At 74.1% G+C, this 230,686-nt stretch carries 183 protein-coding genes, 5 tRNA genes and 6 pseudogenes (2 of these 194 only partly in view); 73 read left to right on the top strand and 121 right to left on the bottom strand.

The genetic code is table 11. The features are described from left to right. From ACIF8T_RS01970 to hrcA, 8 genes are all read right to left on the bottom strand, one after another. Positions 1–233, bottom strand: partial view of a ribonuclease Z gene (locus ACIF8T_RS01970; RefSeq protein ID WP_400030119.1) — the beginning only. It extends 673 nt beyond the left edge of the window; only the first 233 of its 906 coding nucleotides appear in the window; its start codon is at positions 231–233; the stop codon falls past the left edge of the window. Between the two features lie 5 nt (positions 234–238). Beyond that, on the bottom strand, positions 239–592 hold the full coding sequence (locus tag ACIF8T_RS01965; RefSeq protein WP_400030117.1) for a histidine triad nucleotide-binding protein: 354 nt from the start codon (positions 590–592) through the stop codon (positions 239–241). Between the two features lie 98 nt (positions 593–690). Next, the gene (locus ACIF8T_RS01960) at positions 691–3,891 is read right to left on the bottom strand and encodes a S41 family peptidase (protein WP_400030115.1); all 3,201 of its coding nucleotides are present in this window, start codon (positions 3,889–3,891) and stop codon (positions 691–693) included. Between the two features lie 72 nt (positions 3,892–3,963). Next, entirely contained in the window at positions 3,964–4,518 is a 555-nt protein-coding gene (locus ACIF8T_RS01955; RefSeq protein ID WP_400030114.1) for a hypothetical protein, read from the bottom strand. 145 nt (positions 4,519–4,663) lie between these two features. After that, positions 4,664–5,404, bottom strand: coding sequence for a 16S rRNA (uracil(1498)-N(3))-methyltransferase (locus tag ACIF8T_RS01950; protein WP_400030112.1), 741 nt, complete (start codon positions 5,402–5,404; stop codon positions 4,664–4,666). Continuing rightward, entirely contained in the window at positions 5,401–6,528 is a 1,128-nt protein-coding gene (locus ACIF8T_RS01945) for a nitronate monooxygenase (protein ID WP_400030110.1), read from the bottom strand. Before ACIF8T_RS01945 ends, ACIF8T_RS01950 begins: the two co-directional genes overlap by 4 nt. Positions 6,529–6,628: 100 nt before the next feature. Beyond that, a complete protein-coding gene (gene dnaJ / locus ACIF8T_RS01940; protein WP_400030108.1) occupies positions 6,629–7,765 on the bottom strand; it encodes a molecular chaperone DnaJ in 1,137 nt (378 codons plus the stop codon). Continuing rightward, complete coding sequence (gene hrcA, locus ACIF8T_RS01935) at positions 7,765–8,781, bottom strand: heat-inducible transcriptional repressor HrcA (RefSeq protein WP_400030106.1); 1,017 nt, start codon at positions 8,779–8,781, stop codon at positions 7,765–7,767. Before hrcA ends, dnaJ begins: the two co-directional genes overlap by 1 nt. A gap of 179 nt (positions 8,782–8,960) precedes the next feature. On the opposite strand from hrcA, the gene ACIF8T_RS01930 reads away from it, so the two are divergent. Then, positions 8,961–9,692, top strand: coding sequence for an MBL fold metallo-hydrolase (locus tag ACIF8T_RS01930; RefSeq protein ID WP_400030104.1), 732 nt, complete (start codon positions 8,961–8,963; stop codon positions 9,690–9,692). Positions 9,693–9,723: 31 nt separating this feature from the next. Then, the gene (locus ACIF8T_RS01925; RefSeq protein WP_400030102.1) at positions 9,724–10,530 is read left to right on the top strand and encodes a DUF3097 domain-containing protein; all 807 of its coding nucleotides are present in this window, start codon (positions 9,724–9,726) and stop codon (positions 10,528–10,530) included. On the opposite strand, the gene hemW is transcribed toward ACIF8T_RS01925, so the two are convergent. The 4 genes from hemW to lepA form a co-directional block, all read right to left on the bottom strand. Then, a complete protein-coding gene (gene hemW / locus ACIF8T_RS01920) occupies positions 10,531–11,763 on the bottom strand; it encodes a radical SAM family heme chaperone HemW (RefSeq protein ID WP_400030100.1) in 1,233 nt (410 codons plus the stop codon). It lies immediately after the preceding gene. 401 nt (positions 11,764–12,164) lie between these two features. Then, positions 12,165–14,066: a SpoIIE family protein phosphatase gene (locus ACIF8T_RS01915; RefSeq protein ID WP_400030098.1), complete on the bottom strand. Its 1,902-nt coding sequence runs from the start codon at positions 14,064–14,066 to the stop codon at positions 12,165–12,167. Positions 14,067–14,574: 508 nt separating this feature from the next. After that, positions 14,575–16,449: an AMP-dependent synthetase/ligase gene (locus ACIF8T_RS01910; protein WP_400030096.1), complete on the bottom strand. Its 1,875-nt coding sequence runs from the start codon at positions 16,447–16,449 to the stop codon at positions 14,575–14,577. A 250-nt stretch (positions 16,450–16,699) separates the two neighbouring features. Further along, complete coding sequence (gene lepA, locus ACIF8T_RS01905) at positions 16,700–18,568, bottom strand: translation elongation factor 4 (RefSeq protein WP_400030094.1); 1,869 nt, start codon at positions 18,566–18,568, stop codon at positions 16,700–16,702. Between the two features lie 331 nt (positions 18,569–18,899). On the opposite strand from lepA, the gene rpsT reads away from it, so the two are divergent. Beyond that, positions 18,900–19,166: a 30S ribosomal protein S20 gene (rpsT, locus tag ACIF8T_RS01900; protein ID WP_400030092.1), complete on the top strand. Its 267-nt coding sequence runs from the start codon at positions 18,900–18,902 to the stop codon at positions 19,164–19,166. A gap of 253 nt (positions 19,167–19,419) precedes the next feature. On the opposite strand, the gene ACIF8T_RS01895 is transcribed toward rpsT, so the two are convergent. The 9 genes from ACIF8T_RS01895 to leuS form a co-directional block, all read right to left on the bottom strand. Beyond that, positions 19,420–19,815 (bottom strand): nuclear transport factor 2 family protein, encoded by a 396-nt coding sequence (locus tag ACIF8T_RS01895; protein WP_400030090.1) that lies wholly within the window; start codon positions 19,813–19,815, stop codon positions 19,420–19,422. A gap of 287 nt (positions 19,816–20,102) precedes the next feature. Continuing rightward, positions 20,103–21,089: a DNA polymerase III subunit delta gene (gene holA, locus ACIF8T_RS01890; protein WP_400030088.1), complete on the bottom strand. Its 987-nt coding sequence runs from the start codon at positions 21,087–21,089 to the stop codon at positions 20,103–20,105. A 307-nt stretch (positions 21,090–21,396) separates the two neighbouring features. Continuing rightward, the gene (locus ACIF8T_RS01885; protein WP_400030086.1) at positions 21,397–21,642 is read right to left on the bottom strand and encodes a hypothetical protein; all 246 of its coding nucleotides are present in this window, start codon (positions 21,640–21,642) and stop codon (positions 21,397–21,399) included. Between the two features lie 161 nt (positions 21,643–21,803). Next, positions 21,804–22,646, bottom strand: coding sequence for an arylamine N-acetyltransferase (locus tag ACIF8T_RS01880; protein ID WP_400030084.1), 843 nt, complete (start codon positions 22,644–22,646; stop codon positions 21,804–21,806). Between the two features lie 4 nt (positions 22,647–22,650). Continuing rightward, positions 22,651–25,212: a ComEC/Rec2 family competence protein gene (locus tag ACIF8T_RS01875; RefSeq protein WP_400030082.1), complete on the bottom strand. Its 2,562-nt coding sequence runs from the start codon at positions 25,210–25,212 to the stop codon at positions 22,651–22,653. Positions 25,213–25,298: 86 nt separating this feature from the next. After that, positions 25,299–26,072, bottom strand: a complete 774-nt coding sequence (locus tag ACIF8T_RS01870) for a helix-hairpin-helix domain-containing protein (RefSeq protein WP_400030080.1) — start codon at positions 26,070–26,072, stop codon at positions 25,299–25,301. Between the two features lie 886 nt (positions 26,073–26,958). After that, on the bottom strand, positions 26,959–27,804 hold the full coding sequence (locus tag ACIF8T_RS01865) for a DegV family protein (protein ID WP_400030078.1): 846 nt from the start codon (positions 27,802–27,804) through the stop codon (positions 26,959–26,961). A 72-nt stretch (positions 27,805–27,876) separates the two neighbouring features. Further along, a complete protein-coding gene (locus ACIF8T_RS01860; protein WP_400031459.1) occupies positions 27,877–28,626 on the bottom strand; it encodes a hypothetical protein in 750 nt (249 codons plus the stop codon). 290 nt (positions 28,627–28,916) lie between these two features. Next, a complete protein-coding gene (gene leuS / locus ACIF8T_RS01855) occupies positions 28,917–31,805 on the bottom strand; it encodes a leucine--tRNA ligase (protein ID WP_400030076.1) in 2,889 nt (962 codons plus the stop codon). A gap of 405 nt (positions 31,806–32,210) precedes the next feature. Here leuS and ACIF8T_RS01850 point away from each other — a divergent pair, with 405 nt between their 5' ends. Beyond that, positions 32,211–33,503, top strand: a complete 1,293-nt coding sequence (locus ACIF8T_RS01850; protein ID WP_400030074.1) for a cytochrome b/b6 domain-containing protein — start codon at positions 32,211–32,213, stop codon at positions 33,501–33,503. Further along, the gene (locus tag ACIF8T_RS01845; protein ID WP_400030072.1) at positions 33,500–35,110 is read left to right on the top strand and encodes an NADH-ubiquinone oxidoreductase-F iron-sulfur binding region domain-containing protein; all 1,611 of its coding nucleotides are present in this window, start codon (positions 33,500–33,502) and stop codon (positions 35,108–35,110) included. The genes ACIF8T_RS01850 and ACIF8T_RS01845 overlap by 4 nt, the downstream gene beginning before the upstream one ends. A gap of 128 nt (positions 35,111–35,238) precedes the next feature. Here the strand turns inward: ACIF8T_RS01845 and ACIF8T_RS01840 are convergent. The 9 genes from ACIF8T_RS01840 to ACIF8T_RS01800 all read right to left on the bottom strand — a co-directional run bounded on the left by ACIF8T_RS01840 (position 35,239) and on the right by ACIF8T_RS01800 (position 40,322). Beyond that, positions 35,239–35,311 (bottom strand) — tRNA-Ala (locus ACIF8T_RS01840). A gap of 142 nt (positions 35,312–35,453) precedes the next feature. After that, a complete protein-coding gene (locus tag ACIF8T_RS01835; protein ID WP_053750770.1) occupies positions 35,454–35,687 on the bottom strand; it encodes a hypothetical protein in 234 nt (77 codons plus the stop codon). 3 nt (positions 35,688–35,690) lie between these two features. Further along, positions 35,691–35,864, bottom strand: a complete 174-nt coding sequence (locus ACIF8T_RS01830; RefSeq protein WP_400030070.1) for a hypothetical protein — start codon at positions 35,862–35,864, stop codon at positions 35,691–35,693. 278 nt (positions 35,865–36,142) lie between these two features. Continuing rightward, positions 36,143–36,215: transfer RNA gene (locus ACIF8T_RS01825), tRNA-Ala, on the bottom strand. A gap of 117 nt (positions 36,216–36,332) precedes the next feature. Further along, positions 36,333–37,004 carry a histidine phosphatase family protein gene (locus ACIF8T_RS01820; protein ID WP_400030068.1) on the bottom strand — a complete coding sequence of 224 codons (672 nt, stop codon included), beginning with the start codon at positions 37,002–37,004 and terminating at the stop codon, positions 36,333–36,335. Continuing rightward, positions 37,001–37,447, bottom strand: coding sequence for a ribosome silencing factor (gene rsfS / locus ACIF8T_RS01815; protein ID WP_400030066.1), 447 nt, complete (start codon positions 37,445–37,447; stop codon positions 37,001–37,003). The genes ACIF8T_RS01820 and rsfS overlap by 4 nt, the downstream gene beginning before the upstream one ends. Before the next feature lie 83 nt (positions 37,448–37,530). Beyond that, positions 37,531–39,291 carry an LCP family protein gene (locus ACIF8T_RS01810; RefSeq protein ID WP_400030064.1) on the bottom strand — a complete coding sequence of 587 codons (1,761 nt, stop codon included), beginning with the start codon at positions 39,289–39,291 and terminating at the stop codon, positions 37,531–37,533. A 16-nt stretch (positions 39,292–39,307) separates the two neighbouring features. Further along, a complete protein-coding gene (gene nadD / locus ACIF8T_RS01805) occupies positions 39,308–40,018 on the bottom strand; it encodes a nicotinate-nucleotide adenylyltransferase (protein WP_400030062.1) in 711 nt (236 codons plus the stop codon). Between the two features lie 139 nt (positions 40,019–40,157). After that, positions 40,158–40,322, bottom strand: a complete 165-nt coding sequence (locus ACIF8T_RS01800; RefSeq protein WP_400030060.1) for a hypothetical protein — start codon at positions 40,320–40,322, stop codon at positions 40,158–40,160. A 306-nt stretch (positions 40,323–40,628) separates the two neighbouring features. Here ACIF8T_RS01800 and ACIF8T_RS01795 point away from each other — a divergent pair, with 306 nt between their 5' ends. Continuing rightward, the gene (locus ACIF8T_RS01795; protein ID WP_400031457.1) at positions 40,629–41,738 is read left to right on the top strand and encodes a M48 family metallopeptidase; all 1,110 of its coding nucleotides are present in this window, start codon (positions 40,629–40,631) and stop codon (positions 41,736–41,738) included. A 9-nt stretch (positions 41,739–41,747) separates the two neighbouring features. On the opposite strand, the gene ACIF8T_RS01790 is transcribed toward ACIF8T_RS01795, so the two are convergent. From ACIF8T_RS01790 to proB, 5 genes are all read right to left on the bottom strand, one after another. Next, on the bottom strand, positions 41,748–42,818 hold the full coding sequence (locus ACIF8T_RS01790) for a hypothetical protein (RefSeq protein WP_400030058.1): 1,071 nt from the start codon (positions 42,816–42,818) through the stop codon (positions 41,748–41,750). A 101-nt stretch (positions 42,819–42,919) separates the two neighbouring features. Continuing rightward, on the bottom strand, positions 42,920–43,519 hold the full coding sequence (locus ACIF8T_RS01785; protein WP_400030056.1) for a hypothetical protein: 600 nt from the start codon (positions 43,517–43,519) through the stop codon (positions 42,920–42,922). 101 nt (positions 43,520–43,620) lie between these two features. Further along, entirely contained in the window at positions 43,621–44,907 is a 1,287-nt protein-coding gene (locus ACIF8T_RS01780; protein WP_400030054.1) for a glutamate-5-semialdehyde dehydrogenase, read from the bottom strand. Between the two features lie 85 nt (positions 44,908–44,992). After that, entirely contained in the window at positions 44,993–45,451 is a 459-nt protein-coding gene (locus tag ACIF8T_RS01775) for a hypothetical protein (RefSeq protein WP_400031455.1), read from the bottom strand. 177 nt (positions 45,452–45,628) lie between these two features. After that, positions 45,629–46,735: a glutamate 5-kinase gene (proB, locus tag ACIF8T_RS01770; RefSeq protein ID WP_400031453.1), complete on the bottom strand. Its 1,107-nt coding sequence runs from the start codon at positions 46,733–46,735 to the stop codon at positions 45,629–45,631. A gap of 422 nt (positions 46,736–47,157) precedes the next feature. Between proB and ACIF8T_RS01765 the strand changes: the two genes are divergently transcribed. Next, a complete protein-coding gene (locus ACIF8T_RS01765) occupies positions 47,158–49,185 on the top strand; it encodes a hypothetical protein (RefSeq protein ID WP_400031451.1) in 2,028 nt (675 codons plus the stop codon). Positions 49,186–49,201: 16 nt separating this feature from the next. On the opposite strand, the gene ACIF8T_RS01760 is transcribed toward ACIF8T_RS01765, so the two are convergent. The 25 genes from ACIF8T_RS01760 to ACIF8T_RS01640 form a co-directional block, all read right to left on the bottom strand. Further along, on the bottom strand, positions 49,202–50,338 hold the full coding sequence (locus ACIF8T_RS01760; protein WP_400031449.1) for a glycosyltransferase family 2 protein: 1,137 nt from the start codon (positions 50,336–50,338) through the stop codon (positions 49,202–49,204). A gap of 257 nt (positions 50,339–50,595) precedes the next feature. Continuing rightward, positions 50,596–52,704: a hypothetical protein gene (locus ACIF8T_RS01755; protein WP_400030052.1), complete on the bottom strand. Its 2,109-nt coding sequence runs from the start codon at positions 52,702–52,704 to the stop codon at positions 50,596–50,598. 158 nt (positions 52,705–52,862) lie between these two features. After that, a complete protein-coding gene (locus ACIF8T_RS01750; protein ID WP_400030050.1) occupies positions 52,863–54,359 on the bottom strand; it encodes a D-ribitol-5-phosphate cytidylyltransferase in 1,497 nt (498 codons plus the stop codon). A 213-nt stretch (positions 54,360–54,572) separates the two neighbouring features. After that, positions 54,573–55,790 carry a hypothetical protein gene (locus tag ACIF8T_RS01745; RefSeq protein WP_400030048.1) on the bottom strand — a complete coding sequence of 406 codons (1,218 nt, stop codon included), beginning with the start codon at positions 55,788–55,790 and terminating at the stop codon, positions 54,573–54,575. Positions 55,791–55,887: 97 nt separating this feature from the next. Then, positions 55,888–57,447 (bottom strand): alkaline phosphatase D family protein, encoded by a 1,560-nt coding sequence (locus ACIF8T_RS01740; RefSeq protein ID WP_400030046.1) that lies wholly within the window; start codon positions 57,445–57,447, stop codon positions 55,888–55,890. A gap of 212 nt (positions 57,448–57,659) precedes the next feature. Beyond that, a complete protein-coding gene (locus tag ACIF8T_RS01735; protein ID WP_400030044.1) occupies positions 57,660–59,186 on the bottom strand; it encodes a VCBS repeat-containing protein in 1,527 nt (508 codons plus the stop codon). Between the two features lie 92 nt (positions 59,187–59,278). Further along, entirely contained in the window at positions 59,279–60,700 is a 1,422-nt protein-coding gene (locus tag ACIF8T_RS01730) for an FG-GAP repeat domain-containing protein (RefSeq protein WP_400030042.1), read from the bottom strand. A 181-nt stretch (positions 60,701–60,881) separates the two neighbouring features. Then, complete coding sequence (gene obgE, locus ACIF8T_RS01725) at positions 60,882–62,327, bottom strand: GTPase ObgE (protein ID WP_400030040.1); 1,446 nt, start codon at positions 62,325–62,327, stop codon at positions 60,882–60,884. 115 nt (positions 62,328–62,442) lie between these two features. Beyond that, positions 62,443–62,697 carry a 50S ribosomal protein L27 gene (rpmA, locus tag ACIF8T_RS01720; RefSeq protein WP_004988181.1) on the bottom strand — a complete coding sequence of 85 codons (255 nt, stop codon included), beginning with the start codon at positions 62,695–62,697 and terminating at the stop codon, positions 62,443–62,445. 14 nt (positions 62,698–62,711) lie between these two features. Continuing rightward, entirely contained in the window at positions 62,712–63,032 is a 321-nt protein-coding gene (gene rplU, locus ACIF8T_RS01715) for a 50S ribosomal protein L21 (protein WP_006132815.1), read from the bottom strand. Between the two features lie 296 nt (positions 63,033–63,328). Then, positions 63,329–67,870, bottom strand: a complete 4,542-nt coding sequence (locus ACIF8T_RS01710; RefSeq protein WP_400030038.1) for a ribonuclease E/G — start codon at positions 67,868–67,870, stop codon at positions 63,329–63,331. Between the two features lie 260 nt (positions 67,871–68,130). Continuing rightward, on the bottom strand, positions 68,131–68,916 hold the full coding sequence (locus ACIF8T_RS01705; protein ID WP_400030036.1) for a TIGR03936 family radical SAM-associated protein: 786 nt from the start codon (positions 68,914–68,916) through the stop codon (positions 68,131–68,133). 46 nt (positions 68,917–68,962) lie between these two features. Next, positions 68,963–70,105: a hypothetical protein gene (locus ACIF8T_RS01700; protein WP_400030034.1), complete on the bottom strand. Its 1,143-nt coding sequence runs from the start codon at positions 70,103–70,105 to the stop codon at positions 68,963–68,965. Between the two features lie 87 nt (positions 70,106–70,192). Beyond that, entirely contained in the window at positions 70,193–70,648 is a 456-nt protein-coding gene (locus ACIF8T_RS01695) for an ATP-binding protein (RefSeq protein ID WP_400030032.1), read from the bottom strand. Positions 70,649–70,993: 345 nt separating this feature from the next. Then, the gene (locus ACIF8T_RS01690; RefSeq protein WP_400030030.1) at positions 70,994–72,958 is read right to left on the bottom strand and encodes a TIGR03960 family B12-binding radical SAM protein; all 1,965 of its coding nucleotides are present in this window, start codon (positions 72,956–72,958) and stop codon (positions 70,994–70,996) included. Between the two features lie 70 nt (positions 72,959–73,028). Further along, on the bottom strand, positions 73,029–74,576 hold the full coding sequence (locus tag ACIF8T_RS01685; protein WP_400030028.1) for a CHAD domain-containing protein: 1,548 nt from the start codon (positions 74,574–74,576) through the stop codon (positions 73,029–73,031). A gap of 54 nt (positions 74,577–74,630) precedes the next feature. Beyond that, positions 74,631–75,833, bottom strand: coding sequence for a rod shape-determining protein RodA (gene rodA, locus ACIF8T_RS01680; RefSeq protein WP_400030026.1), 1,203 nt, complete (start codon positions 75,831–75,833; stop codon positions 74,631–74,633). Beyond that, positions 75,830–78,076, bottom strand: a complete 2,247-nt coding sequence (mrdA, locus tag ACIF8T_RS01675; RefSeq protein ID WP_400030024.1) for a penicillin-binding protein 2 — start codon at positions 78,074–78,076, stop codon at positions 75,830–75,832. Before mrdA ends, rodA begins: the two co-directional genes overlap by 4 nt. A gap of 353 nt (positions 78,077–78,429) precedes the next feature. Next, positions 78,430–79,098 carry a rod shape-determining protein MreD gene (gene mreD / locus ACIF8T_RS01670; protein ID WP_400030022.1) on the bottom strand — a complete coding sequence of 223 codons (669 nt, stop codon included), beginning with the start codon at positions 79,096–79,098 and terminating at the stop codon, positions 78,430–78,432. 13 nt (positions 79,099–79,111) lie between these two features. Beyond that, a complete protein-coding gene (gene mreC / locus ACIF8T_RS01665) occupies positions 79,112–80,089 on the bottom strand; it encodes a rod shape-determining protein MreC (RefSeq protein ID WP_400030020.1) in 978 nt (325 codons plus the stop codon). 179 nt (positions 80,090–80,268) lie between these two features. Next, positions 80,269–81,288, bottom strand: coding sequence for a rod shape-determining protein (locus ACIF8T_RS01660; protein WP_006133575.1), 1,020 nt, complete (start codon positions 81,286–81,288; stop codon positions 80,269–80,271). A 265-nt stretch (positions 81,289–81,553) separates the two neighbouring features. Continuing rightward, complete coding sequence (gene ndk / locus ACIF8T_RS01655; protein ID WP_400030018.1) at positions 81,554–81,967, bottom strand: nucleoside-diphosphate kinase; 414 nt, start codon at positions 81,965–81,967, stop codon at positions 81,554–81,556. A 66-nt stretch (positions 81,968–82,033) separates the two neighbouring features. Beyond that, positions 82,034–82,384, bottom strand: a complete 351-nt coding sequence (locus ACIF8T_RS01650; protein ID WP_400030016.1) for a DUF4233 domain-containing protein — start codon at positions 82,382–82,384, stop codon at positions 82,034–82,036. Between the two features lie 9 nt (positions 82,385–82,393). Continuing rightward, a complete protein-coding gene (locus ACIF8T_RS01645; protein ID WP_400030014.1) occupies positions 82,394–83,908 on the bottom strand; it encodes a bifunctional folylpolyglutamate synthase/dihydrofolate synthase in 1,515 nt (504 codons plus the stop codon). Between the two features lie 157 nt (positions 83,909–84,065). Then, a complete protein-coding gene (locus ACIF8T_RS01640) occupies positions 84,066–86,690 on the bottom strand; it encodes a valine--tRNA ligase (RefSeq protein WP_400030012.1) in 2,625 nt (874 codons plus the stop codon). 138 nt (positions 86,691–86,828) lie between these two features. On the opposite strand from ACIF8T_RS01640, the gene ACIF8T_RS01635 reads away from it, so the two are divergent. After that, entirely contained in the window at positions 86,829–87,815 is a 987-nt protein-coding gene (locus ACIF8T_RS01635; RefSeq protein WP_400030010.1) for a hypothetical protein, read from the top strand. A 62-nt stretch (positions 87,816–87,877) separates the two neighbouring features. Here ACIF8T_RS01635 and clpX read toward each other — a convergent pair whose 3' ends face one another. The 5 genes from clpX to ACIF8T_RS01610 form a co-directional block, all read right to left on the bottom strand. After that, positions 87,878–89,164, bottom strand: a complete 1,287-nt coding sequence (gene clpX / locus ACIF8T_RS01630) for an ATP-dependent Clp protease ATP-binding subunit ClpX (protein WP_400030009.1) — start codon at positions 89,162–89,164, stop codon at positions 87,878–87,880. Between the two features lie 183 nt (positions 89,165–89,347). Further along, entirely contained in the window at positions 89,348–90,028 is a 681-nt protein-coding gene (locus tag ACIF8T_RS01625) for an ATP-dependent Clp protease proteolytic subunit (protein WP_400030008.1), read from the bottom strand. Positions 90,029–90,139: 111 nt separating this feature from the next. Beyond that, positions 90,140–90,745, bottom strand: a complete 606-nt coding sequence (locus ACIF8T_RS01620) for an ATP-dependent Clp protease proteolytic subunit (protein ID WP_031114129.1) — start codon at positions 90,743–90,745, stop codon at positions 90,140–90,142. A gap of 211 nt (positions 90,746–90,956) precedes the next feature. Further along, positions 90,957–92,354: a trigger factor gene (gene tig / locus ACIF8T_RS01615; protein ID WP_400030007.1), complete on the bottom strand. Its 1,398-nt coding sequence runs from the start codon at positions 92,352–92,354 to the stop codon at positions 90,957–90,959. 170 nt (positions 92,355–92,524) lie between these two features. Then, a tRNA-Pro gene (locus ACIF8T_RS01610) sits at positions 92,525–92,601 on the bottom strand. Between the two features lie 166 nt (positions 92,602–92,767). Between ACIF8T_RS01610 and ACIF8T_RS01605 the strand changes: the two genes are divergently transcribed. Further along, positions 92,768–92,838, top strand: a tRNA-Gly gene (locus ACIF8T_RS01605). A gap of 86 nt (positions 92,839–92,924) precedes the next feature. Here the strand turns inward: ACIF8T_RS01605 and ACIF8T_RS01600 are convergent. Continuing rightward, positions 92,925–95,171, bottom strand: a complete 2,247-nt coding sequence (locus tag ACIF8T_RS01600; RefSeq protein WP_400030006.1) for a serine/threonine-protein kinase — start codon at positions 95,169–95,171, stop codon at positions 92,925–92,927. A 154-nt stretch (positions 95,172–95,325) separates the two neighbouring features. Further along, positions 95,326–95,520 carry a hypothetical protein gene (locus tag ACIF8T_RS01595; RefSeq protein ID WP_400030005.1) on the bottom strand — a complete coding sequence of 65 codons (195 nt, stop codon included), beginning with the start codon at positions 95,518–95,520 and terminating at the stop codon, positions 95,326–95,328. A gap of 623 nt (positions 95,521–96,143) precedes the next feature. On the opposite strand from ACIF8T_RS01595, the gene ACIF8T_RS01590 reads away from it, so the two are divergent. Beyond that, on the top strand, positions 96,144–97,322 hold the full coding sequence (locus ACIF8T_RS01590; RefSeq protein WP_400030003.1) for an acyltransferase family protein: 1,179 nt from the start codon (positions 96,144–96,146) through the stop codon (positions 97,320–97,322). Here ACIF8T_RS01590 and ACIF8T_RS01585 read toward each other — a convergent pair. Together ACIF8T_RS01585 and ACIF8T_RS01580 are read right to left on the bottom strand one after the other, a co-directional pair. After that, positions 97,319–97,801 carry an HD domain-containing protein gene (locus ACIF8T_RS01585; protein ID WP_400030001.1) on the bottom strand — a complete coding sequence of 161 codons (483 nt, stop codon included), beginning with the start codon at positions 97,799–97,801 and terminating at the stop codon, positions 97,319–97,321. The genes ACIF8T_RS01590 and ACIF8T_RS01585 overlap by 4 nt on opposite strands. Positions 97,802–97,832: 31 nt before the next feature. Then, on the bottom strand, positions 97,833–99,011 hold the full coding sequence (locus tag ACIF8T_RS01580) for a PP2C family protein-serine/threonine phosphatase (RefSeq protein ID WP_400029999.1): 1,179 nt from the start codon (positions 99,009–99,011) through the stop codon (positions 97,833–97,835). Positions 99,012–99,207: 196 nt separating this feature from the next. Here ACIF8T_RS01580 and ACIF8T_RS01575 point away from each other — a divergent pair, with 196 nt between their 5' ends. Continuing rightward, positions 99,208–100,458, top strand: a complete 1,251-nt coding sequence (locus tag ACIF8T_RS01575) for a GNAT family N-acetyltransferase (protein ID WP_400029997.1) — start codon at positions 99,208–99,210, stop codon at positions 100,456–100,458. Positions 100,459–100,483: 25 nt separating this feature from the next. On the opposite strand, the gene ACIF8T_RS01570 is transcribed toward ACIF8T_RS01575, so the two are convergent. After that, complete coding sequence (locus tag ACIF8T_RS01570; protein ID WP_400029995.1) at positions 100,484–101,293, bottom strand: Fpg/Nei family DNA glycosylase; 810 nt, start codon at positions 101,291–101,293, stop codon at positions 100,484–100,486. 84 nt (positions 101,294–101,377) lie between these two features. After that, positions 101,378–101,863: a ribose-5-phosphate isomerase gene (locus tag ACIF8T_RS01565; RefSeq protein WP_400029993.1), complete on the bottom strand. Its 486-nt coding sequence runs from the start codon at positions 101,861–101,863 to the stop codon at positions 101,378–101,380. A 239-nt stretch (positions 101,864–102,102) separates the two neighbouring features. Here ACIF8T_RS01565 and ACIF8T_RS01560 point away from each other — a divergent pair, with 239 nt between their 5' ends. Further along, complete coding sequence (locus ACIF8T_RS01560; protein WP_400029991.1) at positions 102,103–103,605, top strand: amino acid permease; 1,503 nt, start codon at positions 102,103–102,105, stop codon at positions 103,603–103,605. A 465-nt stretch (positions 103,606–104,070) separates the two neighbouring features. Here the strand turns inward: ACIF8T_RS01560 and ACIF8T_RS01555 are convergent, their stop codons facing one another. Then, entirely contained in the window at positions 104,071–104,652 is a 582-nt protein-coding gene (locus ACIF8T_RS01555) for a biotin transporter BioY (RefSeq protein ID WP_400029989.1), read from the bottom strand. Positions 104,653–105,098: 446 nt separating this feature from the next. On the opposite strand from ACIF8T_RS01555, the gene ACIF8T_RS01550 reads away from it, so the two are divergent. From ACIF8T_RS01550 to ACIF8T_RS01515, 8 genes are all read left to right on the top strand, one after another. Then, positions 105,099–106,298, top strand: a complete 1,200-nt coding sequence (locus ACIF8T_RS01550; protein WP_400029988.1) for an ROK family protein — start codon at positions 105,099–105,101, stop codon at positions 106,296–106,298. Between the two features lie 206 nt (positions 106,299–106,504). Further along, the gene (locus ACIF8T_RS01545) at positions 106,505–107,572 is read left to right on the top strand and encodes an ABC transporter substrate-binding protein (RefSeq protein WP_400029986.1); all 1,068 of its coding nucleotides are present in this window, start codon (positions 106,505–106,507) and stop codon (positions 107,570–107,572) included. Further along, positions 107,569–108,417: an ABC transporter permease gene (locus ACIF8T_RS01540; RefSeq protein ID WP_400029984.1), complete on the top strand. Its 849-nt coding sequence runs from the start codon at positions 107,569–107,571 to the stop codon at positions 108,415–108,417. Before ACIF8T_RS01545 ends, ACIF8T_RS01540 begins: the two co-directional genes overlap by 4 nt. Next, a complete protein-coding gene (locus ACIF8T_RS01535; RefSeq protein ID WP_400029982.1) occupies positions 108,393–109,127 on the top strand; it encodes an ABC transporter ATP-binding protein in 735 nt (244 codons plus the stop codon). The genes ACIF8T_RS01540 and ACIF8T_RS01535 overlap by 25 nt, the downstream gene beginning before the upstream one ends. Beyond that, positions 109,124–110,461, top strand: a complete 1,338-nt coding sequence (locus tag ACIF8T_RS01530) for an LLM class flavin-dependent oxidoreductase (RefSeq protein ID WP_400029980.1) — start codon at positions 109,124–109,126, stop codon at positions 110,459–110,461. The genes ACIF8T_RS01535 and ACIF8T_RS01530 overlap by 4 nt, the downstream gene beginning before the upstream one ends. Before the next feature lie 14 nt (positions 110,462–110,475). Continuing rightward, positions 110,476–111,366: a TauD/TfdA dioxygenase family protein gene (locus tag ACIF8T_RS01525; RefSeq protein ID WP_400029978.1), complete on the top strand. Its 891-nt coding sequence runs from the start codon at positions 110,476–110,478 to the stop codon at positions 111,364–111,366. 188 nt (positions 111,367–111,554) lie between these two features. Continuing rightward, positions 111,555–112,943 (top strand): amino acid permease, encoded by a 1,389-nt coding sequence (locus ACIF8T_RS01520; protein ID WP_400029976.1) that lies wholly within the window; start codon positions 111,555–111,557, stop codon positions 112,941–112,943. Between the two features lie 197 nt (positions 112,944–113,140). Next, complete coding sequence (locus tag ACIF8T_RS01515; RefSeq protein ID WP_400029974.1) at positions 113,141–113,788, top strand: superoxide dismutase; 648 nt, start codon at positions 113,141–113,143, stop codon at positions 113,786–113,788. Positions 113,789–113,908: 120 nt separating this feature from the next. On the opposite strand, the gene ACIF8T_RS01510 is transcribed toward ACIF8T_RS01515, so the two are convergent. The 3 genes and pseudogenes from ACIF8T_RS01510 to ACIF8T_RS01500 form a co-directional block, all read right to left on the bottom strand. Continuing rightward, positions 113,909–114,685 (bottom strand): SAM-dependent methyltransferase, encoded by a 777-nt coding sequence (locus tag ACIF8T_RS01510; RefSeq protein WP_400029972.1) that lies wholly within the window; start codon positions 114,683–114,685, stop codon positions 113,909–113,911. Between the two features lie 52 nt (positions 114,686–114,737). Next, entirely contained in the window at positions 114,738–115,343 is a 606-nt protein-coding gene (locus tag ACIF8T_RS01505) for a histidine phosphatase family protein (protein WP_400029970.1), read from the bottom strand. Positions 115,344–116,065: 722 nt separating this feature from the next. Next, positions 116,066–117,340 (bottom strand): annotated as a pseudogene (locus tag ACIF8T_RS01500) (FGGY-family carbohydrate kinase); the annotation flags it as partial. A 164-nt stretch (positions 117,341–117,504) separates the two neighbouring features. Here ACIF8T_RS01500 and ACIF8T_RS01495 point away from each other — a divergent pair. The 9 genes from ACIF8T_RS01495 (at position 117,505) to ACIF8T_RS01455 (ending at position 126,473) form a co-directional block, all read left to right on the top strand. Continuing rightward, positions 117,505–118,923, top strand: coding sequence for an ABC transporter substrate-binding protein (locus ACIF8T_RS01495; protein ID WP_400029968.1), 1,419 nt, complete (start codon positions 117,505–117,507; stop codon positions 118,921–118,923). A gap of 2 nt (positions 118,924–118,925) precedes the next feature. After that, the gene (locus ACIF8T_RS01490; RefSeq protein WP_400029966.1) at positions 118,926–119,810 is read left to right on the top strand and encodes a carbohydrate ABC transporter permease; all 885 of its coding nucleotides are present in this window, start codon (positions 118,926–118,928) and stop codon (positions 119,808–119,810) included. Continuing rightward, entirely contained in the window at positions 119,807–120,637 is an 831-nt protein-coding gene (locus ACIF8T_RS01485; protein WP_400029964.1) for a carbohydrate ABC transporter permease, read from the top strand. The genes ACIF8T_RS01490 and ACIF8T_RS01485 overlap by 4 nt, the downstream gene beginning before the upstream one ends. Continuing rightward, the gene (locus ACIF8T_RS01480) at positions 120,634–121,719 is read left to right on the top strand and encodes an ABC transporter ATP-binding protein (RefSeq protein WP_400029962.1); all 1,086 of its coding nucleotides are present in this window, start codon (positions 120,634–120,636) and stop codon (positions 121,717–121,719) included. The genes ACIF8T_RS01485 and ACIF8T_RS01480 overlap by 4 nt, the downstream gene beginning before the upstream one ends. Continuing rightward, positions 121,716–122,543 (top strand): DeoR/GlpR family DNA-binding transcription regulator, encoded by an 828-nt coding sequence (locus ACIF8T_RS01475; protein ID WP_400029960.1) that lies wholly within the window; start codon positions 121,716–121,718, stop codon positions 122,541–122,543. The genes ACIF8T_RS01480 and ACIF8T_RS01475 overlap by 4 nt, the downstream gene beginning before the upstream one ends. Then, a complete protein-coding gene (locus ACIF8T_RS01470) occupies positions 122,521–123,600 on the top strand; it encodes an ABC transporter ATP-binding protein (RefSeq protein ID WP_400029958.1) in 1,080 nt (359 codons plus the stop codon). The genes ACIF8T_RS01475 and ACIF8T_RS01470 overlap by 23 nt, the downstream gene beginning before the upstream one ends. Then, on the top strand, positions 123,597–124,631 hold the full coding sequence (locus ACIF8T_RS01465; RefSeq protein ID WP_400029956.1) for a 2-hydroxyacid dehydrogenase: 1,035 nt from the start codon (positions 123,597–123,599) through the stop codon (positions 124,629–124,631). Before ACIF8T_RS01470 ends, ACIF8T_RS01465 begins: the two co-directional genes overlap by 4 nt. A 61-nt stretch (positions 124,632–124,692) precedes the next feature. After that, positions 124,693–126,111, top strand: coding sequence for an FGGY family carbohydrate kinase (locus ACIF8T_RS01460; protein WP_400029954.1), 1,419 nt, complete (start codon positions 124,693–124,695; stop codon positions 126,109–126,111). 128 nt (positions 126,112–126,239) lie between these two features. Next, positions 126,240–126,473, top strand: coding sequence for a hypothetical protein (locus tag ACIF8T_RS01455; protein ID WP_400029952.1), 234 nt, complete (start codon positions 126,240–126,242; stop codon positions 126,471–126,473). An 18-nt stretch (positions 126,474–126,491) separates the two neighbouring features. Here the strand turns inward: ACIF8T_RS01455 and ACIF8T_RS01450 are convergent, their stop codons facing one another. Continuing rightward, positions 126,492–127,130 carry a DsbA family protein gene (locus ACIF8T_RS01450; protein ID WP_400029950.1) on the bottom strand — a complete coding sequence of 213 codons (639 nt, stop codon included), beginning with the start codon at positions 127,128–127,130 and terminating at the stop codon, positions 126,492–126,494. 146 nt (positions 127,131–127,276) lie between these two features. On the opposite strand from ACIF8T_RS01450, the gene pepN (ACIF8T_RS01445) reads away from it, so the two are divergent. Together pepN (ACIF8T_RS01445) and ACIF8T_RS01440 are read left to right on the top strand one after the other, a co-directional pair. Beyond that, positions 127,277–129,856 (top strand): aminopeptidase N, encoded by a 2,580-nt coding sequence (gene pepN, locus ACIF8T_RS01445; RefSeq protein ID WP_400029948.1) that lies wholly within the window; start codon positions 127,277–127,279, stop codon positions 129,854–129,856. A 200-nt stretch (positions 129,857–130,056) separates the two neighbouring features. Beyond that, on the top strand, positions 130,057–131,106 hold the full coding sequence (locus ACIF8T_RS01440; protein WP_400029946.1) for a hypothetical protein: 1,050 nt from the start codon (positions 130,057–130,059) through the stop codon (positions 131,104–131,106). Between the two features lie 86 nt (positions 131,107–131,192). On the opposite strand, the gene ACIF8T_RS01435 is transcribed toward ACIF8T_RS01440, so the two are convergent. Then, positions 131,193–132,947, bottom strand: a complete 1,755-nt coding sequence (locus tag ACIF8T_RS01435; protein WP_400029944.1) for a TIGR03767 family metallophosphoesterase — start codon at positions 132,945–132,947, stop codon at positions 131,193–131,195. A 230-nt stretch (positions 132,948–133,177) separates the two neighbouring features. Continuing rightward, complete coding sequence (locus ACIF8T_RS01430; protein ID WP_400031447.1) at positions 133,178–133,621, bottom strand: NUDIX hydrolase; 444 nt, start codon at positions 133,619–133,621, stop codon at positions 133,178–133,180. A 501-nt stretch (positions 133,622–134,122) separates the two neighbouring features. Here ACIF8T_RS01430 and ACIF8T_RS01425 point away from each other — a divergent pair. After that, the gene (locus ACIF8T_RS01425) at positions 134,123–137,422 is read left to right on the top strand and encodes a S8 family serine peptidase (RefSeq protein ID WP_400029942.1); all 3,300 of its coding nucleotides are present in this window, start codon (positions 134,123–134,125) and stop codon (positions 137,420–137,422) included. A gap of 108 nt (positions 137,423–137,530) precedes the next feature. On the opposite strand, the gene ACIF8T_RS01420 is transcribed toward ACIF8T_RS01425, so the two are convergent. Continuing rightward, positions 137,531–138,037, bottom strand: coding sequence for a hypothetical protein (locus tag ACIF8T_RS01420; protein WP_400029940.1), 507 nt, complete (start codon positions 138,035–138,037; stop codon positions 137,531–137,533). Beyond that, a complete protein-coding gene (locus ACIF8T_RS01415; protein ID WP_400029938.1) occupies positions 138,025–138,735 on the bottom strand; it encodes a hypothetical protein in 711 nt (236 codons plus the stop codon). Before ACIF8T_RS01415 ends, ACIF8T_RS01420 begins: the two co-directional genes overlap by 13 nt. A 222-nt stretch (positions 138,736–138,957) precedes the next feature. Between ACIF8T_RS01415 and ACIF8T_RS01410 the strand changes: the two genes are divergently transcribed. The 3 genes from ACIF8T_RS01410 to ACIF8T_RS01400 all read left to right on the top strand — a co-directional run bounded on the left by ACIF8T_RS01410 (position 138,958) and on the right by ACIF8T_RS01400 (position 140,792). After that, a complete protein-coding gene (locus ACIF8T_RS01410; RefSeq protein WP_400029936.1) occupies positions 138,958–139,950 on the top strand; it encodes a LuxR C-terminal-related transcriptional regulator in 993 nt (330 codons plus the stop codon). Positions 139,951–140,065: 115 nt separating this feature from the next. Then, positions 140,066–140,443 (top strand): hypothetical protein, encoded by a 378-nt coding sequence (locus ACIF8T_RS01405; RefSeq protein ID WP_400029934.1) that lies wholly within the window; start codon positions 140,066–140,068, stop codon positions 140,441–140,443. 97 nt (positions 140,444–140,540) lie between these two features. After that, entirely contained in the window at positions 140,541–140,792 is a 252-nt protein-coding gene (locus ACIF8T_RS01400; RefSeq protein ID WP_400029932.1) for a hypothetical protein, read from the top strand. 115 nt (positions 140,793–140,907) lie between these two features. Here ACIF8T_RS01400 and ACIF8T_RS01395 read toward each other — a convergent pair whose 3' ends face one another. After that, positions 140,908–141,891 carry a hypothetical protein gene (locus tag ACIF8T_RS01395; protein WP_400029930.1) on the bottom strand — a complete coding sequence of 328 codons (984 nt, stop codon included), beginning with the start codon at positions 141,889–141,891 and terminating at the stop codon, positions 140,908–140,910. Between the two features lies 1 nt (position 141,892). Further along, positions 141,893–142,441: an RNA polymerase sigma factor gene (locus tag ACIF8T_RS01390; protein ID WP_400029928.1), complete on the bottom strand. Its 549-nt coding sequence runs from the start codon at positions 142,439–142,441 to the stop codon at positions 141,893–141,895. Positions 142,442–142,768: 327 nt separating this feature from the next. Here ACIF8T_RS01390 and ACIF8T_RS01385 point away from each other — a divergent pair, with 327 nt between their 5' ends. Continuing rightward, positions 142,769–143,788 (top strand): aspartate-semialdehyde dehydrogenase, encoded by a 1,020-nt coding sequence (locus ACIF8T_RS01385; RefSeq protein ID WP_400029926.1) that lies wholly within the window; start codon positions 142,769–142,771, stop codon positions 143,786–143,788. A gap of 95 nt (positions 143,789–143,883) precedes the next feature. Here the strand turns inward: ACIF8T_RS01385 and ACIF8T_RS01380 are convergent, their stop codons facing one another. Further along, a complete protein-coding gene (locus tag ACIF8T_RS01380) occupies positions 143,884–144,360 on the bottom strand; it encodes a DUF1203 domain-containing protein (RefSeq protein WP_400029924.1) in 477 nt (158 codons plus the stop codon). Positions 144,361–144,547: 187 nt separating this feature from the next. On the opposite strand from ACIF8T_RS01380, the gene pepN (ACIF8T_RS01375) reads away from it, so the two are divergent. Next, complete coding sequence (pepN, locus tag ACIF8T_RS01375) at positions 144,548–147,136, top strand: aminopeptidase N (protein ID WP_400029922.1); 2,589 nt, start codon at positions 144,548–144,550, stop codon at positions 147,134–147,136. A gap of 120 nt (positions 147,137–147,256) precedes the next feature. On the opposite strand, the gene ACIF8T_RS01370 is transcribed toward pepN (ACIF8T_RS01375), so the two are convergent. From ACIF8T_RS01370 to ACIF8T_RS01360, 3 genes and pseudogenes are all read right to left on the bottom strand, one after another. Further along, on the bottom strand, positions 147,257–148,294 hold the full coding sequence (locus ACIF8T_RS01370; RefSeq protein WP_400029920.1) for a CU044_5270 family protein: 1,038 nt from the start codon (positions 148,292–148,294) through the stop codon (positions 147,257–147,259). Next, positions 148,291–148,875, bottom strand: a pseudogene (locus ACIF8T_RS01365) (RNA polymerase sigma factor); the annotation flags it as partial. The gene ACIF8T_RS01370 and the pseudogene ACIF8T_RS01365, both read right to left, overlap by 4 nt. Before the next feature lie 499 nt (positions 148,876–149,374). Further along, entirely contained in the window at positions 149,375–150,325 is a 951-nt protein-coding gene (locus ACIF8T_RS01360; RefSeq protein ID WP_400029918.1) for an EamA family transporter, read from the bottom strand. 102 nt (positions 150,326–150,427) lie between these two features. On the opposite strand from ACIF8T_RS01360, the gene ACIF8T_RS01355 reads away from it, so the two are divergent. Beyond that, positions 150,428–150,937 carry a MarR family winged helix-turn-helix transcriptional regulator gene (locus ACIF8T_RS01355; protein ID WP_400029916.1) on the top strand — a complete coding sequence of 170 codons (510 nt, stop codon included), beginning with the start codon at positions 150,428–150,430 and terminating at the stop codon, positions 150,935–150,937. An 81-nt stretch (positions 150,938–151,018) separates the two neighbouring features. Here ACIF8T_RS01355 and ACIF8T_RS01350 read toward each other — a convergent pair whose 3' ends face one another. Then, positions 151,019–152,476 carry an FAD-dependent monooxygenase gene (locus ACIF8T_RS01350; protein WP_400029914.1) on the bottom strand — a complete coding sequence of 486 codons (1,458 nt, stop codon included), beginning with the start codon at positions 152,474–152,476 and terminating at the stop codon, positions 151,019–151,021. Between the two features lie 127 nt (positions 152,477–152,603). Between ACIF8T_RS01350 and ACIF8T_RS01345 the strand changes: the two genes are divergently transcribed. Beyond that, entirely contained in the window at positions 152,604–153,182 is a 579-nt protein-coding gene (locus tag ACIF8T_RS01345) for a TetR family transcriptional regulator (protein ID WP_400029912.1), read from the top strand. A gap of 125 nt (positions 153,183–153,307) precedes the next feature. Here ACIF8T_RS01345 and ACIF8T_RS01340 read toward each other — a convergent pair whose 3' ends face one another. The 3 genes from ACIF8T_RS01340 to ACIF8T_RS01330 all read right to left on the bottom strand — a co-directional run bounded on the left by ACIF8T_RS01340 (position 153,308) and on the right by ACIF8T_RS01330 (position 156,059). Beyond that, a complete protein-coding gene (locus tag ACIF8T_RS01340) occupies positions 153,308–153,583 on the bottom strand; it encodes a hypothetical protein (protein WP_400029910.1) in 276 nt (91 codons plus the stop codon). 97 nt (positions 153,584–153,680) lie between these two features. Further along, the gene (malQ, locus tag ACIF8T_RS01335; RefSeq protein ID WP_400029908.1) at positions 153,681–155,783 is read right to left on the bottom strand and encodes a 4-alpha-glucanotransferase; all 2,103 of its coding nucleotides are present in this window, start codon (positions 155,781–155,783) and stop codon (positions 153,681–153,683) included. Then, positions 155,784–156,059, bottom strand: a complete 276-nt coding sequence (locus tag ACIF8T_RS01330; protein ID WP_400029906.1) for a hypothetical protein — start codon at positions 156,057–156,059, stop codon at positions 155,784–155,786. Positions 156,060–156,349: 290 nt separating this feature from the next. Between ACIF8T_RS01330 and ACIF8T_RS01325 the strand changes: the two genes are divergently transcribed. The 4 genes from ACIF8T_RS01325 (at position 156,350) to ACIF8T_RS01310 (ending at position 161,912) form a co-directional block, all read left to right on the top strand. After that, the gene (locus ACIF8T_RS01325) at positions 156,350–159,205 is read left to right on the top strand and encodes a beta-N-acetylglucosaminidase domain-containing protein (protein ID WP_400029904.1); all 2,856 of its coding nucleotides are present in this window, start codon (positions 156,350–156,352) and stop codon (positions 159,203–159,205) included. 126 nt (positions 159,206–159,331) lie between these two features. Beyond that, positions 159,332–159,865: a PadR family transcriptional regulator gene (locus tag ACIF8T_RS01320; protein WP_400029902.1), complete on the top strand. Its 534-nt coding sequence runs from the start codon at positions 159,332–159,334 to the stop codon at positions 159,863–159,865. Continuing rightward, the gene (locus ACIF8T_RS01315) at positions 159,862–160,548 is read left to right on the top strand and encodes an ABC transporter ATP-binding protein (RefSeq protein ID WP_400029900.1); all 687 of its coding nucleotides are present in this window, start codon (positions 159,862–159,864) and stop codon (positions 160,546–160,548) included. Before ACIF8T_RS01320 ends, ACIF8T_RS01315 begins: the two co-directional genes overlap by 4 nt. Continuing rightward, complete coding sequence (locus ACIF8T_RS01310; protein WP_400029898.1) at positions 160,545–161,912, top strand: ABC transporter permease; 1,368 nt, start codon at positions 160,545–160,547, stop codon at positions 161,910–161,912. The genes ACIF8T_RS01315 and ACIF8T_RS01310 overlap by 4 nt, the downstream gene beginning before the upstream one ends. A 150-nt stretch (positions 161,913–162,062) precedes the next feature. Here ACIF8T_RS01310 and ACIF8T_RS01305 read toward each other — a convergent pair whose 3' ends face one another. Then, positions 162,063–162,599: an HNH endonuclease gene (locus ACIF8T_RS01305; protein ID WP_400029896.1), complete on the bottom strand. Its 537-nt coding sequence runs from the start codon at positions 162,597–162,599 to the stop codon at positions 162,063–162,065. Between the two features lie 322 nt (positions 162,600–162,921). On the opposite strand from ACIF8T_RS01305, the gene ACIF8T_RS01300 reads away from it, so the two are divergent. The 11 genes from ACIF8T_RS01300 (at position 162,922) to ACIF8T_RS01250 (ending at position 179,906) form a co-directional block, all read left to right on the top strand. Then, positions 162,922–164,016, top strand: coding sequence for a mechanosensitive ion channel family protein (locus ACIF8T_RS01300; protein WP_400029894.1), 1,095 nt, complete (start codon positions 162,922–162,924; stop codon positions 164,014–164,016). Positions 164,017–164,194: 178 nt separating this feature from the next. Beyond that, positions 164,195–165,406: an ROK family transcriptional regulator gene (locus ACIF8T_RS01295; protein ID WP_400029892.1), complete on the top strand. Its 1,212-nt coding sequence runs from the start codon at positions 164,195–164,197 to the stop codon at positions 165,404–165,406. 285 nt (positions 165,407–165,691) lie between these two features. Further along, positions 165,692–166,957 (top strand): 6-phospho-beta-glucosidase, encoded by a 1,266-nt coding sequence (locus ACIF8T_RS01290; RefSeq protein ID WP_400029890.1) that lies wholly within the window; start codon positions 165,692–165,694, stop codon positions 166,955–166,957. Further along, the gene (locus ACIF8T_RS01285) at positions 166,948–167,919 is read left to right on the top strand and encodes an N-acetylglucosamine kinase (RefSeq protein ID WP_400029888.1); all 972 of its coding nucleotides are present in this window, start codon (positions 166,948–166,950) and stop codon (positions 167,917–167,919) included. Before ACIF8T_RS01290 ends, ACIF8T_RS01285 begins: the two co-directional genes overlap by 10 nt. Positions 167,920–168,086: 167 nt before the next feature. Beyond that, the gene (locus tag ACIF8T_RS01280) at positions 168,087–169,511 is read left to right on the top strand and encodes a hypothetical protein (protein ID WP_400029886.1); all 1,425 of its coding nucleotides are present in this window, start codon (positions 168,087–168,089) and stop codon (positions 169,509–169,511) included. Between the two features lie 35 nt (positions 169,512–169,546). Further along, entirely contained in the window at positions 169,547–170,584 is a 1,038-nt protein-coding gene (locus ACIF8T_RS01275) for a glutamate ABC transporter substrate-binding protein (RefSeq protein ID WP_400029884.1), read from the top strand. 114 nt (positions 170,585–170,698) lie between these two features. After that, entirely contained in the window at positions 170,699–172,024 is a 1,326-nt protein-coding gene (locus tag ACIF8T_RS01270; protein ID WP_400029882.1) for a hypothetical protein, read from the top strand. Between the two features lie 31 nt (positions 172,025–172,055). Further along, on the top strand, positions 172,056–174,680 hold the full coding sequence (locus ACIF8T_RS01265; protein WP_400029880.1) for a tetratricopeptide repeat protein: 2,625 nt from the start codon (positions 172,056–172,058) through the stop codon (positions 174,678–174,680). A 918-nt stretch (positions 174,681–175,598) separates the two neighbouring features. Next, entirely contained in the window at positions 175,599–176,966 is a 1,368-nt protein-coding gene (locus ACIF8T_RS01260; RefSeq protein ID WP_400031445.1) for a PP2C family protein-serine/threonine phosphatase, read from the top strand. A gap of 100 nt (positions 176,967–177,066) precedes the next feature. Further along, positions 177,067–178,413 (top strand): VWA domain-containing protein, encoded by a 1,347-nt coding sequence (locus ACIF8T_RS01255; protein WP_400029878.1) that lies wholly within the window; start codon positions 177,067–177,069, stop codon positions 178,411–178,413. Between the two features lie 113 nt (positions 178,414–178,526). After that, a complete protein-coding gene (locus tag ACIF8T_RS01250) occupies positions 178,527–179,906 on the top strand; it encodes an FHA domain-containing protein (protein WP_400029876.1) in 1,380 nt (459 codons plus the stop codon). A gap of 27 nt (positions 179,907–179,933) precedes the next feature. Here the strand turns inward: ACIF8T_RS01250 and ACIF8T_RS01245 are convergent, their stop codons facing one another. Next, positions 179,934–180,926, bottom strand: coding sequence for a methyltransferase domain-containing protein (locus ACIF8T_RS01245; RefSeq protein WP_400029874.1), 993 nt, complete (start codon positions 180,924–180,926; stop codon positions 179,934–179,936). A gap of 177 nt (positions 180,927–181,103) precedes the next feature. Between ACIF8T_RS01245 and ACIF8T_RS01240 the strand changes: the two genes are divergently transcribed. After that, positions 181,104–181,508: a globin gene (locus ACIF8T_RS01240; RefSeq protein ID WP_400031443.1), complete on the top strand. Its 405-nt coding sequence runs from the start codon at positions 181,104–181,106 to the stop codon at positions 181,506–181,508. 49 nt (positions 181,509–181,557) lie between these two features. On the opposite strand, the gene ACIF8T_RS01235 is transcribed toward ACIF8T_RS01240, so the two are convergent. From ACIF8T_RS01235 to ettA, 3 genes are read right to left on the bottom strand one after another with little or no spacing between them, the layout of a single operon-like run. Beyond that, positions 181,558–182,232 (bottom strand): hypothetical protein, encoded by a 675-nt coding sequence (locus ACIF8T_RS01235; protein ID WP_400029872.1) that lies wholly within the window; start codon positions 182,230–182,232, stop codon positions 181,558–181,560. Further along, the gene (locus tag ACIF8T_RS01230; protein ID WP_400029870.1) at positions 182,229–182,642 is read right to left on the bottom strand and encodes an acyl-CoA thioesterase; all 414 of its coding nucleotides are present in this window, start codon (positions 182,640–182,642) and stop codon (positions 182,229–182,231) included. Before ACIF8T_RS01230 ends, ACIF8T_RS01235 begins: the two co-directional genes overlap by 4 nt. A gap of 2 nt (positions 182,643–182,644) precedes the next feature. Beyond that, positions 182,645–184,309 (bottom strand): energy-dependent translational throttle protein EttA, encoded by a 1,665-nt coding sequence (ettA, locus tag ACIF8T_RS01225; RefSeq protein ID WP_400029868.1) that lies wholly within the window; start codon positions 184,307–184,309, stop codon positions 182,645–182,647. Positions 184,310–184,601: 292 nt separating this feature from the next. Here ettA and ACIF8T_RS01220 point away from each other — a divergent pair, with 292 nt between their 5' ends. Continuing rightward, positions 184,602–185,114: an HAD domain-containing protein gene (locus ACIF8T_RS01220; RefSeq protein WP_400029866.1), complete on the top strand. Its 513-nt coding sequence runs from the start codon at positions 184,602–184,604 to the stop codon at positions 185,112–185,114. Positions 185,115–185,243: 129 nt separating this feature from the next. Here ACIF8T_RS01220 and ACIF8T_RS01215 read toward each other — a convergent pair whose 3' ends face one another. The 4 genes from ACIF8T_RS01215 to ACIF8T_RS01200 form a co-directional block, all read right to left on the bottom strand. After that, positions 185,244–186,662 carry a Cys-Gln thioester bond-forming surface protein gene (locus ACIF8T_RS01215; RefSeq protein WP_400029864.1) on the bottom strand — a complete coding sequence of 473 codons (1,419 nt, stop codon included), beginning with the start codon at positions 186,660–186,662 and terminating at the stop codon, positions 185,244–185,246. 269 nt (positions 186,663–186,931) lie between these two features. Continuing rightward, positions 186,932–187,405: a single-stranded DNA-binding protein gene (locus ACIF8T_RS01210; RefSeq protein ID WP_400029862.1), complete on the bottom strand. Its 474-nt coding sequence runs from the start codon at positions 187,403–187,405 to the stop codon at positions 186,932–186,934. 365 nt (positions 187,406–187,770) lie between these two features. Next, positions 187,771–190,155, bottom strand: a complete 2,385-nt coding sequence (locus tag ACIF8T_RS01205) for a GTP-binding protein (RefSeq protein WP_400031442.1) — start codon at positions 190,153–190,155, stop codon at positions 187,771–187,773. Between the two features lie 48 nt (positions 190,156–190,203). Continuing rightward, complete coding sequence (locus ACIF8T_RS01200) at positions 190,204–191,811, bottom strand: dynamin family protein (protein WP_400029860.1); 1,608 nt, start codon at positions 191,809–191,811, stop codon at positions 190,204–190,206. Positions 191,812–192,132: 321 nt separating this feature from the next. On the opposite strand from ACIF8T_RS01200, the gene ACIF8T_RS01195 reads away from it, so the two are divergent. Beyond that, a tRNA-Arg gene (locus ACIF8T_RS01195) sits at positions 192,133–192,208 on the top strand. A gap of 265 nt (positions 192,209–192,473) precedes the next feature. Further along, positions 192,474–192,938 (top strand): annotated as a pseudogene (locus tag ACIF8T_RS01190) (IS5 family transposase); the annotation flags it as partial. 537 nt (positions 192,939–193,475) lie between these two features. Here ACIF8T_RS01190 and ACIF8T_RS01185 read toward each other — a convergent pair. Both ACIF8T_RS01185 and ACIF8T_RS01180 read right to left on the bottom strand, forming a co-directional pair. Then, on the bottom strand, positions 193,476–194,000 hold the full coding sequence (locus ACIF8T_RS01185) for a hypothetical protein (RefSeq protein WP_400029858.1): 525 nt from the start codon (positions 193,998–194,000) through the stop codon (positions 193,476–193,478). 193 nt (positions 194,001–194,193) lie between these two features. After that, complete coding sequence (locus tag ACIF8T_RS01180; protein WP_400029856.1) at positions 194,194–194,376, bottom strand: hypothetical protein; 183 nt, start codon at positions 194,374–194,376, stop codon at positions 194,194–194,196. A 406-nt stretch (positions 194,377–194,782) separates the two neighbouring features. On the opposite strand from ACIF8T_RS01180, the gene ACIF8T_RS01175 reads away from it, so the two are divergent. The 5 genes and pseudogenes from ACIF8T_RS01175 to ACIF8T_RS01155 all read left to right on the top strand — a co-directional run bounded on the left by ACIF8T_RS01175 (position 194,783) and on the right by ACIF8T_RS01155 (position 197,599). Beyond that, a complete protein-coding gene (locus ACIF8T_RS01175; RefSeq protein WP_400029854.1) occupies positions 194,783–194,965 on the top strand; it encodes a DUF952 domain-containing protein in 183 nt (60 codons plus the stop codon). A 50-nt stretch (positions 194,966–195,015) separates the two neighbouring features. Next, entirely contained in the window at positions 195,016–195,189 is a 174-nt protein-coding gene (locus ACIF8T_RS01170) for a hypothetical protein (RefSeq protein ID WP_400029852.1), read from the top strand. A gap of 645 nt (positions 195,190–195,834) precedes the next feature. Then, positions 195,835–195,981: pseudogene (locus ACIF8T_RS01165) on the top strand (IS5/IS1182 family transposase); the annotation flags it as partial. Positions 195,982–196,205: 224 nt separating this feature from the next. Next, on the top strand, positions 196,206–196,586 hold the full coding sequence (locus tag ACIF8T_RS01160; protein ID WP_400029850.1) for a peptidase inhibitor family I36 protein: 381 nt from the start codon (positions 196,206–196,208) through the stop codon (positions 196,584–196,586). Positions 196,587–197,284: 698 nt separating this feature from the next. Further along, complete coding sequence (locus ACIF8T_RS01155) at positions 197,285–197,599, top strand: chaplin (protein ID WP_400029848.1); 315 nt, start codon at positions 197,285–197,287, stop codon at positions 197,597–197,599. 126 nt (positions 197,600–197,725) lie between these two features. Here ACIF8T_RS01155 and ACIF8T_RS01150 read toward each other — a convergent pair whose 3' ends face one another. From ACIF8T_RS01150 to chpG, 6 genes are all read right to left on the bottom strand, one after another. Beyond that, positions 197,726–198,592, bottom strand: a complete 867-nt coding sequence (locus ACIF8T_RS01150) for a tyrosinase family protein (protein ID WP_400029846.1) — start codon at positions 198,590–198,592, stop codon at positions 197,726–197,728. Next, positions 198,576–199,127, bottom strand: a complete 552-nt coding sequence (locus ACIF8T_RS01145) for a tyrosinase family oxidase copper chaperone (protein ID WP_400029844.1) — start codon at positions 199,125–199,127, stop codon at positions 198,576–198,578. Before ACIF8T_RS01145 ends, ACIF8T_RS01150 begins: the two co-directional genes overlap by 17 nt. 127 nt (positions 199,128–199,254) lie before the next feature. Next, the gene (locus ACIF8T_RS01140) at positions 199,255–199,773 is read right to left on the bottom strand and encodes a hypothetical protein (protein WP_400029842.1); all 519 of its coding nucleotides are present in this window, start codon (positions 199,771–199,773) and stop codon (positions 199,255–199,257) included. Between the two features lie 173 nt (positions 199,774–199,946). Next, a complete protein-coding gene (locus ACIF8T_RS01135) occupies positions 199,947–200,231 on the bottom strand; it encodes a hypothetical protein (protein WP_400031440.1) in 285 nt (94 codons plus the stop codon). Positions 200,232–200,430: 199 nt separating this feature from the next. Then, complete coding sequence (locus ACIF8T_RS01130; protein ID WP_400029840.1) at positions 200,431–201,213, bottom strand: hypothetical protein; 783 nt, start codon at positions 201,211–201,213, stop codon at positions 200,431–200,433. 246 nt (positions 201,214–201,459) lie between these two features. Continuing rightward, positions 201,460–201,699 (bottom strand): chaplin ChpG, encoded by a 240-nt coding sequence (gene chpG, locus ACIF8T_RS01125; protein WP_400029838.1) that lies wholly within the window; start codon positions 201,697–201,699, stop codon positions 201,460–201,462. A 408-nt stretch (positions 201,700–202,107) separates the two neighbouring features. On the opposite strand from chpG, the gene ACIF8T_RS01120 reads away from it, so the two are divergent. The 8 genes from ACIF8T_RS01120 to ACIF8T_RS01085 are packed head-to-tail and all read left to right on the top strand — an operon-like array spanning position 202,108 to position 211,573. Beyond that, the gene (locus tag ACIF8T_RS01120; protein ID WP_400029836.1) at positions 202,108–203,280 is read left to right on the top strand and encodes a glycosyltransferase; all 1,173 of its coding nucleotides are present in this window, start codon (positions 202,108–202,110) and stop codon (positions 203,278–203,280) included. Continuing rightward, on the top strand, positions 203,277–204,692 hold the full coding sequence (locus tag ACIF8T_RS01115) for an exopolysaccharide biosynthesis polyprenyl glycosylphosphotransferase (RefSeq protein ID WP_400029834.1): 1,416 nt from the start codon (positions 203,277–203,279) through the stop codon (positions 204,690–204,692). Before ACIF8T_RS01120 ends, ACIF8T_RS01115 begins: the two co-directional genes overlap by 4 nt. 5 nt (positions 204,693–204,697) lie before the next feature. After that, on the top strand, positions 204,698–206,083 hold the full coding sequence (locus ACIF8T_RS01110) for an O-antigen ligase family protein (protein WP_400029832.1): 1,386 nt from the start codon (positions 204,698–204,700) through the stop codon (positions 206,081–206,083). Then, the gene (locus ACIF8T_RS01105) at positions 206,080–207,951 is read left to right on the top strand and encodes a lipid II flippase MurJ (protein WP_400029830.1); all 1,872 of its coding nucleotides are present in this window, start codon (positions 206,080–206,082) and stop codon (positions 207,949–207,951) included. Before ACIF8T_RS01110 ends, ACIF8T_RS01105 begins: the two co-directional genes overlap by 4 nt. Further along, positions 207,935–208,699 (top strand): polysaccharide deacetylase family protein, encoded by a 765-nt coding sequence (locus ACIF8T_RS01100; protein WP_400029828.1) that lies wholly within the window; start codon positions 207,935–207,937, stop codon positions 208,697–208,699. Before ACIF8T_RS01105 ends, ACIF8T_RS01100 begins: the two co-directional genes overlap by 17 nt. Beyond that, on the top strand, positions 208,696–209,847 hold the full coding sequence (locus ACIF8T_RS01095; RefSeq protein WP_400029826.1) for a glycosyltransferase: 1,152 nt from the start codon (positions 208,696–208,698) through the stop codon (positions 209,845–209,847). Before ACIF8T_RS01100 ends, ACIF8T_RS01095 begins: the two co-directional genes overlap by 4 nt. Continuing rightward, positions 209,844–210,479, top strand: coding sequence for a lipopolysaccharide biosynthesis protein (locus ACIF8T_RS01090; RefSeq protein ID WP_400029824.1), 636 nt, complete (start codon positions 209,844–209,846; stop codon positions 210,477–210,479). The genes ACIF8T_RS01095 and ACIF8T_RS01090 overlap by 4 nt, the downstream gene beginning before the upstream one ends. Next, on the top strand, positions 210,476–211,573 hold the full coding sequence (locus ACIF8T_RS01085) for a GNAT family N-acetyltransferase (RefSeq protein WP_400029823.1): 1,098 nt from the start codon (positions 210,476–210,478) through the stop codon (positions 211,571–211,573). The genes ACIF8T_RS01090 and ACIF8T_RS01085 overlap by 4 nt, the downstream gene beginning before the upstream one ends. Positions 211,574–211,594: 21 nt before the next feature. Here the strand turns inward: ACIF8T_RS01085 and ACIF8T_RS01080 are convergent, their stop codons facing one another. The 4 genes from ACIF8T_RS01080 to ACIF8T_RS01065 form a co-directional block, all read right to left on the bottom strand. After that, positions 211,595–212,872, bottom strand: coding sequence for a glycoside hydrolase family 26 protein (locus ACIF8T_RS01080; protein WP_400029821.1), 1,278 nt, complete (start codon positions 212,870–212,872; stop codon positions 211,595–211,597). Positions 212,873–213,054: 182 nt separating this feature from the next. Next, positions 213,055–213,789: a chaplin gene (locus tag ACIF8T_RS01075; RefSeq protein WP_400029819.1), complete on the bottom strand. Its 735-nt coding sequence runs from the start codon at positions 213,787–213,789 to the stop codon at positions 213,055–213,057. A gap of 106 nt (positions 213,790–213,895) precedes the next feature. Beyond that, positions 213,896–214,123, bottom strand: a complete 228-nt coding sequence (locus tag ACIF8T_RS01070) for a chaplin (protein ID WP_400029817.1) — start codon at positions 214,121–214,123, stop codon at positions 213,896–213,898. A gap of 297 nt (positions 214,124–214,420) precedes the next feature. Then, entirely contained in the window at positions 214,421–214,819 is a 399-nt protein-coding gene (locus tag ACIF8T_RS01065; RefSeq protein WP_400029815.1) for a rodlin, read from the bottom strand. Between the two features lie 259 nt (positions 214,820–215,078). On the opposite strand from ACIF8T_RS01065, the gene ACIF8T_RS01060 reads away from it, so the two are divergent. Further along, complete coding sequence (locus ACIF8T_RS01060; protein ID WP_400029813.1) at positions 215,079–215,471, top strand: rodlin; 393 nt, start codon at positions 215,079–215,081, stop codon at positions 215,469–215,471. A 63-nt stretch (positions 215,472–215,534) separates the two neighbouring features. Here ACIF8T_RS01060 and ACIF8T_RS01055 read toward each other — a convergent pair whose 3' ends face one another. The 8 genes and pseudogenes from ACIF8T_RS01055 to ACIF8T_RS01020 all read right to left on the bottom strand — a co-directional run. Continuing rightward, on the bottom strand, positions 215,535–217,466 hold the full coding sequence (locus ACIF8T_RS01055; protein ID WP_400029811.1) for an AMP-dependent synthetase/ligase: 1,932 nt from the start codon (positions 217,464–217,466) through the stop codon (positions 215,535–215,537). 102 nt (positions 217,467–217,568) lie between these two features. Next, on the bottom strand, positions 217,569–219,086 hold the full coding sequence (locus ACIF8T_RS01050) for a von Willebrand factor type A domain-containing protein (RefSeq protein ID WP_400029809.1): 1,518 nt from the start codon (positions 219,084–219,086) through the stop codon (positions 217,569–217,571). Positions 219,087–219,234: 148 nt separating this feature from the next. Further along, positions 219,235–220,098: an ABC transporter permease gene (locus ACIF8T_RS01045; RefSeq protein ID WP_400029807.1), complete on the bottom strand. Its 864-nt coding sequence runs from the start codon at positions 220,096–220,098 to the stop codon at positions 219,235–219,237. Further along, on the bottom strand, positions 220,095–222,755 hold the full coding sequence (locus ACIF8T_RS01040) for an alpha/beta fold hydrolase (protein WP_400029805.1): 2,661 nt from the start codon (positions 222,753–222,755) through the stop codon (positions 220,095–220,097). Before ACIF8T_RS01040 ends, ACIF8T_RS01045 begins: the two co-directional genes overlap by 4 nt. A 175-nt stretch (positions 222,756–222,930) precedes the next feature. Next, positions 222,931–224,328 carry an APC family permease gene (locus ACIF8T_RS01035; RefSeq protein ID WP_400029803.1) on the bottom strand — a complete coding sequence of 466 codons (1,398 nt, stop codon included), beginning with the start codon at positions 224,326–224,328 and terminating at the stop codon, positions 222,931–222,933. A gap of 303 nt (positions 224,329–224,631) precedes the next feature. After that, positions 224,632–226,134, bottom strand: coding sequence for a CoA-acylating methylmalonate-semialdehyde dehydrogenase (mmsA, locus tag ACIF8T_RS01030; protein ID WP_400029801.1), 1,503 nt, complete (start codon positions 226,132–226,134; stop codon positions 224,632–224,634). A gap of 14 nt (positions 226,135–226,148) precedes the next feature. Then, positions 226,149–226,334 (bottom strand): annotated as a pseudogene (locus ACIF8T_RS01025) (hypothetical protein); the annotation flags it as partial. Positions 226,335–227,122: 788 nt separating this feature from the next. Next, positions 227,123–227,221: pseudogene (locus ACIF8T_RS01020) on the bottom strand (5-dehydro-2-deoxygluconokinase); the annotation flags it as partial. Positions 227,222–227,606: 385 nt separating this feature from the next. Here ACIF8T_RS01020 and ACIF8T_RS01015 point away from each other — a divergent pair. Beyond that, a complete protein-coding gene (locus ACIF8T_RS01015) occupies positions 227,607–227,807 on the top strand; it encodes a MerR family transcriptional regulator (RefSeq protein ID WP_355788220.1) in 201 nt (66 codons plus the stop codon). A gap of 51 nt (positions 227,808–227,858) precedes the next feature. On the opposite strand, the gene ACIF8T_RS01010 is transcribed toward ACIF8T_RS01015, so the two are convergent. Further along, entirely contained in the window at positions 227,859–228,902 is a 1,044-nt protein-coding gene (locus ACIF8T_RS01010; protein ID WP_400029799.1) for a zinc-dependent alcohol dehydrogenase family protein, read from the bottom strand. A gap of 152 nt (positions 228,903–229,054) precedes the next feature. Then, positions 229,055–230,686, bottom strand: the 3' portion of a protein-coding gene (locus ACIF8T_RS01005; RefSeq protein WP_400029797.1) for an MMPL family transporter. Its footprint extends 696 nt past the window's final position; the window shows 1,632 of its 2,328 coding nt (coding positions 697–2,328); its start codon lies beyond the right edge, outside the window; it ends in the stop codon at positions 229,055–229,057.

The following is a 230,686-nucleotide window of genomic DNA, read 5'->3' as shown; positions in this document are numbered from 1 at the left end:
CGCTGGATCACCCCGGCGAGGCCGAGGCAGTGGTCGCCGTGGAAGTGGGTGACGCAGATCCGGTTCAGGTCGTGCGCGGCGGCACCGGCCCGCAGCATCTGGCGCTGGGTGCCCTCGCCGGGGTCGAAGAGGATGCCCTCGCCGTCCCAGCGCAGCAGGTAGCCGTTGTGGTTGCGGTGCCGGGTCGGGACCTGGCTGGCGGTGCCGAGCACCACCAGTTCGCGTACGGACAAGGCGGTTACCCCGGCGGCCACTGGAGGCCGCGGCCGCCCAGCACGTGGGCGTGCGCGTGCCAGACGGTCTGCCCGGCGCCGCTGCCCGTGTTGAAGACGACGCGGTAGCTCTCCAGCTTGTCCTCGTCGGCGACGGCCTGCGTCTCGCGCAGCACGTCCGCGGCGAGCTCCGGGGCACCGGCGGCGAGCGCGGCCGCGTCCCGGTAGTGCGCCTTGGGGATCACCAGGACGTGGGTGGGCGCCTGGGGGTTGATGTCCCGGAACGCGACCGTGGTGTCCGTCTCGCGGACGACGGTCGCCGGGATCGTGCCCGCGACGATCTTGCAGAACAGGCAGTCGTCCTGCGGCTCCCCTGCCATACGGCCTCCTCCACGCGCTGTGATCGCTCACCGGCATCGTATCCGTCCCGCCCGGCCCGGCGCCGGGCACCGGGGCCGGGCCGGGCGGGCGGGTCCGGCTACGACGGCAGGCCCGGCGGCGTCCTGGCCGGGGTCGCCTCCAGCGCCTCCAGCGCGATCCTGACGGCCTCGTCCAGCTGGACGTCCCGGCCCGCCGCGTGGTCCTGGGGGCGCTGCACGACCTCCACGTCCGGGTCCACGCCGTGGTTCTCCACGCCCCACGCGTGCCCCTCCAGCCAGAAGGCGTACTTGGGCTGGGTGACGAGCGTGCCGTCGACCAGGCGGTAGCGGCTGTCGATGCCGACGACCCCGCCCCAGGTGCGGGTGCCGACGACCGGGCCGAGGCCCAGCGCCTTGATCGCCGCGTTGACGATGTCGCCGTCGGAGCCGGAGAACTCGTTGGCGACCACCACGACCGGGCCGCGGGGCGCGTCCCTGGGGTAGCTCTCGGGCCGCATGCCGCGCGGCACGTCCCAGCCGACGACGCGCCGTGCCAGCTTCTCCACGACCAGCTGGGAGGTGTGCCCGCCGCGGTTCTCCCGGACGTCCACGACGAGGCCCTCCCGCAGCACCTCCACGCGCAGGTCGCGGTGGATCTGCGCCCAGCCGGGCGCCTGCATGTCGGGGACGTGCAGGTAGCCCAGCCGGCCGCCGGACGCCTCGTGCACGCGGGCCCGCCGGCCGGCGACCCAGGCGTGGTACCGCAGCGGCTCCTCGTCGGCGACGGGGACGACCACGGCGTGGCGCACCTCGCCGCCGCCGGACGGGGAGACGGTCAGCTCCACCGGTCTGCCGGCCGTGCCGACCAGCAGCGGGGCGGGGCCGGTCACCGGGTCGACCGGGCGGCCGGCGACCGCGACGATCGCGTCGCCGGGGCGCACCGCGACCCCGGGCGCGGCCAGCGGGCTGCGCGCCTGCGGGTCGGAGGTCTCCGAGGGCAGCACGCGGTCGACGCGCCAGGTGCCGTCCTCGTGGCGGGAGAGGTCGGCGCCGAGCAGGCCCTGCCGGGCGCCGCCGCCGGCGCCGCCGCGCGGGATGACGTACGCGTGCGAGGTGCCGAGCTCGCCCTGCACCTCCCACAGCAGGTCGACCAGGTCGTCGTGGGTGGCGACGCGCTCCAGCACCGGCCGGTAGCGGTCCAGGACGCCGTCCCAGTCGACGCCGCCCATGTCGGGCCGCCAGAAGTGGTCGCGCATGATGCGGCCGGCCTCCTCGTACATCTGCCGCCACTCGGCCGCCGGATCGCAGAACTGGCGGATCCGGCCGAGGTCGACGGTGATGTTGGAGTCGCTGTCGTCGTCGTTGGAGGCGCGCCGGTCGCTGGGCACCACCTTGAGCCGGCCGTCGGTCCACAGCAGGACCCGCTTGCCGTCGCCGCTGACCTCGAAGTGGTCGGCGTCGGCGGCCAGGTGCTCGATCCGCTGCTGGGCGAGGTCGTAGCGCTCCAGCTCGGTCTTGGGGTCGGGGTCGTCCGGGGTGGCGCGGGAGGCGCCGAGCACGCCGGTCACCGGGTGCCGCAGCCACAGCACGCCGTCCTTGGCGGCCCGCAGGTGGGAGTAGCGGGCGGCCTCCACCGGGAACGGCACGATCCGGTCGGCGAGGCCGTCGAGGTCGATGCGGGTGGCCGGGGTGCCCTCGCTGTCCGGGGTCTCGTCCCGGTCGGGGGCCTCGAAGGGGCGGCCGTGCCGCTGCGGCCCGAACGGGGACGGGGTGGTCGCCGCGAGCGTGATGAGGTGCGGGCGGGCGCCCTCGACGAAGGCCAGGTCGAAGACGTGCTCGTCGTAGACCGGGTCGAAGGAGCGGGTGGACAGGAACGCGAGGTGCTTGCCGTCGGCGGTGAAGGCGGGCGCGTAGTCCTGGAAGCGCAGCGGGGTCGCCTCGGTGACCGACAGGTCGGTGGTGCCGGCGATCCTGAGCTGGCTCAGCGGGCGCGGACCGGGGTGGGACCAGGCCAGCCAGGCGGAGTCCGGGGAGAACACCGGTCCGGAGACGTCCCCGTCCTCGCTGCGGTCGACCTCGCGCACCTCGCCGGTCTCGCGTTCGACGAGGAGCAGGCGCCCGTCGTGCGAGGCGACCGCGGCCCGGCTGCCGTCGGGCGCCACGGCGAGGGCGAGGACCCGGCCCAGCCGCCCGGCGGCGATCCGGCGCGGCGTCGCCCCGGGAGTGAGTCCGGTGGCGGGCGCGAACTCCAGGGCGTCGTCGCCCTCGGCGTCCGTCACCCACACCACCCACTCCTCGCCGTCCGCCCGGAAGGTCCGCGGCAGCCGGGCCCGCACGCCGGGCGTCGCGGCGAGCGCGCGGGCCGGGCCGGAGCGGTGGGTGATCCAGTGCACCGCCCCGCGGACGCAGACGGCGCTGCCGCGCGCGGTGTGGTCCGGGGAGGCCGAGCCGAACCAGCGGGCGGCGTTCACCGGGAACGGCCGCAGGCCGGTGCGCTGCCCGCCGAGCCGCACGTCGAGCCGCCGCGGCTCGGCCCCGTCCAGGTCGTCCAGCAGCCACAGCCCGCCCGCGCTGGAGTAGACGACGCGGGAGCCGTCGCCGGCGGCGTGCCGGGCGTAGAAGCCCTCCAGCGGGGTGTGCCGGCGCAGGTCCGACCCGTCGGCGAGGGAGGAGTACAGCGCGCCGGTGCCCTCGTGGTCGGAGAGGAAGGCGATCCGGTCACCGGCCCACAGGGGGTACTCGATGTTGCCGTCCAGCTCCTCGTGGAGCCGTACGAACTCCCCGTCCCCCCGGCGGTCGATCCACAGCTTGCCCGCCGTGCCGCCCCGGTACCGCTTCCACCAGGCCGCCTCGCGGCCCATCGACACGGAGAGCAGCACGGTGTGCGGCCCGTACGCGACGTCGCCGACGGGCCCGTGGGGCAGGGTGCCGGCCGGTCCGCCGTCGAGCGGGACGGCGTGCGCCCAGGTGCGGCGCAGGCTCGCCCGGCCGTGGGCGGTCAGGGCGAGCACCCGCCCGTCGGGTGTCCAGCCCCGTACCTGCGTCCGCCAGTTGCCCCAGTGGGTCAGGCGCTCGGAGGGGCCGCCGTCGACGGGGGCGACGTGCACCTCGGGGGCGCCGTCGCGGGTGGAGGTCCAGGCGACGGTGGTGCCGTCGGGCGAGACGCGCGGCTGGGTCACCGGCACGTTGTCGGCGCTGACCCGCCAGGCCCGCCCGCCGTCGAGGGGCGCGAGCCACACGTCGTCCTCGGCGGTGAAGGCGACCAGGTCACCGTGCACGTGGGGGAAGCGGAGATACGCGGGCGCTGCGGACTGTGTCACCCGATCACCCTCTGCAGGCACGGAGTTCGCGGACAGTGGTCCGGACCGGTTCCGGGACGCCCCGACGGCACGTCACTTGCCCTGCACGGGCTGGCACTTGGGGTACTGCTGGCACCAGACGGTCGTCGTGACGGTCACGGTGACGGTGGGTCCGGGCCGTCCGTCACCGCCGCCGCCGGGGCCGCCGACCGGCGGGGCGCTGGTGGCGTCGCAGTCACCGAGCCCCTTGACGTCGAACCACACCTTGCCGTCGACCTTCGCGGTGAGGTGACCGCGGACGCAGGCGCCGTTCACCGCGTGGGTGACCTCGCCGTCGACGGTGATCTCCTTGCCGTCGTCGGTCTCGCCCCGGCAGTCGACGGTGGCGACGGTGTCCTCGCTCGCGGAGGGCGAGGCGTCCTCGTCGCTGCCGTAGGAGGCGGTGCAGCTGAGCCAGCGCACGCCCGCCTTCTGCCGGTTGAGCTCCTTGGTCACGGCCTCGTCGGTCGTGTACGCCACGGCCGCCGAGCTCAGCCCGCCGCCCGGCTCGCACGCCACGGCACCGCCCGCGACGACGACCACCAGTCCCGCCACGGCCACCGCCCCGGCTCCGCGCGGCCGCTGCAGAATCCGCCTCAACGCCCCCATGAAGGGCAGCCTGCCACCGACACGCGCGCCGCGGAAGAGCGCATACGGCCACTCCGGGCTCCCGCACGCCCCCGCCGGGCGACGCCCGACCCGCCCGTGACGCACGGGCGTTGGCGCCGGGCCCCGTCGGGCCGGGCGGCAGCGGTCAGGACCAGCGGCCCGTGCGCCCCAGCAGCAGGGCCGCCGCCGCGGTCCCGGCGGTCGAGGTGCGCAGCACGCTGCGGCCCAGCCGGTACGCCGTCGCGCCCGCCTCCGTGAAGAGCGCCAACTCCTCGGGGGCGACGCCCCCTTCGGGGCCGACGACCAGCACGATGTCACCGGAGGCGGGGAGAGCGGCCGTGGCCAGCGGCTCCGCGCCGGTCTCGTGCAGGACGGCGGCGAAGTCCGCTCCCGCGAGCAAGGCGGCGACGTGCTTGGTGGTCGCCTGGTCCGCGACCTCGGGGAACCGCACCCGGCGGGACTGCTTGCCGGCCTCCCGGGCCGTCGCCCGCCACTTGGCCAGGGCCTTCTGCCCCCGCTCGCCCTTCCACTGCGTGATGCAGCGCGCCGCCGCCCACGGCACGATCGCGTCGACGCCGACCTCGGTCATCGTCTCGACGGCCAGCTCGCCCCGGTCGCCCTTGGGCAGCGCCTGGACGACGGTGATGCGGGGCTCCTCGGGCGGCTCCTCGGACACCGCCTCCACCTGGACGACCAGCCGGTCCTTGCCCTCCGTGTCGAGCACCACGCAGTCCGCCCAGCGCCCGGCCCCGTCGGTGAGGACGACGTCCTCACCGGCCCGCAGCCGCTTCACGGAGACGGCGTGCCTGCCCTCCGGGCCGTCGAGCACGTAACGGCCGCCGCGGCCCGCGTCGAAGTGGTCCACCACGAACACCGGCGCGGTCATCGGCCCGCACCTCCCGCCGGGAAGGACGACAACGCCGTCCGCGCGGCCGCGAGTTCACCGGCCAGCACCTCCACCAGCTGCCCGGCCGGCAGCTCCCGGGCCATCCGGTGCCCCTGCCCCGCCCACAGCGCCATGCCCTGGGCGTCGCCCGCCTCGGCGGCGGCCTTGCGCAGCGGCGCGGTGAGGTGGTGGACCTCCGGGTAGGCGGCGGGCGCGTACGGGCCGTGCTCGCGCAGGAAGCGGTTGACCAGGCCGCGGGCGGGCCGTCCGGAGAAGGCCCGGGTCAGTTCCGTGCGGACGAAGAGCGGGTTGGTCAGCGCCCGCTTGTGCAGGGCGTGCGCGCCGGACTCGTGGGTGGCGAGGAACGCCGTGCCGAGCTGTGCCGCGCTCGCGCCCGCCGCGAGGACCGCGGCGATCTGGCAGCCGCGCATGATGCCGCCGGCGGCGACGACCGGGATGCCGACGGCCTCCCTGACCTGGGCGACCAGCGAGAGCAGCCCGAGCCCGGTCCCGTCCGTCTCCGGGACGTCCCGGTGGGTGCCCTGGTGGCCGCCCGCCTCGACGCCCTGCGCGATCACCGCGTCCGCCCCGGCGCGCTCCACGGCGCGGGCCTCCTCGGCGGTGGTCGCGGTGACCAGGACGAAGGTGCCGGCGCGGTGCAGGGAGTCGACGACCTCGCGGCTCGGCGCGCCGAAGTGGAACGACACCACCGGCACCGGGTTGTCCAGGAGCACGGCGAGCTTGGCCTCGAAGCCGTCGTCCCGGCCGCTCTCGGGGTCGCCGAGCTCCGTCCCGTACCAGGCGGCCTCGCCGGACAGCTGGTGGGCGTAGACGTCCACGGCGGCGGCGCAGGAGGGCGCGGCGTCGGCCGCCCCGGTGGAGCCGGTGCCCGCGGGGTGCTCCGGCTGCGGCAGGAACAGGTTCACGCCGAACGGCCGGCCCGTCAGGCTCCGCAGCTGCTTGATCTCCTGGTACATCCCGTCGGCGGTCTTGTACCCGGCGGCCAGGAACCCGAGCCCGCCCGCCTCGGACACGGCGGCGGCGAGCCGCGGCACGGAGACGCCGCCCGCCATGGGGGCCTGCACGATCGGGTGGGGGAAGAGATCGGTCAGTGCGGAGGACATGACGGCATGGTGTCACGCCCTCCGGCCACGTCCGAATCCGGCCCTCGGCCGGTCCGGGCCGCCGTCGCGGGCGGCGCCGGACCGCCGGCGGGAGCCGGTCTCAGCGCCCGTTGAAGGCGTCCTTCAACCGCGAGAACAGGCCCTGCTGCCCGGGCTGGAACTGCCCCTGGGGGCGCTCCTCGCCGCGCAGCTTCGCCAGCTCGCGCAGCAGGCGCTCCTGCTCCGGGTCGAGCTTGCTGGGGGTCTGCACCTCGACGTGGACGATGAGGTCGCCGCGGCCGCCGCCGCGCAGGTGGGTCACGCCCCGGCCGTGCAGCGGGATCGACTGCCCGGACTGGGTGCCGGGCCGGATGTCGACCTCCTCCATGCCGTCGAGCGTCTCCAGCGGCACCTTGGTGCCGAGGGCCGCCGCCGTCATGGGCAGGGTCACCGTGCAGTGCAGGTCGTCGCCGCGCCGCTGGAAGGTCGGGTGCGGCAGCTCGTGGATCTCGACGTACAGGTCGCCGGCGGGACCGCCGCCGGGCCCGACCTCGCCCTCGCCGGCGAGCTGGATGCGCGTGCCGTTGTCGACACCGGCGGGGATCTTCACGGTGAGCGTGCGGCGGGAGCGGACCCGGCCGTCGCCCGCGCACTCGGGGCACGGCGTCGGCACGACGGTGCCGAAGCCCTGGCACTGCGGGCAGGGGCGCGAGGTCATGACCTGGCCGAGGAAGGACCGGGTGACCTGGGAGACCTCGCCGCGGCCGCGGCACATGTCGCACGTCTGGGCGGTGGTGCCGGGCGCCGCGCCCTCACCGCTGCAGGTGGTGCAGACGACGGCCGTGTCGACCTGGAGGTCCTTCGTGGTGCCGAAGGCGGCCTCGTCGAGCTCGACCTCGATGCGGATCATCGCGTCCTGGCCGCGGCGGGTGCGCGAGCGCGGACCGCGCTGCGACGCCGTGCCGAAGAACGCGTCCATGATGTCGGAGAAGTTCCCGAAGCCGCCGGCCCCGAAGCCGCCCGCGCCGGCGCCGCCGGACTGCGAGAGCGGGTCGCCGCCGAGGTCGTAGACCTGCTTCTTCTGCGGGTCCGACAGCACCTCGTAGGCGGCGTTGATCTCCTTGAACCGCTCCTGGGTCTTCGGATCGGGGTTGACGTCCGGGTGCAGCTCGCGCGCGAGCCGCCGGAAGGCCTTCTTGATCTCTTCCTGCGACGCGTCGCGGCGCACGCCGAGTACGGCGTAGTAGTCCGTGGCCACTACGACTCCGCCAGGATCTGTCCGACGTACCGTGCCACTGCGCGTACCGCTCCCATCGTTCCCGGGTAGTCCATGCGGGTCGGTCCGACCACGCCGAGCTTGGCGACTGCCTCGCCGCCCGAACCGTAGCCGACCGACACGACGGACGTGGAGTTGAGTCCTTCGTGGGCGTTCTCGTGACCGATGCGGACGGTCACGCCCGGATCCTTGGCCTCGCCGAGCAGCTTGAGGAGCACGACCTGCTCCTCCAGCGCCTCCAGCACCGGCCGGATCGTGAGGGGGAAGTCGTGCCCGAAGCGGGTCAGATTGGCGGTGCCGCCGATCATCAGCCGCTCCTCGTTCTCCTCGACCAGCGTCTCCAGCAGGGTGGAGAGCACCGTCGAGACCGTACCGCGGTCCTCGACCTCGAACGCGTCCGGCAGGTCCTCCACCAGCGTGGGCACGTCCGTGAACCGGCGGCCCGCGACCCGGCTGTTGAGCCGCGCGCGCAGGTCCGCCAGCGACGTCTCGCCGAACGGCGCCGGGCAGTCGACCACCCGCTGCTCCACCCGTCCGGTGTCCGTGATCAGCACCAGCATCACCCGCGCGGGGGCCAGCGACAGCAGTTCCACGTGCCGCACGGTCGACCGCGTCAGCGACGGGTACTGCACCACGGCGACCTGCCGGGTCAGCTGCGCGAGCAGCCGCACCGTGCGGGCCACCACGTCGTCCAGGTCGACGGCGCCCTCGAGGAAGTTCTGGATGGCCCGCCGCTCGGGCGCGGTCATCGGCTTGACACCGGCCAGCTTGTCGACGAACAGGCGGTAGCCCTTGTCGGTGGGGATCCGCCCGGCGCTGGTGTGCGGCTGGGCGATGTACCCCTCCTCCTCCAGGGCCGCCATGTCGTTGCGCACGGTGGCCGGGGAGACCCCCAGGTTGTGCCGCTCGGTGAGCGCCTTCGAGCCGACGGGCTCCTCGGTGCCGACGTAGTCCTGGACGATGGCGCGCAGCACCTGAAGCCTGCGTTCACTGAGCATCCGCGCACACCTCCAGAAGTCGTCCGCCTGGTGTCCTGCCTCCGCCTGACACTGCCTGGCACTCGGCGCGTGGGAGTGCCAGACCTCCCCGGCCCAGTGTACGGCTGTGGGGTACGGCACGGGCAAGGCCGGGGCCGCGCGGCCCTGCCCACGGGGCCCGTGCCCGCTAGCGTCGCCGTATGACGGTGACTTGGGAAGAGCTGGGATGGGAGCGGGTCGCGGCCGGGGTGGGGCGGTGCCGGCTGCCGGTGTGGGACTGCACGGCAGGGCTGGTCGTGGGCGGGGGCGCGGCGCTGCTGATCGACGCGGGGTCCGGCCTGGCGGAGGGGGCGCGGCTGCGCGTCCAGGCGGAGCGGCTGGCCGGTCACCGTGTGACGCATCTCGCGCTGACCCACCCCCACTTCGACCACGTCCTCGGCTCGGCGGCGTTCGCGGGCGCGGAGGTGTACGGGGCGGTGGGCGTGGACGGGGTGTTCACGCGCACGCGGGACCGCGAGGAGCTGCGCGCGGACGCGGTGCGGCACGGAATGGAGGCGCGCCGGGCCGAGGAGGCCGTCGACGCGTTGACCGCGCCCCGCCACCTGGTCTCCGGCGAGTGGACCCTCGACCTGGGCGCCGGCCGGCAGGTCCTGCTGGCGAACGTGGGGCCGGGGCACACCGCGCACGACCTGGCCGTGCTGGTGCCGGGCACCCCGGAGGTCGTCTTCTGCGGCGACCTGGTCGAGGAGTCCGGCGAGCCGCAGGCGGGCCCGGACGCCGTGCCGTCGCGGTGGCCGGCGGCCCTGGACCGCCTGCTGGCACTGGGCGGCGAGGACGCGCTGTACGTGCCCGGTCACGGAGCGGTGGTGGACGCGGCGTTCGTCCGGGCGCAACGGGACGCGCTGGCCGAGCGGTTCGGCGTGTCTCCGTGATCGCGGCCGGGCTTCTCCTATCGTCATCCGAATGCGCCAGTACTCTCCGGACCTGACCCCTCCGTGGAAGAAGCCGAAGCCCGTCCCCGAGGTGCCGGCCGAACCGGGCCTGGTGGTGGAGGAGGCGGGGAGCGGCTTCTGCGGCGCGGTGATCCGCTGCGAGGCGGGCACGGTCACCCTGGAGGACCGCTTCGGCAAGCACCGGGTCTTCCCGCTGGAGCCGCGCGGCTTCCTCCTGGAGGGCCGCGCGGTGACCCTCGTGCGGCCGTCCCCGGGACCGGCCCGTCCCGCCCGCACCGCCTCCGGCTCGGTGGCCGTCCCGCAGGCACGCGCGCGCGTGGCGCGGGCCGGGCGGATCTACGTGGAGGGCCGGCACGACGCCGAGCTGGTCGAGAAGGTGTGGGGCGACGACCTGCGCCTCGAGGGGGTGGTCGTGGAGTACCTGGAGGGCGTCGACGACCTGCCGTCCGTCGTCGAGGAGTTCGGGCCGGGCCCCGACGCCCGGCTCGGCGTCCTCGTGGACCACCTCGTGCCGGGCACGAAGGAGTGGCGCATCGCCCGGGCGGTGACGAGCGAGCACGCGCTGGTGGTGGGCCACCCGTTCGTCGACGTCTGGGAGGCGGTGAAACCGTCGTCCCTGGGCATCGCGGCCTGGCCGCGGGTGCCGCGCGGCCAGGACTGGAAGACGGGGGTGTGCCGCGCGCTGGGCTGGCCGGAGAACACCGGGGCCGCCTGGCAGGCGATCCTGGGCCGGGTGCGGTCGTACAAGGACCTGGAGCCGGAGCTGCTGGGCCGGGTGGAGGAGCTGATCGACTTCGTGACGGCTCCGCCGGCCTGATCAGTCCACCAGGTCCCTGACCACCGCGTCCGCCAGCAGCCGCCCCCGCAGCGTCAGCACGGCCCGCCCCGCCCCGTACGGCCCGTCCTGGAGCAGGCCGTCCGCCAGCGCCCGGCGGGAGGCGGCGAGACCGTCCTCGCGCAGCAGCGCCAGCGGCACGCCCTCGCGCAGCCGCAGCTCCAGCAGGATCCGCTCCACCCGGCGGTCCTCCTCGGACAGGACCTCGCGGCCCGCGCCCGGTGACCGGCCCGCCGCCAGCGCCGCCGCGTACGCGCCGGGGTGCTTGACGTTCCACCAGCGCACCCCGCCGACGTGGCTGTGCGCCCCGGGGCCCGCGCCCCACCAGTCGGCGCCCCGCCAGTACAGCTCGTTGTGCAGGCAGCGGCCGGCCTCGGAGGTGGCCCAGTTCGACACCTCGTACCAGTCGAAGCCCGCCGCCGACAGGGTCTCCTCGGCGATCAGGTAGCGGTCGGCGTGCACGTCGTCGTCGGTCATCGGGATCTCGCCCCGGCGGATGCGGCGGGCCAGCCCGGTGCCCTCCTCGACGATCAGGGCGTACGCCGAGACGTGGTCGGGTCCGGCGCCGAGGGCCGCCTCCAGGGAGGCTCGCCAGTCGTCGTCGGACTCGCCCGGGGTGCCGTAGATCAGGTCGAGGTTGACGTGCGCGAAGCCCGCGGCGCGGGCCTCCGCGACGCACGCCTCCGGGCGTCCGGGCGTGTGCGTGCGGTCCAGGACCCTCAGCACGTGCTGCCGGGCGCTCTGCATGCCGAAGGAGATCCGGTTGAAGCCGCCCTCCCGCAGGGCCGCGAGGTACGCCGGGTCGACCGACTCCGGGTTCGCCTCCGTGGTGACCTCGGCGTCGGCGGCCAGCCCGAACTCGTCGCGGACCGCGCCCAGCATCCGGACCAGGTCGTCCGCGGCCAGCAGGGTCGGGGTGCCGCCGCCGACGAACACCGTGCGGACCTCGCGCGGATCGTCGCCGAGGACCTTGCGGGCCAGGCGGACCTCCTCGATCAGCGTCTCGGCGTAGTTGTCGCGGGAGGCGAGCACCCCGCCGGTGCCGCGCAGCTCGGTCGCGGTGTAGGTGTTGAAGTCGCAGTAGCCGCAGCGGGTCGCGCAGTAGGGGACGTGCAGGTAGAACCCGAGGGGGCGGTCGGCGGCCCCGGCGAGCGCGGACGCGGGCAGCGCACCGTCGGCGGGGACGGGCTCGCCGTCGGGGAGTGCGGAAGGCATGCCTTCCATTGTCCAGCACCCGCGGCGGCACTCCGCCGGGAGCACCGGGGAGGGTCGCTCCGCCTGGCGCACCGGGGCGGGGCACCCCGCCTGGCGCACCGGGGAGAGTCACCCCGCCTGACACGCCGCGGCGGCACTCCGCCGGGAGCACCGGGGCGGGTCGCCCCGCCTGACGCACCGGGGCGGAGCGCTTCCCGCGGCGCACCGGCCCACGGTGACACGCGCGGCACACCGGGGCGGGGCGCTCCCCGCGGCGCGCCGGCCCGCGGTGGCACGCCCGGTGCCCTGGCCGCCGCCGGTGACACGCGCGGCGCACCGGCCCGAGCGATGCGCGCGGCGCGCCGGCGCGCGCCGGAACCGGCGCGGGGGCTCCCGCCCGGGAAGCGGGCGGGAGCCCCCCGTCACTCCGCCTGGAGCACCAGCAGTGCCAGGTCGTCCGCCGGCGGCCGCGCCCCGAACTCGTGCACGAGCCGCTTGATCCGCTCCGCTATCGGCTCCGCCTCCAGCCCCGCGCACCCGGCGAGCGCCGTCGCCAGCCCGTCCTCGTCGTCGAACTGGCGCGAGCCGCTGCGCCGCTCGGTCACGCCGTCCGTGACGCACAGCAGCGTGTCGCCGGAGGCCAGCTCGAAGGTCTCGCTGGTGTAGGTGGCGTCCTCGACGACCCCGAGGAGGGTCTGCGGCCCGGCCGCCGTGCGGACCGTGCCGTCCGGGCCGAGGAGCAGCGGCAGCGGGTGCCCGGCGGAGGCGAGGGTGCAGCGGACCCCGCCCTCGTGGGGGACCAGCTCGCCGTACAGGAGGGAGAGGAAACGGGTCTGCGGGCCGTCCCCGGGGACGGTGGGCCGGGCGCCCGCGGCCACCAGCGCCCGGGCGGCGGCGTCGGCGGCCTCGGTCGCGTCGTCGAGGAGGAGCTGGTTGAGGCGGTCCAGGACGTCGGCGACCCGGTAGCCCTCGCGGGCCAGCAGCCGCAGCCAGGGCCGGGCGAGGCCGATGACCACGGCGGCCTCCGGCCCCTTGCCCTGGACGTCGCCGAGGGCGAAGCACCAGCGGCCGTCGCCGGCCGGGAACACGTCGTAGAAGTCGCCGCTCGGACCGCCCTTGTCGCACGGCTCGTAGACCAGGGCGCTGCGCACCCCGGGGATCGCGGCGACCGCCCCGGGCAGCAGCCCGCGCTGCAGGACGGCGCTGATGGTGGCCTGCCGGGCGTACTGGCGGGCCGCGCCGATGGCGAGCGCCACCCGGCGGCCGAGGTCCTCCACCAGCCCGGTGATCTCGTCGGGGAAGCGGGCGATGCCGGCCCGCCCGATGACCAGGGTGCCCAGCGGCCGCCCGCCGGCGACCAGCCGGTAGGCGAGCGCCGCGCCGGACCCGCCCAGCGGTCCGGCCGGCCAGGGGTAGGCGGCGGGCCCGGACCGCAACGGGTCGTGCGGGTGCGGCGGGTCCTTCTCCAGGGCCCGCCGCAGCTCCTCGATCCGGTTCTCGCTGCCGTGCCACACGCGGGCCGGGCCCGCCCCGCCGGCCCATCCGCCGCGGCCGGTGGCCTCGTCCTCCAGCCACACCGCGCACCAGTCCGCCAGCCGCGGCACGATGAGCTGCCCGGCGAGGGCGGCGACCAGGTCCTCGTCGAGCTGCCCGGCGAGCAGGTCGGAGGCCTCGGCGAGGAAGGACAGGGCGCCGCGGCCCAGCCAGTCGCGGTCGCCCTCGGCCCGCGGGGGCTCGGGGGCGAGCATCCCGGCGACCAGGAGCCCGCGCTCCAGGGCGTGCTCCTCCTCGGCGTAGGCCTCGATCTCCTCGCCGGCCGTGGCGTCCGTCGCGGCCAGCCGCGCCCACACCGTCTTGGACCCCGTGCGGTACGTCACCCCCCAGGCCTCCGCGAGCGTCGCGACGAGCCGCAGGCCGCGCCCGTACTCCGGTGTCTCGTACGCCGTCTCCGGCTCGCCGCCGCGCGGGGCGCGCGAGGGGTGGTGGTCGCAGACCTCGACGATCAGCACGCCGCTCTCCTCCAGCCGGCAGGTCAGCTCGACCTCGGTGCCGGCGTGGACCACGGCGTTGGTGACGAGTTCGCTGACGACCAGCAGGGCGTCCGCGGCGAGGCGGTCGGTGACGTGCTCGGTGCCGGGCAGGCCGAGGGCGCTCCAGTCGGCGAGCGCCGTGCGCACCAGGGCGCGGGCCGAGCCGGGGGCGACGGAGCTGCCGGGCAGGGTGGCGTGCGCCCGGGTGTGCGGCGGGGCGGACTCCTCCGACGCGTGCGCCGGCACCCCGCAAGCACGCACGAGTGTCTCCCGTTGCGTCGGAATGGCCCCCATGGACAGCTCCCCGGGCAGTTCGGACGAATACGCCTCAGTCGATGCCGACAGGGTGACAGACCGGACCCGTCCGTGAGCACCGAGTTACCGAAGTGGGCCGCCATGAGTGAGAACCGTGCTCCCCGCGTGGTCGAGGACGCGCCCGGAGACGGTCACATTCGGGCATCCGGGCCGCGTCCGCTCCGCGCCGCGACGGCCCCGGTCCGGGGCGGCGGCTCCGCGGGGGCGGCGGCCGGCGGACACGGGATCACGGCCGGATCCCCCGCGGCCCACGGCCGGGTCGCGGACCGGGGCCCGCGCCCCGGCCCCGAGACGCCTCGGCGGGCAGGCCCGGGCACGGGGCGTCCCCGGCCCCCGGAGGAACCGCACCGCCGCGGCCCCTCACCGGCGAGGTGACCCGTGCGTGTCCCCGCCGCTACCCCCGGCCGGGCCTCCCCCAGGAACGGGCCGGGGGACCGTCGGCCGGCCACGGTGCCCCGCGGCCGGCCGGCGGTCCCCCGGCCGCTCGTCACGCCTCGCGCGTCCCCTCGTACATCTCGTCGATCAGGTGCTTGTACTCCCGCTCGACGACGGGCCGCTTCAGCTTCAGGCTGGGCGTGATCTCGCCGTGCTCGACGTCGAGGTCGCGCGGCAGCAGCCGGAACTTCTTGATGGTCTGCCAGCGCTGCAGTCCCTCGTTGAGCTGCTTCACGTACCCGTCGACCATCTCGACCGTGACCGGCGCGGCGACGATGTCCGCGTACGGCTTGCCGCCCAGGCCGTTCTCCTCCGCCCAGCCGGTGATCGCCACCTCGTCGAGGGCGATCAGGGCGGTGCAGAAGTTCCGGTCGGCGCCGTGCACGAGGATGTTGGAGACGTACGGGCAGATCGCCTTGAACTGGCCCTCGACCTCGGCCGGCGCGATGTACTTGCCGCCGGACGTCTTGATCAGGTCCTTCTTGCGGTCGGTGATCCGCAGGTAGCCGTCGGGCGAGAGCTCGCCGATGTCGCCGGTGTGGAACCAGCCGTCCGCCTCCAGGACCTCGGCGGTCTTCTCGGGCAGCTTGTGGTAGCCCTCCATGATGCCGGGGCCGCGCAGCAGGATCTCACCGTCGTCCGCGATGCGCACCTCGGTGCCGGGCAGCGGCTTGCCGACGGTGCCGGTGCGGTACGCCTCGCCCGGGTTGACGAAGGAGGCGGCGGAGGACTCGGTGAGGCCGTAGCCCTCCAGGATGTGGATGCCGGCGCCGGCGAAGAAGTAGCCGATCTCGGGCGCGAGGGCGGCGCTGCCCGACACGCAGGCGCGCAGGTTGCCGCCGAAGGCCTCGCGGATCTTGGCGTACACCAGCGTGTCGGCGACCTTGTGCTTGGCCGACAGGCCGAAGGGGGCGCTCGCGGTGCCGGTGCGGCGGAAGTTGTCCTGGGTGACCTTGGCGTACTCGCGGGCGACCTCGGCGGCCCACTGGAAGATCTTGTACTTGGCGCCGCCGCCGGCCTTCGCCTTGGTCGCGACCCCGTTGTAGACCTTCTCGAAGATGCGCGGCACGGCCGCCATGTACGTCGGCCGCACCACCGGCAGGTTCTCGATGATCTTGTCGACCCGGCCGTCGACGGCGGTGACGTGCCCGACCTCGATCTGGCCGGAGGTCAGCACCTTGCCGAAGACGTGGGCGAGCGGCAGCCACAGGTACTGCACGTCCTCGGCGCTGACCAGCCCGGTCGCGGCGATCGCCTTCGCCATGTACGCCCAGTTGTCGTGCGGCAGGCGCACGCCCTTGGGGCGGCCGGTGGTGCCGGAGGTGTAGATGAGGGTGGCCAGCTGGTCCTTGGTGATCGCGCCGACCCGCTCCTTGATGAGCTCGGGGTCCTTCTCCAGCCGGGCCGCGCCCCGGCTCTCCAGTTCGTCGAGGGAGAGGACCCGGTCGCCGGTCTCCACGCCGGCCGCGTCGATCACCACGACGTGGGTGAGGCCGGGCAGCTCGGCCCGCTTCTCCTCGGCCTTGGCCAGCTGCTCGGCGTTCTCCGCGATGAGCACCTTGCTCTCGGAGTCCGAGAGGATGAACGCCGACTCCTCGGCGTTGGTCTGCGGGTAGATCGTGGTCGTGGCGGCGCCCGCGCACAGGATGCCCAGGTCGGCGAGGATCCACTCGACCCGGGTCGCGGCGGCCAGCGCCACCCGCTCCTCCGGCTGCACGCCCAGTTCGATCAGGCCGGCCGCGATGGCGTGGACGCGCTCGGCGGTCTGCGCCCAGCTCAGTCCCTTCCAGTCGTCCGGCCCCTCGCCGGAGGCGGACGGCACGGGGTAGCGGTAGGCCTCGGCGTCCGGCGTGGCCGCCACGCGCTCCAGGAAGAGGGCCGCCACGGAGGGCGGACGGTTCTCGATCAGTTGCTGTGTGTCGCTCACGACATCCTCCGGGGCCCGCGACGGTGCGGCTGGCTCAGGTGCGGCTGGGTTCACTCGCGCGCCGTTGTTTAACTCGCGAGTAACTATCGAGCAGGGATCAGAGTAAGGCCCGACCGGCCACCGCGTAAGACTTCGCGGCCTGTCACTTCCTACAGAGAGGCACCCGGTGGACGCACAGGGGCCCGCCGCGCTTTCGCGCGACGGGCCCCTGTTCCACCCGGTTCGGGCTGTAACCCACGGTAATCGGCGGCTACTTCTTGGCCTTGCCCGATCCCGCGCTGTCATCGCTGGACAGGACCGCGATGAAGGCCTCCTGCGGAACCTCCACGGATCCCACCATCTTCATCCGCTTCTTGCCTTCCTTCTGCTTCTCCAGCAGCTTGCGCTTGCGGGAGATGTCACCGCCGTAGCACTTGGCGAGGACGTCCTTGCGGATGGCGCGGATGGTCTCGCGGGCGATCACCCGGGAGCCGATGGCGGCCTGGACCGGCACCTCGAAGTTCTGCCGCGGGATCAGCTCCTTCAGCTTGGCGACGAGCCGGACGCCGTACGCGTACGCCTGGTCCTTGTGGGTGATCGCCGAGAAGGCGTCCACCTTGTCGCCGTGCAGCAGGATGTCGACCTTGACCAGGGAGCTGGACTGCTCGCCGGTGGGCTCGTAGTCGAGGGAGGCGTAGCCGCGGGTCTTGGACTTCAGCTGGTCGAAGAAGTCGAAGACGATCTCCGCGAGCGGCAGGGTGTAGCGGATCTCGACCCGGTCCTCGGAGAGGTAGTCCATGCCGAGCAGGGTGCCGCGCCGGGTCTGGCACAGCTCCATGATCGCGCCGATGAACTCGGTGGGCGCGAGGATCGTCGCCCGCACCACCGGCTCGTGCACCTCCGCGATCTTCCCCTCGGGGAACTCGCTGGGGTTGGTGACCGTGATCTCCTCGCCGTCCTCCATGGTCACGCGGTAGACCACGTTGGGGGCGGTGGCGATCAGGTCCAGGCCGAACTCGCGCTCCAGCCGCTCCCGGATCACGTCCAGGTGCAGCAGGCCGAGGAAGCCGACGCGGAAGCCGAAGCCGAGCGCGGCGGAGGTCTCCGGCTCGTAGACCAGCGCGGCGTCGTTGAGCTGGAGCTTGTCCAGGGCCTCGCGCAGCTCGGGGTAGTCGGACCCGTCCAGCGGGTACAGCCCGGAGAAGACCATGGGCTTGGGGTCCTTGTACCCGCCGAGCGCCTCGGTGGCGCCCTTCTGCATGCTGGTGACGGTGTCGCCGACCTTGGACTGGCGGACGTCCTTCACACCGGTGATCAGGTACCCCACCTCGCCGACGCCCAGGCCGTCGGCCGGCAGCATCTCCGGCGAGTTGGTGCCGATCTCCAGCAGCTCGTGCGTGGCGTTCGTGGACATCATCCGGATGCGCTCGCGCTTGTTGAGCTGCCCGTCGATGACACGGACGTACGTCACGACACCCCGGTAGGAGTCGTAGACGGAGTCGAAGATCATGGCGCGGGCCGGGGCGTCCTTGACGCCGACCGGGGCCGGGATCTCGGCGACGACCTTGTCGAGCAGCGCCTCGACGCCCAGACCGGTCTTCGCCGACACCTTCAGCACGTCGCCGGGCTCGCAGCCGACCAGGTTGGCGAGCTCCTCGGCGAACTTCTCCGGCTGGGCCGCGGGAAGGTCGATCTTGTTCAGCACGGGGATGATCGTGAGGTCGTTCTCCATCGCCAGGTACAGGTTGGCGAGGGTCTGGGCCTCGATGCCCTGGGCCGCGTCGACGAGCAGGATGGTCCCCTCGCACGCGGCCAGCGACCGCGACACCTCGTAGGTGAAGTCGACGTGCCCGGGGGTGTCGATCATGTTGAGGATGTGCGTGTTGCTCTTGTCGTGGGTCGGGGCCCACGGCAGACGCACCGCCTGGGACTTGATCGTGATGCCGCGCTCGCGCTCGATGTCCATGCGGTCGAGGTACTGAGCGCGCATCTGCCGCTGCTCGACCACACCGGTCAGCTGGAGCATCCGGTCGGCGAGCGTGGACTTGCCGTGGTCGATGTGCGCGATGATGCAGAAATTGCGGATCAGAGCCGGGTCGGTACGGCTCGGCTCGGGCACATGGCTAGGGATCGCGGGCACGCAGGGTCCTGATTCTTGAGGCGTCCGCAGTGTCTGCGGTCTCGGGTCGGATCGATACGTAGCTTCCATGGTCCCACGCGCGGGAGGCGGGGGACGGTTTGCCCCGGAACCAGCGGGAGCGAGCCCGGCGCGAGGGGCCGGAGCGGAGGCGTCCGGCGGCCGGTTTGGGCCGCCCGGAGGGCCGCTGCTAGTCTGGGTGGCTGTGTCTCATGCCCTCTCAGCGCGAGGCACGTCATCAAGAAATCACCTGGTAAATCACTCGGTACGGAACCCGGCATCTCCTTGCCCGGAGTGCTCCCGGCTCCGTGCCTGAACCTGTAGAGGCTCATTCGTGGCGAACATCAAGTCCCAGATCAAGCGGATCAAGACCAACGAGAAGGCGCGGCTGCGCAACAAGGCCGTCAAGTCCTCCCTGAAGACCGCGGTCCGCAAGGCCCGCGAGGCCGCTGCCGCGGGTGACGTCGAGAAGGCCACCGAGTACCAGCGCGCTGCCGCGCGTCAGCTCGACAAGGCCGTCTCCAAGGGCGTCATCCACAAGAACCAGGCCGCCAACAAGAAGTCGGCGCTGGCTCAGAAGGTCGCCGCCCTCAAGGGCTGAACCCCTTTCTGATCTGACCGGATCCCCCGCGGATCCAGCCGCCGGAAGGACCCAGGGCGGGCCCTCTCTCATCCGCCCCCGACCGGCACCCCGAGCTCGCCCGCGGCCTGCGTTCGCCACGCGGGGGCGGGCTCACCCGGCGTGAACCGAAGGCCCCGCCCGCCGCTCTTCCCCAGAGCGGCGGGCGGGGCCTTCGGCGTGTGCGGCCGGTGTCACCGCGCGTCGCGCCACGGAGGGGTGTCACGGAGGGGCGTCACGACCAGAAGTCGTCGCCCTGGTCCATGTCCTCGACGCACTCGTCGAGGTCGGTCATCTTGTCCCCGACGATCCGGAAGACGAGGCCTCCGTTCGCGTCGAGGTGCTTGCCGCCGCGGTCGGCGGTGAAACGGTGCACCGAGACGGCGTGCCCCCGCCCGTCGACGAACACGTTGAGCAGCTCGACCCGGAACGACCCGTCCGTCTCCGTGTGGAGCCGGCCGTAGTAGTCGATGATCGCGTCGATCCCCTTGTGGTCCCCCGCCAGCGGGTGGGAACCGGGCACGTGGTGCGTGCAGTCCCCGGTCATCATGCCGCGCAGGGTGTCCATGTCCCCCCGCTGGAACGCTTCGTAGCCCTGGCGGACGAGCATGGCGTGCGGGTGCTCAGCCATGACGGTCGCCACCTTCCCTAGTCCGGCGATGAACGGCTGATACGCCCGATTCTCCTCCGGTGCGGGCGAAGGGCTACTGGATCACGGGCCGGGGAAGGGCCGCAGGATCACGGAGGGCTGACGGATCACGGGAAGGGCTGACGGATCGTGGAAGGAGCCACCGGATCGGGGGTGGGGGAAGCTACTGAACCGTGGGGGCGGCGGCGTCGGAACCGCTGCTTCACGGACCCGGACGTCCGCCCCGGAGGGAGCGGCCACAGCGGCCGGCGGTCGCAGCGGAGCACCGGCTACCGCCCCCGGGACCTCGCCGCCCGCGCGATGGCCACCACTGCCTTCTCCAACGCGTACTCCGGGTCGTCCCCGCCGCCCTTCACACCCGCGTCCGCCTCGGCCACCGCCCGCAGCGCCACGGCCACCCCGTCCGGCGTCCAGCCCCGCATCTGCTGCCGCACCCGATCGATCTTCCAGGGCGGCATACCGAGCTCCCGGGCGAGATCCGCCGGCCGCCCGCCCCGCGCCGACGACAGCTTCCCGATCGCCCGCACCCCCTGGGCCAGCGCACTCGTGATCATCACCGGCGCCACCCCGGTCGCCAGCGACCAGCGCAGTGCCTCCAGCGCCTCCGCCGCCCGGCCCTCGACCGCCCGGTCGGCGACCGTGAAGCTCGACGCCTCGGCCCGCCCCGTGTAGTACCGCCCGACGACCGCCTCGTCGATCGTCCCCTCGACGTCCGCGCACAGCTGGGACACCGCCGACGCCAGCTCCCGCAGGTCGCTGCCGATCGCGTCGACCAGCGCCTGGCACGCCTCGGGCGCGGCCGACCGCCCGGCCGTCCGGAACTCCCCCCGCACGAACGCCAGCCGGTCCGCCGGCTTGGTCATCTTGGGGCACGCCACCTCCCGCGCCCCCGCCTTGCGCGCCGCGTCCAGCAACCCCTTGCCCTTGGCGCCGCCCGCGTGCAGCAGCACGAGCGTGATCTCCTCGGCGGGCGCCCCGAGGTACGCCTTCACGTCCTTGACCGTGTCGGCCGAGAGGTCCTGCGCGTTGCGCACGACCACGACCTTGCGCTCCGCGAAGAGCGAGGGGCTGGTCAGCTCGGCCAGCGTGCCGGGTTGCACCTGGTCGGGGGTCAGGTCCCGCACGTCCGTGTCGGCGTCGCTCGCCTTCGCCGCAGCCACCACCTCCTGCACGGCGCGGTCGAGCAGCAGCTCCTCCTGGCCCACGGCGAGCGTCACGGGGGCGAGAGGATCATCCTGAGCAGTCTTCCTGGCCATCGGCCCAAGCATCCCACGCACCACCGACATCACCGCGCGACGCCTTCCCCCGGGCTCCGGGCACTGCTCCCGCGGCACTTGCTCTCCTCGGCACTCCAGCCGCTGCTCGCCGACGGGCTCCGGCCGCTGCTCCCCACCCTGCGATGGGCCCCGACCCTTGCGCTCCCGGGCAAACTCCGGCGTTGCTTCCCCGGGCAGATTCCGGCGCTGCTCCCCCGGCGGACTCCGGCCGCTGCTCCCCGCAGGGGCGAGCCCGGCCCGTCACGCCAGGGGCGGTCGCGCGCCCGGCCGCCGCGCGGGCCCGGCGCTACGGTTCCTCCCGCCACCCCTCCCACTCCCCCGCGAACGCGTCCAACTCGCCCGGGTCCAGCCGCCCCGCCGAGTCCCGCAGCAGGACCAGCCACTGCGCGTCCTCCGCGTCGTCCTCCCCGGCCAGCGCGTCCCGCACCAGCCGCGGCTCCTCGTCGACCCCGAACCGCTCCCCCAGCGCCTCCGCGACCTCCTCCGCGGCATCACGGTCGGGCAGCACCAGCACATGTCGCACATCACTCACGGAGCCATTGTCCGGTACCCCCGACGGCACTCCGCCGGCCCGCCCCTCCTCCCTCTCCGCACCGGCCGGCCAAGGCCCCCGCAGCCCCGGCCGTACGCCCCGCACGACCGGCACCCACATCAGCCCTCCGCCCCAGCGCCCTCGCACGCCTGGCGCCCGCATCAGCCTTCCGGCTCGTCGGCACCCCGTACGACCGGCACCCGGTCCAGCTCGATGCCGAAGCGGTCCCGGTACACCGACCGCACCTCCTCGTCCGTCCCCAGCTCCTCTTCCCGCCGCGTCCCGTCGGCGGCCGTCACCGTGAGCCGGCGCCCGGCGAGCGTGACCCTGCCGCCGTCCTCCGTGACCCGCGAGCAGACCAGTGACCGGGTGAAGTGCGACGCCGGTGAGGTGGTGTGCCACCACGCCCCGGCCACGAAGTCGCCGAGCACCCGCGGCCGCACCTCCAGCCGGTACTGCGCCTTGCCGTCGCGGATCACGTCCAGGTCCGCGGCCTCGACCGTGTCGTGCCCGCCCCGCACCCCGGCCGCGTCCGGATCCGCCTCGACGACCCGGAACGTGCCGCCGGGATCCGTCTGCTCACCCCGCTCCCCGAACACCAGCGGGAAGTGGCTGTGGGCCCCGAAGCCTACGTCGGCGAGCCAGTCGCCCCCGTCCACCGTCCGCACCCGCAGCGCGAGGTGGTCGTACGGGATCCCGAGCCGGCCCCCGTCCCCGTACACCCGTGCCGCCAGCAGCGTGACCTCGTACCCCAGCGCGGTGAGCAACGTCCCGAAGGCGCCGTTCAGTTCGTAGCAGAACCCGCCCCGTCGCGCGTCCACCACCTTGTCCAGCAACCGCTTCTCCTCCAGCGCGATCTCCTCCCCCAGGTGGATCGAAAGGTTTTCGAACGGCACGGTCTGCAGATGGCGCAGGTGCAGCTCGCGCAGGACGTCGACGGTGGGCCACGCCGGCTGCTCGACTCCCAGACGGCGAAGGTAGGCATCAACCTGTGCGGAATTCATGCCCTCAGTCTCGCGCCACCCGCAACTGCCCGCCCTCACCGACGACCGCCAGGGCCCCGTCCCGGTCCGTCCGCAGCACGGCCGCTCCCCCGGCGCGCAGTGCCGCGAGCGTGCTGGGCGCGGGGTGGCCGTACGGGTTGTCGTCGCCGCAGCTGATGAGGGCCAGGCGCGGTGCCACCCGGCGTATCAGGTCGGGGTCCTGGTAGGCCGAGCCGTGGTGGGCGACCTTCAGCACGTCGACGCCCTCGGCCCGGGCGGCCGCAGGTGACCTCGCCAGCTCCTGCTGCGCCGGGGGTTCGAGGTCGCCGAGCAGCAGCAGGCGCAGCCCGGCGGACCGGACGAGCAGGGTGACGCTGGCGTCGTTCGGTCCCTCCGGTGCCGGCCGGGACCGGGGCGGCGGCCACAGCACCTGCCAGGACAGCCGCCCGGTGCGCCGCCGCTCCCCCGCGACGGCGTGCGTCACGGGCACGCGCCGGGCGGCCGCCTCCCTCCGGACGAACGCGGCCTGGTCCGCGGGCTCCTCGTGACCGGTGGTCTGGATCTCGCCGACCCGGCGTCCCCGCAGTACGCCGGGCAGACCCGCCACGTGGTCGGCGTGGAAGTGGGTCAGGACCACGAGCGGGATCCGGGTGATGCCGAGGGAGCGCAGGCAGCGGTCGACGAGCTCGGGATCCGGCCCGGCGTCCACGACCACGCCGGCGCCCTCCCCCGCCGCGAGCACCATGGCGTCGCCCTGCCCCACGTCGCACATCACCGACCGCCATCCGGGCGGCGGCCAGCCCGTGACGACCCGGCCCAGTGGGTGCGGCCGGACCACCACCAGCACCTGCAGCACCGCGCAGACGGCGCACCCCCAGGGATGCCCCAGCAACCGCCGTCCGGCCGCCAGGACCACGACCGTGGCGACGGCGAGCAGCGCCGCGCCCGCCCAGCTGCCCGGCCAGTCCACTCCCGCCCCGGGCAGCGCCGCCCCCGTGCGCGCGATTCCCGCGAGCCACTGCGCGGGCCAACTCGCGCACCAGGCCAGCGCCTTGGCCACCGGCATCGCCACGGGTGCCGCGGCCAGCGCCGCGAAGCCCAGCACGGTCGCCGGCGCGACCGCGAACTCCGCGAGGAGGTTGCACGGCACCGCCACCACACTCACCCGTGCCGAGAGCACCGCGACCACCGGAGCGCACAGCGCCTGTGCGGCCGCCGCCGCGGCCAGTGCCTCGGCCGGCCTCGGCGGCATCCCGCGCCGCCGCAGTTCCGCGCTCCAGCGCGGGGCGAGCGTGAGGAGGGCGCCCGTGGCGAGCACGGACAGCAGGAATCCGTAACTCCGCGCCAGCCACGGGTCGTAGAGGACCAGCAGCACAACGGCCGTCGCCAGCGCCGGGATCAGGGACCTGCGGCGTCCGGTCGCCAGTGCCAGCAGGGCCACGGATCCGCAGGCGGCGGCCCGCAGCACGCTCGGGTCCGGCCGGCACACGACGACGAACCCCAGGGTGAGCGCCCCACCGAGCACCGCCGTCGCCCGCAGCGAGATGCCGAGGCGGGGCGCGAGGCCGCGCCGCTCGGCGTGCTGCGCCAGGCCCAAAGGTCCGAGGAGCAGTGCCAGCAGGATCGTGAAGTTGGCCCCGGACACGGCCAGCGTGTGCGTGAGGTCGGTCTCCTTGAAGGCCTCGTCCAGCTCGGGCGTGATCCGCGAGGTGTCCCCCACGACCAGCCCGGGCAGGAGCGCCCGCGCGTCCGCCGGCAGTCCGTCGGTGGCCTCCCGCAGCCCGGCGCGCAACCGTCCGGCGAACCGCTGAGCGCCCGACGGTTCCCTCACCACCTGCGGCGTCACACGATCCCGCACCCGCAGCACGGCCGCGATCCGGTCGCCGTCCGCCAGCGGGGGTGCCAGGCGTGCGGTGAGCCGCAGGCGCGTCGAGGGCAGCAGTCCCAGCCAGGCGGACGGTCCGGAGCCGTCACCGGTCAACCGCCGCACATCCCCGCCCGGGCTCCCGGCGGCCCGGCCGGCCGCGCCGGTGCCGACGATCACCAGCACCGGGGTCCGCGTCACCCGAGCGGCTCCGCCCGCCTCCTCGACCCGTCGCACCTCGGCATTGATCAGCACGGCGGTCCGGGCCATGTGATCGCCCGTGACCTTCGGCCGGGTCAGCCGGGGATCGGAGGTGACCTCGACGTCCACGGTCACCGTCGCGTGCCGCCGGGCCAGGTCCGGTACGGGCCCCCGGCGCAGATCCGCCCCGTGCAGCCCGGCCGAGCCGGCGGCCGCGGCGACGCAGAGCAGCACGGCGGCCACGGCACCGGGCCCGGCGGCACGCGGCCCCACGCGAGGCCGCCGCACCGGCAGTGCTGCCGGTGCCGGGCGGTCCCCTGCCGGGCGCCACCGAACCGACAGCAGGACGACGGCCGCCACCAGGCACACCGCCACCACGCCCACGACCCGGCCGGGCGGCGCGTCCAGCGTCGACGCCGCCGTCGCCCAGGCCGCCAGCGCGGGAGGCACCAGCCGGAGGTCCGTCGGCCCCTCCTGGCGCGGACGGGCGGCCCCGAGCCGCTGCCCGGAGTCGGCGTGCACCGGCCGCCTGACGGCGGCCCCTCCCGAACCGGTCCCGGCCCTCGGGCCTCGGGGCGTCGCCCGTCGCGGCACGACGGATGCGCCGCTCATGGCCGTACGAGGTTCCGCAGGTCGGCGAAGCGGCGCTCGCCGATGCCGTTGACCTCACGCAGTTCGTCCACCGAGCGGAAGCCGCCGTGCTGCGTGCGGTAGTCGATGATGTGCCGGGCCAGCACGGGACCGACGCCCGGCAAGGTGTCGAGCTGCTCGACGGTGGCCGTGTTGAGGGAGAGGGGAGCCGCGGGGCCCGCCCCCGTCACCGGGCCACCGGCGACCGCGCCTCCCGGGCCCGTGCCCGGTGCGGTGCCGGGAGCCGGGGCCGGGGCCGGGCCGCCGACGACCACCTGCTCGCCGTCCACGAGGAAGCGGGCGCGGTTCAGGCCGTCGGTGTCCGTACCGGGCCGTACCCCGCCTGCCGCGCGCAGTGCGTCCGCGACCCGCGAGCCGGCCGGCAGGCGGTGGATGCCCGGCTCCCGGACCTTGCCGCTGACGTCCACCACGATCTCGGGCGCGGGCGCACCCGGTGACGCGACGCCCGGCGCCGCACCCGGCGCTGTCCGCGGCCCGTCCTCCTCCCGGCCCTGCCCGTCCGCCACCGCCCGATCCCCGTCCGGAACGACCGCGCGCACCACCTCGGGTGCCCGAACGGGTTCGGTCCGCCCGGCCCAGTAATGCTGCACGGCGAACCCGGCGGCCACGACGAGCACCACCGTCAGGGCGAGCACGCTCCGTCGCTCCAGACCGCACCTGGCCTGCAACCAGACCGGCATCCGCTCGCGCAGCGCCAGTCCGGCCCGCTCCCGCCAGCCCTCCGCCGGCACGGGGTCTCCTCCGGCATCCGCCGGCACAGGATCCGCTCCGGCATTCGTCCCGCCCTCCGCCGGCACACGGGCCGCTCCGGCATCCGTCCGGCCCTCCGTGTGAGCGGTCGGCGCCTCCGCGCCCTCGACGGCATCGCCGTCCGACCGGTCCGCCCCTCCCCTGGGGCGGCAGGACGGCACCGACCGGCCTGTCGGCCTCGCCGCGCACCCGTCCTCGCCCGGCGGTCCCGTGCCGGACTCCCGCCGCCCATCGACCTGTTCGTTCCCCGCGGCCCACTCCGCACGAGGAACCGGCTCGGCAGGCTCGGCCCACTGAGCCACCTCACCCTGCTCGGCCCACCGAGCCACTTCAACCTGCTCGGCCCGCCCTCCCTCCCCCTGCTCCGCCCTCCCCTCGAACAGCATCCCGGCCCGCCGCCGCAGCTCCTCCGCCGACGCGTGACGCCGCCGTGCCCGGCCGCGGCCGCCGCCGCGGAGAGGGGAAGCCTGCGCGCGGTGCCTGACCCTGCCGTCGGACGCGGGCGCCCGGCCCGGCCCACTCGTGACGGCCGCTGTGCGTGAACGTGATCGAAGTGCCATGCGCCGAGCATCGGCCACCCCGGCACCTTTGCGATGATCTTGGTCGATTCCCGGGGAAAACCACCGGGTTGTGGACAACTCCGTCACTCACACGAGTGACACCCAGCACCCGCCCGAGGACACCGCCACCCGCTTGGGGACACCGCCACCCGCCTGACGGACACCGCCCCCCACGTGACCGACACCACGAACGACACGAACACCCGCCTAAGCGACCTCAGCCACCCGCGTAAGTGACCTCAGCCACCCGCCTGAGCGACCTCAGCCACCCGCCTGAGTGACCTCAGCACGCGACGAGAACGCCGCGTCACCGAGCCGACACCACAACCCCCAGCAACCCAGGCCCGGTATGTGCCCCGATCACCGCCCCGACCTCGCTGACGTGCAGGTCGGCCAGCCCGGGCAGCCGGTCCCGCAGCCGGTCCGCGAGGGCCGACGCCCGGTCCGGGGCGGCGAGGTGGTGCACGGCGATGTCGACCTGGGCGGCGCCCGCCCGGTCGGCCGCGATCTCCTCCAGGCGGGCGATCGCCTTGGACGCCGTCCGCACCTTCTCCAGGGGTTCGATACGGCCGCCGGCCAGCTGCAGCAACGGCTTCACGGCGAGCGCCGAGCCGAGCAGCGCCTGCGCGGCACCGATCCGGCCGCCCCGGCGCAGGTAGTCGAGGGTGTCGACGTAGAAGTAGGCGGACGTGCCCGCGGCCCGTTTCTCGGCGGCCGTGACGGCGTCGTCCACCGTGCCGCCCGCCTCGGCCGCCTCCGCCGCGGCGAGGGCGCAGAACCCGAGCGCCATCGCGATCATGCCGGTGTCCACCACCCGCACCGGCACCGGCGCCTCGCGCGCCGCGACGACCGCCGCGTCGTAGGTGCCCGAGAGCTCGGCGGAGAGGTGGAGGGAGACGATGCCGGTGGCACCGGCCTCGGCGATCTCGCGGTAGGTGTCCGCGAAGACCTGGGGGCCGGGCCGCGAGGTGGTCACCGGGCGACGCTTCTGCAAAGCCTGGGCCAGCGAACGGGTCGAGATCTCGGTGCCCTCCTCCAGCGCGCGGTCACCGAGGACCACGGTCAAAGGCACCGCGGTGATGCCGTGGCGCTCCATCGTCCGGGCCGACAGGTAGGCCGTTGAATCGGTGACGATCGCGACATGGCGGGACATGAGCTGGAGGCTACCTGGCTCAGCGCCCGCGCGGCAGTCCGGCCCCGCCGCGCCGGAGCGCGCGCGACCGGATCAAGTGGTGCTCTCGGGGCGGGGCTTCTTCTGCCAGGGGTACGTGGGGCGCGCGGTCGGCGGGGTGATGGCGCGCGGTCGCGCGGGCTCCTCCGCGGTGCCGGACCGGGTCTGTCCGGCCTCCGGGCTGCCGGCGGCCGGGGCGTCCGGCCACGGCGGCGCGGCGGCCCCTCCCTGATCGGCCGAGCGCCCGGCGGACGGCTGGGACTCGGCGGTCGTCCAGTGCCGCAGTGCCCCGGCCTCCATGTCGATCTGCGCGCTGAGCGTGTCCAGGTCGTCGTCGGCGAAGCGGCGGGCACGGTCGCGGGCCGCCCAGCGCAGCGCGTCCGCCGACTGCGTGACGCGCTCGGTGCGCTCGCGCAGGCCGGGCAGCCGCTCGGCGAGCGTGGCGCGGTCCGGTTCGGACTCCAGGCGCCTGAGTTCGTCGTCGAGTTCGCGTCCGTGCGCGCTGAGCCGCTCGAAGAGGCCGAGGGACTCCTTGAGGGACTCGTCGTCGGCCGCGCCGGCCTGCAACGCGTCCTGGGTGGCGCGCATCGAGGTGCGCAGCCTCAGCCGCAGTTGGGCGATCTCGCCGCCGGGGCCGAGCTGCGCGAAGGACCTGGCGCGCAGCGTGTGGTCCTCGACCGTGCGGCGGGCCTGGCCGAGGGTGCGGTCCACGCCCCGCTTGGCGGCGCCGACGGCCTTGACCGTCGCATAGGTGCCGCCGAGCACGATCAACAGCATGAAGAGCAAGGCGAAGACTGCGATCACTTCCACGAAGCTCCTCCTCCGGCCGTCCGGCCCGCCGCGGCATCCGCCGCCGCACTCTCCACGGTAAACGCAACAGGCAGGCCCGGAGTTCCAGAAAAACCCCGAACCTGCCCGTAGGGGACCACCCCGAGCCCGGCCGGCACCGGCGCCGGCACCGCCTACGGCCCACGACGCCACCTGCCCCGGCATCCCGGACCCACACGTACCGCCGCACCGGCATCCACGCCGGGCGCCCCGGCACCGCAGCACCGGCACCGCAGCACCGGCACCCGGGCGCCCTCCGCCCGCGCCTACGCCGGGACGATGTTCACCAGCTTCGGCGCCCGCACGATGACCTTGCGGATGCCGGCCCCGTCCAGCGCGGCGACGACCTTGTCGTCGGCCAGGGCGGCCTTCTCCAGCTCCTCCTCGGAGATGGCCGGGGAGACCTCCAGCCGCGCCTTGACCTTGCCCTTGATCTGCACGACGCAGGTCACGGTCTCGTCGACCACGTACGCCGGGTCGGCCACCGGGAAGTCCCGGTGGACGACGGAGTCGGTGTGGCCCAGGCGGCGCCACAGCTCCTCGGCGACGTGCGGGGCCAGCGGCGCGATCAGCAGGACCAGCGCCTCGGCGACCGGCCGGGGCACGGGGCCGCCCGTCTTGGTCAGGTGGTTGTTCAGCTCGGTGATCTTGGCGATGGCGGTGTTGAACCGCATGCCCTCCAGGTCCGCGCGCACGCCGTCGATCGCCTTGTGCAGGGCGCGCAGCGTCTCCTCGTCGGGCTCGGCGTCGACGACGGTCGTCTCGCCCGTGTTCTCGTCGACGACGTTGCGCCACAGCCGCTGCAGCAGCCGGAACTGGCCCACCACCGCGCGCGTGTCCCAGGGCCGGGACACGTCCAGCGGGCCCATGGCCATCTCGTACAGACGCAGCGTGTCGGCCCCGTACTCGGCGCAGATCTCGTCCGGGGTGACCGCGTTCTTCAGGGACTTGCCCATCTTGCCCAGCAGGCGGGAGACCTTCTCGCCCTGGTACCAGTACGCGCCGTCGCGCTCCTCCACCTCGGCGGCCGGCACCGCGATGCCCCGGCTGTCGCGGTAGACGTAGGCCTGGATCATGCCCTGGTTGTACAGCTTGTGGAACGGCTCCGCGGAGGAGACGTGCCCCAGGTCGTACAGGACCTTGGACCAGAAGCGCGCGTACAGCAGGTGCAGCACGGCGTGCTCGGCGCCGCCGACGTACAGGTCGACGCCGCCGTGCGGCTGACCCTCGCGCGGGCCCATCCAGTACTGCTCGATCTCGGGGTCGACCAGCTTCTCGCCGTTGTGCGGGTCCAGGTAGCGCAGCTCGTACCAGCAGGAACCGGCCCAGTTGGGCATGGTGTTGGTCTCGCGGCGGTACCGCTTGGGACCGTCGCCCAGGTCCAGGGTGACGTCGACCCAGTCCTCGTTGCGCGACAGCGGCGTCTCGGGCTGCGTGTCGGCGTCGTCCGGGTCGAAGGTCCGCGGGGAGTAGTCCTCGACCTCGGGCAGCTCCAGCGGCAGCATCGACTCGGGCAGGGCGTGCGCGACGCCGTCCTCGTCGTACACGATCGGGAAGGGCTCGCCCCAGTAGCGCTGGCGACTGAACAGCCAGTCGCGCAGCCGGTAGTTGACGGTGCCTTCGCCGATGCCCTTGTCCTGCAGCCACTCGGTGATGCGCGCCTTGGCCTCGACGACGCCCAGGCCGTCCAGGGAGACGTCCTCGCCGGAGGAGTTCACCAGGGTCGCGTCGTAGGAGACGAAGGCGTCGTCCCAGGTCGACGTGTCGGTGCCGCGGCCGTCGGTCGGCTCGACGACGCACCGGACCGGCAGCTCGAAGGCCCGGGCGAACGCGAAGTCCCGCGCGTCGTGCGCCGGGACGGCCATGATCGCGCCGGTGCCGTACCCCATCAGGACGTAGTCGGCGATGAAGACCGGGATCCGCTCGCCGGTGACCGGGTTGGTCGCGTACGCGCCGGTGAAGACGCCGGTCTTGTCCTTGGCCTCGGCCTGGCGCTCGACGTCGGACTTGGCGGCGGCCTGCGCGCGGTAGGCGGCGACGGCCTCGGCCGGGGTGGCGTGGCCGCCGGTCCACACCGCATGGGTGCCCTCCGGCCAGGCGGCCGGGGTGAACTTCTCGACCAGCGGGTGCTCCGGGGCCAGCACCATGTAGGTCGCGCCGAACAGGGTGTCCTGGCGCGTGGTGAAGACGGTGATGTGCTCGCCGTCGATCGGGAAGTCGACGCGGGCGCCCTCGGAGCGGCCGATCCAGTTGCGCTGCTGCAGCTTGATGGCCTCGGGCCAGTCCAGCTCCTCCAGGTCCTCCAGCAGCCGGTCGGCGTAGGCGGTGATGCGCATGTTCCACTGGCGCAGCTTGGCCTTGAAGACCGGGTAGTTGCCGCGCTCGGAGCGCCCGTCGGCGGTGACCTCCTCGTTGGCCAGCACGGTGCCCAGACCGGGGCACCAGTTGACCGGCGCGTCGGAGGCGTACGCCAGGCGGTACTCGCCCAGGACCTCGGCCTGCTCGGCGGCGCTCAGCTCGCTCCACGCGCGCGTGCGGCCGTCCACGCTCGGCACGGCGCGCTCACCGGACGCGAACTGGGCGATCAGCTCGGAGATCGGGCGGGCCTTCTTCGCCTCGTCGTCGTACCAGGAGTTGAAGATCTGCAGGAAGATCCACTGGGTCCACTTGTAGTACTCCGGGTCGATCGTCGCGAACGACCGGCGCTTGTCGTGGCCCAGGCCCAGCCGGCGCAGCTGGGCCTTCATGTTCTCCATGTTGGCCTCGGTGGACACGCGCGGGTGCGTGCCGGTCTGCACGGCGTACTGCTCGGCGGGCAGGCCGAAGGCGTCGAAGCCCAGGGTGTGCAGGACGTTGTGGCCGGTCATGCGCTGGAAGCGCGCGAACACGTCGGTGGCGATGTAGCCCAGGGGGTGGCCGACGTGCAGGCCCGCACCGGAGGGGTACGGGAACATGTCCATGATGAACTTCTTGGGCCGGGCCACCGTCTCGGGGTCGCCCGCCAGGTCACCCTTGGGGTTCGGTGCCTCGTAGGTGCCCTCGGCGTCCCAGACGTCCTGCCAGCGTGCCTCGATCTCGGCGGCCAGGGCGGCCGTGTAGCGGTGCGGCGCTGCTTCCGCCGGCACGGCGGCGGCAGCGGGGTTCGTCTCGCTCATGATCCTCAAAGCTCCATCGATCGTCTCTGCCAGCGCCTGCGATTGCCAGGAAACGAAAAATCCCCTCGCACAGGAGGGGACGCCGCGCCGATTCCGACCGTCCGATTCGCCGGTGGTCGGTAGTGATCAGCGCGGCCCGCTAAGCAGAAGGCGTACGGCACGCATGGCGACAGGGTACCGCAGGCCCCGCGCGGGCGGCGACGCGCTTTCCCCCGGGGGCGCGCGACCCGGCCGGACTGGACGAAAGTCAAAGGTTACTTCGCGTAACGCCCGCTAAGGGACATCACAACGACCTCACAGCCTTTTGGTAACGGCGCAATAACTCAAACCTCGTACTCCTCGGTATGGACGCGGCTTAGAGTGCGGCACCGGGACCGCTTTCCCGAACCGCTCGGAGTTGCCCCCATGAACCCTCGTCGCAGTAACAGCTCGCTCCCCAAACCCGGCCGTTCGGCCTACGGGGCGGCGTCGGCCGCCGTCCTGCTCCTCATACCCGTGGTCGTGCTGGTCGGAGGCGACCCGGTCCAGCAGTTCCTGGACTTCGGCGCGGGCGTGCTGTCCCTCGTCTCCCTGAGCTGCTCCGTCATCTGGGGCCTGTTCGCCCAGGACCGGATCTTCCTCAACGCGCGCCAGCGGATCCTCGGGCAGGCGGTCCACCGGACGACCGCGGTCGCCTCGATCGCGTTCCTGCTGCTGCACATCACCACCAAGGTCGCGCTCGACCACACCCAGCTGATCGCCGCGGTGATCCCCTTCTCGCTCGGCTTCACCGGCACCGAGGGGCTCATCGGCCTCGGCTCCGCGGCCGGCCTGCTGATGATCTTCGTGGGCATCACCGGCGCGCTGCGCGGCGCCTTCGCCTCCCCCGCCCCCGTCGCCGCCCGCTGGCGCGCCATGCACATGCTGGCCTACCCGGCCTGGTGCGCGGCGCTGATCCACGGCCTCTACGCGGGTCGCGCGGCCAAGCCGGTCTTCGTCTTCCTGTACGGCCTGTCGCTGCTCGGCGTCATGGCGGCGCTCGCGCTGCGCGCCGCCCCCCGCCCGGTCAAGCGCCGGGTCGCCGACCGGATCGCCGCCCTGCTCGGCTCCGAGGAGCGCCCGGCCCGCGACGAGCCGGCGGAGGGCCGCGCCCGGGCCGCCGAGTCCGCGCTGCCGGGCTACGAGGGCCGGCGCGGCTCCGGGTCCCGCGGGGCGTCCGCCGAAGCGCCGTACGAGACGGCCGGGCGGTCCGCCGCCCAGGAGCCGGTGAACGGCTTCGCGGCCGCCTACCGGGCCGTGTCGACGCCGCCCCGCGGCGCCCGGCAGCCCTTCACGCCCGACCGGACCGCGCGCACGGACCTGCCGCCGGACATGCAGCCCACCCGGACCGTCCCGCGCGTGGACGGCGGCGCGAGCACCTCGGGCAGCTGGCCGATCCCGTCCCCGCCGCCCGTCGGCGAGGCCCCGCCGTCGGCCTACGACCCGCTGAACGACACCGGATACACCATCCCGGTCTATGACAATGCGGCCGCTTCGGGCTACGGCTCGAGTGATGTGTACGACACCGGTGAGACGAACGCCGCCTTCGGTACGTACAACCCGGACGACACCTACAACAACAGCGGTCCCGCCACTGAAACACTGCCCGGTGCCTCCTACGACTTCGGCGCACCGGGTTCGGGCGAACCTTGGAACACGCCTTCCGGAGGCTTTAAGTGAACGAGGCCCTGCCCGACGTACCCGAAGTCCGCGTGGTCGGTCTTCCCCAGCTCACGTCGGGCTTCGACCTTGTCGAACGGCTTGACCTGCCCATGCACCTGAAGGTGCACGGGCCGCTCGAACCACTGGGCGGCGAGCAGCTCGCGCAGCTCGCCGACCGCATCAACCTCAGGGGCCGCGGCGGCGCGGGCTTCCCCTTCCACAAGAAGCTGCGCGCGGTCGCCGAGTCGGCGATCAAGCGCGGCGTCCGGCCGGTCGTCGTCGTCAACGGCAGCGAGGACGAACCGGCCTGCCGCAAGGACACCGTGCTGATCAACCGCGCCCCGCACCTGATCCTGGACGGCGCGCTGCTGTGCGCCGAGGCGCTGGGCGCCCGCACGCTCGTGGTGGGCGTCACCCGGGAGTCCACGCAGCGCTCCATGGAGGCCGCCCTCGCCGAACGGGGCCTGAGCAACGGGCGCCGTTCGGCGCTCCGCGCCCGCGTGCAGCGCAATCCGGTCCGCATGGTCACCGGGGCGGCGGCCTCCCTGATCCGCTCCATCGACGGCGGCCCGGCCGTCCCGCCGGGCCGCAAGATCAGCGCCTCGCGGGCCGGCGTCGGCGGCGCTCCGACCCTGCTGTCCAACGCCGAGACGTTCGCCCAGCTCGCGATCGCCGCCCGCATCGGCCCGGAGCGCTACGGCAACACCGGCCTGTACGACGAGCCGGGCACCGTCATGCTCACGGTCTCCGGGGCGGTGGCGCGCCCCATGGTGATCGAGGTCCCCACGGGCGTGCCGCTGCGGTACGTCCTCCAGCTCGCCGGCGCCCCGCCGGTGCCGCAGGGCGTGCTGACCGGCGGCTACCACGGCAAGTGGATCGACGCGGCCACGGTCGACGAGGCGATCGTCTCCCGCAACTCCCTGGACGCGGTGGGCGGTTCGCTGGGCGCCGGCGCGATCCTGCCGATCAGTCAGGACACCTGCCCGCTGGGCGAGTCGCTGCGGGTGGCCCAGTGGCTGGCGGAGGAGAGCGCGGGCCAGTGCGGCCCCTGCTACCTCGGTCTGCCGGCCGCCGCGCGCGGCCTGGAGGACATCCTGGGCGGCGGCGGCCCGGCCGCCCTGGAGGCGCTCAAGCAGGTCGCCAAGAACGTGAAGCGGCGCGGCGCGTGCTCACACCCGGACGGCTCCGCGATGTTCCTGGAGTCGACCCTCAAGGCGTTCACCGACGACCTGGCCGCCCACGTCCTCGGCAACGGCTGCGGGCGGCCCGTTGAGGGCGTGCTGCCGCTCTTCGAGGGCGGCAGGGCCCCGACGGGCGTCCCGGGCGGCGCGGAGGCCGAGGAGAACGGCCCCAGCCGCCAGAAGATCTACGTCGACTGGACGCTGTGCCGGGGCCACGGCCTGTGCGCCGACATCCTGCCGGAGGTGTTCCAGCTGGGCGCCGACGGCTTCCCGACCGTGGCGCAGGCGTCGGTGCCGCGCTACGCCGAGGCCAAGGCTCTACGCGCGGTGCGCCGCTGTCCGGCCCTGGCCCTGCGCATCGAGGAGGACACCCGCGCCCAGGCGCCGTCGCGGAACCTGCCGGTCCTCTCCCAGGGCCGCGGCCGCCGGGCGCTGGGCCGCTGAGAACGCCGAGAACACGGACGGCGGGGCGTCTCACCGGAGACGGCCCGCCGTGCCGGCGAGGCGCCGCGTACCGCTGACGACACGTCGAAGGCGGGCCATCCTTCCGGATGACCCGCCTTCGACTTCTGTGGAGCTAAGGAGAATTGAACTCCTGACCTCCTGCATGCCATGCAGGCGCTCTACCAACTGAGCTATAGCCCCTTGCGGTGTTCCGCCCGGTTTCCCCGGCGGCGACGCCAACATTACACGGTCCACCCGGTGGAACACCAAATCGTTTCCGCCTCGCGCCGACATGGCCGCTCATGTCCGTTTCGCACGGCCCGTGGTGCGCACCGCCCCCGTGTCACGCGGTGACGAACGAGTAGAAGCGCTTGAGGGTGCAGTGCTCCTCCAGGAGCCGGCCGTAGATCGGCTCCCCCTCCAGCTCGCGGTACGTCTCGATGGGGTCGCCTTTTATGATCAGCGCCCGCGCGCACTCCTCGCACCAGTACTGGTACTCGGGATTGACCGGTTCCATGTCGCGGACGATCGGCGTGCCGCTGCCGCACCAGTCGCACTTCCGCCTGTGAGCACCCATCGATCAGCTCCAGCTGTGGCCGCAGGCCGTGCACACGTAGGAGACGCCGCCGTTGTCACCGAGGACCTGGGCGACGTGCGCGGAACCGCAGGAAGGGCAGCTGAGGCGGGTGGTCGTCCCCCGTGTCAACGCCGCTCCGAGGAGGTGGCCGACCTCCTCAAGGATGCTCGCAGGCATCGCAACTCCCTCCCGTCGGGCCGCGCCCCCTTCCGGCCGTTTGATTCTGCCACGACCGGACCAATACGGTCAGCGACGCCTCAGTACCAGTCCGGCCACGGCACCCGCCGTACCGCCCCGGGGCCGGCACGGACACGCACGTCATCAGCGCCTCCGCAGAGGTATACGCCTGTGGGGCCCGGGTGACTCAAGCCGGCCGGGAAGACGAAAAATCCCGTCCCCCTCGGGGGACGGGATTCCGGTCACCTGATCCTCGACGACTCGCGGGAGTCGATCTGTGGAGCTAAGGAGAATTGAACTCCTGACCTCCTGCATGCCATGCAGGCGCTCTACCAACTGAGCTATAGCCCCTGGTGTTCTTCCCGCTCGGCGGGGCGAACAAGAAGAACTTTAGCCTGCGACCTGCCGGAAAGTGAAATCCGGGTCCCGGGGCCGGCCGCGGGACCCGGACCCGGTCCGCCGGGCACCTCAGTCGTCGTCGCCGAGCACCGGTTCCGGCAGGGTGCCGGCGTTGTGCTCCAGCAGGCGCCAGCCGCGGGCGCCCTCGCCGAGGACGGACCAGCAGCAGTTGGAGAGCCCGCCGAGGCTCTCCCAGTTGCGGGGCTCCAGGCCGAGGAGGCGGCCGATGGTGGTGCGGATCGTGCCGCCGTGGCTGACCACGACGAGCGTGCCGTCGTCGGGCAGCTTCTCGACGTGCCGCAGCACCACGGGGGCGGCGCGGTCGGCGACCTCGGTCTCCAGCTCGCCGCCGCCCCGGCGCACCGGCTCGCCGCGCTTCCACGCGGCGTACTCCTCGCCGTGCCGGGCGATGATCTCCTCGTGCGTCAGGCCCTGCCAGACGCCCGCGTAGGTCTCGCGCAGGCCCTCGTCGAGGGAGACGTCCAGACCGGTGAGGGCGGCGAGCTCGGCGGCCGTGTGCACGGCCCGCTGGAGGTCGGAGGCGACGATCGCGTCCGGCCGCAGGGAGACGAGCAGCCGGGCGGCGCGGCGGGCCTGGGCGACGCCCGTCTCGGTGAGCGGGACGTCGGTGGTGCCCTGGAAGCGGCGCTCCACGTTCCAGGAGGTCTGGCCGTGCCGCCACAGGATGATGCGGCGGCCCCGGCCCGGCCGGTCGCCGGTCACCTCACCGGTGGCGCTCACCGCCACTCACCGCCCAGCTCCGCCGCCTCCTCCGCGGCCTGCAGCTTGGCGTGCTCCTCGGCCTTGCCGCGGGTCGCCCTGGCGTCCTCGGGCAGGTCGAGTTCGGGGCAGTCCTTCCACAGCCGCTCCAGGGCGTAGAAGACGCGCTCCTCGCTGTGCTGGACGTGGACGACGATGTCGACGTAGTCGAGCAGGACCCAGCGGGCCTCGCGGTCGCCCTCGCGGCGCACCGGCTTGGCGCCGAGCTCCTTCTGGAGCCGTTCCTCGATCTCGTCGACGATCGACTTGACCTGGCGGTCGTTGGGCGCGGACGCCAGCAGGAACGCGTCCGTGATGGACAGGACGTCGCTGACGTCGTAGGCGACGATGTCGTGCGCCAGCTTGTCGGCGGCCGCCTGGGCGGCGGTGGTGATGAGCTCGAGAGAGCGGTCGGTCGCGGTCACTACAAGGCTTTCCGTCGGCGGTCACTTGTCATCAAGGGTCTCACGGACCGCCGGGAGCACCGCGTGGGTTTCCCGGCGGCCGGCTACGACGACGGCTCGTAGTCCTGTCCGAGGACCACGGAGACGTCGGCGCCCGCGGTGGCGTCGCCCTCGGTGACGGAGCTGGTGGGCAGGCCCAGGGTCTTGGCGACCTCGGTGGCGTTCTCCTTGTCGGCGGCGTCGGCGTAGGTGATCCGGGAGGTCGCCCGGGCGGTGGCCGTGCCCCCCTCCAGGAAGGTGAAGCCGCCGTTGAGGAGGACCACGCGGGCGGCCTCCGTGGTGTCCTTCACACCGGTGGCGTTGCGGACGGAGACGCTGACGGCGGCGTCCTTGTCGGGGCTCTTGGCGGTCCCGCCGAGGACGTCCTCGACCACGCTGTCGCTCGCCTGGGCGCTGAGCGTGCCGTCGGTCTGCACGGGCAGCAGGGTGGTCCGGTAGTCGCCGCCCTTGGCGAGGTCGGCGAGCCGGGCGAGGAACGCGGCGAGGTCCTTGTCGGTCAGGGGCGGCTCGATGATCTGGCCGAGCGTCTGGACGGTGGTCGTGGCACCGTCCGGGTCGGAGGTCATCTTGCGCAGCACGCCCTGCATGACCTGCCCGAACCGCTCCAGCTGGGCATCGGGGGCCTCGCCGGGGGCGCGGTAGGTGGCGTAGGCGACGGCCATCTTGCCGCTGAGGGTCTGGTTCTCGCCCCGGTTGACCAGGGGGGCCTGGCCCTTCTTCCCGGCCGGGTCGGGGACGTCGGTGTTCGTGTCGATGTCGATGGTGCCGACCAGGTCGACGAGGATCTGGAGGTAGGGGGTGTCCAGCCGCCAGGTGCCCTCGATGTCGGTGCCCAGGACGGTGTCCAGGGCCTGGCGGGTGCCCTCGGAGCCGTCGTCCTCGACCGACTTGGCCAGTGTCGTGGTGGTGCCGTCGTCGGCGGTCAGGGCGAGGGAGTTGGGCAGCAGGACGGTGGTGCCCCGCTTGGTGGTGGTGTTGTCGACGAGCAGCGCCGTGGAGGTGCCGCCCTTCTTGGTGTCGTGCAGGTGGACGACGATCACGTCGCGCTTCTGGGCGCCCGTGGGCGTCGCCGTGTCGGTCTTCGGGCCGGACGACGACAGGCCCGGCAGCTTCCCGGCGTACCAGAGGTAGCCGACGCCGCCGACCGCGACCAGCGCCAGGACGACGGCCAGGGCGACCACGCGCGCGCGGGCGCGGCGCCGGGCCTCCTCGCGGCGCTCGGTGCGGTTCTCGGTGAACTTCAGCCAGTCGATGACGTCCTCGGAGTCGCCGTCGGGCTCCTCGACGAAGGCGAACTGCTCGGTGTGGTAGTCCCGGTCGTCCCCGGCCCGGCCGGCGGGCTCGGCGGCCTCCGGCCCGGCCGGCGGATCCGCCTGCTGCTGCCCCGCCTGCTGGCCGGCCTGCTGGGGACGGGCCTGCTGGGGGATGTAGGCGGTCTGCTCGGCGGTGCGGGGCTGCCCGCCGCCGGCCGCGGCCTGGCCGTACGGGTCGTAGGGGTCGTAGGGCGCGTTCCCGCCGCCGCCCTGGCCCCCGGTGCCGTACGGGTCGTACGGCGGGACCGGTGCCTGCCGGCCGGTGTCGTGGTCGTAGGGGGCGTACGGCTGCGCGGGCTGCTGCTGCCCCGTGGTGTACGGGTCGTAGCCGTACCCCTGCTCGCCGTGCTGCCCCGGCTGCCCGTACGGGTCGTACGTCTGCTGCTGGGTCTGCTGAGCCTGGACCGGGCGGTACACGGGCCGGCCGTACTCGTCGTAGCCGACGAGCTCGTACTGGTCGCCCCCGTACCCCGGGTCGTATCGGTCGTTCACCGGTGCCCCTCTCGGCTCACTCGCCGCGGTACAGCTGGCGCTTGGCGATGTAGCGCACGACTCCGTCCGGCACCAGATACCAGATGGGGTCGCCCTTGGCGACTCTCGCACGGCAGTCTGTGGACGAGATGGCGAGCGCGGGAACCTCCACGAGGGAGACGCCGCCCTCCGGCAGCCCCGGGTCGTTGAGGTGGTGGCCCGGCCGGGTGACCCCGATGAAGTGCGCGAGGGAGAAGAGCTCGGCACTGTCCCGCCAGGTGAGGATCTGGGCGAGGGCGTCGGCGCCGGTGATGAAGAAGAGGTCGGTGTCCGGGTTGAGGGCGCGCAGGTCGCGCAGGGTGTCCACGGTGTAGGTGGGACCGCCGCGGTCGATGTCGATGCGGCTCACCGAGAACTGCGGGTTCTCGGCGGTCGCGATGACCGTCATCAGGTAGCGGTCCTCGGCCGGGGAGACCGCGCGGTGGCTCTTCTGCCACGGCTGCCCGGTCGGGACGAACACCACTTCGTCCAGCTCGAACCGGGCGGCGACCTCGCTGGCCGCCACGAGGTGCCCGTGGTGGATCGGGTCGAAGGTGCCGCCCATGACGCCGAGGCGGCGCTTGCCGGTGTGCGCGGGGCCGTTGCCGGGGCCGCCGGTGAGGTCGGGCGCCGGGCGGCGCTCGGTGCCGCCCGCCGGGTCCTGCACCGGGTCGTCCGCCGGACCGGTAGGCATGTCCTGCTCTCCCATGCGTGCAGACCCTACCGGCCCGGCCCGCGGGCTCCGGCCTCCCCCGGCTCTCCCCGGCTCTCCGCCCGGGCGGGCGGACGGGCCGCCCACGGGCCGGGGGCGCCCACGGGTCCCGGCGGGCGGGGGACGCAGGCCGGGCTCAGCGGTCGCGGTTGAACCGGGTGGTGACCCAGAGCAGGGCCAGCAGGATGAACAGGGCGCCGCCGCCGGTGAGGTAGGGGCTGAGGCTCTCGTGGTTGCCGCCGTGCTCCTGGCCCTCGGCTGCGAGGGTGGCCAACTGGGCGGCGGTGCTGTGGAAGCTCATCTTCGGCAGGACCTTCACGTGTGGGCGGGACAAAGACGTCGGCTCATCGTAAGCGGCTCCCCCGGCGGCGATCACGCCGACTCCGCCCCGGGGAACCTTCGCGACCGCTCGGTCGTCCTTCCGTCCGTAGCCACGCGGCAGGAACCACGCGGTCAGCACGGAACCCACGACCATCACGACCAGGACGCCCCGGACGACCCGGAGCAGGTTTCCCGTCCCTCGCCGCCCGGCCGGGCCTCGCCCCGGGGACGTGGGGGACGGCACGAAGGGCCGCAGAGGTCCCACGACACGCACATGGGGGAAGACATGTCCGACGGCCACGAGCACGGGAGCGTGCCGGGCAGGCAGCGCAGGCGCTTCCCCGGCATCTCCTCGCGCGCGTACGAGCATCCGGCCGACCGTTCGGCCCTGGTGGCGCTGCGCAGGCTGAGCGGCTTCGACACGGTGTTCAAGGCCCTCAGCGGCCTGTTGCCCGAGCGCAGTCTGCGGCTGCTGTTCCTGTCCGACTCGGTGCGGGTCTCGGACCGGCAGTTCGCGCACCTCAACGACATGCTGCGGGACGCCTGCTACATCCTGGACCTGGAGAAGGTCCCGCCGATGTACGTCACCCAGGACCCGCGGCCCAACGCGATGTGCATCGGCCTGGACGAGCCGATCATCGTCGTCACCACGGGACTCGTCGAGCTGCTCGACGAGGAGGAGATGCGGGCGGTCGTCGGCCACGAGGTCGGGCACGCCCTGTCCGGGCACGCGGTCTACCGCACGATCCTGCTCTTCCTGACCAGCCTGGCCGTCCGGGTGGCCTGGATCCCGCTGGGCAACGTCGCGATCATGGCGATCGTGACCGCGCTGCGGGAGTGGTTCCGCAAGTCGGAGCTGTCAGCGGACCGGGCGGGGCTGCTGGTGGGCCAGGACCTGCAGGCGTCCATGCGGGGCCTGATGAAGATCGCGGGCGGCAACCACCTGCACGAGATGAACGTCGACGCGTTCCTGGAGCAGGCCGAGGAGTACGAGGCCGGGGGCGACCTGCGGGACTCCGTCCTGAAGATCCTCAACGTGCTGCCGCGCTCCCACCCCTTCACCACCGTGCGGGCGGCCGAGCTGAAGAAGTGGGCGCGGTCCCGCGACCACCAGCGGCTCATGGACGGCCACTACCCGCGGCGCGAGGAGGACAAGGACACCTCGGTGCGGGACTCCTTCCGGGAGTCGGCGACGAGCTACGCCGGTCAGGTGAAGAACTCCAAGGACCCGCTGATGAAACTGGTCAGCGACCTGGCGGGCGGCGCCGGCGACCTGGGCGACCGGTTCCGCCGGGGCTTCGGCGGCTTCACGGGCTCCCCGCCGAAGCCGCCGCGGGACCCCGAGGACGCGGGCCCCTCGGACACCGGCGACCGGCCCCCGCGCGAGGACGGCTGACCCCCGGGCCTACACCTCCGGCTGCGCGCTCGTCGCCAGGGAGCCGCACAGGGCCGTCGCGCTGCCCGTGGCGTACGGGTCCGTGCCGGCCGGGCCGCCCGCCTTGGCCGTCTGGCCGGCCAGGAGGGGGCGCAGGCGGTGGGTGGAGTCCTCGGCGCAGGCCAGCGGGCCGGCCTGGACGTAGGAGACGACGAGCTGGGCCTGGTGCAGGCGCAGGTCGTCGCGGTCGAAGCGGAAGTGCAGCTCGCGGCGGACGGTGAACAGCGACGCCTCGGCCCGGTCGCCGGCGCCGGCCGGCCGCAGCGCGTACACGAAGGTGTGGTCCGCGGTGACCTCCAGGGTGGAGGCGTCGGCCTCGGCGGCCTGGAGGGTGCCCTGGACCCGGATCTTCGGGTCGGCCAGCTCGGCCCGGGAGGTGTCCAGGCGGACGAGCCATCCCGTCGGCGCGTGCCGGCCGTCGGCGGTGGGGCGCGCGAAGCTCTGGTCGAACTGGTCGAGCTGGTCGGGGTCGAGCAGGACGCGCACGGAGCGGACCTGCCCGCCGGTGAGCACGTCCGGGTCGAGCGAGGACCGCACGATGTAGTCCTTCGCGGTGGTCAGCGCGGCCACCACCTGGCTGTCCGAGAAGTGCGCGGTGCGCCGGGAGGCGGGCAGCGGCACGCCCTCCGCCCCCACCCGGAACTGCGCGGCGGGACTGCGCGCGTACAGGCGTTCCACGTCGGAGGTGCCGGGCACCTCGCCCTGCGGGGCGAGCGGGATGACGGTCATCCGCAGGGGCTCGGCGGGCTCCGTGGCGGTGGGTGCCTGGTAGGGGTGCCGTACGCCCATGTAGACGGCGGTGCCGAAGGCCAGCGCGATCAGCACGACCAGGATCAGCACCTGCCGGGACAGGCCCCGGTGCGCCGGCGGGAGGCTGCGGACGGCGGGCGCGTGGTCGGAGATGCGCTCCTGGGCGGAGTACTCCTGGAGCCGGGCAGCGCGGACGAACGATTCGTCGAAGACGACGGACCGGTACTCGTCCTCACCGCCTCCCGGGGCTCCTTCGGGTGTCCCCTCAGGCGGGTCTCCAGGCCCTCCCATATCTTCAGGGTAGGTCGCCGGGAGTCCGGGTAAACGCCGGTCCGCGCGCCAAGTTCTGACAGGTCCTCACCCGGTGTGCCGCGGTTTCCGGCGGGCCCCGCTCACGGGGTGCGCGGGATCACCGGGACGGCCGGCTGGGAGTAGTCGGCGGACGCGGAGGGGGCCGCGGCGCTGCCCTGTTCCAGGCCGGTCGAGGCGGGCAGGGGCACCTGGTCCTCGCGGTCCGGGGACGCGCCCCGGTAGACGGCGGTGAAGGCCAGCGCGACCATGCCGATGCCCATCACGAGGGCGAGGATCCAGGCGACGGGCCGGTGCCAGCGGACCTGCTTGCCGTACGCCCCGCTGAGGCCGCGGCGGTCCTCCGGGACGTCGGGCCCGTCGAGGTCGTCGAAGTCGGGGTCGTGGCCCCAGCCGCCGGGTTCGTGGCCGAAGCCGTCGTCGTACCGCTCGCCTCTGGTGCGGGCCCGGCGGGCCTCGGCCTCGGAGGCTTCGGCTCTCGCCTGCGCGGCGGCCAGGAGGCGCTCGACCGCGGTCGGCTCGTGCACCACGGCCGCGCGTACGAAGGCCTCGTCGAAGACCACGGAGGCGAACTCTTCGTCCGACACCCCGCGGTCGTGGTCGTCGTCGGGCTCCCAGCCGTCAGGGAACGGCGTGCCCCCCACGTCCTCCGGCACGGATCCAGAGTAGACCTGGGGGGTCATTTTGGGCAGACGGTACGGAAATTCATCCGTCTGGTGAGACGGCTCGCGAGCGGCTGCGCACGGCGCGCACGCGGCCGCGGCGCACCACCCCTCCGGCCGCCTCAGCGCCGTACGTGCCCGTCCCCGGTGACGATGTACTTGGTGCTGGTCAGCTCCGGCAGGCCCATCGGCCCGCGGGCGTGCAGCTTCTGCGTGGAGATGCCGATCTCGGCGCCGAAGCCGAACTGGCCGCCGTCGGTGAAGCGGGTGGAGGCGTTGACGGCGACCGTGGTGGAGTCCACCAGCTGGGTGAAGCGGCGGGCGGCCTGCTGGGAGGTGGTGACGATGGCCTCGGTGTGGCCGGAGGTCCACAGCCGGATGTGCTCCACGGCCCGGTCCAGGGAGTCGACGACCGCGGCGGCGATGTCGTACGACAGGTACTCGGTCTCCCAGTCCTCGGCGGTGGCCTCCACCACCGTCGCCCGGGAGTCCTTGGCGTACGCCATCACGCGCTCGTCGGCGTGCACGGTGACCCCGGCGTCCGCGAGGGCGTCCAGGGCGCGGGGCAGGAACTCGGCGGCGATGTCCTGGTGGACCAGGAGGGTCTCGGCGGCGTTGCAGACGCCGACGCGCTGCGCCTTGGAGTTGATCAGGATGTCGACGGCCATGTCGAGGTCGGCCGCCGCGTCGACGTAGACGTGGCAGTTGCCGGTGCCGGTCTCGATGACCGGGACGACGGACTCCTGGACGACCGTGTTGATCAGCGAGGCGCCGCCGCGCGGGATGAGCACGTCGACCAGGCCGCGGGCGCGCATCAGCTCGCGCACGCTGTCGCGGCTCTCGCCGGGCACGAGCTGGACTGCGTCGGCGGGCAGCCCGGCACCGCCGACGGCGTCGCGCAGCACCCGCACGAGCGCGATGTTCGACCGGTACGCCGAGGAGGAGCCGCGCAGCAGGACCGCGTTGCCGGACTTCAGGCAGAGGGCGGCGGCGTCGACGGTGACGTTCGGGCGGCCCTCGTAGATGATGCCGACGACGCCGAGCGGGACGCGGACCTGGCGCAGGTCGATGCCGTTGGGCAGCGTGGAGCCGCGCACGACCTCGCCGACCGGGTCGGGCAGCGCGGCCACGTCGCGCACGTCGGCGGCGATCGCGCGGACCCGCTCCGGGGTGAGGGTGAGCCGGTCGACCATGCCCTCGCTCATGCCGTTCTCGCGGGCCTTGGCGACGTCCTGGGCGTTGGCCTCGACGATCTCGCTCGCGCGGACCTCCAGCGCGTCCGCGACGGCGAGCAGCGCGTCGTCCTTCTCGGCCCTCGGCAGCGGCGCGAGGGTCGCGGCGGCGGCCTTGGCGCGGTAGGCGGCCTGGGTGACCGGGGACATCGAGTCGTACGGCGAGAGCGTGGTCATGAGGGAAGGGTAGTGCGACGGACGGGCCCGTTCCCCGCTCGTTCCACACCCCGAGACGCCCGGGGCGCCCGGTGAGACGCCCGGATCAGAAGGGGTGGACGCCCACCGGGGAGGCCGGCGGCGGGCCGTAGCCCTCGGCGACGCGCTGGTGGTAGGTCGCGCGGTCGATGACCTCCAGGCCGACGATCTCCCAGGGCGGCAGGCCGGCGGTCTGGCGGTGCTCGCCCCACAGGCGCAGCGCCACGGCGGCCGCGTCGTGCAGGTCGCGGGCCTCCTCCCAGTAGCGGATCTCCGCGTGGTCGACCGCGTACCTGCTGGTCAGCAGGAAGGGGTGGTCGTGGGCGAGCTGTTCCAGGGCCCGGCGGACCTCCGGCAGCGGGGTCTCCCGGCCGGAGACGCTGAGGGTGACGTGCCACAGGCGCGGGGTGTCCGCCGGCTCCTCGCCCCGGAACCGGTCCCCGGCCGCCACGCTGGCCAGGGGGCGTTCCTCGCCGGCCGCCCGGGAGCCGGCACCACCACGGGACGCCGCCGCCCCTGGGCGCACTCGTCTCACGACGGCCTCCTTCACACAGCGGTGCTCTAGCGGAATTGTCCGTGAGACAAAGTTGGCAGCCCGCACGGGATCGCGTGGCGATTTCGCGGAACGTCCACCACCGGGACCGGATGTTTCCCCGGTTCCGGGCGCCCCCGCGGCGCCCGGCGGGCACCGGCGCGCGGGCGCCTACGGGTGCAGGATCACCAGGTCGTCCCGGTGGACGACCTCGCGTTCGTAGGCCGGCCCGAGGTCGCGGGCGAGTTCCCGGGTGGAGCGGCCGAGCAGCCGGGGGATCTCCTTGGCGTCGAAGTTGACGAGCCCGCGGGCCACCGCGCGCCCCTCGCCGTCGCGCAGCTCGACCGGGTCGCCCGCGCTGAACTCGCCCTCGACGGCGGCGATCCCGGCCGGCAGCAGCGACGTGCGGCGCTCCACGACCGCCCGTACGGCGCCGTCGTCCAGGGTCAGCCAGCCCTGCGGGGTGGACGCGTGCTGGAGCCACAGCAGCCGGTCGGCGGACCGCTTGCCGGTGGGGTGGAAGTAGGTGCCGGTGTCCTGGCCGGTGAGCGCGTCGGCCGCGTGGACCGCGCTGGTCAGCACGACGGGGATGCCGGCGGCGGCCGCGATCCGGGCGGCCTCGACCTTGGTGACCATGCCGCCGGTGCCGACGCCGGCCTTGCCGGCGCTGCCGATCTCGACGTGCGCGAGGTCCTGCGGCCCCGTCACCTCCGCGATCCGCGAGGTCCCGGGCCTGCTCGGGTCGCCGTCGTAGACGCCGTCCACGTCGGACAGCAGCACCAGCAGGTCGGCGCGGACCAGGTGGGCGACGAGGGCGGCCAGCCGGTCGTTGTCGCCGAAGCGGATCTCGTCGGTGGCGACGGTGTCGTTCTCGTTGACGACCGGGAGGGCGCCCATCGCCAGGAGCTTGTCGAGGGTGCGCGAGGCGTTGCGGTGGTGGGAGCGGCGGCTCATGTCGTCGGAGGTGAGGAGCACCTGGCCGACGCGGACGCCGTAGCGGGCGAAGGAGGCGGTGTAGCGGGCCACCAGCAGGCCCTGGCCGACGCTGGCGGCGGCCTGCTGGCGGGCGAGGTCCCTGGGGCGGCGGCGCAGGCCCAGCGGGGCGAGGCCGGCGGCGATGGCGCCGGAGGAGACGAGGACGATCTCCCGCTCCCCGCCGCTGCGCACCTTGGCCAGGACGTCGACCAGCGCGTCGACCCGGTCGGCGTCGAGGCCGCCCGACGCGGTGGTCAGCGACGAGGAACCCACCTTGACGACGATCCTGCGGGCTTCGCCCACGGCCTGCCTTGACCCTGCCACCTTGGCTTCTTTCCCCTCGTGTGCGTGCGGCTCCCCCGTCCGTGAATCTACGCGAAGGGGGTCACGCGGCGCGCATCGGTCCGGTCCGCGAACACGCTCCGCGCGGCGCCGCACCGCCCGCCGCCACGGCGGGGAAACCATTTCCAGACGCGGTGGCGTGAAATCGACGCATCCCCCTTACCATCAGTCGGCTGCTCGTGGCCCCACGGACACGCGCGTGTCGTCCGCAGGCGGGCGCGCGTTAACCCGGGCGCCCGTCCTGCGACGAATCTGGAGTGACCGCAGTGCCCCTACCCCTGCCCCGCCGCCGGCGACCGTCCGCGCACCGGCCGGACCCCGGCCGGCAGACGCCCGCGTCCGCCCCGACCGGACCGGCGCGGCTGCCGCGCCGGTCCACCGCCGTGCGGGCGCTCGTCGCCGCCGGCCTCGCCGCCGCCTTCGCCGCCCAGGCCGCGGGCGCGCTGCTGCCGCACCTGCCGCTGCTGCTCGCCGCGACCGTCCTGTCCCTGGCCGCCGAGGGCGTCCTGTACCGGTGGCAGCGCGGGATGCTGGCGCTGTTCGCCAAGTCGCACGCGGACGTCGGCGTGCGGCACGTCCTGCGGGACCTGCTGCTGGTGGTGGGGCTGCTGCGGCTCGGCGCGCAGGACCGCGAGACGCTGTACGCCCCGCTCGTCGCCGGCCTGCTCGTCTTCTACGGGCTGCACTGCGCGGTCCAGGCGGTGTCGGTGCTGGTGCGGCGCACCCGGACGCTGCCGGTGGTGACGCGCAACATCGACGCCTCGGCGCTGCGCCTGTCCCCCGCCCCGCACGTGCTGCTGCGCCGCCCCGGCGACCGGCTGCTGGTGTTCGGGCTGCCGGCGACGGCCGGGCTCTCGGTCACCGCGGCGGTCGACGCGCCCCGGTACGGCGCCCTGGGCCTGGCCCTCTCGCTCGCCCTGGCGCTGGCCGGCCTGGTCGCGCTGCTGCTGCGGCTGCTGCCGGGCCGCCGCCCGGCGGGCGAGCAGGAGGTGCTGGAGTGGTTCGACGCGTGGCTGGCCGCGTACCGGCCGACGGTCGGCCTGTACTTCTCCGGCGGGCCGTCCTCGGCGTACCAGGCGAACATGTGGCTGGAGCCGCTCGCACGGCTGGAGGAGCGGCCGGTGATCATCCTGCGGGAGCGGTTCATGGTGCAGAAGATCGCCGCGACCGACGTCCCGATCGTCTGCCTGCCGAAGGTGTCGACGCTGATGCGCCTGGAGCACTCCACGCTCCAGGTGCTGATCCACCCGTCGAACTCCGGCAAGACCTCGCAGGTGCTGCGCATCCCCACGCTCAAGCACACCTTCGTCAACCACGGGGAGAGCGACAAGCTGTCGTCGTGCAACCCGTACGCGAAGGCGTACGACGAGGTGTGGGTGGCCGGTCCGGCGGCGCGCGAGCGGTACGCGCTGGCCGACGTCGGGGTCGAGGACAAGGACGTGGTGGAGATCGGCCGGCCGCAGCTGGACGCCGTGCGGCCGTACGCGGGGCCGCCCGCCGGCCCGTACACGACCGTGCTGTACGCCCCGACCTGGGAGGGCTGGGACGGCAACCCCGGCAACACCTCGGTGATCGCGGCCGGCGAGAACCTCGTGCGGGCGCTGCTCGCCGACCCGGCCGTGCGGCTGCTGTACAAGCCGCATCCGCTGACCGGGTCGGTCGACCCGCGGGCGGGCGCGGCCGACCTGCGCATCCGGGAGCTGATCCGCGCGGCGAACCGGGAGCGGTCCGGGCCCCGTCCCGCCGACGACGGCGAGCTGGCGCGCCGCACCGCCGAGCTGGACCGGCTCACCGCGGCCGGCTTCCGGTCCGGGGCCGACCCGGTGGAGCGGATGCTGGCGCAGTCGGCGCCCGAGCCGGGGCGTGCCGGGGCGGTGGCACGGGCGACGGCCGCCTGGGAGGAGGCGTACTGGGCGTCGCTGCCGGAGTGGGAGCACCAGGTGGTCACGGACGCCCGGCCCGCGCTGTACGCCTGCTTCGACCGGGCCGACCTGCTGATCAGTGACGTGTCGAGCGTGATCAGCGACTTCCTGGCGAGCGGGAAGCCGTACGCGGTGGCGAACACCAGCGGGCTGTCCCAGGACGCGTTCCGCGAGGCCTTCCCGACGGTGGCGGCGGCGACCGTGCTGACGCCGGACGCGGCCGGGGTGCCCCGGCTGCTGGAGGCGGTCCGCGACCCGGCGAAGGACGAGCTGGCGGCCGCCCGCGCCGAGCTGAAGCTCCGCCTGCTGGGCCCGGCCGAACCGTCGTCCCAGGAGCGCTTCGGCGCGGCCGTGCGGGAGCTGTGCGCCGCGGCCCGCACCCGCCGGGCCAGGACGGCGCAGCCGCCGGCGGCGGAGTTGCCGGGCCAGCGGCAGGCGGCCGGTGCGGCGGGCCCGGTGGCCGCGCAGCAGCCGGGGAAGGCCCCGTAGCCGTTCCGCGCGCCGCTCAGACGCCCAGCGTCCGGCGCACCTTGCGGGCCGCCCGGCGCACGAAGGAGTCCGCGCCGCCCTCGCGGTAGCCGGGGTAGGCGCGGGCCTCGCGGGGCGACGCGAGGTAGACGGAGTCCGGGACGCCCGCGGCGGCGTCGCGGAAGTACGGGTAGGCCAGGTAGACGCGGCGGCCCCTCCTCTCCAGGAGGGCCGCCGCCTGCTTCCCGGAGCGGACGAACTCCACGACGTCGGGCAGCAGGTCGGCGCGCTGCTCGGCGACCAGGTGCAGGCGCAGCCGCTCGTGGACCTTGAGGCGGCGGGCGACGCCCTCCGTCCAGTGGGCGTCCATCAGCGGCTTGGCCAGCTCCAGCTTGTGCCGGCGGGTCTCCTCGCCGTCCTTGAGGTACTTGGGCCCGAACTGCGGCAGCAGCGTCACGGTGAAGGGCCGGACCATGAGCTGGTCGCGGCGGGGGCCGGCGGGCACGTGCTCGGCGATGAGGCGCATCAGGGCGCGCGCGGAGTCGAAGCGCAGGGTGTGGTCGCCGCTCCTGGTCACGTGCTTGCCGTCGTCGCGGCCCACCAGGTAGTAGCAGGTGTGGTCGGCGATCACGGAGACGCCGTCGGCCCGCAGGTACGCCTCCATCGTGAACAGCGCGTCCTCGCCGGTGAACAGCGACTCGTCGAAGCGCATGCCGTGCCGGGTCAGCAGCTCGCGGCGGAACAGCTTCTGGGCGCTCAGGGTGAACTTGATGTTCGAGGAGAAGACGTCGGTCCGCTCCAGCGTGCTGCCCCACATCGACTTGGGCGCCGAGCGGTTGACGCCCTCGACCCGGCCGAGCACGACGTCCGTGCCCGCGCGGTCCGCCATGGCGACCATCCGCTCCAGTGCCTCGGGGCCCAGCCGGTCGTCGGCGTCGAGGAAGAAGACGTACCGCCCGGCCGCCTTGCCCAGGCCGACGTTGCGCGGGCCGCTCGGCCCTCCCGAGTTGTCCTGCCGGATCACCGTCACGGGCATCGGGGCCCGGGCGGCGAACTCCTCCAGGCACTCCCCCGTGCCGTCCGTCGAGCCGTCGTCGACGGCGATGACCTCCATGCGCTCCGGGCCGATGGTCTGCGCCTCGACGGACTCCAGGCACGCGACCAGATACGGCATCGCTTCGTACGCCCCGATGATCACGCTCACATCAGGCTGCGTCACGTTTCCCCCTCGCCAACGGATATTTCCCCCCGTATCTCCTTATTCGCTACCTGGAAGACGGGTGCTCAGGGCAAGCGGTTGCCCCGAGCCGGTGGTGGAGTGAGTCACCTCACAGCCCACCGGGAGATACGGACGCGGACGCGGAAAGGGCTCGGCCCCCGGGGAATTGATTCCCCGGGGGCCGAGCCCCGTGCGTCCGTGCCGGAGGCGGGTCAGCCCGCGCTCACCCCGTCGGTGTCGCCGGCCTCCGCCGTCCGCTGCCCGGGCAGGGCGTCCGCCAGCTCGACGTCCGGGCCGCCGGCCGTGATCCGCGAGGTCTGGCCGAGGTTGCGCGTCTCGGCCTTCAGGGCGAGGTCCGCGACCGCGCCGTTGAACTGGTCGATGGACTTCGGCTCGTCCGGACCCAGCAGGTACCGCTTGAGCTCCTTGCGGTCCCCGGCCAGCGGGTCGGAGGCGGGGTCGCGGACCGCGGCGAGCAGCTCGCCGAGCTCGGCCGCGCTGTTGGTCAGGATCACCGCGGCGCGCACCGCCGTGTTCTGCCGCTTGAACTCCTCGGCGCCGAGCTCCGCGGAGTCGGTGACGGCGTACGGCTTGCCGCTGGCGATGAAGTCGGAGACCACGCTGGAGATGTCGGAGACCATCGCGTCGGAGACGTTGAAGCAGTCGTACAGGCGCGGCTGGGCGCCGGTGATGACGCGGTGCTCCCAGGTGGGGAAGGAGTTCCAGTACGCGGTGTTCCACTCGGCGCGCAGCCGGGCGATCTCCTGGTGCCGGGAGACGTCGACGATGCCGTCGCGGGTGGCCTCGGCCTCGTCGCCCTTGCCGGCGCCCGTGCCGACCAGCTCGGCGATCCGGGCCTCGATGCGGGCCAGCTCGGCCTTGGCGTGCGCCTGGGCGGCGGCGTCGGCGGTGAAGCGCGGGTCCGCGGCCCGCTCGGCGGCGGACTTCTCGACCAGGGCGGTGATCCGCTGGTGGGCGGCCTTGGCGTCCTTGCTGCGGGTGCCGGTGAACGGGTGCGGCTTGTACAGCACGCGCACCGGCGGGTCAGCCGTCACCAGGCGGCTGACGATGTTCTCGCCGGCCAGCAGGATCGAGGTGTTGCCCGGGTTGTCGTCCCAGCCCTCCCAGGTGGGGGCGTACAGGACCGTGGGTATGCGCCCGTCGGGGACGCCCTGCCAGGTCCGGATGGGGGCCAGCTGCGGGCGGCCGACCTCGACGATGTCGTCGTCGCGGACGCCGACGTCGGCGATGGCGTAGCGGTCGCGGCCCGCGCGGCCGGCGGTCCACACCTCGTCGTAGACCTTGCTGAACGGGTTGACGCTGGCGAGCTTGTCGCTGTCGCCGTGGCCGATGAAGACGTGCTTCATGGTGGGCACGCGCAGCAGGTGGATGTTCTTGCCGACGTTCGCCGCGTACAGCGCGACCCGCACCGTGGACAGGTCCATGTTCATCAGGTGCACCCCTCCGGGCACGCAGATGACGGGGACCGTGGTGGGCGCCAGGTTGTTCAGGATGACGCGCTCGCGCAGGATGATCAGCGGCTTGGAGTCCAGCTGCTCCATGGTCTCCAGCCACATGTTGACCTGGTAGGCGGAGTCCCGGGAGCCGGAGAAGTACAGCACGGTCTCCGGCCGGTACTCGCCCAGCCAGTCGTCGACGGCGGCCAGCACCGTCTCGGCCCTCGGCGGGACCTTGCGGCCCCGCACGTACGGCAGGAGCGCGAGGACGTACCCGGTGCTCAGGCCGAGGGTGACGCCGATGCCGAAGAAGCCGAACACGGCGGAGTCGGTGGCGGCGGAGACCACGATGCCGACGACCGCCGCGAGGTCGAGGTGCAGCATCTTCTCGGCGGAGCGGTGCAGCAGCCGGCGCGGCGGGGCGTCGGGGATGCGGACGCGGGAGGCCAGGTCGACGTTGCGGGTGGCGACCGGCATCCGGCGGCGGTTGCGGATCAGGGTGACCAGCGCGCCGTGCGGGGCCTGCAGGCCGTAGAAGGCGATGAAGCAGGCGATGGCCCCGTAGTAGATCAGGTTGTCCGCGAGGGACAGCCGGGCCAGCAGCAGGATCAGCAGCAGCTGCCGGATGAGGAAGCGGATCGACAGCCCGGCCCGCACCTTGCTGAGGCGGTTGATCAGGTAGCTGCCCTTGCGGTGCAGATAGTGGTCCGCCAGGTACGTCACGGCGGCCGCGGCCGCGAAGGCGGGAACGCTCGGGACGAGCGCGGCCAGCATGAGGACGGGGAAGCCCGCCACCATGAGGACCGCCGCGGCCAACTCGGCCGCGCTGCCCACCCGGGCGACGCGAATAGCGGTGGATATCACGGAGAAACCTGCTCTGAGAGGGGGAGTGCCGGTTTTGTTCTTCGATGCGGCTGGTCTGTGCGGTATTTACCAGTCGTACGGATTCAGGCCCCCGCGAACACCCGGTGAACGGATGTCCGCAGAGGCCTGAATTACGGAAGTCTATATACCGTCAATTATTACACGCCGTCCTGGCGGTCCAGCACGGAGGCCAGCGCCTGCTCGAAGCCGGACGCCTTGGCCGCGCCCGCCGTGGGGTCCTGCTGGCGGACGTCGATGACGTGGCCGGTCAGCTCGGACAGCAGCACGTCGAGCGAGGTGCGGGCCACGGCCTCGGAGGACAGCAGCGTGCCCGAGGGCTCCTGGCCGAAGGCCTTGGTGCGCATCGGGGTGGCGGTGCGCTCCGGGTTGATGCAGTTGACGCGGATGTCGTCGCCGGCCCACTCGTCGGACAGCGCCTGGGTGAGGTTCACCATGGCGGCCTTGGTGGAGGAGTACAGGCTGTACTCGGCGCGGCCGCGGGTGTAGCTGCTGGAGGTGTACAGCAGCAGCTGGCCCTTGGTCTCGGACAGGTACTTGTACGAGGAGCGCGCGATCTGCACCGGGGCCAGGTAGTTGACCTTCAGCGCCTCCTCGATGGTGGCGTTGTCGGTCTCGGCGAGCTTGCCTATGCGCAGCACGCCGGCGGTGTTGACGACGTAGTCGATGCGCCCGGTCTCCGCGTACGCCTTGGACAGCGCGTCGTCGACCTCCTCCGGGTTCTCCACGTGGGTGCCGGTGGTGGAGCGGCCCAGCGCGTACACCGTGGCGCCGTAGGACTCGGCGAGTTCGGCGATGTCCTTGCCGATGCCGTACGAACCGCCGAAGACGACCAGGGTCTTGCCGGTGAGCAACTCGCGGTAGGCCTCCTCGCCGTTCTGCTCGGGCGCGGCGGTGGAGGCGAGCTGGAACAGCTTGTCGGCGATGAAGACGTCGACGGGCTGGGTGACCTTCATGTTGTACTCGTCACCCGCGACGACGTGGATCGGCACGTCCGGCAGGTACTTGAGCACGACCGAGCAGTCGTCGGTGGCCTGGAAGTTGGGGTCGCCGGCCGCGACCTCGTAGGCCCGCTTGATCGTGGACAGCTTGAAGGCCTGCGGGGTCTGGCCGCGGCGCAGGCGGGAGCGGTCCGGGATCTCGGTGATGAACTCGCCGTCCTCGCCGTGGGTGCGCGTGACGATGATGGTGTCCGCGGACGGGATGGCGACGTCGACGGCCTGGTAGCGCTCCAGGGCGGTGACGCAGTCGTCGATGACGCGCTGCGACAGCAGGGGGCGCACGGCGTCGTGGAAGAGGACGTTGAGGTCCTCGCCCTCGGCCAGGCCCTCGCCGAGGGCGGCGATGGCGCGCTCGGTGGTCTCGTTGCGGGTGGCGCCGCCCTCGATGACCTTCTTGACCTTCCGGAACCCGGCCTTGGCGACGATCTTCTCGATGTCCGGCACGTAACCCGGCGCCATCAGCACGATGATGTCGTCGATCGAGTCGGCCTTCTCGAAGGTGGTCAGGGTGTGCTCGATGACTGCCTTGCCGGCGATCTTCAGCAGCTGCTTGGGGATCGACAGACCCACGCGCTGACCGGTGCCACCGGCCAGGATCACTGCGGTGGTACGGGGCTTGGCTATGTGCTGGGACACAGGTGACCTACCTTGGGGCGACAGGGGACTTGGAAATGGTCCCACTTGTGGTTACCGCAGTGCAAGGTGAGCGACCTTGGCTGCATATGTGCGCGCAACCTGTCATTCACCTTTAACTCCCGGTGACGGGCAAACGGTTCCCGGGGACGCCCCCGCATTTGCTGTGAGTAACTCCACAGCCGCGCGGATCGCCGTGCGTGACGCCGTGACGGCTCAGCGCCGCCCCAGCCGTTTCAGGCAGCGGTGACCGAGGACCTTGACCAGTTCCTTCGACGATGTCTGGTGAACGGTACGCCCCTTGACGGCCCCGGCCGCCGCGGCGAGCGCCCCGTACAGCGCGTGCGCGGCCACCCCGGGGTCGAGCCGGGGCTCGTCCGGCGCCGGGGAGGGGTGCGGCACCGGGGTCCGCGGGGCCGCCGCGGCGGGCTCCGGCACGGCGGACAGCAGCGCCGGGTCGCCGAGGACGCGGACCCCCGAGGCGCCGATCCGCCCGGCCGCCTCCGCGCCGAGCGCGGCGGCGGCCTCCACGGCCCAGCGCGGGGTGCGGATCCTCACATCCCCCGGCGTGGGACTGCACGCGTTCTTCATATGCAGCACCGCGCCGTTGCGCACCAGCCGGGAATACAGCCCGTCCGGCAGGCCATTACTGCGGAATTCCTTATTAAGATTCCGCAGCATTTCGGTCTCGGCGAGGGTAAGGGAACGATTCGCCGTGTCCGGGACCGGCTGCAGCAGATTCTCCGGGAGCCCGAGGAGCGCCTCGAAGGTCCGCAGCAGCCCGCCCCGGTCGCGGTCGTCGACCACGACGACGGTGACCCGCTCCGGCCCGACCGCCCGGGCCCAGCGCCCGACCAGCCGGTCGTGCCGGTGCCGCCGCCAGAAGCTGGGGGTGGGCTTGTCGTACGGGGCCTTGCGGAGCATGTGCTCCAGCCATTCCTCGTAGCCCATGCGCAGCCCGTTCTGCACGTACTGCTGCCACTGCGAGGGCAGGATCCGCACCAGCGGGCGCAGGGTGACCAGGACGTGCACGCGGTCGCCGCCCACCTGCCGGACGATCCGGGCGATCGTGTCCTCGTCCCCGGCGTCGGCGAAGAACTCGCTGCTCACCACCGAGGTCCGGTCGCCGGTCGCGTCCACCCGGCCGAGCAGCCGCGTCCAGTGCCGCTGGGTGGGCACCGGATCGCCGATCATCGCCGGGCGGGCGCAGGCGGCCAGCGCGGCCTCCATGGGGTGCCGGCTGTGCGCCGGGAAGGCGACGCCGTACGCCGGCATCGCGTCCTTCGCGGCGAACAGGGCGCCCTGGACGGCGGTCGTCCCGGTCTTGTGCGGGCCGATGTGCAGCAGGCGGGTGCCGGCGGGCAGCGGGGCGGGCCGGGCGGCGGTGGGCCGCGCGGGGGCGGCCGGGGCGGGGGTCGTGCAGTCCGTCTCCATGGTGAAGGGACGGTAGGAGGGGTTCCTGAGGCGGGGCTGAGAGGAGCCTGGGACCGCGATGAGTCCCGGGCTCCCCGGTGCCGTCAGGTGGGCGGCGTCACACGACCTCGACGCCGGGCCGGCCCGCCTCCACGCGCAGCCGGGCCAGGGTGGTGGCGGTGGCGGTCGGCTGCCGGACCGTGTCCACGATCCGCACCCGGGCGTCGATGCCGTCGCGGCGGACGTCGAGCAGGTGGTAGCCGCGGTGGGCGTCCAGCAGCTTCCAGTGCGGGTTGTCCGGCAGGCGCGGGTCCCACTCCCGGTGGAAGGCGGCCTGGTCCTGGTCGCCGTTGCTGGAGATGGAGGTGCCGACGAACTCGGCGCCGACGACGGCGGAGTCCGGGTCGGCGAAGTCCTCCTTCAGGTCGCTGATCATCGTCAGGTGCCGGTCCCCGGTGAGCACGACCGGGTTGCGCACGGACCTGAACTCCTTCAGGAACTGGTTGCGTTCGGCCTGGTAGCCGTCCCAGGCGTCGTAGAACCACTGCTTGCCCTCGCCGACCAGCAGGTCGGTCTCGGCCATCATGATCTGGGAGGCGATCAGGTTCCAGCGGGCGGGCGAGTCGTGCAGCCCGTCCAGCAGCCACTGCTTCTGCCGCGCGCCGAGCATGGTCAGGTCCGGGTGCTGCGCGCCGGCCTGGCTGGTGGCCTGGTCGCTGCGGTACTGGCGGGTGTCCAGCACGTTGAGCCGGGCCAGCCGGCCGAACTCCAGGCGGCGGTACATCCGGATGTGCGGCCCGTCCGGGATCGCGGTGGCGCGCACCGGCATGTGCTCGTAGTACGCCTGGTAGGCCGCGGTGAGCCGGGCGGTGAACGCGTCGTGCGGCTGCTTGTCGGGGTCCTGCGGGATCTCGCCGGCGAAGTCGTTGTCGACCTCGTGGTCGTCGAAGGTGACCACGAACGGCGCGTGGGCGTGCATCGCGGCGAGGTCCGGGTCGGTGCGGTACTGGGCGTACCGGTTGCGGTACTGCACCAGGGAGTACGGCTCGCCGGTGCCCTCGTGGCGGCGCAGGGCGGTCGCCGACGGCGTGGACTCGTAGATGTAGTCGCCGACGAACAGGACGATGTCCGGGTCCTGTTCCAGCATGTCGGCGTACGGCGTGAAATAGCCGTGCTGCCAGTTCTGGCAGGAGGCGAGCGCGACGCGCAGGGTGCCGCCGGAGCGGTGCGCGGAGGGCGCGGTGCGGGTGCGGCCGGCGGGCGAGAGCTGCCCGTCGGCGCGGAAGCGGTACCAGTAGGTGCGGCCCGGGCGCAGCCCGCGTGCGTCGACGTGAACGCTGTGCCCGTACTCGGGCCGGGCGTGGGCGGTGCCCCGGCGGACGACTCTCTTGAACCGGGCGTCCTCCGCGACCTGCCACTCCACCGGCACCACGCGGTCGGGCATGCCGCCGCCGTTCAGCGGGTCGGGGGCGAGCCGGGTCCACAGCACGACGCCGTCCGGCAGCGGGTCCCCGGAGGCGACGCCGAGGCTGAACACGCCGTCGGGCAGCGGGGTCTCGGCGGCCCGGGCGGCGGACGGCAGCCACAGCTGGGCGGAGGCCGCGGCGCCGAGCACCGCGGCACCGGCGGTCAGAAAGCGGCGTCGGTCGGGCGCTGCGGCCCCGTTCTCTCCGGTCATCGGCGAACTCCCCTGCTTCGCTGGCCTGTTGCGGACACTGCGAAGCTCGCCGTCCGGGCGGTCCGCCCGCTGAACACCGAGGATCGCGTGCATGACAAACAAGCAGACAACAGGGGACCCGCCGCGGCACGGCGACAACACGACAAACGCGAACTGGCCGCAACGGGTCTTACGGAACGTCACCTTCCGTCAGGGGAGGCCGCGCAGGGCCGTCAGTCGGCGAGGGACGCGCCGAACCGCGCTCCCGTCGCGGGCAGGCCCACCGTGCCCGCGCCGAACGTGGTGGAGCCGCTCGCGGTGATCCCGCCGGTGGTGGCGGAGAAGATCCAGATGCCGCCGTTGGCCGCGTTCTCCGCCGGGGCTCCGGCGACGAGCCCGTGCCGCCTGTCGCCGTTGGCGTCCACCAGGGCGGTCTCGGCGCCGAACCGGTCGGCCTTCTCCGCCGTGCCGGGCACCCCGGCGGTGTCCTGGCTGAAGGACTTGGCGCCGCTGCCGGTCAGGCCGCCCGCGCCGCCGCGCAGCACCACCACGCTGCCCGCGTCCGTGATGCCGCCCAGGTCCTCGCCGGGCAGCCCGGTCGCCACGTCGGGGTAGCCGTCGCCGTTGGTGTCGCCGATCGACAGGCCGCTGCCCATGCCGTCGCCGCGCTCGCCGGTGCCCGGCACGCCCGCGGTGTCCTGGTTGATCCACACCGGCTTGCGGGTGGCCGAGGTGCCGTTCGGACCGCCGTAGGCGACGATCACCGCACCGCCCCTGGTGGGCAGTTCGACGTCGCTGTCCATCGCGTCGCCGGAGTGGCCGACCACGATGTCGCCGTAGCCGTCCTTGTTCAGGTCGCCGATCTCGATCCGCTCGCCGCCGATGACCCGGCCCTGGCCGTCCTTCAGGATGCCCTTGGCCGTGAAGCCGTCCGGGCCGCCGGCCAGCAGGTCGACCGCCCGGGAGTCGCTCTCGTCGACGAAGGTGGAGCCGACGGCCAGGTCGGCGACGCCGTCACCGGTGACGTCGCCGACGGCGATGCTGTGGAAGCGGGACATGCCCTCGGGGTCGACGGTGAACGGCCTGGCGCCCGCCGCGCGGCCGTCGCGGGTGAAGGGACCGCGCAGCACGGTGCCGTCGCCCGGCGAGCTGTCGCTGCCGTACTCCTCGGCGAGCTGCACCAGGTCCGGGTTCTTGTCCCCGTCGACGTCGCCCACGCCGTACCGCATGCTCGAGTATCCGGCCGCCCCGGAGCGGTCCAGGACGGTGGGGGTGGCCGAAAGACCGGTGGGACCGCCCCAGTTGACGACGAGGAACTGTCCGTCGTAGCCCTCGATGAGGGACCACTGCACCGTCGACACCAGATCGGCGTAGCCGTCCCGGTCGAGGTCCGCGCTGCGCAGGTCGCTGCCGTACGCCGTCTGCGGCCTCAGCGCGTCCCTGTCGCGCCAGGGCAGCAGTTGCTTGCGCGAGACCGACAGGCCGCTCGCGGAGCCGTAGTGGACGCTGATCGCGCCGGCCTTCGCCAGGGTGCCCACCTGGGTGCCCGGGGCGCCGACCGCCAGGTCGGGGTAGCCGTCGCCGTTGAAGTCGTCGTGCAGGCGCTTGGTGCTGGGCGCGGCGGCGGCCGCTGCCTCCGGGGTGGCGGCGCCGGCCGTGGGCGCCGCCAGGGCACCGGCGGCGAGGACGACAACGGTGGCGAGGGCGAGCCGCCCGCGGCGGGAACGGCGGTGGGACGGCGGGGAGGTGTGCAGCGACATGCGGGTTCCTAGCGGTCGTGAGGTGCGGGAGAGGAGGTCGGGAAGGCGCCGGGCCCCGCCGGGGCGCGGGCCGGCGGGGCCTGCCGGAAAGCTCAGCCGGGGAAGTGGGAGCCCAGCGCGGCCCCGGCCGCGACCGTGCCGAGGGTGCGGGCGCCGAAGGAGAAGGAGTCCCGGGCGATGACGCCGGCCGGACCGGAGCGCAGCACCCAGACGGCGCCCGCGCCCGCGTCCTCGGCGGCCGCCGCGACCACCGGCTCCGCCCGGCCGTCGCCGTCGCCGTCGACGAGGTGGGTGGTGGCGCCGAAGAAGTCCTGCCGCTCGGCGGTGCCGGGCACGTCCGCGCTGTTCTGGCCGAGCACCGTGGTGCCGGCGCCGGTCGGCCCGTGCGGCCCGCCGGGCACGACGGCGAAGGTGCCGGCACGGCTCACCCCGCCGAAGCTCTCGTAGGGGTTGCCGGCCAGCACGTCGCCGTGTCCGTCGCCGTCCACGTCCCCCACCGACAGCGACCAGCCGAAGGAGTCGTCGGCCTCCTGGACGCCCGGGACGCCGGGCGTGTCCTGGGTGATGACCTGGGGGGCGCCGGAGGTCAGGCCGTGCGCACCGGCGTACCGGATCCGCAGGGAATTGGCGCCCAGCACCAGGTCCGCGCGCCCGTCCCCGTTCAGGTCGCCGAGGGCGAGGGCCCCGTGGGCGGGGGCGGCGAGTTCCCTGAGGAGGGTGAGCGGACGCACTCCGCCGCGGCCGCCGAGCAGTTGGTTGACCTGGTAGGTGTAGCCACCCTCGGGGTCCCTGTCGTACGCCCGGGTCACCGTGACCAGGTCGGTGGCGCCGTCGCCGTCGGTGTCCCCGGCCGCCACGTCGACCGTCAGCAGGTCGTCGTCGGCGAAGGCGACGCCGTCCTGGGTGCGCGAGGGCCGCCCGTCGCGGCCGAAGGGCCCGTACGTCACCCGGCCCTCGCGGGCCAGGTCCTGGTGCCCGTCGCCGTCGAAGTCACCGGCGACGGTCCGGTGGGCCTGGTGGCGGCCGGTGCCCTCGGCGGGCAGCACCTTCCCCGCGGTGAAGCCGCCGGGGCCGCCCCACAGCACGGTCCGGTTGCCCTCCCGGGCGAGGCCGCCCTGCTCCCACCGCTCCCCGCTCGCGGCGACCACCAGGTCGGTGAAGCCGTCGCCGTCGAGGTCGGCGGCGGTGAGCCGGCTGCCGAACCGGTCACCGGCCTCGACGGTGCCGGGCACCCCCGCGGAAGCCTGCGTGTGGACCGTGCGGGCGGCGGGGCCGAGCCCGCGCGGGGAACCGTACAGCACCGCCACGTACCCGGCGTCCGCCTTCCCGCCCACCGTGGCGTGCGGGGCCGCGACGGCCAGGTCCCCGTACCCGTCGCCGTCGAAGTCCTGGCGGACCTGCGCCGCGGCGGCGGGCCGGGCGTGCGCCACCGGCACGACGGCGGCGGTGGCGCTGAGCAGGGCGAGCGCGACCACGACGGTACGCCGGGCTGCGCCCCGTACGGGCTCGGACACGTCGACTCCGGGGATCGGGAGGGCGGTTGACCGCGGCGGGACCCCGGTCTCCGTCCGGGACCAAGATCCTCACCGCACGCCCCGTACGACTCCCTACCCCCGGACTTGGTTGCCCTGGAGTACGCCGCGAGTTCGCCCGGCCTTCACCCGGCGCGGCGCGGCGCTCCCCGCGAGGCGCCGCCTAGAACGGCTCGAAGTCGTCGAACTCCCGCTGCGCCTCGTCCCGTTCGGCCTGCCGGTCGCGCCTGCGCTGCGCGGCGGGCCGCGCCTCGTCGAGCCGGTGGTCCTCGCCGCGGCGGCCGAGCATCTCGGCACCGGCCATGACGGACGGCTCCCAGTCGAAGACGACCGCGTTCTCCTCGGGTCCGATGGCGACGCCGTCGCCGGACCGCGCGCCGGCCTTCATCAGGGCCTCTTCGACACCGAGCCGGTTGAGCCGGTCCGCGAGGTAGCCGACCGCCTCGTCGTTGTTGAAGTCGGTCTGCCGCACCCACCGCTCGGGCTTCTCGCCCCGGACGCGGAACAGCGGCTCGCCGCCGACCTCTTCGCGCGTGACGGTGAAGCCCGTGTCGTCGACGGCCTTCGGGCGGATGACGATCCGGGTCGCCTCCTCCTTCGGCCGGGCGGCCCGCGCCGAGGCGACCAGCTCGGCCAGCGCGTACGACAGCTCCTTCAGCCCGATGTGCGCCACCGCCGACACCTCGAAGACGCGGTAGCCGCGCGCCTCCAGGTCGGGCCGCACCATCTCGGCCAGGTCCCGGCCGTCCGGCACGTCGACCTTGTTGAGGACGACGAGCCGCGGGCGGTTGTCGAGACCGCCGTACTGCCGCAGCTCCTCCTCGATGACGTCGAGGTCGGAGAGCGGGTCGCGCTCGGACTCCAGCGTCGCCGTGTCGAGCACGTGCACCAGCACGCTGCACCGCTCCACGTGGCGCAGGAACTCCAGCCCGAGCCCCTTGCCCTGGCTGGCCCCGGGGATGAGCCCCGGCACGTCGGCGACCGTGTAGACGGTCGAACCGGCCGTCACCACGCCGAGGTTCGGGACGAGCGTCGTGAAGGGGTAGTCGGCGATCTTCGGCTTGGCGGCGCTCAGCACGGAGATCAGCGAGGACTTGCCGGCGCTCGGGTACCCGACCAGCGCCACGTCGGCGACGGTCTTCAGCTCCAGCACGACGTCCCGCACGTCACCGGGCTCGCCCAGCAGCGCGAAACCGGGCGCCTTGCGCCGCGCGGAGGCGAGCGCCGCGTTGCCGAGCCCGCCCCGGCCGCCCTGCGCGGCGATGTACGACGTGCCGTGCCCGACCAGGTCGGCGAGCACGTTGCCCGCCTTGTCGAGCACCACGGTCCCGTCGGGCACGGTCAGGACCAGGTCCTGGCCGTCCTTGCCGGACCGGTGGCCGCCCTCGCCGGGCTTGCCGTTGGTGGCCTTGCGGTGCGGGGAGTGGTGGTATTCGAGGAGGGTCGTCACGGACTGGTCGACGGTGAGGATCACGTCGCCGCCGCGTCCGCCGTTGCCGCCGTCCGGGCCGCCGAGCGGCTTGAACTTCTCACGGTGGACGGAGGCACAGCCGTGGCCTCCGTTACCCGCGGCGACGTGCAGCTCGACGCGGTCCACGAAGGTGGTCATGGTGGGGTGCCTCCAGAGACGTAAAAGAGTGTTTCCTGCTTAACACGCGAAAGGCGGACCCGCCTTCCCGACCGGGAAGTGAGGTCCGCCTCGCGAACGTGCGTGGTCGGCCCGGTCAGGCGACCGGAACGATGTTCACGACCTTGCGGCCACGGCTGGTGCCGAACTCCACGGCACCGGCCTGCAGCGCGAACAGCGTGTCGTCGCCGCCGCGGCCGACGCCCGCACCCGGGTGGAAGTGGGTGCCGCGCTGGCGGACCAGGATCTCACCGGCGCTGACGACCTGACCGCCGAAGCGCTTCACGCCGAGGCGCTGAGCGTTGGAGTCACGACCGTTACGGGTGGACGATGCGCCCTTCTTGTGTGCCATCTCTCCTCAGTCCCTTACTTCGCAGCCGCGGGGATCTCAGTGACCTTGATCGCCGTGTACTGCTGGCGGTGGCCCTGACGACGGCGGTAGCCGGTCTTGTTCTTGTAGCGCAGAATGTCGATCTTCTGGCCCTTGTGGTGGTCCACGACCTCGGCCTGGACCTTGATGCCGGCCAGCACCCACGGGTCGCTGGTCACGGAGTCGCCGTCAACGACGAGCAGGGTCGAGAGCTCGACCGTGTCGCCAACCTTGGCAGTGGAAATCTTGTCAACCTCAACGATGTCGCCGACAGCAACCTTGTGCTGGCGACCACCGCTGCGCACGATGGCGTACACGCGGACTCACTCTCTTCGCTCGGGGAACGGCACCCCCGCAGGCCAGCCGCCCGGCATGCGGACGGCCTCTCCTGGGCGCCCGGCGCCCGGGAGGATGAGGTTTACGGGGATGTGGCGCGTCAAGGGACACGCCGACCGACGGTCAAGGTTACGGGCCCGCGGCCGAGGGGGTCAAACCGGGCCGGGGTCCGCGGGTGTGCGACCGGTCACGCCGGCCGCGGGTGCGCGGCCGGCGACCCGGCCGCGGCCCGGGGCGTACGCGCGCACCCGTGTGCCCGCGTACGCCCCGGCGGGCGTCAGCCCTCGTCCGTGGCGGCCGCGACGGACGGTGCGCTCTGCTGCGCCGCCGCGGTCTTCCTGGACGTCGTCTTCTTGGCCGCCGCCTTGGTGGCGGTCTTGGCGGCCGTCTTGGTGGCCGTCTTGGTGGCCGTCTTGGTGGCCGTCTTCGCCGCCTTCTTGGCCGTCGCCTTCTTGACGGCGGTCTTCTTCGCCGCCGTCTTCTTGGTGGCGGCCTTCTTGGCCGTGGCCTTCTTCGCCGTCTTGCGGGCCGCCGCCTTCTTGGCCGGAGCCTCGGCCGCCTCGTCGTCGGCACCGCCCTCGGCGGGCGCCGCCTCGGCCGGGGCCTCGGAGGTCTCCGCGGACACCGGGGTCTGCGGGGTCTCCTCGGCCGGTTCGGCGGCCGGAGCGGCCTCCTGGACGGGCTCCTCGGCCCGGCCGCGCTCGCCCTTGTCGTCCGCCGGGGCCGACGGGACGACCAGGACGGCCGCCTCCTCGGACGCGGTGGGCGCGGTGGGCTTGCGCACGGCGCGGCGGCGCGGGCGGGCCGGGGCGGCGCTCGGCGCGGGCGCCTCGGCCGTCTCGGCCTGCTCCGCCGGGGCCTCCTCGGCCTGCGCCGGGGCGGCGGCGGGCTCGGCGACCGTCACCACGGCGGCCTCGGCCCCCGCCGGCGAACCGGCCGGAGCGGACACCTTGCGGACGGCCCGCCGCCGGGTACGGCCCTTCGGCGCGGCCTCGTCGGCGGCCGGAGCCGCGGCGGGGGCGGCCTCGGGAGCCTCCGGGGCGACGGCCTCGGCCTGGGCCTCGGCCTCCGGCGCCTCGACGACCGGGTCCTCGACGGCGACCGGCTCGGCGTGCGCCTCGGCGGCCGGCTCCGGCCGCACCGGGCGCGCGGCCTCCTCCTCGGCGGTGACGTCCTGAGCCGTCGGCGCCGCGGCGCGGGTCTCCTCGGCCCTCGCCGTCCCGCCCCTCGGCGCGCCCGCCGGAGCGGACGCCCGGCGGCTGGTCCGGCGCCGCGAACGCCCGCGGGAGGCCGCGGCCTCCGCCTCGGCGGCGCTGCTGTACAGCTCCTCGTCGGGAGCGAAGTCGGGTGCCGGGAGCGCGACCGGCTCGGCCACCTCCGCGACGACCTCGGCCTCGGTCTCCGCCTCCTCCTCGGCGGTCTCGACGGCCGCCTCGTGCTCGTGCGGCTGCTCGGCGGCACCGGCACGGGCGCGCTTCTTGCGCTTGCCGCCGCCACCGGCGGAGCTCGGCTGCTCCATGTGGACGATGACACCGCGGCCGTTGCAGTGGACGCAGGTCTCGGAGAACGACTCCAGCAGGCCCTGGCCGACCCGCTTGCGGGTCATCTGCACGAGCCCCAGCGAGGTCACCTCGGCGACCTGGTGCTTCGTGCGGTCCCGGCCCAGGCACTCCAGCAGGCGCCGCAGCACCAGGTCCCGGTTGGACTCCAGCACCATGTCGATGAAGTCGATCACGATGATGCCGCCGAGGTCGCGCAGCCGCAGCTGGCGCACGATCTCCTCGGCCGCCTCCAGGTTGTTCCTGGTGACCGTCTCCTCCAGGTTGCCGCCCTGGCCGGTGAACTTGCCGGTGTTGACGTCGATGACGACCATCGCCTCGGTCCGGTCGATCACCAGCGAACCGCCGCTGGGCAGCCAGACCTTGCGGTCCAGCGCCTTGGCGAGCTGCTCGTCGATCCGGTACGTGGCGAAGACGTCGACCTCGGAGGTCCACCGCTGCAGCCGCTCCGCGAGGTCCGGCGCGACGTGCGAGACGTACCCGTGGATGGTCTGCCAGGCCTCGTCACCGCTGACGATGACCTTGGAGAAGTCCTCGTTGAAGATGTCGCGCACGACCCGGACGGTCATGTCCGGCTCGCCGTACAGCAGCGTCGGCGCGTTGCCGTTCTTGGCCTTCTTCTGGATCTCCTCCCACTGCGCCTGGAGCCGCTCGACGTCACGGCGCAGCTCGTCCTCGCTCGCGCCCTCGGCGGCGGTGCGCACGATGACGCCCGCGTCCTCGGGGACGATCTTCTTGAGGATCGTCTTCAGCCGGGACCGCTCGGTGTCGGGCAGCTTGCGGCTGATGCCGGTCATCGAACCCTCGGGCACGTACACGAGGTAGCGGCCCGGCAGGGAGACCTGGCTGGTCAGGCGAGCGCCCTTGTGACCGATCGGGTCCTTGGTGACCTGGACGAGGACCGACTGGCCCGACTTCAGGGCGGACTCGATGCGGCGCGGCCCGTTGGCCATGCCGAGGGCCTCGAAGTTGACCTCGCCGGCGTACAGGACGGCGTTGCGGCCCTTGCCGATGTCGATGAAGGCGGCCTCCATCGAGGGCAGCACGTTCTGCACCTTGCCGAGGTAGACGTTCCCGACGTACGAGACCGCCTGCTCCTTGTTGACGTAGTGCTCGACGAGGACGTTGTCCTCCAGGACGCCGATCTGCGTGCGGTCGCCGTGCTGGCGGACGACCATCACGCGCTCGACGGCCTCGCGGCGGGCCAGGAACTCGGCCTCGGTGATGATCGGGACGCGGCGGCGGCCCTGCTCGCGGCCTTCCCGGCGGCGCTGCTTCTTGGCCTCCAGGCGGGTCGAGCCCTTGATGGACTGCACCTCGTCGGACGGCTCGGCGGCCTTGCGGGGCTCGCGGACCTTGACGACGGTGCGCTCGGGGTCGTCGGCGGAGGGCTCGGCCTCCGGGCCCGCGTCACCGGCGCGGCGACGCCGGCGGCGACGGCGGCGGCTGCTGCTGGACCCGGCGCCGGCGCCCTGGTCGTCGCGGTCCTCGCCCGTCTCGTCGTCCTCGGTGTCCTCTTCGACCTGCTCGGCGGTGTCCTCGGCGTCCTGGGCGACCTGCTCGGCGGCGACCCGCTCGGTCTCGTCGTCGGACTCGTCGCCGTCGGTGTCGCCGTCGGCGTTCTCGCCGCGCCGGCGGCGGCGGCCGCCACGGCGACGGCGGCGGCGCGACCCGCTGCCCTCGGTCTCGTCCTGCTCGTCGCCCGCCTGGTCCTCGGCGGCCTCCTCGGCCTCGTCCGCCTCGTCCTCGACGGAGGTGTCGGCCTCGGGCTCCCGGGCCTCGGGCTCGGCGGTCCGGGCCTCGGGCTCGTCACCGGCGCCCCGGCGCCGACGGCGGCGGCGCGTCCCGGCGGGCTGCTCCTCCGGGAACTCCTCGGTCTCGTCGGGCTCCTCCGCACCGGCGGCCTCCGCCGCGGCTTCGGCGGCGGCCCGCTCCGGCGTCTGGAACCTCGGCTCGGTGAACACCGGCGGCTGGAACACCGCGACGGCCGGGCGGGCCGGACGCGGCGCCTCGCCCTCGGCGGCGGGCCGCGCGGGCTCGGAGAAGCCGGTGGCGGCCCGGCGCACGGCGCGGCGGCGCGCACGGCGCGGGGCGGCGTCCTCGCCGGACGCCTGGGCGGCGGGGGCCTCGGTCGCCGGGGTCCCGGTCACTCGGGTGTCGGTCACGGGGGTGTCGGTCACGGGGGTGTTCGCCTCCTCGGCGGACGAGGAGGTCGCGGCGGACGGCGCGGCGGTTTCGGCGGACGCCGGGGCGGTGCCGGCCTGCGCGGACGCGGCGGCGTCAGCGCCTTCGGCGGTCTCGGCACCGGCGGGCGCGGACACCCGGCGCGTCGCCCGGCGACGGGTCCTGCGCGGAGCGGCCTCCTCACCGGACTCACCCGGCTCCACGGCCTGCGCGGCCTCGGCGGTCTGCGCGGCCTCGGCGGCGGCCACCGGCTCCCGCGCCCCGGCACCGGCGACGGCAGCCGGAGCCTCGGCGGACCCGGCCGCGGGCTCGTCGGTCTCAGCGGTCTCCGCGGTCCCGGTCGGCTCGGGCGCACCGGCGGGCGCGGACACCCGGCGCGTCGCCCGGCGACGGGTCCTGCGCGGAGCGGCCTCCTCACCGGACTCACCCGGCTCCACGGCCTGCGCGGCCTCGGCGGTCTGCGCGGCCTCGGCGGCGGCCACCGGCTCCCGCGCCTCGCCGCTCGCGACGGCGGCCGGGGTCTCGGTGGACCCGGCGGCCTCGGCCGGCGAGGTCACGCTGCGCGTGGCACGGCGCCGGGTACGCCGGGGAGTGGCGGCTTCGGCGGACTCGGCGGCGGCAGGCGCGGCGGTACCGGTCTCCTGCGGGGCCTGCGCGTCGGACGCGGCGGCCGTGCTCACCGGCACGACGGTCTCCGCCGCCTCCGCGGCGGCCGGCGATCCGGCGGGCGCGGACGCACGGCGGACCACCCGGCGGCGCCGGCGGCCGGCGGGCGCACCGTCGGCCTGGTCGTCCTTCTCCTCGGCCGTCGGGGCCTGGACGGCCTCTCCGGCCTGGGCGTCCGCCGCGACGGTCGCCTGGGTCTCCTCGGTCGCCTCGGCCTCGTCCGTCTCGGCGAGGGCTTCGGCGGACTGCGCGGCCGGTATGGCCGGCGTCACGGTCTCCACCGGAGCGTCCGAGGAGGCCGCGGGCGGACCCGCCGGGCGGGACGCGGCACGCCGCCGCCGGCGCGGCGGCAGGGTGTCGCTCGGAGTGTTCTGGTCGGAACCCTGAGTGGGTTCGGTCGGCTCGAGCATGCGGGCATTTCTCCCGTCAGGCTCCCGGGCGCCGCGCCTGGTCCGGCGATGCCGGTGACGTCCGCGGCTCGCGCGATGCGCGGCTGCCGCCGTCCGGGGCGCGGGCGCCGCTCGGGAGCTCTCTGTGTCCTGTCTCGCCGGTTCCGTACGCCGAATGCGCACGGCCTGGCGAAAGTCTTCTGGTGGGTGCGCTGCCCGACCCAGGTGGCTCCCGAGTTCGAGGGCGGCGCTACGACGCCCGTCCCTACGCGGGACCTTCCTTACGCCGGTGCCGTCGCGGCGGCAGTGGCGCCGGCCGTGTGCGGCTCGGTCGCTGCTGCCTCGCGGTCGGGCGCGAGCGGGTCGGTCACCGTGCCGGTCTCTTCATCGAACAGCCCCTGCGCCAGCCTGGTCACCGCTGCGGGGACCGGCGGCGCCAGGTCGGCCACGGCGCTGAGACCGGACAGGACGTCGTCGGGTCGTACGGCAGGCGTCACGTGCCGAACAACCAGCCGCAGTATCGCACAGGGCTGGTCGGTCGGCCTATCAGCCCGCGAACCGTGCGTTTCCGAGGCGTCGAGGCTTTCCAGGCTCACGACGGCGGGCCGGGCGTCGAAGGTGCGCACGCCGTTCTTGGTCAGGCGCTGCACCTCGACGGTCCCGGCCGCGTTGAAGGCCTGCACCGCGCGGTGGGCCTCGGCCGGGTCCACGCCGTCCAGCCGCAGCTCCCAGACGGAGGCCGTCAGCCGGTCGGCGAGCCCGGAGGTCCGGGCCTCGACCGCCTCGATCACGTCGAGCCCGGCGGGCAGCGACTCGTCGAGGAGGACCCGCAACTGCTCCGGGTCACGCGGCTCGGTGAGCGCGATCTCCAGATACTCCGCCTCACTGCCCGTGCCGGTGGGTGCGGCATTGGCGTACGACACCTTCGGGTGCGGCGTGAACCCCGCCGAGTAGGCCATCGGCACCTCGGCGCGGCGCAGCGCACGCTCGAAGGCGCGCTGGAAGTCACGGTGGCTGGTGAACCGGAGGCGGCCGCGCTTGGTGTAGCGCAGTCGGATGCGCTGCACCGCGGGTGCGGGCGGCGGGCCTTCGGGCTGTCGCTTGCCCAGTGTCCTAGTCCTTCGTGAGAGCGGTCGTACTGCTACCAAGAGTACGTGTCCCGCGGCCGACAGGTTCCCGCCGGTCCGCGATCCGACGTCCTGCGGGTTCCCCGAAGAGCGTCCGGCTCACGTCCGCGCGGATCTGCCGGGCCGTCTCCCGGGCGGCGGCCAGGGCCTGCCGGACGGCCCGTCCCGCGCCGCGCGCGGCCTCGGCGGCGGGCCGCAGGACCGCGTCCCGGACGACGTGCCCGACGGGGGTCAGCACGCTGCGGTACACCCGTCGCGCCGGTTCCACGAGGATCCACCGGAAGAGGGTCGCGAGGAACCGCCCCACGGCGAGCGAGAGGTGCCCCGCGATACGCCACGCGTGCCCCAGGGCGTCCCGGACCTCCCGTCCCACGACGCCGAGCACGCGGCCCACGGGCGCGAGGACCCAGCGCCACACGGCGAGCGCCGGCAGCACGAACAGGATCCGGGCGGTCCGGTACAGCGCGGCACCGACCCCGGTGATCAAGGCGCTCACCAGCCACGCGATCCCCCGCGCGCACCACACGGCCGCCCGCCCGACCGGCGCGAGGACCCACGTGTACAGCCACCGCGCCGGTACAACGACCAGGTGCCGCACGAGCCACGCCACGGCCGTGTAAGCGCCCAGGCCGAGCGCGGCGAGAACGGCGCCGGTCCCCTTGAGGACCCACAGCAGCGCGTGCCCCGGGGGCGTGAGCACGTGCGCGTACACCCACGCCAGCGCGGCGCCGACGCCCCGCCCGGCCCGCACCAGGGCGCGCCCGGCGGGCGTCAGCACGGAGCGGTGGAGCCACCCGGCGGGTACGACGACGAGCACGTGCCCGAGCCGGGCCAGTACCGTGCCGGCGGGCACGACGACGTACCGCCAGAGCCCCGTGAACGGCAGGACGAGGACCGCCCGGCCGAGCCACAGCAGGGCACGCCCCAGCGGCCTGAGCAGCGTGTCGACGAGGAACCGCCCGGTCACGACGAGCGCGTCCCACACCATCCGCACCGGCACGACCAGCACGAGGACCACGATCCGCACCGGAACGCGGATCGCGGCGGTCAGGCACCCCTCGGGCGAGCCGTGCGGCTCGCCGCCTCCGGGGCGTGCGGGACGGCCGGCGGACGGTTTCTGCAGATCCATACCGTCGTAGACGCCTCGGCGGCCCGTCCGGATCCCGGGCCGCGCCGTCGGGTCCGCTCGTCCACGACGTCCCCCCGGAGCCGCCGCCTAGGGCACCCGCAATTCCGCCGAGATCCGCTTCCCGGTCCCGTGCGGCGTGACGGTCAGCCGCGCGCTGAGGGCCTGGGTGATCTCCAGGCCGTGTCCACCGACGCGCGCGCCGTCGCGCGGCTTGACCTGGGGCAGCGCCCCGGAGGTGTCGAAGACGCCGATCCGCAGCCACGTGCCGTCGGCCGACATCTCCAGGAGCATCCCGCAGGGGCCGGGAGCATGCCGTATCACGTTGGTGACCAGTTCGCTGACCACCAACTGCGCGTCCTGCAGGAACCGATCGGGTATATCACGAGGACCGGAGTCACGGACGCGGACGAGGAAGTCGTGGGTGGCTCTCCGTGCCTCGGCGACGGTGAGCGTGCGACTGTCCCAGGTGGCACTCCACCTGAGCTCGCCGTGTCCGCGTGGCCCTCGTTCATCCGGCGCCTGCTTCCTAAGCGGGATGACCATGGGATACGCCCTATTTGTTCGCTCTTGTGAATTCTGGGCTGATCTTCTGCCCCTCGCTTACCCTCGCCCACGCGCCTTAGGCCGTTCAAGGCCCGTATCGGTGACCACACGGGCGGGCCGAATGACCTACAGGAAGGCAGGAAGGTACGCGAAGCGGACGAGCGGGCCGCGGCCGGCCTCCGCCGTCCCCGGGGGCCGTCCGCCGTGCGGCGAGGCGGCCGGTGGGGAGCACGGTGACGCGTGCGGTCGGCCACCGGATGCCGGTCGAGCCCCCTCCCCGGCGGGGGGAGAGGGCTCGATCGGCCGTGCGGTCGCCCGGCGGGCGGGAACGTGCGGCAGCCGCACTCAGTGCGTGTGCCCGCTCGGTGCCGGTGCCGCGTTCTTCACCGTCAGCGGCAGCAGCTTCTTCCCGGTCGGGCCGATCTGGATGTGCGTGTCCATCTGCGGGCAGACACCGCAGTCGAAGCACGGCGTCCAGCGGCAGTCCTCGACCTCCGTCTCGTCGAGGGCGTCCTGCCAGTCCTCCCAGAGCCAGTCCTTGTCCAGGCCGGAGTCGAGGTGGTCCCAGGGGAGGACCTCCTCGTAGGTGCGCTCGCGGGTGGTGTACCAGTCGACGTCGACGCCGAAGGGCGCGAGCGCCTTGTCGGCGCACTGCATCCAGCGGTCGTACGAGAAGTGCTCGCGCCAGCCGTCGAAGCGGCCGCCGTCCTCGTAGACCGCCCGGATGACCGCGCCGATGCGGCGGTCGCCGCGGGAGAGCAGGCCCTCGACGATGCCGGGCTTGCCGTCGTGGTAGCGGAAACCGATGGAGCGGCCGTACTTCTTGTCGCCGCGGATCTTGTCGCGCAGCTTGGCCAGGCGCGCGTCGGTCTCCTCGGCCGAGAGCTGCGGCGCCCACTGGAACGGGGTGTGGGGCTTGGGGACGAAGCCGCCGATCGAGACGGTGCAGCGGATGTCGTTGGAGCCGGAGACCTCGCGGCCCTTCTGGATCACGCGGGTCGCCATGTCGGCGATCTGCAGGACGTCGTCGTCGGTCTCGGTCGGCAGGCCGCACATGAAGTACAGCTTCACCTGGCGCCAGCCGTTGCCGTAGGCCGTCGCGACGGTCCGGATGAGGTCCTCCTCCGAGACCATCTTGTTGATGACCTTGCGGATGCGCTCCGAGCCGCCCTCGGGCGCGAAGGTCAGACCCGAGCGGCGGCCGTTGCGGGTGAGCTCGTTGGCCAGGTCGATGTTGAAGGCGTCGACGCGGGTGGAGGGCAGCGAGAGGCCGATCTTGTCGTCCGTGTAGCGGTCCGCGAGGCCCTTGGCGATGTCGCCGATCTCGGAGTGGTCCGCGGAGGAGAGCGACAGCAGGCCGACCTCCTCGAAGCCGGTCGCCTTGAGGCCCTTCTCGACCATGTCGCCGATGCCGGTGATGGAGCGCTCGCGCACCGGGCGGGTGATCATGCCCGCCTGGCAGAAGCGGCAGCCGCGGGTGCAGCCGCGGAAGATCTCCACCGACATGCGCTCGTGGACCGTCTCGGCGAGCGGCACCAGCGGCTGCTTCGGGTACGGCCACTCGTCGAGGTCCATGACGGTGTGCTTCGACACGCGCCAGGGAACGCCCGACCTGTTGGGGACCACACGGGCGATCCGGCCGTCCGGCAGGTACTCGACGTCGTAGAAGCCCGGGACGTACACCCCGCCCGTCTTCGCGAGGCGGAAGAGGACCTCCTCGCGGCCGCCGGGCCGGCCCTGCGCCTTCCACTCGCGGACGATCCGCGTCATGTCCAGCACGGCCTGCTCGCCGTCGCCGATGACCGCCGCGTCGATGAAGTCCGCGATCGGCTCCGGGTTGAAGGCCGCGTGACCGCCGGCCAGCACGATCGGGTCGTCGACGGTGCGGTCCCGGGACTCCAGCGGGATGCCGGCCAGGTCCAGGGCGGTGAGCATGTTCGTGTAGCCGAGCTCCGTGGAGAAGCTCAGGCCCAGTACGTCGAAGGCCTTCACCGGGCGGTGGCTGTCCACCGTGAACTGCGGGACGCCGTGCTCCCGCATCAGCGCCTCCAGGTCCGGCCACACGCTGTAGGTGCGCTCGGCGAGGACGCCGTCCTGCTCGTTCAGGACCTCGTAGAGGATCATGACGCCCTGGTTGGGCAGTCCGACCTCGTAGGCGTCCGGGTACATCAGGGCCCAGCGCACGTCACAGGAGTCCCAGTCCTTGACCGTGGAGTTGAGCTCTCCGCCGACGTACTGGATCGGCTTCTGCACATGCGGGAGCAGTGCTTCGAGCTGTGGGAACACAGACTCGGCGGCTTCGGCAGGCATCTCGCGCAACCTTCGTGTGCTGACAGGGGTGACCATCTAGCCTAACGCGGCCGGAGAGGTCCCCCGTACCTCACAGCGCGGCCCGCTCCTCCACCGCCCGCCACGCCCGCGGCAGCCGCGCCTCGGCCTCCCGCGCGCGCTGCTCCTCGCGCTCGTGGAGCACCCCGTACGCGAAGGCGCTCTCGCCCGCCGCGTGCGCCCGGCCGGCCAGCTCGCGCAGCGCCTCGCGGGCCATCACGCTGTCCTGGTGGTCGCCGAGGAGGGACTGGAGCGACTTCGCCGGCGCCACCAGGGCGGCGGCGCGCTCGCCGAGCGCCGGGGCGGCCGCCTCCGCCGCGTAGCGGGCGCGCTTGGCCTGCTTGCGGGCCTCGTGCAGGGCGAGGTCGCGGTCCTGCCCCGGCGGCAGCGCCAGGGCCCGCTCGACGCGCGCGGCCAGCCGCCGGACCTCCTTCCGCACGGCCTTGGCGAGGACCTTCTCGGGCCGGCCGGAGGCGGCCTTCCGCAGCGGCGGTGCGCCGGTCAGGGCGTCCAGCGCGTCCAGCAGCGCCAGGTACCGCCCGCCGTCGAGCACGGCGATCAGGCGGCCGCGGGACCCCTCGGTGCGCTCCGCCGACCAGCCGCGCAGGCGGGCGCGCACGGGGCCGGTGGACACGGTGCCCGGCAGCGTGTCCAGGGCGGCGGTCAGGCGGTCGGTGAGCACCTCCTGGTCGCGGACGGCGCCCAGTTCGCCGGCCAGCCACTTCAGTTCCCCGCCGACCGGGTCGGTCGCGGCCCGGTCGAGCACCGCGGCGTAGGAGCGCAGGGCGCTGCGCAGCCGGCGGGTGGCCACGCGCATGCCGTGCACGGCGTCGTGCAGGTCCCGCCGCACGGCCGGGTCCAGCTCGACGATCGCGTCCCGCTGGGCCCGGACGTACGCCAGGACGTGGTCGCCGGCCGTGACGGGACCGCCGGGCCGGGCCTGCGGCGCCGGGCGCCCGTCGTCGGTGCGCGTGCCCGGCCCGGAGCCTGTGCGGCGGTGCCCGGGTGCCGTCTCCGCCAGGGCCCGGGCCAGCTTGGAGGGGGACGCCGACGGCCGGGCGCCCGCCGCGCGGAGCCGCTGCTCCACGGTGTCGAGGAAGGCCGGGTCCGCGTCGTCGGCGAGTTCGACCTCGATCTCGGTCCAGCGTGCGGTGCCGCCGTCGCCGGTGAGCCGGTCGGCGCGGACGGTGTCGAGGCTGACCTCGGCGAGCAGCCGGCCGTCCGCGTCGACGAGGTGGCGGACGTCGCGGTCGGACCGCAGCCGGACGACGGGCAGCAGGTCGGCGCCGCGCACGCGGGAGCGGACCAGCCCGGCGAGGTCGCCGGGGACGGTGTCGGAGAGCGGGGCGCGGATCTCGTCCCGCACGTCGGGCGCGACGGGGAGCTTGAGGTGCCAGCCCGCGTCGGAGCCGCCGGTGCGGCGGCGCAGGGTGACGGAGGCGGCGGCCAGGCGGGTGTCGGCGGTGTCGTAGTAGGTCGCGTCGAGGTGGACGAGGCCCTGGTCGAGGACGGCGGCGACGCCCGCGACGCCCGCCAGGTCGGGCAGCCGGCCGTCCTCGGACGCGTACTTCCGCTCGATCTCGCGCTTGGTGTCCGCCATGGGGCCGAATCTAGCCGGGCCGGGGGCCGGGCGGCAGGGGCCGCCCGGCCCCGCTCACGCCGACATCGGCCGTTGCACCCGGATCGACTGGAGCAGCCCGACCGCTATCCACACGGCGAACATCGACGATCCGCCGTAGGAGACGAAGGGCAGCGGCAGGCCGGTGACCGGCATGATGCCGAGGGTCATGCCGATGTTCTCGAAGGTCTGGAAGGCGAACCAGGCGACGATGCCGGCGGAGACGATCGTGCCGTACAGGTCGCTGGTCTCCCGGGCGATGCGGCAGGCCCGCCACAGGACGACGCCGAGCAGCACGATGATCAAGCCGCCGCCGATGAAGCCGAGCTCCTCCCCGGCCACCGTGAAGACGAAGTCCGTCTGCTGCTCGGGCACGAACTGGCCGGTGGTCTGCGAGCCCTTGAAGAGGCCCGAGCCGGTCAGGCCGCCGGAGCCGATGGCGATGCGGGCCTGGTTGGTGTTGTAGCCGACGCCCGCCGGGTCGAGCTCGGGGTTGGCGAAGGCGGCGAAGCGGTTGATCTGGTACTCGTCGAGCACGCCGAGCTGCCAGACGGTGAGCGCGCCGGCCAGGCCCGCGCCGAGCAGTCCGAAGACCCACCGGTTGGAGGCCCCGGAGGCGAGCAGCACACCGAGCACGATGACGACCATGACCATGACCGACCCGAGGTCGGGCATGAGCATCACGATCAGCATGGGCACGACGGCCAGGCCGAGGGCCTGCACGACGGTGCGGTGGTCGGGGTACTGCTTGTCGCCCGCGTCCACCCGGGCCGCCAGCAGCATCGCCATGCCCAGGATGATCGTGACCTTGACGAACTCCGAGGGCTGGAGCGAGAAGCCGCCGCCGATCTGGATCCACGAGTGGGCGCCGTTGATCGTGGAGCCGAGCGGGGTGAGCACCAGCAGGATCAGGAAGACCGACAGGCCGTACAGGAACGGCACGGCCGTGCGCAGGGTGCGGTGGCCGACCCAGACCGTGCCGGCCATCAGGGCGAACCCGATCCCGGTGTTCAGCAGGTGCCGCACCAGGAAGTAGTACGGGTCGCCCTGGTTGAGCTCGGTGCGGTTGCGGGTCGCCGAGTAGACGAGGAGCGAACCGATCAGCGACAGGGCCGCCGCCGACAGCAGTATCGGCCAGTCCAGTCGGCGGGCCACCGAGTCGCGTGCGAGGATCCGCGTCCAGCCGGAGCGCTCGGGGCCGTACCCGGAGACCTGGAAGCTGTTCACGCCGCCGGTCATGTGGGCATCCTCCGGCTTCCCCGCCCGCGCCGCCGCCTTCGGGTGTCACGGTTCTCCGGCGACGGCGGCGCCGCCGTGGCCGCCGGCTGCGTGCTCGCCGGGGCGTTCTCGTCCTTCTTCTCGGCCCGCTGGTCCTTGGCCGGGTCCTTGGAGATCTTCGGGGCGGTGATGGTGCCGTCCGTCCTGACCTTCGGCAGGCTCTTCTGCGGGGTGGGCAGCAGGGCCTTCTTCTCGTCGATCTCCCCTTCCGGGGAGACGCCGTACAGCGCGTTGTAGATGTTGCGGACGGCCGGGCCCGAGGCGCCGGAGCCGGTGCCGCCCTGGGAGATCGTCATGACGATCGCGTAGTCGTCGGTGTAGGTGGCGAACCACGAGGTGGTCTGCTTGCCGTAGACCTCCGCCGTACCCGTCTTGGCGTGCATCGGGATCTCGTCCTGCGGCCAGCCGCCGAACCGCCAGGCGGCCGTACCGCGGGTGGCGACTCCCGCGAGGGCTTCGTCTATCTCGTCGCGGGTCTTCTTCGTCATCGGCAGCTTGCCGCGGGCCTGCGGCTTGATCGGCGTGACCTGCTTGCCGTCGGCGCTGAGGATCGCCTTGCCGACGGTGGGGGTGTAGAGCGTGCCGCCGTTGGAGATGGCCGCGTAGATGGTGGCCATCTGGATGGGGGTGACGAGGGTGTCGCCCTGGCCGATGGAGTAGTTGACGGAGTCACCGGCGCGCAGGCGGTTGCCTTCGAGGCAGTTCTCGTAGGCGATGCGCTGGGCGTAGTCGCCGTCCTTCTTGCCGGTCTTGCACCAGGCGTCCTTGTTGGCCTTCCAGTAGTCCAGCTTCCACTGGCGGTCGGGGACGCGGCCGGTGACCTCGTTGGGCAGGTCGATGCCGGTCTCCTTGCCGAGGCCGAACTGGTGGGCGGTCTTGTAGAACCAGTCGTTGGCGTTCTTCTTCGGCTTGGTGCCGCCGTCGCGCTTCCACTCCTCGTGGGAGAGCGCGTAGAAGACGGTGTCGCAGGAGACCTCGAGCGCGCGGCCGAGGCTGATCGCGCCGTGGTTCTGGGACTCGAAGTTCTTGAAGACCTGGCCGCCGATGGAGTACGAACTGGAGCAGTTGTAGGGGCCGTTGAAGGAGTAGCCGGCGTTGACCGCGGCGGCGGTCGGGATCACCTTGAAGATGGAGCCGGGCGCCGACTGGCCCTGGATCGCGCGGTTGAGCAGCGGGTAGTTGGACTTCTTGCCGGTGAGCGCGGCGTAGTCCTTGGCGCTGATGCCGCCCACCCAGGCGTTGGGGTCGTAGGTCGGGTTGGACGCCATGGCGACGACCCGGCCGGTCCTGGCCTCCATGACGACGACGGCGCCGGAGTCGGCCTTGTAGGTGGTGCCGGTGTTGCGGTCGTGCTCCAGGCGGGCCGCCTTCATCGCCTCGTTCAGCTCGTACTCGGCGACCCGCTGGACGCGGGCGTCGATGCTGGTGACGAGGTTGTCGCCGGGCTGGGCCGGGTCGGCCTCCGCCTGGCCGATGACGCGGCCGAGGTTGTCGACCTCGTAGCGGGTGACGCCCGCCTTGCCGCGCAGCTCCTTGTCGTACTCGCGTTCCAGGCCGGAGCGGCCGACCTGGTCGGAGCGCAGGTACGGCGAGTCGGTGTCCTGCGCCTTCTGCAGCTCCTCGTCGGTGACGGGCGAGAGGTAGCCGAGGACCTGGGCCGTGTTGGCCTTGCCGGGGGCCGGGTAGCGGCGCACGGCCTGGGGTTCGGCGGTGATGCCGGGGAAGTCCTCGGCGCGCTCGCGGATCTGCAGGGCCTGCTTGGGGGTGGCCTCGTCGGTGATGGGGATCGGCTGGTACGGCGAGCCGTTCCAGCAGGGCTGCGGCGTCTTGGCGTCGCACAGCCGGACCTTGTCCATCACGTCCTTGGGCGTCATGCCCAGCACGCCGGCGAGTTTGGTGAGGACGGCCTTGCCGTCGTCCTTCATCTTCAGCAGGTCGGTGCGCGAGGCGGAGACGACCAGCCGGGTCTCGTTGTCGGCGAGGGCCACTCCGCGCGCGTCCAGGATCGAGCCGCGCACGGCGGGCTGCACGACCTGCTGGACGTGGTTGCCGGAGGCCTCCTTGGCGTACTCGGCGCCCTGGCGGATCTGCAGGTACCACAGGCGTCCGCCGAGGGTGCCGAGCAGGGAGAGGACGAGGACCTGGATGACGACGAGCCGGATCTGGACCCGTGGACTTCGCCCGGTCTCGGGAATGTTGGTCACTGCGGCTGCCTCCCCCTCTCAGTGCGTGGACGAGTGTGCGAATGCGGGTGGTGCGAGGACGGGTACTGCGACTGCGGGTACTGCGACTTCAAGTGCCGCGACTTCGGGTGCCGCGCTTTCGGGTCCTGCTCCTGCAAGTGCCGCGGCTTCGGGCGCCGCGCATACGGGCGCTGCGTCCACGGGCGCTGCCGGAAGGACCGGCGCGGGAACGGGCGGCACCTGAGCGGAGGGCTCCTGGACCGGCGCCGCGTCCGTGCGTCCGGCGGACGGGCACCCGCGTACGACGGATGAACGGCGGGGCCGCGGCCCGGGGTTCCTCCCGGCCTCACCCGTCCGGGTGAAACTGCCTGCGGTCACAGCCGCTTGACCCCCTTGATGCGCCCGGCGCGCGCCACCCGTGCCCGGGCCGCCTTCACCTTGAGCCCGTTGCGCTGGCCGCCGATCCGCAGGCCGGTGCCGCCGGAGAGCCATCCGGAGGAGATGTCGGCGGCCTTGGCGGAGGTGCTCTCGGCGAGCGGGTCGTTCTCGGCGCGCCGGGCCAGGGCCATCACGCCGGGCACCACGAACGGGGCGAGCAGCAGGTCGTACAGGGCGGCCGTGAAGAGCAGACCGCCCAGGCCCACGTGGCGGGCGGCGGTGTCGCCGACCAGGGCGCCGACCCCGGCGTACAGCAGGGTCGAGCCGATGGCCGCGGCGACCACCACGACCATGGGGCCGGTGGCCGACTTGACCTGGCCGCTCTCGGGTTTGACGAGGCCGGCGAGGTAGCCGATGACGCACAGCACCAGGGCGTAGCGGCCGGCCGCGTGGTCGGCGGGCGGGGCGAGGTCGGCGAGCAGTCCGGCGCCGAAGCCGACGAGGGCGCCGCCGACGTGCCCGTACACCAGCGCGAGGCCGAGGACGGTGAGCAGCAGTATGTCGGGGACGGCGCCCGGGAGGTGGAGGCGGGCGAGGACGCTCACCTGGATCACCAGGGCGACGACGACCAGCGACGAGGAGAGCAGGATCCGGTTGACGCGCATGGGCTGACAGCTCCTACTGCTCTTGCTGGGTCTGGCCGCCGGCGGACCGGTCCTGGCCGTCGGCGGACGCCCCGGGGTCTTGCGCGCCCGGGGTCACGGTGACGGTCACGGTCGGCCGGGGGGTCGGCTTGGGCTTGGCGGGGAGCACCGTGTCGCGCGGGTCCTTCTCGGGGGCCCGGACGACGACGCCGACGATGTCGAGCTTGGTGAAGCTGACGAACGGCGTGACGTACAGGGTCCGGGTCAGGTCGCCGCCGGAGGGGTCGACGCGGGAGACGATGCCGACGGGCACGCCGGGCACGAACGGCTTGTCGGCCTGCGATCCGAAGGTGACCAGCCGGTCGCCCTTCTTCACCTCGGCCTTGCCGTTGAGGAGTTCGACGCGCAGCGGGCGGTCGCCCTGCCCGGAGGCGAAGCCGAGTTCGTCGCTGCCCTCCATCCGGGTGCCGACGGTGAAGTCGGGGTCGCTGGCGAGCAGCACGGTCGCGGTGTCGGGCCCGACCGTGGTCACGCGCCCCACCAGTCCGTCGCCGTTGAGGACGGTCATGTCGCGCTTGATGCCGTCGTTGACGCCGACGTCGATGGTGATGGTCCAGGAGAAGCCCTGCGCGGCTCCTATGGCGATGACCTGGGCGCCCTTGATGCCGTACTGGCCCTGGCCGGCGGTCTTCAGCATCGCGTCGAGCTGCTTGAGGCGGCTGCGGCTGCGGTCGTCGCTGCCGAGGCGGGCCTTGAGGGCGGCGTTCTCCCGCTCCAGCCGGGCGAGCCGGTCGTGCCGCTCGCCGGAGTCCCGGATCGCGGAGACGGCGTTGCCGATGGGATCGACCGCGGTGGACACCCCGTTCTCGATCGGGCCGAAGACCGTGGCCGCGGCCCGCCGGGCACCGTCGACCGGTGAATCCTCCCCGCCGCGGATGTCCACCGTGATCAGCGCGAACGCGATGGCGATCAGCAGCACCAGGAGCAGCCGGCTCTCTCGTGTGTCCCTCACGTGCGGCGGCCGTGCCTTCCTCGTCGAGAACGGGTATGAGGTGTCGGGGTGTTCAGATGTGCGTGCGGGATCGGAGCCCGTCGTGGGGGGAGCTCACCATGGAGGGAGCATATGCCTCCATACCAACGGTCCGCCGTACGAGAGGAGTCCATCCCGTACGGCGGAACCGAAGAGTTACCTCATCTGCGCGGCTGGGCGTCCAGCACCTGCTGCAGCGCCTCGAACTCCTCGACGCACTTGCCGGAGCCCAGCGCCACGCTGTCCAGCGGGTCCTCGGCGATGTGGATCGGCATGCCGGTCTCGCGGCGCAGCCGCTCGTCGAGCCCGCGCAGCAGCGCCCCGCCGCCGGTCAGCACGATTCCCCGGTCCATGATGTCGCCGGACAGCTCCGGCGGGCACTTGTCGAGGGTCGTCTTGACGGCGTCGACGATGGCGTTGACGGGTTCTTCGATCGCCTTGCGCACCTCGGCGGCGGAGATGACGACGGTCTTCGGCAGCCCGGAGACGAGGTCCCGGCCGCGGATCTCGGTGTGCTCGTCGGTGTCGAGGTCGTACGCCGAGCCGATCGTGATCTTGATCTGTTCGGCCGTCCGCTCACCCAGCAGGAGGGAGTACTCCTTCTTGATGTGCTGGATGATCGCGTTGTCCAGTTCGTCGCCCGCCACCCGGATGGACTGGGCGGTGACGATGCCGCCGAGGGAGATGACCGCGACCTCCGTGGTGCCGCCGCCGATGTCGACCACCATGTTGCCCGTGGCCTCGTGGACCGGCAGGCCGGAGCCGATGGCCGCGGCCATGGGCTCCTCGATGATGTGCACCTGGCGGGCGCCGGCCTGGGACGACGCCTCGATGACGGCGCGGCGCTCGACGCCGGTGATGCCCGAGGGCACACAGACCACGACCCGCGGGCGAGCCAGGTAGCGCCGCTTGTGGATCTTCAGGATGAAGTAGCGGAGCATCCGCTCGGTGATCTCGAAGTCGGCGATGACGCCGTCCTTCAGCGGGCGTACGGCCACGATGTTGCCGGGCGTGCGCCCGATCATCTTCTTCGCTTCGGCACCGACCGCGAGGATGCCACCGGTGTTGGTGTTGATCGCGACGACGGACGGCTCGTTGAGTACGATCCCGCGACCCCTGACGTACACCAGCGTGTTGGCGGTCCCGAGGTCGACAGCCATGTCACGGCCGATGAACGACATTGAGTTCCCCATCAGGATTCGTCTGGCCTTCCCGTGAGCTTTTGAGGGCTTTTCAGGTCGGCGTGGTGGGTGCTGTGACGTGCTGGCATCCATCGTAGACGCGCCTGCACGAACACTGCGGGAGGGTCTCCGCCATTGTCAGCAGATGCCGCACGGGTCCGCTTCTGGAGACGGGCGTTCGGGGACAGTCGTTCCCTCGATCGCCACGGCATATGCCAGAAGTCCGGGGGCAGTCGGGCCACCGGACTTCCGCCGCCGACGGACGCTACGCGCGCCCGGGGAAGAAGATCTTGACCTCGCGCTCCGCGGACTCCTCCGAGTCCGAGGCGTGGATCAGGTTCTCGCGGACGATGACGCCGTAGTCACCGCGGATGGAGCCGGGCTGCGCGGCGATCGGGTCGGTGGGGCCGGCCAGCTGCCGCACGCCCTCGATGACCCGCTCGCCCTCGACGATCATCGCCACGACCGGGCCGGAGGACATGAAGGCCACCAGCGGCTCGTAGAAGGGCTTGCCCTTGTGCTCGCCGTAGTGCTGCTCCAGCGTCTCCTGGTCCAGCGTGCGCAGCTCCAGCGCGGTGATCTGCCAGCCGGCCTTGCGCTCGATGCGGCTGATGATCTCGCCGGTCAGGCCGCGACGGACGGCGTCGGGCTTGAGGAGGACGAGGGTGCGCTGGCTCACGACGGGACTCCTTGGAATCAAAGGTGGTGCGGGAGCACGAGAGTACCGGGCGTCCCCGCGCACCTGTTACGCAGCGTCAGGCTGGTCGGCCTGGGCGGCGAATCTGGCCTTCGCCTCGTCCACCTTCCTCCCGAAGTGCACCGAAGCCCACCACAGCACGGCGAACAGCGCCCCCATGAAGAACATCATCGGGACGAAGACGCCGGAGGCGATCAGCGCGATCTGCAGGGCCCAGCCGAGGGCGACCCCGCCGGGCCGGGTGACCAGGCCGCACAGCACCACCGACAGGAACATGGCGACGCCGCACACCGTCCACACCGTGGCCGTGGACAGGTCCGGGTCCTTCATCGCGACGAGCCCGGCGAAGCCGATGATGAAGAACTCGCCGATCAGGGTCGAGGAACAGAGCGTACGCATGGTGGGACCTCAGCCCTTTCCCAGGAGCAGTCGGGCCTCGCCGACGGTGATGACGGAGCCGGTCACGAGCACGCCGCCGCCGGCGAACTCGCCCTCCTCCTCGGCGAGCGTGATGGCGGCCTCCAGCGCGTCGGGCAGCCGCGGCTCGACCTGGACGCGGTCCTCCCCGAACACCTCGACGGCGATCGCGGCGAGCTCGTCGGCGTCCATCGCGCGGTGGCTGGAGTTCTGTGTGACGACGACCTCGGCGAAGACCGGCTCGAAGGCCTCCAGCAGCCCCCGGACGTTCTTGTCGCCGCTGGCGCCGACGACCCCGACGAGCCGGCTGAACTGGAAGGCCTCCCCGATCGCCTCGGCGGTGGCCCGCGCGCCCGCCGGGTTGTGGGCGGCGTCCAGCACGACGGTGGGCGAGCGCCGGACGACCTCCAGCCGCCCGGGCGAGGCGACGGAGGCGAACGCCTTGCGCACGGTGTCGGCGTCGAGCTGTCCGGCCCGCTGCGCGCCGACGCCGAAGAACGCCTCGACGGCGGCGAGCGCGACGGCCGCGTTGTGCGCCTGGTAGGCGCCGTGCAGGGGCAGGTAGATGTCGGTGTACTCGCCGCCCAGGCCGCGCAGGGTCAGCACCTGTCCGCCGACGGCGACCTGCCGCGCGACGACCCCGAACTCCAGCCCTTCGCGGGCCACGGTGGCGTCGGCCTCCACGGCCTTCTTCAGCAGCACCTGCGCCGCGTCGACCGGCTGCTGGGCCATGATCACGGTCGCGCCCCGTTTGATGATCCCGGCCTTCTCGGTCGCGATCTCGCCGGTCGTCGACCCGAGCCGGTCGGTGTGGTCCAGGTCGATGGGCGTGACGACGGCGACGTCCCCGTCGATCACGTTGGTGGCGTCCCAGCTGCCGCCCATGCCGACCTCGACGACGGCGACGTCCACGGGCGCGTCGGCGAACGCGGCGTACGCCATGCCGGTGAGCACCTCGAAGAAGGACAGCCGGTACTCCTGCTGCCCGTCGACCATCTCCACGTACGGCTGGACGTCCCGGTACGTCTCGACGAACCGCTCGGCCGGGATCGGCGCGCCGTCCAGGCTGATGCGCTCGGTGATGGACTGCACGTGCGGCGAGGTGTACCGGCCGGTGCGCAGCTCGAAGGCGCCGAGCAGGGCCTCGATCATGCGGGCGGTGGAGGTCTTGCCGTTGGTCCCGGTGATGTGGACCGACGGGTACGACCGCTGCGGCTCGCCGAGCACGTCCATCAGCGCGGCGATCCGGCTGACGGAGGGCTCCAGCTTGGTCTCGCCCCAGCGGGTCGCGAGCTCCGCCTCGACCTCGCGCAGGGCCGCGTCCACCTCGGGGTCCTCGGGCCGGGCGGGCACGTCGGCCTGGGGCGGGCCGCCCTGGGTGCGCAGGGTGCGGCTGCCGGCCTCGATGACCGCGAGGTCGGGGTCGCGGGTGGTCTCCTCGGAGATGATCTCGTCGAAGGAGTCGAGGGGGTCGGGCTGGTCGTCGGTGCCGGGGATGTCGCTCACGCCGCCCAGTCTACGGAGCGTCGGTGACGAAGGCGGGGGCGGCTCGGGCCGCGGTGCGGGTACGGCTCGTCGCGCGGTTCCCCGCGCCCGGTGAGGGACGCGCAGGCCCCCGGTGCCGGGAGGGCACCGGGGGCCTGCGCGCGTGCGCGGGAGGCGGCTACGCCTGCGGCAGCCTCTCCAGCTGCGCCTGGATCCGGGCGATGTCCTCCTCCGCCTTGGCCAGGCGGGTGCGGATCTTCTCCACGACCGGCTCGGGCGCCTTGGCGAGGAACGCCTCGTTGCCCAGCTTGGCGGTGGCCTGCGCCTTCTCCTTCTCGGCGGCGGCGAGGTCCTTGGCCAGGCGCTTGCGCTCGGCCGCGACGTCGATCGCGCCGGACAGGTCCAGCGCCACCTCGACGCCCGCCGCCGGCAGCGTCGCCGTCGCCGTGAAGGACTCGCCCTCCGGCTGCAGGCGCAGCAGCTGGCGGATGGCCGCCTCGTGCTTCGCCAGGGCGGTGCCCTCCAGCGCCAGCCGGGCCGGGACCCGCTGGCCGGGCTGGAGGCCCTGGTCGGCGCGGAAGCGGCGGACCTCGGTGATCAGCGACTGGAGGGTCTCGATCTCCCGCTCGGCCTCCGCGTCGCGGAAGCCGCTGTCGGCCGGCCACTCGGCGATGACCACGGACTCGCCGCCGGTCAGCGTGGTCCACAGGGTCTCCGTGACGAACGGGACGACGGGGTGGAGCAGGCGCAGGGTGACGTCGAGGACCTCGCCCAGGACCCGCTTGCTGACCTCGGCGGCCTCGCCGCCCTCCTGGAAGGTGGTCTTGGACAGCTCGACGTACCAGTCGAAGACCTCGTCCCAGGCGAAGTGGAACAGGGCGTCGGACAGCTTCGCGAACTGGTAGTCCTCGTAGAACGCGTCGACCTCGGCGACCACCGAGTTCAGGCGGGAGAGGATCCACCGGTCGGTGGGCGACATCCGCGACGCGTCCGGCAGCGGGCCGGCCACCGTGGCGCCGTTCATCAGCGCGAAGCGGGTGGCGTTCCAGACCTTGTTGGCGAAGTTGCGCGAGCCCTGGACCCAGTCCTCGCCGATCGGGACGTCGACGCCCGGGTTGGCGCCGCGCGCCAGGGTGAACCGGAGCGCGTCGGAGCCGTACTTGTCCATCCAGTCCAGCGGGTTGACGACGTTCCCGAAGGACTTGGACATCTTCTTGCCGTTCTGGTCACGGACCATGCCGTGCAGGGCGATGGTGTGGAACGGCGGGGTGCCGTCCATCGCGTACAGGCCGAACATCATCATCCGGGCGACCCAGAAGAAGAGGATGTCGTAGCCGGTGACGAGGACGGAGTTCGGGTAGAACTTCGCGAGCGACTCGGTCTGCTCGGGCCAGCCCAGCGTGGAGAACGGCCACAGGCCGGAGGAGAACCAGGTGTCCAGGACGTCGGAGTCCTGGCGCCAGCCCTCGCCGGACGGCGGCTGCTCGTCGGGGCCGACGCAGACGACCTCGCCGTCCGGGCCGTACCAGACGGGGATGCGGTGGCCCCACCACAGCTGGCGCGAGATGCACCAGTCGTGGAGGTTGTCGACCCAGTCGAAGTACCGCTTCTCCATCTCCTGCGGGTGGATCTTGACCTTGCCGTCGCGGACCGCGTCGCCGGCGGCCTTGGCGAGCGGGCCGACCTTGACCCACCACTGCATGGACAGGCGCGGCTCGATGGTGGTCTTGCAGCGCGAGCAGTGGCCGACGGAGTGGAGGTAGGGCCGCTTCTCGGCGACGATCCGGCCCTCGGCGCGCAGCGCGGCGACGATGGCGGAGCGGGCCTCCAGCCGGTCCAGGCCCTGGAAGGGGCCGTGGGCGGTGATGACCGCGTGCTCGTCCATGATCGTCAGGGCCGGGAGGTCGTGGCGCTGGCCGATCTCGAAGTCGTTCGGGTCGTGCGCGGGGGTGACCTTGACGGCACCCGTGCCGAACTCGGGGTCGACGTGCGCGTCGGCGACGACCGGGATGCGGCGGCCGGTCAGCGGCAGCTCGATCTCCCGGCCGACGAGGTGGCGGTAGCGCTCGTCGTCCGGGTGGACGGCGACGGCGGTGTCGCCCAGCATCGTCTCGGCGCGGGTGGTGGCGACGACGATGGAGTCGTCGCCCTCGCCGTACCGGATGGAGACGAGCTCGCCGTCGTCGTCCTGGTACTCCACCTCGATGTCGGAGATGGCGGTCAGGCAGCGCGGACACCAGTTGATGATGCGCTCGGCGCGGTAGATCAGCTCGTCGTCGTAGAGCCGCTTGAAGATGGTCTGGACGGCCTGGGACAGGCCCTCGTCCATCGTGAAGCGCTCGCGCGACCAGGCGACGCCGTCGCCGAGGCGGCGCATCTGCCCGGAGATCTGCCCGCCGGACTCGGCCTTCCACTGCCAGACCCGCTCGACGAACGCCTCGCGGCCCAGGTCGTGGCGGGACTTGCCCTCCTTGCCGAGCTCCCGCTCGACGACGTTCTGCGTGGCGATGCCGGCGTGGTCCATGCCGGGCTGCCACAGCGTCTCGTAGCCCTGCATGCGCTTGCGGCGCGTGAGGGCGTCGATGAGGGTGTGCTCGAAGGCGTGCCCCAGGTGGAGCGAGCCGGTGACGTTCGGCGGCGGGATGACGACGGTGTACGGCGGCTTGTCGCTCTTGGCGTCCGCCTCGAAGTAACCCCGTTCTACCCAGCGCTCGTACAGCTTCCCCTCTACCTCGGCCGGCGTGTACTGGGTCGGCAGTTCGGTCGTGGGCGCTGTCTGCGGCTGCTGAGTGTTCTCGGTCACGGGGGTCAGTTTAGAGGTGTCACGGCCCCGTCCCGAAACGCGTTTCCTTTGTAACGGTGCGGCCCCCCGATGCCATGGACACGCTGTGTCTGCGCCAGGATGTCCGGAACAGGCAAGCATCTGGAGGGGAACCCAGGAATGAGCTACAACCAGCCGGGCCCGTACGGCGGGCAGCCCCAGCAGCCCGGGCCGTACGGCCAGCCGGGACCCTACGGCCAGCCGCCGCAGGCTCCGCAGCCCGGCTACGGCTACCCCCAGCAGGCACCCCCCGCCCAGCCCGGCTACGGCCACCCGCAGCAGGGCCAGCCGGGCTACGGCTACCCGCAGCAGCCCCCGCAGGGCGTCCCGCCGCAGCAGCCCCCGTACGGCCAGCCCCCCTACGGCCAGCCTCCGTACGGCGTGCCCCAGCCCCCGGCGGCGGGCGGCGGCAAGAAGACCGGGCTGATCATCGGCGCGGTGGCGGTCGTGGCGGCGATCGGCGTCGGCGCGTACTTCGTGCTGGGCAGCAGCGGCGCGGGCGGCGGTCTGGAGGACGACGGCGCCCACAAGCTGTCGACGCCGGCGACGGTGCTCACGGAGTACAAGCGGGTCGGCGAGGGCAACAAGTCCAGCGACACCGACACCGCCGAGGACATGGCCAAGAGCGGCGTGAAGGACGGCACGGCCGTCGTCGGGCAGTGGTCGACCGCCGACTTCAGCGGCTACGACCCGCAGGACCCCTCCACGCTCCCCGACCAGTCGGAGCTGCTGACCGCCAAGGGCATCACCATGGTGGGCGGTTACGGGAAGATCGACGACCCGCAGGCGGTCCTGGACAAGTTCTTCGCCTCCATCCAGAAGGAGATCAAGGAGAGCTCGACCGGCGACACCGGCGGCATGCAGAACGCGGAGCTGGTCGGCGACCCGGAGGAGGTCGAGATCGACGGCGCGGTCGCCAAGTGCCAGTCGACCAGGAGCACCAACGGGCTGACCAAGAAGCAGTCGACCGACTGGTTCTGCGCGTGGGCCGACTACAGCACGGTCGCCATGGTGTCGCCCGGTGACAACAGCGGCACGGGCGTGCCCAAGGACGCCGCGGTCGACATCACCGGCAAGCTGCGCGAGCAGGTCCGCGTCAAGTCCTGACGCGGAGGCGGCGATGACGAAGGGGCCCCGGTCGGTCGACCGGGGCCCCTGTCACGTGCGGGTCACGCCGTCTTCTGCTCCCCCGGCCCCCGGCCCCGCGCGTCGCGCGGGATCAGGGTCGGGTTGACGTTGGACAGGACGACGTCGGCGGTGATGACGACGCGGGCGACGTCCTTGCGGGACGGGACCTCGTACATCACGCCCTGGAGGACCTCCTCCATGATGGCGCGCAGGCCGCGGGCGCCGGTCTGGCGGAGGATCGCCTGGTCGGCGATGGCCTCCAGGGCCTCGCGCTCGAAGTCCAGCTCCACGCCGTCGAGTTCGAACAGGCGCTGGTACTGCTTCACCAGCGCGTTGCGCGGCTCGATCAGGATCTTCAGCAGGGCCTCGCGGTCCAGGTTGTGGACCGAGGTGATGACGGGGAGACGGCCGATGAACTCGGGGATCATGCCGAACTTGACCAGGTCCTCCGGCATGACCTCCTCGAACTGGTCCTTGGACTCCATCTCCCGCTTGGAGCGGATCTGCGCGCCGAAGCCGATGCCCTTGGCACCCGCCCGGGCCTCGATGATCTTCTCCAGGCCCGCGAAGGCACCGCCCACGATGAACAGGACGTTCGTCGTGTCGATCTGGATGAACTCCTGGTGGGGGTGCTTGCGCCCGCCCTGCGGCGGGACGGAGGCCGTGGTGCCCTCCAGGATCTTGAGCAGCGCCTGCTGGACGCCCTCGCCGCTCACGTCGCGCGTGATCGACGGGTTTTCACTCTTCCGCGCGACCTTGTCGATCTCGTCGATGTAGATGATCCCGGTCTCGGCCTTCTTGACGTCGTAGTCCGCCGCCTGGATCAGCTTCAGGAGGATGTTCTCGACGTCCTCGCCGACGTACCCCGCCTCGGTGAGCGCGGTGGCGTCGGCGATGGCGAACGGGACGTTCAGCATGCGCGCGAGGGTCTGCGCGAGGAGGGTCTTGCCGGAGCCCGTGGGGCCCAGCAGCAGGATGTTGGACTTCGCCAACTCGATGGCGTCGTCGCGGCTTTGGGCGCCGCCGTTCTCGCCGGCCTGGACCCGCTTGTAGTGGTTGTACACCGCGACCGACAGGGCCTTCTTGGCGGCCTCCTGGCCGACCACGTAGCCCTCGAGGAACTCGTAGATCTCGCGGGGCTTCGGGAGCTCCTCCCAGCGGACCTCGCTCGTCTCCGCGAGTTCTTCCTCGATGATCTCGTTGCAGAGGTCGATGCACTCGTCGCAGATGTACACACCGGGCCCTGCGATGAGCTTCTTGACCTGCTTCTGGCTCTTGCCGCAGAACGAGCACTTGAGCAGATCGCCGCCGTCACCGATGCGTGCCACGGTGTGCTTCCCCTTCGCCTGGGAGACGCCTGGACGTCAACGTCCAGCGGCTCCTGGTGCTGCCTTATGTCCGACGGTACCTTGCCGGGCCCCCCGTTCGGGCCCCCCTTGGCACGGTTCGCTTCGACGTGGACCGTGCCGCGCCCTGCCAAGGGGCGGCCGACAATACTCCTGTACCCCGGGTTACCGCAGAGTGGCGTTGTCCATCTTGCGGGTGGTGATGATCTGGTCGATCAGGCCGTACTGCAGCGCGTCCTCGGCGGTGAGGATCTTGTCGCGCTCGATGTCCTCGCGGATCTTCTCGATCGTCTGGGTGGAGTGCTTGGCCAGCATCTCCTCCAGCTGCGAGCGCATCCGAAGGATCTCGTTGGCGGCGATCTCCAGGTCGGAGACCTGGCCGCGGCCGGTCTCGCTGTAGGGCTGGTGGATCAGCACGCGGGCGTTCGGCAGCGCCATGCGCTTGCCCGGCGTGCCGGCGGCCAGCAGGACGGCGGCGGCGGAGGCCGCCTGGCCCATGCAGACCGTCTGGATGTCCGGCTTCACGTACTGCATCGTGTCGTAGATGGCCGTGAGCGCCGTGAAGGAGCCGCCGGGGCTGTTGATGTAGATCGAGATGTCCCGGTCGGGGTCCATCGACTCCAGGCACAGCAGCTGCGCCATGACGTCGTTGGCGGAGGCGTCGTCGATCTGGACGCCGAGGAAGATCACGCGCTCCTCGAAGAGCTTCGCGTACGGGTCGTACTCGCGGATGCCCTGGGAGGTGCGCTCGACGAAGCGCGGGATGACATAGCGGGACTCGGCCGCGGGGCCGGTGTACTGGGCGCGCGCGCGGTCGTAGAGGCCGTTGCCGGGGAAGTCGTTCACAGTGTCTCCTGAAAGAGGCTGAGGCGGTCGGCTGGGGCTGTCGGGGGCCCGCTGGGCCCCCGGAGGGACTCACAGGGCCCCACGGGGCCGCACAGGCCCCGTGGGGGCGTCTCAGGCCCCGGTGCCGCCGCCGCCCGGCATGCCGGCGGCCGTGGCGATCACGTCGTCGATGAGGCCGTACTCCTTGGCCTCGAAGGCGTCGAACCAGCGGTCGCGGTCCGAGTCGCGGGTGATCTGCTCGACCGTCTGGCCCGTGTGCTGGGCGGTGAGCTCGGCCATGCGCTTCTTGGTGTGCAGCAGCCGCTCGGCGTGGATCTTGATGTCCGAGGCCGAGCCGGCCAGGCCGGCGGAGGGCTGGTGGATCAGGATCTCGGCGTTCGGCAGCGCGAAGCGCTTGCCGGGGGTGCCCGCGCTGAGCAGGAACTGGCCCATGGAGGCGGCCAGGCCCATGGCGATGGTCACCACGTCGTTCTTGATGTACTGCATGGTGTCGTAGATCGCCATACCGGCCGTGATGGAACCGCCGGGGCTGTTGATGTACAGGTAGATGTCCTTGTCCGGGTCGGAGGCAAGGAGCAGAAGCTGTGCGGTGATCTTGTTCGCGATGTCGTCGTCGACCGGCTGGCCGAGGAAGATGATCCGCTCGTTGAGCAGCCGGTTGTAGACCTGGTCGCCGAGGCCACCACCGATGGAGGGCTCGCCGGCGGCGGAGGGCATCAGATTCGTCACGTATCCACCTGCTCGTCTTGCGACGGCGCCGGGCCGTCTCACGTTGTTCTGCGTATTCATGGACCCTAACGCGGGGGTCCCTCCGGAGAATCCCGTAGCGGGGGCTGTTCGCCGGGGGCGTAGCGCCGGTCGGGACGACGACGGGCCCCGGGTCAGACATCTACCCGGAGCCCGTCTCGCGTCACGATGAGCCTGCGGCTCAGCCCTCGTTCTTCTCCTCGGCGGCCTCGGCGGCCTCGCCGGACTCGGTGTCCGCGGCCGGGGCCTCGGCGGCCTCGTCCTCGTCCTCGTCGTCCAGGTCGACGATCTCGCCGTTGGTGTCCTTCACCGTGGCCTTCTCGACCACCGCGGCCAGCGCCTTGCCGCGGGCGACCTCGCCGACCAGGAGCGGCACCTGGCCGCCCTCGACGACCGCCTGGGCGAACTGGTCGGGGGACATGCCGGAGGAGGCGGCGCGCCGCATGAGGTGCTCGGTGAGCTCCTCCTGGTTGACGTTGAGCTTCTCCTGCTTGACGAGCTCGTCGAGCACGAACTGGGTCTTGATGCCCTTGATCGCGGCCTCGCGGGTCTCGGTCTCGAACTCCTCGGCGGTCTTGCCCTGGATCTCCAGGTACTTGTCGAGGGTGAGGCCCATCTGGCCGAGCTGGTGGTGCTCCAGGTTGTGCTTGCGGGTGTTGATCTCGTCCTCGAGCAGCTTCTCGGGGACCGGGACCTCGACCAGCTCGAGCAGCTTGTCCAGGACGCGCTCCTGGGCCTGCGTGGCCTGGTCGTACTGCTTCATGTTCGCCAGGCGCTTGCGGCTGTCGGCCTTCAGCTCCTCCAGCGTGTCGAACTCGGAGGCGAGCTGCGCGAACTCGTCGTCCAGCTCGGGCAGTTCCCGCTTGGCGACCTGGGTGACCTTGACGGTGACCTCGGCCTCGCGGCCGGCCGCCGAGCCGCCCTTGAGCTCGGAGGTGAAGGTGGCCTCCTCGCCGGCGGACAGGCCCTTCACGGCGTCGTCGATGCCTTCCAGCAGCTCACCGGAGCCGATGGTGTAGGAGACGTCCTTGGCGATGCCGTCCTCGAGGACCTCGCCGTCGACCTTGGCCTCCAGGTCGACGGTGACGACGTCGCCGTCCTCGGCGGCGCGCTCCACCGGGGAGGTGGACGCGAAGCGCTCGCGGAGCTGCTCGACCGACTTGTCGACGTCCTCGTCGCTGACCTCGACGGCGTCGACCTCGACCTCGATGCCGGAGTAGTCCGGGATCTCGATGGCGGGGCGGATGTCGACCTCGGCGGTGAAGTTCAGCGTCTCGCCGTCCTTCAGCTCCGTGATGTCGACCTCCGGCTGGCCCAGCGGGCTCAGCTCGGCCTCGTTGACCGCCTCGGTGTAGAACTTCGGCAGCGCGTCGTTGACGGCCTCCTCCAGCACGGCACCGCGGCCGAACCGCTGGTCGATGACCCGGGCCGGGACCTTGCCCTTGCGGAAGCCCTTCACCGTGACCTGCTGGTTGATCTTCTTGTACGCCGCGTCGAGGCTGTCCTTGAGCTCCTCGAAGGGCACCTCGACAGTGAGCCGAACCCGAGTCGGGTTCAGGGTCTCCACGGCGCTCTTCACGGTTCGGTCTCCTTGTGGCTGACTGCTTGGGTTCTGCCGGGGCCAGAGCGGCCCGGCGGATTTCGCCGCCCGGAGGACTGCAGACACTGAGACACACGGGCGTGCAGCTTGCATAGTAACGGCAGCGGGTACACGGCCCAAAAGGCGATCACCCGAGGTGATCAGGTGGCTGGTCGGGGTGGCGGGATTTGAACCCACGGCCTTCCGCTCCCAAAGCGGACGCGCTACCAAGCTGCGCCACACCCCGTCTGGTGCGAGACGTAGGGTACATGCCGCCGGGCCGCGGGGCCGCCGCAATTCCCGGGCGCCCGCACGGCCGGGACCCGCGGCGGAGAACGGGGTGTGCGGCACCGGGGGGCGACCCGCTACGATGCCTTCTGTGCCGCGGTCGTCCGACCTGCGGCGCGCTGTGTGCGGGCGTAGCTCAATGGTAGAGCCCCAGTCTTCCAAACTGGCTACGCGGGTTCGATTCCCGTCGCCCGCTCTGTGCTGGTCACCGGGCCCGGTTCCGTCTCGTGCGGAACCGGGCCCGGGGCGTTTTCCGGGTGCCGGCGGGCCGCCCCGCCCGGGTCACAGGCCGCGCGCGTCGACCGTGTAGACCGAGCGGGTGCCGTAGGGGACGTACAGGGCGTCGCCGACCGCCACGATCCGGGCGCCGGTGGTGACGAGGTCGGCGGCGCCCGGGCCGTCGTCGCGGCCGGGGCGGGTGGCCTCGACCTCGCCGGTGCGGGTGTCGAGGGCGGCCAGACGGCCGCTCGGGGACGCGAAGTACACCCGGTCGCCGGATACGGTCGGCGGGCCCTGCTGCTCGACCGTGGAGTTGGTCTCCCACAGGGTCCGGCCGGTCCGCGGCGAGACCGCGCGGACGCTGCCGCCCGCGCGGGTGAGGAAGACGGTGCCGCCGGCCAGGTGGGCGTCGGCGTCCTCGGGCTGCGCCTCGGCCAGGCGCAGGACGGTGAGCACGTGCGTGGAGACGTCGATCAGGGTCAGGCGCCGGTCCGCGTGGTACGCGTCCGCGAGGACCAGGCGGTCCCCGTCCCGGCCGAGCAGGTCCACGACGCCCGTGGCCACGACCGTCCAGCGGGGCTTGCCGGTGGCCGTGTCGAGCTCGGAGACGCGGGTGCGGGACGCGTCGCGCCGGTCCAGGTCGTTCGCGCAGACGAGGTAGACCCGTTCGCGCGCGGTGCGCAGCAGGCAGACGTCCGCCGACCGCGGCAGGGGACGCCGCCAGCGGACCTCGCCGGTCCCGGCGTCCAGCAGGGCGTACTGCTCGCCCCGGTCGCCGTGGACGGTGACGACGCCCTCGGGCACGGCGACGGCCTGTCCCTGTTCGCTGTCGGGGGCGGTGGCCGATTCGCCGTGGCCGGTCCGGGTCCGCCACAGCTCCTTGCCGGTGCCGGCGGCCAGGGCCACGACCGAGTAACGGGTCACCGCGGTGTCGTTCGTGTTCGGCTCCTCGGCCTCGTAGGCGTAGACGTGGCCGGCGCGGGTGCCGATGACCGCGCCCTCCGCGCCGGAGGCGCCGTCGGGGGTGGGGTCCACGGGCCGGGACCAGGTGTTGCGGCCGTCGGCGAGGGCGAAGCGGGTCGCCATGAGGTCCGCGCCGGCGCACACCAGGGAGGTGCCGACGGCGGCGCAGCCGGCGAAGGCCCCGCCCGAGGTGTAGGTGCCGTCCACGGTGACGGGGGCCTTCGCCCCGGCCGCCCAGGGCCGCCAGCCGTCGGGCAGGTCGGCCGGGGCCGAGGACGCCGCCGGCCCGGGGGTGTCGTCGCGGGTCAGGACGGAGACGGTGGCGGCCGCGGTGGCGAGGACGACGGTCAGCACGGCTCCGGCGAGCAGGAACCGGCGCCCGCGGTGGGCGGCCGGGGCCCCCGCGGGCGGGGCGTCCACGACAGACGGGACGTCCGCGGCGGGCAGGGTGTCCGCGGCGGGCGGGGTGTCGGCGGCGGGCGGGGTGCTCCCGACCGGGCGGGCCGGCCCGGCGGGCCGCGGGCGGGACCCGGGCGGGCGGCCGTCGCGCAGCAGGGCGAGGAGCTCGTCGGGGGTGGGGCGGGACGTGGAGTCCTTCTCCAGGCAGCGGCGCACGACGGGGAGCAGCGCGTCGGGCACGCCGTCGAGGCCGGGCTCGCCCTCGACGACCCGGACGGCCGTCTCGTAGGGGCTCGGGCTGTCGAAGGGGCCGCGTCCGGTGGCGGCGTACGTCAGGACCGAGCCGAGGGAGAAGACGTCCGCGGCCGGGCCGACGTCCTGCGGGGCGGAGAACTGCTCCGGGGACATGAAGGGCGGGGTGCCCATCACCCGGCCGGTCTGGGTGAGGACGTCGGAGGCGGCGAACTCGGCGGCGCGGGAGATGCCGAAGTCGATGACGCGGGGGCCGTCCTCGGCGAGCATCACGTTGGCCGGCTTCAGATCTCTGTGGACGACTCCGGCGCGGTGGATGTCGCGCAGCGCCTCGGCCAGTCCGGCGGCCAGTTCGCGCAGCGCGGGCGGGGGCAGCGGTCCGTGGTCGCGGACGTGGGTGCCGAGGTTCTTGCCGGGGATGTGGAGCGTGGCCATCCAGGGGCGCGGCGCGTCGGCGTCCGCGTCCACGACGGGAGCGGTGAAGGCGCCGCTGACCCGGCGGGCGGCGGCCACCTCGCGGCGGAAGCGGGCGCGGAACTCGTCGTCGTCGGCGTACTGGCCGTGCACGATCTTCAGGGCCAGGCGGCGGCCGGAGGCGGAGCGGGCCAGGTAGACCACGCCCATGCCGCCGGAGCCCAGGCGGTCCTCGACGCGGTAACCGCCGACCTCCGCCGGATCCGACTCGCGCAGCACCATGTCCGCACGCTCCCCCCGTCACGCACCGTCCCCCGGACGGGGTCGAGCGTATCCGGGCGCCGCGGGAGGCCGGGCACCGCCCGGTGCGCCGGGGGCGGCCGGTGTGCCGGGGGCCGGTGTACCGGGGGGTGGCCGGCGGGCCGGCGAGGTCCGGTCAGAAGCTGATCGAGTTGATCGTTTCCGCTATCGAGTTGAGGAACCGGTTGATGGACGGGGCCATGCCGGTCGAGGCGAGGAAGAAGCCGAAGAGCACCGCGACGATCGCCGGTCCCGCCTTGAGGGACCCCCCTCTCATCAGCACGATCAGGATGATCGCCAACAGCAGCACCACAGACAGTGAAATGGCCACAACTGATCACACCCTCGGTCGGTCCGCTCTCCCGGCCCGGGGACGCAATCCCGCGCACCCCGCCAGAACCATCGTGCCACCAACGCGCCCGCCCTATGCGGCGGCTGACGCAACGTCCGGGTCGTCGTGTCGGCGCCCCGCGTGCGGCTCCACGCGCGCGTGTGCAACAGTCGTGTTCCGCACAGCAATTCGAAGAGACCTTCCCCGAAGGAATTCGACCGGATCGTTTCCACCTCCACACAACGCGTCCGCAGAGAATTCGAATTGCGGTCCCGGACACGCCGGGACACCTGGAGGCAGGATCGCGAACGGCGCGGAACGGGACATTCCACCGGAGTCGGCTGCTGGTCTTATGCACGGCTTGTCCGGATGAATCACGACAACCGGGGCGCGTGCGCCGGACACCGTCCGCACCCCCGGCGGTGTGTCGGCCGTCACGTCGGCCCGCCTGTCAACTCCTCGGAAAACGGGGTACCCGCAGCGAATAGCACAGGAATGACGTCGGGCGTTTTACGAATACCCGCAGACGACGCTAGGGTGCCTCAGATGTTCCACGCTGCCTCGTCCCCCGCAAGCGCAGCGAGGTCCCGGATGTCCTCCCCCCGTTCCTGGCGGGAGGGCCTGTGACGAACTCGCTGCGACCGTACGGCCACCGCAGAGCACCACTTCCCCCGGCACAGTCGCCGGCCGACGGAGTACCGAGCCCGCGTGCGCCGCAAAGCACGCAGAACAAGCAGAACGGCAAGCAGCGCGACGCGTTCTTCGACAACGCCAAGTACCTGGCGATCGTGCTGGTGGCCATGGGCCACGCCTGGGAGCCGCTCAAGGGCGACAGCCGGATCCTCGAGGCCGTCTACCAGGTCGTGTACGCGTTCCACATGCCGGCGTTCATCATCATCTCCGGCTTCTTCTCGCGCAGTTTCGACATGCGCCCCGACCGGCTCAAGCGCCTGATCACCGGCGTCGCCGTGCCCTACGTCGTCTTCGAGACCGCCTACCCGCTCTTCAAGCGCCTCATCGCCGACGACCCCCACCAGGACATCAGCCTCCTCGACCCCTGGTACCTCACCTGGTTCCTGTGCGCCCTGTTCATCTGGCGGCTGACCACGCCCGTCTGGAAGCTGGTGCGCCACCCGCTGCCGATCGCGCTCGGCCTGGCCATGGTGGCCTCCGCCGCGCCGGAGATCGGCGACGACCTGGACCTCCAGCGGGTGCTGCAGTTCCTGCCGTTCTTCGTGCTGGGTCTGTCGATGAAGCCCGAGCACTTCCACCGGGTGCGCACGCGGTCGGTGCGGATCGCGTCGGTGCCGGTGTTCGCCGTCGCGCTGGCCGTCAGCTGGTGGGCGGTGCCGCGCATGAACACCGCCTGGTTCTACCACCGCGACGCCGCCCAGGAGCTGGGCGCGCCCTGGTGGACCGGGCCGGTCATGGTCCTCGCGCTGTTCGGCTGCTCGCTGGTGCTGACCGCCTGCTTCTTCGCCTGGGTGCCGCGCCGCGCCATGTGGTTCACCGCGCTCGGCGCCGGCACGCTCTACGGCTACCTGCTGCACGGCTTCCTGGTGAAGGCCGGCGACTACCGGGGCTGGTTCGAGCACCCGGTCCTGCACCACCCGGCCGGCGAGGTCGCCGTCACCCTCCTCGCGGCCGTCGCCGTGACGCTGCTGTGCACCAAGCCCGTCCAGCGGGTCTTCCGGTTCGCGATGGAGCCGAAGATGGAGTGGGCCTTCAAGCGGGACGCGGCGGAGCTGGCCCGCGAACGGCAGACCGCCGAGCGGCGGGAACGCGAGAAGGTCAGCGTCTAGGCACCGGCTCTCCCCGGCTCGTCCCCCGGACCGAGAAGTGCGCGCATCCGCGCGTACTTCTCGGTCAGTCGTTTCCGGGTGGCCTCGTCCAGGACCGCGAGGCGCGCCGGGTCGGCGTTGTGCGCCAGGTCCGCCTCCTTCACCAGCAGCGCGCCGGGCGTGGCGAGGATGCGCGCCGCGTAAGCCTCGGGCGGTTCCCCGGCCCGCTTGGTGACCGCGAGGACGATGTCCTTCGTACGGCGGCTCAGCGCCGCCCCGCGCAGCCACCGCTCGGAGAGCGCCGCGTCCTCGACGGCGTCGTGCAGCCAGGCCGCCGCGATCTGCTCCTCGTCCCCGCCGCGGGCCCGGACCCCCTCCGCCACGGCGCGCAGGTGCTCGGCGTACGGCCGCCCCGCCTTGTCGGTCCGGCCGGCGTGCGCGGCGCGGGCCAGGGCCTCGACCTCGGGCAGGGACAGCGGGGTTCGGGATGTCGGGGTCACTCCCCCAGTGTGACCCGCCGGCCGCGCGCGGTCAGCGGGACGCGGCGGCCGTGGGGCCTTCCCGGCAGATGAGCAGCAGCGCCCGGTCGTCGTTGACGTCCTTGGCGACCGCCTCGATGAGGTGCCAGGCGGCGCCGTGGAAGCCGCCCGCCACGTAGCGGTCGGCCTCGCCGGTGAGGCGGTCGATGCCCTCGACGATGTCGCGCTCGGCGGTCTCCACCAGGCCGTCGGTGAACAGCATCAGCACGTCGCCGGGGCGCAGCGAGCCCTTCACCGGGTCGAACTGGGCGCCGTCGTACACGCCGAGGAGCGGGCCCTCGGCCGCCTTCTCCTCCCAGCGGCCGCTGCCCGCGCTGAGCTGGAGGCCCGGCGGGTGGCCGGCGGAGTAGAGCTCATAGTCGCCGGAGTCCAGGTCGAGCACCAGGTGGATGGAGGTCGCGAAGCCCTCCTCCCAGTCCTGGCGCAGGAGGTAGCCGTTGGCGGCGGGGAGGAAGGCGTGCGGGGGCAGGGAGCCCAGCAGACCGCCGAAGGCGCCGGACAGCAGCAGGGCGCGCGAGCCGGCGTCCATGCCCTTGCCCGACACGTCCGTGAGCACGACCTCCAGGGTGCGTCCGCCGTTGGTCCGGGCCGCGACCACGAAGTCGCCCGAGAAGGACTGGCCGCCGGCGGGCCGCAGGGCCATCTCCCGGTGCCAGCCGTCCGGCAGCTTCGGCAGCTTGCTCTGGACCCGGATGCGTTCGCGCAGGTCGAAGAGCATGGTGCCGCCGCGCCGCCAGGGCACGCCGACCCGGCTGCGGAACTGGGCGACCAGCAGGCCGAAGAAGCCGCACGCGGCGACGACGAGGACCACGCCCGGGGTGACCCGGGACGGGCCCTCGGTGTACGGCCCGAGCCGCACCGACTCCACGATGAGCGCGGTGGCCGCCGCCGCGTACAGGCCGAGCAGGCTCGCCGGGCGCAGCAGCAGGCCGCCCGCGACGATCGGCAGGACCAGCGCGGCCGGGGAGAACCACACCGAGTTGGCGAGGGTCGCGGCCGCGATGAGCGGGATGGTCAGGAACAGGCCCGCCAGGGCGACCCAGTCGGAGCCGTCGCCGCGGAAGTAGTCGACGGCGGCCCGGCGCATGCCGACGCGGGCCCGGTGCCACTGCTTCTTCCACCGGGCCGTGAACGTCTCGGCCGCCGCGCGCCGTTCTCGTCCTGCTGCCATTAGTTCGGGACCCTATCCAGCGGAGCAGCCGCTTGGCACGGGAGGTCCCACTTGTCCCCCGTCCGGGGACGGACTTCACAGGCGGGACCGGACGACGAGGTGCGCGGGGCCGGCGGGAGCCGCCGGGGAGCCGCCGGGGAGCCGCCGGGGAGAAATTGCCTCGCCATGTCGCGCGGCGCGCTGGTAGGCATGGCCCATGGCCACAGACGCGAGCGACCAGGTGACCGAGCTGCGGGTGCTGCGGCAGGACGAGTGGGACAGGTGGTACGACACCCTGCTCCGGGCCTTCGGCGGGGTGCCGGAGGCGGCCGAGGAACGGGAGCTGTGGAACGCGCTGACCGAGCACGACCGTTCGCTCGGCGTCTGGGACGGGGACGACTGCGTGGGGACGGCGGGCGCCTTCACGTTCCGGGTGACGGTGCCGGGCGGTGCGCGGGTGCCGGCCGCGGGCGTCACGATGGTCGGCGTGGCCGCCACGCACCGGCGGCGCGGGGTGCTGACCTCGATGATGCGGCGGCAGCTGGACGACGTGCGCTCCTGGGGCGAGCCGCTGGCCGTGCTGACGGCCTCCGAGCCGGCGATCTACGGCCGGTTCGGGTACGGCGCCGCCACCTTCCAGCTGAGCGCCGAGATCGACACCGACCGGGTACGGCCGGCGGTGCCGGACGGCACCGATGACGTACGGGTGCGGTACGCGGCGCCCGCCGACGTGCTCGACGCGTGCGAGGCGGTGTACGCGCGGCTGGTGCCCGCGCGGCCGGGGATGCTGGAGCGGCGGCCCGGGTGGGAACGGGTCGCGCTGCTCGATCCCGAGGGCGGGCGGGACGGGGCGTCGCCGGTGCAGTGCGTCGTCGCCGAACGCGGCGGCGCGACGGCCGGGTACGCGCGGTTCCGGGTGAAGCCGAGCTGGGGACCGGCCGGGCACGAGGGCACGGTGATCCTGGAGGACATCGCCGCGCTGGACCCGGCGGCGGACGCGGCGCTGTGGCGGTTCCTGTTCGCCCTCGACCTGACGAGCACCCTGGTGGTGCGGCGGCGGCCCGTCGACGACGCGTGGCAGTACCTGGTGTCCGACATCCGGCGGTGCCGGACGTACGTGCGGGACGGTCTGTACGTCCGGCTCGTGGACGTGGGGGCGGCGCTGGAGGCCCGGACGTACCAGGCGCCGGTGGACGTGGTGTTCGAGGTGGAGGACGCCTTCTGCCCCTGGAACGCCGGGCGGTGGCGGCTGACCGGGGACGCCAAGGGCGCGTCCTGTGCGCGGACCACCGACCCGGCCGACCTGGCGCTGTCCGTCCGGGAGTTGGGGGCGGCGTACCTCGGGGGCGTGAGCCTGGCGGCGCTGGCGGCGGCCGGGCGGGTGCGGGAGCTGCGGCGGGGGGCGCTGGCCGAGGCCGCGGTGGGGTTCGGCAGCGCGGTGGCGCCCTGGCTGCCGTACGGGTTCTGACGCCGGGGCCGCGCGGCGGGCCGGGTCAGGCCTTCTGGCAGGTCGGGCACCAGAAGAGGTTGCGGGCGGCGAGGTCGGCGGTGCGGATGCCGCCGCCGCACAGGTGGCAGGGCTGGTGGGCCCTGCGGTACACGTACACCTCGCCGCCGTGGTCGTCGACGCGGGGCGGGCGGCCCATCGCCTCCGGGGTGTGCTCGGGGCGGACGGTGTCGATGCGGTTGGTGCGGACGCCCTCGCGCATGAGCGCCACGAGGTCCGCCCAGAGGGCGTCCCATTCGGCGGGGGTGATGTCCCGGCCCGCGCGGTACGGGTCGATGCCGTGCCGGAAGAGGACCTCGGCGCGGTAGACGTTGCCCACGCCCGCGATGACCTTCTGGTCCATGAGCAGGGCGGCGATCGTCGTGCGGCTGCGGGAGATCCTGCGGTAGGCGGCCCGCGGGTCGGCGTCCGGGCGGAGGGGGTCGGGGCCGAGGCGGTCGTGTATCGCCTGCTTCTCGGGGTCCGTGATCAGGGCGCAGGTGGCGGGGCCGCGCAGGTCGACGTACGAGGCGGCGTCGGCGAGGCGGAGGCGGACGGTGTCCGTGGGCGGGGGCGCGGGGGCCGGGCCGAAGGTCACCTTGCCGAACAGCCCCAGGTGGATGTGGATCCAGGAGGCGGCGAAGCCGAGGAAGAGGTGCTTGCCGTGGGCGTCGGTGGTGTGCAGGGGGGTGCGGTCCAGGAGGGCGGCGGCGTCGGAGAACTTGCCCTGGGGGCTGGTGACGCGGAGGGGGGTGCCGGTGGCGAAGGCGGCGGCGTAGTCCTGGGCCAGGCGGTGGATCGTGTGCCCTTCCGGCACGGGGTGCTCCTCTTCTGTGGTCCCTCTGCCCGCCCGCTTCCGGGGCTCCGCCCCCTGCGCCCGGGGCGCAGGGGGCGACCGGGTCTACTGCTGCGGGTGGTGCGCCGGGATCGGCGGCAGGTCGCCCGTCGTCTCGTAGCCCTCCAGCATCTCGATGCGGCGGACGTGGCGCTCGTCACCCGAGAACGGGGTGTTCAGGAACGTCTCGACGAACTTCGTCGCCTCGTCGAGCGTGTGCATGCGCGCGCCGACCGCGACCACGTTGGCGTTGTTGTGCTGGCGGCCGAGCTCGGCCGTCTCCGCGCTCCAGGCGAGGGCCGCACGGACGCCCTTGACCTTGTTCGCGGCGATCTGCTCGCCGTTGCCCGAGCCGCCGATCACGACGCCGAGGGACTCGGGGTCCGCGGCGGTCCGCTCGGCCGCGCGGAGGCAGAAGGGCGGGTAGTCGTCCTGGGCGTCGTAGATGTGGGGGCCGCAGTCGACGGGGTCGTGACCCGCCGCCTTCAGCCACTCGACGAGGTGGTTCTTCAGTTCGTAGCCGGCATGGTCCGAGCCGAGATACACGCGCATGGGACGAGTGTGACACGGGTGTTTCCGGGCATGCGCGCCGGGTGCCGGACCGGAAAAGTGTGAGGCCCGCCATAGAACCTCAGGGAAACCTCAAGTAACAATCTGGATTCAGAGGTTCAAGAATTCCTCCACCTCCGTTTCACTGGTCCAGCTCGTACGCCGCTCGTACACCGTCCGTACGAGGCCCGCACCACCCCTGTGCGGGAAACAGCTCCCCCGGCGCAAAGGAAATCCGTTCCATGACCTCGCAGCCGACAACGAAGACGGCCGCCGGCGGCCAGGGAGGCCCCGGCAACCCCGGCGGCTCCCAGGGATCCGGCTCCCCCGGAGCGCACGGTTCCGGGCTCCAGGCCGGGCTCAAGAACCGTCATCTGTCGATGATCGCCATCGGCGGCGTCATCGGCGCCGGTCTCTTCGTCGGATCCAGCTCCGGCATCGCCACCGCCGGACCCGGCATCCTCCTGTCGTACGCCCTCGTCGGCACCCTCGTGGTGCTGGTGATGCGGATGCTCGGTGAGATGTCCGCCGCCAACCCGACGTCCGGGTCGTTCTCCGCCCACGCCGACCGGGCGCTCGGCCCCTGGGCCGGGTTCACCATCGGCTGGCTGTACTGGTTCTTCTGGGTCGTGGTGCTGGCCGTGGAGGCCACCGCGGGCGCCGTGATCCTCGAAGGGTGGGTCCCCGCCGTCCCGCAGTGGGCGTGGGCGCTCATCGTGATGGTGGTGCTGACCGCCACCAACCTGGTCTCCGTCGGGTCCTACGGCGAGTTCGAGTTCTGGTTCGCCGGGATCAAGGTCGTCGCCATCGGCGCGTTCATCGTCGTCGGCGGGCTCGCCGTCTTCGGCGTGCTGCCCGGTGTCGACAGCGAGCAGGCGGGCCTGTCCAACCTCACCGAGCACGGCGGCTTCCTGCCCAACGGGCCCGGCGCCATCCTCACCGGTGTACTGCTCGTCGTCTTCTCCTTCATGGGCAGCGAGATCGCCACCCTGGCCGCCGGCGAGTCCGAGGACCCGCAGCGCGCCGTCACCAAGTCGACCAACAGCATCATCTGGCGCATCGCCGTCTTCTACCTCGGGTCGATCCTCGTCGTGGTGTCCCTGCTGCCGTGGGACAGCGAGGAGATCGCCGAGAAGGGCTCGTACGTCGCCGCCCTGGACTCGCTCGGCATCGCGCACGCCGGTCAGATCATGAACTTCATCGTGCTGACCTCGGTGCTGTCCTGCCTCAACTCCGGGCTCTACACGGCCTCCCGCATGGCCTTCTCGCTCGGCGAGCGCGGGGACGCGCCGAAGGCGTTCGCCCGGACCACCGGCCGCGGCGTGCCGCGGACCGCCATCATCGCGTCGGTGGTCTTCGGCTTCGTCGCCGTGTTCTTCAACTACAAGTTCCCGGACACCGTCTTCCTCTTCCTGGTCAACTCCAGCGGTGCGGTGGCCCTGTTCGTCTGGCTGGTGATCTGCTTCTCGCAGCTGCGGATGCGGAAGATCATCCAGGCGGAGGCGCCGGAGAAGCTGGTCGTGCGGATGTGGCTGTACCCGTACCTGACCTGGGCGACGGCCGCGCTGATCGTCTTCGTCCTCGGCTACATGCTCACCGACACCGAGCACGACGGACGCAAGACCGTGCTGCTGTCGCTGCTCGTCGCGGCGGTCGTGCTGGCCGTCGCCTTCGTGCGGCAGAAGGCCCGCGGGGCGCGGGCGGCGGACGCCGCCGAGGCCCGCGACGAGGTCCCGGCCGGCTGAGCCGCGGCTGGAGCGGCCGTCCGAGGGGCCCGTGGCGCGCGTGCGCCGCGGGCCCCTCGCGCGTGCTCACGGAAGCGCGGAGCCCCTCCCCTCGGATCCGGATCCGCCCGTACGTCTCCGGGGCCGCGGACAGCGGGGCCGGTGGCGGAGGGCGGGGAGGGGCGAGCCAGCCCGGGCGGGGAGGGGCGAGCCGGTCCGGGGCGGCGTCGAGCGGGACGCGTGGGCGCCGGGCACGGCCGGGGCCGTGCCGGGCCGTGCCGGGCCCGTCGCGGCGGGCGCGGCCGCTGTGCGGCGAGCGCGGCCGCTGTGCGGCGGTCACCTCCGAGGCCGGCGGCGGGCCTGAGGCCGGCGGCGGGCCGTCCGAGGAGGCCGGAACGGCAGGGAAAAGGCCCGCCGGGCCGACGTCGCGTCGGCCCGGCGGGCCCCTTCCAGCGCGTCACGGGACCGGCGGTCCCGGACGTCGCCTCAGCGCTTGTCGGCGAACTTCCACGCGGTGGGCAGCACGCCCATCGCCAGGGCGGCCTTGAGGGCGTCGCCGATCAGGAACGGGGTGAGACCGGCCGCGATCGCGGCGGTCGCGGACATGCCGGTGGCGAGCGCCAGGTAGGGCACGCCGACGGCGTAGATGATCGCCTCGCCGAGCAGCATCGCGCCCGCCGTGCGCCACACCGAGCGGTCGGCACCGCGGCGGGCCAGGGCACCCACCACGGTGGCGGCGAGGATCATGCCGAGGATGTAGCCGAAGGACGGGGCGGCGGCGCCGGAGGTGCCTGCCGCGAACCACGGCACGCCCGCGATGCCGGCCAGCGCGTACAGCGCGAGGGAGAGGAAGCCGCGGCCCGCGCCGAGGGTCGTGCCGACGAGCAGCGCGGCGAAGGTCTGGCCGGTCACCGGGACCGGGGAGCCCGGCACGGGCACGGAGAGCTGGGCGGCGAGGCCGGTGAGTACGGCGCCGCCGAGCACGAGCGCGACGTCGCGGACGCGGGAGGAGGGGAGCAGGTCGGCGAGGACCTGGCCGGTGCGGACGGGGGCGGCAGCGGTGCTCATGGGGACTCCGCAGGGGCGAGGGCAGGTTGGGACACGGTGACGCTATCCCAGCGTGTCCATGCCCATCACCGTCAGTGGTCGACAAAGGGGCGAACGCGGGTTTGGTGGGCTCCGGACAAAGGTGCGCGGTTACACCCGGCACGGCGTGATGCCGGTCACTGCGCCGGGGTGGTTCCGGCTACACGGGCCGTGTTCCGGGCCTCTGTAGGTTTCCCCCAAAGGCCCGGCGGCCGTCTCGCCCGTCGGTCGCCCGCTGGGCAGCGGCGGACGGCTTTGCTAGCGTCGGACGCATGGTTGCCCAGGCCCGGTACTTCTCCTCGCGTCGCTACGTCGACCTGCGACGCCAGGGCACGGCCACCTGTCGCCGCCCGGTGTAGGCGGGGCGGAGGCGATCCGGCTCGCCGCATCACGGCGCAGTGTCGGACCGGCTCCCGAGGAAGATTCCCATGCCCCGTACCGCGGCTCCCCTTCTGACGTCCCCCTTCCCCCGTGTCGCCGACCGCGACCGGCGCCGTACGAGCGCCAGTGTCCTGCTGCGGTCCGTGCTGGAGCACGGGCCGGTCGCGCGCAGCACCCTCGCCCGGCTGACGGGCCTGTCGCCGGCGTCGGTGACCGACTACTGCGCCCGGTTCGCCGAGCTCGGGCTGATCCGCGAGTCCGCCGCGCCCCGGCGGTCCCGGGGCGTGGGCCGGCCGCACCTGCCGGTCGACCTCGACGACTCCCGGTTCGTGGTGGGCGGGGTGCACGTGGCGGTGCCGTACACCACGGTCGCGCTGCTCGATCTGCGCGGACGGGTGGTGGCGCGGCGGGAGTTGCGGCACACGAGCACCGATCCCGCGCGGGTGCTGGCGCGGGCCGCCGACGGGCTGGCGGCGCTGCTCGCCGGAGCCCCCGGCAGCCGGCCCCTGGGGGTCGGGCTGGCGGCCGGCGGCTGGGTGGACCGGGACTCCGGGACCATCGTCGAACACCCGCTGCTGGGCTGGCGGGAGGTGCCCGTACGGGAGGTGCTCGGCGCGCGCACCGGGCTGCCGGTCCACGTGGACGGGCACGCGCGGGCCCTGGTCGACGCGGAGCGGCTGTTCGGGCGGGCGCGCGGCGGCCGGAGCGTGCTGCACCTGTTCGCCGGCAACGTGGTCGACGCGGCCTTCGCCACCAACGACGAGGTGCACCACGGGCCGCGCTCGCAGGCGGGCTCCATCGCGCACCTGCCGCTCGCCGGCGGCACCGAGCCGTGCGATTGCGGCCGGACCGGCTGCCTCCAGGCCGAGTTGAGCGAGCGGACGCTGTGCCGGCGGGCGCGGGAGGCCGGGGTCGTCGACGGGGTGAACCCGATGCACGTGGTCGCCGCGGCGGCGGACGGCGACCCGGTGGCCGTGCGGCTGCTGACGGAGCGGGCGCGGATGGTGGGGCGGGCGGCGGGGCTGCTGCTGGACGTGCTCAACCCGGAGCGGGTCGTCGTCACCGAGGTCGGGTCCCTGTACCGCGCGGACTGCCTGGCGGCGCTGCGCGAGGAGGTCGGGGCAGAGCGTTCCGCGTCCGTCTTCCCGATCAGTTTCCCGGATTCCGTGCTGGCCGTGGCGGGCGGCGCCGTCGCTTTGGACGTGCTCTACCGGGACCCGCTGGGCGTGTCACCTGAGGCGAATTAATTCAGAAACTCGGAATGTTGACAGGAGCCGAGCATGGCCGGGAACATCCTGCTCATGAGCTGTCGCACTCTCTGTTGCTGACACCCCGGCGCGCCCGGGGCGCGTCCTTCTGACTGCCTTTCACGGTGTTTTCACATTCCTGGGCCCACTGCGCGCGCCCGGAATTCCTCCTGCTTTCCCACTGCTTTTTCCCTGGGGGTTCTCCCATGCCTGATCGCCTTGCCGGCGGCGTCGACCGGCGCCTGTTCCTCACCTCCCTGGCCGGGGTGGCCGCGGCCGCGGCCGGTCTCACCGGCTGCGCGCAGAGCAACGCCGCCACCGGCGCGAAGGGAGCCTCCGCCGCCCCGCTCGCCACGAAGGTGCCCCCGGGCACCAGCCTGAAGATCGCCTCGTACCAGAACGTCCAGCAGCTCCAGTTCAAGCTCGCCAAGCTGCCGGAGCTGCCCTTCGAGGTGGCCGGCTGGCTGAACATCGGCGCCGGCCCGGACGTCATCAACGCCTTCCGCTCCGGGTCCCTGGAGCTGGCGAACAACGCGGGCATCCCGCCGATCCAGGCGCACTACCAGGGCTTCGACGCGAAGATCGTCGCGATCAACATCACCCGCAAGCCCAACTACCTCTTCGCCACCAGGCCCGGCAGCGACATCCGTGCGGTCGGCGACTTCAAGGGCCGCAGGCTGGCCTTCTCGCAGGGGCAGGCCCAGGGGGTCGTGCTGCTGCGGGCGCTGAAGAAGGCCGGACTGGCCCACGACGAGGTGGAGCTGGTGCCGCTGACCAGCAACCAGTTCCTCACCGCGCTGCAGTCCGGCCAGGTCGACATCGCCCCGCTCGGCAACCAGCAGGCGCCCGCCTACCTCCAGCAGTACGCGTCCAAGGGCGCCCGCGTCATCACCACCGACGTCGTCGACCTGCTGAACCTGCTGTGGGCGCCGGCCGCCGTGCTGAACGACCCGGCGAAGGCCGCCGCGATCGCCGCGTACATCCCGCACTGGGCCAAGGGCCAGGTCTGGCAGTACGAGCACCCCGACCTCTGGAACAGGGAGTTCTACGTCAAGACGCAGAACCTCACCCTCGCCCAGGCCGAGGGCATCAGCGCGCTCGCCAACAAGCCGCTGTTCCCGCCGGACTGGAAGGAGGCCATCGCCTGGGAGCAGGAGACGGCCGACCTGCTCGCGGAGGGCGGCTTCGTGAAGCGGTTCGACGTGGGCCGGCTCTTCGACCACCGCTTCGAGGCCCTCGCCGCGCGGGCCGTCCCGGCGGAGTACCGGAGGTGACCGCCGTGACCACGACCGTGAGCGAGGCGCCCGCCGCCCCCGCCCCGGAGGGCCGCCGGGTCCGCAGGCGCCGCTCCCTCGCCCCCGGCCGGCGGCTGCCCGCCGCCCGGTTCCTCGGACCCGTGCTGCTGCTCGCCCTGTGGGCCGCCGCCTCCGCGGCCGGCGCCCTGGACCCGGCGGCGATCCCCGCGCCCTGGACGGTCGTCGGGACCGGCGCCCACCTGTGGACGGACGGCACCCTGCCCGACGACGTCCTGACCTCACTGCAACGCGCGGCGAGCGGCTTCGTCCTCGGGCTGACCGGCGGCATCGCCCTGGCGCTGGCCGCCGGGCTCAGCCGGACCGGGGAGGCGCTGATCGACGGGACGGTGAACCTGAACCGGGCGATCCCCACCCTCGGTCTGATCCCGCTGTTCATCCTGTGGCTGGGCATCGGCGAGACCTTCAAGATCGCCATCATCGCGATCGTCGTCTACATCCCGATCTACCTCAACACGCACGCCGCGCTGGCCGGCATCGACCACCGGTACGTCGAACTCGCCGAGGTGCAGGGCCTGTCGCGGCCGGCGTTCATCCGGCAGATCGTCGTCCCCGGCGCCCTGCCCGGCTTCTTCGTCGGACTGCGGCTCGGGGTGACCGGTTCCTGGCTGGGCCTGGTGGTGCTGGAGCAGATCAACGCCACCAGCGGCCTCGGCTACATGATGTTCCAGGCGCAGAACTACGGCCAGACGGACGTCATCCTCGTCGGCCTGGTCGTCTACGGCGTCTTCGGCCTGGTCTCCGACAGCACGGTCCGCTTCATCGAACGGAGGGTGCTGTCGTGGCGCCGCACACTGAGCAACTGACCCGTCCCGCCGTCCGGCTGCGCGGCCTGACCCGCTCCTTCGACGGGCGCACCGTCCTCGACGGCATCGACCTGGACCTGCCCGCCGGGCAGTTCACCGCGCTGCTCGGGCACAGCGGCTCCGGCAAGAGCACGCTGCTGCGGGCGGTGGCGGGCCTGGACCACGAGGTCACCGGCAGCGGCGAGCTGACCGCCCCGGAGCGGGTGTCGGTGGTGTTCCAGGACTCGCGGCTGCTGCCCTGGCGCCGGGTCCTCGACAACGTGCTGCTGGGCGCCGAGGGCCGGGACGCCGGGAGGCGCGGCCGGGACGCCCTGGCCGAGGTGGGCCTCGCGGGGCGCGAACGGGCCTGGCCGAGCGAGCTGTCCGGCGGCGAGGCGCAGCGCGCCGCCCTGGCCCGCTCCCTGGTCCGGGACCCCGAACTGCTGCTCGCCGACGAGCCGTTCGGCGCCCTGGACGCGCTGACCCGGATCCGCATGCACGGCCTGCTGCGGCAGCTGTGGGAGCGGCACCGGCCCTCGGTGCTGCTCGTCACCCACGACGTGGACGAGGCGATCGTGCTCGCCGACCGGGTCCTCGTCCTGGAGGACGGCCGCATCGGCCTCGACCTGACCATCGACCGGCCGCACCCGCGCTCGTACCGGGACCCGCTGCTGGGCGAGTACCGCACGCGGCTGCTCGCCGCCCTGGGCGTGACGGAGGACCACGCATGACCCGCCGACTGCACCTGAACGCGTTCCTGATGAACACCGGCCACCACGAGGCGTCCTGGCGGCTGCCGGAGAGCGACCCGTACGCCCACGTGCGGCTGTCGCACTACGTCGGGCTGGCCCGGACCGCCGAGCGCGGCACCTTCGACTCGCTGTTCCTCGCCGACAGCCCCCAGCTGTGGGGCAGCGTCGCCCAGCGCCCGGCCGGCGCCCTGGAACCGGTCACGCTGCTCACCGCCCTGGCGACGGCCACCGAGCACATCGGCCTGATCGCCACGGCCTCCACCTCGTACAACTCGCCGTACAACCTGGCCCGCCGGCTCGCCTCGCTGGACATCATCAGCGACGGCCGGGCCGGCTGGAACATCGTCACCACGGCGGGGGCCGAGGCCGCCCGGAACTTCGGCATCGAGCACGAGCCCGCGCACGCCGACCGCTACGCCCGGGCCGCCGAGTTCCTCGACGTGGCGCTGAAGCTGTGGGACAGCTGGGAGGACGACGTGATCGTCGCCGACAAGGCGGCGGGCGTCTGGGGCGACGACGCCAAGGTGCACCCGCCCCGGCACAGGGGCACGTACTTCGGCGTCGAGGGCCCGCTCAACGTGCCGCGCAGCCCGCAGGGCCACCCGCTGCTGGTGCAGGCGGGCTCCTCCGAGGACGGCAAGCGGTTCGCGGCCCGCTACGCGGAGGCCGTCTTCACCGCCCAGCAGACCCTCGCCGACGCGCAGGCCTTCTACGCCGACCTCAAGGCCCGCACGGCCGCCGAGGGCCGCGACCCGGACCACGTCAAGGTGCTGCCCGGCATCGTCCCCGTCATCGGCTCCACGGAGGCGGAGGCCCGGGCCGCCGAGCAGGTGCTGGAGGACCACATCGTGTACGCGCACGGGGTGAGCCGGCTGGAGGGCCTGCTGCACCTGGAGCCCGGCACGCTCGACCTCGACGGCCCGCTCCCCGGCGACCTGCCGCCGGAGGACGCCATCGAGGGCGCCAGGAGCCGCTACACGCTCGTGGTGGAGCTGGCCCGGCGCGAGCGGCTCACCGTCCGGCAGCTCATCGGGCGGCTCGGCGGCGGACGCGGGCACCTCACCTTCGCGGGGACGCCCGAGCAGGTCGCGGACGCCATCGAGACGTGGTTCACGCAGGGCGCCGCCGACGGCTTCAACATCATGCCCGCGGTGCTGCCCTCCGGCCTCGACGCCTTCGTCGACCACGTCGTGCCGCTGCTGCGCGCCCGCGGCCTGCTGCGCACCGCGTACGGACCGCGCCGGACCCTGCGGGAGCGCTACGGCCTGCCCCGCCCCGTCAACCAGCACGTCGCCCGCCCCGCCCTCGTCTGAGAGGAACCCCTGTCATGAGCATCGAGATCCGTAAGATCACCGCGCACATCGGCGCCCAGGTCTCCGGCGTCGACATCGCCAAGCCCTTGGACGAGGAGACGGTCGCCGCGCTCCGCGAGGCCCTCAACGCCCACAAGGCGCTCGTCTTCGACGACGTCGACCTCGACGACGAGGGCCAGCAGGCCTTCGCCCGCCACTTCGGCGAGCTGACCACCGCCCACCCGACGGTGCCGGCCGTCGAGGGCGCCCCGAACGTGCTGCCCGTGGACAGCGAGCAGGGCAGCGCCAACCACTGGCACACCGACGTCACCTTCGTGCTGAACCCGCCGCAGGCCAGCACCCTGCGCAGCATCACCCTCCCGCCCTACGGCGGCGAGACCCTGATCGCCAGTTCCGCCGCCGCCTACCGCGACCTGCCGGAGCCGCTCAGGCGGCTGGCCGACACCCTGTGGGCCGAGCACACCAACGACTACGACTACGCGGTGCCGGAGGAGGAGATCGACGAGGAGCGGGCCGCCCAGCGCGCCCGGTTCACGTCGATCACCTACCGCACCGCGCACCCCGTGGTCCGGGTGCACCCGCTGACCGGGGAGCGCGGGCTGTTCATCGGCGGGTTCGCGCAGCGGATCGTGGGCCTGTCGGCGGGCGAGTCCCGCAAGCTGCTCGACCTGCTCCAGGCCTACGTCACCCGCCCGGAGAACGTCCTGCGCCACCGCTGGTCGCCGAACCAGCTGGTCCTGTTCGACAACCGGATCACCCAGCACTACGCCATCGACAACTACGACGGACGGCCGCGCCGCCTGAACCGGGTGACCGTCGCGGGCGACGTGCCGGTCGGCGTCGAGGGCAAGGAGAGCTACGCGATCGAGGGCGACGCCTCGCACTACACCCCGGTCGCCGCGTGACCGGACGCGCGCGCCGCGGTCCGGTCGCCGGGTGACCGGACGGTCGCGCCGCACCCCGGCCGCCGGGTGACCGGACGGTCGCGCTCCGCACGGCTCGCGTCCACATGATGGGACGCTTCTCCGCCACGGCGGCGAGGCGTCCCAGACTGGCGGCGTTTTGCCGTCTACGCATTGGACGAGCCGCGCCCATGCCCAGCACCACCCCCACGTCACCGGCGACGCAGGACGGCGTCACCCTCTCCCACGGCCTGAAGCAGCGCCACCTGTCGATGATCGCCCTCGGCGGCGTCATCGGCGCCGGCCTGTTCGTCGGCTCCGGCGCCGGCATCGCCGCCGCCGGCCCGTCGATCGTCCTCGCCTACGCCCTCTCCGGCGTCCTCGTGATGCTGGTGATGCGGATGCTCGGCGAGATGTCCGCCGCGTATCCGTCCTCGGGTTCCTTCTCCGCGCACGCGGAGCGGGCGATCGGCCCCTGGGCCGGGTTCACCGCGGGCTGGTCGTTCTGGGTGCTGCTGTGCACGGCCGTCGGCCTGGAGGGCATCGGCGCCGCGAAGATCGTGACCGGCTGGCTGCCGGGCACGCCCGAGTGGGCGTGGGTGGCGCTGTTCATGGTGGTGTTCTGCGCCGCGAACCTCGCCGCCGTGAAGAACTTCGGCGAGTTCGAGTTCTGGTTCGCCGCCCTGAAGGTCGGCGCGATCACGCTCTTCCTCGTGCTCGGCGTGCTGGCGATCGCCGGCGTCCTGCCCGGCACGGACTCGCCGGGCGCGAGCCACCTGACCGGCGAGGGGGGCCTGCTGCCCAACGGCGGCGAGGGCCTGGTCGTCGGCCTGCTCGCGTCCGTCTTCGCCTACGGCGGCCTGGAGACGGTCACCATCGCGGCGGCCGAGTCGGAGAACCCCGTCCGGGGCGTGGCGAGCGCGGTGCGCACCGCGATGTGGCGCATCGCGGTGTTCTACATCGGCTCCATGGCCGTCATCGTCACCCTCGTCCCCTGGGACGCGCAGGAGGTCGTCGAGAAGGGCCCGTACGTCGCCGCCCTGGACGAGATCGGCATCCCGGGCGCCGGGCAGCTGATGAACGTGGTCGTGCTGGTGGCCCTGCTGTCGGCGATGAACGCCAACGTCTACGGCGCCTCGCGCATCGCGTACTCGCTGGTGGAGCGCGGGCAGGGCCCGAAGGCGCTGGGCCGGGTGTCGGGCGGCGTGCCGCGGGTCGCGGTGCTGGCCTCCTCGCTCTTCGGTTTCCTGTGCGTGCTGCTGAGCTACTGGCGTCCCGACGACGTCTTCGCCTGGCTGCTGAACATGATCGGCGCGGTGATCCTGGTCGTCTGGATCTTCATCGCCGTCTCGCAGCTGCGGCTGCGCCGCCGGCTGGAGCGGGAGGCGCCCGGGAGGCTGACCGTGCGGATGTGGGCCTTCCCGTGGCTGACCTGGGTGGCGCTGGCCGGCATGGCCGCCGTCTTCGTCCTGATGGCCCGGGAGCCCGGCACCCGCGTGCAGCTGTACTCGACCGGCGCCATGACGCTGGTCCTGGCCGCGATCGGCTACGCCTGGCAGCGGGCGCGCGCCAGGGACTGACCGCCCCCTCCGGCACCGCAGAGGCCCCCGCGTGACGCACGCGGGGGCCTCTGCGCGTGCCCGGGGCTCGTCGCCTGCCCGGACCTCTTCGCGTGCCGGTGGCCTGTTCCGTGCGTTCCGGGCACCCCTCCGCACCCTCTTGCCGCTAGCATGCAGTTGCAAGCTTTTTGCAATAAGAGGTTCGGAGGGGACCCGTCATGCCCGTCTACACGCTGCCCGACCTGCCGTACGACTACGCGGCACTCGCGCCCGTCATCAGCCCCGAGATCATCGAGCTGCACCACGACAAGCACCACGCGGCCTACGTGAAGGGCGCCAACGACACCCTGGAGCAGCTGGCCGAGGCGCGGGACAAGGAGCAGTGGGGGTCGGTCAACGGCCTGGAGAAGAACCTGGCGTTCCACCTGTCGGGGCACATCCTGCACTCGATCTACTGGCAGAACATGACCGGCCCGAAGGAGGGCGGGGGCGAGCCGCTCGCCGCGGACGGCGTGGGCGAGCTGGCCGACGCGATCGCCGAGTCCTTCGGGTCGTTCGCCGCCTTCAAGGCGCAGCTGTCCAAGGCGGCCGCGACCACGCAGGGCTCCGGCTGGGGCGTGCTCGCCCACGAGCCGCTCAGCGGCCGGCTGATCGTGGAGCAGGTCTACGACCACCAGGGCAACGTCGGCCAGGGCGCCACGCCGATCCTGGTCTTCGACGCCTGGGAGCACGCCTTCTACCTGCAGTACAAGAACCAGAAGGCCGACTTCGTCGAGGCCATGTGGCAGGTCGTCGACTGGCAGGACGTGGCCCGCCGTCACGCGGCGGCCGCGTCCCGCCCGGACGTGCTCCTGCAGGCCCCTTGACCGGCGCGTCCTGAGCGTCCTGCCTCGTGATCGTCTTCTCACCCTTCACGCGGGCAGGCGGAAGAGAGGCGAGCCCCCGCGGGGACGGGACCCGCGGGGGCTCGCCGCGCGCGGCGGGGATCACGGCTTGCGGCCCAGACCCCCGTGCTGGCCGATCGGCGTGGCCGGCGCGCCCGGCTCGGGCCGCCACAGCGGCACGGAGACCACACCGGGCTCCACCATCTCCAGCCCCTCGAAGTAGGCCTCGATCCGGTCCACCGGCCGCAGGAAGTACGGCACCGCGCCGGTCTCGTTGTAGCCGTCCTGGGCCGCCTCGTAGTCCGGGTCGGTGCCCCGCGAGCCGTCGTTGACGCACAGGTAGCTGCCGGAGGACAGCCCGGCCAGCAGACGGCCGACCAGCTCGCAGGCCTTCCCGTGGTCGGCGACGTGCCCCAGGATGCCGCTGAGGATCAGGGCCGTCGGGCGGCTCAGGTCGAGCGTCCCGGCGGCGGCCTCCAGCACCCGCTCGGGCTCGTACAGGCTGAGGTCCTCGTACGCCGTCGCGCCCTCGGGGGTGGAGGTGAGCAGGGCGCGGGCGTGGGTGAGGACCAGCGGGTCGTTGTCGACGTAGACGACGCGCGACTCGGGGGCGAGGCGCTGGGCGACCTCGTGGGTGTTGTCGACGGTCGGCAGACCGGTGCCGACGTCCAGGAACTGCCGTACGCCCGCCTCCCGCACGAGGTAGCCGATGCTGCGGCCGAGGAAGGCGCGGCTGCTGCGGGCGATGGTGACGATGCCCGGGAAGACGGCGGCGTAGGCGTCCCCGGCCTCCTCGTCGACGGGGTAGTTGTCCTTGCCGCCCAGCCAGTGGTTCCAGATCCGGGCCGAGTGCGGCACGGAGGTGTCGATCTGCGTCATGGGGGGTCTGCCTCCGGGGTCGGTTCGCCACCGATCCTCCTACGGCCCGGCCTCACGCGCACGGCACATTGAGGGACATCAGCGCGACGGAGCCGTCGGTGACGCGGAGTTCGGTGATCGCCGCGTTGCGCAGGCGCGGGAGGACGCGGCGGTACTCGCGCAGCGGGATGTGCAGCGACCGGCACAGCACCAGGCGCAGCAGGGTGTTGTGGGCGACGACCAGGACGCGCCCGCCGGGGTGGGCGGCGGCGATGCGGTGCAGGGCGGCGGCGCCGCGGGCGGCGGCCGCGGCGGGGTCCTCCGCGCCCGGGAAGGCGTGCGCCACCGGGTCGGCGCGGTAGGCCCGCGCGTGCTGCGGCTCCTCGGCGGCGAACTCGGCGAGGGTGCGGCCCTCCACCACGCCGAAGTCGCATTCGCGCAGGTCGGGTTCGCGGTGCGGGGTCAGCCCCAGCGCGCGGCAGGCGGGGTCGGCGGTGGCCGTCGCGCGGGACAGCGGGGAGGTCCACACCGCGTCGACGGGGTGCGCGGCGATCCAGCGGCCGAGGGCCTCGGCCTGGGCGCGGCCGGTGTCGGTAAGGGCGATGTCGCTGACGCCGGCGTAGCGGTTCTCGGCGTGCCAGACGGTCTGCCCGTGGCGGGCGAGGAGGAGGGTCGTCATGAGTGCGAGGTGTCCTGGTGGAGGCGGGTGCGGGCGTGGGCGGCGACCGGGGCGGGCAGCCAGCCGCGCGCCTCCAGTGCGTCGACGAGGCGAGCGTACGGCTCGGCGAACCGCTCCGTGCGGTCCCTGCGGGGCTCCACGACGGTACGGACGCGGACCATGCGGTCGGTGAGGTCGGCGAGCGCGAGGGCCGCGGCCGGCCCCGGCACGGCCACCGCGCCGGACCCCGCGCTCGCGCCCCCGGGCCCGGGCACGCCGGTCCCGCCCCCGGCGCCGGGCGTCCGGGCTCCGGGCCCGCCGCCCGCGCCGGACCTCCGGGCATCACGCCCGTCCCCCGCGCCGGACCTCCGGGCATCACGCCCGTCCCTCCCGTCCCGGCCGATCGCGCCGTCCCACGGCGGGCCGTCCGCGCCGGGGGGCGCGCCGGTGCGCGGTCCGGTGTCCGCGCCACTCCCCGCGCCCCCGGCGGCCGGCCCCACCCGAGTGTCCCGCGCGCTCCCGGCGTCCGCGCTCCCCGCCGGCCCGGTCCCCCCTCCCGCGCCCGCCCCCGCTCCCCTGCCGGGCCCGGCGCCGGGCCCGGACGCCCCGCCGCGGGCCGGTCCCCCGCCGGACGGAGCACCCGCGCCCACACCGGGGCCGGCCACGGGCCGGGGGCCGGGGCCGGGGCCGTCCGAAGGCCCCGGCCCGGTCCCCGGCCCGTCGCCGAGCCGCGCGGTCAGCACCCCGTACGCCGCCAGGGCCGCCATGCCCAGGGCCGGTTCCGGGTGTTCGGGGACGCGGGCCGGGCGGGCCAGGATGTCGGTGCGGAGCTGGTTCCAGTAGGCGCTGCGGGCGGCGCCGCCGGTGAAGGCGAGCGGGCCGTCCAGGGGGGCGCCCAGGTGGTGCAGGTAGTCCAGGCACAGGCGTTCCACGAGGCCGACCCCTTGGAGCAGCGCGGCCCACCGGTCGGCGTCACCGGCGGGTTCGCCGAGCAGGAAGGGCCTGGCGTCCGGGGCCAGGAACGGGAACCGCTCCCCCGGCGACACCAGCGGGTAGGCCACCGCACCGGACGGTTCGAACGCCGCCGCCCGTCCGTCCATGGCGGCCGGGTCCGCCCCGGGGAAGGCCGCCGCCAGGGCCCCCGCCCCCACGCTCGACGCCCCGCCGGGCAGCCAGGTGCCGTCCGGCGCGCGGTGGTTGTAGACGACGCCGGACGGGTCGAGGACGGGATCCCGGGCGGCGCCCTTGAGGACGAGCGTGGTGCCGAGCACCGTGTTCCAGGAGCCGGGCCGCAGGGCGCCCGCGGCGATCTGGGCCGCGCAGCCGTCGGTCATCCCGGCGACCACCGGCGTGCCCGCGGGGATGCCGGTGGCGTCGGCGGCGGCCCGGGAGACCTCGCCGAGCGGGGTGCCGGGCGGGACGACCCGGGGCAACAGGCCGGGCGGGACGCCGAGTTCGTCCAGGGCGGCCTCGGGCCAGGCGTCGCGCAGCGGGTCGTAGCCGGTCTTGAGGGCGTGGCTGGAGTCGGCGGGGGGCGGCTCGCCGGTGAGGCGGGCGACGACCAGGTCGGGCTGGTGGGCGAGGCGGAGCCGGGAGGCGGGCGTGCGGCCGCCGCCGTGCTCCGCGGCCAGCCACAGCGCCTTCGGCAGCGCCCAGGTGTCCTGCACCGCGATCCCGGCCCGGCGCGCCCGCGCCGCCTGCGCCGCCGCCCGGCCGTCGTCGTACATCAGCGCGGGGCTCACCGGGTGTCCCGCGCCGTCGGTCAGCAGGACGGTCCCGGAGGTGCCGCACACCGCGAGCCCGCCGATCGGCACGCCCGGCAGCGGGGCGAGGGCCGAGCGGGACGCCGCGCACACCGCCTCCCACCACCGCAGCGGGTCCTGCTCGTGCCGCACCCCGTCCCGCCGCCCGGCCAGCGGCGCCGCTCCGGCGCCGAGGACCGTGCCGTCGGCGGTGACGACCAGCACGCGCACGCCCTGCGTGCCGAGGTCGATCCCCAGCCACCCCTCGTCGGTCATCCCGGCCCCTCCCACACCTCGCACACCGGCTTGTGAACTTCTCACTCTGCTATGGGATTTCCGCGTGCGCGAGGGATTGACGCCCGACTTCTCCCGCTCCACGCTCTGTTGGCGAGCCGACTCGACGTGTTACCCAGACCGGCCCGGACCGACGGAGGTCACGGATGGACACGCACGTGCACGACCGCCGGCGCTTCCTCGCCCTGGCCGCCGGGGCCGCCGCCCCGCTGCTCACCGGCTGCGGCGCCGGGTTCGGGGGGAACGCGCCCGAGCGCGACGGCTCGGCCGCCGACGACGTCACCGGCTCCTTCGACTGGAGGCGGGAGAAGGGCACCACCGTCAAGGCGCTGCTGAACAAGCACCCGTACACGGACGCGCTCCTGGCCGGCCTGAAGTCCTTCACCGAGAAGACCGGCATCGAGGTCGAGTACGACGTCTTCCCCGAGGACAACTACTTCGACAAGCTCACCGTGGACCTGTCCAGCGGGCGCGCCTCCTACGACGTGTTCATGCTCGGGGCGTACATGGTCTGGCAGTACGGGCCGCCGGGCTGGCTGGAGGACCTCGGGCCCTGGATGCGCAACCCCTCGGCCACCGGCGACGAGTGGGACCGGGCCGACTTCTTCCCCGGCCTCCTCCAGGCCGGCCGGTGGTCGCTGAAGGCGGGCGACCCGCTCGGGCGGGGCGGGCAGTACGCGCTGCCGTGGGGCTGGGAGACCAACGTCGTCGCGTACAACACCGAGGTGTTCGGCAGGCTCGGGCTGCGGCCCGCCGAGACCTTCGACGAACTGCGGGACCTCGCGGCCACGATCAAGCGGAAGGCGCCCGGCGCCGGCTTCGACGGCATGTACGGGATCGCCGTCCGCGGGTCGCGGAGCTGGGCGACCATCCACCCCGGCTTCATGACGATGTACGCCCGCAACGGGCTGAAGGACTTCACCGTCGAGGGCGGCAGGCTCACCCCCGCCATGAACAGCCCCGAGGCGGTCGCGTTCACCGCGGACTGGGCCCGCATGGTCCGGCAGGGCGGGCCGCCGTCGTGGACGTCGTACAGCTGGTACCAGTGCTCCGGGGACCTGGGCGCGAAGAAGGCGGCGATGCTGTTCGACGCCGACACGGCCGCCTACTTCCAGGCCGTGCGGGGCGCGAGCCCCGCCTCCGGGAAGATCGCCTTCCACCCCGGGCCGAAGGGACCGGACGGGTCGCTCGCCACCAACATGTGGGTCTGGTCGCTCGGCATGAACGCCAGGAGCAGGAGGAAGAGCGCCGGCTGGCTGTTCCTGCAGTGGGCGACCGGCAAGGAGCACCTGCGCGAGGGCGCGGTCAGGCACCACCACATCGACCCGGTGCGCAGGTCCGTCAGCCGGGACGCCGCCTACCGGGACAAGATGCGGCATCTGCCGGGCTTCCTGGAGACCTTCGAGACGGTCGTGGACCGGACGAGGATCCAGTTCACCCCGCAGGCGCAGTTCTTCGACGCCACCACCAGCTGGGCCGCCGCCCTCCAGGAGATCTACGGCGGGAAGAACGCCCGGTCGGTCCTCGACGCCCTGGCCGACGACCTCGCCGGCACGGTGGGCTAGCGATGGGGCGGCGGCGCGCCCTGCGCCCGTACCTGCTGACCGTCCCGGCCCTGCTGCTGACCTGCGGGATCCTCTACCCCTTCGGACTGGGGCTGTACTACACGCTGTTCGACTTCTCGGCGAGCAAGCCGCGGCCCGACATGGTGGGGTTCGGCAACTACGCGGCCGTCCTCGGCGAGGAGGCGTTCTGGAACTCGGCGTGGGTCACCGCGGTGTACGCGGTCGGGGCCGCCGCCGCCGAGACGGTGCTGGGGGTGGCCGTCGCCCTGCTGCTGCACCGGTCCAGCCGCGTCGGCCGGGTCCTGGAGAAGGTCCTCATCCTGCCGCTGATGATCGCCCCGGTGATCGCCGCGATCATGTGGAAGCTGATGCTCCAGCCGTCGGTGGGGGTGGTCAACCACCTGCTGCGGCCCTTCGGGCTGGGGGACGTGCAGTGGACGGACACCCCGGCCGGGGCGCTGCTGTCGTCGATCGCCGTGGACGTGTGGGTCTACACGCCGTTCGTGGCGGTCCTCGCCCTGGCCGGGCTGCGGTCCCTGCCCGCCTCCCCCTTCGAGGCGGCGGCCGTGGACGGGGCGGGCCGGTGGTACACCCTCCGGCGGCTGACCCTGCCGATGCTGTGGCCGTACGTGCTGGTCGCGGTGATCTTCCGGTTCATGGACTCGCTGAAGGTGTTCGACATCATCTACGCGCTCACCGAGGGCGGACCCGGCGACTCGACCGTCGTGCTCCAGATCCGGGCGTACCTGGAGGCGATCCGCTTCCAGCGCTACTCGTTCGGGATCAGCTACACGATCGTGCTGTGGGCCGTGGTGTACCTCGCCGCGACGGTGCTGGTGCGGCACCTGGGCAGGATCCAGCGGCGGGCGGCGGAGGTGGCCGCGTGACCGGCAGGAGAAGCCCGCTGGGGTGGCTGGCGGACGCCGCCCTGATCCTCTACTTCGTCTTCGCCCTGTTCCCGATCGCCTGGATGGCGATCCTCTCCCTCAAGCCCGCCGACCAGCTCTTCAGCACCTACTTCTCCTTCTCCCCCACGCTCGACGGGTACCGGACCGTCCTCGGCGGCAGCGAGGGCGTCCCCTTCGTGCGGTTCTTCGTCAACAGCCTGGTGGTGTCGGTGGGCGCGGTGGCGCTGTCGCTGGCCGTCGGCCTGCCGGCGGCGTACGCCTCGGCGCGCTGGCGGTTCCGGGGCTCGGAGAACCTGATGTTCACGCTGCTGTCGTTCCGCTTCGCGCCCGAACTGACCGTGATCATCCCGCTGTTCGTGCTGTACCAGGAGCTCGGCCTGTTCGACACGTACGTCGGCATGGTCTGGGTGCTGCAACTGGTCACCCTGCCGCTGGTGGTGTGGATCATGCGGTCGTACTTCGCCGACCTCACGCCCGAGCTGGAGCAGGCGGCGCTGCTGGACGGGCACAGCCGCACGCGGGCCTTCTTCGGGGTCGCGCTGCCGCTGGTCAAGCCGGGGATCGCGGCGGTGTCGCTGCTCGCCTTCGTCTTCGCCTGGAACAACTTCGTCTTCCCCCTCGTCCTGACCTCCAGCGAGGCCCAGACGGTGACCGTGGGCGCGCTGTCCTTCCTCGGCGGGGACCGGCCCAAGTACCACCTGACGGCCGCGGCGGCGCTGGTCTCCGTCGTGCCGCCGCTGCTGCTGGCGCTGACGATCCAGCGGTACCTGGTGCGGGGACTGTCCTTCGGGGCGGTGAAGTCGTGATCGCGCTGCGCGGGGTGCGCAAGGCGTTCGGGAGGACCGTCGCGCTGGACGGGCTCGACCTGGAGGTCCGCGAGGGCGAGTTCTTCTGCCTGCTGGGCCCGTCCGGCGCCGGCAAGACGACGACGCTGAAGACGGTCGCCGGGCTGGAGCGGCCCGACGCGGGCAGCGTGCTGCTGGACGGCGAGGACATGGCCGGGGTCGAGCCGTACGACCGGGGCGTGGCGATGTGCTTCGAGAGCTACGCCCTGTACCCGCACCGGTCGGTGTACGACAACCTCGCCTCGCCGCTGCGCTCGCCGCGCCACCGCCTGCCCGCCGCCGAGGCCCGCGACCGGATCGGCGCGGTCGCCGGGCTGCTCGGCATCGGCGGGCTGCTGGACCGGCCGGTGGACCGGCTCTCCAACGGCCAGCGGCAGCGGGTCGCCCTCGGCCGGGTGCTGGTGCGCCCCGCCCGGGCGTTCCTCCTGGACGAGCCCCTCTCCCACCTCGACGCCAGGCTGCGCCAGCGGATGCGGGCCGAGCTGAAGGCCATCGGCGCCGTGCGGCGCACGACCACCCTGTACGTCACCCACGACGCGGTGGAGGCGCTGGCGCTCGGCGACCGCGTCGGGGTCATCCGCGACGGGCGGATCGTGCAGACCGGCACCCGGGAGGACGTCTGGCACCGGCCCTGCGACACGGAGGTCGCGCGGGCCTTCGGACGGCCCCGGATCAATCTGCTGCCGGCGGCGGTGACCGAGACCGGGGTGCGGACGGACGGCGGGGCCGACCTGCCGGTGCGCGCCGAGGCGCCCGCGGGCACCGAGGTCCTGGTCGGCGTACGGCCCCGCGATCTCACGCTGCACGGGGAGGGGCACCGGCTCACCGGCACCGTGTACGTCACCGAGGTGCTCGGGCGGTCCGTCGAGGTCACCGTGCGGCTCGGCGGGCAGCGGGTGTCGCTGGTCGCCCCGCGCGCCGACGCGGCCCGGCTGCGGCCGGACGACCCGGTGGGACTGTCGGTCCGGCCTGAGAACCTGCTGCTGTTCGAGGCCGACCGGCCCGGACGCCCAGGACGACGGATCGGGAAGAGCGCGCGATGAGCAGCAGCAGCGGTGGCGCACAGCGGGGACCGGCGGCCCGGCAGGCCGCCGTGGCCGAGCAGGTGCTGGCGGACGGCTCGGCGACGGCGGCCGAGCTCGCCGAGCGGTTCGGGGTGAGCCTGATGACCATCCACCGGGACCTCGACGAGCTCGAACGGCAGGGCGTCGTACGGAAGTTCCGGGGCGGGGTGACCGCGCAGCCGTCGGGGGTGTTCGAGTCGAACGTGCAGTACCGGCTGAAGACCATGCGGGCGCAGAAGGCCGCCGTCGCCGAGCGGGCGCTGGAGCTGGTCGAGCCCGGCACGGCGATCCTGCTGGACGACTCCACGACCGCCCTGGAGATGGCCCGCGGGCTGCGCCTCGGCGCGGTCACCCCGCTGACGGTCGTCACCAACTTCCTGGAGGCGATCAACCTGCTGTCGGGCCGGCGGGGCATCCACCTGATGGCGCTCGGCGGCGACTACGACCCGCTGCACTCCTCCTTCCTGGGCGTCTCCTGCGTGGAGGCGATCGGGCAGCTGCGGGTGGACGTGTGCTTCGCGTCGACGTCGGCGGTACAGGGCGGTCACGCCTACCACCAGGAGCAGCACATCGTGTCGGTGAAGCGGGCGATGCTCGACTCCGCCGCGCGCAACGTGCTGCTGATCGACCACACCAAGCTCGGCCGGACCGCCCTGCACCGGGTGGCTCCGCTGTCCCGTTTCGACCTGCTCCTGGTGGACGACGGGGCGTCGGCGGAGGCGCTGCGGGACCTGGACGAGCACAAGGTCCGCTACGAGGTTTGCGCGACGAGGGGCCGCCATGACGGAACTGGAGCTACGTGACCTGCGCAAGACCTACCGGGCGCGGGGCCGCCCGGCGGTGGAGGCCGTCCGCGGCCTCGACCTGCGCCTCGGGTCCGGGGAACTGCTGGGACTGCTCGGCCCGTCGGGCTGCGGCAAGTCGACGACCCTGCGGATGATCGCCGGACTGGAACCGGTGACCGGCGGGGACATCCTGGTCGGCGGGGCGCCGGTGACCGACCGGCCCGCCCGGCGGCGGAACATGGGGGTCGCGTTCGAGAACTACGCGCTGTACCCGCCGCTGACGGTGGCGGAGAACCTGGCGTTCGGGCTGCGGGCGCGCCGGCGCTCCGCCCGGGGCGACGTCGCGCGCAGGGTCGCGGAGATCGCCGAGCGGGTGGGGGTGACCGGTCTCCTGGACGCCCGCCCGGCCGGACTGTCCAGCGGCCAGAAGCAGCGGGTCTCCCTGGCCCGCGCCCTGATCCGGGAACCCGACGTCCTCCTCCTCGACGAGCCGCTCTCCCACCTCGACGCGGCCGAGCGGGACACCACCCGCCGCGAGCTCAAGCGCATCCAGCGGGACCTCGGCCACACCACGATCCTGGTCACCCACGACCAGGAGGAGGCCCTCTCGCTCGCCGACCGGATCGCCGTCATGAGGGACGGCCTCATCCGGCAGCTCGGCACCCCGTACGAGATCTACGACAGCCCGGCCGACGTGTTCGTCGCGGACTTCGTCGGCGAGCCCGCGATCAACCTGCTGCCCGGGACCGCGGACGGCGACGGGCACGCCCGCCTCTCCGGCACCGTGCGGCTCGCGCTGCCGGTGCCGGTGGCGGCGGGCCGGGAGGTGGTGGCCGGGGTGCGCCCCGAGGACCTGTCCCTCACCGGCGGGGACGGCCTGCCCGCCGAGGTGGTCGCCCACGAGCCGCTGCCGGAGACGGGCATCGCGACCCTCGCCCTCGACGGGGTCGACCGGCACCTGGTCGTCCTCACCGCGCCCGGGGTGCGGCCGGCCCCCGGCGACCGGGTGCGGGTCGCCGCCGACCCCGGCCGCACCCATGTCTTCGACGCCGAGACGGGAGAGGCCCTGCGATGACGGACGACCTGGTGCGTGTCGTGGCCGCCGGTGACCACTTCGTCCTGCCGTCGCTGATCGCCCGGGCGGTCGGCCGCGAGGTGGGCGAACGGGCGGTGTCCGTGCGGGAGGTGACGCTCGGCTGGCCGCTGGAGCCGTTCGGGCCGGTGGCCGAGGTGCAGGAGGCCAGCGACGCCGAGGACGCCCTGATCGGGGCGCTGGCCGGGGCGCGGGCGCTGGTCACGCAGATGGGCCCGGTCACCGGGCGCGTCCTGGCGGCCTGCCCGGACCTGCGGCTGGTGGTGGTCTGCCGGGGCGGCCCGGTCAACGTGAACCTGGACGCGGCCCGGGAGCGCGGCGTGCGGGTCTGCTTCGCGCCGGGCCGCAACGCCGCCGCGACCGCCGAGTTCACCGTCGGCCTGATGCTCGCGGTGCTGCGCCGCATCCCCCAGGCCCACGACCTGCTGGCCCGGCGGGGCAGTTGGGAGGGGGCCGCGTACTACACGTACGAGCACGGCGGTCTGGAGCTGGAGGACCTGCCCGTCGGGCTGGTGGGGTACGGGGCCGTCGGCAGCCGGGTGGCGCGCGTGCTGTGCGCCTTCGGCGCGCGGGTGATGGTCCACGACCCGTACGTGCGCGGCGACGTCCACGGGCTGCGCGTGGCCGCGCTGGACGACCTGCTGCGCGCCTCCCGGGTCGTCACCCTGCACGCCCGCCTCACGCCCGGGACGCGGGGCCTGATCGGCGCCCGCGAGCTGGCGCTGCTGCCGCGCGGCGCGGTGGTGGTGAACGCGGCGCGCGGCGCGCTGCTCGACGAGGACGCGCTGTGCGACGCGCTGGGCAGCGGGCAGGTGTCGGCGGCGGCGCTCGACACGTACGCGCGGGAGCCGGTCCCGGCGGACTCCCGCCTGTTCGCGCATCCCGACCGCGTGGTGCTCACCCCGCACCTGGGCGGGGCGAGCCGCGCGGTGGCGGAGAAGGCGGCGCTCATCGCCGCGCGGGAGGTGGGGCGCTGGGTGCGCGGCGAGCCGCTGGCGCACTGCCTGATCTGAGCCCTCCGGCAGCCGGCCCCGCGGCGCGGCGGCCGTCCGAGCGAGCCCCGAGGAGTGCGTCATGTACGTCGGTGTCGATGTGGGCACGTCCCTGGTCAAGGCGGCGGCCTTCGACGGCGCGGGACGGCAGCGGGACGCGGCCGCCCGCCCGTTGGGGCTCGCGCTGCGCGGCGGGTTCGCCGAGCAGGACATGGAGGAGGTGTACGCGGCGGTCGTCGCCGTGCTGGAGGAGCTGACGCGGCGGGTGCCGGAGCCGGTGGAGCTGGCCGGGCTGACCGGGCAGGGCGACGGGCTGTGGCTGGTGGACGCCGCGGGCCGCCCGGTGCGGCCGGCGGTCTCCTGGATGGACGGCCGGGCGCACGGACTGCTCGGCCGGTGGCTGGCGGACGGCACCGTCGAGGCGGTGTTCCGGCGCACCGGCAGCGCCCTGTTCCCGGGCTGCCCCGGTCCGCTGCTGGCCTGGTTCGACCGGCACGAGCCGCGGTCCCTCGACGCCGCGGCCGCCGCCCTGTCCTGCAAGGACATGGTGTTCCGGCGGCTGACCGGGGCGCCGGCGGCGACGGACGTGTCGGACGCGTCGGTGCCGTTCCTGGACCCGCGCGCCCGGACGTACGACGACCGGGTGGTGGAGCTGCTCGGTCTGGCGCACCGCCGCCGCCTGCTCGCCCCGGTCAGCGACCCGCTCGCCACGGCCGGGGCGCGGGGCGAGGGCCTGCCCGCCGGCACCCGCGTCGCGAACGGCCCGTACGACCTGCCCGCCTGTGCGCTGGGCGCCGGGGTGACGGCTCCCGGGGACGGGCTGCTGATCGTCGGCACGTGCCTGGCCGCCCTGGTCGCCACCGAGGACCTGGACCTGGGCGGCGAACCGGCCGGGGCCCACCTCTCCACCGACCGTCCCGGCCACTGGCTGCGGGCCATGCCCGCGATGGTCGGCACGGCGGCCCTGGACTGGGTGCTGTCCACCACGGGGGTGCCCCACCGGGAGGTGGACGGGCTGCTGGCAAAGACCCCGCCGGGCGCGCACGGCGTGCGGGTGCTGCCCTACTTCGCGCCGTCCGGGGAGCGCGCCCCGTTCGTCGAGCCGCGCCTGCGCGCCGAACTCACCGGGGTGTCCCTGGAGTCGACCAAGGGCGACCTGATCCGCGCCACCTGCGAGGGCATCGGCTACGCCGCCCGGCACTGCCTGGAGGCGGCGGGGCTCGACGGGACCCTGGCGGTGTGCGGCGGCGGCACCCGCTCCGCCGCCTGGACGCGGCTGCTCGCCGACGTGCTGGGCCGCCCGCTGCGGCTGGTGGAGGGCGAGGTGGGCGCGCGGGGCGCGGTGCTCGCGGCGGCCGGGCGGTACGGGGTGGCGCTGGACGCCGCGGCGTGGACGCGGCCGGCGGCGGTGGTCGAGCCGGACCCGGGCCGGGCGGCGTACTACGCCGAGGGCTACCAGGAGCACCTGGCCCGGCTGGCGGAGGCGCGGGCCCGGGCCTGAACACCCGTGCGGACGGGCGCCGGCCGCATGTCGGGGTCGCGTGCGCGCAGGACGCGCTGTACTACGGACCGGGGCCGACGCGGTGGTGGCCGGCTTCCCGATCTGGCGGTACTGCCGAGGAGGCGTTGATGAGGACGCGCACGCTGTCGTGCCCCACCTGCGGAACCATGCAGGTGTTCAGGCCGCTCGACGACGAGGAGCGGGCGGCGCTCCGCGCGGAGCACGGTGACCGGTACTACGTGGACTGGTACTGGCGCTGCACCGCCCAGGGCTGTCTGTCGTACTACCGCCACCTCCGGATGAGCGACGGCGGCCTCCTCCCCGAGCGGTTCCGCGCGGAGGAGGCCGCCGGTCCGGAGTGACCCGGGGGCCGCCGCGGCTCAGAGGTTGCTGAAGTCGGGGCCCTTGGTGCGGGTGCGCTTGATCTCGTAGAAGCCGGGGACCGAGGCCACGGCGAGGGTGCCGTCCCACAGGCGGGCGGCCTCCTCGCCCTTCGGGGCGGGGGTGACGACCGGGCCGAAGAAGGCGATCTGCTCGCCGTCGGCGCCGGGCACGGCGATGATCGGGGTGCCGACCTCCTGGCCGACCTTCTCGATGCCCTCCTTGTGGGAGGCGCGCAGCTGCTCCTCGTACGGGGTGTCGTCCCAGTGGTCCATGAGCGAGGCGGGCAGGCCGACGTCCTCCAGGGCGGCGGCGACCGTCTCCTTCCCCGGGCCCTGGCCCTGGTTGTGGAAGCGGGTGCCGAGCGCGGTGTAGAGGTCGCCGAGCACCTCGGCGCCGTGCTCCTCCTGGGCCGCGATGACGACCCGGACCGGGCCCCACGCCGTGGTGGCGAGCATCTCCCGGTACTCCTCGGGCAGCTCGTCGAGCTTGTCCTCGTTGAGGACCGCGAGGCTCATCAGGTGCCAGCGCACCTCGATGTCCCTGACCTTCTCCACTTCCAGCACCCACCGGGACGTCATCCAGGCCCAGGGGCACAGCGGGTCGAACCAGAAGTCGACGGGGGTCTTCTGCGACATGTCTCTCCTCGGAAGGCGTTTCCCGGGGAAACACCGCCGGCCGTCCCGGCCATTCCCGGCCGCCGGGCGTCAGGTGCACATGGCAGGATCGGTCCTGTTCAGCCGTCCCCCACGACATCCGTGCGACATCCGAGGGAGTGCCACCCGTGCCCGGTGAGAATCTGTCCCGCGACGAGGCCCGGGAGCGGGCCGCCCTGCTGTCCGTCGACGGGTACGAGGTGTCCCTCGACCTGAGCTCGGCGGTGGGCGAGGAGAGCGGCGAGGGGCCGCGCACCTTCCGGTCCGTCACCACCGTCCGGTTCCGCTGCAACGAGCCGGGCGCGGCCTCCTTCGCGGACCTCGTCGCCCCGAGCGTGACCTCCGTCACCCTCAACGGGCGGGACCTGGACCCCGGCCAGGTCTTCGACGGCTCCCGGATCCTGCTGGAGGACCTCGCCGCCGACAACGAGCTGGTGGTCGACGCCCGGTGCGCCTACTCCCGCACCGGCGAGGGCCTGCACCGCTTCGTCGACCCGGAGGACGGCGAGGTGTACCTGTACACGCAGTACGAGCCGGCCGACTCCCGCCGCGTCTTCGCCAACTTCGAGCAGCCCGACCTCAAGGCCCCGTTCCGCTTCGAGGTGCGGGCGCCGGAGGGCTGGACGGTGTGGAGCAATGGGGCGGGCACCCGGGCCGCCGACGGGGTGTGGCGGTTCGCGGAGACCAAGCCGATCTCGACGTACATCACGTGTGTCGTGGCGGGTCCGTACCACCACGTGACGGACACCTACACGCGCACCTTCGCCGACGGCACGACGCTGGAGATCCCGCTCGGCGCGCTGTGCCGCAAGGGACTGGCCCCCCACTTCGACCCCGAGGACGTCTTCCTCGTCACCAAGCAGGGCCTGGACTTCTTCCACGACCACTTCGACTACCCGTACCCGTTCGGGAAGTACGACCAGGCGTTCGTGCCGGAGTACAACCTCGGCGCGATGGAGAACCCGGGGCTGGTGACGTTCCGCGAGGAGTTCATCTTCCGGGGCAAGGTGACCCAGGCGTCCTACGAGGGCCGGGCCACCGTGGTCCTGCACGAGATGGCGCACATGTGGTTCGGCGACCTGGTCACCATGGAGTGGTGGGACGACCTGTGGCTGAAGGAGTCCTTCGCCGACTTCATGGGCACGTTCTCGCTGGTCGGCGCCACCCGCTTCGCCAACGGCTGGACCACCTTCGCCAACCGCCGCAAGGCGTGGGCGTACCGGGCCGACCAGCTGCCGTCCACGCACCCGGTCACGGCGGACATCCGCGACCTGCAGGACGCCAAGCTCAACTTCGACGGCATCACGTACGCCAAGGGCGCCTCGGTGCTGAAGCAGCTGGTGGCGTACGTCGGCCGGGAGGCGTTCCTGGAGGGCGCCCGGCGCTACTTCAAGCGGCACGCGTACGGCAACACGCGCCTGGGCGACCTGCTGGCGGTGCTGGCGGAGACCAGCGGCCGGGACATGGGCGCGTGGGCGCGGGCGTGGCTGCAGACCGCCGGGGTCAACACGCTGACCCCGCAGGTGCTGCTGGCCGCGGACGGCCGGATCGACGAGCTGGCCGTGGTGCAGGAGGCCGCCGAGTCGCACCCCGAACTGCGCCCGCACCGGGTCGCGGTGGGCCTGTACCGGCGCACCGCCGCCGGGACGCTCGAACGGTACGCGCGCGCCGAGCTGGACGTGGACGGGCCGCGCACGGTCGTGGCGGAGCTGGCCGGCGCCGAGGCGCCCGAGCTGGTGCTGGTCAACGACGACGACCTGACCTACTGCAAGATCCGCTTCGACACGACCTCGCTGGCGACGCTGCGCGCGCACCTGGGCGCGGTCACCGACCCGCTGGCGCGCGCGCTGTGCTGGTCGGCGCTGTGGAACATGACGCGGGACGCGCTGCTGCCGGCCCGGGACTTCGTGGACCTGGTGCTGCGGTTCGCGGGCCGGGAGGACCAGATCGGTGTGCTGCAGATGCTGCACGCCTGGGCCCGGTCGGCGCTGGTGCACTACGCGGCGCCCGCGTGGCGCGCGCAGGGCGCGGAGCTGCTGGCGGAGGGCGCGCGGCGGGAGCTGCGGGACGCCGAGCCGGGCAGCGAACACCAGCTGGCCTGGGCGCGGTTCTTCGCGGCGGTGGCGTCGGCTCCCGCCGACCTGGAACTGCTGGGCGGGCTGCTGGACGGCACGGCCGCCTTCGACGGACTGGTGGTGGACCAGGAGCTGCGCTGGGCGTTCCTGGAGCCGCTGGCCGCGCACGGCGTCGCCGACGAGGCCGTGCTCGCCGCCGAACTGGAGCGGGACGACACCGCCTCCGGCAAGCGCCACCAGATCCGCTGCCTGGCCGCCCGCCCGTCGCAGGCGGTCAAGGCGCAGGCCTGGGCGCAGGTCGTGGAGTCCGACGCGCTGTCCAACGCGCTGGTCGAGGCGACCATCTCGGGCTTCGCGCAGCCCTCGCAGCGCGCGCTGCTCGCGCCGTACGCGGAGAAGTACTTCGCGGCGATCGAGCGGGTGTGGAACGAGCGGTCGATCCAGATCGGCATGGACGTGGTGCGGGGCCTGTTCCCCGCGCTCCAGGACTCGCCGGCGACGCTGGACGCGACGGACGCCTGGCTCGCCGCCCACCAGGACGCGGCCCCCGCCCTGCGCCGCCTGGTCCTGGAGGCCCGGGACGACCTGGCACGGGCGCTGCGCGGACAGGCGTGCGACTCCGCGGCCGGCTGACCCGTAGCTTTGGCCTGAACTTGGGCCGTCGGTGACCGTTACGAAACGCGGGCAATGAGGCCGTAACCCCTGGTCCACCCCTGGGCGACCAGGGGTTTTCGGCATCCGAACACCTGTCCTTTAGTACATGCTTGTCCGCATTTGTCGACGGATGTGTAACAGCGGTTAGCGGACCGGCCGAAGGCGGGAAAGTGCCGGTCATGAACCACAACACCCCGCTCTCCCCCCGCCCCCCGCACCGCCTGTCCGGCGGCCGGCTCCGCGTCGTGACGGTGGCGCAGCTGCGGGCGCACGGCGTCCCGGCCGCCGAGACGGCCGAGCAGTGCCGCGTCGGCGGCCCCTGGCAGCAGCTCCTCCCGGGCGTGGTGCTGCTCCACCCGGGCCCGCCGACCAGCGAGGAGCGGCTGCACGCGGTGCTGCTGTACGCGGCGCGGGAGCGGGGCGGCGCGGTTCCCGCCCAGCCCGGCGCGGACGGGGCGCCCGTGCCCGCCTACGCCGACGTGATGATCACCGGGCTCGCCGCGCTCACCCTGCACGGCTTCGCCTCCGCTCCCCCGCTGCCGTCGCTGGAGGCCCTCGACGTCCTGGTGCCGCGGCTGCGCCGGCTGCGCTCGACGGGCTGCGCGCGCATCGTGCGCGCCGCGGCCCTGCCCGTCCCCGAGCAGGTCACCGGGCTTCCGGTGGCACCGGTGCCGCGGGCGCTGGCCGACGCCGTGGCCGGTCTCCCGGACGCGGCCACCGTGCGGCGGCTGCTGACGGAGGCGGTGCGCGGCGGCCACTGCGAACCGTCGGCGGTGGTGCGGGAGCTGAACCAGGCCCGGCTGCTGAGCCGCCCGCACGTGGTGGAGGCGGTGGACTCCCTGCTGGCCGAGGGCCGGGCGATCGCCGAGAGCCGGCTGTACCGGATGGTCCGCGAGTACGGCCTGCCGGACCCGGTGTGGAACGTCGACCTGCGTCTGCCGGGCGGCCCCCACCTGGGCGGCCTGGACGCCTACTGGCCCGAGCAGGCGGTGGCGGTCGAGCTCGACACCCGCGCCCCGCGGCAGGACGTGCGGGAGGAGGACGACGCCCTGTGGTCGGAGTACGCCCGCAAGCGCGAGCACCTGGAGCGGCTCGGGATCACGGTCGTGCACATCACGCCGCGCAAGCTCCGTGAGGGGATCGAGCAGCAGGCCGCGGTGGTCCGCACGGCCCTGATGGCGTCCGGCGACCGCGATCCGGCCGCCCATGTCGTGGTCCTGCCCCGGTAGTGACCGGCCGGGGCGGCACCAGGAGGGGAGAGGAGGGGCCGCCGGGTTCGCCCGGCGGCCCCTCCTCGTGCGCCGGCGGGCCGGCCTCAGCCCTTCTTGAGCACGAGCTCGGTGTTGCGGTCCCGCGGGTCGCCGGCGAGGTCCTGGCGGGCCCCGGGGGCGTTGAGGGACAGCTCGCGGTAGAGGGCGGCCAGGCCGGTCTGGGAGAGGTCGGCGAAGTCCGTGCGGTGCGGGGCGGCGGACTCGACGAGGGTGGTGAACAGGGAGAGGGTGCCGTCCTTGTTGTCGGCCAGCTCGATGACGCGGGCGAGCTGGGGGTGGTCGACGTGGGAGGCGGTGGAGATCTCCCAGAAGGAGCGGCCGTCGGACCGGGCGTGCGGGGTGATGACGTTGCGGTGGATGTGGCCGTTCACCCAGGCCAGCACGTTGCGGTGGCGGCCGAGGAGGGCGAGGACGTCCTGGCCGGTGTACCGGCGTTCGTCCGGGCGGGCCGGGTCGGGGCGGGTGTTGCGCATGGTGGTGCTGGTGTGGTGGCTGAAGATCACCGCGTAGGCGTCCTTGTGCCAGCGCAGGGTGCGCTCCAGCCAGCGCAGCTGGGCCGCGCCGAGGGAGCCCTCGTAGTGGCCGCCCGGGTCGGTGGTGTCGAGGCTGATGCCGATGACGTCGTCGGCGATGCGGAAGGCGTAGTACTGGGTGCCGGCCTCCAGGTTCGCGGAGGAGTAGCCGTGGCCGACCGGGCCGAGGCCCCGGTGGGCCGGGTCCAGGTGGGCTCTGAGGTAGTCGGCGGGGGTGAAGGGGGCGCGCCGGGGGTCGGGGGTGACCGAGCGCATCTGCCGCGCGTGCGCCTTGAGGAACTCGCGGTACTGGACGCCCCGCGGGTCCTTCGCCTTCTTGATGGCGTCCTGGAGCTTCTTCGCCTCGGCGGCGGGCACGCTCATCAGCTTCTTCCCGCCGACGGCGAGGTCGGTGAGGAAGGAGTCGCCGTGCGAGGCGTAGCAGCCCAGCGGCATCGAGTCGTGGTTGCCGACCGTCGAGTACCAGGGCAGGTTGAGGCCGGGGCTGCGGACCTCCCGGACCGCGGCCTTCAGGAAGCCCTCCAGGTGCGGGAAGCCGAGCTGCTTGTCGGCGTCGCGGACGGCCTCGTCGGGCTGCCAGTACAGCTTCAGGCCGCTGTTCTGGACACCCTCGTACCGGCGCGGGTCCCCGGTGTTCGGGACGATCCGCCCGCCGCTCATGACGGTCAGGAACCACTCCAGTTCGGAGCGGGCGTTGTTGTCGGTGTTGTCGCCGGTGGTCATGGCGAAGTGGAGCGGGGCGCCGGTGACGGGCGCGCCGCGCAGCGCGTTGATCCGCTCCACCAGCGCGATCGCGCCCTGCACGGTGAGCGCCTCCTGCGGCCGCCAGGCGTGCGGGTCGGCGGAGCGCAGGTACTCCAGGCGCAGCGGGTGCTGGGTGTCGATGATGTGCAGGTCGGTGAGCTGCACGAACGCGGCGAGCGCGGTGCGGCGGGCGGCCCGGCCCGACTTCGGGGCGGCCAGGTCGCCGCGCACGACGCGCTGCCAGCCGGGGCCGTCGCCGAGGCGGCGGTAGCCCGAGCCGGTCCGCGGGGTGGCGACGGAGGCGAGGGTGGTGCCCTGGGTGTACGGGGCGAGCGGTGCGGCCGGCGCCTGCCGTGAGGAGGCGAGCACGGACTGCGCCTCGGCGGCCCCGGTGGCGGCCTGGCTGTCGCTGGGGCGCAGGGCGTAGCCGGCGCCCGCGGAGAGGGCGACCGCCCCGGTGGCGGCGAGGACGGAACGACGGTGGATCCCAGTGGAGCCGGCGACTGAGCGTGTGCGCGCCATGCGCTTCTCTCCCCGAGTGCGAACGCGTCGGCAGTGGTCACGGGGCGCTCACGGCGCGAACGTCCCGCTCTCACTGGATCGTTGGCATCGGGGATGGCCTGCGTGTGAACGCGGCGGCAACGCGCAGCGCCGATCACCGTACGTGGATCTCGGCCGACCCGGCGCGTACCCGACCGCTCCCGCGGCGGCCGGGAAGCGGTCATTGCGCGTTCATCTTCCGGGGTACCGGCCTACGTTCCGGGCGGTGCCGCCCGGCCGTCCGCCGGCCGCTCCCGCCACAGCCGCAGCGCGATGTCGACGAGGGAGACCCGCACCAGCCCGGGGACGGCGGCCAGGTCCTGCCAGGCGGCGAAGTCGGTGGATCCGCCGACCTCGTGGCGGAGTTCGCCGCCGGTGACGCGGCCCTCGTAGACGAGCCGTACGGCGTGGTGGTCGACGGGGCGGCGCCCGAAGCGGCCGCGGAAGGTGTGGCGCCGCGAGTCCACGCCGAGCAGCCCCGTCACCGTGATGCGGTAGCCGGTCTCCTCCTCCACCTCGCGCCGCACGGTGTCGTAGGGGTCCTCCCCGTGCTCCATGCCGCCGCCCGGCAGCACCCACTCCCGGGTGCCTCCCGGGGCGGGCGAGCGGGCCAGCAGGACCTGGTCGTCACGTACACACACGGCGTAGGCCGCCACCCTCAACGTCTCGCGCACTCCCGGACGTTAACCCGCCGGGGCCGGATCGGCAGGGGGGTGCGCGGGTGCGGACCAGCGCAACGGGACGGCGCACGGGAGTTCGGCGGCCTCCCGGAGCGTGCGGCGGATCCGGCGCTCCCCGTCCGCGGCGCACTCCGCCCCCGTCCACGGCGTACTCCGCGGCCGTCCGGAGCCGCCGGCCACCGCGCCGCGGCGTCCCGCCGCTGCGCCCGCGCGTGGGACGCCCGACCCGTCGGCCCGGCGAGACCTTCGCCCGACAATGCCCCCTGGTGGGGCACTTGCCGCTTTCAGGCCTCATCTCCCTTTTGCGGATCGCGGGTTTTCCCCATACATCCATTTCAATTCGGCCAACCCTCGCCAAACATCCGCCCTTTGGGTAAGGCTGAGCGATCGTCCGGGATCGCGTTCCGGACCGAGGGCGACCAGGACCGCTCAGGCCCGGTCGCTCGCCGCTCGTTCCTTTACTTCCAAGGGATGCCGATGACCCTCACCCCCCAGAGCGACCCGATACCGGGCGCGAGACGCGTGGCGCGCATCGCCGTGGCCGCGGGTCTCGTCGCAGCGCTCTCCGCGGCCGCGCCGATCCCCCTGGCGCTCGCCGCCGACGGTCCCTCCACCGCCGTTCCGGCCGACACGGACGTCAAGTCCGCGCACGCCAAGCTCGGTGCGGACGACGCGGACCTGCTCGCCGAGGCCAAGGCCGAGGGCGACAAGAACGTCACCATGATGATCGCGACCGCACCCGGGCAGACCGAGCGGGTCGCCGAGGAGCTGGACGCGGTCGGCGGCTCGCTGGTCGGCAAGACCATCGACAAGCTCGGCTACGTACGGGTCACGGTTCCGACCGGCAAGGCGGACAGGACCATCGAGGCAGCGCAGAAGCTCTCCTCCGTCCAGGCGATCGACCTCAGGCAGGAGATCAAGCTGGACGACCCGGTCCCGAACGGCAAGAACGCCGAGGGCACCGCGGCGGCGGGAGCAGGATACGCGGCGCCCGACAAGAACACCCCTGCCGCCAACCCGTACAACCCCTCCTTCGAGACCGGCGCGGTCTCCTTCGTGGAGGACCACCCGAAGTACGACGGGCGCGGCGTGACCGTCGGCATCCTGGACTCGGGCGTCGACATCGCCCATCCCGCGCTGCAGAAGACCACCACCGGTGAGCGCAAGATCGTCGACTGGGTGACGGCCACCGACCCGGTGTCCGACCGTGACGGAACGTGGCTGCAGATGACGGGTTCGGTGGCCGGTCCGGTGTTCACCGCCGGAAGCCGCACCTGGCAGGTGCCCGCGGGGTCCTTCCAGTTCCGGACGTTCGCCGAGTCGGCGACCGTCGGCGGTGACATGGCCGGCGACCTGAACCGGGACGGCGACAAGACCGACGTCTGGGGCGTGCTGTACGACCAGGCCGCCGGAACCGTCCGGGTGGACCTCGACGGCAACGGCGACTTCACCGACAACGAGGCGATGAAGCCGTACAAGGACGGCTTCCAGATCGGCTACTTCGGCGTGGACAAGCCGGACACGCCGGTGGCCGAGCGTGTCCCCTTCGTGGTCGAGATCCGCAAGGACGTCCCCTACAACGCGGCCGGCGCCAAGGCGGACTACGTCAGCATCGGCGTCATCACCGGCCGGCACGGCACCCACGTCGCCGGTATCGCCGCCGCGCACGGCCTGTTCGGCGGGAAGATGAACGGTGCGGCGCCCGGTGCGAAGGTGGTCTCGTCCCGTGCTTGCACCTGGTCCGGCGGCTGCACCAACATCGCCCTGACCGAGGGCATGATCGATCTGGTCACCAAGCGCGGCGTCGACATCGTCAACATGTCGATCGGCGGCCTGCCGACGCTGAACGACGGCAACAACGCCCGTGCCCGCCTCTACACGCGGCTCGTCGACGAGTACGGCGTCCAGCTCGTGATCTCCGCGGGCAACTCCGGTCCCGGCACCAACACCATCGGCGACCCCGCCCTCGCCGACAAGGTGATCTCCGTCGGCGCCTCCGCCTCCAAGGAGACGTGGGCCGCCAACTACGGCTCGGTGGTGGAGAAGAAGTACGCGATGATGCCGTTCTCCTCGCGCGGTCCGCGTGAGGACGGTGGCTTCGCCCCGACCATCACGGCGCCGGGTGCGGCCGTCAACACCATCCAGACCTGGGCGCCGGGCGCCCCGGTCGCCGAGGCGGGCTACTCCCTGCCGCCCGGCTACGGCATGCTCCAGGGCACCTCGATGGCCTCCCCGCAGGCCGCCGGCGCCAGCGCGCTGCTGCTGTCCGCCGCCAAGCAGCGGAAGATCGACCTCTCCCCGCTCACCCTGCGCACCGCGCTGACCAGCACCGCCCGCCAGATCAAGGGCGAGCAGGCGCACGAGCAGGGCGCCGGCCTGATCCGTATCGGGCAGGCCTGGGACGCCATCAAGGAGGGCGCCACCGCCCACGACTACACCGTGAAGGCCCCGGTCGACACCGCGCTCGACCAGCAACTGGCCACCCCGGGTTACGGCAGCGGCCTCTACGACCGCGAGGGCGGCCTGAAGGCCGGACAGAAGAAGACGTACGAGGTGACCATCACCCGTACCACCGGCCCCGACCGCCCGCTGCGGCACGAGCTGGACTGGAAGAACAACGACGGCACCTTCCGTCTCCTCGGCGACGACGACGTCGTGCTGCCGCTGAACCAGCCGGTCACCGTCAAGGTGCAGGCCAGGACGAAGACCGCGGGCGTGCACAGCGCCGTCCTCGAGGCGGACGACGAACGCACCGAAGGCGTCGACAAGCAGATCCTCGCCACGGTCGTCGTCGCACACGAACTGGCGAAGCCGTCGTACTCCTTCGCCGCCTCCTCCTCGGTGCAGCGCAACAGTCACGTCTCGTACTTCGTCTCCGTCCCGGAGGGTGCGAAGACGCTGGAGGTCGCGCTCGGCGGCCTCAAGGAGAAGAGCCAGACACGGTTCATCTCCCTGCACCCGCACGGCGTTCCCGTCGAGAACTCCGCGACCACCTTCTGCTACCCGAACTACACCAACCCGGACAACACCTGCCGTCCGGACCTGCGGACCCACACCGATCCGCAGCCGGGCGTCTGGGAGATCGAGGTGGAGTCCCGGCGCACCTCGCCCGACCTCGACAACCCGTTCGAACTCAACGTGTCGGTGCTGGGCACCGCCTTCGCCCCCGAGGTGACCACCGTTCCCGAGGCGCGTGTCGGCACCCCGGCCACGGCCACGTGGACCGTGACCAACGGCTTCGCGGCCCTGGAGGGCAAGCTGGAGGGCGGCTCGCTCGGTTCGGCCGCACTGGACACGCCGGCCATCGGCCACCAGCAGGCGCGTACGACGACGGTCGAGGTGCCGGCGGGCACGGAACGGCTGGACGTCTCCATCGGCAAGGTCTCCGACCAAGGGGCCGACCTCGACCTGACCGTGGTCAAGGACGGGGTCACGGTCGGCCAGTCCAACGACGGCGACTCCGAGGAATCCGTCAGTCTGACCAAGCCGGCCGCCGGTACGTACACGATCCGGGTGGACGGCTACAGCGTGCCGTCCGGTACGACCACGTACTCCTACCAGGACGTCTACTTCACCCCCGCTCTGGGCTCGGTGAACGTCGACTCCACCGGCCCGGTCTCGCTCGCGAGCGGCGCCTCCGCACAGATCTCCGCCGAGGTCCTCGCCAAGGCGGCCGGCCCGGCGGGCCGGCAGTTCTTCGGCGAGGTGCGCCTGGTCAACGCCCGGGGCAGCGCCGCCGGCCTGGGCACGGTCGTCATCGAGAAGGTCACCGGCTGACGTCGGCGTGCCGCACACGGTGAGGGGCGGGTGCTCCCCTGCGGCACCCGCCCCTCACCCGTCCCCGCGCCCCCCTCGGCGCGCGGGGACACACCGGCCCGCCCGTGCTCACTGCCCCACGGACAGTGCCCACCGGACCCCGGAACCGGCGGTCACCCGGATCACGGCGTCCTCACGGGCCTTCTTCAGGGCGATCTGGTTGTAGGTGCTGCTGACCTCGTGGGCGACGCACTCCAGAGGGAAGCTCAAGCCCACGGGCTGCAGTTCCACCGTCAGCGTGCCCTGGCCCCGGCAGTTGACGGCGATGGAGACCGGGCCGCTTCTCACCCCGCCGTCCAACGGGACGAGCCGGTTCCCGCGGGCGTCCGCCACCGATGTGATCACCTTCCCGTCGACGACCCGGGGCGCCTCCGTCACTGTCTCGCCCTCGATGTGCTCGGCCCGGCCCGCGGGCTTCCGGGACTCCGTCGACGGCGTGCTCCCCGGCGCCGTGGACCCGGCCGCACCCTCCCGTCCCGAGCCGTCCCCCGTGCAGCCGGCGCTCACCGCCACCGCCAGGCAGACCGCCGCGAGCAGGGCGGCCCGGCCGGGGCCGCGGGCGCTCAGGACTCCCACAGGTACCAGCCGACCTTCAGAGGCGTGTAACTGGTGATGGTCTTCTTCGTCGAGGTCTGGCAGTTGTCGTAGATGCGGTAGCTGACACCGGTGTTCTTCAACCGGTAGACGCCGTACTTGGCGTTGGTCGTCGTCTTCGACGGGGTGTCGACGCTGATTTTGTTGCCGAGCTTGGCCGTGAGCGAGGCCGACAGGTTGACGTCGTACTTCTGCTCGATCTTGCCGATCATCGCGTCGATGCTGACCGTGAGCCCCGCCGTGACACTGACGCCGACCGAACCGCTCACCTCGGAGGTGAACGTCGACTTGGCCGTGCGTGAGGTGCCGTTGTAGTTGGAAAGGGTCGGGCCGACGCCCTTGTGGTACTGCTTGCCCTTGCTCTGCGGCGTGTAGACCTTGACGGGATCGCAGTACTCGCGGTCGGGCTTGTCCGTGGGCTTGCTCGGGGCCGGAAGCTCCAGGTCCTCACCCGGCTCCGCGCCGGGCTCCTGGGTGACCTCGTCCGCGGGCACGTCGACGACGTCCTCCTCCGGTTCCGCCGGCGGCTCCGTGCCGACCACGATCTCGTCGACGGCCGGGTCCGTTCCGTCCGCGTAGGCGGTGACCGGTGCGACGGCGGCCAGCGTGGTGGCCGCCGCGACCGTGACGGCGACCCGGGTGGCCTTGCGCCAGACGGATCTGTACGAGGACTGAGACATGCGTGAACCCCCTGATGAGAGCGGAAACTGGAAACCGGGGAAGAAGCGGAACCCGCTGCCCGCCTGCCGGTGGCTCCGACACTAGGCCCGCCCGGTGCCCGCGGACCTGTCTGCCGCCTGGCACACGGGGGCCATGGCCGGGGGCTGCCAGCATGCTCACCCCAGCGGATTCGTACGGACGATCGGGTACGGTCGGCCACCTGACCTGACCAGTCTTCGACCTTGGGGGGAACCGTGCTGGAGACCATCGGCATCGACCGACCCGCCCACGACGTCTACCGGACCCTGCTGCTGCACCCGTCGTGGACCCTGGAGGACGTCGCCCGGGACACCGGCCTCAGCTCCGCCGAGGTGCGCTCGGCACTCGACCGCCTCACCCAGCTGTCCTTGCTGCACGAGGCCGCCGACCACCAGTTCGTTCCCGTCAGCCCTGATGTCGTCCTCTCCCCGCTGCTGCTGCGCAGGGAGGCCGAACTCGACGAGCAGCGAGCCCGGTTGTCCCGGGAACGTGCCGCACTGGCCGCCCTCACCTCCGAGTACGCCGCTCTGGCCACGGGCCGCGACGACAGCGGTGTGGAGAGGCTCGAAGGTGTCGAGGCGGTCCGGGTCCGGCTGATGGAACTGGCGCACCGGGCCGAGACCGAGGTGTGCACGTTCGTGCCCGGCGGGGCGCTCAGCTCCGCGGCTCTCGAGGCGGGCAGGCCGCTCGACGAGCAGAACCTGGAGCGCGGGGTGCGCATGCGGACCGTTTACCTGGACAGCGTCCGCAACGACTCGGCGACCGTCGAGTACGCCACCTGGCTCGCCTCCGTCGGCGGCGAGACCCGTACCGTGCCCACGCTCCCCATGCGCATGATCCTGTGCGACCACAAGACGGCCGTACTGCCCATCGATCCTGACGACAGCAGGGCGGGCGCTCTGCTGATCCGCTACCCCAGCATGGTCCGGGCACTGGAGGAACTCTTCGACCTGGTGTGGGAGAGTGCGCGGCCGCTCGGCACGGCGCCGCGGGACCCCTCGGTGGAGGCGCCGACCGATCGAGAGGCGGCCCTGCTCAAGATGCTGGCGGCGGGTCTGACCGACGAAGGGATCGCCCGGAAGATGGGCGTCTCCCTGCGCACGGTCCGCCGCAACACGGCGGACCTCCAAAAGCGCCTCGGGGTGCAGAGCCGGTTCCAGGCGGGTGCCGAGGCCGTCCGGCGCGGCTGGTTGTGACCGCATCGGCCCCGGCGTGACCGTCGCCCGGGCTGTTGGCCTCTCCTTGCCATGACCGGGAGCTGTCAGGTGCGGTGCGTCGGCCCGGCCGCGTGCCGTGCCTAGGGTCGGGCGGGTGTACGCAGTCAAGGTCGTCCTCCTGCCCTCGCCCGATCCCGCCGTTCCCGACGGTCCCGACCCGCCGGCGGGCATGCCCGGTGACCGATGGCTCGGCGAGATCGCCGACCGCACCCGAACCGACCCGCAGCCGGGCATCGCTCACGTCTCGATGGCCCGGTGGGGCTCACGCCTGGTGAGCATGACCTTCGTCGAGGCCGCGACCCTCGACGAGGCCCTGATACGGGCCCGGACCGGCTGGGCTCGGTGGCTGAGCCTTCCGGGGCTGCTGTCCGGCTGGGTGCTCGGGGACTGCGCGCCCGACCGCTACCTGAGTTCCGGCCGGCAGGAGACGCCTCCGGCACGTGTCTGGCATGACGATGCCATGTCCACCTGAGGCCAGCCCGGACCTGCTGACACCGGCAGACGGCATGAGCATGATCGTGGTCGGCGCGTGCTCGCCGACCGGAAACCAAGAGAGACAGAGGCACAGGATGAGACACATCAACGGGCGAGCCGTCCGGACCGCCATCGGCACCGCGGCGGCCACCGCCGCACTGGCACTCCCCCTGGTACTCGGAGGCGGCCAGGCTGCGGCCGCTGACGACACCCTCGTCCTGCAGGCCGGGCAGGACGTCACCGTCGTCGGCACCGATCCCGAGGTGCCCGAGGAGCCGGTGTTCCCGAAGCCGAAGGACCCCGGGGAAGGCAAGGGCAGCTGGGTGTGGGACAAGGAGAAGCCGTAAGGCCCGGATCAGGGCGGTAAGGGCCGTCCGCGGACAAAGGGGCGGGTGCCGGGGGGCACCCGCCCCTTTCCTGTGCTCGGGTCGGGAGACTCCGGGCGTCGTGGCCGGGCCACGCCTACTGACAGCCCAGTTCCCTCGCCCTCGGCAGTTCCCCCAGGATCCGGGCCCGCTCGCGGGCCACGTCCTCCTCGCCGGCGGCCAGGGCGTCCGGGACGGCGCCGTCCCGGCCGAGGACGACCAGGACCTCGTCGCCGACGCGCAGGGCGGGGTGGACGCCCTCCGTCCTGACGAAGGAGACCTCGTCCGTCGACCCCTGCTCCGGCAGGTAGGTCCGGGTCACGTCGAGGGTGACCCGCTCCCGGCCGGTGCCGGGCACCGGTTCCACCGCACCGACCGTGCCCTCGGCGACCAGCCGGGCGCAGGCCAGGTGGCCGGGGCCGGCGTAGGAGGACCGGGCCTCCTTGGCGCTGCCGGCGTCCGCCTGGCTGCCCCCCGCGCCGTCGGTCCCGCCCCCGGACCCCGCCACCAGCCATCCCAGACCGACGACCGCGGTGGCGGCCGCGGCAGCGGCGGCGGTGCGCAGGGCGAGGGCCAGGGGGCGACGGCGGCGGGGCCGGGCGGGGAGCGGGCGCACCGGGGCGAGCCCGGACGCCTCCGGACCGGGCGCGGGTCCGCCTCCGGCCGCGGCCTCCGGCGCGGTCGAGACCGAGGCCGAGGCAGCGGCCGGTGTCCCGCCGTCGTGCGCCAGCGCCTCCCCGATCAGCCCCAGCTGGGTCCGGAGCACGGCGACGTCGGCGGCCGCGGCACGGTGCGCCGCCGTGAACTCCGGGTCCCGCGCGGCCTGCGGGGGCAGTGGTTCGTCCAGGAGCGCGGCCATCAGCGCGTCCACGCCGCCGTACACGGGGCCTTCGTGGGCCACGCCGCCGGACGCCGCGCCCTCGTGCGCCACACCGTCGCGCCTCACGCCGTTGCGCCTCACACCGTCGCGCCTCACGCCGTCGTACGGCGCGCCGTCGCGCCTCACGCCGTCGCGGCCCACGTCCTCGCGGCTCACGCCGTCGGGACCGGGCTCGTGCCGGCCGTCGTCACGGGCGGTCACCTCACACCACCTCGTCCTCGTGCAGGCGGGCCCGCAGGGCCCGTACCGCCGTGTGCAGCCGGCTCTTGACCGTGCCCTCCGGGACGCCGAGCTGCTCGGCGATGGAACGCACCGGCAGGTCGGCGTAGAACCGCAGGACGACGACCTGGCGCTGGGCGTCGGGCAGCCCGTCCAGGCCCTGGGCGACGGCGACCGACAGCACGCTGGTGTCCTCCCCGGAGGGGTGCTCCAGGTGCCGCAGGGCCGCCAGCCGCTCCCCGAGCCGCTCCTGGCGGCGCTTGGCCCGGTGCCAGTCCATGGCCAGGTTGGAGGCGACGACCGCCGCCCACGCCGAGACGTCCCGCGGCGCCTCCTGCCCGCTCGCGGCCCGCTCCAGCAGCCGCAGGCGGACCTGCTGCACCCCGTCCGGCAGGTCCGCCTGCGGCACCCCGCCCAGGGCGAGCACCGCCCGCACCCGGCGCTCCTGGGCCGCGTCCAGCGGGTCGCCGGCCGGAGCCGTCCCGCCGTCCGCGTCCGCCCTCCGGCCGCGCCTGGTCCTTCCGCGCAGCACCAGCCACCCCCCTCACCGTGTTTCCCCTACGACGCCGCACCGGGGCGGAACGTTCGGCCGGCGTCCGAAGCGCACCGAGGCGTACGTCACACCTCCGTATGCCGGACGGCGCGCCCGGGCAGGCGAGCTTGCGGCGCGGGCCGCCCGGCGGGCTAATTCCTCCAGCTCAGCGGGGGTGCGGCCGGACATCCGCTACCGTCGGCCGGGCCGGGCCGTCCCATTCCCCGGGCACCGGGTCCAAAAAACTGGACAGGTTGCCCGTGGTCGGCCGCATGATGGAAAGAGCCTCGGTCGGGCAACACGCACGCCAAGAGACAGGGAGTCGCTGTGAGGGTCGGAATCGTCGGAGCCACCGGTCAGGTCGGCACGGTCATGCGCAGGATCCTCACGGAGCGCGACTTCCCCCTGGACGAGCTGCGGCTGTTCGCCTCGGCCCGCTCGGCCGGCACCGTCCTGGACGGCGTGACGGTGGAGGACGCGTCCACCGCCGACTACAGCGGCCTGGACATCGTGCTGTTCTCCGCGGGCGGCGCCACCTCCAAGGCGCTGGCCGAGAAGGTCGCCGCGCAGGGCGCCGTCGTGATCGACAACTCCTCCGCCTGGCGCAAGGACCCCCAGGTGCCGCTGGTCGTCTCCGAGGTGAACCCGCACGCGATCGCCGACCGCCCCAAGGGCATCATCGCCAACCCGAACTGCACGACGATGGCCGCGATGCCGGTGCTGAAGCCGCTGCACGCGGAGGCGGGCCTCGAGGCCCTGGTCGTCGCCACGTACCAGGCGGTCTCCGGCTCCGGTCTCGCGGGCGTCGCCGAGCTGCACGGCCAGGTGCAGAAGGTGGTCGCCGACGCCGACAAGCTCACCCACGACGGCGAGGCCGTCGACTTCCCGGAGCCCGGCGTCTACAAGCGCCCCATCGCCTTCAACGTGCTGCCCTTCGCGGGCAACCTCGTCGACGACGGTCTGAACGAGACCGACGAGGAGCAGAAGCTGCGCAACGAGTCCCGCAAGATCCTGGAGATCCCCGGGCTGAAGGTCTCCGGCACCTGCGTGCGCGTGCCGGTCTTCTCCGGCCACTCCCTCCAGGTCAACGCCCGCTTCGCCCGGCCGATCAGCCCCGAGCGCGCGACCGAGCTGCTGGCCGGTGCCGAGGGCGTCGTCCTCACCGACATCCCGACCCCGCTCCAGGCGGCCGGCAAGGACCCCTCGTACGTGGGCCGCATCCGCCGGGACGAGACCGTGGAGAACGGCCTGGCGCTGTTCATCTCCAACGACAACCTCCGCAAGGGCGCCGCGCTGAACGCGGTGCAGATCGCGGAGCTGGTGGCGGCGGAGCTGGCCGCGAAGTAGCACGTCCGGTGTCGGCGGGGGCGGTCGTTCCGGACGGAGCGGCCGCCCCTCGCCGTGCGGGGAGCGCCGGGGCAAGGGCGCCGGCGCGAGGCCGCTCAGGGCCTGCGCACCTCGTACAGGAAGCAGCCGTACTCCACCGCGCGGACGTGCACCAGCGCCACCGCGGGGTCGGCGAAGGCCTCCGCGAAGGCCGGCTCGAAGTCCTCGGGGTTCCGGACCAGCCGTCCGCCCAGGATGCGCCCGTCGATGCCGTAGCGGCGGACCGTGCGGTGCGAGCCGGTGAAGGGCAGGCCGTCGTCCCGGGGGCCCTCGCACTCCCCGGCGTGGACGAAGACCGGGCCCTGCTCGTCGTACGGGCCCGGGTCGGCGCCCGTCGCGGCGGCCCAGCGGCGCAGCGGCGCGTAGGAGACGAGGGCGATCCGCTCCCCCGGCGCGCTGCGCCGCAGGCAGCAGCGCAGCGGGGCGCCGCCCTCCGGGTCGGTGACGGGGACCGCCGGGCGGCCCGCGTCGTCGGTGTCCCGCAGCTCCTCCAGGACCCGCGGTGCGATGGGCTGTGCGGTGTGGGTCGTCATACCGCCAGGCTCGCGCCCGCCGCCGCGGAGGACCGGCGGGATCGCGACGTCGCGTTCCGGGCGGCGGGCCCCGCCCCGGCCGTACCGGCCGACACAGGGGTATCCCCACGGAAAGCCCACGTCGTCGCCTGATCCCGGCCTCCCGTGGAAGGATGGCGCAACCCACACATAACGAGGAGATGACCGCGTGCCTGGCACAAACCTGACTCGCGAAGAGGCGCAGCAGCGGGCGGAGCTGCTCACCGTTGACTCGTACGAGATCGATCTCGACCTCTCCGGCGCGCAGGAGGACGACACCTTCCGGTCCGTGACCACCGTGCGCTTCGACGTCTCCGCCGAGAAGGGCGCGGAGTCGTTCATCGACCTGGTGGCCCCGGCCGTCCACGAGGTGACGCTCAACGGGGACACGCTCGACCCCGCCGAGGTGTTCCAGGACTCCCGGATCGCCCTGCCGGGCCTGCTCCAGGGCCGCAACATCCTCCGGGTGGTCGCGGACTGCGCGTACACCAACACCGGCGAGGGCCTGCACAAGTTCGTCGACCCGGTCGACGACCAGGCGTACCTCTACACGCAGTTCGAGGTGCCGGACGCCCGCCGCGTGTTCGCGAGCTTCGAGCAGCCCGACCTGAAGGCGACCTTCCAGTTCACCGTGAAGGCGCCGGAGGGCTGGACGGTCATCTCCAACTCGCCCACCCCGGAGCCCCGGGACAACGTCTGGGTCTTCGAGCCGACCCCGCGCATCTCGACGTACATCACGGCCCTGATCGTCGGCCCGTACCACTCGGTGCACAGCGTGTACGAGAAGGACGGCCAGTCCGTGCCGCTCGGCATCTACTGCCGGCCCTCGCTCGCCGAGTACCTCGACTCCGACGCGATCTTCGAGGTCACCCGGCAGGGCTTCGACTGGTTCCAGGAGAAGTTCGACTACGCGTACCCGTTCGCGAAGTACGACCAGCTGTTCGTGCCGGAGTTCAACGCGGGCGCGATGGAGAACGCGGGCGCGGTGACCTTCCGCGACCAGTACGTGTTCCGCTCGAAGGTGACGGACGCGGCGTACGAGATGCGCGCCGAGACCATCCTGCACGAGCTGGCCCACATGTGGTTCGGCGACCTGGTCACCATGGAGTGGTGGAACGACCTGTGGCTGAACGAGTCGTTCGCCACCTACACGTCGATCGCCTGCCAGGCCGCCGCGCCCGGCTCGAGGTGGCCGCACTCGTGGACCACGTTCGCGAACTCGATGAAGACGTGGGCGTACCGGCAGGACCAGCTGCCCTCCACGCACCCGATCATGGCGGACATCCGCGACCTGGACGACGTGCTCGTCAACTTCGACGGCATCACGTACGCCAAGGGCGCCTCCGTGCTCAAGCAGCTCGTCGCCTACGTCGGCGAGGACGAGTTCTTCCGGGGCGTGCAGGCGTACTTCAAGCGGCACGCGTTCGGCAACACCCGCCTGTCCGACCTGCTGGGCGCCCTGGAGGAGACCTCCGGCCGCGACCTGCGGACCTGGTCGAAGAAGTGGCTGGAGACGGCCGGCATCAACGTGCTGCGCCCCGAGATCGAGACGGACGCCGACGGGGTCGTCACCTCCTTCGCGGTCCGCCAGGAGGCCCCGGCGCTCCCCGCGGGCGCCCAGGGCGAGCCGACGCTGCGCCCGCACCGCATCGCGGTCGGCCTGTACGACCTGGACGAGGCGTCCGGCAAGCTGGTGCGCGGCGAGCGGATCGAGCTCGACGTGGACGGCGAGCTGACGGCCGTCCCGCAGCTGGCGGGCAGGCGCCGCCCGGCGGTGGTGCTGCTGAACGACGACGACCTGTCGTACGCGAAGGTCCGCCTGGACGAGCGGTCGCTGGCGTTCGTCACCGAGCACCTGGGCGACTTCGCCGAGTCGCTGCCCCGCGCGCTGTGCTGGGCGTCGGCCTGGGACATGACCCGGGACGCGGAGCTCGCCGCCCGCGACTACCTCTCCCTGGTGCTGTCCGGCATCGGCAAGGAGTCCGACATCGGTGTCGTGCAGTCGCTGCACCGCCAGGTGAAGCTGGCGATCGACCTGTACGCCGACCCGGCCGCCCGCGAGGACCTGCTGGCCCGCTGGACGGACGCGACGCTGGCCCACCTGCGGTCCGCCGCGCCGGGCGGCGACCACCAGCTGGCGTGGGCCCGGGCGTTCGCGGCGACGGCCCGCACGCCGGAGCAGCTGGACCTGCTGGAGGGCCTGCTGGCCGGGACGCAGACCGTCGAGGGGCTGGCCGTGGACACGGAGCTGCGCTGGGCGTTCGTGCAGCGGCTGGCGGCGGCGGGCCGGTTCGGCGAGTCGGAGATCGCGGCGGAGTACGAGCGGGACAGGACGGCCGCCGGCGAGCGTCACGCGGCGACCGCCCGCGCGGCCCGCCCGACCGCGGAGGCCAAGGCGGAGGCGTGGGCGTCGGTCGTGGACTCCGACAAGCTGCCGAACGCCGTGCAGGAGGCGGTCATCGGCGGGTTCGTCCAGACCGACCAGCGGGACCTGCTGGCACCGTACACGGACCGCTTCTTCGACGTGGTCAAGGACGTGTGGGAGTCCCGTTCCCACGAGATGGCCCAGCAGATCGCGGTCGGCCTGTACCCGGCGGTCCAGGTCTCCCAGGAGACCCTGGACAAGACGGACGCCTGGCTGTCCTCCGCCGAGCCGAGCGCGGCCCTGCGCCGCCTGGTCTCGGAGTCCCGGGCGGGCGTGGAACGCGCGCTGCGGGCGCAGCGGGCGGACGCGGCGGCCGCCGCGCGGCAGGCGTAACCCGCCGTACGACGGCGAAGGGGCGCCCGGTCTCCCACCGGGCGCTCCTTCGCCACGCCGGGCGCTCTCTCGCCACGCCGGGCGCCCGCTCCCCTGTGGCGGGCGCCCCGCGCGGTCCGGTCAGGGGCGGGCGCCCGGCTTGTCCACGACACCCCACGCGGCCCGGGCCGTGATCACCCAGCCGTCGTCGTGGCGCGGTGCGGGGCTGAGGTTCCCCGGGGCGTCCTCGGGCGGCTCCATCGGCGTGGTGTGCTGCTTCTGCGCCAGGAAGACGTACGTGTCCGGGTCGAAGAACAGCGACTGTTCGCCCTGCCAGCCCGCGGCGGAGGGCTTCTCGTAGTACACGCTCACGCTGATCGCCGCACGTCCCAGGGGGTCCTTCACGCCCTTCTCCACCCGGGCCCCGGGGATCTTCGCCAGGGCCCGGAACAGGCCCGCCTGCACCTTCGGCGGGATGAGCACCGAGCGGTAGAGCACGCTGATCTCCCGCCAGTCGCGCTCGGCGCGCGTCTCCCCCTCGACGGCGCCGATCGCGGCCTCCTCACGGATGCGCCGCATCATCCGGTCGGGATCGCTCGGCAGCGTGGCCAGGAAGCGCCAGAACTGCCGCTGGGAACGGTCGTCGTAGCCCTGCTCCTTCCACTTCTCCTCCTGGTTGGGGCCGTACCAGACCCGGAGTTCGTCCGGGTCGAAGCCGGTGACGTCGCCGGCGGGCGGGATGCCGGGCAGCCGGGCGTGGCCGGTGCCGTCCCAGCGGGTCCACTCCTCGGAGGTCCGCGGCTCGCCCCGCACGAAGGCGGTGGACTTCTCGTACACCCACTGCTTGGGACCCGGTTCGGTGACGGGGTGCTTCTCCACGGTGGCGGCGGCCAGTTCCAGGGCCTCGGCCGAGGCCCGCGCCGACAGGACCTGCCGGCCGGGCGGGGCGCCGGCGGGGGTGTCGTCGGGCAGCGACACGAGGACCCCGCCGGTCACGGCGAGGGCGGCGGTCGCGACGGCGCCCACCAGGACGGTCCTGCGCCGCGGCGGGGTGGCCGGGGGCGCGGCGGTCTCCCGGCGGAGCGCCTCGGTGAGCCTGGCCCGCCCGGGTGCGAGCCGGCCGGCACCGGGCAGGGGGGCGTCACGGCGCAGGGAACGGAGGTCGGACAGCTCGTTCATGCCGGGTCACCTTCGTGTAGAGGGGCGTCGAAGGGGGAGCCGTGGGCGCCGCCCGTCGCGGCGCGCAGCTTGCGGCGGGCCCGGTTGAGCCGGGAGCGGACGGTTCCCACGGGGATGTCGAGGGCCTGGGCGATCTCCTGGTACGTGAAGTCGGCCCAGGCGAACAGCAGCAGCACGTGCCGGTCGCCCGCGGAGAGCCCGGCCAGCGCCTTGGCCAGGGGCCGCGAGGCGGCCTGCGCGGCGACCCGGTCGTCGGCGGAGTCGGTCCAGCTCTCGGCGACCGGGTCGGTGCCGGTGCGGGCCAGGATCTTCAGGGCCCGGACCTCCTCGCGGCGGTGACGGCCGATCTGCTTGGCGGCGATGCCGTGCAGCCAGGGCCGGACGCCGGCGCGGTCCGGGTCGAAGCGGGCCCGTATCCGGAAGGCGGTCAGGAACGTCTCCGCGGTGACGTCGTCGGCCGCGTCCCGGCCGAGCCGGCGGGCGACGTACCGGTGGATGGCGGGCGCGTGGCGGTCGAACAGCGCGGCGAAGCGCTCGGGCTCGCCGAGCGAGGCGGCGAGGAGCGCGGCGTCCGTGTCCGCGCCCGTGTCCGTGTCCGTGTCTGCGCTTGCATCTGCGGCGGCGGCTGGGGCGGCGTCGGTCGGGGCGGGGCCGGTGGTGCCGGCATCGGTCGGGGCGGGGCCGGTGGTGCCGGTGTCGGTCGCGGCGCCGGGGCCGTTCGCGGTGGCGCCGCGTCTCGGGGCGGGCCCGCGACCGGGCGCGGTGCCGTCGCCGCCGGCGGTGTCGCCGCCGGGGGTGCCGTGCTCCGGGGCGGGGCGGCACGGGGAGTCAGTCATGGAGGTCCGTCTGGTCGGTGGCGGGTGGTCGTGAGGGGCCGGGGCGGCCGGATGGGGCAGCGTTCACCCGTACTTGCCGTCCGGCGGCCGGCCGGTTCACGGCCCTCCCGCGGACCGGCCGGCCAAACCGGCCGCGGTGTCCCGGGGACCGGCCGGCGCCCGGCCCGGCCCGGCGCCCTGCCCGGTCCCCCGCGCACCGCCGCGACGGCGTGCCGCACCGGCCGGTCCGCCCCGGGTCCGCGCGTCACGCCGCCCGCCCGCCGGGCGTCGCCGCGTGCCCCCGGCGGAGGCCGGACCCGGCGGGGAGACCGAGCGGTGCCGCGTCCGGCCCCTTCCGCCGCGGTCCGGCCTGCCCCGCCACCGTGGCCGCGAAGGCCAGCACCATGCCCGCCACCTGCACGGCCGTCAGCGCCTGCCCGAGCGCCGCCCAGCCGACGACGGCGGCGGTCAGCGGGGACAGCGGGCCCAGCAGGGTGACCTGCGTGGCGGTGAGCCGGCCGATGCCGCGGAACCACAGCCAGTACGCGACGGCGGTGTTGGCCAGCGCCAGGTACAGGTGGCCGCCGATCGCCGGGGCGTCCAGCGCGGGCGGGACACCCTCCACCCCGAGGGCGAGCGGCGCGACGAGCAGGCCGCCGGCGGTCAGCTGCCAGCCGGTGAGGGCCAGCGGGCCGACGCCCTCGGGGCGCCCCCACCGCTGGGTGAGCACGGTGCCCGCGGACATCGCGGCGGTGGACCCGAGGGCCGCGAGCACGCCGAGCACGTCCGGCGCCCCGGCCGACGTCAGGACGACGAGGCCGACGCCGACCGCGGCCGCGACGCCGGCGAGCAGCGTCCGCGGCGCCGGCCGCTGCCCGAGCAGCAGCGCGGAGAGGCCGATCACGCACAGCGGCCCGACCGAGCCGACGGCCGCCGCCGTGCCGCCGGGCAGTCGGTACGCGGCGAGGAACAGCAGCGGGAAGAAGGCGCCGATGTTCAGCGCGCCGAGCACCGCGGCCTTCCCCCACCACACGCCGCGCGGCAGCACCCGGGCGGCCGCGAGGAGCACCAGTCCCGCGGGCAGGGCGCGCAGGGCGGCGGTGGACAACGGGCGGTCGGCCGGGAGGAACTCGGTGGTGACCGCATAGGTCGTGCCCCAGGAGACGGGGGCGAGGGCGGTGAGGGCGACGAGCGGGGCACGGCGTGCGGGGCGCATGGGAGATTCCCCTCCGGTTGGATCGACCCTAAGTAGCTTAGCGCTAAGCAACTTGCTGGCAAGCAAGTTGCGGGTGTTCCGGAGGCGTCGGATACTCGCTCCATGAGCGAACGTCCCGACCAGCGCACGGACCCCGTCGACGCGATCGTCGGCCAGTGGGCGGAGGTCCGGCCCGACCTCGACACCGCGGGCATGGAGGTCTTCGGCCGCGTCTTCCGGCTCGCGCGCGCGATGGGCGACCGGCTGGAGAAGGTGTACGCGAAGTACGGCGTCTCGCGCGGGGAGTTCGACGTCCTGGCCACCCTGCGCCGCTCCGGCGAGCCCTGCACCCTCTCGCCCCGCCAGCTCTCGGCGACGCTGATGCTCACCACCGGCGGCATGACGGGCCGGCTCGACAAGCTGGAGCGCGCGGGCCTCCTGCGCCGCTCCCCCGACCCGCACGACCGCCGCGGGCTCCAGGTGACCCTCACCGGCAAGGGCCTGGACCTGATCGACGAGGCGGTCGGCGCGGGCGTCGCCGTCCAGACGGAGGCGCTGTCGGCCCTCGACGACGAGCAGGCCGGCCACCTGGCCGGCCTGCTGCGCACGCTGCTGCTCTCCACCGAGAGGTAGCCGGGGAGAACCGGGGGACGACCGGGCGCGCGGGCCGGGCCCGGAGACCGTCCGGCCCGTCCGGCCCCGGCCCGCCCCCGGTCAGCCCACGTGGGCGGCGACGGCCGCCTCGACCGCCCCCGGGTCCCCCGCGTCGGACGCCCAGGCCACGTACCCGTCCGGCCGTACCAGCAGGGCCGTACGGCGGTCGCTCGCCCACTGCTCGACGGCCAGCCGGTCCTCGCGGCCGTCCGGCGCGGCGCCGCCCCGGGGCGCCTCGCTCCCCCGCGGGGTGATCAGGACGAACCGGCCGCCGCGCAGGGCCTCGTACAGGCGGGTGCCGCCGGCCAGGGCGATGTCGGGGGCGCGCAGGCCGGTGAAGCGGTGGGAGCCGCGCGGGGCCGGGTAGCGGTAGCCGATGCCGGTGACCTGGCCGAGCGCCCGGCGCTGCGCCGGGCCGACGGTGTCGAGCACGGCGGCGACGGCGGTGCGCAGCGCGATGGTCCAGGGCCGCTTGGCCATGGCGGCGCGCACGATGCCGCCGCTGCTCAGCAGCACCGCCCTGCCGATCGGGTGGCGTTCGGCCTGGTAGGTGTCGAGGAGGGCGTCCGGGGCGTGGCCCCGCAGGACGGCGGCCAGCTTCCAGCTCAGGTTGGCCGCGTCCTGCAGGCCGGTGTTCATGCCCTGCGCGCCCGCCGGGGTGTGGACGTGGGCGGCGTCCCCGGCGAGCAGGACGCGGCCGGCCCGGTAGGCGGGCGCCTGCCGCTCGTCGCTGTGGAAGCGGGACATCCAGCGGGGGTCGTGCATGCCGAAATCGCGGCCCAGCGCCCGCCGGGTGGTCTCCCTGATCTCGTCGAGCCCCACGGGCGCGTCGTCGGGGAGGTCGCGGCCGCGGTCCCAGCAGATGACGCGGTGGTAGCCGTCGCCGAAGGGCACGACGAAGGCGAAGGCGTCGCCGACGGCCTGGAAGGTGAGCAGTTCGCCGGGCTCCTCGGTGACCCGTACGTCGGCGAGCATGACGGAGCGGATCACCGAGCGGCCCGGGAACGGCAGCCCGACCGCGTCGCGCACGGTGCTGCGCATCCCGTCGGCGCCGACGACGTACGCCGCGCGCATCTCCCGCGCGCCGCCCGGCCCGCGCACCCGCAGCGTCACGCCGTGGGCGTCCTGGGCCAGCCCGGTCACCTCGGTCCCGTACCGGAACTCCGCCCCGGCCTCGACGGCCCGCCGCTCCAGGACCGCCTCCACCTCGTACTGCGGCAGGACCAGGATGTGGTTGAAGCGGGAGGGGAGCGCGGACAGGTCGAGGCTGAGCCGGCCGTAGAGGCGGAACCGGCCGAGCCGCCGCCCCACCCGCTCCAGCTCGTCGGCGACCCCCCGGGCGTCGAGCTGCTCCAGGGTGCGGGCGTGCAGCACGAAGGCGCGGGAGAGGTTGCCGGCGGTGTGCGGGCGCCTCTCGACGACGGTGACGGGGATCCCGGCGGCGGCGAGGTCACCGGCCACGAGCAGGCCGGTGGGGCCGGAGCCGACGACGATCACGGTGCCTGCGGTCTCGTTCATCAGGGCCTCCCAGGGCCGGCGTACGGAAGCCAACGGCTGTTGGCCAACGCTCGTTGACCAACGTACGACGGCCGCCGTCCGTCGTCAACGCTTGTTGGCAAACGTGTGTTGACCTACGCTCGCCGGTATGTCCGACAGCAATCCCGACGCCCCCTCCCGGCGCTCCGACACCACCCGTGCCGCCATCCTGGAGGCCGCCCGCGAGCGCTTCGCCGCCGACGGCTACGAGCGGGCCACCATCCGCGCCATCGCGCGGGACGCGCGGATCGACCCGTCGATGGTGATGCGCTACTACGGCACCAAGGAGGGCCTGTTCGCGGCCGCCGTCGCCGTCGACCTGAAGCTGCCCGACCTCGGCGCGCTGCCCCGGGAGGAGGCCGGCCGCACCCTGGTGACGCACTTCCTGGACCTGTGGGAGCGCGACGAGGTCCTCACCGCCCTCCTGCGGGTCGGCGCCGCCGGGCAGGCGGGGGCCGAGCGCATGCAGGGGGTCTTCCGGGAGCAGCTGCTCCCCGTCGCCCGCCGGGTGTGCCCGGACCCCGGGCAGGCCCCGGTCCGGGCCGCGCTGCTCGCGAGCCAGCTGCTGGGGCTGGCGCTGACCCGGTACGTCCTGCGGATCCCCCCGGCCGTGGCGCTGGGCCGCGAGGAGATCGTGGCCTGGCTGGCCCCCACCGTGCAGCGCTACCTGACGGCGCCCGGCCCGTGACGCACGCACGAGGGCGCCGTCGGGGACGTACGCACGGGCGGTGTGCGCGTACGTACGTCCCGACGGCGCCCTCGGAGCGTGCACGGCGGTGCGGACCGGGCCGCGGGCCCGGCCGGACGACCGGGTCAGGCCTTGGCGTCGGCCTTGGTCCGGAGGTTGGAGCTGGTGACGTCCTTGCGCTGGTGGGACTTGTCCAGGACCATCACCAGGCCCGCGATGACCGCGAACAGCGCGATCGGGGCCACGACGAACAGACCCAGCGTCTCGATGACGCTCAGGCCCGGACCGGGGTCGTCGCCGTCGTCGCGGGTCAGCGCGAGCGCGGGGGACGACATGAGCAGCATCATCAGCGTCGTACCGGCGGCCAGGGCGCCGGCGCGCAGGGCGTTCTTCTTGTCCACGGTGCAAAAGTAGCGAACGCCGGCGGGAGGCGCGCGCCCGGGGGTGCCGTAGAGGCCGACGGGGGGTGTGAGCGGGGGCGCCCGAGAGGCGCCCCCTTCAGCCCCGCTCCCCCCGCGCCCCCTGTCCGCCCTCCTTCAGGACGTCCATCAGGGCGTGCAGCCGGGGGGAGGCCGCGAGGTCCTCCAGGGGCATCGGGCGGCCCTGCGCGTCCGCCAGGGGGAGCCGCCAGTTCGGGTACTGGTCCCAGGTGCCCGGCAGGTTCTGGGGGCGGCGGTCGCCGACCCCGTCGGGGAGCCAGACCCCGACCATGCGGGCCGGGGTGCGCAGCAGGAAGCGGTGGACGGCCTGGATCTCGGCCTCCTCGGAGGAGGCGTCCGTGCCGCCGGCGCCCTGGAGCAGGCCCAGCCGGGTGAGCTCCTCCAGCCACTCCGCGGTGTCCGCCGCCGCCTCCGCGCGTTCCTCCTCCAGCGGGCGGGTCAGCAGGCCGAGGCGGTCGCGCAGGTCGACGTGCTCGCCGGTGAGGCGGGCCGCGGTGGGCGGCAGGTCGTGCGTCGTCGCGGTGGCCAGGCAGTCGGCGCGCCAGTGGTCGGGCGGCAGGGGCCGGCCGTCGCCCTCCCAGTCCCGTTCGAACCACAGCACCGACGTGCCGAGCACCCCGCGCCGGCGCAGCTCCTCGCGCACCCCGGGCTCGACCGTGCCGAGGTCCTCGCCGATCACCGGCGCCCCGGCCCGGGAGGCCTCCAGGACGAGGGCGGCGAGCATGGCCTCGGCGTCGTAGCGGACGTACGTGCCCTCCGTCGGCGGATGGCCCTGCGGCACCCACCACAGCCGGAACAGGCCCATGACGTGGTCGATGCGCAGCGCCCCGGCGTACCGGAACAGCGCCCTCAGCAGCGCGCGGAAGGGCGCGTAGCCCGACTCGGCCAGCCGGTCGGGGCGCCAGGGCGGCAGCCCCCAGTCCTGGCCGCGGGCGTTGAAGGCGTCCGGCGGGGCGCCCACCGACATGCCCGCCGCGAAGTGGGTCCGCTGCGCCCAGGCGTCGGCGCCGCCGGGGTGCACGCCGACCGCGAGGTCGTGCACGATCCCCACCGGCATGCCCGCCTCGCGCGCGGCGCGCTGGGCGGCGGTGAGCTGGCCGTCGGTGAGCCAGGCGAGCCGCGACCAGAAGTCGACGCGGTCCAGCAGGCCGTTGCGCGCGTGGGTGGTGTCGGCCGAGCGCGGGTCGCGCAGGCCCTCCGGCCAGTCGTGCCAGTCCGGGCCGTGCACCTCGGCGAGCGCGCACCAGGTGGCGTGGTCCTCCAGGGCCTGGCCCTGCTCGGCGAGGAAGTCGCAGTAGGCGGCGCGCCGGCCGGGACCGAGCGGCACCCGCAGCACCTCCTCCAGCGCCTCCCGCTTGAGCTCCCAGACCGCGTCCCGGTCGATCAGCTCGCCCTTGCCCAGCACCGCCTCGCGCAGCCGCCCGGCCCGCTCCAGCAGGGCCCGCACCCGGTCGCGGTCCTCGACGTACGCGAACTCGGGGATCTCCTCGACCCGCAGGTGCACGGGGTCGGGGAAGCGGCGCGAGGACGGGCGGTACGGGGAGGGGTCGGTAGGGGCGCCCGGCACGGCCGCGTGCAGCGGGTTGACCTGGACGAAGCCGGCGCCCAGCACGCGGCCCGCCCAGGCGGCCAGCTCCCCGAGGTCGCCGAGGTCGCCCATGCCCCAGGAGCGGCGGGAGAGCAGGGAGTAGAGCTGGACGAGGAGTCCGCAGGAGCGTGCCGTGGGGGTGGGCAGGCGGGGCGGGGCGACGATCAGGTGCGCCCGGGCGGTGCGGCCGTCGGGGGCCGTGGCGGTGACCCGGTGGACGCCGGGCGGGAGGTTCTCGGCGGAGGCGCGGGTCTCGCCCTGCTCGGTGTCGATGCGCAGCCGGGTGCCGTCGGGCAGCGCGGCCAGCGCGGCGGGGACGCCGTCGCTCCAGCCGGCGACGGTCGGGGGCAGCAGGCGCTCGCGCAGTTCCCGCTCGCGGGCGGTGAGCGCGGCGCGCACCGCGTCGGGGGTGCTCGCGTCGACGCCGAGGGCGGCGAGGGCCAGGGTGACGGCGGTGGCCGAGGCCGCGACCGTGCGGTCCGGCGACGGGCTGTAGGAGGTGGCCACGCCGTGCAGGGCGGCGAGCCGGGTCAGGTCCTCGGTGCAGGGCTCGGCCGGGCGGGGCGCGGTCATCTAGTGCTCCGGGCGGTACTGGCCCGGGAGGGCGGGGGCGAGGCCGGAGGGGTCGGGGGAGGCGTCGGACTCGCTGGTCAGCGGGGCGCTGTCGGCGAGCGGCGGCTCGCTGGTCAGGGGCTCGGCGTCGGGCAGCGGGGGTTCGCTGGTCAGGGGCGCCTCGGCGCAGCTGCCCTCCGCGCTGAAGACGCACAGCGGCAGGCCGTCGGCCGCGGCGGGCGGCTCCGCCGCGGGTTTGGAGGGGGAGGGGAGGGGGAGGTGTGCGGGTGCAGCCACGGGGGCCTCCTTGTCGGGCACGGCGTCAGGACGGTCATCGCAGCCCTACCCAGCGGGCGCGACAACAGACGCCCCCGGACGAGCAACATGCCCTTACTTCCATTTTCACCCCGAACTCCCCCTTCGGACCGGGACAAAAGCGTCACAACGGCCACTCCCGTTGACACGTTCACCTCGCCAATGGTGGGCTCGATCCCTCCCTGACCACGATCCGCGGCGGGCCGGCCCCGGCCCCGAACCACCGCCGGAACGGCCTTCGAACGGCCGGTCGAGCCACCAGGAGGGGGCCTGTGCAGCCACGGCGCGGGAAGAGGGCGGCCGCCCTCGCGTTCGCCGTCGTCGCCGGAACCCTGGGCGCCGCCCCGTCCGCGGCGGCGGCCCCGCCCGTCCCCGGCCCGGCCGCGTCCCCGGCCGACCCGGCCGGCACGGCCGCGGACGTCCCGGTGTGGCCGCGCCCCCACGTCCTGCGCGGCCGGAGCGCCCCCGTCCCCGTCACCGCCGAGGTCGCGCTGCTCACCGACGCGGCGGCCGACCCGTACGCCGTGGAGGCGCTGCGGGACCTGCTGCGGCGGGCCGGGGCGCGCCGGATCACCTCCTCCCCCGCCGCGCCGGGGGCCCTGGTGGTCCGCGCCCGGACGGACGCCCCCGGCGGCGACGCCCGGCACGCCCTCCCGCCGGGCGGCTACCGGCTGACCGTCGGTCGGGGCGCCGTCTCCCTCACCGGGACCGGACCGGACGGGCTGTTCCACGCCGTGCAGAGCCTGCGGCGGCTGCTGCGCCCCGACGGCGCCTTCACCGCGGTCGACGTGGAGGACTGGCCCGGCACCGCCGTGCGCGGCGTCACCGAGGGGTTCTACGGACGGCCCTGGACGCACCGGCAGCGGCTGGCCCAGCTCGACTTCATGGGGCGCGCCAAGCTGAACCGGTACCTGTACGCGCCCGGCGACGACCTGTACCGGCAGGCCCGCTGGCGGGAGCCGTACCCGGCCGCGCGGCGCGCCGGGTTCCGGGAGCTGGCCGAGCGGGCCCGCCGCAACCACGTCACGCTCGGCTGGGCGGTGGCCCCGGGCCAGGCGATGTGCTTCGCGTCGGACGCCGACCTGCGGGCGCTGACCCGCAAGCTGGACGCGATGCGGGCGCTGGGGTTCCGGGCCTTCCAGCTCCAGTTCCAGGACGTCAGCTACAGCGAGTGGCACTGCGCGGCGGACGCCGAGCGGTTCGGCTCCGGGCCCGGGGCGGCGGCGCGGGCCCAGGCGCGGGTGGCGAACGCGGTGGCCCGGCACCTGGCCGAGCGCCACCCCGGCGCGGCCGCCCTGTCGCTGATGCCGACCGAGTACTACGAGGACGGCCCGACCGCGTACCGGCGGGCGCTGGCCGCCGCCCTGGACGAGGACGTGGAGGTGGCCTGGACGGGGGTCGGGGTGGTGCCCCGGACCATCACCGGGCGGGAGGTCGCCCAGGCGCGGGCCGTGTTCGGGCATCCGCTGGTCACCATGGACGACTACCCGGTCAACGACTACGCGCCCGGCCGTCTCTTCCTCGGCCCCTACCAGGGCCGCGAACCGGCCGTCGCCGCCGGTTCCGCCGCCCTGCTCGCCAACGCCATGGAGCAGCCGGAGGCCTCCCGCATCGCGCTGTTCACCGTCGCCGACTTCGCCTGGAACCCGCGCGCCTACGACCCGCACGAGTCCTGGCGCGCCGCGATCGCCGACCTGGCGGGCGGGGACGCCCGGCGCGCGGAGGCCCTGGCCGCCCTCGCCGGGAACAACGCCTCCTCGGTCCTGGGCGGCGAGGAGTCGGCGTACCTGCGTCCGCTGACGGCGGCGTTCTGGCGGGACCGCGCGGCGGGCGGCACCGGGGCGGCGCGGCGGCTGCGGCACGCCTTCGCCGTGCTGCGCGAGCTGCCGCGGCGCCTGTCCGGCACGGGCCTCGCCGCCGAGGCCGCCCCGTGGACCGAGCGGCTGGCCGGCTACGGCGCGGCGGGCACCACGGCCCTGGACATGCTGGACGCCCAGAGCGCCGGGGACGCGGCGGCGGCCTGGGCGGCGTACCGCCGGCTGGGCGGGCTGCGGGCGCGGCTGGAGCCGGCCCGGGTCACGGTCGGCGCGGGCGTCCTCGACCCGTTCCTGCGGCAGGCGCAGAAGGCGTACGAGGCGTGGGCGGGCATCGACCACGAGCCGCCCGGGGACGCCGGCGGCGCGGCCGGCACCCGCACGCTGCGCTTCGGGCGGGAGCGCCCGCTGTCCGCCGTGACGGTGCTCGGCGAACCCGGCGCGGGCGGGGCCGTCGAGGCGCACGTGCCGGGCGAGGGCTGGCGGCGCGTCGGGGAGCCGGCGCCGGCGGGCGCCACCGAACTGCGCACCGGCCTGCGCGCCGACGCGGTCCGCGTCACCGGCCCGGCCGCCGCCGGGGTACGGCACCTGATCCCGTGGTTCGCCGACTCCCCCGCCGTGTCCCTGGAGCCGGCGCGCGACGCGGTGGACGCGGAGACCGGCCGCACCACGCGCGTGACGGTGCGGCTCGTGTCGCGGCGCCCCGCCGACGCCCCCGGCAGGCTCACGGCCCACGCCCCCGACGGGGTGCGGGTCCGGGTGCCCCGGACCCCGCTGACCGTCCCGCGCGGCACCCCGGTGGACGTCCCCGTCGAGGTGACGGTGGAGCGGGGCACACCGATGCGGTCGTACGGCGTCCGGCTCGCGTTCGGGGGGACGACCCGCACGCTGACCGTGCGCGCCGTGCCGCCCACCGGCGGGGCGGACCTGGCGCGCGGCGGCCGGGCGAGCTCCTCGGGCGACGAGACGCCCGACTTCCCGGCGGCCGCGGCCGGCGACGGCGACCCGGACACCCGCTGGTCGTCCCCGGTCGACGACGGGGCCTGGTGGCAGGTCGAGCTGGAGCGGCCGGTGCGGCTGGGCCGGGTGGAGCTGCACTGGCAGGACGCGTATCCGTCGGCGTACCGGGTCCAGGTGTCGGCGGACGGGCGCCGGTGGCGGACGGCGGCGGCCGTGCGGGACGGCCGGGGCGGGCGGGAGACCGTCCGCATGGACGAGCGCGACGTGCGCTTCGTGCGCGTGCAGGGCGAGCGGCGGGCCACGCCGTACGGGTACTCGCTGTGGTCGGTGGAGGCGTACGCCGTCACCGGCTAGCGGGACCGCGGGCACCGTCCGAGGTCTTACGGTCCTCCGCGGTTCTCCGCGATTCTCCGCGATTCTCCGCGATTCTCCGCGGCAGACTATTCACTCAGTACATGTACTGAGTACATAATGATCGCCATGAGCACCCGCCACATCCTGCTGGGGCTGCTCGCCTCGGGTCCGAGCCACGGTTACGACCTCAAGCGACGCCACGACGAACGTTTCCCGCAGGCCCGTCCGCTGGCCTACGGGCAGGTCTACACGACCCTCCAGCGCCTGGTCCGCGACGGCCTCGCGCGCGTCGAGGGCACCGACTCCGACGGCGGCCCCGAACGGACCGTGTACCGCGCGACCGACGAGGGCGGGCGCGAACTCGCCCGGTGGGCCCGGGAGACCGCCCCGCCCGCGCCCTTCGTGACGAACGAGATCTTCGCCAAGGTCGTCGTGGCGATCCTGTCGGGCGGCGACCCGGCCGCCTACCTGCGGGCCCAGCGCGCCGCCCACATGGCGCGGATGCGGGAGCTCACGGCGGTGAAGGCCGCCCCGGGCGCCGACCTGGCGACCGTGCTCTCGGCGGACTACGCCCTCAACCACCTCGACGCCGACCTCCGCTGGATGACGACCACGGCGGACCGGCTCACCACCCTGACCGCGGAGGTCGACGCGACATGAACAGCCCAGTGCCGCTCCTGGCGGCCCGTGCCCTCACCAAGGCGCACGGCAGGACCGAGGCCCTGCGCGGCGCCTCGGTCACCCTGCACGCCGGCGAGATCCTCGCCGTGACCGGCGCCAGCGGCAGCGGCAAGTCGACGCTCCTGCACTGCCTGGCCGGCATCGTCCGCCCCGACGCCGGCTCGGTGGTCTACGCCGGCCGGCGGCTGGAGGAGCTGCCGGAGAAGCGGCTGAGCGAGCTGCGCCGCACCGCGTTCGGGGTGGTGTTCCAGTTCGGCCAGCTCGTCCCGGAGCTGACGGCGCTGGACAACGTGGCGCTGCCGCTGATGCTGGGCGGCGCGGGACGCGCCGGGGCCCGGGAGCGGGCCGGTGAGTGGCTGGAGCGGTTCGGGGTGCGCGGCCAGGCGGAGCTGCGGCCCGGCGAGATGAGCGGCGGGCAGGCGCAGCGGGCGGCGCTGGCGCGGGCCCTGGTCACCGGCCCGGAGGTGGTCTTCGCGGACGAGCCGACGGGGGCGCTGGACTCCCTGGCGGGCGAGCAGGTGATGGCGGCCCTGACGCACACGGCCCGCGAGGCGGGCACGGCGGTGCTGCTGGTCACGCACGACGCCCGGGTGGCGGCGTACGCGGACCGGGAAGTGGAGCTGCGCGACGGCGCGGTGGCCCCTCAGGAGGTGGCCGCGTGAGGGCCCTGCGGTCCGACCTGCGCCTGGCCTGGCAGCTCACCCGCGGCTCCGACCGCGGCGAGTGGTGGCGGGTCGGGCTGACGGCGGCGGGCGCCGCCCTGGCCACCGGCCTCGCGCTCACGGCCGTCGCGCTGGCCTCGCTGCGCGGCCAGTACCGCGTGCCCGTCGCCGCGGGCCTGCTGGACCAGCCCGGCACCCGCTCCGGAGTGATCATCGCCCTGCTGCTCCTGCTGGTCCCGGTGCTCGGGTTCCTCGGGCAGTGCGCCCGCATCGGTGCCGTGCACCGCGACCGGCGGCTGGCCGGGCTGCGGCTGGCCGGGGCCTCGCCGTGGCGGGTCCGGCGGATCGCCGCGCTGGAGACCGGCCTGGCCTGCCTGCTGGGCTCGGCGGCCGCCACCGCCGGCTCGGTACCGGTCCTGCTGGGCTCGTGGGACCGGCCGCCCGTGCCGGCCTGGGCGGGCATCGCGCTGACCGCCCTCGCGGTGCCGGTGCTGGGCGCCGCGGCGAGCGCGCTGGCGCTGCGCCGGGTGGTGGCCTCGCCGCTGGGCCGGGTGCGACGGACCGCCGCCCCGCGCTCGGGCCGCGGTCCGGCGCTGCTGTTCCTGGCGGGGGCGCTGCCGGTCGGGGCCGTGGCCCTGCTCGCGGTGACCGCCACGTCCGCCGGCGGGCCGAACGGGCCCGGCGGAAAGGTGCCGCTGGCGGTGGCCGGCCTCCTCCTGCTGACCGGCGCGGGGGCGGTCTGGCTCTGCGGCGCCACGGCGCGGCTCGCCGAGCGGCTGCTCGCGGCCCGGGCCCGGTCGGCGGCCGTGCTGATCGCGGCGGAGCGGCTGCGCGACGACCCGTGGGCGGCGGCCCGGACGCACGCGGCGGTGCTGCTGGTGACGCTCGCCGGCACCGCGTTCGCGGGCGTCCGGCAGGTGCTGCTGGAGGTCCTGCGCTCGGACAAGCACCTGTCGGAGAACACCGCGCACTACACGACGGGCCTGGACCTGACCGCGGCGGCCCTCGTGGCCGGGCTCGTCATCACCCTGTCCGGCCTGGCCGTCGGCACCGCCGAGTCGCTCGCCGGCCGGCGCCGGGGGCTGGCCGCCCAGGTGGCCGCCGGGGTGCCGCACGCGGTGCTCGGCCGGGCGCTGCTGCTGGAGACCGCGCTGCCGCTGGCCCCGGCGGTGCTGCTCGCCGGGACCGGGGGCGCGGCCGTCGGCCTGGGCTACGCGGCGCTCGCCGACGGCGGCGGCTGGTCGGCGCCGTGGGCGGCGCTGCTGGTGCCGGTGGCGGTGTACGCCGCGTGCCTGCTGGCCGCGGCCACCGCGCTGCCGCTGCTGCGCCGCACGGTACGCCCGGCGGAACTGCGCTACGCCTGAGGCGCGCGGGGAGCGCCGCACGACCGATCGGCCCCGGGGGAACGGGGGTTCCCCGGGGCCGGTCCACGGCCCCGCGGGCGCGGTCGTCCCGGCCCGCGCCGGGATCGGCCGCGCGGGCCCGCGCGGGGACCACGAAGGCCCGGATCGCCGTCAGGCGGAGATGCCGTCGATCCGGGCCAGGGCGTCGTCCGCGCCGTACGGCTGCAGGTACGGCAGCCAGCGCGGGTCCCGGTGGCCGGTGCCGATGATGCGCCAGGCCAGACCGGTGGGCGGAGCGGGTTTGTGACGCAGCCGCCAGCCGATCTCGCCGAGGTGGCGGTCGGCCTTGACGTGGTTGCAGCGGCGGCAGGAGGCCACCACGTTGTCCCAGACGTGCTTGCCCCCGCGCGAGCGCGGGATGACGTGGTCGACGCTGGTTGCGACGCCACCGCAGTACATGCACCGGCCGCCGTCGCGCGCGAAGAGCGCACGGCGGGTCAGAGGAACGGGCCCCCGATAGGGGACCCGGACGAATCGCTTGAGCCGGACCACGCTGGGTGCGGGGACAGTGACGGTCGCGCTGTGCAGATGGGCGCCGGACTCCTCGAGGCAGACGGCCTTGTTCTCGAGGACGAGGACGAGCGCGCGGCGGAGCGGTACGACGCCGAGTGGCTCGTACGACGCGTTGAGGACCAGGACATGCGGCACGGATGCCTCCTTGTACGCCGGCGGCGCGTGGCTCGCGCCGGGACGATCCGTAGTCAGTCTCCCCTCAGGCCTGGTGGAAGCGCCACCATGTCCCGGTAACGGGCTGGGAGTGTTTTCGACCACACCCTGATTCATCCCCCGGACCGTGGCCTGTTCAAGCCCGGGTGAGTCCGGTCTCTCCTTCGCAGATCCGGCAGGAAGACACACAATGCCCCGTTAGTGTGGTGGTTCTGCCCGTCCGGTGACCTTTCCGTGACCTCGACGACGTTGACGATCCCTGACCACGCACCGGGGCAGACCGCTGCACCTGGAGGTACCTGCCGTGTCCTTGCCCGCCGTCCCCCTGGCCGCCGGCGCGTCGCCGTCGCCGTCCTCCACCGAGACGCAGGCACCGGTGGTGCCCACGCTCCAGGACGCCCAGGAGAGCGCGACGAACGCCGCCGGCTGGGTCGAGCAGAACTGGTCGACCTGGCTCGCCATCGGCCTCAGGGTGCTGCTGATCGTGGTGATAGCCGCGGTGCTGAGGGTCGTGGTGCGGCGGGCGATCACCAAGCTGATAGACCGCATGACCCGGACCGTGCAGGCCGTGGACGGCACCGCGCTGGGCGGTCTGCTGGTCAACGCCGAGCGCCGCCGCCAGCGCTCGCAGGCCATCGGCTCGGTGCTGCGGTCGGTGGCGTCCTTCCTGATCGTCGGCACCGGCGCGCTGATGGTCCTCGGCACCTTCCAGATCAACCTGGCCCCGCTGCTGGCCTCGGCCGGTGTCGCGGGCGTGGCGATCGGTTTCGGCGCGCGCAACCTCGTCACGGACTTCCTGTCCGGCGTGTTCATGATCCTGGAGGACCAGTACGGCGTCGGCGACACCATCGACGCGGGCGTCGCCTCCGGCGAGGTGATCGAGGTCGGCCTGCGCGTGACCAAGCTGCGCGGCGACAACGGCGAGATCTGGTACGTCCGCAACGGCGAGGTCAAGCGGGTCGGCAACCTCTCGCAGGGCTGGGCCACGGCCAACGTCGACGTCACGGTCCACTCCGGCGAGGACCTGGACCGGATGAAGGCCACCCTCGACGAGGTCGCCGACAGGATGGGCAAGGAGGAGCCCTGGAACGAGCTCCTGTGGAGCCCGATCGAGGTGCTGGGCCTGGACTCCGTGCTCCTGGACTCGATGGTGGTGCGCGTCTCGGCGAAGACGATGCCGGGCAAGTCCCTGACCGTCGAGCGCGAACTGCGCTGGCGCATCAAGCGCGCGTTCGACGCGGCGCACATCCGGATCGTCGGCGGCGCCACGGTCCCGGCCGACGAGGAGCCAGCCCCCGACCCGACGGCGGCGGTCGCGCCCCCGTCGGTGTACGCCAACACCTCCTCCCCGCAGGCCGCGGCGGCCTCCCCGCTGACCCCGCCGAGCACCACGAAGTAGCGGCACCCGCTCCGCACGCCCCCGCGGGCGACGATCCCGTCGCCCGCGGGGGCGTCCTCTTGACGCCCCCTTCGCGCCGGGCCTACCGTCTCCGCAACCGAAAGGAAACTTTCCTTACAGTTGCCGCCCCCGCGACCCCGGGAAGCCGGGCGGCGAAGGAGAGGCAGGTGGCGACCCCGTGGCAGGAAACACCGGCACTCCGGGCACCCCGCGCGTCCTGCGCGCCATGAACGACCGCGCGGCGCTCGACCTCCTGCTGGAGCACGGTCCGCTGTCCCGCGCCCGGATCGGCCGGCTCACCGGCCTGTCCAAGCCGACCGCCTCCCATCTGCTGGCCCGCCTGGAGGCGGCGGGACTGGTCCTCGCCGGCGGCACCACCGAGGGCCGCCCGGGCCCGGGCGCCCGGCTGTACGGGATCAACCCGGCCGCCGCGTACGCCGCCGGACTCGACGTCACCCCCGAGCGCATCGTCGCCGCCGTCGCCGACGTCACCGGCCGCACGGTCGGCCGCTGCGAACGGCCCGCGCCCGGCCGGCGCGCCGGCACCCCCGTGGTGCGGCAGGTCACCGACGCCCTGGACGGCGCGGTGAAGGCGGCGGGACTGGTCCGCGACGACGTCCGGCGCCTCGTCATCGGCACGCCGGGCGCCTTCGACCCGCACACCGGCCGGCTGCGCTACGCCTCCCACCTCCCCGGCTGGCACGCCCCCGCCCTCCTCGACGAACTCGCCGCCGCGCTGCCCGTGCCGGTCGAGTACGAGAACGACGTCAACCTCGCCGCGGTCGCCGAGCAGCGCCTCGGCGCGGCCCGCGGGCACGCGGACTTCGTGCTGCTGTGGAACGAGGCGGGCCTGGGCGCCGCCCTGGTCCTCGGCGGCCGGCTGCACCGCGGCTGGACCGGCGGCGCCGGCGAGGTCGGCTTCCTGCCCGTGCCGGGCACCCCCCTGGTCCGCCGGGTCACCCGGGCCAACAGCGGCGGCTACCAGGAACTGGCCGGTTCCCGGGCCGTGCTGCGGCTGGCCCGCGAACTCGGCGTCGAGGACATCCCGCGGGGCCCGTGCGCCGAGGCCGCCGCGGCCCTGGTCGCCCGCGCCGCCGCCCGCGAGGACGAGCCGCACCGGCGGCTGCTGCGGACGTACGCCACCCGGCTCGCGACCGGTCTGGCCTCCCTCGTCTGCGTCCTCGACCCCGAGCTCGTCGTCCTCGGCGGCGCCTGCCTCACCGCGGGCGGCGAGGTGCTGCGCGCCCTCGTCCAGGCCGAACTGGAGGAGCTGGCCGCCTCCCGCCCGCGCCTGGTGATGGGCGGCGTCCGTGAACACCCCGTGCTGCGCGGCGCGTTGGAGAGCGCCCTGGCCGCCACCCGCGACGAGGTCTTCGACACCTCGCGCTGATCACCGGACGCGGCCCGGCCGCCCCGTCCCCGCCCGGCCCCGCACACCCGTACCGCGCACACCCGTACCGCGCACACCCGTACCGCGCACACCCGTACCGCGTACATCCGTACCGTCCCCGGGAGACCTCGCCATGCCCGAGAGCCAAGGACGCGCACCGCACCGGCCGGAACCTCGCCCCGGCCGCCACCGTGCCGGTGACAACCCCCGTGACCCCCGTGTTCCCCGGCGCCCGGAAGGCGTTGTCCGAGGGTGGCACGCTCACCGGACCGAAGGGTCGGACGCATGAAACTCACCGTGGTCGGCGGAGGTTCGACCTACACCCCCGAACTGGCCGACGGCTTCGCCCGGCTGAGGGACACCCTCCCCGTCGGCGAACTGGTCCTCGTCGACCCGGCGGCGGACCGCCTCCGCCTGGTCGGCGGCCTGGCCCGCCGCATCTTCGCCCGGCAGGGCCACCCCGGCCGGATCGTGCTGACCGACGACCTCGACGCGGCGGTCGACGGCGCCGACGCCGTCCTCCTCCAGCTCCGCGTCGGCGGCCAGGCGGCCCGCGAGCGGGACGAGACCTGGCCCCTGGAGTGCGGCTGCGTGGGCCAGGAGACGACCGGCGCGGGCGGCCTGGCCAAGGCGCTGCGCACGGTCCCGGTCGTCCTGGACATCGCCGAACGCGTCCGCCGCCGCAGCCCCGACGCGTGGATCATCGACTTCACCAACCCGGTCGGCATCGTGACCCGGGCCCTGCTCCGGGCCGGTCACAAGGCGGTCGGCCTGTGCAACGTGGCGATCGGCCTCCAGCGCAGGTTCGCCGCGCTGCTCGGCGTGGCACCGGCCGCCGTGCACCTCGACCACGTGGGCCTCAACCACCTCACCTGGGAGACCGGCGTCCGCCTCGGCGGCCCCGAGGGCGAGGACGTCCTGGCGGACCTGCTGGCCCGGCACGGCGACGCCCTCGCCGCCGACCTGCGCCTCCCCCGCCCCCTCCTGGACCGCCTGGGCGTGGTCCCCTCCTACTACCTGCGCTACTACTACGCCCACGACGAGGTCGTGGCGGACCTGCGGACGAAGCCCTCCCGGGCGGCCGAGGTGGCCCGCATGGAACGGGAGCTGCTGGCCCTGTACGCGGACCCGTCCCTGGACGAGAAGCCCGCCCTGCTGGCGCGGCGCGGCGGCGCCTACTACTCGGAGGCCGCGGTGGACCTGGCGGCGGCCCTGCTCGGCGGCGCCGGGACGCCGAACCAGGTGGTGAACACGTACAACCGGGGCACGCTGCCCTTCCTCCCCGACGACGCGGTGATCGAGGTGCAGGCGGCGGTGGGCCCGCAGGGCGCGGTCCCCCTCGCCGTGGCCCCGCCGGACCCGCTCCTCGCGGGCCTGACGGCGCACGTGACGGCGTACGAGGACCTGGCCCTGCGGGCCGCCCTGCACGGCGGCCGCGACCGCGTCTTCGCGGCGCTGCTCGCCCATCCCCTCGTCGGCCAGTACGCGTACGCCGACGCCCTCGCCGACCGGCTGATCGCGCACAACCGGGAGTACCTGGCGTGGGCGTGACGGGCACCGTCCTCGCCGTCGACGCGGGGAACAGCAAGACCGACGTCGCGGTCGTCACGCGGGACGGGGACGTCCTGGCCACGGCCCGCGGCGGCGGTTTCCGCCCGCCGGCCGTGGGTGTGGCGGCCGCCGTCGGCACGCTCGCCGGGGCGGTGGGCCGGGCCCTCGCCGCCGCCGGGGTCCGCCCGGTCGACCACGTCTCGGCCTGCCTGGCCAACGCGGACTTCCCCGTCGAGGAGGAGCACCTGGCCGCCGCGCTGCGGGACCGGGCGTGGGGCGCGACGGTCACCGTCCGCAACGACACCTTCGCCCTGCTGCGGGCCGGCGTCACCGAGCCGCGCGGGGTCGCCGTCGTCTGCGGCGCCGGCATCAACTGCGTCGGCATGCGCCCCGACGGCCGCACCGCCCGTTTCCCGGCCATCGGCCGCGTCTCCGGTGACTGGGGCGGCGGCTGGGGCCTGGCGGAGGAGGCGCTGTGGCACGCCTCCCGCGCGGAGGACGGCCGCGGCGAACCCACCCGGCTGGCCCGCACCCTCCCCGCCCACTTCGGCCTGCCGTCCGTGCTCGCCCTCGTCGAGGCCCTGCACCTCGGCCGGATCCCCGGGACCCGCCGGCACGAACTGACCCCCGTCCTCTTCGCCACCGCCGCCGGCGGCGACCCCGTCGCCCGCGCGCTCGTCGACCGCCAGGCCGGCGAGGTGGTGGCCATGGCGACGGTCGCGCTGACCCGGCTGGACCTGCTGGAGGAGGAGACACCGGTCCTGCTCGGCGGCGGCGTCCTCGCCGCCGGGCACCCGCAACTGACGGACGGCGTCCGCGCCTTGCTGGCCGCACGGGCCCCCAGGGCGGTCCCCCGGGTGGTCACCGCCCCTCCGGTCCTCGGCGCGGCCCTGCTGGGCCTGGACCGCCTGGGGGCGGACGCGCGGGCGCGGGAGCGGGTGCGGGCGCACTTCGCCCCGTGACCCCGGGCCCCGTACCAGCCTTTGGGAACCGAACGGATTCCCGCCGCGTATTCATGAGCGGGAGTGGTGCCGGGCGTCGATCGGATCAAGATCAAGCCAAGGCCGGTGCGGATGTCGGTCACGGCAGCGATACTTGCGGCGACGGATGGCCACGGGGGAGGTCAGCAGTGACGCAGACGCCGACGAGCAGCACCGCACCACCGGGTTCCGCCCTGCCGGCCGTACCGGCGCAGCCGTCGCCGCCGCCGGCCCCGCTCCCCGCCGCACCGCAGGGCGCCCGCCGCACCGCCTTCGCCGAGGGTCTCGACCGCCTGCGCGCGGCGGCCACCACGGAGCCGGGCCGCCTGCGCATCATCGGCGCCGTCCTCGCCCTGCTGGTCCTCGCCTTCGGCGCGGTCACCGCGTGGGAGACCACCGACCGCGCGGCCGCCGCCGACGCCGTGCTGACCAGCAGTCAGCCGCTGAGCTCCGACGCGGCCGACATCTACCGCTCCCTGGCCGACGCCAACACCGCGGCGTCCAGCGGCTTCCTCGCCGGCGGCCAGGAGACCGCGGCGACCCGGGACCGCTACGAGTCGGACATCCGCACGGCCGCGGCGAAACTCGTCAACGCCGCCGCCAACTCCGAGCCCGACTCCCCCTCGGCGGCGACCATCACCAAGCTCAACCGCCTGCTGCCGGAGTACAAGGGCCTGGTCGAGCGCGCCCGCACCTACAACCGCCAGGGCTTCCCCGTCGGCGGCGCCTACCTGCGGTACGCGAACGAGAAGATGCAGCAGGAGATGCTCCCGGCGGCGGAGGACCTGTACAAGAAGGAGAAGCAGCGCCTGCGCGCGGACTACGCGGACGCCACGCCCTACCCGTGGGCGGCCATCGCCCTCGGCGTCGCCGCGCTCGCCGCGCTCGCCTGGGCCCAGCACCGCACCTACCGCCGCACCAACCGGGTCCTGAACCACGGCCTGGTCGCCGCCACGGCCGCCGCCGCGGTCGTCCTGCTCTGGCTCGTCGCCGGCCACAGCCTCGCCCGCGCGGGCCTGCACGACTCCTACGACCACGGCATCCGCTCGCTGAACGTCCTGCACGACGCCCGCATCGCCTCCCTGAAGGCCCGCGGCAACGAGAACCTCACGCTGGTGGCCCGCGGCGCCGAGACCAAGGAGGTCGGCGGCGAGGTCCGCGACGCCTACGACCACGACTTCGAGCAGAACATCGACAGGCTCGGCGCCGGCCTGGCCGAGGCCGCGCGGCTCGCCGACGACGGCGACGGCCGGAAGCCGGTGGACACGGCCGCCGGGAACATGACGGAGTGGAAGAAGCGGCACGCGTCGGCCCGCGCCCAGGACGAGAACGGCAACTACCAGGCCGCGCTGGACAAGGTGATCGGCGCGCGGGGCGCCACCGGCGAGTGCTTCGACGGCGTCGACGGCAGCCTGGCCGAGGCGATCGGCCACGAGCAGCGGGAGTTCAGGCTGGCCGCCGGGGACGGGCGGGACGCGATGACCGGCCTGCCGGCCGGCGCCGCCGTCCTCGCCGTGCTCGGCGCGGCCGGCGCGCTGCTGGGCATCGGGCGCCGGCTGTCGGAGTACCGGTGAGAGGGGAGCACGGACCGGTGGGAGGGGGCACGCGCATGGACGCACGGCGGATGCGGGCCGGCCTGAAGGGCTGGGGCGGGGTGGGGGCGATGGCGGCCGTCTGCGCGCTGGTCCTGGCCTGGGCGCTGCTGCTGCCGGCCGGAGGCCACACCGCGCGGGACGACGGCGCCGGCGGCCCCGGCGCGGCCCGGGTCCAGCAGGCCAGGGCGCCGGAGGACTGCCCGGACCCGGAGAAGCAGACCCTGTCCCCGTCCGCCGCGGACGGCCCCACCATCGAGGCGATCAAGAACCGCGCCGGCGGGAAGCGCAAACTGGTCGTCGGCATCGACCAGAACAGCTACCGCTGGGGCTACCGCGACCCCAACGGCGGCTCCTCCGGCGAGCTGGAGGGCTTCGACATCGACCTGGTCCACCGGATCGCCGAGGACATACTCGGCGACCCGGACGCGGTGCAGTTCAAGGCGATCCCCACCGACCAGCGCATCACGGCGATCCAGCAGGGCCGGGTCGACATGGTCGTGCGCACGATGACGATCAGCTGCCAGCGGATCGAGAAAGTCGCCTTCTCCGCGCCCTACTTCAGGACCGGCCAGCAGGTGCTGGCGCCCAAGTCCTCGTCCGTCACCGGCTACGACGGCTCGCTCGCGGACAAGGAGATCTGCACGGCGGAGGGGTCGACCGCGCTCAGCACCCTGCAGGAGGGGCAGCGGCAGAACAAGCTGCCCGCCTCCGCCGACCTGTCCACCGTCGTCCCCAACCAGCTCGACTGCCTCGTGCGGCTCCAGCTCGGCGAGGTCGACGCCGTGGTCACCGACGGCGCCCTCGCCGCCAGCCAGGCCGCGCAGGACCCGACGGTCGAGCTCAAGGGCGTGCCCTTCACGACCGAGTATTACGGCGTGGCGATGAAGAAGGACGCGGACGACCTGGTGCGCCGGGTCAACCGGATCCTGGTGGACTACCGCGAGGACGGCGACGGCTGGCAGGCGTCGTACGAGAGGTGGCTGTCGGCGACACTGGGCGAGGACGCGTCGACGTCGGAGCCGCCGGCGCCGAAGTACCTGCGCGAGAGCTGACCGGACGCCGGCGCGCGACCGGGCAGGCGGCAGGCACCCGGACCGCCGGGCCTCCCGGAACCACCGATTCCCATCCACGAAGACCGGACCACAACACGCAGCGAGAGGTGATCGATGGGCGTCACGGGATCCACCGGGCCGGTGATGGACCGGGACGAGGTGGACCGTGCGCTGGCGCGGCTCGGCGCGGAGCACGAGGCGATCGAGACCTCGCTGCTCGCCCTCCAGGACCACGCGGGCCGCAGACTGCTGGAGGGCGCCGAGCTGACCGGCGTCACCCGGGAACGCTGGACGGCCACGGAGGCGTCGATCACGCTGCTGTGGACGTACTTCGACGCGTACACGGGCGCGCTGCGCACCGCCCGCGGCATCCGGGCCCGCCGCCGCTGGTCCAGCCGCGAGGACCTGGCGGAGCTGACGGAGCTGCTGCGCGGCGAGTCCGTCACCGTCGCCGGGCCGGCGGCCGCCACGGCCCACGCGCCCACCCTGCACGCCACGGCGAACAAGCTCAGCGAGCGCTTCTCGCTCGGCACCCTGGTCGACCGGATGAACGACCTGTACGCGCGCTCCCTCGACATGGTCGTCGCCGCCGACGCGGTCTGGTCGGCGCTGCCCGCCCGCATCGATCTCCTGGCCGCCGAGCTCCAGCGCACCCGGCAGCTCGCGCACTCGGTGGGCGTGCGCCCCGGTGAGCACCCGGCCGGCGACGACCTGGAGCGCATCACCCGCACGCTGACGAGGTTGCGCGAGCAGGTGGTGTCCGACCCGCTGGCGTTCTGGGTGCCCGCCGAGGGCAGTTCGGCCCCGGGCGGCGGCCGGCCCGACACGACGGTGTACGACCGGGAGGCGCGCGCCCTGGAGGACGTCCGCCGGGAGATCGACGCGGTGCTGACGGTGCGTCAGGACGCCGAGAAGCGGATCGTGCGGCTGCGGGACGTGCTGTCGCGCGCGGACCGCACGCTCGCCGAGGCGCGCACCGCGCGCGGCGAGGTCCTCGCCAAGATCGCCGCGACGGAGGTGCCGGTGGTCAGCGGACCGCCGACCGCGCTGCAGGAGCAGCTGGCGGCGGCCGCCGAGTACCGCAGGCAGGCCCAGTGGCACCGCCTGTCCCCGCTCCTGGAGTCCCTGGAGCAGAAGGCGGAGGACGAACTGCTGCGCGCCCGCGAGTCGCTGACCGCGGTCACCGCGCCCCTGGCGGTCCGCGCCGAGCTGCGGGGCCGCCTCGACGCGTACAAGGCGAAGGTCGCCCGGCACGGGTTCGCGGAGGACCCGCTGCTGGTGGAGCGGTACGAGAAGGCGCGCCGCATGCTGTGGAGCGCGCCCTGCGACCTGCGCGCCGCCGAGCAGGCCGTGCTGCGCTACCAGCAGGCGGCCGCCGAACTGCTGGGCTCCGCGCCGCGGGTGCCCGGCCAGGGCGGGCCCGGGGACCGCGGGGAGTGAGGCGCGTGAGCGACGAGGGGGAGGCAGCGTCATGAGTCAGGCACAGAACCCGCCACCGGGCCGGGAGCCGGGCCCTGCCCCGGGTGGGCCGCGGCAGGCCTGCCAGCGGCCGGGCTGCGACGGCGCGTACGAGGACGTGGGCGGCGGCGAGCTGTACTGCGACACCTGCGGGCTCGCCCCGGTCGTCTCGGGGTCCGGCGCGGTCGGCTCGGCGCCGACCGGTGTCACCGCCGGCGGCAGGGGCTCGCGCGGCTCGGCGGGCAGCGGCAGCTCCCGCTCCAGCGCCCGCAGCGCCCGGACCTCCTCGCAGTCGTCGAAGTCGCGGCGCTCGGTGTCGGGGCGGCTGTCGCGCTCCCTGTCCGGGCGGTCCACCGGCCGTTCCGTCTCGGTGCGCAGCTCGGGTTCCGTCGCCGGGTCCTCCGTCCGGGGCCGCCTGGGCGCCGGGCTGGTGCAGGTCCCGCCGATCCCGCGGCCCGATCCGCGCGCGATGGTGCTGGACGACCCGGAGGTGCCGGAGCGCAAGCGGTTCTGCTCGCGCTCGGACTGCGGGGCGCCGGTGGGCCGGGCCCGGGCCGGGCGCCCCGGGCGCACGGAGGGCTTCTGCACCAAGTGCGGCCACCCGTACTCGTTCGTCCCGAAGCTGCGGGCCGGCGACATAGTGCACGGCCAGTACGAGGTGGTCGGCTGCCTGGCGCACGGCGGTCTGGGGTGGATCTACCTCGCCGTCGACCGGGCGGTCTCCGACCGCTGGGTGGTGCTCAAGGGCCTGCTGGACACCGGCGACCAGGACGCGATGGCCGCCGCGATCTCCGAGCGGCGGTTCCTCGCGGAGATCGAGCACGCCAACATCGTGCGGATCTACAACTTCGTCGAGCACCTGGACCAGCGCACCGGCTCCCTCGACGGCTACATCGTCATGGAGTACGTCGGCGGCAAGTCGCTCAAGGAGATCGCCAACGCCCGCCGCACCCCGGAGGGCAGACGCGACCCGCTGCCGGTGGAGCAGGCCTGCGCGTACGGCATCGAGGCGCTGGAGGCGCTCGGCCACCTGCACACCCGCAACCTGCTGTACTGCGACTTCAAGGTCGACAACGCCATCCAGACCGAGGACCAGCTCAAGCTGATCGACATGGGCGCGGTGCGCCGCATGGACGACGACGAGTCGGCCATCTACGGCACGATCGGCTACCAGGCGCCGGAGGTCGCCGAGGTCGGCCCGTCGGTGGCGTCCGACCTGTACACGGTCGCCCGCACCCTCGCCGTCCTCACCTTCGACTTCCAGGGCTACACGACCGTCTACGCCGACTCCCTGCCCGACCCGGACCACATCGAGGTGTTCCGGCAGTACGAGTCGTTCTACCGCCTGCTGGTCCGCGCCACCGACCCCGACCCGGGCCGCCGGTTCGCCTCCGCGCAGGAGATGGGCGAGCAGCTGACGGGCGTGCTGCGCGAGGTGGTCTCGCTGCAGACGGGCCGCTCCCGGCCCGCCCTGTCGACCCTGTTCGGCCCGGAACTGCGGCTCACCGACACGGAGTTGTTCCCGCGGCTGGACGGCGAGGTGTCGCGGCTGGGGGCACGGGCCGTGCCGGACGGCGGGAAGGGCGCCACCGCGCCCGCCGCACCGGGAGCCGCCGGAGCGCCGGGCGGCGCCCTCCCCGCCGGTGCGCCGGGCCTCGTCAAGCCCGTTCCCACGCCCGCCGCCGCCCTCGCCCTGCCGGTGCCCCTGGTCGACCCGTCCGACCCCAACGCGGGGTTTCTGGCGGGTCTGATGACCTCCGCTCCGGCCGAGCTGACCGGCGCCCTCGCGGCGGCGCCCGCCCCCTCGATCGAGACGCGGCTGCGGCAGGTCCGGGCCTGGCTGGAGACCGGCGACCGGTCCGCCGCGCTGCGGCTGCTGGCGGCGCTGGAGGAAGGGCGGCCCGACGACTGGCGGGTGGTCTGGTACCGGGGCGTGGCCGCGCTGGTGACCGGCGACCACGAGGGCGCGGCCCTCGCCTTCGACGCCGTCTACGACGCCTTCCCCGGCGAGATCGCGCCCAAGCTGGCGCTCGGCCTGTGCGCGGAGGTGCTGGGGCAGCTCGACAACGCCGCCGAGTACTACCGCCTGGTGTGGGCGACCGACCCGAGCTACGTCAGCGCCGCGTTCGGCCTGGCCCGCGTCCAGCTCGTCACCGGCGACCGGCGGGGCGCGGTGCGGACCCTGGAGTCGGTGCCGGAGTCGTCCATCCACTACACGGCCGCGCGCGTGGCCGCCGTCCGGGCGCGGCTGCGGCAGCGCACCGCGGCGGCCGGTGACGTACCGTTCCTGGACGACCTGACCGCCGCCGCCGGACAGGTCGAGGCCCTGGAGGCGTACGGTCTGGACCCGGCGCGCCGCGAGGAGTTGGCGGCCGAGGTCCTCGGCTGCGCGCTGGACTGGGTACTCTCCGGGGGCCGGGGTTCCGTCCCTCCCCCGGGCTCCCCCCTCCGTCCGGGCGGCGGGGACCCCCGTGCCGCAGGGGGACGGACGCTGCTCGGCAGCGGCCTGGACGAGCGGGGCCTGCGTTTCGGGCTGGAGCGTTCGTACCGGACGCTGGCCCGGCTCGCGCGCAGCGGCGAGGAGAGGATCGACCTGGTGGAACGAGCCAACCGTTACCGCCCCCGGACGTGGGTGTAGTTGATGTCGCAGATGCCCCGGCTGTCCGCCTGCCCGAGCTGCGAGGAACCCCTCGAATCGGGTGACCGTTTCTGCGGCGCGTGCGGATACGACCTGTCCGCCGTGCCCGCACGGCCCGAGGACAACCCGACGATCGCCATGAACGGCACGGCGCCGCCCCCGGCTCCGCCGGGCCCCGGGTACACCGGACCTCCGACGGCCCCACCGCCGGCCGGCCCGTGGTGCGGGCCCGCCGGGCCGGAGGGCCCGGCAGCACCGGCAGCACCGGCAGGACCGGAAGGCTGGGCCGGACTTGCAGGGCCGGGTGGCTTCACCGGGTCCGAAGGCTCAGCCGGGTCGGAAGGCTTCGCCGCGCCGGGTGGCTCCGCGGGGCCAGCAGGGTCGGCCGGACCGGCAGGACCGGAGAGCTGGGCCAGGCCGGAAGGCTTCGCGGCGCCGGGTGGCCTTGCCGGGCCAGGTGGCTCCACCGGACCGGCAGGGCCGGAGAGCTGGGCCGGGCCGGAAGGCTTCGCCGAGCCGGGTGGCTCCGCCGGACCGGCAGGGTCGACCGGGCCGGCAGGGCCGGAAAGCTGGGCCAGGCCGGAAGGCTTCGCGGCGCCGGGTGGCCTTGCCGGGCCAGGTGGCTCCACCGGACCGGCAGGGACGGAAAGCTGGGCCGGGCCGGAAGGCTTCGCCGCGCCGGGTGGCTCCGCCGGACCGGCGGGGTCGACCGGGCCGGCAGGGCCGGAAAGCTGGGCCGGGCCGGAAGGCCGTACCGGGCAGGAAGGCTCCGCCGGGCCGGAGAGCCCTTCCCGGCCGGGAGGCTCGGCCGGCCCGGAGGGCTTCGCCGGGCCGGAGGGCCCCGCCGTCCCCGAGGCACCCGCCGGGCCCGCCCCAGCGGCGCCGCATGCCGCGGGCGGGGAGCCGGGCGGTTCCCCCCTGCCACCGCAGGCCCCGCCTCCCCCCGCCCCCGCGCAGGCGGAACCCTGGGGTCCGTCCCGGGCCCACCAGCCCGGTGCCGCACCCCAGCAGCCGCACGCGCCCGGCACGGCACCCCCGCAGCCGCAGGCGACCGGCACGCCCCACTCCTCCGCGCACGGCTCCCCCGTGCCGCCGCCCCCGGCCCCGCCCGCCGCCCCGCCTGCGGGCGTCACCGTGCCGCAGCCCGCGGCCGCCCCGGCCCCGGCCGTCTCCGAGGTGCGTTTCGACCGGCCGCCGCAGCCGGACGCGCACGGGCCCCACCCGCACGGGCCGGACGCACACGGGCCCGGCACGCTCCCCACCCCTGCCGTCCCGCCGCAGCCGGGCGGCTCTCCGCAGCCCGACGAGTACCCGCTGCAGGCCCCGGACCCGCGGGTGGCCACCGACCTGGCGGCGCAGACCGCGGCCGGCGGCAAGGTGTGCGTGGCCTGCCGCGCGGGCCACGTGGACCCCGACGGCTACTGCGAGAACTGCGGCCACGCCCAGCCGCGCGAACGCGACCACATGGAGCAGGAGTCCGGTCCGGTCGCCGCCGTGAGCGACCGCGGCCTGCGCCACCACCGCAACGAGGACGCGTTCGCCATCGGCTGCACCGCCCTGCCCGACGGCTCGCCCGCCTCCGTGGCCGTCGTCTGCGACGGCGTCTCCTCGGCGACCCGCCCGGACGACGCCTCCCTCGCGGCGTCGAAGGCCGCGAGCGAGTCCCTGCTCGCCGCCCTGCCGCGCGGCACGCACCCGCAGCAGGCGATGCACGAGGCGATCGTCGCCGCCTCACGCGCCGTCAACTCCCTGGCGGACGAGCCCGCCACGGCCCGCGAGCACGCCCCCCACCAGAACGCCCCGGCCTGCACCCTGGTCGGCGCCGTGGTCACCGCCGGCCTGCTGGTCGTCGGCTGGGTCGGCGACAGCCGCGCCTACTGGGTGCCGATGGACCGCGCCTCGCCTCCGGCCCGGCTCACCGAGGACGACTCGTGGGCCGCCCAGATGGTCGCCGCGGGCCTGATGAGCGAGGCCGAGGCGTACGCCGACGAGCGCGCCCACGCGATCACCGGCTGGCTCGGCGCGGACGCCTACGAACTGGAGCCGCACACCGCCTCGTTCAAGCCGGACCGCCCGGGCGTGGTCGTGGTGTGCACGGACGGCCTGTGGAACTACGCCGAGGCGGCCGACGAGATGGCCCGGGCCGTGCCCCTCGACGCCGCCGCGCGCCCGCTGCACGGTGCGCGCGTCCTCGTCGGCCACGCCCTGGACGGCGGGGGCCACGACAACGTAACAGTGGCCCTCGTGCCGTTCCCCGCACCGGCGCAGGGGGCAGGATCGGCCTGAGGCCGCGTACGGGGACGCCTCGGCGGACCGGAGGGGACCGGTCCGCTCATCGTCGTCGCCCCGCTCCGGCGGGGGGCTACCAAGGGGGATCGAAGCAGGCATGGCCAATTTCTCGAAGTCGAACGTGCCGCAGTTCTCGGTGGACGTGTACCAGAACGAGTACCTGCCGGAGGGCGGCCGCGAGGTCAACGCCATCGTCACGGTGACCGCGACCGGCGGCGGCACCATCGGCAGCGCGGTCACGGCGCCCCACCTGTACGGGCCCGGCCGGGGCCCGTCCGCCGCCGTGGCCGTGATGGTGGACTGCTCCGGCTCGATGGACTACCCGCCGACCAAGATGCGCAACGCCCGGGACGCGACCGCCGCCGCGATCGACACCCTGCGCGACGGCGTGCACTTCGCGGTGATCGGCGGCACGCACGTGGCCACGGAGGTCTACCCGGGCGGCGGGCGCCTCGCGGTCGCCGACGCCACCACCCGCGAGCAGGCCAAGCAGGCGCTGCGCCGGCTCAGCGCCGGCGGCGGCACGGCCATCGGCACCTGGCTCCGGCTCGCCGACCGCCTGCTGTCCTCCGCGGACGTCGTCATCCGGCACGGCATCCTGCTCACCGACGGCCGCAACGAGCACGAGTCGCCGCAGGACCTCAAGGCGACGCTCGACGCGTGCGCCGGCCGCTTCACCTGCGACGCCCGCGGCGTGGGCACCGACTGGGAAGTGAAAGAAGTCACAGGGATCGCCTCGGCCCTGCTCGGCACCGCCGACATCGTCGCCGACCCGGCCGGGCTCGCCGCCGACTTCACGCGGATGATGGAGACGGCGATGGGCAAGGAGGTCGCGGACGTCTCCCTGCGGCTGTGGACCCCGGTCGGCACCACCGTGAAGTTCGTCAAGCAGGTCGCGCCGACGGTCGAGGAGCTGACCGGCCGCCGCACGGAGGCGGGCCCGCGCGCCGGGGACTACCCGCTCGGGTCCTGGGGAGACGAGTCCCGTGACTACCACGTCTGTGTGGAGGTGCCGCCCGCCGGCCTCGGGCAGGAGATGCTCGCCGCCCGGGTCTCGCTGGTCGTCCCGCAGCCCGGGGGCGGCGTCCAGAGCCTCGGCGCGCAGGGCCTGGTCCGGGCCGTGTGGACCGACGACATGGCCGCCTCCACCTCGATCAACCCCCAGGTCGCCCACTACACCGGGCAGGCCGAACTGGCACAGGTCATCCAGCAAGGGCTCGATCTACGCAAAGCGGGAGATTACGACGGAGCAACGGCCAAACTGGGCCGCGCCGTTCAGCTCGCCGGCGCCTCCGGGAACGCGGATACTGCGAAACTCCTTGCGAAGGTGGTGGACGTGGTCGATGCCGCGACCGGTACTGTGCGACTGAAGGCGAAGGTCGAGGAGGCCGACGAGATGACTCTCGAGACACGGTCCACCAAGACTGTTCGTGTAAAGAAGTGACCTGGGCCGACACCGTCGGACCCGGACAGATCCTGGACAAGCGACGAGCCTGACCCCTCGGGGTTGGAGAAATCCGGTCGAAGCGACCGGAAAGGAGAGGGGGAAGCGCCGACATGCCGACCTGCCCGAACGGACACCAGTCGGGTTCCGACGACTGGTGCGAGGTCTGCGGTCACCGCATGGCCGGTGCCGTGCCTCCGCCTCCCCCGCCGCCGCCCCCGCCCGGCGGCTACGGCTTCCCGCCGCCCGGCGGCCCCGGTGGCCCGGGCGGACCCGGTGGCCCCGGTGGTCCGGGCGGACCCGACGGCCGGCCGCACCTGTCCGCCGTGCCGGACGCCCAGCCCGAGCTGTGCCCGCAGTGCCGCACGCCCCGCGAGGGCGGTGCGCCGTTCTGCGAGGAGTGCCGGTGGAACTTCCTGACGAACACGGCGACCTCGTACACCCCCGCCGCGCCGCGCCCTCCGGCGCCCGGTCCGGGCGTGCGCTTCCAGCAGCCCCCGGGCCCGCCCCCGTCGTACGGCGGCGGTGACCCGTACGAGTACCGGGGCTCCCGCCCCTCGCAGGTGAACCGCCCGGCCGAGCCGATCCCGCCGGGCCCGCCCTTCGGCGGCGACCCCTCCGGTCCGCCCGCCCCTCCCGGTCCGTCCGGAGCGCCCGGTTTCGGAGCCGACCCGTCGCGGCCGGTCCCGCCGCCGCCCGGTCCCGGTGGACACGGGGGCCCGGGTGGACCGGGCGGCCCGCACGGCGGTCCCGGTGGCGGCCCGCACGGCGGTCCGCAGGCGTTCCAGCAGTCCGGCCCGCCGGCCCCGCCCGGATTCCCGCAGGAGACTCAGCGGCCGCGGCAGGGCGGCGCGCCCTTCGGCGGCGGTGACGACGACTGGGTGATCTCCCCGCCGTCCACCGGCCCGGGCGGACCCGACGGCCCCGGCCGGAGCCAGGGCTACGGCTTCCCGCCGCCCGCCGCCACCCAGGCCCCGCCCGCCCCGGGCGGCTTCCCCCAGCAGCCGCAGCAGCACCAGCAGTCGCATCAGCAGCAGCCGCACCAACAGCAGCAGCACCAGCCGCCGCAGCAGCGTCAGCAGCCGGCGACCTGGACGGCGACCATCGGCCCGGACCGCGACTACTTCATGGCGATGATGCAGCGCTCCGGTCCGGAGGCCGCCGGCCTGAACCTGCCCGCGTACTCGCCCGAGCAGCAGCGCACGCTGACCGGCAACCAGGTCACCATCGGCCGGCGCCGCCACTCCACCGGCGACACCCCGGACATCGACCTGTCGGTGCCGCCGGAGGACCCGGGCGTCTCCCACCAGCACGCGGTCCTGGTCCAGCAGCCGGACGGCAGCTGGGCGGTCGTCGACCAGAACTCGACGAACGGGACGACGGTCAACGGCTCCGAGGAGCCGATCACCCCGTTCGTCCCGGTGCCGCTGCAGGACGGGGACCGGGTGCACGTGGGCGCCTGGACGACGATCACCATCCGCCGGAGCGCCTGACCCACGGCGCACGGCGACGCACGGCGATCAGCGGAGGGGCCAGGCGTACGGCCCCTCCGGGTCGTCCAGCCACGCCCACTCGTGCTCGCCGCGCACCGTGATGCCGTAGCGGTCCCGCTCCGGCATGCCCTCGCCCTCCCACAGCGCGTACGCCTCCTGCGGGTCCAGGCTGCCGCGGGTCAGCGCCAGCAGGAACCGGAACAGGTCGCTCTCCCTGGCCCGGTGCGGCACCCCGCCCAGGGCCGGTACGTCCCCCTCGGCGCGGTCCGCGCCGCGCAGCGGCACGAAGTAGGCGGGCGTGTCCAGGAACCGGCCCTCGGCGTGCCCGGCGTCGCGCACCGTGAGGACGACCAGGCCGGTGGCCAGCGGCGTGAGGATCCGGCCGCCCGGACGGCACTGGGCGAGCCAGGCGCGCGGGACCGACGACAGGGCGCAGGTCGCGATGATCCGGTCGAAGGGCGCGCGTTCGGGCACGCCGCGCGCGCCGTCGCCGGTGACGACGACCGGGTGGTACCCGGCGGCGGCCAGGTGCCGGCGCGCCGACTCCGTGATCTCCGGGTCCAGGTCGACGGTGGTGACGAGGTCGTCGTCGCCGAGCCGGTGGGCGAGCAGGGCGGCGTTGTAGCCGGTGCCCGCGCCGATCTCCAGGACGTGGTGCCCGTCCTCCACCCCGAGTTCCGCCAGCATCGTCGCCATCAGGGACGGCTGGCTGCTGGAGGAGAGCAGCGCGCCGTCGCGCAGCCGCGTCGCCAGCGGGGTGTCCTCGTACGCGCCCCGCAGCCACCGCTCGCGCGCCCCGGGGTCCGGGCTGTCGCCCCACCGGCGTTCGTAGCCGCCGACGGCACCGACGTAGTAGTACGGCACGAAGAGGTGGCGCGGCACCGCGGCGAACACCTCCCGCCACACGGGGTCGGCGTCCCAGGCGCCGCTCGCGTCGATCCGCCGCACCAGCTCCGCGCGCGCCGCGGCGGCGAGGCCGGCGAGGTCCGTGCCGTCGCTGTCGGTCGCGTGCCCGCCCATGTCTCCACGGTACGAGCGGTCGGCCCCGGGCGGGCCCGGTCCGGCCGGTCCTAAGCCTTGAGTCCTGCGTCCCCGAGTCTGAGACCATGGAGGGCGTACTGCGTTTCCGGGGACACCCCCGGCCCCCGGGCAGCGGCCCCGGGGCGGACCGGCAGGAGATTGGTGAGGCAGACCCAGGTGACGGAGATTCGGCGCGGCACCCTGCAGGAGCAGACCTTCTACGAGCAGGTCGGCGGTGAGGAGACCTTCCGCCGGCTCGTCCGCCGCTTCTACGAGGGGGTGGCCGAGGACCCGCTCCTGCGGCCGATGTACCCCGAGGAGGACCTCGGCCCGGCCGAGGAGCGCCTGGTCCTGTTCCTCATCCAGTACTGGGGCGGCCCGACGACGTACAGCGACAACCGCGGCCACCCCCGGCTGCGGATGCGCCACGCCCCCTTCACCGTCGACCGGGCGGCGCACGACGCCTGGCTGAAGCACATGCGGGTCGCCGTGGACGAGCTCGGGCTGTCCGAGGAGCACGAGCAGACGCTGTGGAAGTACCTGACGTACGCGGCGGCCTCGATGGTGAACACCCCGGACTGACGGGTGCCGGCCCGCGGTCGCCGCGCCGGCCGCGGGTCCGGGGAGCGCGTCAGCGCACGCTGAGGCCGAGCGTCCCCGCCCCGGCCCGGCGCACGGCGACCGATCCGTACGGCGTGCGCAGCCGGAGCCAGGCGCCGCAGGAGACCAGGGCGGGCTGCTGCCCGTCGGCGGGGCGCAGGAAGCCCAGCGACTGGGCGGCGTGCACGGCCCGCACGGGAAGCCCGGTGTCCCCGACCGTGCGGGACCAGATCTCGCGGCCGATCCGGTCGAGTTCGGCCCGGGTGCGCCGCTCGGACGGCAGCTCCCCCGTCCGCGCGCGGAACTCGGCGACCGCGGCGGCCACCAGCGCCCGCAGCGCGTCCGGTGCGGGCAGTCCCGGCTCGGGCGTCCAGCCGCCGCGCGGCGGCAGCACGCCCGCCCACGGCGGGCCGGTCACCGCGGCCGGGACCACGGCCGTGGCGGCCTGCTCGTCCACCGACTCCAGCAGCTCGCCGGCGGAGACCGTCACGTCGAGGGTGACGTCGAGCCCGTTCTCGTACGGCTTGGCCAGCCGCACCGCGCGCACCGCCAGCACCTCGAAGGACGGCGGCCGCCCGAAGACGGCGAGCGCGGTGCCCGCCGCCTGGAGGCGCACGGCCGCTCCGCGGTCGTAGTGGAGCAGCCGGGAGAGGAAGGCCGCGAGATCCGCCGCCTCCCCCTCGTCGGCGAGGTGGAGCACCGTCATGCGGCGACGGCCTCCGCCTCTTCGTCGTCCCTGTACTCCTCGAGGAACGCGCGCTCCTCCGCCGTGATCCGGCGCGGACGCTGCGTCTCGAAGTCGAACGGCACGATCACCGTCGAGGCGGTGACGTAGACCTGGTCGCCGTCCTTCACCTCGTAGGAGATGGTGAACGACGCCGCCCTGATCTGCGTGACCCACAGCTCGATGTCCACCGGCGCGTGCCGGTGGACGAGCTGCCGCCTGTAGTCGATCTCGTGGCGCGCCACCACAGACCCCTGCTTGAAGTCCTTCTCCGGGCGGAAGAGGAAGTCGATCCGGGCTTCCTCCAGGTAGCGCAGGAACACCACGTTGTTGACGTGGCCGTACGCGTCCATGTCCGCCCAGCGCAGCGGGCAGCGGTAGATGTGCCGCAAGATCAGCCCCGGGTCAGCTTCTTGTAGGTGGCGCGGTGCGGACGCGCGGCGTCCGCCCCGAGCCGCTCGATCTTGTTCTTCTCGTACGACTCGAAGTTGCCCTCGAACCAGAACCACTTGGAGTCGCCCTCGTAGGCGAGGATGTGCGTGGCGACGCGGTCGAGGAACCAGCGGTCGTGGGAGACGACCACGGCGCAGCCGGGGAACTCCAGCAGCGCGTTCTCCAGGCTGGAGAGGGTCTCGACGTCGAGGTCGTTGGTCGGCTCGTCGAGGAGCAGCAGGTTGCCGCCCTGCTTGAGGGTCAGCGCCAGGTTCAGCCGGTTGCGCTCACCGCCGGAGAGCACGCCCGCGGGCTTCTGCTGGTCCGGGCCCTTGAAGCCGAACGCGGACACGTACGCCCGCGACGGCATCTCGACCTGGCCGACGTTGATGTAGTCGAGCCCGTCGGAGACGACCTCCCAGAGGGTCTTCTTCGGGTCGATGTTCTCGCGGCTCTGGTCGACGTACGAGATCTTGACGGTCTCGCCGACCTTGATGTCGCCGGAGTCCGGCTCCTCCAGGCCCTGGATCATCTTGAACAGGGTGGTCTTGCCGGCGCCGTTCGGGCCGATGACGCCGACGATGCCGTTGCGCGGCAGGGTGAAGGAGAGGTCGTCGATCAGGACCTTCTCGCCGAACGCCTTGTTGAGCTTCTCGACCTCGACGACCACGTTGCCCAGACGCGGGCCCGGCGGGATCTGGATCTCCTCGAAGTCCAGCTTCCGCATCTTCTCGGCCTCGGCGGCCATCTCCTCGTAGCGGGCCAGACGCGCCTTGGACTTGGCCTGCCGGCCCTTGGCGTTGGAGCGGACCCACTCCAGCTCTTCCTTCAGGCGCTTCTGGCGCTTGGCGTCCTTCTGCCCCTCGACCTTGAGACGGGCCTGCTTGGTCTCCAGGTAGGTGGAGTAGTTGCCCTGGTAGGGGTAGGCGCGCCCGCGGTCGAGCTCGAGGATCCACTCGGCGACGTTGTCGAGGAAGTACCGGTCGTGGGTGATGGCCACGACGGTGCCCTTGTACTTGGCCAGGTGCTGCTCCAGCCAGTTCACCGACTCGGCGTCGAGGTGGTTGGTGGGCTCGTCGAGCAGCAGCAGGTCGGGCTGCTCCAGCAGCAGCTTGCACAGCGCGACGCGGCGGCGCTCACCACCGGAGAGCTTGGTGACGGCCCAGTCGCCGGGCGGGCAGCCCAGGGCGTCCATGGCCTGCTCCAGCTGGGCGTCCAGGTCCCAGGCCTCGGCGTGGTCGAGCTCCTCCTGGAGCTTGCCCATCTCCTCCAGGAGCGCGTCCGAGTAGTCGGTGGCCATCAGCTCGGCGATCTCGTTGAACCGGTCGAGCTTGCCCTTGATCTCGGCGACACCCTCCTGGACGTTCTCCAGGACGGTCTTCTCCTCGTTCAGCGGGGGCTCCTGCAGCAGGATGCCGACGCTGTAGCCCGGCGACAGGAACGCGTCGCCGTTCGACGGCTGCTCCAGTCCGGCCATGATCTTCAGGACCGTCGACTTACCGGCACCGTTCGGGCCGACCACACCGATCTTCGCGCCGGGCAGGAAGTTGAGCGAGACGTCGTCAAGGATCACCTTGTCGCCGTGTGCCTTGCGCGTCTTGCGCATGGTGTAGATGTACTCAGCCAAGAGAAACCGTCCGGCAGCTTGAAATCTGGCAGTGGGCAGATACACCCCATCTTGCCGTACCGCCACCCCTGCGCGGAAACGCGTCCGACTCGGGGACCGTGACCTGGGGTTTCACCGCCGAGGGCGGCGGCTCGCCGGTCAGCGGCGGTCCATCACGCGCGCCATGTCACCCGTCTTCGGCGCCGACCTGCAGACCCACGGGTTCCGGTGCGCCTGCCGCAGCGCCCCCGCTGGCGCGGGGGCACGTCCACGGGCGCCGGGTCACCGGCAGCGGCCGGGATATCGTGCCGACGTGACGAGCGCAGCGCGGCGCCCCCTTCTCTTCCTCGACGTCGACGGGCCCCTCCTCCCGTTCGGGACGTCGTCCCGGCCTCCCCGCGGCCCCGGCCGGGACTCCGGCTCGTCCCCCGACGGGGGGAACCCGCTGCTCGGGCGGCTCGATCCCGGCCTCGGGCCACGTCTCGCGGCGCTGGGCTGCGACCTGGTGTGGGCCTCGACGTGGAGCGAGGAGGCGAACGCGTCCGTCGCCCCCCGCCTCGGACTGCCGAGGCTGCCGGTGGTGGCGTGGCCGGACGCCTGCGCCGACCGCGGGCCGCGCGGCCTGCACTGGAAGACGCCCCACCTCGTCGCGTGGGCCGGCGGTCGGCCGTTCATCTGGGTCGACGACGAGATCGGCGCCATGGACCGGCTCTGGGTCGCGGACCGGCATCCCGGGCCGGCGCTCCTGCACCGCGTCGATCCGGCGGAGGGCCTGGCGGACGCCGACTTCTCCGCGCTCGCCGGCTGGCTCCGCGCCCTCGCGTAGTGCCGGGTCACCGGCACGGGCCGTCCGGTCTCCTCCCGCCCCGGCGGCGAGGCGCTCCTGCCGCGAGGTGCTCCTGTCGTACGGGGGCGTGAACGGGGCCGGGGCGCGTTCGTCCCGGCCCCGTTCCGCTCAGTGCCGGGTCGGAGCCTGCCGGCGGCGGACGACGAGCAGGGCCGCTCCGCCGAGGACCACCAGGGTGATCGCCGTGCCGGCGATCAGGGGCGTGGCCTGGGAGGAGCCGGTGGCGGCGAGGTTGGTGGCCGGTGCCGCGCCGCCGACCGTGGCGGGGCTGGGCTCGGTGAGGGTCTGCGTGGTGGCGCCGTCCTCGCTGCCCTGCGTCTGGCAGTCGAGCATGCCGGTGAACCGCTGCTCGAAACCGCCCGGTCCCCGGATGGTGAAGTCGTAGGCCTGGTCCTCCCGCAGGGGCAGGGTGACCGTCCGGGTGTCGCCCGCGGCGATGGTGTGCTCGGTGCCGACCAGGGAGAAGGTGAAGGGCTGGTCGCCCTCGTTGACGGCGGTGACGTCCACCCCGCCCTCGGCGCAGTTCTCCACCGCGGACAGGGCGGGCACCGCTCCCTCCGCCGCCCAGGTGGCGCTCGCCGTCGCCGAGACCGTCGACTCGCTGGAGCCGGCCAGGATCTGCGTCTGGCTGCGGCTCTCGGAGGTGAAGGCGCGGCCGACCGGCACGGTGGTCGACGCCTGCACGGTCAGTTCGGCGGTGTCCGCGGCCGCGTCCTGCGGGACCTCGAAGAACACCTGGCTGCCGTCCTCGGCGGACGTGACGGCCGTGCCCTTCGCGTCGACGATGCGCACACCGCTGGTGGCGGCGTCCGCCGGGGGCGTCACCGTCACCGCACGGGCGTTGGTGCGCACGGTCACCGGGCCGAGCCGCTCACCGGGCTGGCCCGAGACGGCGGGCGGGTCGAGGGTCAGCGAGGCCCGGGGCTCCGGCAGGGCACGGGCGTTCTTCTCCAGGTAGTCGGCGAGCTGCTCGGCCTGCGGGTCGAGGGCGTCGACGTCCGCGTCGTCGGAGTAGCGCCAGATGGCCACCTGGGTGCCGGCCGCCGCGTCCTGCTCGGTGAGCGCGCCGCGCACGCCCGCCTTCTTCGCGAGCGCCGCCAGGTCGTTCACCTGCGGGTAGGAGTTCTGCAGGATCCAGCGGATCCGGCCGGCCTCCTTGTTGACGCCCAGCGAGGTGCCGCTCCACGGGGTCTCGTGGTACCTGGCGTCCTTCTGCGTGGGGTTGTGGAGGTCGACGCAGTAGGTCTGCAGGGTGCCGCCGCCCTCCACGGACATCTCGAACAGGCCCGCCGACAGCTCCTGGTCCCCGGCCTCGCCGTGTATGACCGCCGTGCCGTACGTCTTCAGTCCGCCTATGGTGGCGGTCGCCCCGCTCTGGCCGCGCGCCGTCTCCTCGGCGGCGGCCGGGCCGGCACCCGTCACCAGCCCGGCGGTGGCCAGACCGGACACCAGGACGGCGGCGCCGAAGCGGGCCGTCCCGCGCCCGCGCACGGAGGACCCGCAGAACGCGGAGAACGCAGCAAACACCAAAGTTCCCTTCCGGCAGGACCCGTTGACGTGGGGGGACGGTCCCACCAGCAGAATCTTCCAGCCCCGAGAGCTCTGTCCGGCATCCTAAGGACGCCGCGCACCCCGCCCTCCGGGGATGCCGTCGGGGGCCTGATCCGAATCGGAATCGTTATCGCCGGGACCGGTTGTGAGCAGGCTTATCGACAAATCCACCCGCATTCGTCCGGCGCGCACTCGCCGATAAGCCACAGTTCGGTCACCACGGCCTGAGTGAACGGTGGTTGACGCTACGTCACGGCCGCAGGCTGCCGCTTCTGTTGGGTCTCCGCACCGGAGACATCGGGCGAACCTCCGGACGGCGTTTCCCAGTTGGGCTCCGGTCGGGACTGCGCCGCCGTCTCCTGCCGGCTCGCGCGCCGGAAGGCCGACGTGCCCCACGCGAGGTCGTGGCCGATCGCCACCGCGTCGATGTCGGCCGAGGTCCAGCTCTGCCCCTCGCGGACGTCGGTGCGCACCTTCAGCCTGCCCTGCACGATGACGGGTTCGCCCAGCGACAGGGACGCCTGCACGTTCGCGGCGAGCTGCCGGCTGGCCCAGACGGTGAAGAAGTTGGTGTGCCCGTCGGCCCAGGTGTTCTTCTCGCGGTCCCAGTAGCGCGCGGTGACCGCCAGCCGGAACCTCGCCGACGGGCCGGACGCCAGCTCCCGGTACACCGGCTGCGTCGCCACCCTGCCGACCGCGCAGACCATCGTCTCGTTCATCACGAACCCTCCCCCTCGCCCGGGCCTCCGCCCGGGCGGACACGCGTACGGGCCCGTCCCGTACGGCTGCGTCCGGCGCGGCGGCCGCGCGTCGCGCGTACCGCCACCGCCGTGGCGACCGCGTCCGTCGCGGTCGCCGCGGAACCAGACTGCCTCCGCCGGTCCGGGCCCGCCGGGCCCTGTGGACCACCCCTCACCTGTGGAGAACTCCGCCACCCGTCCAGGTGACGACAGCCGCCCCGAGCCACCACACCCCGCCCGGCCCCGCCCCGCCCCGGCTCCCGAGCAGCACCACTCCGATCCCTGAGCTCCGGGCCTCGGACCCCTGGCTCCGGGCTCCGGGCTCCGGGCTCCGGGCTCCGAGGTCACCTCACCCCGGCCGCCCCCGCCCCGATCACCCGCCCGTACTGCTCCCGCACCTCCCGGTACCGCAGCAGCTCCGCCGCCACCGGATCGAGGACGCGGGCGCGGCCGCAGCCCGCGGCGGCCTCCCGCAGGCGCCGTTCCGCGTCCTGCCCGTACCGCCGGGCCGGGCCGCGGGCCGCCATCCGGCAGCTCCACTCGATGAGCGGGCCGCCGACGATGCCGATCACCATCAGCAGCACCGGCACCCCCAGGTTCGGCGCCATGAGCCCGATGATCTGGCCCAGCAGCCACAGCCCGCCCACGAACTGGAGGATCGTCATCGACGCCTGCGCGAGCACGGCCACCGGCCACCAGCCCGGCCGGGGCGGCCGGCCCGGCGGCAGCCCGGCGCGCTCGGCGAGCTCGTCCAGCGCCTCGGGCAGCCCCTGGGAGCCGCGGACGGCCGCCTCCCGCACCGCCTGCGCCCAGGGCGCGGGCAGCCCGGCCGAGGCCCGGTCGGCCATGGTCCGCACCGCCTGCTCGACGCGCTGCCGGGCCGTGACCTGCTCGTCCGCCGGTGCGCGGGAGGGGACGCGTCCGGTGGCGGGTTCGCTGCGGCCCTCGTACCAGCGCCACAGCCGCAGCCACGGCGTCCCGCACGCGCGGTTGGCGTTGCGCAGCCACGCGCGTTCGGCCGCCTCACCCGCCGCGGTGGCGCCCACCGCGTCCGCGAGCCGCGCCGAGAACTCCTCGCGCGCCTCTTCGCTGAGCCCGGTCCGCCCCCGGTTGGCGTAGACGGGCCACAGCCGGGCCGCGGCGACGTCCACGTCCGCCGAGAGCCGGCGGGCCGGGGCGCCGCGCTCCATCACGAACTGGCCCAGCGCCTCGCGCAGTTCGCCGACGCCGTCCCCGGTCAGCGCGGACAGCGCGAGCACGGCCGTGCCCGGTTCGCCGTACTCCCCGAGGGCGATCCCGTCCTCGTCGAGCAGCCGCCGCAGGTCGTCGAGGACCTGCTCGGCGGCCTCGCCGGGCAGCCGGTCGACCTGGTTCAGGACGACGAACATGACCTCCGCGTGGGCCGCGAGGGGCCGCAGGTAGCGCTCGTGGAGCATGGCGTCGGCGTACTTCTCCGGGTCGACGACCCAGATGACGGCGTCGACGAGTCCGAGGACGCGGTCCACCTGCTCGCGGTGCTGGACGGCCGCCGAGTCGTGGTCGGGCAGGTCGATCAGGACCAGCCCGCGCAACTGGGTGTCCGCCTCGCCGTTCTGGAACGGGCGCCGCCGCAGCCGGGGCGGGATGCCCAGCCGGTCGATGAGGCTCGCCGCCCCGTCGCTCCAGCTGCACGCGATGGGCGCGGCGGTGGTCGGCCGCCGTACGCCCGTCTCCGAGATCGGCACGCCGGCGAGCGCGTTGAACAGCTGCGACTTGCCGCTGCCCGTCGCGCCCGCGATGGCGACGACGGTGTGCCGCCCGGAGAGCCTGCGCCGCGCGGCCGCCTCGTCGAGGACCCGGCCCGCCTCGGCGAGCGTCTTGCTGTCGAGCCGGGTGCGGGAGAGCCCGACCAGTTCGCGCAGCGCGTCCAGCCGCGCCCGCAGCGTCCGGTCGTAGACCAGCGGTGTCATGTCCTGCGACTCGGACCCCCGGCGCTCGGCGACGGGGAACTGCGGGGCGGCCGCGGTCTCGTCCGCCCGCCGCGCGATCAGCCCGTCGTCCCAGGCACCGGCCGCGTCGGCACGGGACGGGGAGCCGCCGTCCGTACGGTCCGAAGGATCCACTCCGGTACCGCGGCCCGGGTCGGCGTCCTTGCCGCGTCCGCCGAATTTCTTCCTCCGGCCATCGGCGTCCTTCCCCCGCTCGGGGGCGTCCTTCCCCCGCTCCGGGGCGTCCTTCCCGCGTCCGTCCGCATCCTCCCCCCGCGCGCGGGCGTCCTTGGCGCGCTGCTCAGGCCGCTCACCCCGCCCGCCCTTGGACTTCCGCCCGCCCGGCTCCCCCTGCCGGCTGCTCCCGCCCGCCGCGCTCCGCCGCCCCAGCCCTTCCGGCTCCTCCGACTCACGCGACTCACGCGACTCACCCGGCCCTCCCGCCTCATCAGACCCGGCGCGCCCTCCTTCTTTCCCCTCCCCCCGTTCACCTGGCTCACCCGGCTCACCCGACCCACCCTTCTCCCCCCGCTCTCTTCGTTCTCCCTGCCGCCCCGCCTTCTCCCGCCCTTCGCCCCGCGCGGCCCCCTCGTGCGGCTCCTCGCCGGAAGCACCCTCCTCGGGGCGGCCGTCGGCAGGAGCGTCGACGGCAGCGACGGCAGAAGCCTCCGTCCCGGTCCCACCCCGCGCGCCGTCGCCCTCCGCGAGGGGGCGGTGGTCGCCTCGGCCGTCCCCGGCCGCCGCGTCGACCCTGAGGTCCATGGGCTCGTGGTGCTCGGTGTGGTCCTGGTCAGTGACGGCGGTCACCGGTCACCTCTCCTTCTGCAGTACGGACAACGCGGCAATCAGTTCGGCCTGGGGGTCCGGATGCACCTCCAGCGCGTCGAGCGGGGCGAGGCGACGCTCACGCTCGGTGTGCATGACCCGGTCGACGTGCTCCTTGAGCAGCCGCCCGGCCCGGTCGCGCAGCCGCAGCGCCCCGTGCGCACCGATCCGCTCGGCCAGCCGCTCCCCGGCGGCCCGCCCCCGGCGGCCTCCCAGCAGCGCGGTGGCGACCAGGGCGGCGACCGCCTCGGGGTCGGGCGCGGAGCTCCGGTCGCGTTCGCGCACCTCGTCCTCGGCCAGCTCCTCCAGCTCGCGCCGCCACCGCCGTACGGCCAGCCCGATCCGGTGTTCGGGGCTCTCCGGGGCGGGGACGGGGTCGGCGAGTTCCGGCGCGGCGGCGGCCGGTTCGCGCCGCCAGGTGTCGTCGACCCGCTCGTCGGCGGCCGTGACGGCGCACAGCAGCAGGGCGCTCAGGCTCTCCACGAGGGCGTCGAGGAGTTCGGCGGCGGTGCAGTCGAGAGGGAAGGCGCGCCACCGCTTGAGCGCGTCCCCGGCGAGCACGGCCCCGCCCTGCAACCGCCCCCGCACGCGGGCGTGCTCGCTGTCGTACGCCCCGTCGACGGCGGCGGTGAGCCGCAGCGCGGCCGCGTACTGCGCGGCGGCGGCGCTGGCCAGCTCGGGCATCCGGGACTTGAGGGAGTCGAGGAGGCCGTACGCCGTGCGGGTCATGACGTACTGCCGGGCCGCCGGGTCCTGCGCCTGGTGGACCAGCCAGGTCCGCAGCTGCGCGACGGCGGTGACCGGCAGCAGCCCACCGCCCCAGGCCGACTCGGGCAGTTCGGGCACCGTGAACCGCGGTACGTCGCCGAGGCCGGCCTTGGTGAGCAGGGCGCCGTACTGCCGCGACACCTCCGACACCACCTGGTGGGGGACGCGGTCGAGCACCGTGATCAGGGTGACGTCGTACTCCTTGGCGGTGCGCAGCAGGTGCCAGGGGACGGCGTCGGCGTACCGGGCCGCCGTGGTGACCATGACCCAGATGTCGGCGGCGCACAGCAGCTCCGCGGCGAGGACCCGGTTGTCGGAGACCAGGGAGTCGATGTCGGGGGCGTCGAGGAGGGCGAGGCCGGGGGGCAGCGTGTCGGCGGTCTCGATGCGCAGCACGCGCGCGGGGTTCTCGCCGGGGAGGAGGAGGTCGTCGGTCGGTTCCTGATGGGCCACCCACACGCGCGTGAGGCCGGGCAGGACCCGCATCCCGCTGAACCAGTGATGATCCTCCGGATGGCAGACCAGCACCGGGGTCCGCGTCGTCGGCCGCAGCACACCGGCCTCACTGACGCGCCGCCCCACGAGCGAGTTCACCAGCGTGGACTTGCCGGCACCCGTCGAACCGCCCACCACCGCCAGCAAGGGCGCGTCGGGTTCCCTCAACCGGGGCACCAAGTAGTCGTCGAGCTGCGCGAGCAGTTCGTCGCGGTTGGCACGCGCGCGTGGCGCCCCCGCCAGGGGCAGCGGGAAGCGTGCGGCGGCGACACGGTCGCGCAGGGCGGAGAGTGCGTCGAGCAGCTGAGGCCGTACGTCCAAGGTCACCACATGCGAAGAATGCCCAATTTTAGGGGATATCTGAAGCATATGAGCATGTCTGCGCGCCGATAGGACACAAGGGACGGAAGGGACGACTGGGACAGGTCCGCGCTCCAGGCATAACGAGTGCACAACACCCGGTGCCCGAGGCGCCAAAAGCGGTGCACGATTCGTACCTGCCTGCGATTATCAGGACCGCTTCACCGAACCTCCACATCGAGCCACGGAGGCGAAGCAGCAGGGGCAAGGACACGGGAGCCCTATCCTTGTCCCCGGCAACGTCAGGGACCGGCCCACACCCGGGCACCAGGACAGAGGCCACCACACCAGGCCCCCGTAGCTCAGTGGATAGAGCAGGCGCCTTCTAAGCGCTTGGCCGCAGGTTCGAGTCCTGCCGGGGGCGCCAGGCTTCGCCCTCCCCCTGGGGAGGGCTTCTCGCAGTTCAGGGCCGGTACCGGCCGCCGCGACGAAGCCCCGGACGCCCTCTTTGCGGTCAAGGGCGGACTCCGGGGCCGTCCGGCTGTCACCGGGTTCTCGCGGGTGGCCGTGTCGAATACGTGTCGAAGATCCCGGCCGGAGGATCAGCCGGCGCCGGGCGCCTCCGGCAGGTCGCCCGCGGCTTCGAGCCGCCGCTTCAGATCGGGCGGCTGCCCGTCGACGCACCGGGTGTACGGGGCGAGGAGCACGGCTCACCCGTCGACCGCGCCCGCCCCGGCTCCAAGCACCACCTGATCGTCGACCGACACGGAATCCCACTCGCCGTCACTCTCACCGGCGGCAACCGGCACGACGTCACCCAGCTTCTGCCACTGCTCGACGCCGTCCCGCCGATCCGGGGTCTGCGGTGACGTCCCCGCCGCAAGCCCCGACGCCTGTATGCCGACCGGGGCTACGACTTCGAGAAGTACCGGCGCCTGCTGTGGAAGCGGGGCATCAAGCCGTTGATCGCGCGACGCGGCGTCGCTCGCGGTTCCGGACCGGGCAAGGCGCGCTGGGTGGTCGAGCGCACCTTCGCCTGGCTGCACCGGTTCGAACGGCTCCGCACCCGCTACGGGCGACGCGCCGATCTCCACCAGGGCCTGCTCGAACCGGCCTGCAGCCTCATGTGCCTGCGCCGCCTGCGCACCTCATCCTGAAGCGATCAGCCGGCTACGCTGAACCACCCCGGCCGCACCTCGGTCGGAAGCGGTTGCAGGAACCGCACCGCGGCCCGCGGGTCCTCATCCGAGACGTCAAGAGGCTCTGGCAGGCTCAGCCCGTACCAGCGCAGCCGCCAGGTCGAAGATCTCACTCCCGTCGGCTGCGAAGTCCACATCGACCTCAGCCCGTTGTCGCACACGAACCGGCACCCTGCCCCATGAACCGCGTAGGAGTAGGTGCCGACGTGCCCACTCACCACCGATGCCGGTGACCCGGTCCGGGCCCCGGGTCGCGTCCGGCCCGGGGCCCATCACGCCTTGCCGGGCGGATCGCTTCCGCCCTCGGCTCACAGGGTGCGCAGGACGGCGACGACCTTGCCGAGGATCGCCGCGTTCTCCCCCGTGGTGCCTCGTGGTCCGAGGCTCGGCGTGTACAGCGGCTCCCGGGCCCGGTTCGCGCAGGTGGCCGCGCCTGCCCTTGCCGTGCCCGGGAACCGCGTGGCCGGGACACCCGGCCGACGCCTCGATGCGGTGTCAGCGGTTGTTGTGCAGGACGAGGTTGAGCTTCGCCCAGTCCTTACCGCCGTTCTCCCCGTTGCGAAGCGTGATCTCGCTGACCGTCGAGGTCTGTCCGGCGGGGACGTAGCGGTTGAAGTTGTACTCGGCGTCGAGGTCGGTGTTGGTGTCGTTGGTGCCCTCGTAGAACCGCAGGGTCACGTAGATCATGACTCCGCCGGAGGCGTCCGTCTCCGCGGAGACGTGCTTCTCCACTCGGATCTCGCCCCCGCACGTGGTCTCCCACCAGACCGACGGCGTGCGGACCTCGTTGACCCAGCCCTCGGATGCGACGTTGCCGTTGCAGTACGTACCGGCGGCAAAGACACCTTCGTCGTCGCGGATCGTGTAGGTCCCGGTCAGGGCGATGTTCCGCCACACGGAGGCCGTGACCGCGTTGCCCGCTGCGGACGGGGCCGCACCGGCGGCCGGAGCCCCCGCCACCATCAGACCAGCGGCTGCGGCTGCGGACAGCACCCCGATGGCCCCTCTTCGGATGGACATGTCTTCCCCCTCGTGGTCGTCACCGAATGCGCCGAGGCGACTCGTCGCCATCGGCCAGGTAGAGAGTGCCGCGGCCCGCCGGCATATCCCATCCCAGATATCTGGGGGGTCTCACTGCCGCCGCCTGCACGCAGCCCCGCAGCAGCACGGGGGCAGCGGCGCCGAGGCGGACGCCGGCGTACGGATCCGCAGGTCAGAGCAGGCCCAGCTTGGCCAGGTCGAAGTGCTCGTCGGTCAGGCTCTCGTACCCGTGCTCGGCGGCGTAGGCCAGGATGCGCCCGAGCGGCGTGTCCGGGGCCGGCGGTTCGGTGGCCAGCTCGAATCCGGTGACCTGGAGGGCGAAGGCGAGATCGTCGTCGATGTGCTCATTTGACATGATCATCAGCGTAGCGCCGAGGCGGCCGGCTCCCTCCGGGGAAGGCCGGCCGGTACGCCGAGGTGTTTCGGGCCGGTGTCAGATGCCGGACGGCCGGGGCTCAGTGCCCGGGTTGTGGAAGCTGGTCGGGGCGGGTGCACGGCTCTTGGCTACGGTTTCCGGCTGGCCTCCCCGTGGCGGGACGGCGGGTGGTGCTGCGCAGGGTGGAGTTCTCCGGGCGGGCACGGGCAAGGCCGTAGCGTGACCCCATGCCCGAACACACGTACATACTCCGTGTCGCCGAGCGCTCCTTAGAGGACGCGGCCCGCGAGCACGGCGAGTATCGGATGTCCGCACGCGGCCGCACCCTCGAACAGGAAGGCCTCATCCACTGCTCGACGCGCGCCCGACTCCCCTCCTCCCCTCCGTGGCGACCTCCCTGTACGGCTCCTGCGAAGCCCTCGACGAGCTGGTGGTGCTCGTCGTGAACCCCTCGCGGCTGGACGCGGCGGTGAAGTACGAGGCGCCGGAGCCCGGCGCCGAGAAGTTTCCGCACGTGTACGGTCCCCTTCCGGTGGACTCGGTGGTGCGGGTGGAGCCGTGGCGGTGAGGGGCCGTGGCAGGGTATGGCGGTGGGCCGTGGCGGTGTGGCTGGTCCTCGTGGCTGTCGCGGGTGGACTGACCCTGTGGTGGCAGGACCCGGCGGAGCCGCAGCGCTACGGCTGGGAGAAGTCCCACCCGACGCCGTCGCTTCCCGCGGGATGGGAGTCGGCATGCGCGGGCGCCACACCCGACGAGAAGGGCCAGGTGCTCTGCTTCGTCAGGATCCGTTAGCCGGACCACCCGTCCCCGGGTCCCCGGGCCTCAAGCGGGCCGACCCACGGCGCGGACATGGCCGGTCCCCTTGAGCGCGGCGGCGCGCAAGGCGAGGGCCGGCCTCGCGCACCCGCATCGGCGCGTCCCGCCAGGAGAGAGCTGATCGCGCGCCGCCTCCGGACCGGGAACCATCACGCTGGCTTCGTTCATCTCCAGGAGGGTCTGGCACAGATTTCGGGGAGCCGTCACGGCGGGTCACTGGTCGTTCGGACCGAGAGCCGTCGCCGCCGCGTCCATGCCGTCGCGGGACCGGGCGGCACGATGCCGCGGGAAAACAGCAGGGCGGAGCCGGCGCTTGAGCGCGTTCCGGCCGGTTGCGGGAGGACGGCACGGAACCGCACCTCATCTGACCAGCCCACGAACAGACACGCGCCGGCCGTCGTACGGCTCGTGGGCGGGCACCTGCCCCGTCGCTGCGCCGGTGCCGGTCGCCGGTGAGCGCGACGATCCGGTGCACGGGCACGGCGATGGCCCGTTGGCCGCCCGCGGGGGGTGCCTCCATGTCTTTCGTCAAGCGCGCTGTGGGGTTCTGGTTCGTAGAAGGTTCCGTCGCGGAGCATGGCGAAGAGGACGCTGATGCGGTGGCGGGCGGGGCGGGCTCACACCGGACCTTCGCCGGTCGACCGCGGCCGTCCGGGAACGAAGCACCACCTGATCACCGACCGGAACGGAACTCCCCTTGCGCCGTCCCTGACCGGCGGACACCGTCATGACGTCACGCAGTTGATGCCTCTGCCTGATCCGATCCCGCTTGCAGCATCACCTGCTTGCGACGGCTTCGAACGTCATGCCGAAACGATCGGCAAGCCACGAGAACGCCACGGCCCCACCTCTTCCGGAGATCGTGACCAGTGTCATCTCCGTGAACCGCATGCGCGCCGGGGCCGTTGTACGACCGGATGCCCTCGAAGAGCGGCAGCTGGACGCGGCGACCATGACCGCGCTTCCACGGGCGGCAACGGGAAAGGACACTCATGGGACTGACAGTCAAAACCGCGGTGGTGGCGGCAGCCATCGCCTCCACCGCCGTACTGGCGGCTCCGGGAACCGCATCGGCCGATCCCAAGGACGGGATCGTGAGCAGTTGTGCGGAAGGCATGATCTGCTTCTTTGACGGCCACAACCTCACCGGGGACGTCATGCAGCTCTTTCCGGTGGACACCCCCAACATCGGCTGGGCGTGGAACGACCGGGCCGGCTCGGTGTGGAACCGCAGCGGCGATGAACTCTGCATCTGGACCGATGCCGACTACAACGGCCGCTCCTACCTCATCCCGGCGGGCGCAACACAGGAACTTCTGTTCCTCTACGACAACGCGGTGTCCTCCTTCTCGATCAATCAATGCGGAGGCTGAACCGGCCGGTTGACCGAACCCGCCATCCGCCCGCGCTGCGAGGGAGGACGGCGGGATTCGACCAGGTGGCGTCCCGTGAGACACCGTGGGCGCATTCGGCGGTGGCCGCCGGATGACCTCGCCGGGGGCTGCAACCGGCCGTTTCGTCAGGTCTGTGGTGGGTCTTGGTGTCCCGGCCGCGTAACGGCACGGTTCTGCAGGTGCCGGACGATCTTGCGCCTGATGACCTGGGGAGCGCACCACCCCGCTCCCGCCCCGCCCTCGGATCGCCCGCCGTGACGCTTCGCACGGCTCGGGACCGGGCAGGACCCGCTGGGCCGCCGAGCAGAACTTCGCCTGGCTCCACCGGTTCGGACGGCTGCGCACCCGCTACGAGGTACGCGCCGGCCTCCGCCCCGGTCTCCTCCGACTCGCTTGCGGCATCATCTGCCCGGGACGACTCCGAACCTCGTTTTGAAACGGTCGGCAAGGCCAGGCCGTCGAGAACATCCATGCCTTGCTCGACGGGGCCCCGCTGCGACGCCTCCCCTGACGCGCGCACGCGCGACACACCGGTTCACCCCCGAACGAGGTCCCGCCCCTGTTCGCAAGGGTGACTCCGGTGGGCCCGCCGTGTCCCCCACGGGACCGCCGCGTTGAACGGGCCGTGCGGCGGCGCCACCTGCTGCCGCGTTCACCGAGTCAGTAAGGAGAACGTGATGTCTCGCATCACGAAGGCAGCCGGGGTCGCTCTCGGTACGGGCGCCATGGTGATGGGCGGGGCCGGTCTGGCCCTGGCGGACGCGGGTGCCGGAGCCGCCGCCGTCGACTCGCCCGGTGTCCTGTCGGGCAACATCCTCCAGGTCCCGCTGCACGTGCCCGTCAACCTGTGCGGGAACACCGTCGACGTCATCGGCCTGCTGAACCCGGCCTTCGGCAACCAGTGCGTCAACGAAAGCCACGGCAAGGACGGCGGCGACAAGAACCACCCCGGCGGCCACGGTCACCACAACGGCAACGGCTACGGCAACTGACCACCCCGTACCCGCCCCCGTACGCTCCCCCGTGCGGACGGAGAGCCCCGGCACCTCGAGCGCCGGGGCTCTCCCGTGCGCCGGGACGGGCCGTGCCGGGGGGGCGGGCGCGTACCGGTGCCGGGTTCACGCGTACCGGTAGATCCGGCTGTGGTCCTCCAGCTCGTCGGGCGTCACGTCCCACGGCGGGAGCTTCTCGTGCCGCGCCACGACGCGCCGGTACTGGTCGCTGCCGGGCGCGGGCGGCCTGGCCGGCAGGTAGCGGTGCTCCCGGTGCCGTCGCTGCCAGCGGGACCACTGCAGGTCGACGAAGGCGTGGTGCAGCCAGAAGACGGGGTCGTTGACGGAGGCGCCGCCGACCATGGCCCCGCCGACCCAGCGGTGCACGCGGTTGTGGTTGCGCCACGAGCCGCTGCCCCGCCCGGGCCCCCACCCCTCGATCTTGTTGCGGAAGCCCTCGCGGACCGTGGAGTCCCAGGGCGCGGTGTCGTAGACGGGGTCGTCCAGCGCCCACGCCAGGTCGCTCCTGGTCGGCAGCTCGATCGGGTCGCGGGCCCGCCCGAGGTCCCGGGTGAGGTACTCCTCGTCCGTCACGTTCTCCCGGAGCGGCCAGTCGCCCTCCCGGTAGGCGAACGGCCCGGTCGTCACCTGGCGGTCGGAGCGCCGCCCGTTGCCGCCGAGGAGGTCCGCCGTCCAGGGCGCGGAGGTGGGCGTGCGGTCGCGCGTCCAGTCCCAGTACGGCACGGACACCGACGGGTCGACGCGGCGCAGCGCCGTCTCCAGCTCCAGCACGAACCGGCGGTGCCACGGCAGGAAGGAGGGCGCCATGTGGGCCGTGCGCAGCCCCTCTTCGCCGTCCGCGGTGTAGTACTCGATGTGCATCCGCACGAACTCGTCGTACTCGCCGCGGCGTTTGAGCGTCAGCAGCGCCTTGACGAAGCGGCGCTTCTCGGCGGCGGTGAGCGTGCTGACGTCCTTACGGACGTACGCCATGGTGTCCCCCCTGCGCGGGATTCGTGCCGTGGCGGACCGCCTCGCGCAGCCGACGGCCGGGGGGCAGGGCGTCGACGGCGGCGCGGGCCGCCGCCAGGGGCGTGGGGTACGAGCCGTAGTGGTCGACCACGCTCAGCCAGGAGCCGTCGGCGCGGCGCATGAGGTGCAGCTGCCGGCCGTCCACGGTGACGTGCCAGCGGCCGGGCCCGGCGGTCCGGCCCGCCGCCGTCCCGACGCCCCCGTCCGGCTGTCCGGGCGTCCCCTTGACCCCGCGGATACGGCGGCCCCGGTACGTCTCGGCGAACGACTCCTCCGCGGACCCCGGACCGGGGTGCCCGGCGGGCCCGGGACCCCCGGCGCGCCGGGGCCGGGAGGCCGCGACGACGGGGGCGAGCACCGCGGCCAGGGCCGTGGCGAACAGCCCGCGCGTCACGGCCCGGCGCCTGTCGCGCCCGGGCCCGGGTCTCCCCGGCCCCGCCGGGCCTTCCGGTCCGGGCTCCGCTTCCACCGGCATCGCGCCGTCGCTGGCCACCATCACAGCTCCTCGTCCGGTTCGTTCGTCCGCAGGACTAACCGCGCGACGGCCCCAGCGGTCACCGCGGGGGCCGGACGGAAAAGATCCGGAACCGCTACCGCCGCCCCGGGCGGTACCGCGGGACGCCCTACAGACCGGGGCCGAGCCCCAGGTCGGCCGTCGGCACCGTCTGCAGCGCCGGGGCCAGCACGCCCGCCTGCGGGAGCTTGGCCCGCGGCAGACCGAAGGCCCGCGGGTTCGGCGCGGTGAGCGGGGCGTCCACGGACAGGCCCGGCGCGAGCGTCCTGACGTCCGAGGCGGGCGCGTCGACGGCGAGGTGGTCGAAGTCGTCGCCGAGCACGTGCGGCAGGGGGGTGCGCACGTCCGCGCCGGGCAGCCCGCCACTGACCGGCAGCTGCGGGACGGCCCGCTCGGGCAGGAGACGGCCCTCGACGTACCGCGGCCCCTCGGGCCCGCCCGGCAGCGGGACCGGGATCTCCCCCGTGACCTGGGGCAGCTCCATGTGCAGGGACCGCTCGACGCCGCCCAGCGGCACGGGGACGGGGACCGTACCGGCCGCGGCGGCGGGGCTCGCGGCGACGGCGCCGGCCGCGGCCGCCGCACAGGTGATCGCTGCGGCGAGGGTTCCTCGGGTGGTCGACTTCATCTCGGGTACGGTCCCTTCCGGCGGTTCGGAGCTCGGCGTGCGTACCGGGTAACGAGCCGGGGATCCGCGCCAGCGCACAATTCGCCCGATCGCCGGAGTAGTACGACGAAGCGACGGCGCGGGGAGGCGCGCGGCGGGGCCGGCGCGCCCCGGGCGCCGGGCGCCGGGCGGGGTCAGCGCCGCAGCGGGAGACCGCCGAGCAGGCCGCCGCCGGAGTTCAGCGTGGTGGTCGCTTCCTTCACGGTGCTGAGCGCGGAGTCCTTGTTCTCGGTGTCGAGGGCGTTGGACTGGTGCTTCAGCGGCATCACGTCGAGGCGCTTCATCTTGCCGATCGCGTCCACGGCGCCGTTGATGCTGGTGGGCGTGAGGGCGGCGGGGTCGTAGGCGTACGCGGGCGCGGCGGCGCCGGCGGCGACGAGGGAACCGGCGACGAGGGCGGCGGCCTTCAGGGACTTCATCATTTTCCTTTCTTCGGCGACTCGCGTCACCCGGGGGACAGCGACGCCGTGCCTAACGAGCCCCGCCCGGACCGGAAACCCCGGAGGCCGAAGAATCACGCGTCCCGCCCACCCGAATGGAGGGTGCGGCGGGAAGAAGTCGTCGTGCCGGCCCGGCCGGGCGGCACGACGACGGGTGGGGCGCCGCAGCGCCGGGGCGTCAGGAGGACGGCGGGGCGGCCGGCCCGGGGGCCGCCGGCCCGGACGTCGCCGGCTCGGCGGGCCGGGCCGGCAGCGGCGGCAGGCCGTTCATGGTCGGGGCCGGCAGGCCGCTGCCGAACAGCGTCGCGGCGACGAGGTCGACCACGCTGTTCATCACCTCGTCCACGGCCGGGTCGACCTTGCTCGCGTCGCCGGAGAGGACGGCCTGGAGCAGGGCGTCGGTCGACTTCTCCAGAGCGGCCATCGCCTCGGCGACGAGGTCGGCCGGCGCCTTGGCGCGTACGTCCGCCACCTCGGAACCGTCGGGGATCAGGGGCAGGGCGGGCAGCGTGATGCCCGGCACCGTGAGGCCGGGGACGGTGAGACCCGGCAGGACCGGGGCGGTCAGGCCCGGCATGGCCGGTGTCACGGTGGTGGGCGTGGTGCCGGCGGGCGTGGTCGTCACCGGCAGGGTCGTGGGGGCCGCCGCGGTCGCCCGGGCGATGGCGTCCTTGACGTCGGAGCCCAGTTCGGTGGCCGCCTCGGGCGTGATCCGGCCGTCGTCCGCCTTCAGCACGGCCGTCAGCAGGCCGGCGACCGGGGTGAGCACGCCGCCCAGTTCGCCCAGGCCGGCGACCTGCGCGAGCAGCGCGTCCGCGTCGGGCAGGGGGGCCTGGGACGCCGCACGGGTGCGCTCGCGGACCGGGTCGTCGTCCGCGGCGACGGCGGCCGGCCCGGTGACCCCGAGCAGGAGGGCGGCGCAGAGCGCGGAGGTCGCGATGCGACGGGCGGGCAGACGCATGGAAGGTCCTTTCGGTGGGCGTCGGATCTTGAGCCCACCGTGGAAGCGCCCCGTACGCTCCGCAACCGAGCGCCCGCCCCGGGTCACCCCCGCGGTGCGGGGGCGGCGCCGTCACCCCTGGTGGGGGCGGTTGCGGGGCCCGTCCGCCGGGCCCCCGCCGAGGCGCCCGTTCGGCGCAACGGCGACCGGCCGCTCCCCGGCTGGGACAGCACGGGGAACGGCCGGTGAAGGGGGGTCGAGGCGCCGTCAGTCGTTCGCGCACTCGTTGCCGAACGCCGGGTTCAGCAGGCCGATGATGTCGACGGTGTTGCCGCAGACGTTGACCGGGATGTGGATCGGGACCTGCACGGCGTTGCCGGACAGCACGCCCGGGGAGTGCTCGGCGTGGGCCCCGGCGCCGCTGTCGGCGGCGGCGATGCCGGCGGTGCCCGCCACCGCGGCGGCGGCGACGGAGGTCAGGACCAGGCCCTTCGCGATACGCGACATGGAGAGGTGCTCCTTGGGGTTGACACAAACATCCGGGCGGATGCCCGGCGCTGTGTCAACGCGTCGCGTCCGCGCGGGTAGTGCCGCCAAAGGGGTGATGTGGGCCGGGGCCGTCCGCGTCCGCCCCGCCGCCGCCACCGCCCCGTTCCGGCGCGTCGGCACGGCGGACGGCCCAGGTCCCGCCGCACCCGGCGCACGCGTGCGACCGGCGCGCCCGCGCACCCCCGCCGGTGCCGTCGCGCCCCCGTCGTGCGACTCCGGTGTGCGCGGATGTGACCAGGCGACCCCCCGGCTCGTTCCCCAGCGGAACGCGATCGGGGCCGAGGCGCTCTTCGTCGCCGCCGGCACCCGGCAGTGAGGCGCGTTCCCTCCCCTACCGAGCGCCGTCCGTGAGCGAGGAAGCCGCGCATGCACCAGTCGACGACCGACCCTCCCCCGCGGGTCCTGCACCTCACCCAGCCCGTGGACGGCGGGGTCGCCCGGGTCGTGACGGACCTGGCGCGGGACCAGCTCGCCGCCGGCCTGTGCGTCGCGGTGGCCTGCCCCGACGGGCCCCTGGCCGCGCGGCTGGCGGCGCTGGGCGCGGACGTACGGCCCTGGGCCGCGGCGCGGGAGCCCGGGCCGTCGCTGGTCGCGGAGGTGCGGCGGCTGGCCGCGGTGCTGGCGGACGTCCGGCCCGGCCTGGTGCACGCGCACAGCGCGAAGGCCGGGCTCGCCGGGCGGCTGGCGGTGCGGGGCCGGATCCCGACCGTGTTCCAGCCGCACGCCTGGTCGTTCGAGGCGGCCGGCGGGGTGACCGGAGCCCTCGCGGCCGGCTGGGAGCGGTGGGCGGCGCGCTGGGCGGACCGGATCGTCTGCGTGAGCGAGGCGGAACGCCGCCGGGGACTGCGGGCCGGGGTCCGCGGACGGTGGTCGGTGGTCCCGAACGGCATCGACACGGACCGCTTCCGCCCGGCCGCCGCCGGTCCCGCCCGCGCCGCGCTCCCCGGGGACGCCGGTCCGCACGCCCCGCTGGTGGTGTGTGTGGGGCGGCTGTGCCGGCAGAAGGGGCAGGACGTCCTGCTGGCGGCCTGGGAGCCGGTGCTGCGGAGGGTGCCCGACGCCCGGCTGGTGCTGGTCGGTGACGGGCCGGACGGCGCCCGGCTGCGGGACCTCGCCCCGTCGTCCGTGCGGTTCGCCGGGGCCGTCGACGACCCCGTGCCCTGGTACCGGGCCGCCGACCTGGTCGTGCTGCCGTCGCGGTGGGAGGGGATGGCGCTGGCTCCGCTGGAGGCGATGGCCTGCGCGCGGGCCGTGCTGGTGACGGACGTGGACGGCGCCCGGGAGAGCCTGCCGGCCGCGCTCGCGCCGCACTGCCTGGTGCCGCCGCGGGACCCGGCGGCCCTGGCCGGGGCCGTCGCCGCCCTGCTGCTCGACCCCGGGCTGCGCGCGCGGCTCGGCCGCGAGGGCCGCCGGCACGTGCTGTCCTCGCACGACGTGCGGGACACCGCCGGGGCCGTCCGGGCCGTGTACCGCGAGCTGCTCGGCGGTCCCCGCGCCGCGGCCGCCGCCCCCGACGACAGGGAGTCCGTCCCCTCGTGACCGCGGAAAGCACCGTTCCCCCTCCCGCGGGGCAGGCTCCCGGCCGGGCAGGCCGGCCCGTCCCGGTCCTGCCGCCGCGTGCCGCCGCGGACTCCCGCCCGCCCGCCCGGCGGTTCCCGGCGCGGCCCCCGTCCCCGCTGCCGCTGCTCGTGGCGGACACCGCCGCCGCCCTGGCGGGCGCGCTCGCGCCCGCCGGCCGCGGCCCGCTGCTCGCGGTGCCGCTGGTGGCCCTCTCGCTGCTGCTGCGCCCGCGCCGCGCCTCCCGGGTGCCGGGCGTGCTGGACGAACTGCCCGTGCTGTGCGGCCGGATCGCGGTGGTCTGGCTGGCCCTCGGGGCGCTCGTCGCCGCGTGCGCCCCGCCGTACGCCCTGTCCGCCCGTGACCTGCTGCTGGGCTGGGCCGCGCAGTGCGCGGCGGGCGTGGTGTGCCGGGCTGCCGTGTACCGGCGGCGGCGCCTGGACCTGCTGCGCCGCCCGCGGGCCGCGCTCGTGATCGGGCCCGCCGCGACCGCGCGGCGCGTGGCCGCCGGGGTGCTGCGCCACCCGCGCCACGGGATCCGGCCGGTGGCGATCGTCGCCGACGACCCGGACGGCGCCGCCGGACTGCCCGTGCTGACCACCGGCGAGGACATCGAGCGGGCGCTCGTCAGGCACGGGGTGCGCGAGGTCCTCGCCGTGCACCCGTCGGTACGGACCGGGCAGGGGCCGCTGCTGCGGGCGCTGGCCGCGTCGGGGTGCACGGTGTGGGAGGTCGACGCGGACTCGCCGTCGTACGGCTCCCCCGACCGGCTCGCGGGGTTCCCCTGCCGGCGCCTGGACATGGGCTCCGAGTGGCGCGACGACTTCGGCAAACGCGTGCTGGACGTGGCGGTGTCCGGGGCGCTGCTGCTGGCGGCCGGTCCGCTGCTGCTGGTGTGCGCGGTGCTGCTGCGGGTCACCGAGGGGCCGGGCGTCGTCTTCCGGCAGGAGCGGATCGGCCGGCACGGCAGGCCCTTCACGCTGCTGAAGTTCCGTACCCACCGCCCGGTCGACGCGCACGAGGCGGCGACCCGCTGGAGCGTGGCGGACGACCGGCAAATGTCCTGGTTCTGCCGCTTCCTGCGCCGCACCTCGCTCGACGAGCTGCTCCAGCTGTGGAACGTCTGCCGGGGCGACATGAGCCTGGTCGGCCCGCGCCCCGAACGGCCGTACTTCGTGACGCGGTTCAGCCGGACCTACCCCGGCTACGCGGCCCGCCACCGGATGCCGGTGGGCATCACCGGCCTCGCCCAGGTCCACGGGCTGCGCGGCGACACCTCGATCGAGGACCGGGCCCGCTTCGACAACGCCTACATCGACGACTGGTCGCTGTGGCAGGACGTCTGCATCCTGCTGCGCACGGTGGCGGCGCTCGTCCGGCCGACGGGGAGCTGAGCGGCATGGGCCACGCTCCGCCGGCCGTCCGGGTCCGGGCGTACGCACCGGTGCTGCCGCTGGTGGCCGTGGTGGCGCTGCTGGCGCTGCCCGTGGAGCCGGGCGGGGAGGGCGGCGCGGGTCCCGCCGACGCGGCCTCCGCGCTCGTGGTGCTGTACTGCGCCGTCCGGCTCGTGCGGGACCGGCGGCGTCCGCTGTCGCGCACGGCTGCCTTGGTGCTGGGGCTGCCCGTGGTCGGGACGGCCGTCGCCGCGGCCGGGGCGGCCTCGCCGGGGACCGGGGTCAGCGGCTTGGGCCGCTACCTCCAGGTCTTCGTGCTGGTCCCGGCGGCCGTGCTGCTGCTGGTCCGGGACCGGGCCGACTTCCGGGTGCCGGCCTGGGCGTTCGTGGGCCTGGCCGGGTGGCAGGGGGCCGTCGGGGCGCACCAGTACGTCACCGGGACCGGGGCCTCGTACGAGGGCCGGCCGATCCGGGCGGTCGGCACGTTCGGGGCGCAGGACGTGATGGGGATGGCGACGGTCGTCTCCCTGGGCGTGGTGTGCGCGGTCGGGCTCGCCCTGGGCGGGGGGCCGGCGCGCCGGCGGGTGCTCGCGGCCGGCTGCGCGCTGGTGCTGCTGGTGCCGCTCGCGCTGTCGTTCAGCCGGGGGGCGTGGATCGCGACGGCCGTCACGTGCGGGGCGCAGCTCCTGCTGGCCGGGGTGCGGCGGGCCCTGCGGGTGGGGGCCGCGCTGGTCGCGGCGGCCGTGGTGCTGGTGGGCGGCTTCGGGGTGGGCACGGCCCGGCTGCAGGAGCGGGTGGACAGCATCACGCGGGTCGCGGACGCGCCCGACCGGTCGGTGACCGACCGGTACACGATGTGGGCGGCGGCGGCCGGCATGTGGCGCGAGCGGCCCCTGACCGGTGTCGGCCTGAAGGGCTTTCCCGAACACCGGGACGCCCACGCCTCGCTGGCGCTGTCCTCGGGCAGCGACACGGCCGGCGCGGGCGCGGGCTTCCGCAGGCAGCCGCTGCTGTCCCCGCACAACATGTACCTGCTGGTCCTGGCCGAGCAGGGGCTGATCGGCCTGCTCGCCCTGACGGGGAGCTGGCTGGCGCTGCTGGTGTGCGCGGTGCGCGGGCTGGCCCGGGTGCGGCGGGCCGGACCGGGGCTGGACTGCGGGCTCGTCGCGTGCGGGCTGCTGCTGTGGCACCTGACGGACTTCGCGTACGCCGACATCGGGGGGCGGTCGACCGTGCTGACGGCGGTGTCGCTGGGGCTGGTGGCCTGGTGGGCGCTGGTGGGCGGGGGCGGGGCGGTCCCGTCCTCCGTGCCGGAACCGGCCGGGGCCCCCGTACCGGGTCACGCCGGGGCGGCCGTGCGCGGCGCCTCGGGGGAGGCCGGGACGCGATGACGGTGACGCCGCCCCGGGCCGCGGGGACGCCTCAGGAGCCTCCGGTCGCCGAGGGCGAGGCGGATGCGCCGCGGCGGCTCCCGGGCCCCGGGGACCGCACCGGCGCCGGCCGGCGGCCTCCGGTTTCCGGGGAGCCCGCCGGCCCCCGGCTCCCGGCTCGCGGGGACCGCGCCGGTCGGCGCCCCTCGCCCGCCGGGGAACCCACCGGCCGGCAGCTCCCCGCTTCCGAGGACCACGCCGGTCTCGCCCCCCGGGGCTTCCTCGCCCGGGCCACGCTGGTCACCGCCGTGCTGTCCGTCGCGGGGGCCGTGCTGGGGCTGGCGCGGGACCAGGCGCTGGCCCGGCTGTTCGGGGCCGGGCGGGAGACGGACGCCTTCCTGGTGGCGTGGACGGTGCCGGAGTTCGCCGCCACGCTGCTCATCGAGGACGGGCTGGCCTTCGCGTTGATCCCGGCGTTCAGCCTCGCCCTGGCGCGGCGGGCGCGGGGCGCGCCCGGCGACCCGGTCCGCGCGCTGGTCGCCCGCACCCTCCCCCGGCTGCTGCTGGCCTTCGCGGCGGCCTCGGCGCTGATCGCCGCGGCCGCCCCGTACCTGGTCGAAGCGCTCGCCCCCGGGCTGCCCGACCCCGCCCTCGCGGTGGACTGCACCCGGCTCACCGCGACCTCGGTGCTGAGCTTCGGCCTGGCGGGGTACTGCAGCGCGGCCCTGCGCGCGCACCGCCGCTTCCTGGCGCCTGCGGCCATCTACGTCGCCTACAACACCGCCCTCATCGCCGTGATGCTGGCGTTCGGCGGGCGCTGGGGCGTGCGGGCGGCGGCGGCCGGGGTCGCGGCGGGCGGCTGCCTGATGGTCCTCGCCCAACTGCCGTCGCTGGGGCGGCAGATGCGGCGCAAGGCCCCGGCCGGGCCGGGCGGCGGGGACGGCGACCGGGCGATGGGCCTGGCCGTCCTGTCCACCGTCCTGCTCTTCGCGCTGTGCCGCCAGTCGCAGGTCCTCGTCGAACGGTTCCTCGGCTCGGCCCTGCCCTCCGGAGCCATCTCGCACCTGAACTACGCGCAGAAGGTGGCCCAGATCCCGATGACCCTCTCGCTGATGCTGTGCACCGTCACCTTCCCGGTGGTGGCGCGGGCGCTGGCCGAGGGCGACACCGGACGGGCCCGGGCCCGGGTGGAGCGGGACCTGGCGCTCGCCGCCTCCCTGGTGCTGCTCGGCACGGCGGGTGTCGTCGCCTGCGCCCCGCAGCTCGTCGAGCTCCTGTTCCAGCGCGGCGCGTTCACCGGTACGGACACGGCGGCCACCGCCGGGGTGATGCGCGTGTACGCCCTCGGGCTGCTCGCCCAGACCCTGGTCGGCGCGCTCGTGCGCTCGTACTTCTCGGCGGGCCGGCCCACCTGGTACCCGCTCGCCGCGATGGCCGCGGGCCTGGCCGTCACCGCGTGGCTGGGCGCCTGGACGGTGGGCTTCTGGGGCGTGTCGGGGATCGCCGCCGCGAACGCCGCCGGCATCACCGTCACGGCCGCCCTGCTGCTGGCCGGGACGAACACCGGACGCGGCGGGCCGCGCGCCGTCCCGGTCCGCACCCGGCGGGTGCTGGCCGAGGTGGGCAGGCCGGTGCCGGCGGCCGCCGCCGCCGCGCTCGCGGGCGCGGGCGCGGCGGGCCTCGCGGACGCGCCGCTGCCCGGCCTGGCGGCCGGCTCCGCCGCCGTCCTCGCCGTCTTCGTCCTGCTCGGCCGGTGCCTGGGCGACCAGGGCTGCGTCCTCGCGCTCCGCTCCCTGCGCGCCCTGCGCACCGGCTCGTTCCGTTTCCTCCGTTCCCCCCGTTCCCCCCGTTCCGTCACCCGGAAGGCCCCCCATGGCGACATCCGTTGACCGCAGCGCCACCGGCGCCCGTCCCGGACCGGACGGCCCGCTCCCGTTCGTGGCGATGTACCACTCCGTGGGCGACCGCTCGGCCGACCCCTACCGCATCACCGTCACGCCCGGGCGTCTCGACCGGCAGCTCGCCTGGCTGCGGCGGCACGGGCTGCGCGGCGTGTCCGTGGCCGAGCTGCTCGCCGCCCGCGCGCGGGGCGCCGGCCGGGACCTGGTCGGGCTCACCTTCGACGACGGGTACGCCGACTTCGTCACCGAGGCGCTGCCCGTGCTGCGCCGCCGGGGCTGCGGCGCCACCCTGTTCGTCCTGGCGGGCCGGCTCGGCGGCGACAACGCCTGGGACCCGCTGGGCCCGCGCAAGCCGCTGCTGACCGCGGACGGCGTCCGGCACGCGGCCGCCGAGGGCGTGGAGATCGGCTCGCACGGCCTGACCCACGTCGACCTGACCCGGGCGGACGACGCCGCGCTGCGGGCCGAGGCGGCCGGGAGCAGGGCGGTGCTCGCGGAGCTGACCGGCACACCGGTCGACGGGTTCTGCTACCCGTACGGGACGGTCGACCGGCGCGCGGTCGCCGCCGTGCGGGACGCCGGGTACGGATACGCCTGCGCCATCGACCCCGGGCCGCTCACCGGCCCGTTCGCCCTGCCCCGGGCGCACATCGACGAACGCGACCACGCGGTCCGGCTCTTCCTGAAGTACCGGCTGCACGGGCTGCGCCGCCGCCCCGCGGGACGGCGCCGGTGAGGGTCCTGCACGTCATCACCGGCCTCAACGTCGGCGGCGCCGAGCTGCAACTGCGGCTGCTGCTGCGGCACCTGCCCGTGGCGTGCGACGTCGTGACGCTCACCGACCCGGGCCCGGTCGCCGACGGGCTGGCCGCCGACGGCGTACGGGTGGTCCACCTCGGCATGGCCGGCAACCGGGACCTCACCGCCCTGCCCCGCCTGGTGCGGGTCGTCCGCGCGGGCGGCTACGACCTGGTGCACACCCACCTGTACCGCGCCTGCCTGTACGGCCGGCTGGCCGCGCGGCTCGCGGGCGTGCGCGCGGTCGTCGCCACCGAGCACTCCCTCGGCGCCTCGCAGACGGAGGGCCGCCCGCTCGGCCCGGGCGTGCGCGCCCTGTACCTGGCCGGCGAGCGCCTGGGCCGCACCACGGTCGCCGTCTCCCCGACGGTCGCCGGGCGGCTGAGGCGCTGGGGCGTGCCGGAATCCCGGATCGCGGTCGTCCCCAACGGGATCGACCTGGCCCGCTTCCGCTTCGACCCGGCCCGCCGCCAGGAGACCCGCCGCCGCCTGGGCCTGCCGGACGGCGCGTACGTCGTCGGCGGCGTCGGCCGTCTCACGGCCGGCAAGCGCTTCGGCGACCTGGTCCGGGCCGTGGCCCTGCTGCCCGGCGACGTCCGGCTGCTGCTCGTCGGCGGCGGACCGGAGGAGGCCGCCCTCCGGCGCACCGCGCGCGAGGCCGGGATCGCCGGCCGGGTGCTGTTCACCGGGGAGCGCCCCGGCCTGCCCGACGGCTCGCCGGGCCCCGACCTGCCGTCGCTGACCGCCGCGATGGACGTGCTCGCCTCCCCGTCCCCGGAGGAGGCCTTCGGCCTGGCGGTGGTGGAGGCGCTGGCGGCGGGACTGCCGGTGCTGTACGCCTCCTGCCCCGCCCTGGAGGACCTGCCGGCCGGGGCCGCGCCCGCCGCCCGGCGGGTGACCGGCGGCCCCGAGGAGTTCGCCCGCGCGCTGGCCGGCGTACGGCGGCGGGTCCCGGGGCCGCGCACCGCGCCCGACGCAGCCCGCCACTACTGCATCACCCGCAGCGCCGCCCAGCTCATGGACGTGTACGCGGCCGCCGTCGCGCCGTCGTCGTCCCCGTCACCCCAGGGAGTCAGTTCCGCATGACCCAGATCCCGACCGCCCCCGCCCCGGCCCGCCCCAAGTCGCTTCCCCCCTGGTCGCTGCTCGCGGCCGGCGTCCTCGCCGGCGGCCTGCTCGGCGGCACGTACGGCATGGTCAGGCCGCCGGTGTACACCGCCACCAGCTACGTCGTCGCCGTGCCGACGGAGCGGTCCGACCCGGCCACCGCGCTCGGTTTCGCGCAGGCCTACGGCCGGGTCGCCACCCAGCTCGCCGTGCTCGGCGACGCCCAGGCGGGGGCGGGCGTGCCGGTGCGGACGCTGAAGGAGAGCGTGCGGACGGCGACCTCGCCGGACGCCCCGATGGTGGCCGTCACCGCGACCTCCACCCGCCCCGGCCTCGCCGCCGCCATGGCCGACGCGGTCTCGCGCGCCCTGACCCGGCACGCGGGCGCCGCCGAGGACACCACCCGCGTCGAGCTCCGGCAGTTCGCCCGCGCGACCCGTCCCACCGAGCCGTCGTCCGCGTCACCGGAGGTGACGGGCCTGGTCGGGGCCGGCGCGGGCGGCCTGCTGGGCGGGCTCGCCCTCCTGGTCCGGCCGCGGCGGGACGCGCGGGAGCCGGGACGGCCGACCGTGCCCGGCCCGGCCGCCGCCGACGCGTACGGGCAGCCGTGACGTACACCGCCGAACTGGTCACCGAGGAGCGCGCGTTCGCCGCGCTCGCCGCCGACTGGACGCGGCTGTACCGGCGGTGCTCCACCGCCACCCCGTTCCAGAGCCACGCCTGGCTGCACTCGTGGTGGCTGTCGTACGGCGGGCGCGGCCGGCTGCGGCTGCTGCTGGTGCGCGACGGCCCGGACCTCGTGGCCGCCGCGCCGCTGATGCGCGTGACGGGTCCGCTGCCCGCGCTGGTGCCGCTCGGCGGGGCGGTCTCCGACCACGCCGACGTCCTGGTGGACGACGGGCGCGGGGAGCCCGCGGTGGCCGCGCTCACCGAGGCGCTGTCGGCCGCCGCCCGCACCGCGCTGATCGACCTGCGCGAGGTCCGGCCCGGCGGCGCCGCCGAACGGGTCTGGGCCCGCTGGCACGGACCGCGCCGCCGGGTGGCCGGCTCCCCCTGCCTGGAGCTGCCCGCCGTCCCCATGGACGAGCTGGTCGCCCGGCTGCCGTCGGCCAAGGCCCAGCAGCGGGTCCGCGCCCAGCTGCGCCGGCTGGATGCGCTCGGCGTCCGGCGCCGGGTCGTGCGGCCCGACGAGACGGACGCGGCCCTGCGGCGGCTGCTCGCCCTGCACCGGTTGCAGTGGCAGGGGCGGAAGGTGACGCCGGAGCACCTGCGGCCGCGGTTCGGCGACCACCTGGTGCGGTCGGTCGGGGCGATGGCGCGCTCCGGGGACGCGGTGGTCACCGAGTTCGCGCTCGACGACGAGGTGGTGGCCGTGGACGTGGCCCTGATGTCGCCGCTACTGGCGGGCGGTTACCTGTACGGCGCCCACCCCGGCCTGCGGGAACGCAAGGCGGACGTGGCGGTGATACTGCTCGACGCCCTCGCCGCGCACACCAAGGGCGGCGCGCACGGCGCGCTGAGCCTGCTGCGCGGCGACGAGCCCTACAAGCATCACTGGCGTCCGCGGACCGTGGTCAACCAGCGCCTGCTGCTGGCCCGGCGGCGCACCGCGCCCCTGCTGTCGGCGGCCCTGTGCGACGTCGCGGTCCGCCACCGGGGCAAGGAGCTGGTGCGCCTCGTCCGCGCACGCGGCGGCGGGTCCTGACCGGCCCGCCGCGCGGGGGCGCTACCGGCTCCGCAGCCACCCGTACGCGCGGGTGCACAGCCCGCCGAGCCACTGCTGGAACCACTCGCCGAGGCCCGGCGGCGAACAGACCGGCGGGAGCGGCGGCACGGGCGCGGCCGGCCCGGCGGGCGGGGCGGGCGGGCCGGCCGGGTCCGGCGGCGGTCCGCCAGTGCGCCCGAAGAGCACGGACCGGTAGACCGCGGACGCCTCGGGATTGCTCCCGCACTGCCACACCCCGTGCGGGCAGTAGTCGGTCAGCGTGTGGTAGAGCGGCTCGTGCTCGTCCATCCACGCGAGCATCCGCCGCATGTACTCCGGGTTGTCGCCGTTGCGGAAGAGCCCCCACTCCGGGTAGGAGACGGGCTTGCCGTGGGCCCGGGCGAAGTCCACGTGGTGCCGCAGCCCGTAGGGTTCCGTCACCTGCTCGTCGAACGGCATGCCCTCCGGCTGGTCGTACGCGTCCATCCCGATGACGTCGACCGTGTCGTCCCCCGGGTAGCACTCCGTCCACGGGACGGCGTCCCGGCCGCGGGACGGCGTGAAGTCGAACCGGAACCGCTGGCCCGGCACCGCGCGCATGGCGGCGACGATCCGGTTCCAGTACGCCTTCCAGGCCGCCGGGTCCGGGCCGCAGCGGTGGGTGTACGTGATGCCGTTCATCTCCCAGCCGAGCACGAGGACCGTGTCCGGCACCCGCAGGTCGACCAGCCGCTCGGCGAGCGCGCGGAAGTGGTGGTCGTGGCGTCCGGCGGCGCCCTCGCGCAGCAGCCGGCGCACCTCGTCGTCGGACAGGCCCTCCTCGTTGCGCTCCAGCATGGGCACGTTGAGGACGAACATCCGGTCGTCCCGCGCCCTGCGCCAGTCGGCCCACACGTCCAGGAAGCCGGGAGCGCCCTCGATGTTGCTCCACAGGTCCCCGGGCAGGTAGGTGTGGGCGACGCGCGGCTCGGCACCGCCCAGCCAGCGCCCGAACTCGGCGATCCGGTCGACGCCGGGGGCGCCGTAGTGGAGGTAGGCGCCGAAGGCGGGCCCTTCCCGGGGCGCGTCCGTGGGCGCCGGGCCCACCGGGGCGGAGCCGGTGGGAGCGGGGCTCACGGGAGCGGGACCCGCGGGCGCCGGAGTCACGGGTGCCGGGATCTCGGGGCCCGGTGCGGGTGGGTCGGCGGTCCGGGCGCCCGCGGTGGCCCCCGGACCGGCGACCAGGGCGGCCGTCGCGGCGGCCGCCGCCGCGACGCGGGCCGGTCGTCGAGCCCGGATCCGGCGCTGCTGTGGGGCCATGCCCTGCTCCCTCCTGCGCGCGAGTGCCTTGTGGCGTCCCGTTACTGACACTCAGTCATACGGGCGGCCGGGGCGCCACCGCGGCTACGGCAGCCGGGTGGACGGACCGCGGGGAGGGGCGGGCGCGTATCGGGGCGGCCGGGGCACGGGTGCCGGACGCGAGGCGTCCGGCACCCGGCGCGCTACCTGCGGGACGCGGTGCGGCCCCGCCGGTACAGCACGGCCCCGCCCGCGATCAGCGCGGCACTGGCGGCCGTGGCCCCGAGCATGGCCTCGGCGCCGGTCTCGGGAAGGGACGGCGACTGGTGCTCGCCCCCGGGCGGGGGCGTGTGGTGACCACCGGGAGGCGGAGTCGTCTGACCGCCGCCCGGAGGCGTGGTCTCCCCGCCGGGAGGGGTCGTGGTGGGCGGGGTGGTCGGCGGCTTCGTCGGCGGGGTGGTCGGCGGCTTCGTCGGCGGGGTGGTCGGCGGCTTCGTCGGCGGGGTGGTCGGCGGCTTCGTCGGCGGAGTCTCGCCGTACCCGCCGTCGCCGTATCCGCCGTCTCCGTATCCGCCGTCGTCCTCTCCGTACCCGGAGTCGTCCCCGTACCCGGAGTCGTCCCCGTACCCGGAGTCGTCCCCGTATCCGGGGTCGTCGCCGTGGGGCGTGCCGCGGGAACCGTCCTTCGGGCCGTGTGCCTCGTGCGCACAGGAGTTGCCGAACGCCGGGTTGAGCACGGCCGCCACGTCGACGGAGTTGCCGCAGGCGTTCACCGGCACCTCGACGGGGATCTGGACGTCGTTGCCGGACACGGCGCCCGGCGAGTTCCGGGCCGCTGCGCTCGCGTCGGAGTCGGCGACGGCGGCACCACCGCACAGAGACAGCATGCTCGTCGCGGCCGCGGCCGCGAGCATTCCCCTGCTCAGGGTCTGTCGCAATCTCGTTGTCTTCCTGCTGGGAGAAGTGGGAAAAGCCGGCCCTGGAAGCAACGGAGTTGTCCAAGGCCGGCCATGACGCAGCCGTACGGCCGGGGCGGGAACGTCGTCAGTCGTTCTCGCACTGGTTGCCGAACGCCGGGTTCAGGGCGGCGATGACGTCCACGGTGTTGCCGCACACGTTGATGGGGATGTGCACCGGGATCTGGATCACGTTGCCGGAGAGGACGCCCGGGGAATGGGCTGCGGCACCGGTCGCACCGGAGTCGGCGACGGCCGGGGCGGCCATGCCCAGCGCCATGATCGCGCCCGCGACGGCAGCAGCGCTCTTCTTCATGAATTTTCCCTTCTCTGCGGTCATGCCCTTTGACGGCCGAAACCGAGCGAGCACAACTTGAACGGCTCGCACCATGACCTGCAGCCTGCACAACGAGAAATTGACGGCGGAGGAAACTGAAGAACGTGCGACCCCGCCGAATTCACCCGAACGCCCCCCATTGCGTCGGCGCCGTAGCCCACACGATGCAATGATGCGTTCCGTCACCCGGTGGGAACGCCTGCCGGACGCGCCACCGGGCGGCCCGCAGGGAACCCAGCGGACCGCCCGGGAGACGGTGAACGATTGCCCGGCTCGTCAGTCGTCCGACTCGCCGTTCGCCGACAGAACCGCCAGGTCCTCCAGGATGTGCGACAGGGCGCCGTCCCGCTTGGCCTGGGTGGAGTTGTCGGCGCACTGCTGGTTCAGGTCGTCCGACAGGATCGGGATGTCCTGGATCGGAACGATGTTGACGACGGGGACGTTGATGTCCTCCAGGGCCACGCACGGCTTGTTGAGCGTGCCGTCGACCAGCGAGAGCTGCGGGCTCATGTCGCCGTCGGTCGCCGAGTTGCCGAACGAGGACGAGGCACCGTTGCCGTTGGCCGAGGACGGCCCGGAGTCGTCGCCGACGGCAAGCGCCTGGGGAGCGGCCGCCACCGACATACCAATGACAGAAGCGGCGGCCGCCGCGGCGACCATTGCCTTCTTGAGCACTTCGCGTTCCTTTCCTAGTAGCGACGCATGTCGTAGCGACGCATGTCCTACGGACTCATCAACACGAAGCAGGGGGATTGGTTGCGGCCATTCACCCGGTTGGCTGCGCCGTCGTCGCGATGCCGCTCATCACCTCGGCCCAAGAACACACAAACGTCCACGGGTTGGGCCGACGGAGTGACGAGGAGAAACCACTCGGAGCGCTCGCAGTTGTTCCAGGCGCTCCGGTGGACGGGGTTCCCTCAGAAAGGACTGGCCAGTGATCAAGAAGGTTGTTGCCACCGCGGCGATCGCCGCTTCCGTCATGGGTGTCTCCGCCGCCGCGGCCCCCCAGGCGATGGCTATCGGCGACGACAGCGGCGCGTCCTCCCTCAACGGCAACGGCGCCGCGCAGTTCTACGGCAACTCGGCGACGTACGGCAACATGAGCCCGCAGATGGCGCTCATCCAGGGCTCGTTCAACAAGCCGTGCATCGGCCTGGAGGACATCAACGTCCCCGTCGTCAACATCGTTCCGATCCAGGACATCCCGATCCTGTCCGACGACATGAACCAGCAGTGCGTCGAGAACTCCACGCAGATCAAGCGCGACGGCGCGCTGGCGCACTTCCTGGAGGACGTGTCGGTGCTGTCCTCCAACACCGAGGACTGACGCGCGAGGACCGACGCCCGGCACGCGTGCGGGCCCGCCGGCTCCCCGGCGGGCCCGCACGCGTCATGTCCGGCGCCCGGACGCGTACAGGGCCTCGATCTGGTCCGCGTACGCCTCCGCGGCCGCGCGGCGCTTCACCTTCAGGGACGGGGTCAGCAGTCCGTTCTCCTCGGTGAAGTCGCCCTCGACGAGGACGAAGGCGCGGATCGACTCGGCGCGCGAGACGGCCTCGTTGGCGTGGTCGACGGCCTTCTGGACGTCGGCGCGCATGCGGGGGTCGCGGACGACCTCGGACAGCGGGGTGTCGGCGGGGAGTCCGCGGACCGCCAGCCAGTGGGCGACGGCGTCGGGGTCGAGGGAGATCAGGGCGCCGACGTAGGGCCGGTTGTCGCCGACGACGAGGACCTGGCCGACCGGCGGGCGGCCGCGCAGGCGGTCCTCCAGGACGGCCGGGGAGACGTTCTTGCCGCCGGAGGTGACGATGATGTCCTTCTTGCGGCCGGTGATGGTGAGGTAGCCGTCCGCGTCGAGCGCGCCGAGGTCGCCGGTGGCGAACCAGCCGTCGGTGAGGACGGCGTCCGTGGCCGCCGGGTCGTTCCAGTAGGCGCCGAAGACGATGCCGCCCCGGACGAGGACCTCGCCGTCGTCGGCGATGCGGACCGCGGTGCCGGGGACGGGCAGGCCGACCGTGCCGGGGCGGGGGGCCAGGGGCGGGACGACGGTGGCGGCGGCGGTGGTCTCGGTCAGTCCGTAGCCCTCGTAGACGATGACGCCGGCCGCGTAGAAGAACAGGTTGAGGTCGCGGTCGAGCGGGCCGCCGCCGCTGATGGCGTACCGCAGGCGGCCGCCGAGCTCCTTGCGGACCCGGCGGTAGACCAGCAGGTCGTACAGCGCCCAGGCGGCGTACAGGCCGGGCCCGGGGCCCTTGCCGCGGCCCAGGAAGCGGTCCAGGTGCGCCCGGCCGAAGCGGACGCCGACGCGGTGGGCGCGCTCGAAGGAGGCGCCGCGGCCGATCTTCTCGGCGGTGGCGCGGCCGGTGTCGTGGATCTTCTCGAACAGGTACGGGACGCCGACCAGGAAGGTCGGGCGGAACGCCTTGAGGGCGGGGCGGAGGTCGGCGGGTTTGATGCTCGGGCTGTGGCCGACCTCGATGCGGGCCATCAGGCAGGCGATCTGCAGGGTGCGGCCCAGGATGTGGGCGAGCGGGAGGAACAGCAGGGTGGAGGCGGTCTGGCCGGTGACCTCCTTGAACAGGGGGTGGAGCAGCTCGACCGTGTTGGCGGCCTCGGCGTGCAGGTTGGCGTGGGTGAGGACGCAGCCCTTGGGCCGGCCGGTGGTGCCGGAGGTGTAGCAGACGGTGGCGACCGTGTCGGGGGTCAGGGCGGCGCGGCGCTCGGTGACCTCCTCGTCCGTGACGTCCCGGCCGAGGGCGGTGAGCTCGTCGAGCGCGCCGCCGTCGAGGTGCCAGACGCGCGGGGGGTCGGGGAGGGCGGCCGTGCCGGCGGTGACGGTGGCGGCGTTCTCGGCGGTCTCGGCGACGACGTACCGGGCGCCGGAGTCGCGGACGATCCACTCCACCTGGTCGGCGGAGGAGGTGGCGTAGACGGGGACGGTCCGGCCGCCCGCCGCCCAGATAGCGAAGTCCAGGACCGTCCACTCGTAGCGGGTGCGGGACATCACGGCGACGCGGCCGCCCGGTTCGAGGCCGGCGGCGATCAGCCCCTTGGCGACGGCGGTCACCTCGCGGGCGAAGGCCGCCGCGGTGACGGGGTGCCAGGTGCCGCCGCGTTCGCGGCGCAGGACGACGGCGCCGGGCGCCTCGGCCGCGTTGGTGAACGGGATGTCGGCGGTGCTGCCGGTCGCGAGCCGCGGCGCGAGGGGCGCCGCGCGGACCTCCCGTACGGTGCCGTGCTCGTCCCTGACGGTCTCGATCCGGGTGCGGGCCGCCAGGTCGGCGCGCTGTTTCGCCCGTTTCAGATCCCTGCGTACGCCCATGAACGGCTCCCGGTCGCGGTGCGGCTGACGTGCTGTCCCGTCCTACTTACTTACTCCAGAGTCAACTTACTCATGCGTAAGAAAAGGTCAATGGGACGGGGGTCACGCCAGCCGGCGGGCGGTGCGGATCGCCTCGGCCAGCTCGCGCACGTCCTCGTCCTCCGTGGCGGCGGCGAGGTCGCCGGCGCGCTCGGCGAGGTCGTCCAGGGTCGGGGCGCCGGGCAGGCGGCTCGCCGCGCCCCGCGGGGCGCGGAGGTGGTCGGCGAAGTAGGCGGCCGTGGCCGCGACCCGCAGGCCGTGGCCGGCGCTCCAGACGGAGTCGTCCAGGGCACGGGTCTCCAGGGCGCCGGACTCCTCGCGGGGGGCGCGGGTGGCGGGGTCGAGCCAGCGGACGGTGGCGGTGGCCAGGTGGCCCTCGGCGCCCGGCCTGGTGCGGACGGCGTACAGGGCGGTGACGGTGTGGCCGGGGCCGACCTCGCCGCCGTCGACGCGGTCGTCGCGGAAGGCGTCGTCGGCGACCCGGCGGTCGTCGTAGCCGACCAGGCGGAACTCGGCGACCGTCGCGGGGTCGAAGGCGACCTGGGCCCTGGCGTCGCGGGCGGTGAGGTCGACGGTGCGCGGGAGCTGCTCGCCGAAGACCTCGCGGGCGTCCTCCGGGCCGGAGACGTAGACGGTGTGGCCGTCGCCGCGGTCGGCGAGGCGTTCCATCAGGGCGTCGCCGTAGTCGCTGCCGACGCCGACGCCGACGAGGGTGACGCCGTGTTCGCGGCGGGCGTCGGCGACGCGCTCCAGGATCGCGTCCGCGTCGGTCTCGCCGGTGTTGGCGAGGGCGTCGGAGACCAGGACGACCCGGTTGGTGGCACCCTCGCGCAGGCCCTCGACGGCGGTGGCGTAGCCGGTCTCGACGCCCGCGCCGAGGTCGGTGGAGTCGGCGGGCTCCAGGCTGCCGACGGCGTCGTGGACCTCGTCGCGGTGGCCGCCGAGGCGGGTCATGGGCAGGACGGTCCTGGCCTCGTCGCTGAAGGTGACGATCGCCACCGAGTCGTCGTCGCGCAGCCGGTCCGTCAGCACGGCGAGGGACTCCTGCGCGAGGTCGAGGCGGCCCGGTTCGGCCATGGAGCCCGAGACGTCGACGACGAAGGTGAGGGCGGCGGGCGGGCGTTCGCCCCGCGTCGCGCCGGGCCGGGTGGCCAGGCCGACGCGGACCAGGGACCAGCCGTGCCGGTCGGTGCGGGCGCCGTCGACGGTGACCGTGAAGCCGTCGCCGCCGGGGCGCGGGTAGTCCTGGCGGAAGCTGTTGACGAACTCCTCGGGCCGCACCGTCGACGGGTCGGGCAGCCGGCCCTCGGCCAGGGCGCGGCGGGCGTAGCCGTAGGAGGCGGTGTCCACGTCGAGGGCGAAGGTGGACAGGTGGTCCTCGGGCGCCCGCGGCGGGACGTCCTCCTCGTCGGTGCGGGCCGGGGCGGGGGCCGGCCGGGAGCCGTGGGCGGTGCCGCCCGCCCCGGGCCCGTCGCCGCCGCCCCCCGCGGTGCACGCGGTGAGCAGCAGGCCGCCCGCCGTCGTCAGGGCGAGCAGCGCGTCGCGCAGTCGCCGGGTCCGGTTCCGCTCGTGCCTCTCCATCGTCCGTGCCCCCTCGGTCCGTCGGTGCGGTTCTCCTGCGACTGTGACGGCGCGGGGGGCCGGAACGTGCGGCACGGGACGTTGCGGACGGGTTGCGGAGCGGCCACGGAGGCGGCGCGCCGAGACCGGTGGGTGACCCTCCGGTGACCTACGACACGACGTCCTTGCGGGCGAAACCGCGGAAGGCCAGCGCGAACAGCACCAGCGCGTACGTGACCGACAGGGCCGTGCCCTGGATCATGTCCGTCCACTGCAGGCGCGGTTGGACGGCGTCGAGCCAGGCGTACTGCCAGTGCGCCGGCAGGAAGTGCCGCCAGTCGCCGAGCGCGGTGACCTCGTCGAGCACGTTGCCGATGATGGTCAGGAACACGGCGCCGCCGACCGCGCCCAGCGGCGCGTCCGTCCGGGTCGACAGCCAGAACGCCAGGGCGGCGGTGACCAGTTGGGACACCATGATGTACGCCGTGACGATCAGCAGGCGCGTCGCGGCGGTACCGGTCGGCAGGGTGCCGCCGGTGGGCAGCTGGAGCGGGCCCCAGCCGTACGCGGCCGTGCCGACGGCCAGGGCGACGGCCGGCAGCAGGACCAGGGCGGCCAGGCTGAGCCCAAGCCCGACGACGAGCTTGGACCACAGCAGGCGGGCGCGCGGCACCGGGGCGGCGAGCAGGTAGCGCAGCGACGACCAGCTCGCCTCGGAGGCGACGGTGTCCCCGCAGAACAGCGCGACGGGGATGACGAGCAGGAAGCCCGCGGAGGCGAAGAGGTTGACCGCGGCGAAGTTGGCCCCGGACGCGGTCGCCGTGTCCATGAGGTTGACCCGGTCGTTGCCCTGGCCCGGTTCGCCGCCGATCTGGAAGGCGACGAGCAGGACGACCGGCAGGGCGAACAGCACCCCGCCCATGACGAGGGTGCGCCGCCGCTTCAGCTGGCGGACCAGCTCGACCCGCAGGGGCAGGGTGCGGCCCGCCCGGTAGCCGGACGCCACCTCGGTCCGCTCGGTGAGCGTGCTCATGCTTCGGCTCCGATCAGGGTGAGGAAGGCGTCCTCCAGGCGGCGGTGGGGCCCGACCGACTCCACGGGCACCTCCAGCCGGACGAGGTCGGCGACCAGGCGCCGCGCGGTGCCGTCGGCGCCGAGCCGGACCAGGAGCCCCTCGTCGGTGCGCACGGCGGAGGCCACGCCCGGCAGGGCGGCGACCTTCTCCGCGACCGGCTCGTCCACCGGCGCGGCGGTGCCGACCAGCAGGGTGTCGCCCGAGCCGACGATCTCCGCCACCGGACCGGCCTGGACGAGCTGCCCGTGGTCCATCACCACCAGGTGCGTGCAGGTCTGCTCGACCTCCGCCAGCAGGTGGCTGGAGACGATCACGGTGCGCCCGGCGGCCGCGTACCGGATCATGACCTCGCGCATCTCGCGGATCTGGGGCGGGTCGAGGCCGTTGGTCGGCTCGTCGAGGATGAGCAGGTCGGGCAGGCCGAGCATGGCCTGGGCGATGGCCAGGCGCTGGCGCATGCCCTGGGAGTAGGTGCGCACCGCGCGGGCCAGGGCCTCGCCGAGACCGGCGATCTCCAGGGCCTCGTCCAGGTGGGCGTCCTCGGGCGGGCGGCCGGTGGCGCGCCAGTACAGCTCCAGGTTCTCCCGGCCGGACAGGTGCGGCAGGAAGCCCGCGCCCTCGACGAAGGCGCCGACCCGGGACAGCACCGGGGCGCCGGGGCGGATGGCGTGGCCGAAGACGCGGATCTCGCCGCCGTCGGGCCGGATCAGGCCCATCAGCATGCGCAGGGTCGTGGTCTTGCCCGCGCCGTTGGGGCCGAGCAGGCCCAGCACCTGGCCCTGCTCCACGCGGAAGGACAGGTCCTTGACCGCGTACCGGTCGGTGGACTTGGCGTACCGCTTGGTCAGGCCGGTGATCTGCAGCGGCACGCCGGTCAGCGCGGGGTCGGGCGGGGCGGGGGCCACCGTGCGGCGCCGGCCGGTCAGCACCAGGGCGAGCGCGACGCCCGCGCCGGCCAGGGGCAGCCACCACACCCAGGCGGGCAGCGTGCTGTCCGCGTCCGACGTGCCGAGCGCGCTCGGCACCGTCAGGTCGCCCTTGAGGGAGACGGTGTAGGTCGCCGGGCTCGTCGGGGAGGCGTAGGCGAGGTCGGTGGAGGCGAGGACCAGGCGCAGGCGGTGGCCGTCGTCCAGCCGGTGGTCGACGGCCGGCAGGGTGATCGTGACGTCCTTGCCGGCGCCGGCGCCCTCGACGCGGACGGGCGTCACCAGCTGGGAGGGCAGCACCGCCGACCGGCCGTCGCCGGGGCCGACGTCGTAGAGCTTGGCGAAGAGGACGGCGTCCTCGCTGGTGGACTTCACGCGCACCGTCACGGTGGGCGAGCCGGTGATCCGGAGGTCGTCGCGCAGCGGCGCCGACTCGAAGGCGGCGAACTGGCCGGGGAAGTCGAGGGACACGCCGATGCCGAGCGTGGAGAGCTGGGAGAGGCCGCCGGCGCCGCCGAGGCCGGGCAGGGAGGAGACGCCGGGCGGACCGGCGCCGGCCGGGTTGGCGAAGCTCTGCTCGCGGCCGGCCAGGGCGACCGGGCGCGTCCCGCTGGTCAGGCCCGGGTAGCGGTCCGCGGTGACGCCGCTCAGCCGGGGCTCGCCGTCGCCGGTGCCGGTGCCCAGGGTGCGGGTGACGCGGAAGCCGGCGCCGGTGGCGGCGCCCTCGTCGTCCTTGAGGTACCGGTCGAACCAGGCGCGTACGCGGGTCTGGACGCGGTCCGTCTCCATGTCGCCGCCGTCGTGGCCGCCCGCGATCCAGTCGACGTCGACGGGGGCGCCGTTGGCGCGGATCGCCCGGGCCGCCCGGTCCGCCTGGTCGAGCGGGAAGAGGGAGTCGGACTGGCCCTGCACCAGCAGGGTGGGCACCTCGATCCGGTCGCCGACCGCCGACGGCGAGCGCTCCTCCAGCAGCTCGCGCGCCTCGGGGTCGGGCTCGCCGGACTCGGCGACCCGCTCGTACATCCGGCACAGCTCCGGCTCGAACTTCGCGCAGCCGCCGCCGGAGTTGACGAAGATGCCCGCCCACAGCTTCTTGAACACGCCGTTCGGGAAGAGCGCGTCGGCGAGGTTCCAGTACGTGACGGCGGGGGCGATGGCGTCCACCCGGTCGTCGTGGCCCGCGCCCAGCAGGGCGATCGCGCCGCCGTACGAGGCGCCGGACATGCCCACCCGGGGGTCGCCGGGCTCGTCCAGCTCGACCTCGGGCCGCTCGGCGAGCCAGTCGATCAGCTTCGAGACGTCGGCGACCTCGCCCTCGGGGTCGTTCAGGCCGATGCGGCCCGTGGACTTGCCGAAGCCGCGCGCCGACCAGGTCAGGACCGCGTACCCGTCCCGGGCGAGGTCCTCGGCCTGCTGCCGTACGTCGTCCTTGCTGCCGCCGAAGCCGTGCCCGAGCAGGACGGCGGGGCGGCGGCCGTCCGGGCCGGCGGTGAAGTACGAGGTGTCGATGCGCACCCCGTCGCCCACGGCCACGACCCGGTCGGCGCGGTGCACGGGAGGCACCTCGTCGGAGGCGGCGGCCGTCCAGGTACCGGCGCCGGCGAGCACGGCGACGGCGGCCACGGCGGCGGCCAGCCGTCGCGGCCGCCGTCGCAGCGGCCCCCGCAGCGCGGGCAGTCGAAGATCCATGCGTCAACGGTACGGGGTCAACCTGTCGGGGAGATGTCGACCGGAGACCGAACCGTGACCCCTCCCCCAGGCGTACACGCGGGCCGTCCCGTACCGCGTCCGTGGTACGGGACCGGCGCGGTACGGGACGGGGTGCGGGACGGAAAGGGCGGGACGGGGGCGCGGGGCGCCCGCGTCAGGCCCGCGCGTCCTCCGGCAGCGTCACCAGCCAGCGGGTGTCGCGGCGCGGGCGGAGGTACAGGGCCCAGTAGAGCGTGGCCGCGGCGGTGATGCCGCCGGTCAGCAGCAGGTGGACCGTCTCCTGCCGGCTGAGGATGTACGCCAGGACCGCGATCAGCAGGACCGGGGCGGCGGGCCACAGCGGCATGCGCCAGGCGGGCGTCTCCCGGTGGGCGCCGCGCCGGGCGAACAGGGCGGCGATCGCGACGAGCAGGTACATGCCGGTGACGGAGACGCCCGTCACGCCGTACAGGGTGTCCAGGTTGACGAAGCACAGGGCCGCGCCGGGCACGCCGACCATGAGCGTGGAGACCCAGGGGGAGCCGAAGCGGCCGAGCTTGGCGAAGAGGCGGTTGACGGGCTCGGGCCAGGCCTTGTCGCGGGCGGAGGCGAACAGCACCCGGGAGTTCTGGATGACCATGACGATGCCCGCGTTGATGATCGCGAGGGCCACGCAGAGGCTGACGAAGGTGCCGACGGCCGAGTTGGACCAGGCGGTGACCATGCCGCTGATGTCGCCGCTGGTGAGCTCCTGGAGGTCGGCGGCGCCCATCGTGATGGCGACGACCGGGACCAGGATGATGACGGCGGAGATGGCGAGGGTGGCCAGGACCGTGCGGGCGACCGTGCGGCGCGGGTTCTCCAGCTCCTCGGAGAGGTAGACGGCGGTGGAGAAGCCCTGGGTGACGAAGAGGGCGATGGCGAGGCCGGAGACGACCAGCAGGCCCGTCACGACGTCCGTGCCGCCGTCCGTGCCGGCCACCTGCATCGTGGCGAGGCTGCCGGGTCCGCGCTCGGCGTGGGCGAAGCCCAGCACGGCCACCACGGCCGCCGCGACGACCTCCAGGACCAGGAAGACGCCGGTGATCCAGGCGTTGGCGCGCAGGTCGAGCAGACCGGCGAGGGTGGCGAGCAGCATGACCGAGGCGCCCGCGACCGACGGGGCGAGGTCCACGACCGGCGCGAGGTAGTCGGCCGTGCCCATCGCGATGACCGGCGGGACGATCATGACGACCAGCAGGGACAGCACGAACACCAGCCAGCCCGCGAGCCGTCCGGCCAGTGTCGAGACCATGGCGTACTCGCCGCCCGCGCTGGGGATGAGGGTGCCCAGCTCCGAGTAGCAGAACGCCACGGCGATACAGAGCAGCGAGCCGATCGCGATCGTCAGCGCGGTGGCGGTGCCGAGCGAGCCGAACAGGTCGGGCACGACCACGAACAGGGTGGAGGCGGGCGTCACGCAGGAGAGGGTCAGGAGCGTGCCGCCGACGACCCCGATGGAGCGCTTGAGCGTGCGGGGGCTGTCCGGTGTCCCGGGGACGTCGGTCTCGACAGGGCGGAGCGTGTCGGTCATGCGGGCGGTTTCCGATCGTGTCGTGCGGCGCTGGTTCGGGCGGGAGCGTCTATCGCCTCCGGCGGCTTGCTCGTACGTGGTGTCGTCCGCTCCCGGCGCTGCATGGAACCCCGACGAAAACCAGCACGTCAATGGGTGTTCATCTACGGAATCCGTAGATCTCAGGCGGCCGATCTGTCGTTTACGGCAGTAACAGCCCGCCCCTGGCGCGCATCGGGGTCCTGCGGGAACCGCAGCGCGCGGGCGCAAAAAAATGAGGCCGTCCGCATACCGGACGGCCTCACGGGGGCTGAGCGCGGGGACTCAGTGGTTGCGCGGGAAGCCCAGGTCCACGCCCGCCGGGGCGTCGGCCGGGTCGGGCCAGCGGGTGGTGACGACCTTGCCGCGGGTGTAGAAGTGCGTGCCGTCGTTGCCGTAGATGTGGTGGTCGCCGAAGAGCGAGTCCTTCCAGCCGCCGAAGGAGTGGTAGCCGACCGGGACCGGGATCGGCACGTTCACGCCGACCATGCCGGCCTCGACCTCCAGCTGGAAGCGGCGGGCCGCGCCGCCGTCCCGGGTGAAGATCGCGGTGCCGTTGCCGAACGGCGAGGCGTTGATCAGGTCGATCGCCTCCTCGTACGTCTCGGCGCGCAGCACGCACAGCACCGGGCCGAAGATCTCGTCCCGGTACGCCTTCGCACCGGTCGGCACCCTGTCCAGCAGGGAGATGCCGATCCAGTGGCCGTCCTCGTGGCCGTCGACGGTGTAGCCGGTGCCGTCCAGGACGACCTCGCAGCCCTCCTCGGCCGCGCCGGTCACATAGGACGCCACCTTGTCCCGGTGGGCCTTGGTGATCAGCGGGCCCATCTCGGACGCCGGGTCGTCGCCGGGACCGATCTTGATCTTCTCGGCGCGCTCGCGGATCTTCTCCACCAGCTCGTCGCCGATCGCGCCGACCGCGACCACCGCCGAGATCGCCATGCAGCGCTCGCCCGCCGAGCCGTACGCCGCCGACACGGCCGCGTCGGCCGCCGCGTCGAGGTCGGCGTCGGGCAGCACCAGCATGTGGTTCTTGGCACCGCCGAGCGCCTGGACGCGCTTGCCGTTCGCGGAGGCGGTGGTGTGGATGTAACGGGCGATCGGGGTGGAGCCTACGAAGGAGACCGCCTTGACGTCCGGGTGCTCCAGCAGGCGGTCGACGGCCACCTTGTCGCCGTGCACGACGTTGAAGACGCCGTCGGGCAGCCCGGCCTCCGCCAGCAGCTCGGCGAGCTTGACGGACGCCGACGGGTCCTTCTCCGACGGCTTCAGCACGAACGTGTTGCCGCACGCGATGGCGATCGGGAACATCCACATCGGCACCATCGCCGGGAAGTTGAACGGCGTGATGCCCGCGACCACGCCGAGCGGCTGGCGGATCGCGGCCACGTCGACGCGGTTCGCGACCTGGGTGGACAGCTCGCCCTTCAGCTGCACGGTGATGCCGCACGCCAGGTCGACGATCTCCAGGCCGCGCGCCACCTCGCCGAGGGCGTCGGAGTGCACCTTGCCGTGCTCGGCGGTGATCAGCTCGGCGATCTCGTCGCGGTGCGCGTCGAGCAGCGCGCGGAAGCGGAACAGGATGGAGGTGCGCTGGGCCAGCGAGGACTGGCCCCAGGTGGCGAACGCCTCCTTCGCGGCGGCGACGGCCGCGTCCACCTCCGCCACGGACGCGAACGCGACCTTCGTGGTGACCGCGCCGGTCGCCGGGTTGGTCACCGGCCCGTACGTACCCGAGGCGCCTTCGGCGGTCTTGCCGCCGATCCAGTGGTTGACGATCTTCGTCATGACCGAGAACTCCTTCACAGATGGCGGCGTCGGGTGGAGACGTGCCGTGCGTACAGCTCAGGTGCCGTGACCGCGGGCGGTCCGCTCGCGGTCTCGGCCACGGGTCCATCCCACCAGGCCCGGGCGGGAGGCGCGCCCGACACTGTGTCTGCCGTTCGGGTCTCCGCGTAGACACATGTGGGAGTGTCCGCGGGGCCGGCGGTGATGCGGGCCGCGGGGTCGGCGGTGGGGCCGGCCGCGGGGTCGGTGGTGGGGCCGGCCGCGGGGTCGGTGGTGGGGCCGGCCGTGGTGCTGGAGCCCTCTCCTCCAGTGTGTCCGACACGGCGGGCGGTGTGCCCTGCTCGGCGGGCACGGTGTCCCGCACGGCAGGTGGTGTGTCCGGCTCGGTGGACGGTGCGTCCGGCCCGGTGGGCCGTGTGTCCGGCACGGTGTGCGGCAGCCGCCCGCGGGCGGACCTCCGGCGCGGGACCGAAGCGGGCGGGGAGTCGTCGCCCGCGCTTCGCTCCTGCCAGGGCGAAGCGGTCTTCCGCGCCGGAGGCGATCGGGGCCCGGGCGGTGCGGCGCCCGCCCGGGCGGCGGAGGGACACAGCGGCCCCGCGGCGGCGTGCACGGCGACGGCCGCGTCGCCGTCCGGGGCGTACGGCAGCGACCGGCCCGCCGGGCGACGGCAAGGACCGGCACGGCGCCGGACCGCGCACCGTCGGCGGCCGCGGCGCACTCGCCGCAGGACGTGTCCTGGTGTTCCCCGCTTCCCCGCCCCGCAGGGCGAGTCCGGTGACGTCGATGGTCACCGTACGGCTCCCGCGGCGAGTGCCGCCCCCGCCTCGCCGGGGACCGGCACCGCGGAGGAACACTGCGGGCGGGAGGCGGCGAGGGCACCTGCGGCGTCGCCGTGCCGCACGGTCGTCCCCGGGTCCGGGGCCGGCAGGCCGGGCACCGGGGCGACCCGGCGGTCGTCGGCGCCGGAGTCGCGCGGGACCTGGCCGAGGAACCCGCCGGACGACGTGACCTGCGGCAGCGGGACGCCCGTCCGGAGCGGGTGGAGGTCCACCCCGATCCGCCCCGCGGTGATCAGGTCGTACGCCATCGGCTTTCCTCCGGTGTCGGCTCTCCCGTTTTGTAGTCCGCGGCGTGACACCCTGTCAATGTTTTGTCCGGACATTCGGACGAGACTTTGCCCAGCCCTTTCCTCCGCAGCGGGGGCAGGGGCGGCTCGCCGCCGTCCCGGGTCGACGCGCCCCGCCGACGGGCCGGCGCACGCCTTTGCGTCAGCCGTGTCACAAGAACCCGCGTCGTGTCACACATGTCCCGTGTGCGCGGGCCTTCCGTCACATCCGGCCCACAGCCCCTGCCCGGCCGTCACTCCGCGTCGTTCACCGGACACACCGTTTGGTGATCGCCAGCGCAGCGCCCGGCTCCCCCGGACGGCCGCCCCCGGCCGCCGCCGCGGCGCGCGCAGGGAGGTGCAACTCATGACCGACCGCAGGCTCTGGTCCTACAAGGAGATCGCGGCGCACATCCGGGTGCAGCCGGACACCGTCCGCTCGTACCGCAAGCACGGCCTGCTGCCCCCTCCCGACCACGTGGAGGGCGGCAAGCCCTACTGGTACGCGGACACGGTCCGGGCCTGGGTGGCCTCCCGGCCCGGCAACCGCGGCCGCAGGGAGGACTGAGCCCCCCGCCCGGTCGTCAGCCCCACCGGGTCCCCCACGCCGGGCAGGTGGTCAGCTCCACGGCTCGACGACCGTCACCCCGGCCCCCGGTGCCGTCCCCATCGCCGCCAGTGCCGACGGGGCCCCGTCCAGCGGGACGGTGGCGGTCACCAGGAGGTCGGGGCGCAGCACGCCCGTCCTGACCAGCTCCAGCATCGGCGGGTAGGCGTGCGCGGCCATGCCGTGGCTGCCGAGCAGCTCCAGCTCCAGGGCGATCACGCGGGCCATGGGGACCGGGGTCGTGCCGCTCGGCGAGGGCAGCAGGCCGACCTGGACGTGCCGGCCGCGGCGGCGCAGGCCGTGCACGGACGCGGCGCAGGTCACGGGCGAGCCGAGGGCGTCCAGGGAGAGGTGGGCGCCGCCGCCGGTGAGCGCGCGGACCGCCTCCGCCGGGTCCGCGGCGCGCGACGCGTCCACGCACTCCGCGGCCCCGAAGCTGCGCGCGAGATCGAGGGCGTGCGGTGACACGTCGACGGCGACGACCCGGGCCCCCGACGCCGCCGCGATCATCACCGCCGACAGGCCCACCCCGCCGCAGCCGTGCACCGCGACCCACTCCCCGGCCGCGACCCTGCCCTGGTGCACCACCGCGCGGTAGGCGGTGGCGAACCGGCACCCCAGCGAGGCCGCCGTCGCGAAGGACAGGCCCTCGGGGACGGCGACGAGGTTGACGTCGGCGTGGTCCAGCGCCACGTACTGGGCGAAGGAGCCCCAGTGGGTGAAGCCCGGCTGGGTCTGCCGCTCGCACACCTGCTGGTCGCCCGCCGCACAGGCCGGGCAGGTGCCGCAGGCGCAGACGAAGGGCACGGTGACCCGGTCGCCCGCGCGCCAGCCGGTCACCCGGTCGCCCACCGCCTCGACGACACCGGCGAGTTCATGACCGGGGACGTGCGGCAGCGTGATGTCCGGGTCGTGGCCCTGCCAGCCGTGCCAGTCGCTGCGGCACAGGCCGGTGGCCTCCACACGCACCACGACCCCGTGCGGGGCGGGCCGGGGGTCCGGCACCTCCCGCACGTCGGCCGGCTCCCCGTACCGCTCGAACACCACGGCCCGCATACGCCGCCCCTCGCTTCTGTCGTCGGGTTCTCCGGGAGAGACCGGTGGATTCCGCGGGCCCGTGAGCCGCGCGGGCCCGTGAGCCGCGCGGGCCTCGGCGGATCTCGTCGATCCGGTTCCGCCCGCCGCGCGATCACCGCTCCCGCGGAACGCTACCGACCCACCTCCGCCTTGTCCCGGCCGCCGTCCCGCTCGCCCCCATGGCCCCCAGCCCCGACCTCGGCCCCGGCTCCTGCACCCGTGCCCGCTTCCGTCCCGGCATCCGCCCCCGCACCGGTCACGGCCCCGGCAGCGCCGGTCCCCGACGGCTCCCCCTCGCTCAGCCCGAACCGTGCGTGGAAGCGGCGCAGCGGGGCCGGTGCCCACCAGGTCGCGCGGCCGGTCAGGCGCATGACCGCGGGAACCAGCAGGCTGCGGACGACCATCGCGTCCATGAGGACCGCCAGGGCGATGCCCAGGCCGAGCATCTTGGTGTTGGTGACGCGGGAGGTGCCGATGGCCACCATCACCACGGCCAGGATGACCGCCGCCGCGGTGATCAGTCCGCCCGTGCGCCGCAGACCGGTCCGGACCGCCCGGTCGTGGTCGCCGGTGTGGTCGTACTCCTCCTTGATCCGGGAGAGCAGGAACACGCCGTAGTCCATGGACAGGCCGAAGGCCACGCAGAACATCAGGACCGGGAGGGTCGTCTCTATGGAGCCGGTACTGGTGAAGCCGAGCAGGCCGGAGAGGTGGCCGTCCTGGAAGACCCAGACGACCGCGCCGAACATGGCCGTCAGACTCAGCGCGTTGAGCACCACCGCCTGGACCGGTACGAGCACGCTGCCGGTCAGGAGGAAGACCAGCAGGAGGGTGACGGCCGCGACGAGGGCGGCCGCCTCCGGCAGGCGCTCGGCCAGCGCGTCCTTGGAGTCGACCAGGACGGCCGCCGTGCCGGTCACCTTCGTGCCGAAGGGGGCGTCCACGGCGCGCAGGTCGGACACCAGGCGCTGTGCGGGTTCGTCCACCGCCTCGCCCCGGGGCAGCACCGTGAAGTACGCCGTGTCGCCCTTCACCAGGGGCCCGTCGACCCGCAGCACCTCGGGCAGGCGGGCGATCCGCTCCTTGTAGGCGGCGTACTGCTCCCGGGTCGCGGGTCCCTCCGCGAGGACGTCGAGGCCGCCGCCGGGGCTGCCGGGGAAGCCGTCCCGGATGTGCTGCTGCACGACGTGCGACTCGGCGGTGGAGGGCAGCTGGCGGTCGTCGGCGGTGCCGAACCTCACCCCCAGGAACGGCAGCCCGAGCAGGACCAGCACGGCCGTGGTGCCCAGCGCGAAGAACGGGGCACGGCGCATGACGAGCGCCGCCGCGCGCGCCCACCCCGCGCCCGGCTCGCCCGGGGAACCCGGGGCGGCGCCGGAGCTCCCGGCGGGCCGGCCGCGCCGGAACAGGCGCCGCAGGTCGAGGGCGTCGATCCGGTGCCCGAGCAGGACCAGGGCCGCCGGGAGCAGGATCAGCGCGGCCGCCGCGGCCAGCAGCACCACGGCGATGCCGGCGTAGGCGAAGGACCGCAGGAAGTACTGCGGGAAGAGCAGCATCGCCGCGAGCGACACCGCGACCGTGAGGGCGGAGAAGAGCACCGTGCGGCCGGCCGTGCGCAGGGTGGTGCCGATCGCCGTCACCGGTTCGGCGCCCGCGGACAACTCCTCCCGGAAACGGCGGACGATGAACAGGGCGTAGTCGACGGCGAGGCCGAGTCCGAGGGCCGTGGTGAGGTTCAGCGCGAAGACGGACACGTCGGTGAA

The sequence above is a fragment of the Streptomyces sp. NPDC085946 genome, assembly GCF_044540485.1.
GTDB lineage: Bacteria > Actinomycetota > Actinomycetes > Streptomycetales > Streptomycetaceae > Streptomyces.
This window is presented reverse-complemented; position numbering and strand designations above follow the sequence as displayed.

What these genes read in the sequence shown, in the direction of transcription:
- ACIF8T_RS01710 (WP_400030038.1), bottom strand. Translation starts at nt 67,870, where the DNA reads ATGCTCGAGCCGACCGAACCCACTCAGGGTTCCGACCAGAACACTCCG.
- ACIF8T_RS01835 (WP_053750770.1), bottom strand. Translation starts at nt 35,687, where the DNA reads ATGGGTGCTCACAGGCGGAAGTGCGACTGGTGCGGCAGCGGCACGCCG.
- ACIF8T_RS01520 (WP_400029976.1), top strand. Translation starts at nt 111,555, where the DNA reads ATGCCCAGCACCACCCCCACGTCACCGGCGACGCAGGACGGCGTCACC.
- ACIF8T_RS01035 (WP_400029803.1), bottom strand. Translation starts at nt 224,328, where the DNA reads ATGACCGACACGCTCCGCCCTGTCGAGACCGACGTCCCCGGGACACCG.
- ACIF8T_RS01160 (WP_400029850.1), top strand. Translation starts at nt 196,206, where the DNA reads ATGGGACTGACAGTCAAAACCGCGGTGGTGGCGGCAGCCATCGCCTCC.
- ACIF8T_RS01735 (WP_400030044.1), bottom strand. Translation starts at nt 59,186, where the DNA reads ATGTCGCTGCACACCTCCCCGCCGTCCCACCGCCGTTCCCGCCGCGGG.
- ACIF8T_RS01555 (WP_400029989.1), bottom strand. Translation starts at nt 104,652, where the DNA reads ATGAGCACCGCTGCCGCCCCCGTCCGCACCGGCCAGGTCCTCGCCGAC.
- ACIF8T_RS01145 (WP_400029844.1), bottom strand. Translation starts at nt 199,127, where the DNA reads ATGGTGGCCAGCGACGGCGCGATGCCGGTGGAAGCGGAGCCCGGACCG.
- ACIF8T_RS01450 (WP_400029950.1), bottom strand. Translation starts at nt 127,130, where the DNA reads ATGTCGCAGAAGACCCCCGTCGACTTCTGGTTCGACCCGCTGTGCCCC.
- ACIF8T_RS01965 (WP_400030117.1), bottom strand. Translation starts at nt 592, where the DNA reads ATGGCAGGGGAGCCGCAGGACGACTGCCTGTTCTGCAAGATCGTCGCG.
- ACIF8T_RS01850 (WP_400030074.1), top strand. Translation starts at nt 32,211, where the DNA reads ATGAACCCTCGTCGCAGTAACAGCTCGCTCCCCAAACCCGGCCGTTCG.
- ACIF8T_RS01925 (WP_400030102.1), top strand. Translation starts at nt 9,724, where the DNA reads ATGCGCCAGTACTCTCCGGACCTGACCCCTCCGTGGAAGAAGCCGAAG.
- rodA (WP_400030026.1), bottom strand. Translation starts at nt 75,833, where the DNA reads ATGACCGGCGGCGTGAACAGCTTCCAGGTCTCCGGGTACGGCCCCGAG.
- ACIF8T_RS01545 (WP_400029986.1), top strand. Translation starts at nt 106,505, where the DNA reads ATGCCTGATCGCCTTGCCGGCGGCGTCGACCGGCGCCTGTTCCTCACC.
- ACIF8T_RS01360 (WP_400029918.1), bottom strand. Translation starts at nt 150,325, where the DNA reads ATGCGCCCCGCACGCCGTGCCCCGCTCGTCGCCCTCACCGCCCTCGCC.
- ACIF8T_RS01440 (WP_400029946.1), top strand. Translation starts at nt 130,057, where the DNA reads ATGAACCACAACACCCCGCTCTCCCCCCGCCCCCCGCACCGCCTGTCC.
- leuS (WP_400030076.1), bottom strand. Translation starts at nt 31,805, where the DNA reads ATGAGCGAGACGAACCCCGCTGCCGCCGCCGTGCCGGCGGAAGCAGCG.
- ACIF8T_RS01695 (WP_400030032.1), bottom strand. Translation starts at nt 70,648, where the DNA reads ATGGTCATCCCGCTTAGGAAGCAGGCGCCGGATGAACGAGGGCCACGC.
- ACIF8T_RS01180 (WP_400029856.1), bottom strand. Translation starts at nt 194,376, where the DNA reads ATGTCAAATGAGCACATCGACGACGATCTCGCCTTCGCCCTCCAGGTC.
- ACIF8T_RS01055 (WP_400029811.1), bottom strand. Translation starts at nt 217,466, where the DNA reads ATGGGCGTACGCAGGGATCTGAAACGGGCGAAACAGCGCGCCGACCTG.
- ACIF8T_RS01580 (WP_400029999.1), bottom strand. Translation starts at nt 99,011, where the DNA reads ATGGCAGCAGGACGAGAACGGCGCGCGGCGGCCGAGACGTTCACGGCC.
- ACIF8T_RS01135 (WP_400031440.1), bottom strand. Translation starts at nt 200,231, where the DNA reads ATGAAGTCCCTGAAGGCCGCCGCCCTCGTCGCCGGTTCCCTCGTCGCC.
- ACIF8T_RS01090 (WP_400029824.1), top strand. Translation starts at nt 209,844, where the DNA reads ATGACCCAGATCCCGACCGCCCCCGCCCCGGCCCGCCCCAAGTCGCTT.
- malQ (WP_400029908.1), bottom strand. Translation starts at nt 155,783, where the DNA reads ATGACCGCGCCCCGCCCGGCCGAGCCCTGCACCGAGGACCTGACCCGG.
- ACIF8T_RS01235 (WP_400029872.1), bottom strand. Translation starts at nt 182,232, where the DNA reads ATGACGGTGCTCCACCTCGCCGACGAGGGGGAGGCGGCGGATCTCGCG.
- ACIF8T_RS01080 (WP_400029821.1), bottom strand. Translation starts at nt 212,872, where the DNA reads ATGGCCCCACAGCAGCGCCGGATCCGGGCTCGACGACCGGCCCGCGTC.
- rpmA (WP_004988181.1), bottom strand. Translation starts at nt 62,697, where the DNA reads ATGGCACACAAGAAGGGCGCATCGTCCACCCGTAACGGTCGTGACTCC.
- ACIF8T_RS01660 (WP_006133575.1), bottom strand. Translation starts at nt 81,288, where the DNA reads ATGTCGTTCATCGGCCGTGACATGGCTGTCGACCTCGGGACCGCCAAC.
- holA (WP_400030088.1), bottom strand. Translation starts at nt 21,089, where the DNA reads ATGGCCAGGAAGACTGCTCAGGATGATCCTCTCGCCCCCGTGACGCTC.
- ACIF8T_RS01290 (WP_400029890.1), top strand. Translation starts at nt 165,692, where the DNA reads ATGAAACTCACCGTGGTCGGCGGAGGTTCGACCTACACCCCCGAACTG.
- ACIF8T_RS01865 (WP_400030078.1), bottom strand. Translation starts at nt 27,804, where the DNA reads ATGTCCCGCCATGTCGCGATCGTCACCGATTCAACGGCCTACCTGTCG.
- ACIF8T_RS01895 (WP_400030090.1), bottom strand. Translation starts at nt 19,815, where the DNA reads ATGGCTGAGCACCCGCACGCCATGCTCGTCCGCCAGGGCTACGAAGCG.
- ACIF8T_RS01185 (WP_400029858.1), bottom strand. Translation starts at nt 194,000, where the DNA reads ATGTCCATCCGAAGAGGGGCCATCGGGGTGCTGTCCGCAGCCGCAGCC.
- ACIF8T_RS01210 (WP_400029862.1), bottom strand. Translation starts at nt 187,405, where the DNA reads ATGAACGAGACGATGGTCTGCGCGGTCGGCAGGGTGGCGACGCAGCCG.
- ACIF8T_RS01100 (WP_400029828.1), top strand. Translation starts at nt 207,935, where the DNA reads ATGGCGACATCCGTTGACCGCAGCGCCACCGGCGCCCGTCCCGGACCG.
- ACIF8T_RS01505 (WP_400029970.1), bottom strand. Translation starts at nt 115,343, where the DNA reads ATGACGACCCTCCTCCTCGCCCGCCACGGGCAGACCGTCTGGCACGCC.
- ACIF8T_RS01575 (WP_400029997.1), top strand. Translation starts at nt 99,208, where the DNA reads ATGGCCACAGACGCGAGCGACCAGGTGACCGAGCTGCGGGTGCTGCGG.
- ACIF8T_RS01110 (WP_400029832.1), top strand. Translation starts at nt 204,698, where the DNA reads ATGGGCCACGCTCCGCCGGCCGTCCGGGTCCGGGCGTACGCACCGGTG.
- ACIF8T_RS01760 (WP_400031449.1), bottom strand. Translation starts at nt 50,338, where the DNA reads ATGCCGTATCTGGTCGCGTGCCTGGAGTCCGTCGAGGCGCAGACCATC.
- ACIF8T_RS01250 (WP_400029876.1), top strand. Translation starts at nt 178,527, where the DNA reads ATGCCGACCTGCCCGAACGGACACCAGTCGGGTTCCGACGACTGGTGC.
- ACIF8T_RS01275 (WP_400029884.1), top strand. Translation starts at nt 169,547, where the DNA reads ATGGACGCACGGCGGATGCGGGCCGGCCTGAAGGGCTGGGGCGGGGTG.
- ACIF8T_RS01315 (WP_400029900.1), top strand. Translation starts at nt 159,862, where the DNA reads ATGAACAGCCCAGTGCCGCTCCTGGCGGCCCGTGCCCTCACCAAGGCG.
- ACIF8T_RS01650 (WP_400030016.1), bottom strand. Translation starts at nt 82,384, where the DNA reads ATGCGTACGCTCTGTTCCTCGACCCTGATCGGCGAGTTCTTCATCATC.
- ACIF8T_RS01265 (WP_400029880.1), top strand. Translation starts at nt 172,056, where the DNA reads ATGAGTCAGGCACAGAACCCGCCACCGGGCCGGGAGCCGGGCCCTGCC.
- ACIF8T_RS01205 (WP_400031442.1), bottom strand. Translation starts at nt 190,155, where the DNA reads ATGGACCTCAGGGTCGACGCGGCGGCCGGGGACGGCCGAGGCGACCAC.
- ACIF8T_RS01050 (WP_400029809.1), bottom strand. Translation starts at nt 219,086, where the DNA reads ATGGAGAGGCACGAGCGGAACCGGACCCGGCGACTGCGCGACGCGCTG.
- ACIF8T_RS01550 (WP_400029988.1), top strand. Translation starts at nt 105,099, where the DNA reads ATGCCCCGTACCGCGGCTCCCCTTCTGACGTCCCCCTTCCCCCGTGTC.
- ACIF8T_RS01915 (WP_400030098.1), bottom strand. Translation starts at nt 14,066, where the DNA reads ATGGGGGCCATTCCGACGCAACGGGAGACACTCGTGCGTGCTTGCGGG.
- ACIF8T_RS01525 (WP_400029978.1), top strand. Translation starts at nt 110,476, where the DNA reads ATGAGCATCGAGATCCGTAAGATCACCGCGCACATCGGCGCCCAGGTC.
- ACIF8T_RS01355 (WP_400029916.1), top strand. Translation starts at nt 150,428, where the DNA reads ATGAGCGAACGTCCCGACCAGCGCACGGACCCCGTCGACGCGATCGTC.
- hrcA (WP_400030106.1), bottom strand. Translation starts at nt 8,781, where the DNA reads ATGCTCAGTGAACGCAGGCTTCAGGTGCTGCGCGCCATCGTCCAGGAC.
- ACIF8T_RS01010 (WP_400029799.1), bottom strand. Translation starts at nt 228,902, where the DNA reads ATGCGGGCCGTGGTGTTCGAGCGGTACGGGGAGCCGGCCGACGTGCGG.
- ACIF8T_RS01790 (WP_400030058.1), bottom strand. Translation starts at nt 42,818, where the DNA reads ATGGGAGGGCCTGGAGACCCGCCTGAGGGGACACCCGAAGGAGCCCCG.
- ACIF8T_RS01465 (WP_400029956.1), top strand. Translation starts at nt 123,597, where the DNA reads ATGACGGACGACCTGGTGCGTGTCGTGGCCGCCGGTGACCACTTCGTC.
- ACIF8T_RS01930 (WP_400030104.1), top strand. Translation starts at nt 8,961, where the DNA reads ATGACGGTGACTTGGGAAGAGCTGGGATGGGAGCGGGTCGCGGCCGGG.
- ACIF8T_RS01255 (WP_400029878.1), top strand. Translation starts at nt 177,067, where the DNA reads ATGGCCAATTTCTCGAAGTCGAACGTGCCGCAGTTCTCGGTGGACGTG.
- nadD (WP_400030062.1), bottom strand. Translation starts at nt 40,018, where the DNA reads ATGGGAGAGCAGGACATGCCTACCGGTCCGGCGGACGACCCGGTGCAG.
- ACIF8T_RS01435 (WP_400029944.1), bottom strand. Translation starts at nt 132,947, where the DNA reads ATGGCGCGCACACGCTCAGTCGCCGGCTCCACTGGGATCCACCGTCGT.
- ACIF8T_RS01785 (WP_400030056.1), bottom strand. Translation starts at nt 43,519, where the DNA reads ATGACCCCCCAGGTCTACTCTGGATCCGTGCCGGAGGACGTGGGGGGC.
- ACIF8T_RS01530 (WP_400029980.1), top strand. Translation starts at nt 109,124, where the DNA reads ATGACCCGCCGACTGCACCTGAACGCGTTCCTGATGAACACCGGCCAC.
- ACIF8T_RS01955 (WP_400030114.1), bottom strand. Translation starts at nt 4,518, where the DNA reads ATGGGGGCGTTGAGGCGGATTCTGCAGCGGCCGCGCGGAGCCGGGGCG.
- ACIF8T_RS01120 (WP_400029836.1), top strand. Translation starts at nt 202,108, where the DNA reads ATGCACCAGTCGACGACCGACCCTCCCCCGCGGGTCCTGCACCTCACC.
- ACIF8T_RS01150 (WP_400029846.1), bottom strand. Translation starts at nt 198,592, where the DNA reads ATGGCGTACGTCCGTAAGGACGTCAGCACGCTCACCGCCGCCGAGAAG.
- ACIF8T_RS01495 (WP_400029968.1), top strand. Translation starts at nt 117,505, where the DNA reads ATGGACACGCACGTGCACGACCGCCGGCGCTTCCTCGCCCTGGCCGCC.
- ACIF8T_RS01700 (WP_400030034.1), bottom strand. Translation starts at nt 70,105, where the DNA reads ATGGATCTGCAGAAACCGTCCGCCGGCCGTCCCGCACGCCCCGGAGGC.
- hemW (WP_400030100.1), bottom strand. Translation starts at nt 11,763, where the DNA reads ATGCCTTCCGCACTCCCCGACGGCGAGCCCGTCCCCGCCGACGGTGCG.
- ACIF8T_RS01470 (WP_400029958.1), top strand. Translation starts at nt 122,521, where the DNA reads ATGACGGAACTGGAGCTACGTGACCTGCGCAAGACCTACCGGGCGCGG.
- ACIF8T_RS01475 (WP_400029960.1), top strand. Translation starts at nt 121,716, where the DNA reads ATGAGCAGCAGCAGCGGTGGCGCACAGCGGGGACCGGCGGCCCGGCAG.
- ACIF8T_RS01045 (WP_400029807.1), bottom strand. Translation starts at nt 220,098, where the DNA reads ATGAGCACGCTCACCGAGCGGACCGAGGTGGCGTCCGGCTACCGGGCG.
- ACIF8T_RS01800 (WP_400030060.1), bottom strand. Translation starts at nt 40,322, where the DNA reads ATGAGCTTCCACAGCACCGCCGCCCAGTTGGCCACCCTCGCAGCCGAG.
- ACIF8T_RS01880 (WP_400030084.1), bottom strand. Translation starts at nt 22,646, where the DNA reads ATGAATTCCGCACAGGTTGATGCCTACCTTCGCCGTCTGGGAGTCGAG.
- ACIF8T_RS01425 (WP_400029942.1), top strand. Translation starts at nt 134,123, where the DNA reads ATGACCCTCACCCCCCAGAGCGACCCGATACCGGGCGCGAGACGCGTG.
- ACIF8T_RS01415 (WP_400029938.1), bottom strand. Translation starts at nt 138,735, where the DNA reads ATGTCTCAGTCCTCGTACAGATCCGTCTGGCGCAAGGCCACCCGGGTC.
- ACIF8T_RS01350 (WP_400029914.1), bottom strand. Translation starts at nt 152,476, where the DNA reads ATGAACGAGACCGCAGGCACCGTGATCGTCGTCGGCTCCGGCCCCACC.
- ACIF8T_RS01155 (WP_400029848.1), top strand. Translation starts at nt 197,285, where the DNA reads ATGTCTCGCATCACGAAGGCAGCCGGGGTCGCTCTCGGTACGGGCGCC.
- ACIF8T_RS01740 (WP_400030046.1), bottom strand. Translation starts at nt 57,447, where the DNA reads ATGACCGGAGAGAACGGGGCCGCAGCGCCCGACCGACGCCGCTTTCTG.
- ACIF8T_RS01270 (WP_400029882.1), top strand. Translation starts at nt 170,699, where the DNA reads ATGGGCGTCACGGGATCCACCGGGCCGGTGATGGACCGGGACGAGGTG.
- ACIF8T_RS01370 (WP_400029920.1), bottom strand. Translation starts at nt 148,294, where the DNA reads ATGAACGAGCTGTCCGACCTCCGTTCCCTGCGCCGTGACGCCCCCCTG.
- ACIF8T_RS01140 (WP_400029842.1), bottom strand. Translation starts at nt 199,773, where the DNA reads ATGAAGTCGACCACCCGAGGAACCCTCGCCGCAGCGATCACCTGTGCG.
- ACIF8T_RS01635 (WP_400030010.1), top strand. Translation starts at nt 86,829, where the DNA reads ATGAGCTACAACCAGCCGGGCCCGTACGGCGGGCAGCCCCAGCAGCCC.
- ACIF8T_RS01515 (WP_400029974.1), top strand. Translation starts at nt 113,141, where the DNA reads ATGCCCGTCTACACGCTGCCCGACCTGCCGTACGACTACGCGGCACTC.
- ACIF8T_RS01320 (WP_400029902.1), top strand. Translation starts at nt 159,332, where the DNA reads ATGAGCACCCGCCACATCCTGCTGGGGCTGCTCGCCTCGGGTCCGAGC.
- ACIF8T_RS01015 (WP_355788220.1), top strand. Translation starts at nt 227,607, where the DNA reads ATGACCGACCGCAGGCTCTGGTCCTACAAGGAGATCGCGGCGCACATC.
- ACIF8T_RS01945 (WP_400030110.1), bottom strand. Translation starts at nt 6,528, where the DNA reads ATGTCCTCCGCACTGACCGATCTCTTCCCCCACCCGATCGTGCAGGCC.
- ACIF8T_RS01560 (WP_400029991.1), top strand. Translation starts at nt 102,103, where the DNA reads ATGACCTCGCAGCCGACAACGAAGACGGCCGCCGGCGGCCAGGGAGGC.
- ACIF8T_RS01460 (WP_400029954.1), top strand. Translation starts at nt 124,693, where the DNA reads ATGTACGTCGGTGTCGATGTGGGCACGTCCCTGGTCAAGGCGGCGGCC.
- chpG (WP_400029838.1), bottom strand. Translation starts at nt 201,699, where the DNA reads ATGTCGCGTATCGCGAAGGGCCTGGTCCTGACCTCCGTCGCCGCCGCC.
- ACIF8T_RS01620 (WP_031114129.1), bottom strand. Translation starts at nt 90,745, where the DNA reads ATGCCCTCCGCCGCCGGCGAGCCCTCCATCGGTGGTGGCCTCGGCGAC.
- ACIF8T_RS01455 (WP_400029952.1), top strand. Translation starts at nt 126,240, where the DNA reads ATGAGGACGCGCACGCTGTCGTGCCCCACCTGCGGAACCATGCAGGTG.
- ACIF8T_RS01745 (WP_400030048.1), bottom strand. Translation starts at nt 55,790, where the DNA reads ATGGAGACGGACTGCACGACCCCCGCCCCGGCCGCCCCCGCGCGGCCC.
- ACIF8T_RS01245 (WP_400029874.1), bottom strand. Translation starts at nt 180,926, where the DNA reads ATGGGCGGGCACGCGACCGACAGCGACGGCACGGACCTCGCCGGCCTC.
- ACIF8T_RS01380 (WP_400029924.1), bottom strand. Translation starts at nt 144,360, where the DNA reads ATGACGACCCACACCGCACAGCCCATCGCACCGCGGGTCCTGGAGGAG.
- ACIF8T_RS01565 (WP_400029993.1), bottom strand. Translation starts at nt 101,863, where the DNA reads ATGCGCGTGTATCTCGGCTCGGACCATGCCGGCTACGAACTGAAGAAC.
- mreD (WP_400030022.1), bottom strand. Translation starts at nt 79,098, where the DNA reads ATGCGCGTCAACCGGATCCTGCTCTCCTCGTCGCTGGTCGTCGTCGCC.
- ACIF8T_RS01105 (WP_400029830.1), top strand. Translation starts at nt 206,080, where the DNA reads ATGACGGTGACGCCGCCCCGGGCCGCGGGGACGCCTCAGGAGCCTCCG.
- ACIF8T_RS01795 (WP_400031457.1), top strand. Translation starts at nt 40,629, where the DNA reads ATGTCCGACGGCCACGAGCACGGGAGCGTGCCGGGCAGGCAGCGCAGG.
- ACIF8T_RS01490 (WP_400029966.1), top strand. Translation starts at nt 118,926, where the DNA reads ATGGGGCGGCGGCGCGCCCTGCGCCCGTACCTGCTGACCGTCCCGGCC.
- ACIF8T_RS01780 (WP_400030054.1), bottom strand. Translation starts at nt 44,907, where the DNA reads ATGACCACGCTCTCGCCGTACGACTCGATGTCCCCGGTCACCCAGGCC.
- ACIF8T_RS01690 (WP_400030030.1), bottom strand. Translation starts at nt 72,958, where the DNA reads ATGCCTGCCGAAGCCGCCGAGTCTGTGTTCCCACAGCTCGAAGCACTG.
- ACIF8T_RS01830 (WP_400030070.1), bottom strand. Translation starts at nt 35,864, where the DNA reads ATGCCTGCGAGCATCCTTGAGGAGGTCGGCCACCTCCTCGGAGCGGCG.
- ACIF8T_RS01070 (WP_400029817.1), bottom strand. Translation starts at nt 214,123, where the DNA reads ATGAAGAAGAGCGCTGCTGCCGTCGCGGGCGCGATCATGGCGCTGGGC.
- obgE (WP_400030040.1), bottom strand. Translation starts at nt 62,327, where the DNA reads ATGACCACCTTCGTGGACCGCGTCGAGCTGCACGTCGCCGCGGGTAAC.
- ACIF8T_RS01950 (WP_400030112.1), bottom strand. Translation starts at nt 5,404, where the DNA reads ATGACCGCGCCGGTGTTCGTGGTGGACCACTTCGACGCGGGCCGCGGC.
- mmsA (WP_400029801.1), bottom strand. Translation starts at nt 226,134, where the DNA reads ATGACGAAGATCGTCAACCACTGGATCGGCGGCAAGACCGCCGAAGGC.
- ACIF8T_RS01400 (WP_400029932.1), top strand. Translation starts at nt 140,541, where the DNA reads ATGAGACACATCAACGGGCGAGCCGTCCGGACCGCCATCGGCACCGCG.
- ACIF8T_RS01510 (WP_400029972.1), bottom strand. Translation starts at nt 114,685, where the DNA reads ATGACGCAGATCGACACCTCCGTGCCGCACTCGGCCCGGATCTGGAAC.
- ACIF8T_RS01600 (WP_400030006.1), bottom strand. Translation starts at nt 95,171, where the DNA reads ATGGTGCTGCGCGAGTCGGATCCGGCGGAGGTCGGCGGTTACCGCGTC.
- ACIF8T_RS01685 (WP_400030028.1), bottom strand. Translation starts at nt 74,576, where the DNA reads ATGGCGGACACCAAGCGCGAGATCGAGCGGAAGTACGCGTCCGAGGAC.
- ACIF8T_RS01345 (WP_400029912.1), top strand. Translation starts at nt 152,604, where the DNA reads ATGTCCGACAGCAATCCCGACGCCCCCTCCCGGCGCTCCGACACCACC.
- ACIF8T_RS01040 (WP_400029805.1), bottom strand. Translation starts at nt 222,755, where the DNA reads ATGGATCTTCGACTGCCCGCGCTGCGGGGGCCGCTGCGACGGCGGCCG.
- ACIF8T_RS01130 (WP_400029840.1), bottom strand. Translation starts at nt 201,213, where the DNA reads ATGCGTCTGCCCGCCCGTCGCATCGCGACCTCCGCGCTCTGCGCCGCC.